Below are 230,686 nucleotides of genomic sequence, written 5' to 3' on the forward strand. Positions count from 1 at the left end.
ACTTGTTTTTTGGATTGCCCAATAGGGCTATTTTCTTTTTGGCTGCCGGCTCGCCGGTTTGCAAAGGTGCACCGGTATCGGAATCTGGTTCTTTGGCGGGTTTGGCGCTATTCAGCAATCTGGCATTCAAATGCGAAATGGCCGCATTCCGTTCCGCCACCAAGGCATCCTTTTCTGTAAGCAGCTTTTGGTTTTTCTCTGCTTCCTGTTCAAGTTTTTGCAGCAGTCCATTTGCTTTTGAAAGCTCCTGTCCGGTTTGGGACAGCTTTTTATTCAGTTCCTTCTTTTCTTCCTTCAGCTTTTCTTTTGCATCACTCACGTTTTTTTCGAGTTTTGTAATTTTTGAGGATAGCTCTGCATTTTTTTGTTCCGCCTTTTTTAATTTTTTTTCAAGGTCTATAATGATTTTTCTTAGTTCATCTTCTGTTGAGTTTTCCTGGGGAGAAGGAGTGGACTCTTCTTCTTTCGGCTGGCTCTTCCCATGTTCTGTAAGCTTTTCTTCAAGTTCTGCTGCCAGCTTATGTTTTTCTTCGTCTTTACAAGAGTAGAGTGAGACAAGAATTTCATGCGGCTTGGTCCCATTCTCAACAGCTTCAAGCAATTCATCAAGATTCATGGAACGAAACTGTTTGCCTTCGTCTTCTTTTTCTTCAGATTCTGCTTTTTTGTTAAAAATAGTAATAATAGATGAAAGTTTTTTGGGTTTAATCGCTTCATTTATAACTAGTTTTCTAGCACCTTTTATATTGCCTGCATTTATTTGCCGAAACCCCTGGACCTTTATGTTGCCTAGAACCGATAGCATAATTAAGTCCTGGTCATCGAACGATTCAAAGACTCTTTTCCACGTTTCCTTGTTCAAGATAGCGCCCCCCAATTTTATACTTGAATGGATTTACTCCGCCTCTATTTACCAGGCAGAACATCCTTCTTTTAATAATAATAGATTTTAAGTCTTTAAAATAGTTCGAAAGTCTAAAAATGTAGAAAATTGCAGAATGTCTCATCAAATCCTTTTATAAACAACAGGCTTGTTTTCCTGCGAGCGCTATACCACATCTATCAAACTTCTGTGAATGCTTACAAAATAATCTTCAATTAATTCGTGCAATTTCCCGTTTAATTGATAGTGTCGCTGGTCAGCTTTTTCAATGACCTCATAAAAATCATCTTCCGCTGTTTCTCCCTTTTCAAGAGCCCTGTATTTTTCCCACATCTTCTTTCCATATGTATCAAGGATAGCCGAGTATTCATCAGCATGGATTTTTTTCAAGACATTCGTTAAATCCTTTAGATAGGCCTCTATTCCTGCCTTTGATATATCTTCACCCATCCAGGTCAGCCATGCTTCATGGCCGCCGCTCTCAAGCTCAGAGTAATACTGGAACACTATAAATGGTTCTCGAAAAATTGGATCCTCCTCATGAAGTTCCTTACTCAAAGCCCTTATAACTGCATTCCAAATGTCGTCCCGGTTCAATAACTGGCTTTCTTTCATTTTGGGTTTCAATGTAGATGCTCCTCCCTTTTGGAAAAATTTTAGTTGCACACCAAGTATACCATCCAGAAACAGAGGAAATTAACGGAATAAATCATGTACCAATGGGGAGTCCTGACTATTCATAACCACGCCAATGGGTGTGACTTTTCACATATCGGAATAAACAAGGTTCTGCTACTTTTAAAATAGGAAAATAAAATAGTTATTCGCAGTAACAAAGTAAAGGAGAGTTGCAGCATGAGCTGTGGTTGTTCAAAACTTGAGGATGGCAAAGCAATTGTCGATCATGTGAAGAGCAAAGGAAAACATTTCAATCCGCCATTGGTTGCCCATGAAATTCATTGCGAATGCGATGAAACCTTCACGCTGGAAACCGTCATCATGAATTGCCCAAGCTGTGGAATGACATACGCAGTGACCCCGTGCAGTTCAGGAGATAGTCAAAACATTAAACCTGCCGGCATTCGGTACGCATAATTAGAAAATCAAAATGGCTCCAGGCAAAAGCTTGGAGCCACTTTTTATTCGTGGCTGCTGGCCCCTGCTATAGAAAAAGGCATGCCTGTATTGGCATGCCTTCCTCTAATTCAAACATATTAATGTGAGATAGTATACCTTCTTTTAACGAAGTATAAAATCCCGCCAGCTAAAACTAAAACGAATCCTAATAGTAAAATGTTAAAGCCATTTGCTGCTGTATTTGGAAGTTCATGTTCAGTTGGAACCATAGTAGAATTTGGTTCAGTTTCAAATACACCATACGTACTGAAGTGGTCGGTGTAAGCTGAAACTTCACCATTTTTGTATTCTCCACCAATTAGTTCCCATTTTTCTTCCTCTTCATTGAAATAATAAACTTTTACATTGTTAGGATTTTTAATTTGTTTTGGATCCACTTTGAATGTTAGCTTAACTTTTTCATTGAATTGGTGATACGGTTTCCCATCAGCTTCAATTGTAAAGTCGTAAACCCCCAGTGAACCTTTTATTTCCATCTTCTTTACTTTAATATCTAGATTTTCTGCTAATGGAAGGATTGAGGCAGGAATTTGAACATTTACGGTTCCATTGCTTACCTCAATTATCGTATTTGCATCTTTTAAAGCTTGAATGTGTTCTTTAGTAAGTGTGAATGTGGCATTTGTTTTATTATCAACCTTAACATTCACTATTGAATTTTCTTCTAGTTTATCAAGTGCATCTTCACTTAATGAATATTTGTTACCCTCTTTTACTACTGGCACGTTAATCTCTTTACTAGGGTTGTTACCCGGTTTTTCACTTGGCTTGTTGCCCGGCTTTTCACCTGGCTTGTTGCCTGGGTTTTCACCTGGTTTGTTGCCTGGGTTTTCACCTGGCTTGTTGCCTGGATTTTCACCTGGCTTGTTGCCTGGATTTTCGCCCGGTTTGTTGCCTGGGTTTTGACCCGGTTCTTCACCTGGTTCTTCGCCCGGCCCTTGGCCTGGTTCTTCACTTACATCTACAATTCGGCCTTCAACCTTAGTTGGGATTCCTTCGCTGCCAACACTAACTAGGTGGTCACGGAAGTTTTCCCAATCTGACAGTCCCAAGTCTGTTACACGACCGTCCGCATATGCTTTTGCAAATACATCATAGCCATCTCCGCCTTTAGCTGTGAAGGCGTTGGTAGTTACCGTATATGTTTCTTCGTCATTAATTTCTACATATACGCCGTTTGGATCAAGATAAGATACAGATACAACGCGCTGTCCTGCTGGCTTCGTAGAATCATATTCTACCTTGCCACCCGCTGCATGTAAGAAACCGCCATTTTCGGATGGGTATTGGCCAACCGAGATTTCAAATGCTTCTTTGAGTTCAGCACCTGTCACATCCATCGTCGCTAATGTATTCCCGAAAGGAAGCACTGAGATTACTTCACCCACCGTGATTGGGCCAGCTTCGATTGCAGCGCGGATACCCCCACCGTTTTGCAATGCCATGATGACATTTTTACCAGTGAAAGATTTTGCTTTTTCAAGCATACCGTCTGTAATCAAGTTGCCAAGAATGGTTTCATTTTTACGTACACTTGGCTTTGTATTATCACCATTTGTACGCGGGTTTTCCAGTGCAGCTTGGGTTGATACGCCAATTTCCAATTGAGCTACTTTATCAACTTGTTCTTTGAATGGTGCCAATATTTCTGCTGCTTGAGGATCAGCTGCCTGGTCTCCAATCGCGACTAAGCCGCCATCAAGGTCAATCACTACACCATTATCATCGAAAGTAACGTCCAGCACACCGAGGTTGCTGTTTGCATTACCAGTTTGAACGATTACAGTAGGGGTTGCATCTTTTGCCACAACGACCGGCTCTTTCAATGGTGTATGGCTATGTCCGCCTACGATAACGTCAATCCCTTCAACTTTTTCGGCAAGGATTTTGTCATTATCAATCGCTGCATTGTCATCGTAACCAATATGCGTTAATGCAACAATCCTGTTAACACCTTCAGCTTCAAAAGCTTGTACTGCTTTTTCTGCTTCTTCAAGATAGTTTTCAAATGCAATGGAACCCGGGCTTGAAATATCTGCTGTTTCCTCAGTAGTTAAACCAAAGATACCGACTTTCTCGCCGTTTACTTCCTTGATGATTCCATTGTAAATTTCGCCACTTTCAAAATCGGCTTCGATGGAATTATTAAAGATTCCATCAAATTTGGCGTCTTTCGAGAAGTCTACGTTTGCACTTACGAATGGGAAGTTCGCTCCCTTGATAAAGTTAACAAGTGCCTGATGGCCTTCCTGTGAAGAACCTAAATCAAATTCATGGTTTCCGAATGTCATTGCGTCAAAGCCCATCAAGTTCATCAATGCCAAGTCTGCTTTACCTTGGAATTCATTAAAATATAGCGTACCGGTAAATGCGTCACCTGCATGGAGAAGAAGTGAATTAGGTTTTACAGCTCTAACATCTTTTACCGCAGTTACTGTTTTCGGCATATTGTCCAATGCTGAGTGAACATCATTTGTATGCATGACTGTTAGGTCAAATTGTCCTGCTACATCTACAACTCTGCCTTCGACCTCAGTTGGGATTTTTCCAATTCCGGCTAAATGATCGCGGAAGTTTTCCCAATCAGAAAGGCCCAGGTCTGTTACACGGCCTTCTTCATACGCTTTTGCAAAAACATCATAACCATCTCCGCCTTTAGCTGTGAAGGCATTGGTTGCTAATGTGTATGTTTCTCCGTCTTGAATTTCTACATATTTGTCATTTTGGTCTAGATATTTTACAGATACTACACGTTCTCCTTTCGGTTTCGTAGAATCAAATTCTACTTTACCTCCCGCTACGTGTAAGAAACCGCCATTTTCTGCTGGGTATTGGCCAACTGAGATTTCAAATGCTTCTTTAAGTTCGGCACCTGTCACATCCATGGTCGCCAATGTATTCCCAAATGGAAGTACAGAGATCACTTCACCCACAGTGATTGGGCCAGCATCGATAGCAGAGCGGATACCCCCGCCATTCTGCAATGCCATGATGACATCTTTACCTGTGAATGACTTTGCTTTTTCAAGCATTCCGTCTGTAATCAGGTTGCCGAGAATGGTTTCATTTTTACGTACACTTGGCTTTGTATTATCACCGTTTGTACGCGGGTTTTCCAGTGCTGCTTCCGTCGTTACGCCAATTTCTTCCTGAGCTACTCTGTCAACTTGTTCCTGGTACGGTTTTAAAACCTCAACTGCCTGAGGATCTGCAGCTTGGCTTCCGATGGCAATTAATCGGCCATCATGCGCTTCTACCACACCATGTTCATCAAATTCAACATTTAAAACACCGAGGTTGCCGTTCGCATTTCCTGTTTGGACAATAATTGTAGGGGTTGCATCTTTTGCAACTACAAATGGTTTCTTCAATGTAGTATGGCTATGCCCGCCAACAATAATGTCAATGCCTTCAACTTTTTCAGCAAGGAGCAGGTCATTATCAATTGCTGCATTGTCGTCATAACCAATATGAGTCAATGCGACTATCCGATTTACACCTTTTTCTTCAAGAGCTTTTACAGCCTTCTCAGCTTCGGCAAGATAATTTTCAAACTCAATCGATCCTGGACTTGAAATATCTGCTGTTTCTTCAGTTGTTAAGCCGAAGATACCGACTTTCTCGCCGTTTACTTCCTTGATAATGCCATTGTAAATTTCGCCACTTTCAAAATCGGCTTCAATCGAATCATTAAAGATTCCATCAAATTTAGCATCCTTTGAGAAGTCTACGTTTGCACTTACGAATGGGAAGTTCGCTCCCTTGATAAAGTCTGCCAGTGCCTGATGTCCTTCCTGTGAAGAACCTAAATCAAATTCATGGTTTCCGAACGTCATTGCGTCAAAGCCCATCAAGTTCATCAATGCTAAATCCGCCGCGCCTTGGAATTCATTGAAATACAGAGTACCAGTAAATGCATCCCCGGCATGGAGAAGCAGTGACCCTGGGTATGTCTTTCTAACATCTTTCACAGCAGTGACAGTCTTTGGCATGTTTTCCAAAGCTGAATGCGTATCATTGGTATGCATGATCGTTAAGTCATATTTATCTTTTAAATCAATTTGAACCAATACAGGATCATGGTCAGAGGCTTGCCCCTGTGCTTCAGTGAAATTCGCATTAATATGAATCATATCTGCTTTAGTCGCATGTACTAAATTATTTGACACTAAAATATGGTCCAGTACCTGGTTGTTTCCCTGGAAGAAATAAGAGAACCGATCTTCGGCTGGAACAAGATCAACCATATTGGTTAAAACATCGCCTTTGAGGGTTTCAAGAGCTGGTGTAAATTCAAAATCATTCATGTCTCCAGCAAGAACAATATTCAAATCAGGATTTTTTGCCAATCCTTGATCAATGAAGTCATTAATTGCCTGTGCCAGTTGAAGACGTTCGGCTTCTGAGCCTAATTTAGGCGGCTGGTTGGATCCCCATAATGATTGGTCTCCGCCTTTAGAATTCAAGTGGGTACCGATGACTACGACTCTTTCACCCTGGAACTCAAATTCTGCCGCGATTGGTTTGCGTGTATCAGCAAATTTAGCAGGATCAATTACGCCCGGGTTAAGCGTCAAGTTCCCGTCTTCTGTCCAGCCGTTTGCCTGGGTGCCTGTCCCTTTTGCACCTTCAACCAAAGTAACGCGCTCAGGATTATAAAGGTATCCAACACGGATATTACCGCCTGGTGCACCTCCGTTATCATTGTTTACGGGAGCAACATCTGTCCAGGCATAGGAAGGGCCGCCTGCCGCTTTGATTGCTTCAATTAAACGTCCATAACTTTCAGATGCATCTGTATTGCCGGAATTGGTTTGGCCGTCATTATCCTGCACTTCTACAAGAGTAATAATGTCTGGTGACTTCATATTGTCTACAAATGAATCTGCAATTCTAGCAACTTTACTATCTGGAGTGTTTGATTTGTTGTTAGAGAAGTTTTCAATATTGTAAGCAGCAACAGCTAACTTATCTTCAGCCGGTTCAATATGAGTAACTTCTGGTTTTAAGTCTGCTTTAATTAATTCAGGTAGTTTCGTTTTATCGGTAACTAGTTGATAGCCCTGGCTTGCATATGTAACAACACCAATAACATCACCATCAAAACGGTCGCCGGAACGGAAATCGGAACCGACATTGTCAAGGAAGATTTTTTCCGGATTGTAATCGTCTTTTGCGATATTCAGACCGCCCAGAACATTCAATTGATTATTTGTAGTGCTTTCCACAATAATTGGAACGTCATTATTATATGGAGGTCCAACTACAAGGGCATCCGAGAATGAAACTCGCATGTATTCAACAGATTCCCAGAAGTCAATGCCATCCTCTTCTGGATCAAAGGACTGCATTTTGTCATTATCAATGACTTTGTTCGGAGGCACGATGTCTTTGCCAACAACAAGTGGCGCAGGCAATTCGGCAGTGCCTGTTTTTTCAACTGCTGTTGCAGTAATCCGGGTTGTGGAAAGATTTGCGCCGCCGCCATTTTCTTTAACAGTTCCATCAACAGAAACGGTATCGCCAACTTTTACTCCATGAGAGGATTTGGACACTTCAATCGCTTCTGATGTAGCAGGATTATCATCTGCATCTTCAACATCTTGCATGACAAAGCTGCCAGAACCGAAGACATGGGTGACAACACCCGTGACGTTTGCTACTGAAGCACCATTATATTCGGAAGCATGTCCTTTCCCTTGAATATCATGGATTTTGACGCCTTCAGTATTTAGGATTTTATACGTAAAGCTGAAAACTTCACTTACAACTTCACCATTTACAGCGACAGCTTTAATTGTCGTTTCGCCAGTTCCCAATTCAATTGGTGCAACATACTTTGTACTTGCTGCAGTTGGTGTGGAACCATCTGTTGTGTAATGGATTTCAGCATCTTCAAGGCCTGATTTCAATTCAATTTTTGTACCTGCTGGAACAACGCCTTGTGTTTGTACAGCATAAACGGCTGGCTTATTGACCAAGTCATAACTGTCGAGGCCAGTTGTTTTTAAGTGGAAACCAGTATCATCAGTGGATCCTATTCCGATTAGATGAACTTTATCGCCTTCTTTATAATGCTTGATGAGTTCATCATAATTGGAGCCTGTCCGGTTGTCGTGGATTACTCGTACTTTTTTCCCGTCTTCAAACAATGCCTGGAACGTGGCTGTTCCATAGTTATCTTTGTCCAACTCAGTGATGGTGACATTTTGCAGTTTTAGCAGTTCAGCCTGGGTCGCTTCATTTACTTCCGTTACTACCTGTGCGGCTGGAAGCGGATTGCCACCTGAGAGGATTTCAAGATTGGATGGTTGAATCTCAAGTTCGCCTTTATATGTGAGCAATTCACCAGTCAATCTTACTTTATCGCCTGGTTTAACTGATTTGGAGCTTCTAAACACAAACATCCCAGCAGTTTCATCCTGCATATAGAAGGTATCGTTCCCCCAAAGGCCTGTATGAGTGGTTGCGATTCCTTCAATTGTTACAGTGTCCCCGACAGCTGCATTACGTGCATCAGCGATGGAGATGGCTTGGACTGGTTCTGGATCAGTTGGTTCTGGTTCTGGTTCCGGGCCTGGATTGGTTGGTTCACCAGGATCGGCCGTACCCAACGAGTGTTTGCCAAGGTCTGAAAAATCGTCTTTTTCAAGAATGTTCCATTCAATATTTCTATCAAAAGCATCCGCAATAGTAGTATCACCTGTTAGAACATTGCTTTTTCTAACTAATGTGACATCTTTTCCCCATTCATCCCTTGTACCAACTTGGCCGATTGAATCAATCACCGTTTCGGCTTTTGTTAGAACAACAGGATCGTCACCATTAAAATTAATGGCACTTGAATTTTCAAGATTCCCTTTGTTCTTTATGTCTTCATTGGAATCCTTATGATATAAAACGTATGTATTCCCATTCTTTAATGTACCTGATAAATTCAGCTTTGATGAAACAGCAGTTGCCCCGTTTGAATAAAGATTAAGCGTATATTCGCTTAAGTCAACATCCCCGCCTGTTCCGTTATAAAGCTCAATAGCTTTATTAAAGCTGGATCCTTCAATATATTCAGAAATAATTAAATCTGCAGCTACAGGAGTTGCAGCATTTGCATTAACAGTTGTGATTGGTGAAACGATGCTTATAAGCAAAGCAAGCACTGTAGTAATAATAAGACTTCTCTTCTGTCTTCTTTTCATGGTTCTCCCCCTGGTAGATTGGTATTGGTACATGTACCGAAATACGTTTAAAAACCTTATTGCTATTGTTACTTGATCAAGTCAGTTCTGACTATAAGACAGTGAAACAAGCAAATTAAGCTGGAATTGAAACCTACCGCATCCCTCTTTTCCTTTATGAAAACACAATCCTTTTCATAAATTTTCATTAATACATGACTATTGCTGCTCTACAATTTTGCAAATATTATATTAGTAGAAAATACTATGACAATAGTGCTTATATTAATATATATCAAACTATCTTATTTTAATATATCAATATAGTGTAACTTTTTTGTAAACTTTCTGTCTAATAGGTTTTAACTAGGGGTCAGACCCCTGCCGTGGACATTCCCAGGAAATCGTCTCCCCCAGGAGGACACTTTTTAGAAAGAAAACCAGCACTTGTATCGGCACCTCGGGCTCATCCAGTAAAGCTTTTTAAAACTCCTTCTCACTAATGACGGTTGAAAAGCAAAAACCCGTCCGGCGATAGCAGCCAGACGGGCTTTTCTCATATTTAAGTTATTCAACTTAAATTTCCCTGGTAATAATGTTATTGATTCAAAGACACTTTATGGAAGAACGGTGTGCCGCTGAAGTTGACGAACAGGCCGTCGATTCCCTTCATACCGTGAACGAAGTCAGGGTACTGAAGGTAAACCATAGGCACTTCGTCGATCAGGGTTTGCGATACTTCTTTGTATGCAGCGTTCCTGTCATCCTGGTTAGTGGAAGTACGTCCCTTATACAGTAATTCATCTACCTTAGGGTTACTGTAGTAGGAACGGTTGCCAGGTGACCCGTGCATTGTGGAGTGGAATAGGGCATATAGGCCATAGTCCGCATCACCGGTTACTGTCGTCCAGCCAAGCACGAACATTTCATGCTCGCCAGCGCCAGTCTTTTCAAGGAATGCGCCCCACTCGACTGTTTCAATGGATACTTCAATGCCGATTTCAGCAAGTTGGGATTGGACTAGCTCACCGATATCTGCGCGCTCCTTACTTCCTTCGTTAACCCAAAGAGTAGTCTTGAATCCATCAGGAAAACCTGCTTCTGCAAGAAGCTTTTTCGCCTCTTCCACATTGTATTCAAGTGGTTTGACATCCTGGGAATTTCCGACAACAGTCGGAGCAAGCGGACCAACCGCTGCGACGCCCTGTCCATCAAGGATGCCATCAACGATGTCCTGTTTATTGATGGCCATTGCGATTGCCTGGCGCACCTTTAGATTGTCAAACGGTTTCTTCTTCATATTGAAGCCTACATAGTCCATACGTGTTCCCTTGACGCGATCCAGCTCACAAAAAGACACTTTTCGAAAACCCTCAGCATCCGTATACATATGCGCTGCTGTCAGCAATCCCGGCACCAACCTTGAAGAAAAACGCGAGCGAATTATCCTTAAAGGGGACGTTCCCTCCCCAATCGACCCGCCACAAGGCTGCCGCTTCAACACCCGCTGCCCGTTCGCATTCGACCGCTGCCGCGTCGAAGAACCTGCACTCTATGAGGTGGATGGCGAAGGCCACCGCTCGGTGTGCCATCTTGTTGAGGACGGAGAGGTTGATTTTAAAAAGTTGCCTTCAAATTATTAATTTAGTTGCCTCCGGGACATCCCGGAGTTTTTTTATTGCGAGAATTGGTTCATGGATTTCTGCGACTTTAAGAGTTTATATGTTTGGTAAGTGGATTGGGTTTAAAGGAAAGGATGAAATCAATGTAGTTGTCGTGCCTGGGGTATGGAAAATAGGAAAGGATCCTACAGGTTTTAACAAGTGAGGGATTTTGACCATGGACGTATGATTTGAAACTGCTCCAAACGTATTCCTCAAGCTTATCAGTCAAGCCTGCCCTAAGAGGATTCAAATGAATATATCGGCTAAGCTCCAGCTCATATCTCCGTGATAAGATAAGTTTTGACCTGTAGCGTCTTTCAAAGACTGAGCCGGAGTAGTGATGCTTCTTATTGAAATACATGGCATAACTGGAATTGAGAGCCTGCATAATCTTCCAGGGGGGGTAGTCAATTGTCTCAATTTGGAGATGGATATGGTTGGGCATGAGACAGAGAGAATGAAGATGAAATGGAAACCGCAGCTTGACCATTGCGAGGAACATAAGGTACATCTCTCGATCCTCATCATCATGAAACAAGGACGTTCTGCGGATTCCTCGATTCATAATATGGTACATTGCTCCTTTAAACCACGTGCGTTTGATTGAAGGCATTGTGTCACTTCCTTTTAGGGGATTTTAGATGGGTGAATATTGGAGATTGGCGAGGATTTGTAGTACTCTCTAAACAATTCGTTCTTGCCCGTAAAATTCCTGCAGATGGTTCATTAGTATTCTAGCTTTTTTTTAAAAATAAATACGGGTTAGTCATTTTTTGAAAGTGCTAGTGAAATGTTACTGCTTGTTTGGTTGTAATAGCAATAAAGTATTATCGTTAGGACTAGTAAACCTTCAAGCCCTACTATCCTTTTCCGCAATTTTCCTAGTGAGCGTCCGAGCGTGGCTAGTGAAAAATCACTATTTATAATTTTGCATTAGTAAAAAAGAGTGATTCCAAAAGAGTAGTCATTTATAGTAAACCTTCAAGCCTTACTAGGTATTTTCTATAGTTGCCCAATAAATTAGCAGTTTTTCACTAGTTATAACAAAAGGTTAAATAGTCAAACCTTATTATTATATAGTTTATTTGCTAGTAATTAATTACTAGCCCCCTTCGAAGTAGTGAACCTTCCCAATTGAGACTGAATCAACACGAAAAAACGGCCCCCTGAAAAAATCAGAGAGCCGATCTCATCAATTCCTAAAACTAACTACCTCGCTGTCTCACAATGCGGGCAAACCGTTCTTGTTGAGTCGAACTGGGAACCACAATTCCTGCAGAAGACAACACCTGCCTCAATCGTGGCGGCAGCCTCTGCTGACGAAGCGTTTTTCCGCTTTGTTGGCGCAGCCCCCGCACTCATCTTCCTCTTAATAGATATCACCACTCCGAGAGTGATGATGTTAAGTAACAAACTAACTCCGACGAGCACGACTAGCAGCAACGGATCGTTTACGTTCATCTTTTCTCCCTCCAGTCAGAAAAACTGGTCTCCACCAGTATTTTCGGAGTTTTCTTTCTGTTAGTTTCTCATTTAGCTAAAGAAAACTTCGGAGGTGAGCAACTACACCTCCGAAGCCATAAACATCTAACTTACTTTTTCATCAATTGTGCTTTCACTGACAGCTTTCTTTCTTCTAAACAGAAGCAGCGCTGTCAGGGCTACTCCGATGGCACCAATGCTGCTCAGTGAACCGAAGAAGAGCTTCTTGTCGTTGTACCAGCGGACGATTGGGTTTGTGGAGACGAGCAGGTCCTTTACTTCCTTTGTCAGCTCATTGCCGGCAGCATCGACCGCGACGATTTTAACCTTTTGCTTTTGATTCGAGCTTGGAATCTCAAAGGTATAGTTTTCGCCATTCGCTTGATGGGCCACTTCGACATCATTCAGATAAATGGTAGCATCCTGCAGGACAAGATTGTCCTTGATTGAAATGGTCACCGGCTTGGTTTCAAGCGGATACTGCTCTCCGCTCTCGATATCGATTGGCGTGATGACCGGAGCGGTTTTATCGATTCCAAACGAGATTTCGGCCTTTTTCGTTTCATCAATGTTTTCATTGATGTTGCCTGCTGCATCCTCGGAATACAGTGTAACAGTGTACTTGCCGTCCGAGGCAAACAGCGCTTTGCCAATCACATATTTGTACTGGCTCCACGTGCCTCCGCCGCCAGATTCGCTGACTGTATAATCCGTTCCTTGGACAAGGTCAACTGGTGTGCCGTTCTTTGTCATTTTCACACGGATTGTGTCCTTTTTCAGGCTGTCGACGTTTGTTTCGGTTAAAATAATATCCTGTTCGTTTTGGACATATTTGCCTTCAATTGCCTGAAGTGACTCATCGAATGCATATACCGAGCCAAACCGGTTAACCGAGAACTGGATCGTTTGTGTTGTCTGATTTCCTGCAAAATCGACCAAAGAGGCGGTCAATGTATACAGGTCATCATTTTCTTTTGTCTTTTTAAAATCGTTAAATGCAAACATTTGCCCGTTCGGGATATCCGCGTACTTGCCGTCGAGTGCAACTGCTTTACGATTTGCACCGGATAATTTGATTGAGACTGCCTTCTTGTCAAAGTTCGTATCAGAATAGCTGATGACAGGGATAACGGCTCCCTTGTTGGCTGATTTGTCTTTTACACCCGTAATTTCGAGCTTAGGTGCGGTGTTGTCAACAATGAACTCTTCGGTCCGGTAATCAGCCATCACATTGCCGGCTTTGTCAGTATAGTCAATATCAAAGCTATACTTGGCGTCCGCTGCATACGTAATCGTAGCAGTATGGACGTCCCCATTCGATCTCCAGCCGCTTATCCCCGGGAACGCTGCAGGCTTGCCATTGTCAGTTGCCGAACCGGTCACCCGGATTCTGCCTGGTTCAAAGTTATGTTCGGTGATGGAAATGGTCGCCGTCCTTGGAGCGTTGTAATAGTTACCGTTCACGCTAGCGTTATTGCTGTAGGAAACAGCAATCTTCGGCTCGGTTTTATCAATCGTGAACTTGCTTTGCATGACAGGCGGTGCTGTGTTGCCGGCGCGGTCCTTGAATTTAATATCAAACGTGTAATCACCATCTGCTGCAAACCGGACAGTGGCAGTATGAGTCGTCAAATCTGGATTACCGGAATTCGTCCGGGTTGTCCAGCCGCTCAAACTTGGAATAGCGCCATCTTTATTTGTGATCAGGTGCTCAACATCTTCCTTGTTAAAATTGCGCTCAGTAATGACAATCGTCGCAGTCCGGTCAGCTTTGTAAAAGTCCGGAAAATCCGGGTCAGGCGAGTTATTGTCGTACGTCACCTCGATTGCCGGAGCCGTCTTGTCAATGCTGAACTCAATCTCTTCCTCAGACGAGTTGCCAGCCCGGTCAGTCATTTTAACCTTGATGACGATGTTATTGCTGTTATTAGCAACCCTTAACGTCTTGGTCATTTGTGTTACAAGGTTTTTTTCGGTCCTTGTTTGCTTCCAGCCTTCTGCATTGCTGTCCTTTGCATACGTTTTATCGTTGTTGATAGAAATTTTTCCACTTTGATTGTTCTTCGTATCATGCGGTGAAACGACAGACCATTCAATTTCACTCAATCCGGAATACGTATCCGTCACTGTCAGGTTGACATCGACGTTGTTTGGATAAAGTTCAAGGTTATTTTGGTCCTTGAAACTCGCCTTTGGCTTTTCGAACTCGATATGTGTTTCCTTGGCATGCTGCTGAGGATTTTCGACAACCGTTCCATCCGGTGTTTCAAATGCACCAGTGTTGTTCACATGGTCAGTCGCCTTTGCAAAAATTTGTCCCTTGAAAGCAGCCGGTACATCGAAGGCCAACTTATCTTTAGTTGCTACAGGAGTAAGCGTATCAATGTCCGCAGCACTAATTTCTTTAAGTGATCCATTTGCCAAAACAGCATATAGTTTGCCATTGTCATGGTCCCTCAAGTACACAACCATTGATTTCACTTTACTTGTGAATTCATGGGCGACTTGCGGGTCCTCAGCTGTTACGGTGACCTTTGTCGGCATTTTAAAATAAAAGCCGTACTGAGTCAGTTCAACGCTGCTCTTTAGCTCGGCGGTCTCCCCGACTGCCTCAAATTTCCCGTTTCCAGCCTGAACAGCGAACGTATAGTCAACGATATTCGGGCTTGTTTTATCGACCAAAATCGTTGTCTCAGCCTTGTTTGTATTTCCGGCATTATCGATCACATAAACGGAAATAACATAGGACCCGTCTTCATTGATTTTTATATCCGGATCGTCAGTTGGTACTGAATACTCGATCGGGCCAGTTAATTTTTCTGATTCATCGGAGTAGTCGTGCTTGAATTCCATGCCATTCACATCGATGATGACCGTATTGACACCTGAATCGGTATCCTCTGCAGTGACTTCAAATGTGACATCTCCGTTATACTGATTGCCGCCGTTCGAAGACACGCCTTCTTTTGGCTGGACAACAATTTTTCCGGACGGTGCCTCTTTCTCAATCATCACTACACCGCTGTTATCAGCTTCGATGTTCGAATTATCTTTTGTAACCATAATTTTATTGTTATTTTTCACATTGTCCGTCACATTAACGGCAAATGTGCCTTCAAAACTAGTCTGATCAAGTGTAAACACGGCTTCAGCTGTCCGGCCATTGATTACGATGCTTTTCTGGACTGGAACAGCCTTGTCATCGTCCGTTGTCAAAATAATATCCTTAATACCGGAAGCTTCGTCCTGCACTTTTACAGTAATTTCAATTTCATTATTGAAAAACGTTCCGAACGAAAGGAAATTGAGTGTTTTTGCAATAAGACCATCATTTTTCTGGTTAAAGGTGACAGCCTCTTTGCCTTCTGAGAGCAATGGCTTGGTTTTATCAATATGGACGGTAATTTCCTCCGTTTGAGAGACATTTCCAGCCAGGTCCACCGCCCAAATTTTGTACGTTCCCTGGTAATCCTCATCGACTGTTTCAAAGGTGTACGTGTTCGTTTTTGGATCAAAAATGGCCTCTAAAGGTTCATTCCCTGAATCCGATCCTTTGCTGTAATACACCTTATCGATATCTGTTGAATATGTGACACCGTCAAACTCTTGCGTTACATTTTCCAGTTCCCCGCTAATAGTCCCTTTGCCGCTGAACCAGACTGTATCCTCTATTTTCACTTCATTCGGACCAGTCACAGCTGGTTTATCAAGGGCAGGGCTTTGGGTATCGAATACAAAAACCAGCTTGCCAGGCAGCTTGATTTCATGGCCCCATCTGCCTTTTTCTTTTACATGCAGCTCATCAATTGACCTGGATTTTTGAATAGTTAATTCCTTGATCCAATCCTTGAACCATGGAAAGGATTTACTCACAGCCAGCGTGGTGTATGGTGCTGCAGGAGTAAGCTTGACCTCTGCATCTTTAGAGAAGACCATTATCTCATTGCCACCCTGCTGATACGTTTTCAGCAGCTGGCCTTTTACAATTTCCATCGTTACATACGTCTGCCATTCTCCCGTCAGAGGAGGAACCTTTTCAAATTTAACCTTTAAATCGATGTTCCCGGATATATTTTCCTCTTTGTATGTAAAAATGCCATCGTCGTCTTCATCGGTAATCTTGTCGGGAGAAATTTCCACGCCATTTACAAAAAGCTGGGCTACAATATGGGAAGTATCCGGCTTGAAGGTGAATGTTACATTTTCGCCATGATTTACTTTCTTGCTGGCCGGCTCAACAGTGCCGGACCCTTCAACCGTTGCTGTTATATCATAGACATTGATTTCAAAAATAACTTCGACTTCGTGGTCGGTGGTCACTTCATTGAAAGTATAAGTATAAACACCGCTTTCGTCTGGATTGCCGAAGTCTTCAAATTCTCCGTCAATCCTGAGTGCTTCCAAATGATAGCCGTCCGCAGGGTCCATAGTGAAACTGTTTGCTTCACCATGATTGACAGTGACCACTCCCCCGCTAGTTGGGATTACTTGACCGTTATTATCCTTCAATTCACCATTCACATATTTTTTGAAGTTGACCTTGTACGTTTTCACAGCAAATTCAACACTGATGGTTTTGCTTTCTTTAATTTTGCCCATATCTATCGTAAATGGTTTATCAACATCTTTTACATTCTGGACTTCACCATCGATAGAAACAGATTTAATGAAAGAATTGCTTTCCGGTTCAATAACAATTTCGACTTTAGTGGGCTTCTTAAATTCAAATGGAGTATCATTATAGACTGTCCCGTTAACCGAAACCTTACCAGTGCCGGTCTGGCCTTCTGCCTGGTTGACCGTAACCGTATAGATTGGCTGAGGTTGTTCCTCTCCCGGAGGTTCTCCCCCTCCTGGTGGCTCCTCCTCTACTGGCGGCTCCTCGGTTGTAACTTCTCCTGTTGTGATATCAAAAATGAGATGCTCAATCTTTCCTTCCGTTATTGTTCTAACAAAAGATTGCTCACCAATAATAAAAGAAAAATCCTCTCCAAAAACAGTTTTAGCTAAGTCAGAAAACTCTGCTACCCCAGATTCATTGGTTGTTGCCGTGAATTTTACCTCACCATCTTTGTTCTGTACAACAACCTCCTGATTAGCAACAGCGCCATCTTGATTAACCACCGTTAAGGTGTAATTTTCCTCGGCCGCAGGTGGTTCTGTTTCAGTCTCGGCAATCGCACTGTATGGCATGTTATAGGTCACAAGCATAATCGCGAGAACTACTGCCATCGCGCGGGTGAACCTGGATTTCTTCCTGGCCCGAACGTATTTCTCTTTCCTGCTCATTCTCATTCCTTTCCCTCCTCACTCATTCTCTCGAGTACCTCTATAAAATTTCATGCGTATGGATAATGACGATATCCTTCACGATTTTAAATGGGATCGGCTCTGGCTCAACGCCGTCCTGTTCGAGTACCGTTGTGGCGCCCAGGACTGTTGTTCCTTCCTGTAATACAATCGTACCGTTGTCTGCACCGCTTCCTAAAGAGTTATATGCTGTCTCAAGTACGACAGTTTCATTTCCATGGAGACCCGCTCCCGTCACGAATGGATGCGGAATGTCGCCTGAGCCGGAGGCAACCCCTGCTGCCACTGCTTCAGGCATCAGCACCTCAGTCCCCTTTTCACCCTCAGGCTCCAGGACTTCAGTGTCAGGGGACAAAATCTCTGTCCCATCAACTTGTTGGAAAAGAACAGACGTTTCAGCTGTATTCCCCTTGGTGTTCAACTCTTCAGCAACAAATCCTTGCGCCACTGCAAGTATTGTTGTTTCTGCACCATGCGTCACTGTTTCAGGAGCAAGCACCATGGTTCCTTCGCTTCCACCTTGGCCTTCTCCAAGAACTGTCGTCTCAGCACTCCCACCACGGGCTTCTGCAAGAACTGTGGTCTCAGCACTCTCGCCTTGGCTTTCTTCCAGAACTGTAGTCTCAGCACTCCCGCCTTGGCCTTCTGCAAGAACGGTGGTTTCCGCAGCCTTTTCAGCCTCAAAATCACCTGCATGGTCAGTGCCGTCTGCTTTTGTGGTTCCCCAGTTGAAGGTGACATCCCTTTCTTTGGCAGGAGCTTCACCTTCTGAAAATAGGACAACTGTACCGTCACTGCTATAAATCGGAGCGGATGCTTGTGGCTGGATGTCTGGCACAGTCTGCTCTGTTGGCATAACGGCGACAACCGGGCGCGATACTTCTACCGTTTCTCCCTTTTTATCAAGCTTTCTAGAGCCGGTTTTTTGCGTCAGGGACTTTAGCAAACTACGGGACTTGGAATCTACTTTTTCCGTCAGCACACCTCGCTCTAAATTAAAGGCATCGGGCTGGAACATCTTTCTTCCGGACTTTGCGTTTTGCTCGCGGATTTCGCGAATTTGCTTTGCTGCGGTCCGGCCGCTTAAATCGCCGATAATTGCGGGGATATTCAGCTTAAAAAACATAAAAACGGCTGTGATAAACAGCAATCCTGCCAGGGAATACCCGGCTATGGATATGATTTTCCATATGGAAGCGTCCATCCTAATCCCCCTTTACTTCCTGTACGCATTCTCAATCGCCTGGTCGGTGATTTCGAAACGGCTTATGATGTTAGATTTAATCTCTTCTGTTTTTTCTGCGGTGACGGCTACATCGTTCGTTGAGCGCTTCACGGCATCTGCCAGGGCGCGCATGTCTTTCTCGCTGATGCCATCCAGCTTGAATTTCCGTGCATACGTTTCAATCGAATACATCGCCAGTTTATAAAGCTCGAGCTTGACGATCTCGCTTTCGTTCGGCTTTTTATCGATCAGCGCAATCAGCTTCTTGAGGTTTTCCCAGTAAGGCTTGTATTTGCCCTGGTCGGAAGCCTCTTCAATCTGAAGCAGAATGTTCTGGTTGAACTTCCCGATATCACGGTAAATTACCGCCATTTCATAATAGTCCTTTTCCTTGGAGCCATATTCGACTGCGTCCTCGAACCAGCCAATTGAACTTTTCATTCTTGTTACTTGATTATCGGTCGTTTCACTTTTTCCATAATCATAGTAATACCAATACGCCTTGCCGACTTCAAAGGCGAGATCCGCATATTCTGGATTCTCCCGGAATTTAATCAAGTTCGGATTCAGCTTCTTTTTAAAACTAGCCTCTTCTTCGACCGTGAAGCTCGCATCCGCCTTAAATGTATTGATCAGACCGATATAAGCTGTGTTCTCTGTCGGCTTTATATCAATCGCATTGTAATAGTAGCCAATTTTTGTTGAAGGTGCCGAAGCCTTCTCGGCCAATTCGATGTACCGGCTGTAATCGGCATTATCGGCTTTGACATTCATAACCTGCCCGAATATCCCAATCATCAAAAACAAAAGCGACGAACCTGCCACAGCGTAAAAATTACGCAGCTTTTTCTTCTGCTTTTCCCGGTACACATCATCGGCTTCCTCATAATGGTTGAGTGCATATAGAAGCTCGGCGCATGACTGAAAGCGGTCGTCCGGGTTTAGTTGAGTACACTTTTCAATAATCCGTTCAAGGCCGCCGGACAAGTGCGGGTTCCAGTATCGGATAGGATACAGCTCATAAGGAGGCTCGCTTGGATTATGGCCGGTCACAAGATGATAGAGTGTGACGCCAAGGCAATACACATCTGTGCGAGGGTCGGTTTGGCCCTTTCCGCCAAACTGCTCCGGTGCGGCATATCCTTTTGTCCCAAGGCTGACCGTGTCGGCAAGATTCTGCTCCTTGTACTCGCGGGCAATCCCAAAATCAATGAGCTTTAAATTGCCATCCGGTTTTAACATCACATTGCCGGGCTTCATGTCCCGGTAGATGATCGATGGATTTCTAGTATGTAAATAATCAAGGACCTCGCATAGCTGCTTGGCCCATTCAATAACCAATTCCTGTGGCTGAGCGCCATATTCATCAAGAATTTTGTCGAGTGGCTCGCCTTCAATATAGTCCATGATGACAAATATCCGGTCCCGGTCATCGATTATATCGACAATTCGCGGCAAAGCCGGATGGTCGAGGCGCTTGATCATGTTCGCTTCAGCAATCGCACTCTGGTAAATGATTTCGTAGTTCCTGTCACGTTCCCGTTTCTCGATTTCCTTTACAGCCCACTGCTTGTTGAGCCGCTTATCCATGGCAAGATACACCTTCGACATGCCGCCCTGGCCAATCAGCTTAAGTATTTCGTATTTTCCTTCTAAAACAGACCCGATTGCCGCCAATTGAAATCCCCATCCTTACTGAATTTTAACGAGCAGAACCGAGATATTATCTGTTTCCTGCCTTTGCTTATTCAACTCAACCATCCCTATTGCCCTCTGCATCAAGACCGCTTCTTCCTGAAGTTCATGAGGCACGAAGGCGCGGAAAATCTCATCTTCACTGACAGTGTGGCGAAAACCATCCGAGCATAATAAATATACCTCTCCAGGAACAGGCCGGCCGAACACAAATTGCGGTTCAACAAGCCTGGAAGCACCGATGCATTGCAATAGGACATTGCGCCTCGGGTCCTTCCTTGCCTGCTCGGGAGTCATCCTGCCGCTCCTAACCTCCCTGCCAACAACAGTTTGATCCTCGGTCAGGATGTTTAAATTTTCATGGATTCGGTACACTCTCGAATCGCCAACATGGCCAATCATCATAAACTGGCTGTCAATGAGGAGGAGTGCGGTAACTGTGGTACCAAGCTGGATTCGCTCCCGCCTTCCATATTCACCGATCCGATGGTTCTGTTCCTTGATGATCCTTTCCCAGCGGTAGCGGATATCGTCCCAGTCTCTTACAGCCAACTGGGCCGGAAGCTCCTCATCAAACCAGGCGGCAAACGCCTTGATGACACTTGCACTTGCCAGCTCCCCCTTTGAAAGGCCGCCCATCCCGTCACAAATTACTGCAAGGACAACTTTTCCGAGCGGTGTCTCAGCCACCTTTATACAAAGGCTGTCCTGATTGGTCGCTTTCTTGATTCCTACATCGGTATACGCAGCTGTTAAAACATCCATTTTGTACCCTTCCTTGCTTTGAAGGAAAAATTCCTTCTATTATATATGTCTTTTACTTGTATAGAAAAATCACGTGAGGCTAGAGATAAAAAATGAATTCCTCGTTTGCCAGGCGCAGCTTTGTGCCCGAGAAAATTTCGACCTCTTGTTTGACAGGGATTGCTCGGCCATCCACATACGTCTTATTGGTGGAGTTATGGTCGATGATGAAGTAACGGTTCTCCCTGGTAATAATGTCGGCATGGCTGCGGCTGATTGCATGATTGTCGGAAATAAAATAATCGCAGAAGCTTTTCTCTTTTCCAATCCGAAACGAAGGCTTATTGATAATAATTGTTTCTTTGTTCTTCTCCCTGATCATATAAGGGAAAATTAATTCGCTATTCAAATCCGCTCCCAGCACGGTTGTACCGCCTGCCTCGCCAGCACCGAGTATCGTCGTTTCGCTGGAAAACTGGGTGCCTTTTTTTCCAAAAGAGCCTTGAACAAAATCTGCTGCCAAAGCTATTCCACAGGCCGGGCAGTAATTGGCGGAATTGGGTGCAGTACGGCCGCAGCCCGGACAACTCTTCCCACTATTCCCAAGCGGATTATAGGCAATATTGGCGTTTGGGATTTTTACGTTGTCGGAAAAACCTCCTGTTGCTCCAGGCTGGGTGCCGCCGGTAGGGAAAAATTGTTTCGAGTCGGCTTTCTTTCCCATCATGCCGAGAATGAGTTTTTCAAAGCTGTTGATTGAAAAAGGTGGAACGGTATTAAAATAGTTCAGATACTCCTTGATGTAGGAGTGGTCTTCGTGCTTCGTAAACACGATACTGAACGGCAGTTCCTTGAAAAACGTGGCTGCGGAGGAAGGGGCATGGTTGTTCACGATCGGCAAGTAGATGCACGTCACCTTTTTCGTTCTTGGTTCGATAAAAATATGGTCCGCATTGAGCATCAGGTTAACCGGATTCATTGACCTGGCTTCGCATTCCTTGATGACCGACACGATTTGGATGACCGTATCTAGAAACATTTTCTTGCTGACGATTCTCGTAAAATACGTTTTTAAGGTGATCATGTCGGTAATCGTGCTGGTAATGGTGATGACGCCTTTTTTGCCGGTTTTCGTGGTGACCGGATTGAGTGTATCCATCAGCCCTCTGGCAATTGCCTGCAGCTCCCGCTCATTGACCGCTTCAAAAGAGGTAAGCGTTTTTTCTACTATAGATGTATTCTGGTTTTGTACAATCGATTTCTTGCCCATACATACTCTCCCTGAGTGTTACTTTTAAATCGTTTTGTTTTGGTTGTTGTGGCTGGATAGTTCGCTGTCCCATTCGGAAGTGCGCATATATCTTAAATACTGCGCATAAATCGCGGAAAGTACGCATAAATCCTGGAAACTGCGCATATCCCAGACTCGCTTTCTTAAAACCTAGTTCGCCAGTTCGCAGACATCAGAGGCTGTTTGCTTTTTGAATGGCCTTTGCCTGGGCGTCCTTATATTGACTTGCAGAATGGCGCAAAACCTTGGTATACGATTCGAGCGATTTCATAAAGGCATAAGAAGTCGAGTCGCTGTCGTCCAGCTTGTTCCACTTCAGCAAAAAGCTTTGAAAATCTTCACCCTTCCAGGCAGCGTTCATCGACTGAACTTCCTGGGAAGCGAGGGACATATTCTTTTTTTGCTTGGATATATAGGAATCAATCGCATCGGCTGCTCGTTCCAATTCGTTGTAGTTTACCTTTATATACGAACTCATCTGACAAATCGCCCCCTATTTAAATGCGTCCGCAAGTGAAACGTTCTTGCTCTCTGTTTCGGTATAACCCGCTGACACTTGGGTCAGGAGGAATTTGCTATAATCGGCCATCACTTGAAAGCGCTGGTCGTAGTATGCATTTTTAATAGAAGAAAAGTGGCGGATGACAGCATCGCCTGCCTGGCTGTTCCAACTCCCATTCAGGCTGCGAATTGCCTGTTCGACATCTTGAAAATCAGAGCGAATCGTTTTATTAATCGTTGCGATTCTTTCCGCCTTAGACTTGACCGCATTGACATCAACTTCAATTCGATTAGCCATTTTAATGTCCTCCTTTTACGATTTCGCTTTATCCTTCACATAATCCGGATGCACATTGTTTGGGTCCACGTTGTTCAGACTTTGGAGCGCCCGCTCGCATTGATCGGCGTACTGGCGCACTTTTGCAGCGGCAACCTCGCTGCCAATTCCCTCAAAATCATGTCCAAGGCCAGATGCGATATCCTCCAGTTCGCGAATGATACTTCTTAATTCACTTTTCATAGCACCCAGACTTGCCATCAGGTTTCCTCCTTGTTATGAAGTGGCTTACGTACAAGCGATTAAATTGCATTCATGATATTTCGTTCCGCGCGTTCAAATGCTTCTGCGGTCTCCTCCAAATAGTTGATGCACTGGTTCATTTTATAGCTGCCCGGAAGGCTGTTTGCCCGGAGGATAGACAAAATATCCAGCAGCCCGGCTGTCAAATAGAGAGAGTTCATAGCGCCATCGAGATCCCGGATTCGTGCCCTGACTTGATCGAGCCGTGACGCGTATTGGCGCAGTTTATACGTATTCACTTCAATATATGGCGTAGCGACAGCCCTGCCGGAGGAAAACAGGCTGCGAAGCCCATCCATCAACCCGCGGAACGCACCAGCCATTGTGGTCATAAACTCATTGATCTGCGCTCCGGCCCACTGGAAGGCTTTACCCACAGCGTCAGCAATTTGGCTGATCATCGCAGGGACGAAATCTGTTACCAAATAGTCTATAAAACCATAAACGGCTTCAACCATGTCGGAAAGATACTCAAAAACTATGACACTTGCAACAAAAGTAAGGACAGCTCCCAAAAGTTTAGCCGCAAGCACTGCAACTGCTGAAACCAGTGCAACAGGACCTATGACGATGACTGCCGTTACAAGCCCGACTACTAGTCCGGTCACTAGCAGACCCCCGGCGACAGTTAATTTTCCATTCGGGCCGATTATCGCATCTTTTATCGGTTTCACTTTTGATGTCATAGCAATCAAGCCGCTGACAAGCACTGCCCCTGCTCTTTCCCCGAGCATCCGGTCAATGCCCTGGGTAAACGGGGCGACAATGTGCGAAAGAAATGTCCGGCCATTTTCCTTTTTGACGATATTACCATCGCCGTCAAAAACAACATTTTCTGTACCATGCTGAACCGGGCCCGTTCCGCACAGTTCAGAGTAAAAGTACTCAATACCAGGGACACTCTGAAGAATTCCTCCGACAAGCGATTGCTCGACATGTTCCATTTGAACTTTCGAAGTGGCTTCCTGAATAAATTGATTGTTCCTTTCCAAATATTCATTGGCAAAACCGGGGCCATCATAGCTGATTGTCCGGTCAATTTTGTCTATTACCTCCAGCTTTGCTGCCATAAAAGTCGCATGCTCTGCCAGGTTGCCGCCCAGCGAGTGGCCGGCGAACGTGATATTGTCGTATTTATCGAAAAAGCCTTCGTTCTTCAATTCCTGCAGAAAAAGCTCAACATCTTTCTGCTGGGCTGTCAACTCGCCTGAAATAAGCGCAGCGTCGGCTCCTATCCAATCCTGTTCAACATTTTGAAACTCTGAGAACGGCTCACTTCCTCGGAACGAAACAATGATGCCCTTGGGAGTTTCAATTACAGTTGCATATAAACCTGACTCCCCTTCTCTGTTTCTGTCATGGGTCTTAATAACATTCCAATTAAGTACATCATTAGGCAGGCTGTTAATTTTTTCAGCATCCAGGCTGACAATGCTATCGTTATTTCTTATTGCCGCATCGGCCCCAATCCTGTCGAAATGCTCTTGTTTATACGGTCGATCGGGAGGAAGCTCCAAAAGGTCTCTGATTTTATTGCCAGAACTATTATCTGAAGTTTCGGGACCAGAAACTTGTTCCCACTGGTTGCTTTTAAGCATCTCTAGATCAAGATAGGCAATATCTGTTGCATACTTCAATTCGAGGTGAGAGAGTGGTTTGTCGGGAGAGGTCACATTAACTATCAAGGCTATTCACCATCCCCTACAGATGCCCTTGCACCGTCTTCCCTGTAATTAAAGCCATTTCCATCGACCGCTGCAACAATGTAACGAACAACATCATAATCCGTGAACCACGTATCTGTTACATCTGGTTCTTCTTTAAAATCCTTTAGTGCCTTTTCATATTCATCAGCGGCAATCACCCGAATCTTTATCTGGAAATTCGTCTGGTTTCCAGTTTCATAGACTGCCTTCATCGCAGTTTCAAATTGTTCAGGAGTCAGGCCTTCTTTTTCTTTTACAATCATATGGCCTGAAAAATAGGCAGGCTTATACGATTGAGTATATTCTCCGAGTGTAATATTCGGATTGGTTTCACCAGCGCTATTTGCCTTCATCGCATACGTATGAGTCGCGCTCTCAATTCCTTCTTTTTCAAGCCCGCTTTGTAACATTTCGTTGATTTCTGCACTTATCAGACGAGGGATATAGGTGTCGGAAATCAGTTCCCGGTCCTTGTTCATGACCGCTCGGAAAACAAGATCTTCCTTCCCTTTTGGATGCAGGAATGTGGTCACAGTATCATTGTTGGCTGTACCGTATCTGCCGCCAATAGCAGTCGAAACAAATTCCTGATTATACTTTTTTTCCAGCAGCTCTTCAACAACAGCTGCCTGGCTCTCATCAATCGCATTGCAGCCTATCAAACTAAAAATCGACATTAACATCATGATGGACACACTCACCCTTTTACGTAATTTTTTTAGCAATATCATCCCTGCCTTTATCAAAAAAAGATTTATTTATAGCCACCGTATAGGAATTGTTTTTAGTTAAAGTGTTGCTCTTTGCCCGGTAAAGACCATCGTTGCCGGGACTGCTTTGTATTTTGCTGGTCAGAAGGCTGTTTGTTGGCCGTTCTGGAAAGCGGCGAATCGTTTTCCCTATGTATTATTTTTGATTACCTGAGTATCGGATTTGATTTAAATCGAGCCATTTAATGGTCAAGCCGTGCTTTACTTACAAACCTGCCTTGTCAGAGGCTCTTGTATGGAACCCATTTTCGTCGTACAGGATTTCCATATCATCAACAACTTCGTAATCCTTGAACCATGTACTTGTTAATCAACAGATAAATAAAACCGGAGGATTTCAGTCTGTCTAAAAAATGTGTTTACCAGTCAGTTCGGTGCATTGGCACCGTCTAGCAGAGTTCTCTAGCCATTTATAGTCACTCATAAAGAGTTATTTTCAAAGTCAATTCGTTAGGTACCATCAGCAGGGATACAACATCCCCGCTGATGGGTTCATTTTATTTAAATGCGTCAGCCAGATTCGTGTTGGCTGTTTCGGTTTCGAAGTACCCTTGGTCAACGTTCATGCGCAAGAATTTCACATAGCTATCAAGAATGTCATAGTATTGTTGGAAAAATTTCGCTGCGAATTGATCATAGGAAGAAACAGTTGCCTGAGCGGCTTCCCCTTCCCACGTGTTAGTCAAGTTTTTGACGGTCGACTGGCTAGTCTTCAGCTCATCAGCAAGCTGCGTGTTCAATCTTTCGATAGTGTTGGCAATGTCGGCTACTTGAGCCGTATTTACTTTAATATGCCCTGCCATTTCCTTCACTCCTTTTTTAAAAATGCATACGCCCCTACCCGGGCAGTTTTGCTGCTTTACAACAACTTCCCCAAATTAATTCGATAGTTTCCTGACCCCAGCCATGTTGGCTTCCTGCCTTTGGGCGTAGTTGGCTTTCTGGTTTGCAAGAGCCTGGCTCGCTGTTTGCAGCTTGTCAGCCATGCTCTTCAAGTCGTCATTGAACCCGTTGATTTGATCGACAAATGCGAGGTTATCCTCGCCCTCCCAGGCTTCTCCCATTGTGCCGGCAACCTGCATCAGCTGGGTGTAAATGCCTGTGTACGTTTGTGAAAGCTCTGCCATCTTCTTTGAAGCTGTTTCAAGCTCCTGCGGGGTGACTCTAATCCTTTTTCCCATCCTTTTTGCTCCTTTCAAAATTAAACTTTTTCGGCTTAAACGGGCGGCAAGATTCCCTTTGGAGGGCAGCCGCCCCTAAAAGCCTGTTTTGTGAAACTGACAATCAGCCCTGGCTGATTGAAGTTTCACTTTATATCAGCATGAGTTTCGAACCGTTCTTAATGCCCAGTTCCGAAACATACATGTTAATATTGAAAATAATTCCGGATGCTGCATCACAAAGGACCGCATCTCTTGTTGCTTTAAACTTCCCGTCCGACAGCTCGCTGAGAAGCGTGGATACCATCTGAAGCACCTCGCTCATCCGGCTGTCGAGCGGAATGAACACATCATAGCTTTGATTCGCGGCAGGAAGAAACACTTCCACCAACACCTTATTCATCGCTGCCACCCTCCCCGGTTAGGAGTTTCACCTTAACACTCTTTCCTTTCTGCAACGAGAAGCCGAATTCGGCAGGAATATCCTCGCGCATTTCCGAAGTCGTCTTGGACGGCTTTAGCTGGAACTGCTCTGTAATGCCGCTGCCGACCCAAATTCCATCGCTTCCGGAAATATGGCGTTTATACCATTTATCAAATGTAATGCCGGACAAGTTCCGGGATTGTTCACCAATCATAATGGAGATATTGTATTTTGCCTCGCCCTTTTCAAGAATCAGGCCGAGCTTTTCAGCACCTTCTGCGGAAAGCAGCGATTTTAGCGCCGTAACAGAATTAATGACGATTACCTTCAGGCCGAATGGTTCGGGCTCCATTCCACTCTCCAACGCTTCTTTATACGAATTGTTTCGATACACAACGAGGTCGAATAGAGCGGATATCGCATCCTCGCAATCCCTTAAAGAATGATAATACGTTACTTCACCCTGTTCTTTATCACTATAGGCCTGCGGCGCATCGAGCACTGTAACATCAAGGCTCGCATCATCAGCCATCAGCCTTGACAACTCGTGAAGGAACGGCTGATATTCATCCCCTGCAGCAAGAACCATTGTGATATAGCTGGAGTCAAATGGATAGGCATGCACGTTCAGTGTATGCTTCTCGACACCGACCGGAATTGACAGTTGATGCCCCTCTGCTCCAATCGACTCTGCCAGGAACGGACGATCCACTTTTTCTGGGAGGATCGGGATTTTTTTTGCAAAAGGTCCTTGCCACTTGGCTTGCAGTTTCGAACATTGCTCTGCGATGAACTGGTATGGCACCGCTGCCTCCGTCACATTCGCAATTTGGAATTCGTATATCTCATCCCGCTTCACAAGCCCGCGTCCCTTGAATTTGGATGGGAACAGGCCATCTGTCTTTCCGACGACTGTTGAATAATCTGCTTCATCATTCAGCTGCAGCGTAATCAGCTGCTTGAAATTCTGAAGAAGGCGGAAACGGACAGCCCCAGTACCGAGTGCGGTCAGGACAAAATAAATTCCGTACTTCGTCCCTTCACGCGTCAAGTACGAGACAGCCTCTTCCTTCTCTTCGTATATCTCAGTAAACGCGGCGAAATTGTTGATAGCCACCACAATCGACGGAACCTTTTTACCGGTCGCCGCAACATATGAGGCATGGTCGCCGCCGTAATCAGCAAATAGCTTTTTGCGTTTATTTATTTCGGATTGAAGCATCTTGAACAAGTTGCTTACCTTTTCCGCTTCATAGGACAAAATCACATCGCCTACATGCGGCGCCTTTGCGAACGCGCGCAATGTTTCGGAAGCGAAATCGAGCAGATAAATATTGACTTCCTCCGGTGTATGTTCGTGAAGGAGCGAGTACACCATCGTATTCAGGAAGGTTGTTTTTCCACTGCCAGCAACCCCATAGACAATGACGTTGCCTTCCTCAGTAAGCGGAAGCCTTAGCAGGCATTGGCGCTGCCTTGCCGGATCGTCATATTCGCCGATGACCGGGTTCAGGACGATATTGGCTCGTGCAGCTGTTTCAGTTTGGCCACCTGTTTTGATTGGGATGGCTGATTTGATTGGAAGGGCTGTTCCGGCTGAACTGCCCGTTTCAAAAGAAGATTCGATAATGCTTGAATCTCCAATCATCGCCTGGGCCATCAATGAATCCTTGACCTTTGCAATTGCCTCTACATCAGCAACAGCTTCGGCCGCTTTGATCTCCGCTCCTCCAGCCTCGACCGCTGCAGCAATTTCCTGCTTGGCAGCCGATAGTGCACTCTTCACCCTGTTTGTACCTGCCAAACGCTTCGTCCGGACTCCGTACTTTTTCCTAATATCATCAAGCAGAATCACAGCCGGAATTGGCTCAAGCCAGAGCGGCCTTACTTTGATTTGCTCTTCCTCGGCAATCGCGCTCAAGTAGTCGGTAATGACATCCATCTGTTTCTTCGGATTGGCAATCGTGTTTTTCCTCTTATCTATTTTCGCCTGCTTAAGTGGGCGGCCGTTCCTGTCAATGACGACAACGCTATTGTCCTTTTCGGCAACAACTTTGTCAGACGGATAGTACGGGGCGCCTGCCCAGGCCGATTGGCCCATTTCGAACAGCTCATTGTAGCCAACTTGCAGGTAAAAACGGCCAGTGTCGGTAAGTTCAGCAGCATCCGGCCGCTTCAGCATATCCATACTATCAGCGCGCTCCTGTACTTTAAGGCTGACCCGGAACTTGCTGTTCGCCCAAATCTGATCGTCGACAACCCCGCTCGGCTTCTGTGTCGCGAGGATCAAGTGGACACCAAGGCTTCGGCCGATCCTTGCAGCACTGACGAGTTTTGCCATGAATTCAGGCTGCTGTGTCTTGAGCTCCGCAAACTCATCGGAAATGATGAACAAGTGCTGAAGTGGTTCAGAAACAACACCTTCGCGGTAAAGCTTCTGGTACTTGTAGATATCGATATTGCTCTCGCCGACCTTTTTGCTCGCTTCGGCAAAAACAGCCTGGCGCCGCTTCAGCTCGCTTTCAATCGATACGAGTGAACGCTTGATGGCGGCTCCGTCTAGGTTCGTAATGATTCCTGCTGTATGCGGCAATTTTTCAAACGACTTCGCCATTCCGCCGCCTTTATAGTCAATCAGGATAAAGGCAACCTCATGCGGATGATAATTCACAGCGAGCGACAATATATAGGAAATAATGAACTCACTTTTACCGGAGCCAGTCATCCCGGCGACAAGTCCATGCGGGCCATGGAACTTTTCATGAAGGTCAAGCTTGAACGTTTCACCTAACGTATCAACGCCAATTGGCGCTTCTAGCGACTTGGTCGGGTCATTGTCCTTCCAGCGTGTCAGGGCATTCAAATGCTCGACCTTGCCAACACCGAACATCTCAAGAAATGTCACCATCTTAGGCAGATTGAACGAGCCGGCAAGTGTATCCAGCTGGACATTGGCAAGCTTTACGCTTAAATCTACAGGGCTGGCATTCAAGTAAATATCCGGATTGAACATCACCGTCTGCCCGGTAATGTCATTTTTATCGAAAAGCTTGCCGCTCTTCTCTTCAATTTCAACAACGGTCGTACACTCTTTAGGCAGATTTTTCAGCTCGTCGTAGAAGGTCACGACACTGATATGAAGATTCTCTTTCTTTGAAAAAACTTGCTTAAGCATCTCTGCTCGAATTGCAAGCTGCCTGCTTAACGCAAAAATAATATAATATGGCTTCACGTCTTCCATCTCTGTGTCGCTGGCCGCATCGCGCAATTCGATTTCTTTTTCTATGTATGCGGACACTTCCTTGACTTCCGTATTGGTAGTCGCAATGAAACGGAACGTGTTGTCATTGTTCCAGACATGCGGCAGCCATTTTGTAAACCCGAAATCGGACTCCTCTGCCTCATCGTAAATAAACACCAATTTTACTTCGTCATAGCTGTAAAGGGCGGCTAGCTGAAAAATGAGTCCTTTTGCAAACTCGACTGTCTGTTTCCGGTTTCCGATAACGCCGGATATATGATTTTCATAGAGAGATAGTGTTATAGGTATGTTTTTTAAAACTTTTGGCGCTTCGAGAAGGGTGTAGAGCTCTTCCTGCAGATTGTCGTCATCTATGGCGAATTTTTTCTCGGAGTATGTAATGTCTGCAGACAAAAGGCCGTTTCCTACACCTGCCCTTATTTTCAAAAAGTCATTCTGGCCTGGCCCGCGCTCCCAAAGGTTGCGGTCGACCTGTTCAATTCTTGCTACGCATTCCTCAATCGGGACGTGGTTTTCACGGAGGATTTCCTCCTGCTTCTCAGCTTCTTCACTAAACATGACGGCAACCCGGTCAAGGTAGGCTTTATATTTATTCTGACGCACCTTTTCCTTTTTGCGGCGCCGCCTTTTATCGTACTGCTTTGTAAGGATTGGCCAAAGCACAGTCCCGAGCAGCATGCTTGCTGACATGACAACCATTGGAATAGCCCTTGTTATATCGCCGGCAGCCATTGCATTATTCACTGCAAAAATCCCCATGGTCATTGATGCCATCCCCATCGTCATCGACGGGCCGATTATGAGCATGATTGGCGTTTCATCACCTATCGCATTCGGAGGCGGTGAATCGATTTTGAATCGAGGGCGCTCGACATCCCGTTTAAAACGGGGTGACCGGTAAAAATAATCCTGGGCCGGCAGCTCGAATTCTTCTTCCTCATCATATTGATCGGCAGTCTGGCCGATAAATGGCTTTAAGGCATTTTTACGGATTTGCACTGTCCCGCCAGGATTGTTAAAGGCGAGAAAATGGTTTCCTACAATAATTTTAAAACCCATGATATAGATCATATCGCCAAACTTCAGGTCGCGCTTTTTTACGCGAATGCCGTCAACGAATGTCCCATTTGTGCTGTCATCCTCAATCCGCCACTGTCCTTGCCTGAACGATAATCTGGCGTGTTGCGCGGAAACAAATTGATTTGCCAGAACAATATCGCTTTGTTCGGACCTTCCAATCGTAATTTCCATATCGCGGTCGACAAGGAACTTGGTGAACGTCTGGCGGTCTTCGGTATTCGGTTCAGTAAACACGAGGGCACTTTGGCTGTCACGGAAGGTCTCAGCTTGGTAGCTGTAGGCGGTGTTTGCGGCTCCAGATTCTTGTACAGCACTGATGTTGTGGGCTAGTTGGTTTTTACGGCTGTCTGGATGGGTACGGGTCATGCCGGGCTGGCTGCCGCCAATGGTTGGTTGAGGTCCACTGGTTTGGCCGCTTCCGCTAGTTGTTTGGGTGTTTCGAAGGTGGGCATCCAGCTGTCCGGACTGGCCCAGAGCCAAATGGTAAATGCTAAGCGGTTTTAGGACAGTGTTCCGGATTGTTTTCCCAGAATGGTCCTTCACTTTCACGTCCTTATTTGACTTTAGGACCCAATCGCCATTGATGCCTTCGATTCCAACCAACTTCCTCAAAACACTTCCGGTGGATTCATGAATCCAATATTGGCCAGTAATTTTTTCCGGGAGCGTAATCGAATGTAGGCTTTCTTTATTAATCAACGTAACTATCATATTAAAACTCCCCTTATTACACCGAGCTGCAATTTTTATGAAAGAATGTGAAAGATATATGTAGTTTATCCTATGTATATAGTGTTTAGTGTTTTATATAAGAAACATTCTACCATTTTCCATTTAAATTTCACTTCTGAACCCTAGAAATTTACAGTAATTTTACCAATGTAACAAAAAATGAATCGAAGGTCCTGTGTAGAATTTTGTCGAATTTTCAAGAAGTAGGTCTAAAGTATTAGAAGTTTTTTTAGAATAGGAAAATGAGGATGTGTGTTTGGCCTGGGAGGGAGGTTCGATAATTTTGAATGAGTTTCTTTTTCAAACAGATGAAATTCCGATTGGGTTTAAAACAAATAAAAATGATCCGAACCTGGGATCAGTCAGGTTCGGACCAAAGGGATTAGTTGGTTTTCTCTTCATATGCATGAATTTTTAACTCTGTAGTGCTTCCTTCCACCAACTCGGCATAGCCTTCTTTGATTAAAATGGATGGGATATAATGTTTGAGAATTCTAGGATGGTTGTTTACTAATAGCCAATTTCTTAGGTAGCAAGGGCTATCATCAGCCATTGGAGGATTTTTAAGTAAAATCGTCTGTCCCGAAAACGTTGTTAGCAATTGTTGATACAATTCCTGCGAAGCGCTAACTATCGAGCAGCCTCCATACGTTATCGTAGTTCCCTTCTTTACGTCACCTTCATATTTAAAATTACTGCCGCCTAACGTTTTAAGGATAGTCCCGGTCGGCTTCGGCTTGTCCCATAAACCGGTGTTATTTTGCTGAAATTCTAACCTATCAAAATAACCGTTATCGTAATCATCATCATATGGGTCAATTTCATTATGGAAAGAGTGTTCGAGTGGTTTCACGGAGTGATTCATGTGGGGATCGTTTGGGATATCGAGCTTAGTAAATACGTCCATAATCAAATCAGGGCTTCTGCCGCTCCTTTCAAAATAATCGATTACCCCCCGCCATCTCCAAAACAAACGGACATCCTCTCCGGCCAAATGTACTGTAGTACGTTTCTCAAATACATCATTCATGACAGTCTCCTCCTATTATATATTCGAACAGCACTACCTCTTATAATTTTGACTATCTCCTCCTTTCAGGAAGTACGGCTCTGGAACCCACCGAGAGTAAGGGGTTCAAATTCAAATAATAATGGGAACTTTATTCAATTTCTTTTAATAAAAAGGGATAAGGGAAGTACTTGAATAACTGTGGAGTGGAAAACGGATTTGAAATAGGAGATGGATCTTATCTCTATTTTAAAACAACAACTCTAAAATAAATATTGAAATAGGAAGTAAAAGAGCAGCCAGAAAGTCCATTGCCTTAAAAAAGTCATATTTTTTCACTTACATTGAGGGGCGGGGTATATGTTAAGATAGTACTATAACAATAATGTATACGTTTACATTTGAGAAAGAGGAACGAGAAATGCTAGTTAGAGACTTCATGATTACACAAGTTTATACAATTCGTCCTTTCAATACAGTAAAAGAGTTAGTCACACTTTTAAAAACGAATCGGATTGGCGGTGTGCCAGTCGTTGATGAAAAGGGCAATTTGCTAGGGATGGTATCTGATGGAGATGTGCTACGCTATCTTGCTCCAAAACGGCTTGGTATTGCTGGGCTTGTTTTTGTTGGGGAAGATGGGGAACTTGACGATGTTATGAAGGAAAAGCTTGATACACCTGTTAAGGAAATTATGACGAAACGCAATCTCCTTACCGTATCGCCTGATGATGATTTTGAGACGACCATCCATTTCCTGTCCAAACACCAATACAAAAAACTTCCTGTCGTCAATGGAGCTGGCCGTGTGGTTGGGGTCCTAAGCCGGGGTGACATCATTGAGAATATATCGAAACGAGTCACATCTGGGTGATGCTGTTTCCCTATAAACATAAAGAAAAACCATTCGGAATTTGCATTCACGAATGGCTTTTTCATATTACCTGCGGATAGGCTCTGTTGCTTTTAACATAGATGGGGATTTTGCTGTCAGCTCGCTTGGTTTTCTTGTAAAGAAAGAGCAAATTAATGCAAAAGCTGAAATTCCAGTTATAAAGTAGAAAGCATACTTAACGCCAGCTGCCAATACTTCACCCTCGGAAGCGGATGGTGCATCGAGTACGAAGTTGGTTTGGCCTGCCGTAAATAGTGTAATTGCGATGGCTGTCCCGGCTGCACCTGCAACCTGGTTCAATGTATTCATCGCAGCAGATCCATCTGCATAAAACTGGCGCGGCAATGTGTTAAGCGCATTTGTCTGGGAGGGCATCGTTACCATCGTAAGGCCTGCAAATAAAACCATGAAGGCTACAACAATTTGCCAAACAGGTGTTGTTGCTGATATTGACAGCATAAAGATTATATTTCCAATCAATACAATAATTGAACCAGTGATAACAAATGCACGCGGTCCAAATTTATCAAATAGCGTCCCAACGACCGGAGACAAAATGACATTTACAGCATTACCTGGCAATAGCAACAGCCCAGCGGCCGCCGCGCTGACGAGTAAAGCTCCTTTTAAATAAAGAGGCAAAAGAATCGCCGTTGATAAAATAACCAGAATGCTCAGGAACATCATCAGCGTTCCCAATGTAAACATCGGATATTTGAACACACGCAAATTGATCATTGGCTGTGCCATGTTCATTTGGCGAATTCCAAATAGAACAAGGGCGAGAATTCCTGCGAGCAGCGGTGCCCATACCTTTGGTGATGAAATCGGTTCTTCAGCCATTGTGCTCAGGGCGAAAATCAATCCGCCAAACCCGATAGTTGAAAAGAGAATCGAAAAGATGTCGATTTTAGGCTTGGTGATTTCGGAAACATTTACAATTTGTGCTGCTGCGAATAGTGTTAACGCTACATAAAGAATGGCGCTAATCCAGAAAATATACTCCCAGCCGAGCGTACTAATGATGACTCCGGAAAAGGTCGGCCCCAGAGCGGGTCCCAATGTAATGACAAGGCCCATGATCCCCATTACAACCCCACGTTTATGAATCGGGAAAATAAGCAGAAGGACATTCGTCATAACTGGTATTAAGATACCTGTACCGATCGCCTGGACAAGACGGCCAGCCAATAATACTTCAAAGCTTGGAGACAGTGCTGCTAAGATGGCCCCGGCCAGCGAGATTACAAGTCCGCCGACAACCAGTTGCCTTGTTGAAAACCATTTAATTAACAGTGCGGAAATCGGAACCAAAATCGCCAATACCAATAAATAACCTGTCGTCAGCCACTGCGCAATTGCCGGCTTGACTGAAAATTGCTCCATAATATTTGTTAAGGCCATATTTAAAGCTGTTTCAGCAAATAAGCCTAAGAACGCACCGAACATTAAGATAAATGCCATTGTTCTTGGATTTCTAACTTTCATTTGTGTACTCATGTAAATCTCCTTTTATTTAAAATCATTGCAAACTTTTAAAGCAGTTAAACCAACTAACCTTACCTATTTACTTGTATTTAAATCAGCAAACGAGCCCTCCCTCTAACTCGGCCACAAGTTTTATCAACAATGTCCCCTCGCGAAACCTCCTGTAAACTCTCCTCACACACACCCGTGCGCTCAGCACCCTATGCCCCAACCAAGCATTTAGTAACTATATCAATACAAAATCAAAAAAAACAAGAACTTTTTTTAAATAAATTTTGGGGTCATCTTTAGGGGTCAGACCCCTGCCGTGGACATTCTCCTCCTCAAACCCGCATTCTTATGCTGGGTGTCTTTCCCAGGTGGACAACTGATAGATATGATTAAAGGATTGACCGAGGTAGCAGCTGTTAGGTATATCTATGGCGGGGTTGCCAGTGAAAAAGTAAAATAGGCAAAAAAAGAAGCCCGGAGCTGGCACTCGCTAGGGGTGCTGTTCCGGGCTAGGTTGATAGGTAATTAAGTTAATTTGCTTTAGAGAGTAGTCTAGGTTGCGGAGTATCCCTCACCCGAGCTGGTTTAGGTGGGCATCCTAATATGAACAGGAGTCCTTCCTAGTTTCAGGGGCCTGATGCTATTCTTCCCGGACGGGCTCACTGACTATTACGTCCTGGACTGCGGTTTTTCCGGAGCCATCGTCAATGAAAAGCGGTGAGTTTTCATAATTGATTTGAACAAACTGGAAAGTCCCTTGGTCATCCGCACCATTGGAGATGATGGATTTTGCTATGATTGAGCCTGAAAAAGAAGCATTGATTGTAACACTTGCCTCAGGGGCATAGATCATTCTTGGAAATACCATGGCGCTCCCCTTTAAGGTGAGTGTTTTGCAATCGGTAATAAAGTGCCCCTGCACTCCTTTTGCAGCATTTAATTCTAATGTTAAAGGTGCTTTATAATAATACATTGAACCATAGATGAGCCCCTCCAATGTATTAATCCTCCCTCCTTCAAGGAAGATATACAGCTTTTCCATTTCCCTATCAACATTGATGATGCTGCCAGTATTTACAATCACTTGCTTGGCAAAAATGGACAGTTTTCCTTTGCCCACAATTTTTATTTTTCCATAAGCCTCTAGAGTAAGTTTATCGACCACCAGATTTCGGTTATAGTCACCAACATTTATAGTTAGAGTTGCACTGCTGCCTACAGTTAAATTTGTAATTGCCATGTCCCGGTTCATTGACAATGAGGTTCCAGTGAAATTCCCGGCACTTGCAGGGATGCTGAATTTAGGGAAATCGGGCAACCTTATGTCAAGGTCAACATTCCTTCTAATTGGAGGTGGAACAGCACTCCCGTTGAAGGTGACAGTTCCAAAGGACGCAATGGTTCCAGTGATTGGGACGTTTTTTATTTCAACTTTTTCCTTGCCGTAAAGAACTGTATTTGCCGGAATGTTTACGAAGCTTTTTCTCGGTTTCCATGTAACATGAATGACTTTGGAAACCTTTCTTGAGCGATTGCCGATGGTCCCGACTGAGGTGATTCGATACTCGTTGGAATAGGAGATAATTGTGTCAGGCTTCAATTTTTCAATCGTCACTCTTGCTTCAGGTTGGGAGCCGAAAGATAGTTCAAAGTCTTTATAAATGGACTCCGTTGAGATAAAAGGTGCCTGATTCGTATTCAGCGCCGTATCGATTTCTGTAAAAAAGCTCTCCAGTGTAGTAGTCCTTCCATATACCCTTTTTATAACCGAATCGATTTCAGCCATTTTCGCTGTGATACCTGCCTCGGCTATGTAATAGGCGGATTGCTTGTCCCTCTCCCCAGTTCCCATTTTCATATTATTAGCTGCCATACCAAGCATGCTTAGACCCAGGATCGATACCACTACAAAGATCATTAATACAATTCCAAGTGCCATGCCGTTTTCATTTTTTAAAAGTCGGGTTAGCTGTTTCATTGGGATCCTCTCCTAATATAAACAATCGTTGATAGGGTCGACCCGCTGTTCTCGGCATTCTTGCCGGCTGTTATGGTAAGGGAAATTTTATTATCAGCTATCAAAAAATAGTTAGTTTTATTTAGAGTCGTATCCTTATTTGCGTTCTCGGCATTGACTGTGAAACTTTTAATATTGGAGATAATCACGGTGTCATTCTTTCTTATGCTTTGCTGATCAAGCCTATATATATCTGTTTCGTTCAATGTCAAAATAAAGTTGTTTTTTTCCTTAACCTCAACTTTGACAGTGGATGCCTTTCTAATTTCCTTCGTAATGATATTCATTGCCAGGCGTACATCCGATTCATTTTTAATTTTAGTGGATTGGTTGTGTGCCTGCTTTTGGCTGAAAAGATGGATAGAGCTTCCCAACAGAGTAACCAATGACAAAAGTGACACGACTGCCAGTATTTCCACTAACGTTAACCCCTTTTGATTCCGCAGCATCTTGTTCCCCCTATTTTTCCCACGCCAATACAGTCTCCATTTTTGACTGCTGGATGGCCTTTGACTCGTTATAGACTTCTACCTTTACCTTTACCAGATTTGTTCCGGAATTGGATAATTGAATGTTGACGTAGTGGCCGTTGTCGTTTTTTTCAAAGCATTTACCAGTTACACCGGAAGGACAAGGCTTTAGAGTATAATTGAAGGAATTTCGATCGGTTAATGAGGTTTGTACTTCATTCAGGTACGTATCAGCATTTTCCCGAGGCGGTACATTAACAATAAGATTATAAACTGTCTCCATATGGGCTTCAGCAACATACGTACCGTTCATCATTTGCCGTGAATGGCTAGTTGACCGGGCAGATTGGGTAAACATGGGCACGAGGAAAACAATAATGAGGAAAAGAATCGCTATGGAAGCCACAATTTCAATCAGCGTGACACCCCTCTGCGATGTAACAAAAACAGGTAGTTTCATAGGCAGCACATCCTTGCTTTACGAGAGTAATAATAACGGTTTCATCCGTAAAATTAGTTTAGCACGGGGTTTTCACTATGCAACGCTTACTTTCGACAATTTTATGTCGAAGTGGAGAATTTCCACGGCAGGGGTCAGACCCCTGCCGTGGACAATTCCGCCCATTTGTCTTTTCCAGGCGGACATTTGTGGAAGGGGAATAGGAAAACCGCCAGATTATCACTCTCTGGCGGTTGTATGTGTTAGGCTATTAAATTTTTTTCGAATGAACCTGCTACTGTTAATCTATCAGTTTGCTTATTCCTCTAAAGATTCTGCCAATGACCCAAAGCAAGCCTTCACCCAATACGATGAGGATATCCATAAGAGTGTCAATGAAAATAAACCGCCTATTATCCTTTTGTTCTCTCTTTCTATGCCGCTGCTCCCGTTCTTCTCTGCGCTTTGCCAAACTCTTCACCTTAACCACCCTCCTAAGTTATTTCCATACCTTTCCTACGGTTAAAATCCAGCTTGGTTTCAAGTGAGTTGGGCTTTATCCGCCACTGCTTTGCTCGTCTTGAAATGTTCCTATTGGGGAGAGCTGCTTAAAATGCTATATCAAGCCATTTCCTTCCATGTTAAAATCAAATTATCCAGAAAAATCTAAATGGGGGTGGATGGTATGGTGAAGAAGGTTGTAGGGCTCTTAATAATTGGGATTGTGCTGGGGATCGGAATCAGCTACCTGTTGCTGCGCTTTGGCGGTGTATACAGCCAATCGGAGCCCAGCAGCTCCTTGGAGGACGAGTCTACCTTACATAAGGAACCTGTCGAAACGAGTTACTCGTTCGAAACACACGGAATTGCCATTACTCTTCTTAACAGCGGGAAACTGAATAAGGGTGAATTTCAGGCGTTTAAAGAAGAATTTGACTACCAGGTTGATGAAGTCCTTCACTTGACCGAAGACACTCTTCCACTCCGTAAGGAACTAAAATTTGATATTACCAAGGACCCTGCAATGTCCAACAATCGGGTCTTTTACTTTGATGACGAGCTAATGGCTGACGAGCAATTTTATTATTTTCAAATTGTCTCGAATCTCTTTGAGCAGGATGGCAATACCCGCGGCCGCCTAACCTCTGCAGGGTTGACGGGATATCTGGCCAAGAGCCTGTGGGGCAGGCCGGTTCATGAGGAATATTCAGCATATATTGGATTTGAACAGGCACCTGGCATGGTTGAGCTGCTTGACCCGTATGAGTTCAGCGCCAATTACTTTGTAACGTTCGAGGGGGATGAACTTGATAACACACTTTCGAAAGAAACCGAAGCGAAAACATTCAGCTTCATTTCCTACCTAATCGATACATATGGAATCAAGAAATTTATGGAGATTTACGGAAACACCAATCTGACAACCGCGATTGAAAAAATTTATCAAAAAACGCCGGAAGCACTTGAAAAAGAATGGCTTGACTTTCTTGGGGATAAGCAGAGTTTGGGTGTTTAGGGGGAGAAAAATTTCAGCACAAAAGTCACTTAGGAAAGTTTAAGAGATTTTGAGGGACATCCAATTTGCATTAGGCATACCCATGCAAATTGGAATTATCCCTCTTGGCCAAAAGTCCACCTGGTGTGGACAAAATTGTTAGTTTGTCCACGGCAGGGGTCTGACCCCTGCCTCTTTGAGCCCTGCCTCTTCTATTCATACTCCGACGGATCAACGAAGAAGGTGTAGGCGAGGTAGATTATGAGGCAGATTGCGGTGGTGATGTAGCCCCAGCCCAGGATGACCTGGTCGATAATGAGGTAGCTGTTGCACAGGTTGTCAGGTGCCATGACGTATATCCAGCCCATCAGGATGAATGCTGCCGTGAAAAAGGCGATGACGATATTCCGCGCGTTCCGGGTCAATTTCATCCAGCTGTCGCGCAGCGGTACGCCTGCCAGCAGCGGCAGGCTGACAAACTTCCATAACTCAACCAGCGGTTCGGACAGCGCTTCATCCATAGCCCGCGGCAGCATCCAGTACATCATGATGATTGCAAACAGCATGATTCCCGGCACGCCGTTTCCGTTCCATTTTGCAAAAAACTGCGGGAATTTCAGTTGAAAAAACCTCCCAATAAAGAACCCCGAGATCACCAGCAATGGCATCTGCATATGCATATGGATAATCATGATTGATTCAAGGAAATTTGCCACCGGAGGCAAAGCCAGAATGACTAGCAGCATCAAACCGTACAATGCTTGTTTCATGGTTGCTTCCCCTCCTTCAGCAACCGGCTAACCTTGTCGGCAGCCTCATCAATTTTTGTATAATCCATCACATCTTCCAGGTGACCATCCTTGCCGACAAGGTAAAACGCCGAATTGTGGGCAAAGTTGCCATCATCATCCGGAATGACAATCACCCCAAACTCGTCTAGCAAGGAATCAAGCTCCTGTTCATCGCTAATTCTCGCCATCCGCCACGTTTCCCCGTCACTGCCAAACATATCTTTATAAACATCCAATCTCTTCGGGTCATCCCGCTCCGGATCGAAGCTGATGCTCAGGAATACGATATCCTCGCCGATATACTTCTTCGGCAGCTTTTCATACACCTTCGCCATATTCATTTCGAGCTCGGGGCAGACGGTACCGCAGCTAGTATAGAGGAAGGTAATGAACACGTATTTCCCCTCAAACTCGGAAATCCCATACTGCCGGCCTTTGCTATCCTCGAGTGTGACGTCAGGGAACTTCGGCTGCTCTTCCTTCAGCCGCTCCAACCTCGCTGCTTCAGCCGTAAACGCACTAAATCCATCTGTTCCTGCATAAAACAGCCCAAGGCCAAACAGCAATACAACTATACTTGCCCATAGATTGGGCCCCAGCTTTTTCATTGCAATCACTTCCCAGATGTATTTCCAAGCGACTTTTAGGGCGCCAGGCCCTGGAAATGAATCCGTGCCTGCTCTCTCAGAAAGGTTTCCCAACCAGGTTCAGCAGCTCGATGCGCCATCTCTGTTCATAGGGGCCATTGGGATTGCTGAACCAGAATGTTTATCTTTTTTTTAAAAAAGCAAAGGTCTTTTACCAGGTCCTGTACGGAGGCGACCCTGGAGGTGCGTCAACAATAAATTCAGTGATTGGAATGACATAGGCCATTGCGACGAGGACAAGCATGACGATAATCCATACGCCCCAGCGCTCGGTCCAGTAAGGAGTTTTCGATCCATCTTCTTCTACGTCTGCGACCGGGAACTCTGTAACGCCTTTAGGAGCGAAGAACATCATATTGACAACTGCGTAAACTTGTAAAATAACACCTACGATCAAGAGCGTTCCGCCGATTGCGAGCAGTGCAAGGTAAGGATCCCAGCCAAGCGCGGTCGCATGGTCGCCGTAGGTGGAGTAGGATGTCCGGCGAGGTGAGCCCAACAGCCCGACTGCATGCATCGCAAACGCCATCGTTGTCATGCCGATTGTCCATACCCAAGTCTGGACTAGGCCGATTTTATTCATAGTCGGAGTCAGAACGCGGCCAGAAATATACGGGATAAGCCAGTAGCTGATGCCAAAGAATGTCATAATGACCGTCATGCCAAGTGTCAGGTGGAAATGGCCGGCTACCCACATTGTGTTATGGACAACCTGGTTTAGTTGGTTTGTGCTTTGGACGATCCCGCCGGCACCGGCTGGAATGAATGCAACCATTGCAATGAACGGAGCAAGGAAGCGGACATCTTTCCAAGGCATTTTTTTATACCAGCCAAGCAGGCCTTTCCCGCCCTTCCGCCTTGCTGTTTTTTCAAAGGTAGCGAATAGTGCGTAAGCAGTCATCAAGGACGGGAATCCGATGGCAAGGCTCATGAATACGTGCATGAACTTGACTGATTCGGAAATGCCTGGGTCAACGATCTGATGATGGAAACCGCCAGTGATATTCATAACGACGAGGGAAATGATGACAACACGTGTCAGCGTATCGCTCCAGCGCTTGCCTCCCATTACTTTCGGAATGACCACATACCAGGCAGAAGTCGCTGTCAAATACCAGATGTTTACAAGTGTGTGGCCGAATGCCCAGAACAATGTACGAGCAAGCATGACGTTAATGGTTTCAACCCAGCCAAATGCCCATGGGATTATCATGAATACTTCAATTGCCACAGGGATGGAGCTGAAGAACAAGAGCACAAAGACGCCGGTTGCAAAGTACGACATGATTGGTACGTGCTGGCCTTTATTTTGCTTCCTCCACGTCGCAACCTGGATGAAGGAACCGAACGCTGCCACCCAGACGCCGACTACGATGAAAACGAGCCCGATGTAGAACCACGGTGATGCCGCCATCGGAGGATAGAATGTGAACAAAACAGATGCTTTGTTGAGCAGGATTGGAATCACTGCCATTACAAAACCGAAAATTTTCAATCCGTACGCGACCCAGCCCATGATTCGGACTTTCGGAAGCAGTCCGCCAAAGTCATTGGACATTGCCGAGTAGAAATAGCCGATTGTGAAAAATGCTGTCATGACAAGGATCAATAGTAGTCCGTGTGCGGTAAGTACCTGATAATAGTTGAACCAGGTTGGCAGTTCAAGAACCCCCGCCCGGTTAAGTCCTTGCAGCAATCCGAGGAATCCGCCAATCAATATTGATGCAAACGACACTACCATATATGATTTCGCGAGGACGGCATCTTTCGGGTTCATTCCGAATACTTTTGATGCCTTTTCCTTAAACGTTTCTTTTAATATTGCATTCATGGTTTGCTTCCCTCCTTTACTTCACCGTAATCGTTGTGCTCATGACTTGATGGCCGATACCGCAATATTCATTACAAAGGACCAAGTAGCTTCCAGGTTCGTCAAAAACCTGCGTGATCCGTTGGATATGGCCCGGGACAACCATTGTATTAAGATTCGTGCCCGCCACTTCAAAGCCGTGGACAACATCTTTTGAAGTCATGATGAACGTTACCTTTGCGCCTGCCGGAATTTCGATGTTTGCGGGTGTGAAGCTGAATGCCTGAAGTGTCATGACAACTTCGTATTCATTGTCGCCGACCTTCTTTACTCCAGGTTCTTTGAACAGTGGATGTTGGTCGACCTTTTGCGGGTCAATCGTTTCTTTTGCACTTGGAGGCCCCAGTTCCAATGCGAACGTCTGATATCCAGTGATTAACATAAAAATCATAATGATTCCGAAACTTAACGACAGCCAGACTTTTTCTGAACGATGCATGTGAGATCCCTCCTACAACCTGGCCATAAACAGGCCGAATAGTACAAAATACGTTATGACAATGACAGCTAGTAATCCGCCCAATGAAATGAACGTCCCCATCATGGATGTTTCTTTTTCCTTGCTTGCTTTTTTGATGCTGTTTACCTTTGGCACTCAAATCAGCCCCTTTTGTTTTCTTACCTTCATGATAAGTGGGAATGATTATCAATAGTGTGAGGAATCGCACACTATTGAAAAAAGATAAAACTTTCTTTTCGGCAAAATTCCACAGGTGGAAATTAGGGGTATAACCCCTGTTGTTACTGGGGATCTTGGTTTCCAATTTGCAAATAGTAATAATAGGAATGGTTTCTTTCGAAATAAATCGTTACAAAATGGTGACGATTTACAAATATGGGGTGTGGGTGGGAGGAGTTTAAAAGTGTTTTTTAATGTTGTGGAGTCCCTTTTGATCATTAAAAAACTCCCTGCTGGGAATACCAGCAGAGAGCTTCGTTTTGGGAACTGAAAAGGATTTTGATGGGTTTGAGGAGGTGGACCCTCTTGTGCAAATACGGGTAAATGATGTTCAAGTTGATTAGAAAATCGGCAGTGTCACGATAATCATCATTAGAAAGATAATCATGATGTAATTGACTGAATAAAGGAACAGTACTCTTGCCCATTTCAGGTTGTTTTTTGCAAAAAAACCCTGGACTGCGATAGCGAGAAATCCAATGTTCAAGAGAGTCGCCAGCCCAATGAAAACCGAGCCAAGCTGTATAAGGTAAAACGGCAAAGGCAGCAAGCACAAGCTGTAAATGAAGATTTGGCGCTTCGTGATGGCGACCCCGTGAACAACAGGCAGCATCGCGACCCCGGCAGCCTTGTATTCATCATGTTTCCGGATGGCAATCGCGAACGTATGCGGCATTTGCCATAGGAACAGAATTAGGAACAGGATGATCGGGACAAGCTGGAAACCCGGTTCAATCGCAGTCCAGCCAATCATTGGGGGGACCGCGCCGGAAATGCTGCCAATAACAGTGTTCAGTGTATAGCGCCGCTTTGACCACATTGTATATAAAAGCACATATGTGACCCAGCCTAGTAAAGCGTAGAGTGTGGCTTCAAGGGATACAAACAGGAGCAGGATATGGCCAATGACAGATAAAGCCAGCCCGGTAACAAGGACTGTTTTCAGCGAAAAGTGCCCCGTCACTGTCGGGCGCTTCTTTGTCCGTTCCATAATCCTGTCGATATCCACGTCATACCAGTTATTCAACGCGAGCGCCCCCGCCATTACGAGAGTACTCCCTGCTATCGTCAGCAAAAACTCAGCCCACAGCCCTGCGAACGAGTGCCCGTTCAACACAACAGCCAGCCAAAACCCCGAAAAAACAGGCAGCACATTCGCCACCAACACCGGCCCCTTAATTAAAAGCTTAATATCGTTAAACATGGGGGTCAGACCCCTTTCGTGGACATTTTGCCTCTCAAACCCGCATTCCCAGGGCAGGTATCCACAGGAGACGGACTTAGAGAGAGGCGCACCAATCAATAGTTATTTAGCTCTATTAACTAACATCTTCTTCCGGTTTGCAAGCAAGAAGCCCGCCGGTTAGTTTATCCTTCTAACTGGCGGGCTATCACATTATAGTATTTTACCTTTGGTTCCTTCAGTTAGCATAATTGCTAAAAATGACTCTTTGGGCTATCAAACATTTTTTATTACGGTAGAGCTATTGTTTATCTCAGCGCTTCACCTATTAGAAAAGGCTATAAAAGTAAGAGGGTAGAATTCAAGGGATTTTCAGGCAGGTCAATAATAGAAGAGTGAACATAGTCGAGGTAATTTGCGGATCGAGGTTCGGGGAAATAACCTAATATCCGTTCAGTCTGCACGTGCAGATAAGGGGAAGCCTGGAGCCCACCATACGTGTGATAACTGCTCCACGGATATTCTTCAAGACTGTTAACCATTCCCGCCTTTAGAGGATTTCGGTGAATATACTTGCTCAATTCGACTTCATAATCAACCGAATCTACAAGTTCGGAGCCATACCGCTTATCAAATACATGCCCGTCAAACTCATATTTTTTGTTAAAATACGCCGCATACATAGAGTTAACATACTGCATGATTCTCCATGGCGGGTCGTTAATGGTCTCCAGCTGCAAGTGGACATGATTTGTCATTATGCAATAAGCATGGAGTACGTACGGGTACTTTTCCCTCGCTTTCTCCATGAGCCATAAATACTTCAAGTAATCTTCCTCGTCGAAAAACAGCAACCACTTCCGAATTCCCCTGCACGTTAAATGGTAAATAGCTCCCGGGTACCAACTACGCCTCTTTCGTGGCAAAAAGCATCACTCCAATTAAAATAAAGTAAATTCAACGGAATCGATTAATGTGAAAACAATTTGTGTTCAATTAAAGAACAATAAAAACGAATGAACGATAATAGATTGGAAACAAGAGGAAGAGAAGAATAGAAGTAAAACTGTTGATTGTGTAATAAAAAGACAGAGGAAAAATAGGAGATGTTACCTGAAACTTGCATCTATGAAATTATTCTCCAAACAACGACAAACTCCTGCCGTCCTAACAAAAAATCCTCCTTTTTAGGTCAATCTTCCCCTTCTCCTTTCTATTTGTCCATCACACGCGGACGAAATTGAGAAAAAGTCCACGGCAGGGGTCTGACCCCCAAAGTTTACGCCCATTGACCAAAGGGAAATAAGTTGGTATGGGGCATGTCGGGGAGCGGCTTGTCTTGGAGTTTATAGGAGAAGGAGAGGATTTTTGATGGAGAAGCAGATTATTGGCGGGGTGTTTGATAGCCAGGAGGAAGCGGTTCTTGCGATTGAGACGCTTAAGGCGAAGGGCTTTGAGCCGAACAACTTGTCTGTTTTTGCAAAGAATGATGATATTGTCGATGAAATTGAGTTGCGCACTGACGTTGAGCCAGTTGACGGGGACAAAAATCCTACCAAGAAAATCGGCAAAGGCTTTGGAATCGGCGCTGGAACAGGCGGCGTCATTGGCGGAATCACTGGACTCATTGCAGAAATCGGTTTGCTTGCCATTCCGGGGATTGGCCCTCTAGCCGCAGCGGGTCCGCTTGCTGCAACGTTGACTGGAGCGGCTGTCGGCGCAACAGGTGGAGGAATTGTTGGCGCATTGACTGGGGCGGGCATCCCTGAAAACGATGCAGAAGAATATGAAAAATTCGTCAAAGAAGGCAACATCCTAATCTTTGCCGAAGTCGAAGAGCACCAGCGTCAAGATATCCAAAACGTCTTTCTCGAGTCTAAGACATTAAACAGGCATATGTATTTGTAGCAAATTAGGCCAGGCTCTTTGCCTGGCCTTTGTTTTTTGAAAAATGGGTCTACGCCCTCTTGCCAGCATCCACCCTAAACTGCACGCGGCTATTGTTGGAGGAGGACACCGTTTACAAATAATTCGCTAGTTCTTGAGACAAGTTCCACTTTTGCTACAGTATGACCTGACTTCCCCGGAAACTCATCCCCAACTTCTGGAAGTTTAGCCTCTTCTACTACTAGATTTTCAAAACCTTTTAAATTAAAGCCGTTAACCTGATTTGCTTTTCTGCTTTCATAAGTAACATCACCATTAACAGAAGCGGTTCTTTTATGTTCTACTGTATGTGTTTTCTCACCTTTCGTCCCTTCTCCGGTAGTCCACTCTACTGTCACTTCATACAACTCTTCAGAAACGTAGGTAAAATTAAGGTTTTTAGCATTCTTTTGCAGCTCACTATTATTCCACCCCAATGCCGTTTGCACATCCCCCTTGCCAACGAACCCTATACCTGTAGAAGCATCAAACGTAACTGACGCAAAGACCGATCCTGCCAAAATCCCCATTGCCAGTGTTCCGGCTGCCAATCCTGATAAAAGCTTTTTCATCGCTAATTTCCCCCTGGTAAACTTAATTAGCCTTCTTTACTAGTAACACATATTCTCAATAAAGAACAACCACCCTTATTATAATTTAAACAAGAGTTAAATCATATCCATTTCGTTCGACAGCTACCTATCTGCAAAACGACAAAAAAAAGAATAAAAAAGGCACTGGCCTCAGCCAATGCACGAAAAGTGAGGAAGTGGAAACGAACTGCTCGGAACTCTATTAGTTCCTCCCCTAAAGTATAAATTAAACAATAGTTGAATCCTAGAAATTTAAATAGACAAAAAACGCAGAATATCTCACTTTTTGTAGAAGAAAAGTTATTAAAATCACCGGCTATCTTCTATAAGATTAAAGCAAGAAAGATACATTACTCAAGCAGGAGAAACCCCCATGACTACTCGTTTACGAAACTATATCTTTCTCATATTTCTTCTTCCCGCCGCCTGGGGAACCATTCATTACATTGACTTCCCGACGGAATTAGAATGGGATATTGTACTATTCCTATTTATCATGGTGATTTTCGACCAGGTTAACCTTAAGGTATTTTCTGGCTTTGGTTATTCTTTTTTTAACGTAATCCTTTCATTAATCATTTTTGACCGGTTTTCGATTGTCTACGGGCTGCTTTATTTGTTGGCTGATGCACTAGTATCGATCGTTATCCAAAAACGCGGCCGTCTGCAGAAGATTGTTTCGCTGACATCGATTTACTTGCTGATTATCATTTTTTGCAATGAACTCTATAACGAACATTCCGACAAAGATTATTTGGCTCGTTACTTAACGGCTCTCTTCATGCTGTTTCTTAGTATCCTGCTAAAATATCTTTACGTTTTTCTGGAAACAGGGGTGGTTACAAGCAAGCTTTTCCTGGAAAGATTCGGGCCAATGGTGTTCGAGATTGTATTAATATTTCCAATCCTCGCCTACTTCGACCACTTAATAATGAATGTAGTCCTTATACTCTTTTTATCCTATTACACCTTTATTGGTTATTTTCATAAAAAACTACTATCGGTCAACCAGGAACATATTGATGCACTATCTGAAAAAATTACGTCTACACACAATTTAACGATCATATTCTTGGATTTAAAGGAGATAAAGGGTGTTTTTTCTCCAAGAGAACGGCTTGTTGTCATTAATAAAAATCTGGACTATCCCGAGCAAATGCAAACACTCATCCACGAGTTGCTTCATTTTTATATGAACAGCTACAAGATCCCGAAAAAAATTGAGGAGATCATTGTCACCTTTGGCGAGGCAATCATCAGCTGGTATTACATAATAACTCTTAAAAATAATTACTACGAATCTATTTAGGAAAGTGGGAATATGAAATGTCAACGCCATTAGGTCAGGAATTGAGAAGACTTAGGCAGGAAAAACGGTTAAGGCTTGAGGATGTGGCAAATGGTACAGGCGTTACACTCCAATATTTAAGCATGCTTGAAAAAGGGACGCGTAAATCTGTTTCATTTGAAATTATGGCAGATATTTCAAGATTCTATGGTGTGCCGCTTGAATATTTTGCCTCGCTCATCAAGGAGGAAGATACAGAACCATTAACCGATGTAGAAATTATGCTCTGGCAGACAATTAATGAAAAGGTTCGCGATGATCTTTATTTTAAAAAGGGAAAATCCCTGAAGCGAATTCTTGAAAAGCTTTTTAAATAAAAGAAACAATTGACCCTTGACAGACAAGCCAGACTCCGTTCATAATGACAATTATAGTCTGAAAATTCCAAATGGTGAGTCCCATACTGTAAAGCTATGACTAGGACCAGTAAATGAACTATGGCAAAAGAGAGTGAAGCCCACCGGCTGAAAGGCTTCACAGTCCTCTGGAACATTGAACCTACCCTATGAGCTGCCAGGAAAACCTGGCCGCACTCCTGCGATAAAGGATTAAAGTAGCCTTAAGCCCGGATTTGGTTCGTTACAACCAACACCCGGCAAGAGGCTAATAAAGGTGGTACCACGGAAGAATGGCCTTTCGTCCTTTGCGGATGAAAGGCCTTTTTGTATTTATTTCTTTTAAAAGGAGGAGTTCCCGTGAGAAAGTTAGTGTTTGTCGGAGCTGGATCAATGGCAGAAGCGTTGATTTCAGGAATTATTGCCAATGGTGTTCTCGAATCCCCCAACATCTGGGTAACAAACAAAAGCGACGAGGAACGCCTCACCGATTTAAGCAAGCGCTATGGAGTTACGACTTCCTATGATAAGGACGCGTTGTTCGAGGGTGCCGATGCTGTCATCCTGGCCATGAAGCCAAAGGACGCAAAGGCTGGCCTCCCGCTTGTCCTGCCTTACTTATCAGAACAGACACTTGTCATTTCCGTTCTTGCCGGGCTCTCGACTGGAACAATTGAATCGATGTCAGACAAGAAGCTCGCCATTGTCCGGGCTATGCCAAATACATCAGCCGCAATCGGAAAATCAGCCACTGGCCTTGCCCTGAACCAAAATGTCACATCCAAGCAAGCCGAGCTGGCCAAAATGCTGTTTGAAACCGTTGGGCTTGCTGCCTTTGTTGACGAAAACCAGCTCGATGCGGTCACGGGACTGTCGGGAAGCGGCCCAGCCTACATTTATTATCTCGTCGAAGCGATGGAAAACTCAGCAGCTGAAATCGGCCTTGACCGCGAGCTGGCAAAGGAACTTATCGTTCAAACATTAATTGGAGCAGCCGAAATGCTCACCAAATCCGACAAGCCGCCGCGCCAGCTCCGCCATGAAGTCACTAGCCCTGGCGGCACAACCGAGGCTGGCATCCGCGTCCTTGAAAACCACAAAGTCCAGCAAAGCCTGATCCATTGCATTAAAGAAGCCACGGCTCAATCCCGAAAACTCGGCCGGATGATTAGCAGCGACATTCACCTGAAGGCACATACTTCTTGAGCCTGTGAACTTGATTCAATTTGGGCTGGAAGGGTAAAGTTTCTAGTGAGGTGAGATAAATGAACGTGACAATAACAAAAGATGCACACCAGCACCTAATCAAGGTACTTGGGCCCGAGCCAACCGTTAAAATCCATGAAGCTCGGACGACCGGCTGAGGAGCCACAAATGTGTACGAACTTGCTCAGGCTGAGCAGTCATCAACTGAAGAAGTATTTAAAAGCGGCGAAATTACAGTCTTGCTAGACCCATCGGTAATAAACAATCTGGATAGTGATGTCGTGATTGATTATAAAAACAATTACGGTTTCATCCTTAAAAATGATTTTGAAGTCTTAACCTTCGGGATGAAATTCACCACCTAAAAAACAGACACCCTCACCAGGCAATCAGCCTGATGAGGGTATTTTTTGTGTTGTTATATTACTCGGCCAGCCTCTTTAATCCTTTAGCCTCGTCATGATAAAAGAGTTGTCGCCGTAGGTGCTGTATTTGTTGGCCCGCTTTGCTTTTTCTTCTGGAATATTGTAGGCACGGGCTGCGATGATCCAGTCGGTTTTGTCATCAGCCGCGATGCTTATCTTCATGTTCAGTTTCCCTTTCTGTCCGACCACGTATGTGATAAGGAACGGTTTTTCCTTGGTAAATTTCTTAATCGGCAGTTCGACTTTCTTCCCGTTCACTTCAAGCTCAGAAACATTCAGGTCGGTCATGGATTTAATCATTATTTCCTCAGCCGCACTGACGGACTGAATTTCATACTCAAGCTCACGAACCCCTTCACGAACCTCGTCTGAAACCACCTTTACTTCCGGTCCTTTTATATCATGTATCTTGGCAGCAGCATAGGAACTATTCGGCCAGTTCAGGATTGGAAAAATGTCACTGACATTTCCTTTCTCAACATTCCCCTCTACATAGCTCAAAGAATATTCATCCAATGCGTGCCGGGCAACCCAATACGCTTCCCCTTTATCCGCATCCAGCAAATACGTGATATCGCTAGCCTTAGGATGCTCGGCAGATGGCTGGGATAAAACGTTTACTGAATTAATAACCACAATCGCCAAGCCAACCACCATAAGTAAAGCCGGTACCCTCCATTCCACCTTGCCTGTACCTGAAGCCCCGCCAAACGAGCCGAACAGGGGCACGAGCAATGCACCTAGCAACGAAACCAGCACCATCAGCACACTAACCAAATTAATCGATACGAGCATATGAACCAAGTAAATGACCGGAACAACAATCAGAAAGGCCGGAACCGCAGAAACAGCCACAACCATCAAGCTCTTCCCTGCCATCTCCTTAAACCAGAACACACCATTCATCCCCACCAAGGCGAATAGCAGCGGCCAAACAAACACATAACTTCCTGCTTCTAAAAACAAACTGGTCACAACCGCGAACAATAGCCACACAAGAAGCGAACCCATCGCAAGGCTGCCCAGCTTCATCCTGCGGCTAACCCTCGCATACACATAACCCAGGAACGCAAACACAATGAACGAAAACCCAAGTAAATATATTTTTCCAAACGAAACATCTGTCCCCATCAGCCATGCCATATCCGAAAACAAAGCAGTCAGCAGCTTCCAGCCCGCCAGTCCTATCAGAAATGCACCGGCCATTACACCAATCTGGACCCCGAAACCGCCGATAACACCCTTAATCGAAAGCAATTTCCGTTTGTGTCCATGGACAATCGTCAAGACATAAAGCACAATTGCAACGAGCATAAGTTGAAAAACCAACACCTCAGGATACGTTACCATCAAACCGCCAACCAGGTTGAAAAACAACCGATTGCCTTCCCGATCCGCGTCTAGATCCAAACCGCCAAAATGCTTCACAAGGCTCAACATATACTCGCCGTGATGCTGGAGGCTCTCCTTATCAAGCTCGGCAAGGCTGTCGCTCGTTGTATGGTAATGGCCAACGCCTTCCCCGAATGCAAAATTCATTCCGTTAAGCCCGGCATTTTTAAAAATTGACAGGTCGGTATCATTCGGCATCAATTTATATAAACTGTAGATGAACGAATGCGCAACCGGTGACGGCGCAGCCTCAACAAATTCCTTCACCAGCCATCCGTTGTTGTCGCTCGTTTCAAACATGAAGGAAGGCCCTTCATTTCCGCGCGCCTCAAAATTCAAAACCAGTCCGACTTCGTCTGCCCATTGATGTTCATCGACAAACGCCTTCGCGCCGAGCATTCCGTTTTCCTCACCATCTGTTAAAAGAAGAATCACATCGTTTTCAAGCTGCTTCCCTTCAGTCAAAATTCTGGCCGTTTCAAGGATGGCCGCAACCCCAGCCCCGTCATCGGAGACGCCCGGGCTTCCGGGCACCGAATCGTAATGGGCTGCAAGCATAATCGCTTTTGAAGGGTTTTTCCCTTCTATCCGTACAACAACGTTTTCAATTATTCCCCCGGTAATATAGCCCTTTGGCATATGAACACTCTCGGCCTTTTGTACCTCGGGCTTCAAACCGAAGCCTTCAAGCGTTTCAACTAAGTAATCCCGGACGCGGTCATGCTCCTCTGAACCAAGCGGATGCGGCTTTACCGCGAATTCCTCCAGATACGAAAATGCCCGTTCTGCTGAGAACCCGTCTGCCGAAGTCGTCGATATTACTTCCGGTGTCCTTAACTGCAGCAAGCTCACGACAACCGTACTAACTAAAATCACCACAACCATCAAAAATGTTAAAACTGGCCGGCCACTCTCGCCAATTCTTATTTCCATCCCAACTCCACCGTTCATCGCCAATCCCCCTTGGAAACTTTGTAGCTTCATTATCAGGCACCGCCGGTCATACCTCATAGTGAACTTGGTCATAACGGCGGTCATATGACTTTTTATGACTCTTAGAGGAGATGTTGTTTTCACGCCGAATTAGTAAGAAGGTCCTATTTTTTAAAAAGAAGGAAATGGTTATGGATAAAATGACTGAAACCCATTGGGTCTATAAAACCGCCCTGTTAATCCGGATTGTCTGGTTCCTGCTTCATCTTGTGCTGTTGCCTGTATTCATGGCTTCGTCACCATCATTGTGGCTGGTGCTGCCCTTGTTCTTTGCCGCTTTCCTTATTCCGCAATGGCCCGGAAAAAGAAAGGCGAATTTCGGTTCTGCCTATTATCCATCACTCGAGCTGGTGTTCAGCGGCTTGTTCCTGGTCGTTGGCTGCTACCTTCTTGGCGAAGTTTCTTCCTTTCTCGCCTATCCAGCACTTTGTGCCGGGATTTACAGCACTCCTGGTAAAAAAAGAGCTTTGCATTGGGCTGCCTTTTCAATTTTGCCACTTTTAGCCGTAATTGCGGTCGGACTGGACCACTTCGGCATGGGCGTCATTGAAGGGATATTTTTTTACGGAATCGGAATTGCGATTGCAAAGGTTCTTGAAACCGAGCGGAAGGCAAACATCCTGCTCGTGGAAAACCGCAAGCAGAATCAGCTTTTGGAGGAATACGCGAGGCAGGTTGAAAAAATCACCCTGCTCGAGGAGCGAAACCGGCTTGCCCGGGACCTGCATGACACGATTGGCCATACATATACTTCTGTAATCATGGGCCTTGATGCGGCATCCTACCTGATTGAAACATCACCTCATAAAGCCAGGGAGCAGGTCGACCGCCTAGCGGACGTTATGCGCCAATCGCTTGGGGAAATTAGGGCCCATATCCACCAGATTGCCCCGGCTGGTGAAGCGGAGGAGCTGGCGATACAGCTTAGGAGGGTGGCTGCGCAGTTTGCAGAGCATACAAAAATCAATATTGAATTCACACATGTTTCGGACAGCCAAGCAGCTCTTTCCTCTCAAGGTGTCCTGACTTTGATCCGCTGCCTGCAAGAGTCGCTGACAAATGCCGTCCGCCACGGCCGTTCCACCAAGATAGCTGTTATTTTTAAAGAAGAACCGTCACTGGCCGCACTGATTATCAATGACAATGGCTGCGGTATGGAGGTTGGAAGTTTTGGATTTGGGCTCACCGGGATGAAGGAACGGATTGAAGCGCTAAATGGGGAATTGAAAATAGAATCGCAGGCGGGTGCAGGGACAACTGTCACGTGTCTTTTGCCAGCCGGAAGGAATTATGTAAAGGAGGTGGCGGGAAATTGATTAAAGTGCTGATTGTAGACGATCAGGAGCTGATTCGGGAAAGCCTGTCAATCGTCCTCGGCGGTGAAGAGGATATTGATATTGTCGGTACTTGCGGAAACGGCAGGGCTGCAGTTGACCGGGTGGGATATTTAGCCCCCCATATTGTCTTGATGGACATCAATATGCCGGAGCTGGACGGTGTTGAAGCGACGCGGCTTATCAAGGGGGAGTTTCCTGAAGTAAAAGTGATTATGCTGACAACGTTCCAGGAGCTCGGCACAGTCCGGGATGCACTTGCCGCAGGAGCGGAGGGCTACCTGCTGAAAGCTGTTCACCCAAAGGACCTCGCTGGCGGCATCCGGCTCGTCCACCACGGCGGCACATTAATCAGCCAGGAAGTCGCAAAACAGCTAATCTCTGAATGGGTCAATCAGGCAGTACCGCCAAATGGCTCTGAAATGGGATTGTTGCAGGGGTCAAACTCCTTAAACGTTCCGGGAGTAGGAAATGGGTCACGAAAACCAGCTGCATACGCCCTCACTGAACGCGAAACCCAAATCCTACACCTGCTCGCAAACGGAGCCACCAACAAAGAAATCGCCCGAAAACTCTACCTAACAGAAGGCACCGTCAAAAACTACATCTCCAGCATCTACTCAAAACTCAACGTCCACAGCAGACACAAAGCCATCCACAAAGCAAAAAACGAAGGGCTTATTTAAGGGGGTCATGGCAAGTGCCCACGGCAGGGGTCAGACCCCTGCCGTGGACTTCCCTCCATTTTTGTCCACCCGGTGCGGACACCCCCTGAAGAGGATAATGATGTGTTACGGAAAAACATTTTCGATCTATTGGCTGGCTTTCTTATGGTTGGTTTTCATTTTTCTTTCCAAACAAGTCTTTTACAAATGAAAATTCCTCTGTCCCGAAACTTTTTTAGCACAAAATCCGTCTAATCTTGTAAATAATGTGCCAGAGGCGGATGACATGAAAAAGTACAAATCAACAAAATCCGATTGGGCGGTGAGGTGTTTATACTTGCTGAACTTGGTTATCCTGCTCATCCTTGGTACAGCAATCTGGCTTTTCTACTATCAGCCCGAGTATATTGAAACAATCAAGCAATGGTTCTAACCCAATTATTCAGCCCATATTCTGAAAATGGAGATCAAATTTCTAAACCTGAGACAAACGATTGTTATTATTTTGTTGAAATTCAACTATATTGTTCTATCAATTTAGTAGTATTCTAGTAGAAGCGCTGAGCATATCGGAGGAGACAAAATGAGATCGGTAAGAAAAAAGAAAAGCCATTGGGTTCGCATATTGTTCATATCTTTGTTTATTTTGCTGCTAGCTGTCGGCACGTATGCCTTTACTGTATATAGATCCTTAACAGCTGCTGTGGATACAATGCAGCAGCCCATCGACCGCGATAAATCCCCCAAACGGGAAGAACAAGTAACGTTCGAAAAACAAGAGCCCTTCTCTGTGCTCCTGCTTGGAGTCGATGAAAGAAAAGGAGACAGAGGCCGATCGGATACAATGATTGTGCTCACTGTAAATCCAAACCAGAAGTCCGTTAAAATGCTCAGCATACCAAGGGATACCAGGACTGATATTGTTGGCCATGGCACAGTCGATAAAATCAACCATGCTTATGCGTTTGGCGGGGTTGAAATGTCAATGAATACGGTCGAAAACTTCCTTGATATTCCTATCGATTACTATGCCCAAATTAATATGGAAGGGTTCAAGGATATTGTGGACGCTGTAGGAGGAATCAAGGTCAACAATACATTGGATTTCACCTATGATGGCAAGCATTTTCCCAAAGGAGAAATTAAACTGACAGGTGCTGAGGCGCTAAAGTATTCCAGAATGAGATACGAGGACCCAAGGGGCGATTTTGGCCGCCAAAATCGGCAGCGTGACATTATTCAGGCTGTTTTAAAAGAAGGGGCTTCTTTCTCTTCCTTAACAAACTTTGGAGACATCTTCAAAGCACTGGGCAAAAATGTCCGGACTAACTTAAGCTTTGACCAAATGATGGATATCCAAAAAAATTATAAACCTGCCGTCGGCAACGTTCAGCAAGTAGAAATAAAAGGCGACGGGACCATAATAAATAAAATTTGGTATTATATTGTTCCAGATGATGAGAAACAAAAAATCCAGGCTGAATTAAAAACTCACCTTGAACTCTCATAATCCCCAAAGCATAAAGCGGCCATAAAGTTGGCCGCTTTTACTATTTTCCATGAATCCACCAATAACCAATTGGGCAGTTTAACTGTAGTAAATGCAAGGTATAGTTCAATAAGGGGTGATAACATGCAAGAAATTCAATCACTAACTGACTTTGTCTCAAAAGCAGATGGGGCGCGGCAAGCAACGTTATATATTAACGAACGAGAACTCCCAAAGGAAGGTTCCCCACTCGGTGATGAGGACAGCACGGCCGGTGATGGCGTGAAGGTGAAAATGGAGCTGACACTTGACACAGGTTCCGAAAAGCACACTTTTGAGAAGGAGTACAGAGACGACCTGTTATACCAGGAGGACATGAAACTCATCAATGAACTTAGGGAAAAGGTTCCGGTTGTTAACGGGAAGCCTAGCTAAGCGATTAAAAAAACCACCCTTAGGCTACAGTAAGGGTGGTTTCTTAGGGTCCCGGTCTAATATCGAAATACTCGTCTTTTCTCGCAACATCCCGCTTATTTGTACTTTTTAAATATTAAAAACGAAGGGAATTTAGGGGCAAACCAGGTTGATTTTGGTGGCATGATTGAGTTTTTATCTGCACACTCAATAAATTCTTTTTTTTCAATTGGGTATGTTTCGATAAGAACGTCTTTTTTTCTAGGTGTTACCTTATAGTTTTTTAGTTCGGTATTAGAAAGATATTCTAAGTTTCCGGTATCAAAAATCCTGAATGCTTGAGAAATAATTTGCGTATTCAACCTGTAAATATCATTATTCCAAAAAGCATCTGAATTTAGGTCTATTAGATTTACGACAAATTTATCCTTTTCATATTCGATTTGTACTTTTCCTTTAGAAAGGAGTGTCCCCTCTGGCATAATCTCAAATCTGCTATACAGAAATTCTTTGGCTTTTTCAAAAAGCTGTGCATCTACCTTTGGGATAATCCGATGAATTGGCAAAATATCCAAATAATCAAAGCATATTAGACAGGACAAAACTGAGTTTTTAAAATTTGATAATGAGGTTGTATATAATCGATGATGTCCATCGGCAACATATAAGTTTTTCTCATCCAAAAATTCTGAAGTTATTTTCTTAGCTTCTGTACCGCAAAACACATAGATCTCTAGATTTTTATTTAAGCTAAAGTTTTCTTCATATTTCATACTATCTATAAAGGCTTTATAATTAATCTTTTTTTGATGAGCGATTAAGATGGGAGCAGCTTCGCTATTATATCCATGTAGATTGCTTAACATTCCCTGAATAGTGTCTGGAATAACTAACTCATGACATTTTATATTACCAGTATTGTACTCAGTAATTGGAACATCGCTAATTAGGCCATATACGTTTTCATATTTAAAAACATATACAACATCATTAAATTTCCTAATTGGCTGTGCATTCAATAGTTCCTTATCCTTTTTAGTAAGGAAGAGTGTTCTTTCATCCAAGGCAACTTTATTATCTTTTATATTTACTAAATTAATAAATTCAGAGTCATATATTTTGCCACTAATATTCAGGTAAGAATCTTCAATTAGATCTATTTGCATTTCCCTCTCCAACTTAAGATTTATTTTTTTGTCCATAGAAGGCAACAATATCCTTAACCGTCCTCAGCCCAAAGTTTTTCGGAATTAGCAGCCCTTCATTTTAACACCGTCTTTAATGCCTGAACTAGCTTTTCGTTTTCATCGGGGCGTTTTACAGCTATTCTAATATATTCTCCTTCAAATCCATTTTTTGAAGATAAGTCCTTAATCAACAAGTTATATTTATCTAATAATTCTTCTGTTACCTTTTTAGCTGTTTTTGGTCCAAGTATTTCACACATAATATAATTTGCTTGTGATGGTACTACGCGGATATTCTCCAATGTTGAGAGATGTTCAATATATTCCCTTCTCACCTCTTTAAACCTTCTCATCGCTTCTTCATAATCACCTTTATACTTTTCAAATATTTGCATATAGAATTCCCCGAAGGAATTGATATTCCAAATCGCAACATCCTTCTTAATATAGTCAATAAGATCCGAATTTATGGAAGCTAGTATACCTAGACGAAGCCCTGGCACTCCAAAGGATTTTGAAATACTTTTTATCACAAGTAAGCTAGGATAATTATTTAGTATTTCTTCGGTTAGAAGGGTGGCATCATCCTCTTCTGCAAAATCTACAAAAGATTCATCTACAATAAATGTAATGCCCCTATTTTCTGCCCATTGAGCAACTGTTAAAATATCTACCTTCTTAATGTAATTTCCAGAAGGGTTATCTGGATTAATTAATAAGAGAACAGAAATATCTTTATCTATATAGAAGTCCATTAAATCTTTAGCCGTATATGAATAATTTCTGTTGGTAGGGAAAAATGGAACAATGTCATCTGGACGTTTACGATTTGGATATTCCTCAAATGTTGGAACCGCCATACCAATTCTTCCAGGAAGTGTTTCCATGACTGATTTAATTAACTCTGCTGCCCCATTTCCTACAACTACATGTTCTTTTTTCAAACCAAAATATTTTGCTGCCAACAGACTATTAACACCCATACCTGAAGGATAATCGCAAATTAAACGTTCGAAATTTGCTTTTATTTCATCCAATAGTTTGGACGAAGGGTAAAATGGATTTACTAGATAACAAAAATCAATTAAACTTGGATACCTCCAATAACCACCATATCTGTTCTGAATTCTTTTTAATTTATCTTCAGTTGAAGTTGTAAAAATAGATTCTGCAATATCAAGATCTTGTAAATCATCAATCTCGTACCATGCCTCATCACCTAGGATAGTTGCTTTAATTTCTGGCTTATCCAATAAAGTAACTACTTTAAGCACTTGCTCATAATATTCGTTATTTCCAAGCGCTTTACTATAGGCTTCTAAGAATGGGACGTAATGTGTTGTAGAAAACTCTTTACTAAATTTATATATATTCACTGTTTTATAATATTTTTGAATATCTTCATATCTAAAATCTTTTTTACCCAAAAAACTTTTTATATTGTTTTCCTCGTCCAGGGTAACAACTGTACCATCCATCCAGCTTTCGTATTTTGCAACTAGCGCAAGGCTTGGGTATGGATCCTTAACAATCTTATTTAATACTTCATCTTCAAAAATAAGGTCAGATTCCAATAATATAGTGTCATCCTTTAAAAGATAGTCTTTTGCAAGATAAAGTGAATAAATATTATTTGTTTTATTAAAAATCTCATTTGTTACATATTCGATTGGTGTTTTAATCCTTAAAGTGGAAATGTAGTCTATAAGCACTTGACCTTTAAAGCCCGCCACCACGATTATCCTTTCTAAGTTTAATTTATCGAGTTGGCGGAGCATCCTTTCAATCATTGTAATTCCATTAACCTTAACCATAGATTTTGTATTATTATTCGTTAGCTCTTTAAGACGCTTTCCCATTCCTGCAGCTAATATGATGGATTGCATGTGTTTTTCACCTTCCTGAATAAGTTCTAAGCTTGGTTTATCTTCTCCCAATAAACTATAGCCTTCACCAATTTTTCCAAGTGCTGAATGTGTATATGCCAGAGATAGACTTGAGAGTAAAAAGCAAATTACTATGACAAAAATAAATGCAAAAACAGCTCCTAATGCCAAAAAGGCCCTGTTTAGTTTTACCTATATATATATAAAATGTGAAAAATAGATAATGTATACCAAAAATCCCATAAATTCCTCATTCTCTTTTAAAGTGCCAACAGAGTCCTCAATTCTCCTAAAAAAGTTTTCCCATCTTAAGTGGCGGCAATTATTTATGATCGTTTGCCGTCTAAGACCATTGACAAAAAATAGGGACGATTCTCATCTGCCGCAATTATGCTTTGGCAAACCAGAACCGTCCCTATTAGAACATGGACAGGCTATATTTTTCCGATAGCAGTTCGAGGAGTTTGATTCCGCCGATGCTATTCCCTTTTTCGTCGAGTGCCGGTCCAAAGATGCCTATTCCGACCTTTCCCGGAACCGCACCCATAATTCCGCCCGAAACGCCGCTCTTGGCAGGAATACCGATTTTAATCGCAAACTCGCCCGAAGCATTGTACATGCCACACGTGACCATAAAAGTTTTGCAAATCCTCGCTACATCCGCTGGCATAATCCGCTTCCCTGTCGCCGGGTTCACGCCATCCATTGCAAACACAAGCCCGATATCCGCCAAATCCCTGCAGTCCATTTCTATCGCACACTGCTTCGTATACAAATCCATCAACGGTTCAACATCCTCGGTAACTACCCCATGCTGTTTTAAAAAATAGCACAAAGCCCTGTTCAGGTGCGCGGTTTCGAACTCGGAACGCGCAACTTTCTCATTAACACTGACTTCCCGATTTTCAGCCATTTCCTTCACAAATTCCAAAAGCCGCTGCAACCGCTCATCAACCGAGCTGCCTTTAATCATATGGGTTACAGCCAGGGCGCCGGCATTGATCATCGGATTCAGCGGCCTGGCGATTCCCATTGTTTCCAGTTTGGCAATCGAGTTAAATGGATCACCAGTTGGCTCCATCCCCACCCGTTCAAACACATAGTCCTGCCCCCGATCCATCAGCACCAAGGCGAGACTGAGCACCTTTGAAATACTTTGGAGTGTAATTTTCCGTCTTACCTCTCCTGCCGCAACGCAATTTCCATCTGGATAATGGATCGCAATCGACAAATCGTCCGGGTTCGCCTTTCCCAGCTCAGGTATGTAATCGGCCACCTTCCCATTTTTCGTAAACGGCCGAGCCTCCTCTACCAGCACATCCAACTCTTCATTTGATTCACAGAGCATAATCATCACCGAAATTAGTATGCACCAAATCTTTACTTAATAAAAAGACATTGGCAATCTTTTTCCTTCATGGTGTAAAGCCGGGCCTGGCATACTAGGCCAGGGAAAAATTGCGTTATTCTGTAACGGGTCCTCCATTTTACTCTATCCTCAATGCGGCTACAGCCCCTTTTCTCTGGCTAGGATCAACCTTCCTCTTAAATAAACGCCTTTAAACATTTTTGGATGTACAATGAAATTCCCGAGAACGATAATGCCTATGTTCCATAAAGAGATGATAAACGCATAGCCGAACCATTCGTATAGATTTTTCGGATCAATAGTGAATATCCATTGGATTGAAATAAACGCAATTATGGCCAGGCCTGAGTTAGTAAGTAACTTATATAAAGTAGGCTTAATAGAAGCATCCAATATTTTTCTTGAGCCATAGATTATAAGATCAATAGTCCGATAAGTATAAGCACAAATTGAGCCTATTACCACACCCTCAACACCCCATATATGCACGAAAGTTAGCGAAGCAGCAACATTTATGATCGCCTCTGCAATCGCTCGGTTCCTTGTTTCTTTGTAGTGTCCTGCAGAATTCACCAAAGTTGAGGATGGCATTCTGCAATTCGTTACGACCCCGGAAATTACTAACAAAATCGCTAAGCTTGGACGAATATACTCAGCATCTGAAACGCCAGCCGTGTAAATTGAAATAAATGGCACGATTAATACGAGTGCGGTCGTATAGGCCCATGAAATGATGGCATAATAAACAAACTCAAACGTATTGAAAACATCGATTACCCTCTGTTTTTCACCTCTTACTAATAAATCACCGATACCTGCGAATAACGCGTCTGAAAAAGATACGACTAGCATTGTAACTGCAGAAAAAACCATATTGTAAGTCGTGAATACACTAACTTCCTTCAGCCCTAAAAATGCTGTAATGATTATCACTGGCGCATTGTATCCAACAAGTGTGGCCAGTTGGTGAAATAAGACATCCCGGCGCTGGGCAATACCATTTGTATTGGGTGTCACATTATAACTAACATGTGAATAGTTCTTTTTGGCATAAAGAATCATCAATAAAGCTCTGGATGCGGCTAAAAAAGTTGCAATGCCATTGACAAGAAGGATAGGCCAACCCAACTTAATTAGAATCACGCTAGAAATTGCATGTATTAATAAACTTATTATTAAGATCGTGTTATATACATATCCTCTTTGGTCAGCAATAAGCAGCACTTTATATTTTCCGATAATGAAAAAATCTACAAAACCACTTAATCCCAAAAGGAGAGTCAAGAAAAAGGAAGTATGATAGCTAACCTGGCCATGTATCAAGAAGGGGTAAATGATAGCGAGGATGACAACAAGACTGGCGAAAATATAGCCAGTCCGTATATAGAGTAATCTTACTGCGGAAAGTATCCCATTCGTTGCGTTCTTATCATTGGCTGCTATCGGTTTTAATAACGAAGTGATTGCCGCTCGCCCGATTCCAGCTTCGACAATATTTAAAAAGATTAAAAATTGCCTGATGGATAACATCAGGCCGTTTATTGCCGATCCATAAACAGTGATAAACAACCTGGGCAGGATCAACCCGATTAAGGCATAAACAAGTTGATGGGCAAGATTAGTAATCAGAGTATAAAATGCCATTTTCGTTCGCATAAAAAGGTTATGCCACCTTTATAAAATCATTTTGTATTGAGTACAAATACCTTTGCATAATCTTCCTCTTCTACGAAACGGATAATCCGTCTTTAGTCGTCCCATCGAATCTACTTCTGCCCAGAAATGATCGCTGATTTCTTTTACATAGACGTCTCGCGGGGCAGTTTCTTCTTTCAAATTGGCCTCACTCCCGCTTTCGCCTTTTAAGATATTCTACTAATCTACAAATACTCAACTACGGCAAATTGACTTGTTTCCTTCCTTGCAGGGCTTGAGTCTTCAGTCCAATTCTTATTGACGATCATATAATCACTTCCATACAGCTCTTGTAAGTGAACATGATAATTGTTAGGAATCCAAGTCTCTAAACCCAGGAAATTATATTGTATTCGATCAGAATCTGGAACAATGTTTTCATACACCCTTAACCCCCCATATTTTTTTATGCATTCATTGGGAGGGAGATTATCAATCGTTTGATAATCAAATAGTTTGATTTGCCCATCTTTCCTGTAAGCATAAAAGAAATCTACCTGGGAAGTTTTATAATGATAGGATTCTTCTATAAGATCTCCGGATAACAATTTGGCTCTTTTTTTTAATTTAAATCCATTTGAACGTAAAATGCTGTCCAGGTCCGGATTACGATCTTCAATATACATGGCAATATCAATATCAGCAGCATGAGAAATAAATCCCTTTTCTCTCACTGCACCAAGAAGCGTACCGAATTCCAACCAGTATCGAGGGTTATGTTTATCCATCGTTTTTACTAGTTTCTTTATGGCTTTTTTGGAACTGAACTTAAACATAACGGTCATTAGCATGATATACGGTTTTAACAAATATTTTTTGGCATATTTGTATATGCGAAGTTTGTAAAATAAAACTTTTAATAGATTTTCCATTATATTGTGTGCCTCTCTTTGTGTAGTAGGAGTTCAGCTATAACAAAACAACAAAACCATTAGGTTCAGAGCAATGCTGAAGCCCCGTTTAAACGCCAACCGATCTATTCCTGGCATAAATAACCAACTGTCCGAGAACCGTCTTGGGAAGATAACCTGAATACTCGGTTACGATATTCCCGCCAAATTGGAGCTTGTAATTTCTAATTTTCTCATCATTGGTCAGTCCACCCGAGTCAACAATTAGAAAGCCCTTTTCCTTAAATTTTAGGATATCCATCCATTTTTGAAGATGATGTCCATTACTTAACATCTTCTTTCTATCGGTATCGACTTCCATCCGGTAGTGCGAAGCATTATACAAAGCCATTGCTCTTTTTCCATCCACTGCATAAACCCGGTAACAGATTGGTTTGTTGTCCTCAGTTTCCATGAAACTCATAAACAGAGATTTTTGATTTCGTAACAGCTTCATAGTGTTTACGTTAAAGGACGTACATATACGTGTTTTTTTTGCCCGTGCAAACTCATTGTAATAGTCCCGGAATTGGTGAATCTGCTCATCTGTCGGTTCGTCAGTGGCAAAATAGCTTAACCGGTAGTTCTTCTGGGCCTGGCGAATGTGCTGTCTTGTCGATTTCTTTATCTCCGCCCACAAATCATCCTCACTTTTAGTCAAATCTGTTTGCAGCGTTTCTATGGGACGCAATCCCTTTATTGGGATTACTGATTGTGTGATGCCAACCAAATCGGAAGATGAACTATATAGGAAACTTTCATCCTCTGGAAAATAGATTTGCTCCATCTTAACAACCACTGACAATTTTCTCCAAATACTAATCATGTTATCACTCTTTCTCAAGAAGCATGTCTGACCAAGCTTTTAAAGGATAAAAAGGAACTCAGAACTCAGCTCTCCTTTAATTTGAAAAATCGGCAATTGCGCGCCGGTCTGACATTAAAGGCATGGTCCCTTTGCTTCAGGGAGAAGCGGATATCCCTTAGGTAGGTTGGGGCGCCGCCTGGTTCATCCATCCTGGTAATACTTGTACATTTTCGTTTCGCCCCCTCTTTTTATGGCTGTCACCTTAAATGGTTGTTTGATTACGTCTTTACCCACGAAGCTCTAAAGTTTTTATCCCTTCGCAAATTGGATTGATATCCCGGTCCATAGAGTCCTATCCAGAGACAATTTTTCGAACATTACCTCATTCGTTTAAACCGAAAAACGGTTCCAGCTGCTTTTATTTTCCCAATATTTTAGTGAGTCATGGGAATAGTGTATTAGGATTTTGGCTAATTATTCCTTTCCGTCACTAACAGTTTTTGCTGTTTTTTCCGAGAGGTTTGCACTCCCCCTTTTTTGGATGAAGGTCACATTGTTTTTCATTTTTTTATTAAAAATAAACAGTATGCACGCTGGCAACTTGTCCTCTTTTAAAAATTTTATTTCCTTATAGTCCGGTTTATTCCGTTTACTATATTGAACGAATTTGGCCGTGACATTCTCTAATGGACGTTTTGCTGTAAATTTGTCGTATTTCCTTCCTGCTTTGAATACAGATATAAGGTATCTGTAAATAAAACTTATGGAAGGAGAACTATATTTGAATGCTGGTGGTTACTTATAAACGCAAATTTCTTTTATTTACTGAAACCTATGGTATGAAATTGGACAATTCCCCAAAAACAGACGTTCAGATTGAGTCCTGGCTAAATACCGGTTTGTCGCCAGGCACTTTGCCTCCCGACCCATCGACGATTTTTTGTTTAAAGAAAAAGGTTAAAACCCATGTAATTGACCTGGGGAAATCCGAGAATGAGATTTTCGGAGCTTTTCAGAAATCGGTCAAGTATAAAATTAACAGAGCCATTAGGGAAGGCATCACCTTCACTGTACTGGATGAGCCTACTGATCAAGACATAGAAGAGTTTGCTGTGTTCTTTAATGCATTTGCAAAAACGAAGAAAATTATGCTATGCCTTCCGGACAAAATGAAAGCGTTACGGGATAAGAAAGCCTTTGTCATCACAATGGCGAAGAATGAAGGAAAAACACTTTGCTGCCACGGCTACATAGTCGATGGGAATCGGGCAATCATGCTTTATTCCGCTTCGAGCCGGGCAGGCAAGGATTCTACAGAAAAGAATTGTATTGGACGGGCCAACCGCCTCCTGCACTGGGAATCCATTGTTTTTTTCAAAGAGAAAGGCTGCCAGTGGTACGACTTTTGCGGTATGTCACAAGATCCAAATGATAAGGAAAGACAGGGCATTAATGAGTTCAAAAAAGGATTCGGCGGGTTTGCGGCTGATGAGATAAAAGTTTATAAGGGTTTCAGCCTGCTTGGCAAATTGGTCATTCTCATTTCCCATTTAAAATGGAGAAAAACCCCGGAATACCTGAATGCAAGAACCTCTCTAATGTCTGACCCATAAGACGGGGAAGCAAATTTTTAGACTGATCGAGACTTTTTTCCGCCTATAAAATGAAAAAGCAGCATGGACATAAAGTCCTGCTGCTTGTCTTATGGAGCAAATCTGAGTCGGTCTCCTCTAACTTCAACTTTTTATCAAAACTTCCACATAGAAAAAGAAGCAGGAAACCGCTCCCTGCTTCAAACACCTCTTACAACCTACGAAGAAGTTTCAGCCAATAATTTTATTTTCCGTTTCGGGCTTCCTCGTCAATCCGAAGAAGGAGATGTTTCCTATTAATGTAGTCGTAAAAAGAATCACTCCAAGCGGCACTGCCGTTGTTTCATCAAGCCCAACCAGCGGTGAAACGGCAGAGCCAATCAGCAACGGAAGCATTCCCAAAAACGCACTCGCACTTCCGGCCCGGCGGCCCTGTTTTTCCATCGCCAGTGAAAAAGAGCTCGTCAGGATCATGCCCATCGCGGTCATGTAAATATAAATCGAGATAACCAGCGTCGCAAGCGGACCTTTTATCATAGTCATGATTAGAAGGAATGCCGTTGCGGTGAGCGCAGTAAGCACCGCCGTGCGCAGGAGTCCCCGTTCCCGCCCGCTAAAGCGCCCTGCGATATAGCTTCCGGAAATAAGGGCAATACCATTTATGCCAAAAAGAATACTGAACGTTTGCGGTGAAACGCCATAAATCCCCTGGTACACAAACGGCGTCCCCGATACATACGCAAAACTCCCGCCGTGGACAAAGCCTACAATTAGCGCATAGCCAATGAAAGAACGGTCCTTTACCAACCCGCCCATTGCCCTCAAAGTTCCGCCAATGGAACTGGCCGTCCGCTCCTCCACAGGCAGTGTCTCCTTTAGTTTAATTCCAACAACAGCCAAAATAACGAAGCCGATTAAACTTAAGAACACAAAAATCATCGACCAATTGCCGAATGGCAAAAGCAGAATCAGTCCTCCGGCAATCGGCGCGACCAACGGAGCGACAGTTGTGATTACCATCAATAACGAGTAAAACTTCGTCAGGGCCTCTCCATCAAAAATGTCCCGGACAATCGCGCGAGAAAGGACAATCCCTCCCGATGCAGTCAAGCCCTGCAAGAAACGGCCAACAATCAACATCTCAATAGTGGGCGCGAACGCGCAAAACAGCGAGGAAAGCCCAAAAAGAAAAACGGAAATCAAAAGCGGCTTCCGTCTCCCCTTCGAATCACTAATCGGCCCCACAATCAGCTGCCCAATTGCAATTCCCAACAAACAAGCTGTCAGGCTTAGTTGAACAAGCGAAGCCTCCGCACCAAAAACTTCCGCGATTTCCGGAAAACTCGGCAAATACATATCAATATTTAACGGACCCAATATGGAAAGCATACTAAGAAGAAATGCCAAACCAATCCGCTGTCTTCCCGTCGGGTTCTTAACCATACACCAAAACACCTTTCCAACACAAAATATTGTTTTAGTGTACCCAGAATAAAAGCACGTGTCCACTGGGAAGTTTCTACTTTTTTAATTATGGCTGTACTGCTATACTCAAAATACAATTCTTGGTTTTAAGGTGGAGGAAGATGAAACGATACGCCAATTTAAATAATGTTTTAAACAATAAATCGTTCCGGGATATGAGGCGCTGGCAAAAGGAACGGCGCAGCAAAGTAAAGGATTTATCAGTGAATATAGAGCATAGTCCTGTTAAAATGGTAAAGGAACTGGTTGGTAATCGCGGTCGGACGTCCTACACATGGATTGGCCACTCCACGTTTCTGATTCAGATGAATGGCTTGAATATCCTGACCGACCCGGTCTGGGCGAAGCGAATGGGCTTTCAGAAACGATTGACTGAGCCCGGGTTGACGCTGGACGAGCTGCCGGATATCGATATCGTTGTCATCTCTCACGCTCATTACGATCATCTCGACTTCCCGACTCTCGGAAAACTGAAGGGGAACCCGCAATACTTTGTTCCAGTCGGGCTCAAGGCTCTTTTTTTAAAAAAAGGCTTTCAAAAGGTTGTCGAAATGAATTGGTGGGATATTGAGGAGATTGGCGGAGTGCGGATCCACTTCGTTCCGGCCCAGCACTGGACAAGGCGGTCGCTGAATGACATGAACACCTCTCATTGGGGAGGCTGGATTTTTGAGACGGGGCAGGAAACATTCTACTTTGTTGGCGATACAGGGTATTTCCGCGGCTTCAAGATGATCGCAGAGCGGTTTGAGATTGACACGGTGTTCATGCCTATCGGCGCCTACGAGCCTGAGTGGTTCATGGCCGCTTCCCACATCTCACCCGAGGACAGTGTACGGGCGTTCATTGAATTGCGAGCCCGTACCTTTGTGCCGATGCATTACGGCGCTTATCGATTGGCCGACGACACCGGGCCCGAAGCGCTCGAGCGGCTGCTGCGGGCATGGGGTGAACAAGGGTTGCCGGAGGAAAAGTTGAAGGTGCTGCTGATTGGGGAGACTGTTTTTTAGGCAGATCTTATTTTAGGTTTAGTGGATTAATCTCATGTTGAACAAAACCGATTAATCCACTAAATTGTGTTTCCCAGATTAATCTCTTGTTCACCAACCACGATTAATCCACTAAATGGTGTTTCGTAGATTAATCTCTTGTTCACCAACCACCATTAATCCACTAAATTGCGTTTAGTAGATTAATCTCCTGTTCACCAACCACGATTAATCCACTAAATTGTGTTTCGCAGATTAATCACTTGCCTAAAACCTACGATTAATCCACTAAATTGTGTTTCGCAGATTAATTTTTTGCCGCAACGCAAGATTAATCTAAAAATGTGTTTCGCCGATTAATCACTTATTCACCAACTAACCCAATTTATTATTTCCGCGGTATTTCTCCTCTCTAACCAATATCCTTCATTCATAATAAGCTAACTTATCAATTCCAACTCTTTTAAAATTTCGCTGCAGGGTATTACATATCCTCTTTTTGGAAAATACCTCCCCACACCACGCGTGAATAATTTTTGTTGTAATTTTTTCATTTGGGAACAACAACTGAAATTCCTGTACCTGTCTGATGATTGCATCCGTTACTTTCTCGCTTTCCCCACACTGGCAGATACCTTTTTTGCCTACCACCGTCACGGAAAGGGCTCCGCACTTCCGGCATCTCATGCCAGGTTGCAAATCCTCAAAAGTATATGTTGGCAATTGATCATAGCGTGTTTCAGTTTGATGAAGCGCACAAAGCTTATCCGCCATCTGCCAATGCGCATCGGTTAATCCACTAGGTATATTATTAAATTTTCGCAAAAAAGAATTAAGCTGAGTCGGGAGAATAAGAGGTTTATCAAGTGGGGCTTGTAATAAAGTGAACTCGGAGTTAATGAAAACTACTGAAGCATGAATGGAAATCGAAGTGTAGCCTAATTGGCGGAGCAGTTGAAGGAGTGTGGTTTCACTTCTTTTTAGCTGAACTAAAGGATTATCAACCACCAACTTGGGGAGTTTAATGAATTGATCCTCTTTGGAATCATAATAATACTCTTCTTCAAAATTTTTAACTTCAAATAAATATATCGGCTTCGCAGTAATAATTAAGGTATCTATCTGGAATGTCTTGCCGCCAATTTCCAGGACCAAATCATTTAAAATGATGCACTCGCACTGCAGCTTTCTGGTCATTTCATCAAAGGCCAGTTCCCCCTCATAGCCTTTCAACAGCCTTTTATAAACTGCCCTGTCTTCATCAGACAATACCATTCTCACAGCAAGAGATTCGTAAATCAGCAGCTTTTTTGATTTACTTCGAACTTTGTATTCCATACTCCACTTCCTTTCTTTATATAATTTTATTTTAGAAAAATAACCCCTCACTTGCAAAAATTAACCAAATAAAATTATAGATTTGACACCCACTGTTCGTACTAAACCAGCATCGCCAAAACTGAGAAGGTGACGGAGCTGATTCCAACTAGTGAACACAGGCCAACTATTTTTACATAGAGGGAGTTTTTGAATTCTGCTAGATCTTCGTTGTTGCGGGCGCGTTCGTCTTCGCGCTGCATGGCGTTGGATTTGGGTGTGATGAAGGAACCCAAAATTTTAAAGCCGCCGAAGAACATGGATAAGAAGCCGGTTCGCAGAATGAGGAAGCTGGCGGCTGCCAAAAGGCTTACCAGGCCGACCAAAAATGACTGGTTCACAAGTTCGAGCGGGGTTAACCCAAAAACCTTGCCTGCTGCAGGCCAAAATGCGATTAACACCACAAACAAAATGATTTTTTTAAACATTGCCTAAAACTCCTCCTTCAAACCGAAAAAATAAATATGGGCAGGAAAGAGGTATAGGAACCCCTCCCCTGCCATATATCAATACTTATTCAGATACTTTCTTCGCCCACTTCAGGTTTGGATAGCGGTTGTTTGGATAAACAAGGCCTTCAAATTTAGGTGAAGTCAAGTATGTGGTTGTGTAATGGTAAACTGGAACGAATGGCAGTGCCTCCATGAGCACTTTTTCAGCTTCATGCAAGAGTTCGAAGTGCTTGTCCGGATCTTGTTCGGCTTTCGCCTGATCCAAGAGGTTGTCATATTCTTCATTTACCCAATTGGTGCGGTTGTTCGGGCTGTCACCAAGGAAATAGTCGAGTAGGACGGTAGGGTCATTCAATACGCCAATCCAGCCCATACGAGACATTTGGAAGTTGCCCTGGTCGGTTGTATCCAGGTATGTTTTCCACTCCTGGTTAGTAAGCTTAATGTCTACCCCAAGGTTTTTCTTGTACATTTCCTGTACGGCTTCAGCAATTTTCTTATGGTTTTCAGCTGTGTTGTAAAGCAGTTCTACTTCAGGAAGGGTTGTCCAGCCCTCTTCAGCCATACCCTCTTCAAGCAATTTTTTCGCTTCTGCAAAATCTTCCTCGAAGTACTCGCCGCCAACTTCGCGGAAGTCGCCTTTGGACGTTTCAACGCCTGGCGGAACGAATGCATAGGCAGGAATTTCACCGGCTTTGGTGATATTTTTCGTCAAGCTTTCACGGTCAAGCGCCATTGCAAAGGCACGGCGAATTTTCTCATTGTTAAATGGCTCTTTTTCAACGTTAAACATGTAGAAGTACGTTCCGAAATAAGGAACATTCAGGAATTCTTCGCTATTCTTTTCTTGTTCGACGACATCGGATGGCAAGGTTTGAATCAAGTCAAGCTCGCCAGTTTTATACATTTGGTAATAGGTAGTAGCGTCATTGACCATTTTCCAGGTAACCTTCTCCAGGTTGACGTCTTTGTTACCCCAGTAATGTTCGTTCTTTTCTGCAACAACCTGGCTGTCGTGCTTCCATTCAACAAGTTTGAAAGGACCGTTCCCAACGAGCGTTTCGGCTCCGGCTGCCCAGTCTTTATTGGACTCGACCAAATCCTTTTTAACCGGATAGAATGTCCACATTGTCAAAAGCTCTTCAAAGTAGCCAAGCGGGCTGTTAAGCTCAACGACTAGCGTTTTATCGTCGGTTGCTTTTACGCCGACTTCATCAGCCGAACCTTTACCTTGGTTAAATTCCTCGCCGCCCTTTAAATAATAAAGGTAGAAAGCAAACTGGCTTCCGGTTGCAGGATCAAGCGTCCGCTTCCAGCTGTACTCAAAATCATGGGCAGTTACAGGAGTTCCGTCGGACCACTTTGCATCGTCACGAATTGTAAATGTGTAAGTCTTGCCGTCCTCTGATTTCTGGACATCACTGGCCACACCAGGAACAGGCTTACCTTCTTTATCTTTTGTGTATAAGCCTTCAAATGTGTGGTCGATAATCCAGCCTGACGGTACATCGGTCGCCATTGCAGGATCCAATGCAGGCGGTTCGGTCATCAAATTTAAGACAATTTCCTGTTTCACGTCTTTGGCGTTGGCACTTGAATCTCCGCCGGAAGACTGATTTTCCCCGCCATAACAGCCAGCCAATGCTGTTGTGACAACTAGTGCGGAGGCTATCGTTTTAAGCCATTTCTTCATTCCAGTTTCCTCCTTGATGTAAAAAAACTACTTATATAGATGGCATGCAGTCCAATGGTCTTTCTTAACTTCCCGGAACTCGGGAACAAGTTCGGCGCAAATGGACATGGCATGCGGACATCTTGTACGGAACCGGCAGCCGCTTGGCGGATTGACCGGACTTGGCGGATCGCCCTGGAGCACAATTCGCTCCCTTTTTGCAGCACCCGGCTTTGCTATCGGTATTGCGGACATAAGCGCCTGGGTATATGGATGCAGCGGTTCGGCAAACAAATCGTCACTGCTGGCAAGTTCCATCATTTTCCCTAAATACATGACTCCGATTCGGTCACTGATGTGCTTGACCATCCCAAGGTCATGGGCGATGAACAGATACGTCAGGCCTTCCTGCTCCTTCAGGTCCTCCAAAAGGTTGATTACCTGAGCCTGTATCGAAACATCGAGCGCGGAAATCGGTTCATCGGCTACGATGAATTTTGGGTTGACAGCAAGTGCGCGGGCAATCCCGATCCGCTGGCGCTGGCCGCCGCTGAATTCATGCGGATAGCGCTTGGCATGTTCAGGGCGCAGGCCGACTCGTTCGAGCAAATCGTATACGCGCTCCTGCCGTTCCTTGCCCTTTGCCAACTTATGGGCATCAATGCCTTCAGCGATAATATCGCCGACACGCATCCTTGGATTCAGCGATGCGTGCGGGTCCTGAAAAATAATCTGCATTTCCCGGTTGGCCACTGCCTTTGCCTTTCGGTCGAGGTCGGCAACGTTTACCCCGTTGTAAAGGATGTTTCCTTCCGTCGGGGACTCCAGACCAACGACCGTTTTTCCAAGAGTCGATTTGCCGCTCCCAGACTCACCGACAAGGCCGAACGTTTCGCCGCGCTTGATCTCAATCGTAATATCATCTACCGATTTAACTGTCTGGTCCTTCTTAATCGTGAAGTACTTTTTCAAGTTCTCAACTTTAAGAATCGTGTCTGTCTTTGTTTCCGGTACGAGTAAGGTCATACTGTTTCCCTCCCTGCTGCGACAAAGTCTTCGGCCTTGGGAGCCCTTGGATCGTTCAGCCAGCATTTTGCATAATGGCCTTTTTCCGCTTCAAAAGCAGGCGGCATCTCCTGCAGGCAAATCTCCATCGCAAACTTGCATCTTGGAGCAAACGGACAGCCTTTTGGCGGCGAAAAAAGATCCGGAGGGGTACCCTCGATTGGAACCAGCCTTTCCTTTGTTGTGCTTGTATGATCCGGCATCGACTCCATCAAGCCCCATGTATATGGATGCCTAGGATTTTCAAACAGCTCACGGACCGTACCGCTTTCGATCATCATTCCTGCATACATGACGATGACGCGCTCAGCTGTTTCGGCGACAACCCCAAGGTCATGGGTAATCAAGATAATCGAAGTGTTCGTCTTCTCCTTCAAATCCTTCATCAAATCAAGAACCTGCGCCTGAATTGTGACATCGAGTGCAGTTGTCGGCTCATCGGCAATCAGCAGTTCCGGGTTGCAGGCAAGCGCAATCGCAATCATCGCCCGCTGCCTCATCCCGCCGCTGAACTCGTGCGGATATTGATTATAGCGCTCTTCAGGATTCGGAATCCCGACGAGGCGGATCATTTCAATAGCTCTTTTTTTCGCCTCTGATTTTGAAAGCTTCTGATGGACAATCAGCCCTTCTTCAATCTGCTTGCCGATTTTCATCGTTGGATTGAGTGACGTCATCGGGTCCTGAAAAATCATGCTAATCTTCGAACCTTTTACTTTTTGCATCTCCCGCCTTGGCAGTTTCAAAAGGTCCTTGCCGTCAAACAGGACTTGTCCATTTTTTATAATCCCGGGCGGTGTAGGGATAAGGCCCATGATCGTTTGCACAGTCACACTCTTTCCGCTTCCGCTCTCTCCCACAATCGCGACGATTTCACCTTTGTCGACATGGAAGGAAACATCGCGGACAGCCTTGACCTCACCGCCGTATGTTTTAAAATTCACTTCGAGGTTCTTTACTTCTAGCAAGTGGTTCATCGTTGTTCCCTCCTATTTGCGATTCCGCGGATCCAGCGCATCCTGCAAGCCGTCTCCAAACGCATTAAATGCGAACATCGTCAGCGAGATAAAGAACGCCGGGAAGAACAGCCTCCACCATTGCCCGCTCAGAATGACACCCATTGCATCATTCGCCATCGTACCCCAGCTGGCAAACGGCGCCTGGACCCCAAGCCCGAGGAAGCTCAGGAACGATTCGGCAAAAATCGCCGCCGGAATTGTAAATGTCAAATTGACGATAATGATACCGAGTGCATTCGGCAGCAGGTGCCGGAGAATAATTTTGGCATGAGATGTACCCAATTTTTCAGCTGCCATCACATATTCCTGAGATTTCAGCTGAAGAATTTGGCCCCTCGTTATCCTGGCCATGCTTACCCATCCTGTCACGGACAAGGCAATGATGATCGAGGTGACACCGGGTTCCATGATCACCATCAGCAAAATTACAACCAGAAGGTACGGAATGCCGTAAAGGATTTCGATAACCCTCATAATCGCGTTATCGACACGGTCGCCTTTTTTGTTGCGGCCTGCCATATAACCGGCAATTCCGCCAATCGTGACCCCAAGGATCAAGTCAATCAAAGCTGCCACAAATCCAATCGTGAGGGAAACCCTTGCTCCGTACCAAGTCCGGCTCCACATGTCGCGGCCAAGGTCGTCTGTGCCAAACCAGTGCTCACTGTTAGGCGCCATATTTCCTTTCATCAAGTCCTGGTCTGATGCGCTAAAAGGCACCATCTTCGGTCCAAAAATCGCAAAGAAAATGATGACAAGCAGCAGCCCTAATCCAAGAACGGCCAGCTTATTTTTAAAAATATTGAGAAGCGTTTCTTTCCATACACTTAAGGATGGGCGCTGAATCGGGTCTTGCGCTTTTTGGTCGGGAGACACAGGCCTGAAAAGATTGCTTTCCTGTAGGTTCGGCTGCATGTTAATTCCCCCCGCTCGTTAATTTGATTCTCGGGTCAATCAACCGGTAAGAAATATCGATCAGGAATAGAATGACAACAAGAATCGTACTGAAGAAAATGGTTGTCCCCATAATGACTGGGTAATCCCGGTTAAAAATGCCGTCTACGAAATACTTGCCGAGACCCGGGATGGCGAAGATTTTTTCGATAACAAACGTACCTGTAATCAAAGAAACTGCAAGCGGCCCGATAAATGTGATGACCGGCAGGATCGCGTTCCTGATTCCGTGCTTGACGACAAGCTGGAATGTAGAAAGCCCTTTGGCATTCGCCGTTTTTATGTAGTTCTGATTCATGACATCAATCATGCTGGACCTCATAAACCGGGCAATGACCGCAAGCGGCGAGGCTGCAAGTGCCAAGGACGGCAGGATACTGTGCTGGAACGACCCCCAGGACGCAACCGGCAGCATCCCCCATTCGACTGCAAAATACTTGATCAGCAGCGGTGCGAGAATGAAGCTCGGTATCGAAATGCCGAGAATCGCAATCGTCATCGCTACGAAATCAATCGGCTTATTATGGTTAAGCGCCGCGACAATTCCAAGCAGCAGCCCGAAAAATAAAGCGATGATTAAGGCTTGAATACCTAAAGTCGCCGATGCCGGCAAGCCGTCTGCAATGATGCTGTTGACAGTACGAGTCTCTGAGTTAATTGAAGGCCCAAGGTCGAACACCAGAAGGTCCTTCATATAGAGGACGTACTGGACCGGCAGCGGCTCATCAAGATTGTACTTTGCCCTCATATTCTGCAGAACTTCTTCCGGGAGGACATTGGCATCCGATGCGAATGGATCGCCGGGAATAAATTTCATGATGACAAAGGTAAGTGTCGCGATCACCCAGATTGTCAAAAGCATCGTGGCAAGCCTTTTGAGAATGTACATATCCATTCACCCCTATCAGTTTAGTAAGATTTAACTATTGAGTTTTTCTAGTAAGTTGTCACGGGTAAGTAGTTTATCAGCTGGCACTGAGGCAAGTATGTTTGGGTAGCACGAGACTTGCGCCGGGACACGTTCGTTTGTATAGCATGGAACCCGAATATGGGCAAGTTCGTTTATCGGCTGTGACAATTTTTACCTAGACATAAAGTTGGTACTTTATGGATACTCATATTTGTAAACCCGTTTTTGTATTCGATTGTAACCGGGGCTCTTCGTTGCGGAAGCAGCAGCCCCGGTTTCTTTTTAAAAATTACGCATTAACTGATCCAAGAACTCCGTTTGTCGCGGTCATCGCGATAATCACGCAGCCCCACATATGCTTGTATGCAGTTACCATGTCTTCGTAGGTGAATCGGATGCTCTTTGGTCCCGTCAGTTCGACGGTTGGAAGGGTCGTTGTCATTTTTGCCTGCTGCGGGCCTTTGAATATCAGGTCGAATGTAACCGGACCCTCCCCGATTACAAGCGGCTTGGCTGTTTTTGCTTTATTAACAGCAGCTTCGGCTTTAGTCCGGATTTCAGCTCGGGCCACTTCCGGATGCAGCAATTCTGCGGCAAAGCGGTCGACTGCCCGCTTCGTAACAGCTCCCTCAACTTCAGGCAAGGTTTCCTGCACTTCTTTTACATAGGCATCGTCACCGCTTATGAACAATGGCGGAACTCCAAGGGAACCTGCAACATATGAATTCATCTCGGTTTCCCCGACGACCCTGCCATTGATTTTCATTTCCTCTACGCAAATGCCAGCGAGTGTGTGGGAGATGACCGTTACATCCGAACCGCCTTCGCGGCCGTGATGGCCAACGAACATGATTCCGTCGAAGCTAGTGTCCAGCCCTTCAAGCTGGCACATGACGCGGTTGCTGCCTGAAACAAGGCGAGCCCGCGGATCAAGTTCCTCTATAATAATATTGGACATATTGCCATGCCCGTCCGCTACAACAATTTCAGTAGCACCGCCGTTGAATGCCCCTTCAATCGCTGCATTCACATCCGCGGTCATTAGCTTCCGGAACCGCTGATATTCAGAAGGAGTTTTCAACTGCTGATTTGTCGCAACTCCAGAAATGCCTTCCATGTCTGCTGAGATAAAAATTTTCATCGTATCGTGTCTCGCTTTCTATTAAAATTCAAAACTAGTGGTTTTTTCTAATGATAGAACAAATTCTTTAACGAGATCCTTGGTGGCTTCCAGGTCGCCCAGGTCCACAACTTCCACCGGGGAATGGGCATAGCGGGAAGGGATCGAAAGTACACCGGTCGGAATCCCTTTGTTCGCGTAGTTTACCGCGCCGCCATCTGTGCCAATTCCAGGGAATACTTCAAGCTGGTATGGGATGTTGTTTTCTTTTGCCAGATGTATGAGTTTGTCTTTCATCGTTTTATGGACGATTAAGCTGAAATCCATCACCTTGATTCCAGTCCCCCGGCCGAGGCGGAGGCTTTGGTCCATCATTTCCTCCGGGGTATCACTGACAGCCGTCGTATCCACTGCAATTGCTGCATCTGCCTGCAAATGCTCGGAAGCTGTTTTTGCCCCGCGCAAGCCGACTTCCTCCTGGACAGCAAATAGGAAAATCAATTCTCCCGCGAAATCCTGGTCCTGGATTTCATCGAGCACCTGGAGGAGAACAGCGCAGCCTGCCCGGTCATCAAGCGATTTCGCCCTGACCCTTGGCTTGGATTTTGGTCCAAAAACGGTAAATTCGCTTCCCCACGTGATTGGAGTTCCGATTTCGACTCCCATATCGAGCGCTTCCTGTTTTGATGCTGCGCCAATGTCTATGTATAATTGCTGGTGCTTCCTGACTTTGGATGGGTCATCGAACTTTGCGTAATGTGCGGAAATGGTGCCGATGAGTCCTGGGAGCAGTCCCTGTGAACCCATTACGGTCACCGGCTGGGCCAGGAGGATCCGATCGTCGTTGCCGCCAAGCTTCTCGAATCTTAGCAGCCCATTTTCCTCAATCTTCTTGACCATAAAGCCGATTTCATCCATATGCGCGGTGAGCAGCACGGCCGGACCGGATTTAGAGCCCTTTTTGCGGGCGATGACATTCCCAATTGGATCAATCCGTACCTCATCCGTTTTTTCCCTTACATAATCTCTTATAAAATAAGAAACCGAGTGTTCATATCCGCATGGACCCGAAAGCCCGGTTAATGTTTTTAAAAGCTCAAGCATATTTTTACACCACCTATAAATACTCAAATGTATTTTTGTAGACTTCAAGCTGAATGATGCTGTTCACCTCAGTGATGCTTGGGAGCTCGTTTAGCTTCAGCAGCGTTTGGGTAATATGCTCCTGAGTGGCAACCGCGATTTGCACCAGCAGCGAATACGGGCCCGAAGTCAGCGTAATATAGCGGATTTCCTTGAATTTCGACAGTTCCTCAATCGCCTCAGTCACACGTTGAGGCTGAACCTTCAACTGGATGATGGCCCCAGCCTTCACGCCCATCGCCACCGGATTCACTACCCCGACCACTTCCATGATGCCTGTATCAATCAAATTCTTATACCGCAGCCTGACTGTTTTTTCGCTAACCTTCAGATTTGCCGCAATTTCCGAAAATGACATCCGGCCATCATGCGATAGAAACTTGATAATCCCCTTGTCCAATTCATCTATTTCGTATTCCAAACAACTTCCTCCTTCCCGCTTTTCTACTTCCTTTTTTGGTATTAAATTGTTTTTATCAGGTTCATTTTCGGTAATTTTCTTTATTTTTAGTATCTTTATTAGGATTAAACGTATTATAGGGTAGGAATATTTAAAATGCAATAATAATTCTAAAATTTAAAAACATCCGTTTTTCGGTAAGCGCTTTAAAGTCTATAGCCGCTAGGGTTCCATCATATGAAAAATTTGTCGAATCCGCTTTGGCAGTGTAAGCCATTTATAGTCAGGGCTTCTTATTAGTTGAAAAAATTCAATTTACTGGATAATATTTTTGGAAATATTAAAAGCCCGCTGTTTAGGCGGGCGAGGTTTTATAAACTTTTCTGGTGGTCCCGTATTTCATAATCTAATAAATAGAGTTAGTGTACTTTTTGCAACTTGCCAACAGCCAATTAATCTACGAATTGAGTGTTGGTGGATTTTTTGACACCCGCAAACCGTCAATTAATCCACGAACTAAGCGTTGCTGGGCTTTTTACCACCTGCAAACCGTCAATTAATCCACGAACTAAGTGTTGCTGGGCTTTTTACCACCTAACAACAGCCAATTAATCCACGAACTAAGCGTTGCTGGGCTTTTTACCACCTGACAATCGTCAATTAATCTACAAACTAAGTTCGTGGACTTTTTACCGCCTGCCAACCGTCAATTAATCTACAAACTAAGTTCGTGGACTTTTTACCGCCTGCCAACTGTCAATTAAACTACGAATTAAGCGTTACTGGACTTTTGACACCATCCAACCGTCAAGTTTTTGTACATTAAATATCTCTTCTCTCATAATATGCTTTTCTATCGGCACCTCTTCTATTAAAGGACTTCCTCAAAACATTATTAATTCTCCTTTTTGAACATGCCTCTCCACAAAATTCATAAATATTCTTCGTTGTAATTCTCTCATTGGGAAACAGCAGCTGAAATTCATGAACATGACGGATGATTGCATCGGTTACCTTCTCGATTTCTCCGCACTTGCAAATACCTTTTTTCCCAACAATTGAAATCGAAAGTGATCCGCATTTTCCGCACCTAAGCTTTTTCTCCAGCCCCTCAAACGTATACGCTGGAAACTTGTCATACCGCGACTCCGGCTGATGGAGTGCAACGAGCTTCTCGGCCAGGCGCCGGTGCTTATCCGTCAATCCAGGTGGGGCATTATTTAATGTTCGCAAAAAGGGATAAATCTGATTTGGGAGAATGAAAGGTTTATCAAGAGGAGCTTGATACAGGGTAAATTCGGAATGAACGAAAGCGATTGAAGCGTTAATGGGGAATGAAGAATAGCTTAACTCGCGGAGCAACTGACGAAGCAAGGTTTCACATCTTTTTAACTGGGTTAGAGGGTTATCAATCTCATAGTTGGGCCTTTTGAACAACCGATCCTCTTCCGAATCGTAAACATAGTCGCCATCAAAGGTTTTCACATCAAACAAATAAATTGGATTTGCTGTAATAATCAGCGTATCAATCTGGAACGTCTTTCCGCCAACCTCCAGCAGCAAATCATTCAGGATAATGCACTCGCACTGCAGCTGTTCGGTCAGTGCATCAAACTTCAACTCCCCTTCATATCCCTTAAGCAAATTACAATAGTGCGACCAATCATCGTCAGGCAGCTGCATTCTTGCAGCCAACGATTCGTAGATAACAAGCTTCTTAGGCTTACACCGATCTTTGTACGCCATACTCCACATCCTTTCTTTTTATAAAGCTGATTCTCACGCTAATACCCACCTGTGAAGACAGTGGCAGCGGAATGAAAACTTCCTTACACCGGCTTATTTTCAACATCATTTAAATTATCCCTTCATAAATTTGAATATATTTTGAACTTTCTGTGACTTTTTTGTGTATTTTTTCTGAACTTTATAATAAAATGAAATAAGAAAAATTATTATACTACTATAGTTTCCAACATCAATATAGTGAAAACCAATCAAATCAATTAGAAGGGATGATGGGGATGGAAGCGAATGTATGCCAACCACTGCGGGCAGGCTGCAATCGGGATTGTAAAGGAGAAAACAGGGGAGAAAAAAGGGGTCATGTATGTGCTGCTCGGCTGGCTGTTCGTCGCATTGTCAGTGATGTTCTTGCCGCTCGTATTTGGGGCAGCTGCATTATATATGGGAGCGATGATATTTTTTGACCGGAGCCGTACCCATGGAGCAATACTGATGGCATCTGCCCTGGCCGCCACTATGATCGGACTGATGCATAGCATTTTCGTCGCCGGCACTGTTTTAATTTAAGCGCAATCGCGTTTGCCGGCGCAACTCTAGATTTTAGTCTTGAGCACGGGAACGGTTCATGGTTTCATTAGTGACCCGTTCCCGCCTTTTCCTATTTCACCGCCTTTAATCGCTTCATTGCCGAATGCACCGTGAGCCGGTGATACGCAATTAACCTCTTCTTGTAAACGACTCCATAGATACCATATGGAGTTGGTGATAAAGCCAGCAATTCGTCTCTTGTTTTAATATTAATAATGGCATCATTTATGCCCAGTCTGTCTGCCCCCGCTACCATATTTTCGGTGGCTACATCGATAAACGGACATTGCTGTGTCCGGATGATTGTCAAATCGTCAAATCGATTAAGCCGCTCCTCCCAATCATTTGGAAAAAAAGGATTAGGTGCAGGCTGTAATTTATAGACAAGCAGTTCAAAGCCGTAAGGCGTACGGTCCACCTCTTCAAAACTATTTTTTTAAAATACATCTTTACTCGGTGTCCACGAAGTTTCAGGGTTTGTAATAACGATTACCCCGGCTTTATTTTGTTCCTTTGCATCCTGAATACATGTTTGGATCAATTTCGTGGCATACCCTTTTCCCGTCACGCTAACCCACAGGCAATGGATAACCAAATAATTTTCACCAAATACGACTCGTGACGAATTTCAATCGGTGTATATTCAATAAACCCCGCCGGCTTGCCATTCTCGATTAGTTTTATGTACTTTAACCCTTCGCCCACTCGGTCCAAAAGCCAACTTTTTTTATTTTTATAACCTATTGAATTTGGTTTACTGCGCAGGCAAAAACAGCCTTGAGTATCTACATTATCTTCGGTTATGCCTATCATTTCAATCGCTTCCAACTGCATCTCCCCTTGTTTCCCGATATCCTACCCTTAGAATACCATAAATTACTAAAAAAGACGGTCCATGCTTCCATGGAAGCAGGGAACCGTCGTTTACATTATTTATTCAGTGCCGGTACATCTTTTCTGACGACATCAAACAAGCCAGAGCCGATGACGTCAAGAGCGGATTGCATCCGTTCAACCGAGATGTTGTCTTCAATCGTGTCCTGGGGAGTGTGGTAAACCTTTTCGATGTGGTAAACGAGCGGGCTCCAGCTGTCGATTCCCATCCAGATGAACAGCGCTGCCGGAATGCCAGCCTGGTGGAATGGAACATGATCACTGGATCCGAACGTTCCTGGTAAAATATCGGAATTACCAAGACGTGCGCCTGCAGCAGTCGTAGAGTCTGTCACGACATTCCTGCTGCCGTCAGGTGTCATCGCATATAGGTTCTTCGCAGGCCCGTAGCTGGTTGCAACCATATCCGGAACAAAGACCGCTTCAATATTGTCCCTTTCCGCCTGGGACAGCTGGTTCACATAATGCCTTGCACCCAGCAGGCCGCGCTCCTCGGAGCCGAACGCGATAAACTTCATTTCCTTGTCTGTATTGTAGCCCTTATACACACGCGCAAGCTCAAGCATCAAGCCAACACCGGATGCATTGTCGTTGCCGCCTGGAGCACCAACCACACTGTCATGGTGCGCCCCGAGGATAACCTGCTTCCCATCTCCCTGGGATTTGGCTGGTTTCGTGGCGATGACGTTTACGGACTGAAGATTGCTAAATTGCTCTGCTGTCAATGTGATGTTCACAGGGCCTTCCGCAAGCTTTTCCTTGATCCATTCCCCCTGGATAAAAGCTGCCCCAAAGACTGGAACATCTACCTTTCCAGTTAGGCTGGGATTGAAAGTTTGTCCGTAGTTGCCGCGGCTGCCGACTAGGCTTTGCAGGATGACACCCGCCGCGCCTTTTTCAACCGCATTGTTTACCTGCGCACGGTAATCTGCTGTCGAGGCCCCCCTTGCCATGACAACAATTTTCCCAGCCGTATTAGCCGGGAAATCGCCCAGGTTCGTTCCGCCTTCCACAAAAATAACCTCTGCTGTCACTGCCTCCTTATTAATCTTCCCATTCGGGGCGGCGCCCATCTGCCAAGAGGTTCCGTCCGCAAAACTAGCAGCACCTATGTACTGGTCAGCAACCGGGAAGTATTGATATTCCACCTTGTAGCCATATCCCTTCAGTACATCGGCAATGTAGTCGGCTGACTGATGCTCTGCTTCAAGCCCGCCGGGACGCGGCCCGATTTCCTCGGATAAATAGCGGACATGCTCAATCGCCCGCTCCGCATCGACGCGCGCAACAATCTTCTGGTCCTGAGAGTAGGCCGATTTCCCCGCCGTGTCATTCGCTGCATACCCGACCGAACCAAATGCCATCGACACCGCCAATAATGAAGCCGCTACCTTTAATCCCTTCTTGCGAAAAACCATGCAATCCCCCCTAAAATAATAGACTACTAATCTATAAACTGAATTAGTATCAGTTATCATTAGTAGCCCTAAGAAGTAACACCTATATCCTAGCTCACCTTTCCACTTAAAAACAACCAACCATTTTACTAATATTCAGAATATTCTTGTGGTTCTTTTTTCCCGCAATAGCAAAGGGGGACGCTGAAAAATGCGAACAGTGCCAGGCACTCCCCGAATTTTCTTGTTTCACACGCATGTGTTCCACAGCCGAGGACATCCAAGTAACGTGTACCTCACCCATTCCCCCCTATCCTCTACTTCTATTAAAAATCTTACTTATTGAATCAGAGCCGCCTCCTCTGACACACACAGCTTCCTATATTTAGTACGTTTGAATGTTCCTCTGAGCGGTTATTTCAGTAACAAGCATCATAGACCACAAAGAGGTGATAAACGATGAACGTAAATCCGAATGTAACGTTAGCTGATATATATGGGCCAGAATTCATCCTCAATCCGCGGACCTCGTACTCGGGCTTTGGCTGGGTTCCGACTGACAACCATGACTTTGATGATTTCCGGACAGGTGCACCGCTGTCGATTGTAGGTGAGATGCCGATGGTTGCGAACGAACGTGTTGTTACGGAGGAGTCGCTTAAGCTCATGCGGCTTGCCGGAATCACTGAGCCTTCCAACCTGTATGTTTACAATGATGAGAATTCAATTAAAAGCTTAATCAACAATTGTGTTGAAGAGGGGAAAAAGCAAGTAATCAATCAAATTTACCCTCCGGAAGAAATTCCGGAAAAAGGCTATTGGATCAAGCCAGATCTGCTATCATACTTGAACAACAAGGCAAGCCTGTCCGAACTTGTACCGGAAGGCCATTATCCGCGCAGGATCGCAGTCAAACCAACCGAGCGGGAACGGGTAAAAATGGAATGGAAACTGCCGTTTGTTTTAAAAACAGCAACCGACCTCCCGAACGGGGGCGGTATCGATGTAGCGCTCTGCCAAACGGAAGAAGATGTCAACCAGGCTTGGGAAGCATTCAAGGAAAGCGAGCAAATCGTAGTCGAGGAACTTGTTAATATCGAAAAGAATTACTGCGTTCAATTTGCGAGGACACACGAAGGTGAAATCATCTGTCTCGGGGCGGCCGAGCAAATCACGACAGATGATGGAAATCACAGCGGGAATTGGCTGAGCGACTGTGAGGCAGCACCTGATGACGTCATGGCCGTTGGGGAAAAAATCATGGAAAACGCCGCTAAGCTTGACTATGTCGGTGTAGGCGGTTTTGACATCCTGACTACTACAGATGGAAGGATTGTCTGCATTGATCTCAACTTTAGGCTGAATGCCTCAACTCCGGCTCTGCTGCTGAAGGACAGCATCCTCAGTTCCACCAAAAAGGAATACCTATTGTATAGGACGTGGCAAATCGAAACAGATTGGGAGGATTTCTATGGAACCTGCCAGTCCATGATTGAAAACAGGGAACTGTTCCCGCTATCCATCTACAAACCTGAGGACAACCAAAACGCTAGACCAAGAATCAGCGCCATCCTCGCTGGCGACACCAAGGAAGAAATTATTGCCATCGAAGAGTACCTTGACCGCCATGGCTGGAAATAGCCAATTAGGACGGTTCAGCAAGGAGGCAGGGAATAGTTCCCTGCTTCTATCTTTTTCATTCTGTTTCCCTCCCAATTTAAAAAGGAAACAAACGATTGTCTGCTCCCCCTAGTTCTAGCTATTTTGATTACTCAAATCTTATCCAATTCCCTACCCCTTCGGCATCTGAATACGGAAGGTGGTGCCTTTGTCTAGTTCGCTTGTGGCTTTGATGGTGCCTTTGTGGTTGTGGATGATGGTGAAACTGACCATGAGCCCGAGCCCGGTTCCCTGTTCTTTTGTCGAATAAAACGGCTCGCCTAGTCGGTTGAGCATTTGTTCGGACATGCCGAGCCCGTTGTCTTTAATGTCGATGTAGACATTCTCCTTATCGGTGGAAAGCAACACAACAATATTGCCGCCTTTAGGCATAGCTTCCATGCCGTTTTTTATCAGATTTAAAAACACCTGTTTCAGCTGGTGTTCATCACAAAAGACGGTGACGCCACTCATGTCCCCATTCGTAACAAGCTGAATTTGGATATTATTCAAGTGGCATTCTGATTCAAGCAGCGAAACGACATGCTTGATGATAGGGAGCAGTTCCTTTTTCTTGAACTCAACAACATACGGTTTGGCCAAAACCATAAAATCATTGACGATATGGTTTATCCGTTCGATTTCATCCATGATAATATCCAAATACATATCACGGTTAGTCGTGTGGTTTTCTTTCAGCAGCCTGGCAAAACCGCGCAGGGAAGTGAGCGGATTGCGAATTTCATGGGCCACACCTGCAGCCAACTCACCAATGACCGATAATTTTTCAGTCCTCATCAGCATTTCCTCTGTTTTTTTCCGAGAGGTAATATCATGGCTGATTTCTACAAAGTTTAGAACTTCACCATCAGGCCCCAAGACAGGAACGATAGTGGAATAGAGCCAATAGTAGGTGCCATCTTTTGCTTTTTTAAAAATTTCCCCCTTCCACACCTTTCCCTGATTGATCGTATTCCAAATGTTCCTGAAAAAAGATTCCGGGTGAAGGCCTGAATTCAGGAGACTTTGCTCCTCGCCCAATAGCTCTTCCATCGTATATTTTGAGAGTCCACAATAATTTTCATTTGCATAGGTTATTTTACCCTCGGGATCCAATATGACTATAATAGATGACTCGTTAAGCGCTTTCGCAACTGAGCATAATGAGTTAATGCTAATTTTCATGTTTTCTTCTTTGAGTTTATACTCAGTTATATCCCGGCTAATGCATATGTACGTTTCCGGTAAACCGTCATTTCCCAACTGAGGCACAATTTCATTTTCAACCCAATAAAGGCTGCCATCTTTCGCTTTATTTCGGATTGCGCCTTTCCAGGTTTCCCCTGAACGGATGGTGGCCCACAGTGTTTTAAAAAAGCTTTCAGAATGATGCCCCGAATTCAACAGGGTATGGTTTTTTCCAAGCAGTTCTTCCCTTTGATATTTCGTCTCATTGCAAAAAACCTCATTGACATAAACAATCATCCCGGTCGAATCTGTAACGGACAAACTAATTGTCCGTTCAAGAGCAACCATTATATCATTTGGCATACTCTGAAAATCAGGTTGCACAGCCATAATCTTCCCCCTGTAAAATTGGTACTACCCCTTGCAAATTATTATAATATACTTCTCCTATAAATTTTGTGAATATTTTAAAAAATGTCTAAAGAGGACGGTTTTTGTTTTCTAAAAACCAATAGGGACGCCTCCCGCCTGCCTATGGCAGAGGAAAAACGTCCCTCCTTTGTTTATTCGATTTCCCGCTCCCAGAAACGGTGTTCGGCAATGGCTTGCACAAATTGAGCCGCAAATTCTGCTGGGCCAGCTCCTGCTGTAATAACACCCGGCTGTCCAACGATGCCGGCTTGCGAAACCACTTCCGCACCTGCATGCGTGGCACCGATTGGCTTGTAGTGTTCGAACGCTTCCTGCACGAATTCCAAAGCTTTCTTTTTTAACTTCGGGCTGTTTTCCGCGCCGCCGCCCACAATATAGATTGCGTCAAATATCACGGAATCAGCCGTTAGGTAGGAGAATTCAACTGGAAGCTCGAAATCATCGGTTCCGCGGATTGTACCGAGATTTTCGCTAATAATCTTAGGGAGAACTCCCTCCGCCTTCAAGGCATCAAGAATTTCCTTAACCTCTCTCCCATTAAATCCTTCCTCAATCAGAATACCAACCATCCGAGTTTTCGCGGTTTTTACCGTATTAGCCATGCTTAACGCGGGGGACGATTTTAACGAAGCCGGTTCCCTCGGCTCAGGTACCCTGGCTCCAATACCCTTGGCAACCGGGGTTACCAGTTCCATGCTGACATTGGCGAACATATCGACAACCTGCTGGCGGACATCCGGTGATTTCACCTTGCCCAGTTCAAACGTAAACGCATCAATAATGTGCTGCTTTTCAGGCGGACTCATACTGTTCCAGAACATCGACCCCTGGGAAAAATGATCCTTAAAGCTGTCACTGCGAGCCCGGATTTTTTGGCCTTCGACTTTTTCCTGATAATGGACATAGCCGCCTTCTTCTGGAGCAGCGGGACGGGGTGTATTTTGCGCAAGTGAGTTCCTATGGTAGCTCACCTGGCCACGGTTGATAGTCTGGCGCCCAAAGCCATCACGCTGGTTATTGTGGAACGGGCAGACAGAGCGGTTGATTGGCAGTTCGTGAAAGTTCGGCCCGCCAAGGCGCAAGAGCTGCGTATCCGTATAGGAAAACAACCTCCCCTGCAGGAGCGGGTCATTGGAAAAATCAATTCCAGGCACAACATGGCCAGGATGGAACGCAACCTGTTCAGTCTCGGCAAACACATTGTCCACATTACGGTTCAGCGTCATTTTTCCAATAAGCCTGACTGGAACCTCTTCCTCAGGCCATAATTTCGTTGGATCGAGAATATCAAAGCCAAACCGGAATTCTTCTTCCTCTGGTATTATTTGAACGCCAAGCTCATACTCTGGATAATCTCCTCTTTCAATCGCTTCGTACAAATCGCGGCGATGGAAATCAGGGTCTTTACCGGCAACCTTCTGGGCCTCATCCCACACCTGTGAATGCACACCAAGCACCGGTTTCCAATGGAGTTTGACGAAATGTGCCTTGCCCTGCTCATTCACAAATCTGAATGTATGTACCCCGAACCCCTCCATCATCCGGTAGCTGCGCGGAATCGCGCGGTCCGACATTGCCCACATCACCATATGTGCCGATTCCTGATTATTGGCGATATAGTCCCAGAACGTATCGTGCGCTGTAGCGGCCTGTGGCATTTCATTATGCGGCTCCGGCTTTACTGCGTGCACAAAGTCAGGAAACTTAATGGCATCCTGCATGAAGAAAACCGGCATATTATTGCCAACCAGGTCATAGTTCCCTTCCTCTGTGTAAAACTTCGTCGCAAATCCACGTACATCACGTACTGTCTCCGGCGAACCCTTCGAACCCTGAACCGTTGAGAACCGGACAAAGACTGGCGTTTTCTTTGAAGGATCATGCAGGAACTTTGCCATCGTATACTCCCTCATTGACTCGTACACCTGGAATTCACCATGGGCGGCAAACCCCCGGGCATGTACAACCCTTTCCGGAATCCGCTCATGATCAAAGTGGGTCATTTTTTCGCGGAAATGAAAGTCTTCCATCAACGTCGGCCCGCGAACGCCGGCCTTCAGGGAAAACTCATCCTCCGAAACCTTCAGACCTTGATTCGTCGTCAGCTTCTCACCGCTGTCATCCACCTTAAACTGCTCAAGCTGCTCCTGCTTCTTGTTCAACTTGGAATTTCTGTTGTCTCTCATCATCATCCTCCTAGTCGTAAGTAGATCCCTTCTTGGAAAAAGGCCTCCCAGTCCCCTCTACCCCACTCAAACGGACAAAAAACGACAAAATGACAAAAAGGTAACAAAAACGTAACAGGAATAATTCTGGTTTGCCGTGGTTAACTTCAGGCAAATCAATCTTATTCCTATGGAAATAGTTGAAATATTGTATTCTCCTCAAATTAATTCAGCGGTTTTTTCAGTAATTCGAACAGTTTTGCAACTAATTCAGCGGTTTTTAAATTAATTCTCTAAGTGCAGAATATTCGAAAAAGCATAAGTCATACAGACCCTGCAGAAGCTCTCCCCCTCACCAAATTGGTCTTGCCAAGGAACCCGTTGGCATTTACTGTTAATGGTGATAACTTGTTTAAAAAGGAGACTACATAGATGAGTATTCTCGAGCTATCATCGCAGAATCCTGATTTTTCCTATATCATTTCCAAAAATCCGGCGAGCGGGATGCTGGTAAAGGGAATTCGCAAGGGGCGGGCGTTTGGCTGGTATCCGAACGCAACGACGTACAGCGTTTATTTCAAGGATGCGGATAATGAAATTTCATTCCCAAAAAACAAGGATGAGAAGTTTGAGTATCTGAACGTGTCGCGCTATAATTCGCCGCGCATTCCGCTAACGCTAATTGCCGATTTCTACTCAACCGCTTCGAAAAAGCTCCATGAAAAGGATACGGATGGGTTCAAAACGACTCTCTCTGTCAACATGACCCACATAGAAAACGAACATTACCTCACGTTCTTCAAAACTCATTTTAAAGAGTATGAGATTGAGTGGGAGTGGCTGGCTCATAAGAATGCGAGGATTAAACTCTCGACAGACAAATCGGTTCACGAGCTCCTGAATTATGCGAATGTGCTGTTCCTGTTCCTGACGATTATGGGCAAGGAATACATTGACCTCAACAATGAAATCGTTGAAAAATACTTGCGAAGCATCAACACGATTGACGCTCCGTATTTCATTCGCTATTTGTTCGCGCGGAATGCGTTCGTGTCGAAAGAGAAGTTTTACAAATATAAAGAGGATCTTCAGCAAACAAAGCGCTACCAGCTTGACCTGTACTACGGCAGTACGGCTCAGCAGCGGCAGGCGTGGATTACGAAGAACCTCACGTTTGAGCGTCCGATCCTTGATGTCGGCTGCGGCGAGGGGGCTTACAGCCTTCCGTATGCGAAAAAAATCGCTCCACAATTCGTCCATGCGATTGATATCGACGACGCAGCACGCGAAAAAGTCGCGAACAAAATGCGGGTAAAGGAAATTGATAACATCGTCCTGTATAACTCGTTTGAAGCGTTCATGGATACATATGATGGCGAGGACATCGATGTCATCCTGACCGAAGTAATCGAGCACATGAGCTTGAATGAAGCGGAAGCGCTGGTCAAGCAAATTCTCGAAACCGTTACCTGGAACACGTTCATCGTCACAACGCCCAACCATGATTTCAACTCCTACTATTCTATTGATTCAAGGCATGACGACCATCACTGGGAACTTGGGAGCATTGCTTTTGAAAAATGGATTACCAGCCTCCTTCCTGCCGGGATTGAAGCCGAATGTTTTGGGATTGGCGACTCGGTTGATGGCATCCATACGACCCAGGCTGTTCTTTTTAAAAGAAAAGCAAAGACCGCACAGGCTCTCTTAACAGGAAAAATCTCTCTTTCAGCAGAGCCGGCACTTATTACCGGAAAGGACGAGGCCCAATGAAGATCCACGCGCATACTCACACGATTTTTTTAACAGTCGGGCCTTCCGAAGCTGGCAAGACGACGTTCGTCACCGAGACCTTGATTCCGGCACTGCAATTCGCTGACGAAGCAACGGGCTACAGGACGAACATCCAGTACCTGTCCTCCGATAGCCTGCGCCAGGATATTCTCGGATACCCGTATGACAAATACAATGAAAACATGATGGAGGCAAGCGCACAGGCGTTTAATCTTCTCTATACAAAGCTTGACCTTGTCACCCAGTTCCCGATTAACTGCGATTATGCCATTGTCGATACAACTGGGTTGTCGGAAGGATTTCGTGACGCAATCCTTGAGATTGGCCGCAAAAACCATTACCGGGTCGAAATCCTGCTGTTTGACTATAAAAACATCCGCGACCATTATGCATCCGAGCGGAGCAAGCGGATTATCGCCCAGCAGCTGACCCGGATGAGGCAGGAAGTTCTTCCGAATTTGAAAAGGAAATGGTTTGATGCAGTCCACCGCATCCGCGAGAAAAATTTTACCGGCATTGAAATCGTTGCTGCTGATCGCGACGATTACCTGTCCCACCTGCTTCCACACGGCTCGCGCTATGTGATTGTTGGTGATGTTCATGAACAGGTTGACGCCCTGAAGGCGCTTGTCACCGAGCACGGTTTCCAGATAACCGATGGGCGGATGGCAGCGGATGAGAAAAACAAAGATAAGAAGTTCGTCCTTGTCGGCGACTATATCGATAGATGCGGAAAACACAAAGGCGACGATTGACTTCCTTTATGAAAATAAACACCATTTCCTATTTGTAAAAGGAAATCACGAGAACTTTGTGTACAATTTTTTGAATGGAAACATCAAGGAAAACAACAGCCTGTACTTTGACTCGATCCCGCATTTCGAGAATGACACGGAGTCGCGCCGAAAGTTCGAGGAGCTGTTCAGCCTTGCCAAGGATTTCTACCGGTTTATCGGACTGACGCAGCCGGGCTATTTTATTACCCATGCCCCGTGCGAAACGAAATACATCGGCAAGCTTGACAAGGAGTCGCGCAAAGCCCAACGCAGGTTCGCGACGAATTTTGGAAACATCGAGGACGGGCTCCACTTTTTAAAAGAGGAAGCAGTTCATAACCACCCGTTTCATGTTTGGGGACATATTGCTACCAAGAACGTAGTTATGTTGAAAAACAAGCTTGGCATTGATACCGGCGCTGTCCATGGAAACGAGCTGACAAGTGTGACCCTGAACGGATTCAAGCCGTTTTTCAGAAGCGTGAAGGTTGGTACTCAAGCCGAACTGCCAGTTCTTTTTCCGCAAAAAACAAAGTCGGTTGACCTATCCAACCTCGATGATGCCTCGAAAAAAAGAATGCATTATGTTTTGGAGAATAAAATCAATTACATTTCTGGGACGATGAGCCCGGCCAACAAGGATTTGGCTGCCGGGGTATTGGAATCGCTGGAGGAAGGGCTCAACTACTTTAAGAATAAGGGGGTGGCCGAGGTTGTCCTGCAGCCGAAGTATATGGGCTCGCGCTGCACGATTTACCTTTCAAAGGAAGGCAGCTACGCAACAAGCCGGAATGGGTATAAAATCCACCATATTGAGCTCGAATCGGTGTACTCGGCACTGCTTCAAAAATTTGCTTTTTATATAGAAGAAAACCGGATCAAGACGCTTGTCCTTGACGGCGAGCTTCTGCCGTGGAGCGCCTTGGGGAAGGGCTTGATTGACAAACAGTTCAAGGTTGTCGAAAAAGCACTCGACACAGAGCTGGCTTACCTGAAGGAAAACGGCTTCGATGAGCATTTCGGTAAGCTGGTCGAGCAATACGAGGCTAGTAGCTTTAAGACGGCCAAAGTGAAGAACTCGAAAAAGGATTTGGTGCGCAATTTTGGCACAACCGCCTATGGTAACTTCAAGGAAATGGACGATATTCTTGAAACATACCACGGGGTCGATGAGCATATCAAAGCGAGCGAGGTTTTCAAACGCCAACTGGAGTTGTACAGAAAGGAAACCGAGGTCCACTATAAACCATTCAATATCCTGAAAGTGGTCTATGAGGATGGAAGCGAGGAAATCCCGGCGCTGAGAACGTCGGAGATTTATGCGCTTGTCAATGGAGACAGACAGCTTGTCCTCGATTTGCGCCAGGAGGAATCGTTCGCTCAGGCTGAAGAGTTTTTCCAGACATTGACGATGGCCGAGGGTATGGAAGGCGTCGTCATTAAGCCTGAACACGTTGCGCCAGGCGTCGTTCCGTTTATGAAAGTCCGCAATCCGGATTATCTCACGATTGTGTACGGGTACGACTACACATTCCCGCACAAATACAAAAAACTTTTGAAGGAAAAATCAATCGCGAAAAAACTGCAAACATCTCTCAACGAACACAGACTTGGGCGGGAAATGCTCGCCCACCCGGCCAGCACCATCAATAAGGCCAACCAGCCATTCCAGCAAGCCGTCGCCAACCTCCTCTTTGAAGAACAAAGAGAAAAGGAGCTCGACCCACGGCTATAGGGGACGGCTCTAGTGCCGCACGGCAAATAGTACCAACGAGGGAAGGCTTTCGTCTGCTGCCGGCAGAGGAGAACCTTCCCTATTTGCAATTCCTGACAATGATGAACCACTCCTATTATGGTATTATGGTTTAGTTAGTTAAGGAGTTGATTGTATGATAGGAAGAAATGATGCTTGCCCGTGCGGCAGCGGGAAGAAATTCAAGAAGTGCTGTGGGAAAAACTCGGTGATCCAGCTGGATCATTTAATAGACGCGGATCTAGTACGAATCCAAGGAGATATCCTAAGGCATACACTAGTACGCTACGAAAATGAATTTATAGCTAATTTCGAGGAACACTTTAACACTCTCACAGTACCAGACGAGGCACTCGAGATTTTGGAGTTTTACTCACTCACCTGGTTTGCCACGACTTTTAATAAAAACGGAAAAACCCCAATGGAGGAATACCTCAATACGAAATTGAACACGATTTCCAGGCCTCGTACAAAAGAAATCGTCCAGTCATGGCGGAATAGTTACTCTTCGGTTTTCCGGACCATCCAGGTCGACAACGGCAACCTGCTAAAAGTGGAGGACATTTTTACAAATGAAACCTCCGAGCTGAAAATGCTGGATACTGAAGACCTGCCCCAACCAGGAGATTTACTCATCGCAACGGTTCTTCAATCACAACCTGCTGTTATTCTCGGAACGTTCTTCACTATCCCTGCCTCAAAAGCAAAAGCGGAGAATATTGAAAACAGTGTACTCGAGATGTTCAGCGCCAGCGGACATGGCGATTCAAAGGCGTTTATGAAGGAAGCTTTTCTCGAAGTGTTCGATTCTATTATGTTTCCAGACGTCATCGACCCAATTCAAGAGTTGGAATGGACTTACCAAAATCATCGGGACGTCGCGGAAGGCTTCCAGAATTTCATGGAGGACTGCAAAATACCAAAAACATTCATTAATCTCGGTATTACTTTGTGGCATACATACTGCACGACCGCAAACCTGAAAATAAACAAACCCGCGATTTACGAGGCTGCACTCCTCTATTTGGTAACAACCGTTATTCCGGCCCCAATGCCATTTTCCCAAAAGGAACTTGCTGAGGTCTACGGCGTATCAGCAGGCAGCATCTCAAGCAAATACAATGAAATGAAAAAAGTACTGAATCAAGATATCGAAGAACTGCAGGAAATAGTCAGCTAAAGGGGTTCTCCGGAGCCAGCCTGGACGAATAGGGACGGTCTCATCTGCCTGAGAGCAGAGGAGAACCGTCCCTATTTTTTTGCTCTTAACCTCTTAAATCAAGCTCACTGAGATGCGAAGGGGGATGCCTCGGATCCGTCTGACGTCCGCCTGACTTTTCAGTCCGCCCCGCTCGTTTATGAATCCCGCCTATCCTCCTCATCACGAAAAATATCCTGTTTGTTCGCACCACGAAGCTTAACATGATAACTCTGGTGCTGCTAAGCTCTTCTGGGCAAACGACACCTCCAACTAAATGTAAAGTCCGCGTAATTGAAAAAGAAAAACGTACAAGAAGGAAAAAAGGAGATGAAAAAAGAAGTTAGAGAGGAACAAAAAAAGCGGTATACCATCATCATAACCACGCTAAAAAAACTGAAAAATAGCAACGGTTCTCCCTGCCAAAACTGATAACGGGAGATTCGGGATGTTTCACCTTGAAAGACATAGGAACTAATGTTCACCCCGGAACTAAGGGGCCTGTTCCTCCTGTAAAATCCCCGATGAATCATCCCAAAATTACACCGGATGCAAACACTTATCCCCAAATTTCCGTTTAGGAATTGCAAATTTAGGTTAGTGAAGAACAAGGACATTTCATGTTGCGAATTAATCTAAGTTACAGCAAAAAAAATCGAAGCCGGTTTGATTTTGCAAACGAGAATCGTCCCTAGTATGGTAAAATGAAGATACTTCAAATAGAGGGTGACAAGATGTCAAAAAAACGATACATTCCCAATGCATTTACATTCGGAAACCTGTTCTGCGGGTTCCTGTCGATTGGGTATATCATGAATGGGGATATCCGGAATGCGACTATCCTGATTTTCATCGCGATGATGCTCGATGCGTTGGATGGAAGGGTAGCAAGGATTCTTGGTGTTTCCAATGAATTCGGGAAGGAATTGGATTCATTGGCGGACGTCGTGTCCTTTGGTGTCGTACCGGCGTATTTGGCAGTACATACGTACTTTGCGGACTTCGGAATGACAGGCATGGTACTCGCAGGTATTTTCCCGTTATTCGGCGCTTACCGGCTCGCACGGTTTAACCTGACTCAGTCGGATGCGTCACTGAACCACTTCCAGGGTGTTCCGATTACATTTGCAGGCGGATTGGTCACGTTTTTAATTTTGTTCCACAACAGTATACCTGTGGTTCTGTTCGCTGCCATTTATCTGCTCCTGTGCTATCTGATGGCCAGCACACTGAAAATCCCAAGCTTCAAAAGCATCCCGCTCCCACGGTACGGAGTCATTATTACGGCATTTATCTTCTATATGACGTACCGGGTAGTAAAAGCAAATATGGAAAGCGTGCCGATCTTCTTCTGGGTCGCTCTCGGCATGTACATCGTCTTCATGGTGTTCCGCTTCATTAAGGAAAAAGAAATCAAACTGCTCCCCATCCGGGGCATCCGCATCAAAAAATTCAACATCCGCAGACGTAAAAAGAAGCAGCGCTAACGTGGCAAAGGGGGACGGTTCAAACCGTCCCCCTTTGTTGCCCTTGGTCTACACGCCAGCCCTTTTCAGCTTTCGATTAACTTCGTCAAGGTCAAATTCTCTATACTTCTGCATTCTTCCCCACTCGGCCATATGCTCGTGCTCAGGGTCCGATGGGTCAGCAAGAATCCGGAGAAACTCGGCATAGCCGCCTTCTCCGCCAACATCTTCCGGTTGCGTATTCCCATCGCCTTCAAGGCAAATCGGATACGGCTTATCATACTCCTCAATAACCTTTTCCACCTCAATCACATGCTGCCAATCATCACCCAAGTCATACACATAGGTGAAAACCTTGCACTCTGGCAGGTAGTTAGTCAACCCAACACCTTCCTCATGCTTCAGCTCAATCCCGGCAACCGCATACGAGAAAGCTTCTTCCGTGCAGACAAGCTTCAGAAACGGATGAACATTGAATGCCTTCCCCGACAAAACGTTTTTGGCTGCCGCCTGATCATATAAATTAAACTCATGAAGATGAGAGTCCTGCCACCCAAAGGCAGCTTGAATAATCTCATGCAATCCCTCAAACGTCCGGTTCAGCGGCACAACCACCCTCCTCCAGACCCGATGCTCCTCAAGAGCGAGTACAATCTTCAACTGAGCAGCATCCATCCCGAATACAGGCTCACCGGCAAACTCCTCCAAATCTTTATACATCGCTTCATTTGGATAAATATAACTCTTTTTACCGTCCCCGGCCAATAGCCGGTTTACCCTGGCTGCCAATTCTGTATGAAATAGTGCATCTGTAGGAAAATCATGAATAAAGTAGCTAACTTCCTCAACAGTCCTATTCATCCTTGCAACCGAAGTCCGGTCTTTTGTTTTTGAAAAAACAGACTCCCCGGCTGCACCGAAATAAGCATCAATGACGTCGTCCTTTATCCCCTCAACCCGGAACGCCTCCCGAATCCCCTGAGCCGCAAGCTCGTCGTCGCCTTCAGTCCATGCAAAATAACCGAGAAACGGTTTTTGTCATTCACGAGAATAACCACATTCTTTCGGTTAAACGTAATTAAATTCGCATGCCAGGAAAACAGGGGATCCTCCTCCTGCCCTGCCACAACCTCAACATCAAGCTTATCCAACAACTTCTTCGTACACTGTATCTTCATCTTCACACTCCTAGCGCAGAGGGGTACGGTTCTGCTGCGTTTCTTGTTATTATCATAACAGATATTAAATCTACTTTTTAAAATGCCCTGTTATTATTCATTGCTGATTTTCGTGGAGCTCCAAGAATTGATAGGCGTGAATTTATAGACGGAGAATTTCCGGCTAATGTATTTAAGGGAGACTTAAAAAGTAAATATAAGCGGACATATTCCGTTTATCATCATTTTATTTTAAAAAAATCAATAATTTGGGTCATATAAGCGGAGAAACTCCCTTTATTTTAAGGGAAATATCATTATTTCCCGATTTAAGCGGAAATTATCCGTTTATTTACAAACAATAGAAAATCAACATTTAGCTTTTAAAATAAAAGGGGGTCACCAAAGCCGCCCAATATGCCTGTACCGATTCTTATACAAACTGGCAAACTAGAACCCTCCCTACATTGTCTCAGTACTATTGAAAATTTCCTCAAGGATGTAATCGAAGGTATCCTTTGGAACGTGCTCACCTTCTATCATCATCGAGTGAATTTCAAGGATGGGATGATCATCTAGTACATTTCGGTCAATCATAAACTCGATCATAACTTCCCCCATCGGGTCTGCCTCTGCCGCTACCCCCGTAAAACGGACGAGCTCATTTCGCCCTTCACCGGGAAACTCCTCCCAGTTCGTAACAGTGAAATACGCTTCAAACCCTTCGCCGATACTCTGTGTAGGGTATTCATAAAAATATCCTTCTTTAACAAGACGGATTGCCTCATCATGAACGGGAATGAATAAAGCGGACATGACACCGTACACAAAAGTTAATGCAAAAGCATATACCACTCCCAGCCAGCTTGTGCCTCCGTTTTGCTCCAGCCAAATTTTCTGTTGCACACCAGGATAGGGGGAGAGGCTTACTTTTTGAATGGTTCTCTTCGTATGTTTAAGGTAGGCGGCATTGCCAACCAGGGACAAAAGTATGGAAAAAGGGATAAAAAACAGTGTATGACCCTGTGGGTTCCTAAGTAAACCACCCTCCGAACCAAGGAAACCCAGCGCATATAATGCAAGATCGAATAGAAAGTAGAAGATCACAATAATAAGAACCTCAACATACATTTTCCGGTACCCATACCAAAGCGGCCCTACAAGAAGTGCCGGAAAGCTAACGGTAAACACTGTATTCTTTTTCTCTATCGTTCTCCACTTCTTATGAAAATAGTGATATCGATCCACAACAAATGCAGCTTCCAACTCTTCAGGCTTGACACTTTCCAACTCCCTATTCTCTGCGTCAAGTACAATAGCCTTCCCACAACTCGAACAAAACCTGTCATGATCGCTTAAAAATTTCCCACAGTTGCTGCAGTACACCGCAACTCCCCCTTAAAACCCTCTTTTTTCCATACTAGCACAAATAAAGGGGGACGGTTCTGGTTTTTCACAGCATCCGTCCCCCTCTGCTTATTTGAGCAATTCTACTATCTCCTTGGCCCGTTCCAGTGACCGTTCGAAGTCGAGCCAATCCAAACTTTCGCGCAAGCCTTCTATCTTTTCTTCATCCTGCAAGTACACATATAAAGGCAGCTTCAGACAATGATAGACTTGTAGTTCATCCATTTTGTCTTCGACTAGCTTAACCGTACGCTCAACACTGACTGGGTCCTTCCCAGCAATTGCGATGATGGCCTTTGCGATATAGGAAAAGAGTACTCCCGATTGAAAGCCTGTTTCTTCCTGGGTTTGCGTTGCGAGCTCTGCGTACTCCTCCGCCAGAACGACATTTTTATCATGCAAAACATGCGCGATTGCCAATGCTGCATAGATTCTCCCAAGTTCAATTTTCGAATCCTGCTGTTCGTTGATTTCGATTGCTTTAGGCGCGAGCTTGATCGCTTCTTCCGGCTTTGACCAGCACAGGGTTTCCATCAGGCTTGTATGGGATTTTCCGATATAGCCATCGGTATTTTCACCCTGGAACATCGCCAGCGCACTCGAATAAATTTCTTCCGCTTCATCTGATAAAAAGTTCAGCCTGTAGACATGGCCCTTCGTCCGGATTGTCGCCGCTTTTTCAAAAATATTCGAGATTGTCGCGGTCGTCTCATCGAGTACCTGCACAGATCTCTTGTACTTGCCTCTCAAATAAAGCTGGTCGCCCCATTGGCGGAAAATCTTGCTGTACAACTTTTCCGTTTCCTTCGTATAGGCAATCCGTTTTGTCAAATTTTCATATAGCACTTCCGCTTCATCATACCTTCCTGACAACGCGGTAATATGCGTTTTCACATACTCAGCCATCGTGTCGAAGCGGCCGAGCCTGCTTGCCGAAATATCCGCTTTGCCAATCACGTCCAGTCCTTCAATCAGCTTGCCCTTCCACAACAGGCAATTGGCCCTAAGGAAATAAAGAACATCCTTCAAGTTTTCCTGCTGCCCGGCCCGAATCGAGATTTCTTCAACATCGTTCCAATAGCCATTGTCAATCAAATACAAGCCGGTCTCAATCAGCGCCTCCACTTCCGCTTTATTCACTTGCGGCAAAAAGGAACTTAACGACACAAGCTGGCTAAAGAATCGCTCCAGCAGCCGGTAATCATATTTTTCCTTCTGCTCATCTATAAAGTCGAACAAGCTGCGAATCACACTGATGCTCAGCTGGCTAGGCGTCCCTGATGCATTTGCGACTCCATCAAAAATATACTCGCGGATGCTGTCATGGATTTTGTTCATTCCGTACTCCGAATCAATATTGAGCACGAACGATTTTTCAAGAAACTGCTCATATTTCGTCAGAGGATAGCCAATATGGAATTTACCAAGCAAATACGCAAAAAGCTGATAATCGAAAAAGTGGATCGCCGACAGCGTTTTGACGAGTTCGGCTTCCTCATCAGAAAGATGTCTGAGGAATCGATCAATCACCTCATATTCAGCCATTTTAAAATCTTCGCTCTGCGGCTTCTGGCCGGCGGAAACCTTCTGCTCATAAATATTGACACAAAGATTCAAGTACAGCGGAATGCCTTTCGCCGACATAACGATTTCCTTCCGGATGCTCTCGTCCTCGATTGGCACCATCCGGAGAAACAAGTCGGCATCATCTTCCGGCAAGATGTCCAGGTCGACATTGTTAATATACTGTTTCCATTCAGGATTGTAGCTCTCCCAATTGATTGCATCCCGGCTCCCCATTATAAACAGGCCGACCTCGCTCGCCGCTACAAATTCGCGGATCCATTCATCGGCAGATTCGGTTACAGACTTCGTTTTCAGTTTTTTCAGCATCGTCTCATAGGCATCGAAGTAAATGATATGCTTGACCCCATCACGCTCATAGGCATTATACAAGGAAAGCCCCAAGTAGTACGGCAGCTTTCGAAAAATATCAATCGGCTGGCTATGATCGATTTCGTGGATCTCTTCTTTAAACTGGCTATAGGATTTCGTGTATTTATCCAACACCTTTGCGGAAACCGAGCGGATAAGCTTGAGCGGTATTTTCAAGCCGCTCACTCCGCCAACTTCCTCAAGGATATCCCAAATGATGCTATCCTCGGAATTGAAGCGTTTCTTGATTTCAATCGGAGTATAGCCGACCGAAGACCAATAGTTGACGAGCGCATAATCAAACAGCAGCGCTGGAACGGCAAGCTGCTTCCGGATTGCGATCATAATATCAGTCGGCGAATCAAACTCGAATGCATCCAAGCTGATGAAGATTTGGCGGATTTTTTTATTTTTTTCAACAGAAAGCTTCTTTTCTACTTCCTCATACAAGTGAGTCTGCAGCTTTGTTTTTCCAATCCCGCCCATTCCGTAAAATGCCAGCACTTTAAAAATTTCTTCGTCATTTTTTAGTTTCTCGTATGTATTCCAATATAGTTTGCGTGGCTCATTTCGGTCCGTGAACACACGGTTTGCCTTAAAGCCCCTTGGTTTTTTATATTTACTTAAATTCATAGTCTCCCCCTGCTAATCCAATAGTCCTAAAACCATTTTACACTGTAATTATAGTTAAAAGAAGATTAGAACAATAGAAAAGCAGCTTTTATTGGTGTACACTTTATAAGAAAAGTCTATATATAAGGGGATTTTTATGAGTACATATGGAATTCTGCAACGCTTTCGCGAATACTTGCCTGTATCCGACCAAACACCTATGCTGAGCTTAAACGAGGGCAACACACCTCTAGTACATTTGGGGCATTTATCCGAAAAGCTCAACATCAATCTTTTTGGAAAAATAGAAGGCGCCAACCCGACCGGATCGTTCAAAGACCGCGGCATGGTCCTCGCGGTTGCCAAGGCCAAAGAGGAAGGCTCACGCGTGATTATTTGCGCATCAACCGGGAATACCTCCGCCTCAGCAGCTGCATACGCGGCCAGAGCCGGCCTTGAGTGCATCGTCGTCATCCCGGATGGAAAAGTCGCGGCAGGCAAAGTTGCCCAGGCGGCTATCCATGGCGCCAAAATTGTCGCAATCAAAGGCAACTTCGACCAGGCCCAGGAGATTGTGACCAATCTGAAAAACTACTTGCCTATCACACCTGTCAACTCGACCAATCCGTACCGAATTGAGGGACAAAAAACCGCTGCCTTTGAAATTTGCGAGCAACTCGGAAAAGCGCCTGACATTCTTGCGATTCCGGTCGGCAACGCTGGGAACATCACTTCATATTGGAAAGGTTTCAAGGAGTACAATGAGAGGAATGAAACTGGCTTGCCGGAGATGCGCGGCTTCCAGGCAGAGGGCTGTGCAGCCATCGTTCGGAACGAAGTCATTGAAAATCCGGAAACCATCGCGACAGCCATCCGAATCGGCAACCCAGCCAGCTGGTCAAAAGCAGTCGCAGCAGCCGAAGAATCACACGGGAAAATTGACTCAGTAACCGATGAGGAGATACTCGAGGCATACAAGCTGCTGGCCCGTACCGAGGGAATCTTCGCCGAACCAGGATCAGCTGCTTCACTCGCTGGCGTCATCAAACAAGTGAAGAGTGGCGAAATCAAACCGGGAAGCACCATCGTCGCCGTCCTGACAGGCAACGGCCTAAAAGACCCAGACATCGCCCTCACAGCCGCAGAACTGACTCCAACCGTATTGCCGAGCGATGAAAAAGAAGTCGCCGCATTTATAAAGAGCTTCAGTTAGGAGGAAGGGCTGCAATTCAATAAAAAACAAAATAATTAGAAGCCCAATTGTTCTATCGGCAATTGGGCTTTACGTTTTATCTATTGTTTAGGCCTTAAATCGGAACCCTTTTTCCTTAGTCCACCCAACGTTATGACAAAAAAGAACCATCCCCCTATTGCAAACTAGAACCGACCCCTATCCTGCAACCTCCTATGAATAAAAATACAATTAAATTATAATTATATTTAAATAATTTGTTGCATATCACGTTGTCATTCACTATAATCAAATCTATTATAAAATAATTTTCATATTTATACATCGCAGAAAAAGGGGAGAATGTTTATGGAACACCTGGGCTGGATATCTTTGATCCCACCTATCATTGCAGTTGTGCTTGCAATTATTACGAAGAATGTAGTTGTGTCTTTATTCTCAGGAGCTTTTATGGGAGTATTGATTCTGATGGGCGGAAACCCTATTAAGGCAACAACCGAGACAATAGGAAACTACTTTTTCCCGCTAGCGGCGGATAGCTACAATGCAGCAATCATCGTCTTGTTATTCTTTATCGGCGGTTTTGTCGCGCTAATGGAGAAATCCGGCGGGGGAGCCGCTCTTGCAACCAATACTATTAAATTTATTAATACGAAGGCCAAAGCACAAATTTCGGCCTGGATTGGTGGAATTATTATCTTCTTCTCCGACTTGGGCACGCCGCTTATTGTCGGTCCGGTTTTTGAAAAAATCTTCGATAAGGCAAAGATTTCAAGAGAAAAACTTGCCTGGATTATTGATTCAACCTCTTCACCGGTCGCAGTTTTAGTTCCGTTTATTGGCTGGGGCGTTTACATTATGGGACTCATTCAAAAGGAATACGAAGCGCTGAATATTACAACATCTGAATTCACTACACTCGTCAAGGTCATACCTTTTCAGTTTTATGCCATCCTGGCTGTTGTGATGGTTCCGTTAATTGCTTTTTCCAAGCTGGACTTTGGGCCAATGGCAAAAGCGGAGCACAGGGTCCAAACGACTGGGGAACTGTATTGGCCTGAATCCAAGCCATTAAGGAGAGCGGAGAATAGTGAAGCAGGAATCAAGCACCAGCACGCTATCCTAATTTGGCTGCCATTGTTAGTGTTATTAATTACCCTGTTCAGTTTATTGATTTCGTATGGCTTCCCATTGGAGCCAGTGCCGGGAAATGATTTCAGGGTTGCCTTAAGTACAGCTTATCTATTTGCCGCCATTTCAATTATGATCTTAATGTTTGTTTATAAAGTGAAAAAATTGAGTGATATTTTTTCTATTTACACAACCGGGATGCAAAAAATGGTTTATGTTGCGGCTACACTGATCCTCGCCTGGTCACTAGGTAAGGTTATGAAAGAAATGGGCACTGCTGAATTTATCGTTGAGGCAATGGACGGCAATGTGCCGGCATTCATTATTCCAGCGGTTTTATTCCTGGTCGGTGTTTTAATGTCACTTGCATCCGGAACATCGTGGGGAACATTTGCGATTATGCTGCCGATTGCCATTCCTATGGCTGTTGCTCTTGATGCACATTTACTCGTTTGCATCGGTGCTGTTCTGTCAGGCGGAATCTTCGGCGACCACTGTTCACCTATTTCCGATACAACGATTTTATCTTCAACAGGCGCAGGGTCAGACCATATTGACCACGTGAAAACACAATTTCCGTATGCGGTTCTAAATGCATCGATTGCCTTAATTGGATATATTGTCGCGGGAATAACAGGCAGTGCATTCACGTTAATCTTAAACTTTACCTTGCTCATATTGGCTATTTTTATCTTATCCAAGATTCATAGAAAAAAGCATGCAGTAAGTGAAGGAGTTGGACTGTAGTGAAATTATGGGGCGGACGCTTTTCAAAGCAAGCAGATCAAATTATGGAAGAATTCAATACGTCTCTTCCTGTCGATCACAGACTTTATCATCAGGATATAACAGGAAGCATTGCTCATGTAAAAATGCTTGTAAAATGTGAATTGCTATCAGAGTCGGAAGGCGATCTGCTTATAGACGGACTTGAATCAATTTTAAAAGATATAGAGTCGGGAGTTCTAAAAGTAGAAGGAAATTATGAAGACATTCATTCTTTTGTAGAGATGAACCTGACCGAAAGAATCGGCGAAACAGGTAAAAAGCTGCATACAGCAAGAAGCAGAAATGACCAGGTAGCGGTCGACATGAGGCTATATGCTAAACAAAAGGGCCAGGAAGTGATGGCTGCCCTACAGCAACTAATCGATTCTTTAAAAAACAAAGCCGCTGAAAATAATGTGATCATGCCCGGTTATACTCATTTGCAGCGTGCGCAGGTTGTCACATTCAGCCATCACCTTGGCGCTTATGTTCAAATGTTTACCCGTGATAAAAAAAGAGTCGCCAACGCGATTGAGATTTTGGATGAAAACCCATTGGGATGCGGTGCGTTGGCGGGAACTACCCATAATATCGACCGGCAAATCACGACTGAACTTTTAGGTTTTTCCAAGCCTGTTGACAATTTTCTGGATGGAGTCAGCGACCGCGATTATTTGCTGGAACTGATGTCCGGCTTCTCCATCACAATGATGCATTTAAGCAGATTAAGCGAAGAGCTGATTCTCTGGAGCAGCCAGGAATTCCGGTTCATTGAAATAGATGATGCCTATTCAACAGGCAGCAGCATTATGCCGCAAAAGAAAAACCCTGACGCGGCAGAACTGATTCGAGGAAAAACAGGCCGGGTGTACGGCTCGCTTTTCTCGTTATTGACAACACTAAAAGGCTTGCCGCTCACTTATAACAAAGATATGCAGGAAGATAAAGAACAATTTTTTGATGCCCTGGATACCGTGATGGATTGCCTTGAGATCATGTCAAAAATGATCGATACCCTCCATGTCAAGGAAGAGAATATGAAAGCAGCAATCAAAGCAGGCTTCCTGAATGCCACCGAGGTCGCAGACTATTTGGTGGGGAAGGGAACCCCCTTCAGGGATGCCCACGAAATCGTCGGAAAAATCATCATCCATTGCGAGCAGCACAAGAAAAGCATCGAAGATTTAAGCCTGGATGAATTAGCAACATTCAGCAGCAGCATCTCGGACGATATTTACGAATATATCGATTATGAGAATATATTAAACAAAGGAAATAAAAAACTTCTAAAAGAATAATCACAAAAGGGGACGGTTCTACTCTGCCAAGCAAAGTAGAACCGTCCCCCTTTTTGGAAATCTTAGATAACTCCCTGGAATCGCAAAATGATTTCTGCAATCAGTGCGGAGCCAAGGTATGTTCCGAGAAGTACGCACATTCCGATGACGATGGTTTTCCAGCCAAGCTTGGCGAAGTCTGTCCAAGAGCGGCCAATCGATATGCCTGCGTAGGCCAAAATAGGTGTGGCGATTGCTAACAGATTGACTTGTCCTGTCCATTCGACAAACTTTTCCTGGAACGGCATGCCTGGAATCGTAATTATGAACCCGAGAATCCCGATGTAGGCAACACTCGGTATCTTTTTAAATGGAAGAGCCTTATGAATAATCAGCCCGATCAAACTAATCACTACTAAAACGAGAAGCCCTGGAAGCGCGGCAAGCGGCATTACCTCATAACCAATCCAGTTCCCTACAAGAATTAAAAGTGAAATAATGATAAATAATAAGACCCACTCCTGAATACTCTTCAACATGGTTATTACGCCTCCTTTGTATTAGCCGGAATTTCTTTTTTACTTCTCGCTCTAGAAAGAATTTGATAGAGTTTTTCGGTTAACGGCAAACCTACCAAAATGCTCGCGTATAACCCAGTAACAGATGTTAATAGGTTGCTAGCTCCAGAGAAGGCAGTAATTTCATCGGCCATGTCCGGATAGGCGGCTACAAGCGGACCAAGCGAAGCTGCTGCCATGCTGCCGCTCCCTACTCCAGTTGCCATCGCAAATGAGTAAGGATGAAGAGGTGTAGCTGTTGCTAAGAATCCTGAGATGAGGCCAAGGAAGATCGATCCAAAAACTGTACCGAAGATATACATCGCCATTACTCCGCGTCCCTCCGGAGAAGAAAGGCCATATTTATCCGTGATAAGGGCCAGGTTTGGCTCACGGCCAATTGAGTGTGTCATCCCGATGGCTTCTCTCTTCAAGCCTAGTAAAACAGCTATAGGCAATGCGAATAAAATGGTACCCAGATTCCCAATCTCCTGAAGAATCAGTGCCGGGCCTGCTTCAATTAGCAGCGGCAAAGCAGGGCCTGCCTGGACGCCGAATTTTGCGATCAATAGAGTCAGTGTTATAAACACGAGAGTCTCAGCATTTTCGGACTGCTTTTTTGTAACGGCTGGAGTAAAATAGACGGCAATGCCAATAATTACGGCATACAACATCGGCAATAATAAAATAACCCCTACACCAACAGCAATTCGGTGTGTACCAATCAGTTCAGTCACAATAACAATGGCAAGTACAATAAGATGCAAGCGCCAATCCTTCCATAATTTCACGGCATTTTCGCTCAACTTCAATTCCCCCTTTTTTAATTCAACCTTTGTAAAAAATTTCAATCAGTAGGGGAATTAACCACTACCTCCATGATTAAAAACTGATTCTAGACTGTCCCTACTTGACGGCTAAGGTGCCACCTATCCTAACAACCTTCTACTCTGCTTGGCTAACGAGAACCGTCCCTATTTGCCCATCCTTTTTCCCATTTGTTTTCATGTATTCCAATGTTGCCTTCCCTAACACCTTTGCTGCAATTAGCAGTGCTCGTTCATCGATATCGAATTTAGGATGATGATGCGGGTAGGATTCCTTCCATTCAGGATTCTTTGCACCGGTAAAGAAGAACGTGCCTTTCACATGCTGCAGGTAGTAGGCGTAATCCTCGCCACCCATGACTGGTTCAGTTTCGGCAACCTTCTCAACGCCAGGAACATCCTCTGCCAGCCTGGCGACAAATTCTGTCTCTTCTTTATGATTAACGAGGGTTGGATAGCCGCGCGAATACGTAAGCTCATATTCTGCACCATTGACATCACAAGTCCCACGAACAACTCTTTCCATTTCTTTTTCTATGAACGTACGAGTTTCTTCTTTAAAAGTACGGACAGTCCCGATCATTTCGGCAACATCAGCAATGACATTGTACGGATTTTTGGCAACGAATGACGTTACCGATACGACTGCGGAATCCAAAGGATCCACTTTCCGGCTTACAATTTGCTGAAGATTGTTGATGAGCTGGCCGCCGACTACGATGCTATCAACGGTTTGGTGCGGATAGGCACCGTGTCCTCCCCGCCCCTGAATTTTAATATCAAAACGGTCGGGAGCCGCCTGAATCGCACCGACTCGATACCCGATTTCACCAAGAGGCATCTGAGCCTGTAAATGTGTACCGAAAATGACATCGACACCGTCAAGGCAGCCATCTTCAATCATGGAAATCGCGCCGCCTGGAGGAAGTTCCTCCGCATGCTGATGAATAAAAACAACCATGCCATCCAACTCAGACTTAAACCCATTCAACACTTTAGCAAGTCCCAGCAGTGTAGCAGTATGGCCATCATGGCCGCATGCATGCATAACTCCAACATTTTTGGACTGGAAGGGCAAATCGGTTTGTTCAACAATCGGCAGCGCATCAAAGTCCGCCCGCAAGGCAACAGTTGGCCCTGGACGGTCTCCTTTTAAATAAGCAACAACTCCATTGCCGCCAACGCCAGTCCGTACGACGTGCCCCAGACTGCGATGATAATTCGCAATGTATTCCGCTGTTTTCACTTCCTCAAACGACAATTCCGGATATTCATGCAAATATCTGCGAATTGAAACAATTTCATCATAAACCTCATCAAGCTTTTCAAATAAGCTTTTCAAGCAAATCCCTCCTGTTATTCATTCAGTTCTTTCAAAATCGTGTAAACTGCTGACGAGTCTTGCAGGCCTATTCCTTTGTTCTTAGCCAAATGGAAAAGCTGATGTATAGTATCACTTACAAAGGTGGTTATATCGGAATCCTCAGCCAATTTTCGATACAAGTTGATATCCTTCGCCATATTTGCAAGCGAGAATTTTACATTATCGAAGGATTCATCTAAAATATTGATGCCAAATACATCCATCGCCCTCGTTTGTCCCGATCCTTTTTGAAGGATCCCGGCAAGCTTTTCCTTTGAAACGCCTGAACTTTCTCCCGTCAGGAACGCTTCACTTAATAAAGTAATCACACCCGCTACGACCATATTGTGGCAAAGCTTAACGGTTTGTCCGGCCCCGCTTTTTCCAACATATTCGATATGTTTACCTACCGACTGCAAAACCGGAACAATGCTCGGATAATCCTCTTCGTTTCCCCCAACCATGATCGTCAGCTTCCCATTCGCCGCTCCATCCGGGCCACCGCTTAGCGGACAGTCGAAAAACGAAACACCCCTCGTTTCGGCAATCTCATGGATTTCCCTCGTCAGAGCCACATCATTCGTACTCATATCCAGGATGAAAGATCCTTTTTTCATGTTAAAAAGAACTCCTTTTTTGCTATCCAAAAGAGTCTCCCTGATGATATCTGGTGAGGAAAGAGAAAGAATCAAATAATCGAGTTCGCCTGCCATTTCGTCAGGGCTCCGACTAGGAATCGCTCCTAGACTGGCTAATCTCATTACCGCATCCGAATCGATATCATATACATGCACCTGGTAGTTATGCTTAAGTAAGTTTTTCGCGATGCCGCTTCCCATTAGCCCGCATCCAATCACACCAACCCTGGTCATTCTCTCACCGCCCCTTTAGGCCTTTATATAAACAGTCTTATATTCTGTCCAAAAGTCGAGAGCGGTTGAGCCTTGCTCTCTTGGGCCTAGACTGGATGCTTTTTTGCCGCCAAACGGGTATTGGTTTTCAAAATAATTTGAAGGTATATTCACATGTGTGACGCCTGTTTGAATGTGCTTCACAAAATGCATCGCCTTCTCAAGATCTTTTGTGTAAATGGTTGAGGACAAGCCGAACTCGCTATCATTCGCTACTTCCAACGCTTCCTCATACGAATCGACCTCAATGACCGCAATAACAGGAGCAAAGATTTCCTCTTTGAAAATGGTCATCTCGGGTGTGACGCCGCTAAAGACAGTCGGAGCGACAAAATAGCCTTTGCCCCTGCCCTGGTCTGTCAGTCTCTTGCCGCCGCATTCAAGGGTAGCGCCCTCTTTAACAGCCAAGTCAATATGTTTCAAATAAAGGTTCATTTGGCTTTCATCAATAACAGGGCCATTGTCCACCTTTTCATCAAATCCATCAGCAATATGTAATGCATTTGCCGCTTCTGTCAATCTCGTGATAACCTCTCTCGAAATGCTTCTCGGGACAATAAGCCTGCTTGTCCCAGTGCACCGCTGGCCATTATCAAAAAATCCGCTAATGACAACATTTTCAATCGTTTCATCCAGGTTCGCATCCTCAAGGATAATTGACGCGTTCTTGCCGCCCATCTCAGCCTGCATTTTCCCCCCGCGGGCCGTGACTGCCCTTCCCAATGCCAGGCCAACATCGGTTGAACCGGTAAACGAAACGGCTTTAATCTTCGGATGTTCGCCAATTGCACCACCAATCACGCCACCGGGGCCTGTCACCATATTTACAACCCCTTTTGGTACTCCAGCTTTTTCAAAAAGCTCAATAATTTTCACACTGATAAGGGATGTATTGCTTGCCGGTTTAAAAATCACCGTGTTGCCAGCAACGATTGCAGGCGCAATCTTCCATATTCCAATTCCAAGAGGAAAATTGTAAGGAGCAATGACGCCGACGACTCCAAGCGGCTCCCTCACGGTATATGCAAAAATATCGGCATTTTTAGATGGAACCGTTTCTCCTTTTAGCCGTGTTGCCTCACCACTGAACTGCTTCATAGCATCAATCGTGATGTTCACTTCAGCCAAAGAGTTTTTATAGGTTTTACCAACCTCTTTTGTAATGATCGTGGCCAGTTCTTCTTTTTGCTCTTCCAGTAAGTAGATTAACTTGAACAAAACATCGCCCCGCTCAGGAACAGCAACCTGTGACCACGTCTTAAACGCCCTTTCCGCAACCAAAATCGCCGCCTCGACATCCCGCTGATCGGATTTCTGGAAATAACCCAGCACTTCCTCCGTGTTTGCCGGATTGATACTCTCATACACCTCTCCAGATAAAGCTGGAACCCACTCGCCATTAATATAGTTAAAGTACGTTTGAACCATTTTTCCTCCCCCCTCCTCTTTTGCTAATATTTCCGGCAAATCAAAATCGTTCCTAACAAAAGTAATGGTTCTTTGCCGGTCCCTAGCTATTAAAATTTATTATAATATTCTAAATTGTATATAAAAATATGGCAAGCCACAAAATTTTACATTAGATTTTGTGGCTTGCCACATATAACTGGGTTGCAATCATACTATCAACCCATTCTTTTTCATTATTTAGACTTTATACATCACCTGGACTTCCCCAGCTACAAATCAACCTTTCCTATAACGGAATTTCCCGTGACCGGATTTCCACCTCGACTTCTTCGTCACAGTATCGGATAAATTCAACCAGGTTTTTTAAAAGTTCATGATGGTAGATTTCACCGTTTTCCTTTGTGGATACAGTGGGGTCCCCAACTACGCCAACGTTCACGGCTCCTTCCCGATATCCCGCGACATCACTCGGCACGAACATCCTATCTGCTTCAACGAAAGGATCGTGCTGGAGAAACTCATGCTTGAGTTGAATATTTTTAATGGCCTTGTCCATCTCACATAGTTCAGGCAGGATGTACAGCATGTGGGATGTTTCCATCTCAGCCGCATGCCCGACTCCTCCTGGCTCGGATTTCTTGATTTTCTTGCCGATTTGCTCGGCGATATAAAACGGGTCGGCGATGGCAAGGAAAGCGCCAGTTTCATTCCTAAGCTTCGTTATCGCAATTTTTAACGGGGGCAGGTTCGCCTCGCGGTGTCCATTTATGATGATGATCTTTTTGAACCCATGGTAAACAAGGCTCTTGCATATATCATAGATAAGATTAGTCAACGTTTCCGGCCTTAATGTAATCGTGCCGGGAAACGCCATATGGTGCGGAGCCCACCCAACCCAGTTTGGCGGAGCGACAAGGGTATTCGTCTGACGGCCAAGGTCTTCCGCAACCTTATTGGCCACAAAGGAATCGGTCCCAAGCGGCAGGTGTTTACCATGCTGTTCCACACTACCAACCGGAACGATGATTGTTTTTTTCGTCTCCAAATACTTCTCTACATCTTCCCATTTATTTTCCTGAAGCCATATACTTTTCAAAAAAATCTTCCTTTCTGTTTCTTTTTAAGTATTTCCGTCAAAAGGTCCTCCCGCTTGGCATGTTCCGCAATCTAGAACCTTCCCCGGTTGGCAGAATATTATTGATTCAACTTCTCCATATCATTTTCATCAAGGTACTCCCAACGGTCTCTGGAATACAGGAAATAGAATGCGGTAATCAAAATGATCCAGGATAATCCGATGAGCAAAGGGATTGTTTCGATATAGGTCAAAATCCAAAAAGAAGCTATAGCTGCAAAAATGGCCAATACCGGAATATTCTTTATGTTGCCCGGATACCGGAACGGCGCTTTTAGGTGCGGCTGTTTAATTCTGACGACTATAACAGCAATATTCATCAGCCCCATCATCAGCCAGTTGGAGAAAACTGCTGCCCCAACGGCAATCGAAATCGCCTTGCCATATCCCATCGTACTCATCATCGTTGTTCCAAGCGCAATAACACCAGTAAAGATAGTCGCATAAACCGGAACCTGAGTTTTTGGGCTGACCTTGCCGAGGATACCCGGAACTGCTTTTTCCCTTGCGGCAGCAAAAAGCATTCTTGAAGAGCCCAATAAGCATCCCACTGTTGAAGTGCCGGTCGCAGTTAAAGCTGCAATCGCAATCAGCACTGCGCCGATCCCAGGCAATACAGTCTCAACCGCCAGCGATAAAGGAGCTGTTGACGCTGCCAGCAAAGCTGGATCCGCTGCTGATACCACGCCAAAACCTGTCAAACAATAGAGGATAACGACTGTCACCAAGGCGGAAATTTGCGCAAGAGGCAAATTCCTGCGCGGATTCTTCGCTTCTTCCCCTAGTGTCAACACTGCCTCAACCTGCATTTGCCCGAATGCAATAAGTGCTGTGGCAGCAAAAACGCCAGTCCATCCATTCGGCAAAAACTCTGCAAATTGAAATGGCCCGGATGGATTATGGGATATTGTAATCACAGCAATCGCAAATAACGCCACAACCTGGATAATTGAAAAAAAGGTATTTATTTTCCCCGTTGCTGAAATTCCCATTAGCAATAATCCTGTAATCAAAATTGAGATAGCAGGAGCAACAACTGTAGTTGGTAGGGATGGAAATAAGTAATTAAAATAGCCGGCAAAACCTAAATTTACAGCCCCAGCCGCAAACGCAAAGGAAAGAAAATACAGGCCCGAACACCATAATGCCATCAACTTGCCAAGGTCTTTATGAATCGGAGTGAACGCAAACTTCGAATAAGCATAGGAAGCCCCTTCGTATGGCCAAAGCGAAGCAAGCTCCGCATAACTCATACACGATAAAATCGCAATAATTCCTGCAATAAGGAACGCAACGAATAAGGCTGGCCCTGCCTGGGCAACAGCCGGTGCAATAACGGTGAAAATTCCACCGCCTATCAATGCCCCGACACCAACACTCCATAAATCAACAAATCCTAAGCCTCGGTTTAACTTCCCATCTTCAGAGATGGCTGCCTGATTAGCAGTTTGAGTTTTCATCATTATCCCCCATTTCATTATATGAAATCATAATTTCATTTTATAAAGATTACTTAATTCGACTCTTTCTTTAAAATCTCCTTCTTTTATTATCAAAAAATTTAAAATCCTTTAGCGAAATAAAAAAACACCTCTAATCGAGATGTTTCAACTAAGTTCCTGTTCAATTTTCCGAACTGTTTCCTTTAACGTTCTTATATAAAAATCCATTCTTCCGTCAGTAAAATCCTGTTCAACCCCAATTACACTTAAAGCGGCTAAAACATTCCCGTTTATGTTCCGGATAGGGACCGCAATCGCGACCGTTCCTTTATAAAGCTCGCCTCTGCTAATCGCGTAACCTTGTTTTGCAATTTTACTCAGTTCCTTAAGAAGCTGATTACGGTCTAGTTTTAAAGTTGCAGCAAATGGTTCTACTTCATTTTTCTCAACAATCCACTTTTGTTCTTCTTCCGTTAAGGCAGCCAGCAACACTCGCGGGCAGGCCGCCACATACAATGGAACCCTTCGTCCTACCTGCGGAAACACTCGGATGTGCTTTAATGATTCAAACTGCTCAACATATACTGCATCCTGGCCGTCCTTTACCGCCAATTGTACAGACAGCCCCGTATCATTTCTAAGCTGAAGCATCTGCTTCCTGGCCATGTCCCTGATATCGATTTGGCGGTTAACCATCTCGCCTTTTTCCAAAAAAGCCATGCCGAGCTGAAACCCCATTTGGCCCTTTTTATCCGCCCTTCTTAGATAACCGAACTTTTCCAGCGAACAAGCCATCCGGAACGCAGTCGGCTTTGAAAAACCAGTTCGTTCAGACAGCTCGTCCAGGGTAAGGGTGGGTTCCTCGATAGTGAAACACTCGATGAGTTGCAAGGCTTTTTCAACACTTCCAGTCTTACTAGAAAGTTCCTTCATGGTTTCTCCTCTTATTAAAAATTCAATGCAGATCACTACCATTATACTAAATTTCCCAGTACAATCTATTAAAAGCTTAAAAGCACCTTTCACATGACATTTGCTAGACTGCGAAAATAAAACCCGCTTTGAACAAACTAAGCGGGTTTCCCTCATTTATAAATGGATTTACATAATCATAAACTGTACTCCAGCAGCTCTTTCCGTTTGTCCCGTAACGTTTGGACAACTTGTTCATAGTCGCTGATTTTAGCCTGGAGACTGGCTTTTCGGTTGTTGATCATACGGGTGACCTCTTTTGGGCTTGGGCCGCCCTGGATGTCGCGGATTTCAACGAAGTATTCTGGCGAGATGATTTTTTGCCATTCTTGGCTTGTCAGTTTGACATCCACGAATTTGCCGATTGCCTCGTTAATCAGGTCAATATCCCACTCATACAGCTCTTTTCCCTGCTTGATGGTTTCCTTTGAAATATAGCTTGCGATGGAGTGGGCTTTCCTGAAGGAGATACCGTATTCCCTCGCCAGCGTATCGGCAAGCTCAGTAATCGTAATGCTCGATTTCCGGGCCATTTCCCTGGCGTGATCCTTATTCACCTTCAGTGTTGCAATGACGGCGTACATAAGTGCCATGACACGGTTCGCATTATCGAAGGCGCGGTATAGATGAGGCTGCAGGTCATCCTCGGTATCAACAATATCGCCAAACGGCGTATTGTGAATCATGCTGACCGCAGCGAACGCTTCTCCGTAAGCACTGCTCGCAATTGAACGTGAATGCTCGATTGACACCGGATTCCGCTTTTGTGGCATAATGCTAGAGCATTGCACATACGGATCGGCAACATAGAACGTCCCGAACTCCCTTGTGACGTGCTGAAGGAAATCCTGAATCCAGCGGCCTGTATTGACCATACACGTCATCAGCGCGGTTGCTGTCTCCAGCAAGTAATCTGCTCCGCCGATACAGTCATAGGAATTTTCAATCAACCTGTCAAAACCAAGCAGGTCGCGCGTACGGTCCCTATTAATCCGGAAACCGGTCGTTGTCAGCGCAGCAGCGCCCAAAGCCGATTGGTTGACCGTCTCGTAGGCGTTCCATAACCGTTTGATATCCCGTTGCAAAACATCATAAATGGCTAGAAAATAATGGCCAAGAGTCGTCGGCTGCGCAGGCTGGGTATGGGTATAGCCAGTCATATAGGTTTCCTTATTCCGCTCGGCCTGCTCAAGCAATGCCTCGCTAAGCCGATGAGCACTCCCAAGCAGCTTAAGCAAATGCTCCCTGAGCACAAGGCGGTACATCGCAATTCCCATATCATTGCGGCTGCGGCCGATGTGGATTTTCCCGGCCAACTCGTCACCGATTTCTTCGCCTATTTTCGCCTCCATCATGAAAAATAAATCTTCAAACTCGGGCTGATAGGAAAGGAGAGTCCGATCCGATTCCCCGACCTTGTTAATACCCTCAAGCATCCGCTTCGCTTCCGATTTCGAAATAATATTCTGCTCTGAAAGCATAATGACGTGAGCCCGATGAATATCAAACATGACGTCGAACAGATAATCCCTCTGGTCATTAAAAACCGGCTTCAACAGCTTTTCAACATAGGTTTTCCCCGGGAAGGCAACCCCTTCATCCGTGATAAAATCCTCTAGTTTACTCACATCTTCATCTCCATTTATGACAATCATTTTCAGTCTTCAAACTCCAAAAACTGTGTTCCGTCTAGTAAATAGTTTTTGTGGACAAAACTCAGCTCACCCAAGCTCTGTTCCGTCTAGTAAACACACTTTAGTGGACAAAACTCAGCTCACCAAACCCTGTTCTGTCTAGTAAACACACTTTAGTGGTCAAAACTCAGCTCACCAAACCCTGTTCTAACTAGTAAACACACTTTAGTGGACAAAACTCAGCTCACCGAACCCTGTTCCGGCTAGTAAACACACTTTAGTGGACAAAACTCAGCTCACCAAACCCTGTTCCGGCTAGTAAACACACTTTAGTGGACAAAACTCAGCTCACCAAACCCTGTTCCGGCTAGTAAACACACTTTAGTGGACAAAACTCAGCTCACCAAACCCTGTTCCGGCTAGTAAACACACTTTAGTGGACAAAACTCAGCTCACCAAACCCTGTTCCGGCTAGTAAACACACTTTAGTGGACAAAACTCAGCTCACCAAACCCTGTTCCGGCTAGTAAACACACTTTAGTGGACAAAACTCAGCTCACCAAACCCTGTTCCGGCTAGTAAACACACTTTAGTGGACAAAACTCAGCTCACCAAACCCTGTTCCGGCTAGTAAACACACTTTAGTGGACAAAACTCAGCTCACCAAACCCTGTTCCGGCTAGTAAACACACTTTAGTGGACAAAACTCAGCTCACCAAACCCTGTTCCGGCTAGTAAACACACTTTAGTGGACAAAACTCAGCTCACCAAACCCTGTTCCGGCTAGTAAACACACTTTAGTGGACAAAACTCAGCTCACCAAACCCTGTTCTGTCTAGTAAACACTTTTCAGTAGATTCGTACTAGGAATTTGTGTTTAGTGATTACTAATCTTAGCTTCATTGGCACCGTTTTGGAGTCTGCGAACGGTCAAAATGTGCCCAATAGGCTTCATTGGCACCATTTCGGACTCCGGGAACCATCAAAATGTGCCCAATAGGCTTCATTAGCTTCGTTTCGGGTTCCGGGAACGGTCAAAACGTGTCCAATACGAAATTACCTCACTATTTTACGACAGCGAGTTCTCCGCCTTAACGCCAAAGAACTTATTCGAAATGAACAGCACCACAGCAATCAGTGCAATCTGAATCATCCCGTATGCAGCAGCCTGCCCCATGTTGAACATGCGCAGCTGGTTCATGATTTCAATGGAAATCGGCCTGTTTGAAATGGTGTAAAGCAGTACGGAGGTCGGGAATTCGCCGACCGACTCGACAAATGCGAGCAACGTACCTGCTAATACACCTGGCATGATAATTGGCAGGATGACCTTCCTGAACGTATAAAACCATTTCGCGCCTAGGTTTCTTGAAGCTTCTTCGATCGAGTCATCCATCTGCTCGAGCACAGCATTTGTCGACCGCACGACCAATGGAATATGGCGGACAAAATAGGCCAAAGGCAGAATCCAGAACGTGCCGACTAGGATTTGTCCGAACGAGAATACCGATGGTTCGTTGAATGCGAAAATTAGGTTCATCCCGATAACAGTCGCCGGCAAGGCCCACGGAATCATAACCAGGATGTCGACGAAGTTTTTTCCGACGAACTTCCGTTTAACAAGCAGATAGGATGTCAGCACCCCAAAGACCAGGTTCCCGGCAGTTGCAATGAACGACAGCAGCAAGCTGTTTTTCAAAGGCTTGAAAATGTTCGGATCCTGGAACAGCAGCCGGTAATTTTCAAAATTGAACACGCTTGGATACGTCTGCCATGTCCATGTACCGTCCGGAACCAACGACAACAACAGAATGGTGAAGTGCGGAAGCAGCAGGATGATGACACCAATCACGCCGACGACGACCAAAATCCACTTCAGCACAGGATTCTTGACTTCGCTTCGATGGGCACCGATCCCTTTTGAGGCCATGCGATAATCCTTGCGGTTTTGATACCAGCGCATGAACAGCAGGAATGCAATCGACACGACGGATAGGATTACCGACTGTGTAGCTGCTACTTCCATGTCTCCGTTCAGTTTTGAAAAATAAATCTGCAAACTTAAGACTCGATACCCGCCCGCGAGCAAGAAAGGTGCACTGAACGATGCCATTGAAATCATAAACACCAACAGAGAGGCAGCGACAATCGCCGGTGTCAACAGCGGGAACGTCACGGTCCAAAACACCTTGAAGCGCGATGCACCGAGGTTATAAGCCGACTCTTCCAGCGACGGGTCAATTTTATGAATCGCTGAAGAAACGGTCATGTAAAAATACACATACATCGTATAGGCGTGGACAATCAGAATCCCGGAAACACCGCCAATTTTGAACGGCACCTCGTCAAGCCGGAATAAGTCCTTAATCAAATTCGGAATCAGGCCTGTTTCGCCGTATAGAAACATGAACGCCATAACGCCGACGAGCGACGGAAGGACGATTGGCATGATTGCCGCCGAGGCAAATAAGCTGCGCCCCGGAAAATCGTATTTGTTAAAAATAAACGCAAGCGGAATTCCAATTAGCGCGCTCATCAGGACACTCAGAACTGAAATATATATCGAGTTCCAAAGCGCCTGCAGGTTCGTCCGTGATTCCTGAACGAAGAAATCCTGATAGTTTGCGAGAGTGAAACTGCCGCCCCTGTTCAAGCTTTCCATCAGAGTCCGCACCGACGGGTAAAGCACATATGCAACCAGGACCAATAGGACCGGGATTAAAAGCCATAGTGTCAGCCTTGTATCGCGGTTTTTAATCATGAAGGCTCACCACTTACGGCTGGAATGATCCGAATCTGGTCCTCAGGAAGCGTCACCCACACCTCGGTGCCAACCTTCAGATTGGTTTTTACATTGTTCAACATATTTGCCTCGAGGGCAACACCGTCAATATTGACCTTCACATTAACAAGAGAGCCGAAGAACGCAACCTCTTCCACCTTGCCCTTGAACACATTCGGTCCCTCAGCGATTCCATCCGAAATCCTGATTGATTCCGGCCGGACCGACAAGACAAGCTGCCCCTTATTCTCCGGGTTAAAATTATACAGATCATTATGTACGGCGATTGTCTTCGACGCCCCGTCAGTCTGAAGGCTCACGGTCACGTAATCAGTCTCAACCTTCTCGACCTTTACCGGCAGAAGATTAATTTCCCCAATGAATCCGGCGACGAAATCATTAGCCGGCTCATTGTAAATTTCCGATGGTGTGCCGACCTGATGGCAGACTCCGAAGTTGAAAACGGCGATCCGGTCGCTCATGGATAAGGCTTCCGCCTGATCATGGGTGACATAGATCGTTGTAATCTTGTATTCTTTTTGCAGCCGTAAAATCTCACTGCGCATTTCGTCGCGCAGCTTAGCGTCCAAGTTGCTCAGCGGCTCATCAAGGAGCAGGATTTCCGGCTCAATAACCAATGCCCTCGCCAGGGCGACGCGCTGCTGCTGCCCTCCACTCAGCTGGCTGACTTGACGGTCTGAATAATTCTCAAGCCTGACTTTTTTCAGGACGTCCTGGACACGCGATTTCAGTTCCGCGGACCCGACCTTCCTGACCCTGAGGCCATAGGCGACATTTTCAAAAACCGTCATGTGAGGAAAAAGGGCATAGTTTTGGAAAACCATGCCCGTATTTCTTTTTTCAGGAGGTACACGCGTCATATCTTTTTCACCGAACCGCACGACGCCTTTTGTCGGGTAATAGAACCCGGCAATCATCCGGAGGGTAGTTGTTTTGCCGCATCCGCTCGGGCCAAGGAAGGTAAAGAACTCACCGTCTTTGATTTCAAGGTTCAAATGATCGACTGCGATCACCTTCCCGAAAGCTTTTTGGACATTCTCTATTTTTATAGACGCCATACCGAGTACACTTCCTATTCTTTGATTTCTTTCTCTCCACTCTTGATGTTTTCATCCCAATACTTCATCCATGTATCGCTGTTTTCCTGGAACACTTTCCAGTCGATATCCATTGGCTTAATTTCAGTTTCAGTAATCCACGCAGGCAATCCTTCAACATCTTCTCTTGTTGGAATCCGGTAGAACTCCTCAGCCAAAATCTTCGCAGCTTCAGGTGTATTCACGAACTCATAGAATGCTTCGGCAGCCTTTGGATGCTTGGCTCCCTTCACTTTCGCAATCCCTTCAGTCAAAACCGGTGTACCGCTTTCAGGAATGATGAAATCGAATGGATAGTTCTTGTTTTCCTTCAGCATAACAACGTCCGGCATTGCCCAAACAGACAGTGAGCCTTCGCCTTTGGCAACTTTGTTGTACATCATTTCAGGGTTTGCGGCATATTCCTTCGTATTGGCATCAAGCTTTTTCAGCCACTCATAGCCTTTTGCCGGGTCACCGGAATCCTTGAAATCGCGGTAAATCATCGACGAGAAAATCGTCCTCATTGTACCGGATGCAAGCGGGTAACGGATGATGATTTCATCCTTCCATTTTGGGTCAAGCAATTCATCCCAGTCCTTCGGGGCATCTTCTTTTTTCAGCTCTTTCGTGTTAAACATGATAACTTCAGGTGTCTGGCTTGTGCCGGTCCAGTTCCATTCCGGATCATAGAAGCCCTCAGCAAGGCTCTTTGCATACGATGGCTCATACGGTTCTAGCAGGCCTTCGTCTTTTGCCTGGTCAAAGTTCACGGATGGTGCTCCCCACCAGATGTCTGCCTGAGGGTTGTTTTTTTCGGAACGGATCCGGTCGAGGATTTCCTGGGAACCCATATCAAGCCATTCGACATCGACATTGTATTCTGCTTCAAATTGCTGCTCGAATTTTGAAAGGATGTCCTTGCCGTGTGGTGAATAAACAACGACTTTATCCTCGAGCTTTTCCTTGCTCTCACCCGATCCACCGGTTTTTGTTGAGCCGCCCGAACCTTCATCCGAGCCGCTGCATGCTGCCAATAGAAGCGCGGTCGACATAGTCAGTGCAGTTAGTACGGAAACCTTTTTCTTTTTCATAAAAATTCTTCCCCCTAATGATTAAAATTTGATCATGCTTTCGTATTCCCGCATAAACAGTGAGACAGCACCTAATGCCCCTGCGTTGTCACCAAGCTTTGATAGCTTCAATTCTACTGGGCTAGGTAAATAGTGATTTACGATTCTACGTAAATCGGGTAACAGCATTTCAGCAGATTCGAAGACACCACCTCCCAAAATAATCACTTCCGGATTTAATAGACTTGCCGCGTTTATAATCCCATATGCCAAGTGCTCAACCATATCGTCCAGAACAGCGCGCGCCGTCCGGTCGCCGGTTTTTGCAAGCTCAAACACAAGTTCGCCGGGCAGTTCCCCCGCCTTTGCTTCCTCATGCAGAGGATGGCCGGGCTGTTTGAGAATTTCGTTTGTCAGCTTTGTGCCGATTGCTTTCCCGCCAGCGACGCTTTCGAGATAGCCATATCGGTGAAATACAGGCTTAAAGTCGCCCTTCATTTCATTTTTATCGGTGACCATATAGCCAATTTCTCCGGCAGCCGAGGATGCGCCGCGATACAGCTTGTTGTGGATGATAATCCCGCTGCCGATTCCTGTCCCAACCGCGATGAACAGCACGTTCTCCTTATTCTTCGCGTTGCCGAGCCATTGTTCCCCAAGAGCTGTGACATTCACATCATTATCGACATAGACCGGAAACGGAAAGATTTCCTTCGCTTCATTAATAAACGGATAGCGCACCCAGTTGAGGCTCGGTGCCTCGACAACGACTCCGCGCTCGGTTTCGGTAATGCCTGGAACACCGGCACCCATGCCGAGAACTTTTGCGGAATCAATTCCGCTTCTTTGAATCAGCATTTCAACCTCTTTGCCAATTTGCTTCAAGAGCCCTTTTTTTAAAAAAGACTGCGTCTTGAAGTTGCTTGATGCAAGAATGTTGCCGCCCAAGTCACATAGAACAGTATTCACTTTTGTACCGCCAATATCGGTTCCGAGAATATAATGAGCCTTTTCGTTAAAATAAAGCTGGATTGGCCTTCTGCCTCCTTGTGTGGAAGCCTCGCCTATTCCTTTTTCAATCACCCATTTTTCCTTAATGAGTTCATCCACCAGAAGGGATACTGTCGGTTTGCTGACAGAGATCCTGCTTGCGATTTCCGCCCGTGAAATCGGGAAATTCTCCTGGATGCAAGAAAGGACCAGTTTCTTGTTTTTCAGCTTGGTCGTCATTCCATTTGTGTTCATTCAATCACGGCCTTGTTAAATTGGTTAGTAAACTTCACTAATTAACCCCAATATAACCAATAATGTAACCGCAGACAAGTTTTAATATTCTAAATTTATTTTAAAAACGAGATTAGGGCTTTATGACTATTTTGAATTTTCCCAATATTGGATTGTTTACTTCTTCCTCTTACCTATGCTATTTCTTATGTGAGGGGAATATAGACAGTTGGTTAACCTCATTAACTAACTATCTATAAAATTCGTAAGAAAGGAGAGCAGTGTGAGGGTAAGGTAAACCAAAAATGAAAGGGGTTACAAAAATGAAAAAGTTTTTAAGTGTCCTGCTTTCACTTCTCTTAATCATTACATTAGCACCTTTTTCAAGCAGCTCTGCCAATACAAACAAGCCGGATGTTGATCTCTGGAATGTCGTGAAACCGCTTGGGACAACCGTTACATTTGTCAATACCGGAGCACATCCCGATGACGAACGAAGCGATTTCCTTGCCTATCTGTCCAGGGGGCTTGGCGTCAAAACAGCGAGCCTGATTGCAAATCGCGGCGAAGGCGGACAGAATGAAATCGGTCCCGAACTGGACAATGGCCTCGGAATCATCCGTTCTCGTGAAATGATCGAAGCTGCCAAAATCAACGGCGTTAAAGCCTACCATCTCAGCGAGACGACCTCTGACGAAATTTATGATTTCGGTTTTTCAAAAAGCCCGGACGAAACATTGGAAAAATGGGGTGAGGAAGTTACATATGAAAGACTCATCCGCTTTATTAGGACGTATCAGCCAGATATCGTCATGCCATCTTTCCTGAACGTCGACACCCAGCACGGACACCACCGCTTAATTAACATTCTCAGTGAAAAAGCATTCAAGGATGCTGCTGACCCAAATATATTTCCCAACCAGCTAGAAGAAGGATTAAATGTATGGCAGGTGAAAAAGTATTACTTGCCAGTTTCAAAGGACGAAGCAACAACATCAATTGAAATCGGGATGTATGACCCAATTTACCAAATGTCCTACCCGCAAATTGGCGAAGCATCCCGCTATATGCACAAGAGCCAGGGAATGGGCAATGATATCCCGGTTGCCCCAAGGCAAACGCACCTGAAACTGGTTCACACCGCTGTTGATACAAACGGCAGCAACGACCTGTTTGCAGGAATCCCATATGATTTTAACGAGTGGGCTGACGTACTTCCTAAGAACGCCAATGATTTGAAGGTTCAGTTCACTAAGCTTCAGGCTGACCTTGATTCAATTATCGATGCGTATCCTAGCAGGGAAGCTGTTTTTACAAAAACACAAAAGGCACTAAAGGATGTTAAAAGGCTTCTTGCCAAAACTGAAGAGAAAAACATTAATGATGCTCTGAAAAATGACCTGCTCCATAAGCTTTCATTGAAGTCAGAACAGCTTCAGGAAGCAAGCTTTGTTGCATCAGGCCTTGACGTTGAAGCAGTGGCAGAAGAAAACATCCTGACAAAAGGGCAAACCACAACTGTTACTGTGACACTAACCAACAACGGCAGCCAAGCGCTGAAAAATGCAGCCGCCGAGCTGATCGTTCCAGAAGGCTGGACAGTATCCGGTGGGTCTTCCGAACTTAAGCTAAGCCCTGGTGAAACAGAAGTTGTTTCCTTTGAGGTAACCGTTCTGGAAAACGCTGAATTTTACCATGCATATGTGGACCCTGCCATCCAGGCAAAGGTCAGCTTTGAAGAAAAAGGCGCCACGACAACTCAGTTGAAGCAGCTCGAGGGCACAGTCGCTGTCCTTCCAGATGTCGGTCTGACGTTGTCGCCAGAAGATATTGTTGTGAATACAGCCAATGTTCAAGAAGAAATTCCTGTTACCGTGAAGGCCAAGAACTTCCGAAGCGGGGCAGCTTCTGCGATCGTTTCCCTGAATGTGCCTGAAGGCTGGGGCGTCTCGCCTTCTAGCGTCCAGGTTGATTTTTCAAAAAAGCTTGAGCAAAAGGAAGTAAACTTTACACTCGTACCGCCTGCAGATATCGAGGATGGCAAGTTCGAGATTGATGCTGCTGTGGAAGTAAACGGCAAAACATTCGACGCAACCGTCCAGGAAATCAGCTACGACCATATTGGTACGTTCTATTATCTCTATCCGGCCAAGGTGAACGGTGTCGCATTTGAATTGCTGACTGACCCGAATCTGAAAATCGGCTATATCGAAAGCGGATTTGACATGGTTGCCGACTATCTTGCCAACACAGGCTTGAACATTACAAAACTGACTGAAGCAGACCTTGCTTCCGGCGACCTGAGCCAATACGATACAATCGTAACCGGCATCCGTGCCTATCTGTCACGACCTGATCTGCAGGCCAACAACGAACGACTGAAAGAGTACGTCGCAAACGGCGGGCACCTCGTTGTCCAATACCACAAGCCTGGAGACGGCTGGAACAAGGATACGACGGCACCGTATCCATTAACCATCGGAAACCCGTCCATCAAATGGAGGGTCACCGATGAAAACGCAGCCGTCAACGTCCTGAAGCCGGAATCCCCGCTGTTCAACTATCCGAACAAAATCGGCGACAGCGACTGGGCCGGCTGGGTACAAGAACGCGGACTGTACTACCCAATGGCATGGGCGCCTGAATATGAAACCTTCGTCAGCATGGCAGACCCAGGCGAAGCACCATTCGACGGCGGTATCCTGATGGCAAATTACGGTGAAGGTACGTACCTATACACCAACCTCGTCTTCTATCGCCAGATCCAGGGGCAAGTGCCGGGCGGATATAGAATCTTCACCAACTTGATCAGCTACCAAGGGGCTAATTAGGGACGGTTCTACTATGCCATTTTCAGCGGCAAACTGAAGACTTCGATGTTTTCAGAATTATGGATTTAACTACAACACCTAAAAAAGCAACAAACGCCACTCCAATTTGGAATGGCGTTTGTTTTTTAATCTGCATTTCTTCTATATATATAAGGCAAAACAAGAAAATGGACCACCCTTACTCCGTGTAAATTAATTCAGCGGTTTTGACGAGTAATTTAGCGATTTTAAGATTAATTCAGCGTTAAGGAATCAGTTCAGCAATTTTCATTTATACCCAAGTTCCATTTGTCCCTGTCATATAGCCCGAAACATCCCCACTATCTCCATGCCCTCTCGTATCAACGGCCAGAACCGCGTACCCCTGAATAACCCATTTCATATAATTCGAAATCGATCCTTTATCACTTCCATAACCGTGATAACAAATGATACAAGGCACAGAGCTGCTTGTTTCCTTTGGCAGAATATAATATCCGTTTATCGGATTTCCGCCAAACCCTTGGTAGGAAACATCATAAGCCCTTATCTGCTTAATTGGATAGTCTACTTCCTTCAGAACACTATTTAACGGAATTTCAGCAGCTTCTTTAAGACTTTTCTTCCAAAAACAATCAAAAGCTTCCTTTTTGTTAAAGGAGGCAAATAGTTTTGAAATTCTTTCAATTGGTTTTCAAATACCATCAAACGAATCCCTCCCAATGGATAAGAACGGACCCCGCCGTCCCCCCTTTACCCTATTTGCCGAAAATCTGCTCGTAGATGAAGGCAACTTTCTTTTCTTCATGGAATGGGTTGTGTTCATGGACATATTGTGGATATGCAACAATGGTTTTGTTTTGGCTAGCTATATGGTTAAACGCTGCATAAGCAGATGAAGGCGGAGTAGTTGAATCTTCCAGGCCGATTCCAATTAATACCGGCACAAAAATGTCCGGGCAAAAATGCAAGGCATCGACATAAGCAAGCGTGTCCAGAATAGATGACTTCAGGCTGTTCTCCGGATTATGGAATTTTAAAAAATTGATTATTTCCATATATGGGCCAGTCAACGCGACCTCAAGAGCTCGTTCAAAATGGGTCAAAAACGGCCAATCAGAGGCGACAAACTGAACTCTCTCTTCCAAGCCGGCTGCAACTAGGGCGAGTCCCCCTCCCTGGGAAGCGCCATTGATTCCGAAGATTGTAGGCTTTACAGGCGAGCCAGCCTTAATCCATTCCATTTGGGCAATGATGTCACGGTAAACATTTGTATAATAGTAGTTTTCTTTTTCAAAAATCCCAAGAGTCATCCATCCAGTGACTCTGCTGCCATTTGGATAGTGTGCGTAATCCGGTGAATCACCTTGTCCCCTTACATCAAATGCAATTACCGTTATCCCTTGAAGGACCCATTTTAAGTATTCCGATGGCAAACCCTTGCTCCCAGTATAACCATGAAAACATAACAAGACCGGACCTTCCCCCAGACCCTTAGGCCGAATGAGATGCCCCTTAATTGGAGTTCCATCCCAGCTTTGAAGCGCTAAGTCAGCAACTTCGACCGAAGGCAGCGAATAATCAGCCCACTGAAGGTCAACGCGAAAGCCGGATCTTTTAACCTGCTCTTTCTTGCCTTCCCAAAATTGATTAAAATCAGCCGGTTTATTCACCAATTCAGGTTTATAAGAATGCAGCTGTTCTAAAGAAAAATCTCCTACATTTCTCCCCATTCAAAAAGCACCATCCTTAATACATCTTATCTGTTACAGCCTTTGCAGTAACTTTACGAACGGTTTGAGCCATGTCTTCTTTTTTGTTCATAATTGCTGAATACAGGATGTCAATTATAGACAATTGAGCAATTTGGGAGACGATTGAGCTCCCCTCAAACGGGCCTTCCTTTGATGACGTTAACAGGACAATATCCGCTAATTTTGTAATCGGTGATTTTCGATTGCTCGTGATAGAAATTATTATGGCTCCGGCCTTTTTGGCAATTTCCAGGTTGCGAATCGTATCTTTTGTGCTTCCCGAAACAGAAATCCCAATTGCACAGTCGTCTTCTTCTAACAATGACGCGCTCATTGCTTGAAAATGGCTATCCTGCTTGGCGTCACATTTAATTCCGATTCGTGTAAAAATATTCACTGCTTGCTGAGCGGTTAATCCGGAAGATCCGACTCCAAAAAAGAAGTTATTTTTCGAGGAAAGAATGGTTTGGACGGCTTTTTCGACCTGCTCTTCTTCCAGCAGCTTCCTGCTTTCCTCAAGAATTTTCAAATGCCTGGCTGTTGTCTTGCTTATAATCGACTGCTCGGTTTCTTCTTCTGCCGCCATCATGACAGATTCCTGTGCGAGCGCCAGTTTAAAGTCCTGAAAACCAGTAAAGCCAATTTTTCTGCACAACCGCAAAACCGTCGTTTCGCCAACTTCGGCTTTTTCAGCCAATTCGGTTACCGAACAATAGATAATCGCAGTAAGATTTGCCACTATATAATCGGCTGCTTTTTTTTCCGTTTTCGTTAAGCTATTATAATAGCTTTTGATTTTTAAAGTGGTAGACATCATTGTCCATCCTTCATTCCTTTATTCTTTGACTGCCCCTGCTGTCGATCCTTCGATCAGCCGCCTTTGGAAAAGCAAATAGAACAGCGTTACCGGAATGAATGATAATACCAGCCCGGCATACAATGCACCCCAGTCGGTATGGTATTGCTGAACCATCATGATGTTGGCAAGCTTTACCGGCAATGTCTTCAATTCATCGTCGGTAATTAAAATGAGTGCCAAAATGTATTCATTCCAGATTCCGACAAAATTAAAAATCGCCGCTGAAATCAGCCCTGGTTTTGCCAACGGAAACATCACCATCCAAAACACCTTGAAAGGCCCGCAGCCGTCAATGATTGCGGCTTCTTCCAAAGAATCCGGAATTTGATTAAAAAAAGCGATCAACATAAAGATTGTAAACGATAATGAATAGGCAATATACACCAAAATCAAGCCAGGGAGGCTATTAACAAGCCCGAGGTCATTCATTAATAAAAACAGTGGTGCCATCGCCAAAAACGTTGGCAGCATCAATCCCATTAAAAATGTATTCTGAACCGCGATCCGGAAACGGAATTTTTTCCTGCTTAATACATAGGCAGCCATCGCGGAAATGATCACAATCAGGGTTACTGTAATAAGTGTAACGATAACGCTATTAATAAATCCTATCCCCAACCCAGCTTCATTCCATGCGTTCACGTAATTATCAAACGTAATTTTTTCCGGAAAAGATAATGGTTTTAATAAAATATCCGCAGATGATTTAACTGAGTTTACAAAAACCCAAATTACCGGGATGATAATTAACAAGGATAAAAGAATCAGGAACACATGGCTGCCAATATTCCGAAAAAGTTTACTCATCTAGCCTTCCCTCCTGGTAACCTTCAACGTCAACAGCGAAGCAATCAACGTAAGGATTAAAAAGATAACCCCCAGCGCGGAAGCATAGCCAAAATTGAAATTTGAAAACGCCTGCTCATAAATATAAAGCGAGATTGGCTGGGTCGATCGGTTCGGCCCTCCGCCCGTCAACAATTGAGGCATTTCAAATATTTTGATTGTATTAATCAATACAAAAATAGTGACGACCTGCAGAATATCTTTCAGCATCGGAATTGTAATATAGATGCTCTTTTTAAATTTGGTCGCACCATCAATCTCAGCCGCTTCCAGAATATCCTGCGGAATATTCAGGATAGCCGCGAGAATGAGAATGCTGTAAAACCCGACCATTCCCCACACATTAACAAACACGACACTTTCGAAAGCCGTCTCCGTCCTTCCAAGCCATTCCGTCATAAGAAAGTCCAAACCTATCGCATCCAACAATCCGTTGAACATTCCATTGACCGGATTTAAAATTGTTGACCAGAGCATCGCAATCGCGACTCCTGGAAGAATATAAGGAAAGAACGTGATTGATCGATAGAGATTTAACCATCTTGTTTTTAAAAAAGAAGCAATCGACAGCGCTATAACCACAGATAGCACTAATACGACCGGGACTTGTACCAATATGTATTTTCCTGTTACCTTCAATGTGTTGATAAAAATGTCATCCTCGAGCATTCGCCGATAATTATCCATGCCAATAAACGTTTTCGTACCAAGCCCGCGCCAGTTGTATAAACTCATCAGCAAGGCATTGAAGGAGGGATAGAGGACAAATAAGAGATAAAGGGCGGAGGCTGGCAGTAAAAACACGACAATCGACCATCTTTCACTTCTGTTTCTCAAAAACTCACAACCTTTCAAAACAGAGAGGCCCAAGAACCCTCAGACCTCTCCGCAAAAATATGAAATTACCAGGAGTATGTTGTTTTTTCTATATTGTCATCTTTTCTGATTTGTTCCGCGAATTTCTCTGCCTGCTCCGTAAACTTTTCTGGAGTCAGTTCGCCAAGCATAAGGCTTTGATATATATTGTTCATATTTCCGACCAATTCAGGATAAGAATCGTTTATGGCTGTTGGAGCGTACGAGCCGCCCGCATCCTGAAGAACTTTCAGCGCGCTCTTTAAAGGCTCTGACTGAATCGCATCTTCCGTATTTTTCACAACACTGGCAAGCCCTTTGGAAGCAACCATTTTCTCTACTTCTTTTTCGCTCGAAAGGAACTTCAGGAACTTAATCGTTTCGTCTTTGTTTTTCGAGCCGCTCGGAATATACCAGGCACCGCCCCAACCAGTCGATACCGGAGCAAGCTGCTCGCCCTTGCCGCCAGGGAATGCAGGCTGATTGAATGCGCGAAGTTTGAAGTCAGTCGGAATAACATCCTTCATCTCGCCTTCAAGCCACGAGCCAGCCATAACAAACAGAGACTTGCGCTGGAAGAACAAGGTCTGCGCTTCTGTGTGGGACAACCCAAATGTTCCTTTTAAAAATAACCCTTCATCCACCATCCGCTGTGATTCTTTTGCAGCCTCAACAAACGCAGGCGATTTCCAGGCGCCTTCCTTCAGGTTAAATGCGTCCAAAAGTGCCTCCTTACCGCCAATCCGTTCAACAAACGGCAGGTAAATACCAAAGAAATAATAACCCGGGGCTTTTCCAGGCACTGAAAAAACAGCAATTCCCTTTTTATCAGCCTCGGCTTTTAATTTATAAAGATCCTCCTGTGTTTGCGGAAGCTCCCATCCATTATCCTCGAACAGCTTCTCGTCATACCACCAAATATAGCCCGGTGAAAAAATCGTTGGAATTCCGTATGTTTTGCCATCCTTCTTTTGGTTGAATTGGCCTTGCTCAAACGTATCAACCCATTTTTCTTCGCTATCATACGCCTTTTCCTGGAGCGCATCATCAATCGGCTCAATCATTCCGTCGCGAATGACACCCTGAATATCAAAGCTTGGCCCCGGAACCATCAAATCAGGAACATCTTTTGATAAAAATCTCGTTTGCAGTTGAGTGTGGATGTCCGGGCTTGCGGTAATCTTAATGTTTACATTCTTGTTTTTCTCCATATACGCTTTGGCCGATTCCTTTACCCATTCAGAGCCAAATCCGCCTTCAAACATCATAACCTCGATTTCTACCTTTTTATCTCCGCCTTTACCCGTGCTTTCCTTTGAGCTACAGCCGGCAGCAATGACCATCAAGGCAACTAACAGCAACAAAAACTTTTTCATATACATCCCCTTTTTCGTTTGGATTTTATGTGTTACACATCCACTAACCTCATGCCTATGTAAATTTACCTACATGCGTCCACCTCCTTAAATCCGGCAACGAGCGCTATATTTTTGTAAACCCTTTCATTTTTCGGCTGAAATTTCTTTTGTAAACTGTTTAGTAATCTCCTGCGGCCGGGTAATCGCCGAGCCGACAACCACTGCAAAAGCTCCTGCACGGATGCATTCTGCTGCGAGTCCAGGCGTATTGACTCTCCCCTCCGCAACGACAGGGCACCCTGATTTTTCCACTAAAATTGAAAGTAGTTTTTTATCAAATGCCGTAACATGCTCAGTGTACGGAGTATATCCAGCCAGAGTGGTAGAAACCAAATCACAGCCTAAACTCACTGCATGCAAACCTTCTTCAACAGTGGCTACGTCAGCCATTAATAGTGTTGATGGAAATATGGACTGAATCTCTTTCACAAATTCGTCGAGCTGCTGTCCACCTGGGCGAACCCTGAAGGTTGCATCGAAAGCGATAATATCAGCACCAGCCTCCACTACCTCTCCAATTTCCTTCATCGTTGGCGTGATGTAAATGTCACTATCTTGATAGATTTTTTTATATAAACCGATAACTGGCAAATCAACTGCTTGTTTAATAGCTTTAATATCTGCTGGACTGTTTGCCCTTATCCCGGCAGCCGCGCCTTCCTGGGCAGCAATCGCCATTTTACTCATAATCGTTGATCCATGCAAAGGTTCATTTTCCAAGGCCTGACAAGAAACAATCAGACCTCCCTCTAGTTTCTTTAGTAAAGAATTCATGCTGACACCTCTTATACTTTTATTTTCTTAATTTTCATTCCATTTTGAAAAAGGTGAATCTCTCCACCTATTCTATAGAAGACGGATAATATTTTCATTGTCTTTTTGTGTCTTAAATGTGTCGAAATATTCAAACAACGTTGACGCTTACACAGCTCCCTCTCTAATATGTAGTGTGAAACAGAAATAACTAGTAAGGAGGATAAAGTTACATGTAAGAAAATAGGGAACAAGAATCATCTCAAAGATAGCTATGTGACTATGCGAGAGTGGAATGTTCCTAGTCGGGTATATGGCAATGGCTATGTAGCACAATCATTTACTACTTCTTATTTAGGAGGGAACCAATTGAAATCAAAGCTTAGTATAATTGCCGCTTTATTCGTTCTTCTTATTTCAACCGCCCTGCCCCAGCCAACTGCATCCGCAAATGAAAGCGCATTCACCGTTAAACACCAGTTTGAGGAAACAGTGAACTTAGGAGAAGCAGTGAAAAGCCCGCTGTCCCAGATTGCTGCGTATGGCCAAAACAGCAAAGGCGAGAATCTCCAGTACATAGCAATCACCGGTACACCGGCAGTTTTTTATGTTGTTAACGCTGAAACAGGCGAGCGCTTATTCTCACAGCCCATTCCTAATTCAGATGTAATCTGGGCTATGACGATCGGCAACGACAACAATGTTTATTTTGCGAGTACCCAAAACGGTGTCTTATATCGATATCTCCCGGAAGAAAACCGGATGGAAACGATCGGGAAAAACCCTTCTGACAACTTTGTCTGGGATATTAAAAGCAGCCCGGATGGAAAAATCTATGGAGCCACCTATGATGAATCGAAAGTGTTCGAGTATGATATTGCCAGCAACACATTCAGAGATTTGGGGCCGATGAAGGAAGGCGAGAAATATGCCCGCGGCCTTGGCGTAACCGACGAATATCTGTATGTGGGGATTGGTACGACTGCAGGTGTAGTCCGCTATGACAGAGAAACTGGTGAAAAGAAGGAAATACCGACTCCTGTATCCGGACAAACTTTAACCATTTCCGAAGTGGCGATCTATAACGGTAAGCTTTTTGTCTATGCAGGGGCGGATTTGATTGTCATTGACGAGGCAACCGAGCAACATATTCGCACGATGAAATTTCAAAGCAAAATCTCACCACCATCCCCTTACAACCCAGATTTAATTTACTACAAGCTTCAGGGTGACTTGTTCTCCTACAACACGGCAACCGATACTGTCTCAAAAGTAGAAAACATCCCGTCCCTGCCTAGTTCGACAGCGGTCAAGGCACACAGCTGGATGACATTGAGTACAGGCGAAACCGTTTTGACAGGCATGACTGCATTCACCGATTCATTTTTCTACAATCCTGAAAACAATTCGTATTCTGTTCATTTCCCGGATGTGGATGCCCAGGGAGCAGCCCTCCAGTCTATCGCTGTGATTGATGGAAATGTCTATTCTGCCGCCTACCAGCGCGGAATGAGCATTTACAACGAAAAACTTCAAGACTATACCTATACAAACTACTCCTTCCACCAGGCGGAAGGCATTCGTGAGTACAATGGCAAGGTGTATTTTGGAACGTATACCGGAGCGAAAATGTACCGTTACGATCCGCTGCTGCCGATTGAGTACAATGAAACCGGCAAAGCGAACCCGGGATTATACCTGGATATCGAGGATGAGCAGGACCGCCCGTTCACAATGACTACCGGGGATAACAAGCTCTTCATTGGAACTATTCCAACTTATGGAGTGAATGGCGGGGCATTGACGATTTTGGAAGAAAAAGAGGCTGAAGACGGCTCTGTTGATATAGAGTCAAAAACGTACCGGAATATCGTTGAAAATCAAAGCGTTTTCGGTCTGGCCTATAAGGATGGCAAAGTGTATGGCGGCACATCCATTTATGGCGGCCTTGGCATTGACCCTGTAGCCGAGGAAGCAAAAATGTTTGTTTTCGATGTGGAAAAAGGTGAAAAAATAGCCGAATTCACTCCGGAAATTCCAGGTTTGGAGGACACGCCGTTCCAGAATATCGGAGAATTGTCGTTTGGACCTGACGGCCTGCTTTGGGGCATCATTGATGGAACGATTTTTGCAATGGATCCTGAAACGTACGAAGTTGTGAAAAGCAAAGAAATCTATGAAACTACTTTCCTCTCTTCCAAGTGGAGACCATTTTATCTCGTATGGGGACCGGACGGAAATCTCTATACAACGCTAAACCGAAAGCTGACTGTCGTGAATCCGGAAACACTTCAGTCCGAGCAGCTCGTCGAAGGTACAGTTGACTTAATGGATCTAAGTGAAGACGGCAGCATTTATTATGGGAAAGGTGCCAACTTGTATAAAATCCCGGCAAAAGTCGATTATATTGAGCTCGATGTTGAGCAAAAACTCATAACCGGGAAAGCTGTCCAGCCAACCGTAACTGCCCACATGGTAAACGGCGCGAAAGTTAAAGTACCAAACAATGAGTATTCTCTGGCTGTTAGCAATAAAGATGTTGTGAAAGTGGATGACAACGGCAAGATAATTGGATTGAGACCTGGAACATCACTTGTTACACTTAGCGCTGAACTGAATGGTAACACCTATACTTCCAATGAAGTACGGGTTACAATAGCAAATGGTGTCCGGGGAAACCCATAAAGGACCATGAAGGAAGCAGGGAATGATTCCCTTGCTTCCTTTTCTAACCATTAAAAAGTGCACGCGTTTTCCTGCGCGTGCACATAATTTTAGACATATAGACTGATTCCAATGACTCCTGCAACCACAACAAGAAGGCTTGGAAAACTATTTTTACTGTTTATCAAGTTCGGTTTGAATTGCTTTCGCTGCTGCATCAGCTGCTTCCTTAGGAGTTACGTCCCCTGCCATCATTGCTTGAACTTGAGCTTGGATATGAGGCATAATAGTACGTCCAAGCGGATGAATAACACCAGATAATACATATTCGGTGTAAGAAGCCAATTGAGCCATGTGCGGATTATCAGCAAAGATATCTTTCGCTTCTTCCCTAGTTGGAATATATTGTGTCACTTCACCAAAGATCCTTTGGTTGTCAGTACTTGTTATTGATTTTAGAAACTCAGCAGCTGCATCTGGATTATCACTGTTAGCAGGAACAACAAACATTCCTGTTGTACCATACGTTAGTTGCTCTTTATTTTGTAAAGGCGGTCCAATGACAAAATCAAATTCATCTTCCTTTATAAGACTCGTTACATCGATACCTGAACCTAGAACAGCTAACATTTTTCCACCGTACCACTCCGTAGTATGGGCGTTTGCAGTAATTGAATCTTTAGGGATGTATTCGTTTTTATACATATTATTAATGAATTCTAACGCCTCAACGCTTTCAGCGCTATTGATTTTAATTTCGCCGTTCCGAGTCAGTACATCTCCGCCGGCTTGCCAAATCCATGGGTAGATTGTTAAGTTCAAGGAACCGCCGCCCGGATAGTTCATAGCATAGTATCCAGCATCTTTCGCTTTTTTGGCCCAAGCTTCAAATTCGTCCCATGTTTTAGGAAGATTGTCAGGATCCTCTCCAATTGCCTTAATGATGTCTTGATTGTAGATAAATGTAACGGATGACTGTAAAATTGGAAGGCCATATAATTTATCTTTCCAAGTTGTTGAAAGCAATGCTGAATCTACAAATCCTTCTAAATCAGAATCTTTTAAGTAAGGATTTAACTCTAAAAGCATTCCTGCTTCTGCATATTGTGGCATTTGGTCAGGAATTGCATAGAATACATCCGGTCCATTGTTTGCAGCCAAAGCGGTCAATATTTTTTGGTCCCGGTTAGTCCAGGGAAGTGTTTCAATTTTAACGTCGACATCAGGGAATTCCTTGTTGAAGTTCGCGACCATTTTCCCCCACATTTCTTCTTCAACCTTTGCATTCTCTGTATAAGGATGCACCCAAACTGTAATGTCACCTTTAACTTTCCCATCATCAGCTGGTGCTGAGCCTTCTTCATTAGAGCAAGAAGCAAGAATCGTACCCATTGCTATAAGAGATGTTAAAAACAATTTTAATTTCTTTTTCATAAAAAATTTTACCCCTCTTCTTTTTTTGATTTAGGCTGAGTTAAATTCGTCTGCGAATTCGGCTCCAATCAGCTAAATAATGAACAATCTGCTTCATTCTATAATTATGTAGATTAAATAAATGGGCCCACCTCCTTAAATCCCCTCCGGCGGTACGATACATTCGGTCTAACCACGTAAACCCTTTCATTTCAACTTGGAAATTTCTTGGGATGGAGTTATGTAAATTTCGCTATCCTGGTAGTTATTTTTATAAAGACCGATAACCGGCAAATCTATCACCTGTTTTAACGCTTTAATACCCGACGGCCTATTTGCTCTTATCCCAACTGCTCCGCCTCACGGATAGCAATCACCATCTTACTCATAATGGTAGATCCGTGCTATGGCTCATTTTCTACAGCCTCACAAGAAACAACCAGGCCTCCTTCGAGTTTCTTAAGTAAAGGTTGCACGCACCTCTCAAAGTGCTTTTTTCTCAATTTTCATTGTATTGCTAAAAAAGGGAATGTTGCCATTAGTTTATTTAAAATCGGATATTCTTTCCACCTTTTTTTGAGTCTTATTTGTGTCGAAATAGTAAATAACGTTTACGCTTATATACCTTATTGAACCGGACCCTATTTATCGAAAAAACACTGCCTCACGAAAACCGCAGAACACAGCTTCACCAACTGGCTGTTCCCGTCTTCATACCCAATGAAGAAGGGGAATACCGCTTTTTTCTGGCTGTTCCCGTCTTCATACCCAATGAAGAAGGGGAATACCGCTTTTTTCTGGCTGTTCCCGTCTTCATTGACCCGATGAAGGAAGGGAAGACTAAGGTGGCAAATTGGGAACGGTTCTTTCCAATCGAACGCCCTTCTATCCCCTTGTAGTGCTATCAAAAAGCTGTTTCAGAACAGTAAAAACCCGCTTAGTATCCACTAAGCGGGTTTCTCCTCTTTATATATACTTTTCTGTCGGGCTATTTCAAGTCTTCAATGGAATCAATGTCGACGTACTCAGGTACGACTAATCCGTTTTGGGTTCCTTTAAGGTTTAGTCCCAGGTCAACGAAATCGTCCTTGTAGGTGTTATAGTATTCGACATGGGTGCTTGGCAGCCATGCTGCAACCATTGCATCAGAACTGCCGTTGGCAACCCCGGCAAACATTGGTCCAACTTCAACCTGGCTAAGGGAGACATTGTAGCCATTTTGTTCAAGGACCTTGCCGATGACATTTGTACTGGCGATTTCTGTATCCCAGGCCACGTAGACCAGGTTGATTTCTTCGCCATTACCTGTCTGAGCACCGTCTGTCCACTTGGCTACTAGTTCCGGATTTTCAGCTATCCATTTTTCAGCAGCTTCAGCTGGAGTCATCCCCTCTTGGATATAAACCATTACGGCTTCCATATCCCCCGTCTCCCAGGAAAATTGATCAAGGATATTATAGGCTCCCGGAGCATCCTGCTCAAGTCCTTTTCGAACGATTGTATGAATTCCTTCTACCCCTCCGAATATACCGTTCGGGTCTTCAAGAAATTTTAAATCGTATTTGGAAAACTTCCAGTGTGGTGCCCAGCCAGTGACAATGATTGGTTTCTTATTTTTGTAAGCTTTGTCTAATTCTGCATACATGGCTGCTGAAGAACCTTCAACAAGCTTCCAATTTTCAAGGCCATATTCAGATATCGCAGTGCTGGTCTGAGACATGATTCCAGCCCCAGGTTCAATCCCGATAATTTCATAATTGGTTTGGCCGCCAATCGAAGCGGGATCCACCTGAACTGCATTTTTGTTGGCAAATGCTTGAACTAGGAGAGTCCCTGCAACAAGCACCGCCAACGCAGCAAAGACATACCTAGCTTTCACAACATGTCGGTATGCCGGCTTGCGCAAGTTTTGCGTTAACCGGTCGAGAATAATTGCGATAAAGACAATCGATAATCCAGCCTCGAATCCCTGGCCGACATTAATTTGGCTGACAGCCCGGTAAACATCTGCCCCAAGGCCAGGCGCCCCAACTAACGAAGCTGTTACAACCATGGATAGAGCAAGCATGATGCTTTGGTTAATCCCGGCTAAAATGGTTGGCATCGCTAGCGGAAGCTGGACTTTCAGCAATTTCTGGCTGCTCGTCGAGCCAAAAGCATCCGTTGCCTCAATCAAATCTTTAGGCACTTCTCGAATTCCAAGGTTTGTCATACGGATGGTTGGAGCAATTGCGAAAATAAATGAAGCAATAATGCCCGGAACGGTTCCGATTCCGAAAAATAAAATCGAAGGAATCAAATAAACAAATGCAGGCATTGTTTGCATAAAGTCTAAAACTGGTGTGACAATCCTTTGCACTGTTTTACTTTGAGCACACCAAATTCCAATTGGAATACCGATTAGAATTGTCAAAAATCCTGACACTAGTACAATCGCCAATGTTTGAATGGCTGAGTCCCAATACCCTAAATTGTCAATCAACAGTAAGCTAAGCAATGAAAAAATTCCTAATGGCCACCTGCTAGTATAGGCAACTAAAAGGGCAATGACCGTAATTACCACTATCGGCGGGCCTGCACTTAATACATCAACGATAAGCTCCAATAACCCATCAATCGTTGTTGTAATAAATGAAAACAAGCCTGCGAACGCCACGGTAATCCAATCGACTAATGAATCAATCCAACTTCCAAGAGGGATTTTAGGCAAATTCATGTTAGTTTTCCCCCTTCATTTCGTTCAAAGAATCTTTATTTCCTGCTAGAGCGCCAATAACCGCTCCGCGGATAATAATCCCTTTCAATCTTTTCTCTTCATCTATAACAGATATTGGCAGGCTTGACGTTGCCATCGTATCCATAAGATCCGCCAATATTGTATCCTCAGTAACCGTCGGGATGTCGGTTGTCATGGCGTCGGGAATCGACTGGTTTTGGTCAATTGCCTGGCGGGCTTGTTCAGCGGTCAGTGCTCCAAGCAGCTTCTGCCGGCGATCGACGACAAAAATGCTCGAATAGCCTTGCTTCCGCATGATTTCAAGAGCAACCCTCGGGCCTCTGTCTGCATTAATTCGTTCTGCTCGTTTCATGACATGAGAAGCTGTTAACACTTTAGAAATGTCGACATCTTCAACGAATTTTTCCACAAATGCATTGGCAGGCTCCATCATGATTTGTTCCGGTGTGCCCAGCTGAATGACGCTGCCGTCCTTCATCAACGCAATCCTGTCACCAATCCGTAATGCCTCATCCAGGTCATGGGTAATAAAAATAATTGTTTTCTGGTATTGTTCTTGAATTTCAATTAATTCATCCTGCATGTCTTTACGGATTAACGGGTCAAGCGCACTGAAGGCTTCATCCATTAAAATAATATCAGTATCACTCGCGAGCGCCCGTGCAAGACCGACCCTCTGCTGCATCCCACCGCTCAACTGTGATGGCAGCTGGTTCTCATAGCCTTTCAACCCAACACTGGCTAACGCCTGCATTGCTTTTTCACGCCGTTCGTTTACAGGTACATTCTTGATTTCCAGTCCGTATTCGGCATTCTCCAGAATCGTTTTATGCGGGAAGAGGGCGAAATTTTGAAAAACCATACTGATTTTTTTTTGCCTCACTTCCCTCAACCGGGCACTGTTCATCTTGACGATGTCCTCATTGTCAATCAATATTTCACCGAGTGTCGGATCAATTAACCTGTTGAACATCCGGATGAGCGTGGACTTTCCGCTGCCGGACAAACCCATGATGACAAAAATTTCACCCGGGTATATTTCAAAACTGACATTATTGACGCCGACCGTCTGCCCTGTCTGTTTCAAAATTTCATTCTTCGATTTACCCTGCTTCAATAAATCAATTGCAGCTTTAGGAGACTTTCCAAAAATCTTGGAAACATTCCTGACTTCTACTTTGGGATTCATCAAATCACCTCATTCTTTAAATTGCCCATATCTATCAGTTTTTCCATTTTTAATAAAATTTGCCCGGAAAGTTTAGAAAAACGCCAAAAAGGGGAGAAACTAGTCGGTGACAACTTATATAATCCTAATAAGTTGGTACTCTGAAAAACACCTTTCCTACTATACACGAGATGAATCCTCATTTCAAGGATAAGGGGACGGTTCTCGTTTGCAGAGTGGACTATTATGCAGGGTACTTTTGGGACTTACTGCCTATTTATACGGAATAAAAAAAGTCGATTTCTCTTTAAAAGGAATCGACTTTTTAAGGCTGAGGCTATTCGTGGCAGGACTCTTTTATAAAAGGCTTTGTTATTATTGATTAGCATGTAACTTAAAAAATTAATAAGCGGAGAATTTCCGTTTAATGTATTGGAGCATGCCTAAAAAGTAAATATAAGCGTAAATATTCCGTCTATCATCTCTTATTTTAAAAAAATACAATAGTTTGGATGGTATAAGCGGAAAAAAACTCCCTTTATTTTATAGGAAATAACATCATTTCCCGCTTTAAGCGGAATTTATCCGCTTATTTTCAAACATAGTGAATTCAACATTCAGTAATAACAGGAGCTTTATAAAAAAGCCTTTATGATATACGTTCACTCAACTTGTTCGAACTTGCTGAATTGATTCTAACAAAAATATTATTTGATAAAAGTGAAACGATGATTAGAACAGTGCCGAGTATATCGAATGTTGTAACATCGTTCCCTTGGAAAATCGAAATGGACAGGGTTGTAACGGGAACAAAGTTAATGAACAACAGTGCGTTCAATGGTGATAAGAAACTCACACCGATATTCCAGCCAAGCAGCGCAATGAGACCCGGGAATATAATCATAAACACTAAATGTGGACCTACTGCTGTGATGCTATCTGCTGTTGGAACCGAGACATAACCAACCAGCGTTGCGACGAGTGTAAAACCTACGGCTGTGATTGTTCCAAGTAAACAGGTTAATGTTGAATACCGCAATGCTGACCAGCCACCGAACTCCTTGCCGCCCATCGTATAAATGACCCATCCAACAACTGCAATCAAGATGAGCATTGACGGGATAAATTGATCTGTTCCACCTAGAAATGATTTAATATCCCCTTTTGTGATTACCAACATGGCACCAATAAATGAGACGATTACACATAGTAATGTAAATAGTTGAGGTCGGTCTTTAAAAATCATCCAAACAATCACGATGGAAATCATCGGCATGAGCGACTCCATAATCGATGCCACCATCACTCCTGATTGACCCAATAAATCTTCTCCCCAGAAGATGAAAAGATTATAGACGGTAAACGCCATTGTTCCGAAAAACCATAAGTAAAGGCCTTTTCCCTCAAATCGAAAAGCTTGCCTTCCTTCTTTCCATAATAGGAGCGCTACTAAAATAATCGAGACAGATCCATAACGAATGATTGTAAAATAGAATGGATCAATATGTTTGAAAGCCGCATGGGCTACAGGAAACATTGCCCCCCATGAAACTGCCGCAATAAAACATAAAATAGCCCCTAAAAACACCGAATTTCTCAATTTCTCTTCCCTCTTTCATAAAACAATCGTAATCATCATTGTATATGGATTTGAATATCTCGTAAAATGAATAATAGCAATGATTATTATCACTTTTTTTGATACCATAAGAGGAGAATTAGAAAAGAGTAAGGGATGGAGAGAAGTGGAGTTAAAGGACTTGGAAATCTTTAATATGGTGGCCGAAAAAGGAACCATTACAGAAGTGGCAAAAGAGTTGAAATACGTTCAATCCAACATTACATCAAGAATTCAAAAGCTCGAAACTGAACTCAATACTCAATTGTTTAACCGGCATCGCCGAGGCATGAGTTTGACCCCTGAAGGAAAAAAACTATTAACGTATAGCAAAGAAATATTATTGTTAACAGATGAAATGAAAAAAGCGGTGCAAAGTAAAAAAGAACCGTCTGGAAAATTAGAAATTGGAACAGTTGAAACGGTCATTCAGTTACCAACTATATTAACTAACTATATTAAAAAATATAAAAATGTCGATTTGTCGTTAGTTACAGGTGTTACAGAAGCATTAGAAGAAAACGTGTTGAATCATAAGCTGGACGGAGCGTTCGTTACAGAATCAGCCTTTCATCCCGATCTCGTATCTTATGAAGTGTTTCAAGAAGAGCTCGTTTTAATTTCAGATATGAGCAAATTCACCCTGGAGGAGTTGAAAGAGGAACCGTTCTTATGCTTTAGCGAAGGCTGTGGCTACCGGGCAAGGCTTGAGGCTTGGTATAAAGACCAAAACACCACACCGCAAAAAGTGATGGAATTCGGTACTTTAGAAACTATTTTGCGTAGTGTTGCCATGGGACTTGGCATTTCATTCCTTCCAAAGTCAGCAGTCGCCCATATGGAACAAAGCGGACATATACAGTGTCATACACTTCCGGATCAGTACAGTAAGATTAAAACCGTTTTTATTAGAAGAGCAGATACATTCTTAACTTCGACAATTGAAAAATTTATCGAAACAATCGAAATGGATAAAAACAGAACGTTTTAATTAGAGTCTATTGCTTAAGGACATTTTCACATTTCGGTCACGGTGTTTTGTCCTTAAACCCCTTGAAAAAAGTCCCTAAAGCCGGACAGGTGGTGAAAACCAATCGTTTTTCTGCACCTGTATTTCTTTGCCAGCCTCAGTAAAATGTTCGGGAGAGGTTTCCCTTGTCGCGTAAGACATAATCCCAATACAGCAGTATTATATCCGAATGCCCCATTCCATCTCGGCAAATCAGATTTGTTCCCCTCGCATACACCTTTCCGATCGCGAGCAGAACCCTATTAAACTCTAACAAACGATTGAATGATGGCAGGCATTCTTATATAATCCATACAAAAGGGTTAATTTTTCCATAATATAATATTTATGGAAAGTATTCTTCCGTTATAAGGGGTGTGGTGAGTTGAAGTTATTGGCGGCGAAACCGGATTTTGTTATAGGAGAGAAGGGAATTGATTCAGTCGAGGAAGTTATGCTTGGCGGCGTGACGCAATCAATCCTGATTCAGGCTGAGAACCCTGATAATCCTGTTCTATTGTTCCTTCATGGAGGGCCTTCCACGCCGATTCCGGGGATTGCCTGCAGAGGCAAGGATTATACGATTGCAACGAATACAAAGGAATTGGTGAAGCATTTTGTTTTAGTTTTCTGGGATCAAAGGGGCACTGGGAAATCGTACAATCCAAAATTGTCCGAGGACTCCTTTACCATCCGGCAATTCGTTTCTGATGCAAATGAACTGACCGATTTGCTGAGGAACCGTTTCAACAAAGAGAAAATCTTTCTCGCAGGCCATTCCTGGGGCAGTGTAATCGGGCTGCACCTGGCGAGTGAACAGCCTGAAAAATTCCACTCCTATGTTGGGGTATCCCAAATCATCAGTTGGACAGAAACCGACCGATTTGCCTTGCAGTGGGCAAAAGAGCAGGCCCGAAAAAGAGGAAACAAAAAAGCACTGAAGGAATTGGAGTCTGTCGGAGAGCCGCCATTTTTAGACAGCTATGAGCAGTGGGGCGTTTTACGGAAATGGCTCGTCCGATTCAACAGTATGATTTACTCCGATGACCAAATCAAACACCCTGGAATGCTGAAATCAACAAAGGAATTATTCCAATCGAAGGATTATACACTAAAAGATGTTTATAACACATTTGTAAAAGGCTTTCAGCTTGTGTACAACAAGAAGATGGTTTTGGTTCGCGACCTATCCACTTTTAATTTTAAAGAATCCATAAAAAAACTAAACCTGCCTGTCACGTTTTTGCATGGAGACAAGGATGTTCATGTCAGCAAACTGATTGTCCTCGACTTTTATGAGAAAGTAGACTCTGCATATCCGAAAAATCTATACTTACTTCCAAAAAGCTCACATTTTTTCCACCCGGATGACTCCAAACTCATTGAAGGCTATCTAATTGATCAGTTAAAATATCAAGCTGTATTTTCTTAAATGGTTTGCTGAAGCAAAAATTGATAGGTTTTACTAAATCTATTCATTTAGCCTAGTTGTCCGTTGGCAATTGGGCTTTATAATTGTTTAAATTCTTATCAGCCATCAGATTTAATTTGTGGCATGTTAATCCTAGCAACACATAGCAACTATATCACTCCACTTTGTTGATTAAGGCCTAAGCCAAAAAACCATTACTAAATTGACACCCCTCGCCTATCCTAACCTGGAAAATCCGACCCTACCTTTTCCTATAACAGTATAATGATGACTTCACCCCGGGCAAAGTCACCATTATACTCTTTTACAGTTAGTGGAAGATAAAAAACCCCAAAAATGAAAGCGCTTAAATTTTCTGAATAAATAAAAAAGTGTTGACACCTCTAAAAAATAATTATACTATAATAACAATTATCTAAAAATTTATTACTAGATATAAATATCTAGTTCTAAAGACGTAGGTTTTGTAAAAAGTTTTTAGAAAATTTAGATTACATAGCTTTAGGAGGAAGTTCAACTTATGAAACCACAGACAAAGGAATACCTGATTGACCGAATGTATAAAGCTTCACAAGGTCTGGCCAATGCGGTCCTAGTTACACTCGGTATCGGCCTGCTTATAGAATCTTTAGGGACTTTTACTGGCTGGGAAGGCTTTAATCAAATTGGAAAAGCAACACAGCTAATGCTTGCTCCGGCACTTGGCGCGGGAATCGCCTACCAGCTCGGCGGCAATACATTGGTGATTTTCAGTGCGATGGCTTCAAGTACGATAGGTGCCCAAGCCGTCCAACTGACTGAAGGCGGTGCGGTAACCCTTGTAACCGGGCAGCCGCTCAGTGCTGTATTGGCCGCGATCATCGCTACTTGGGTAGGAAAAAGAGTGATGGGAAAAACAAAGCTCGACATGATGGCGATCCCATTTTCGGCTGTTTTTGTTGGCGGGGTCTCCGGGGTATTCCTGGCAATGATTACGACTCCTTTCATTAACTGGCTAAGTGCACAGATCGCAGCATCAGTGGAAGGTTCACCTATTATTGGACCTATGGTAATATCACTTGTATGGAGCATTTTCCTTATGTCACCAGCATCCTCGGCGGCAATCGCGGTCGCGCTGCAGCTTGATCCAGTTTCAAGTGCTGCAGCATTGATTGGATGTACCGTACAGTTTGCTGCATTTACAGCTATGTCGTATAAACAAAACGATGTTGGCGCCAATATTGCACAATCATTGATTACACCAAAGGTTCAATTCCCTAACCTGGTGAAAAATCCTCGATTGGCAATTCCGCCGTTTATCGCGGCTGTCATTTGTGCCCCGATTGCAACTGTGATTTTTGATTTTAAAGTGCCTTATCAACTTGCTGGTCTCGGGTTGAACTCCTTGATTGCGCCGATTAACATCTTGGCCGAACAAGGCCCAATTGTCCTTGCAATTTATATTGCGGTTGGAATCATCCTGCCAATCATTATTTCACTGTCCATCTATAAACTTCTCAGCCTAAAAGGTTGGACAAAAGCTGCCGATTTGAAAATGGAACTTCAATAAAAATTAGCGGGGCAGCCATTGTCTTTCAGAGGACAGAATAAACTTGTGCCTACTGCATCAAAAAGACTAAACCAACTCTCTGGTTTAGTCTTTTTTCTATCTACCAAACGAATAAAATCCACACAGGAATCTCCTTCAAAAATTTCAAATTAAATACTTCATCATTTTATTCCGTAAATAGAAGTAGTAGATAATTTGGATGGCTAGATAAATGAATGAAATCAAAAAGAAATGATACAGCATATCCAGGTTATTCATGATTCCGCCAACATCTTCAGACAAGATAATCACGTACAGAGCCGCCAATACAGTTCCAATCAGAGATGGAACAAAGAAGATTGTGATGAGTTCCCTTGAGATATTCCTCCTGACTTCCTTTAATGCCATTCCTATTTTATATAGCTTTCTGTATTTAGCTTTTTCCTCCTCAATCTCCGAGAAAAGATTGAGATACAGAAGGATGAATGTACCAAAGAAGAACATGATGCTTAAAAAGGTAGTCACGAAAAATATCATGCCGTTGGAGTTCCTCTTCTTGTTATAATCCCCTGCCTTGGAGGCAACCTGGAACAGTTGCTCTTCAGTTATAAACTCTGTGCGCAGATCCTCAATTGGGGCTGTGCGCAGGTTGTAGTCAGCAAACTTGTTTTCGAGCTTTTCTATTGCAGCAGCTGTTGCCTTCCAGTCAGCCATATTGATTAGGTTGAGATTATATTTAAATGCATTCAACGAATCAGCCAGGAAGTCAAATTCATTTTGGCTTACAACGATAAATTCATACGCAATTGGCAATGTGTTAATCGTTTTTTGAACAACTTTCCCTTTATAGTCATACTCTGCCTCTTTGTTATCAATGGTCAGCTGAAGTGATTGATTAACATCGACGTCCCCGTATTGGGGTTCCATATTTAAATAGACGAGATATTCCTTATCCTTCAGTGTTGCAGAACGAGAGGTTAACGTGTTGAAGTCATCAAGTCCCATGAAAAGAAATGGTTCAAATCCCTCGGCATATGGATGTTTCTGAAAGTGCGAAAGAATTGGAATGGCGATATGTACTTTAATGGGATGCTCCGGCTGGTTAAGCACTGCATCCAGCTCTTCTTCAGGCAAGTTATTTTTCGTTTCCGTCTGATAAAAAGCGACATCATAAGGATTGTTGCTAACCGCATCCTTTTCGGAGGAATTATAGAACGTAAGAAGTAAAGTGCTGTAAAAAATCGTTATCATTGTCATGATGGAAACGAGCGTAATAATCGAAGTAAGCTGTTTAAACTTGTAATCAAGGCTTGTAAAAAACAGCATTCTGGGAAAATAAAAGCCCGGGATTTTTTTAGCAGCTGCAATAATGAAACTAGTAAACTGGTTAAGCGTAATATACAGACCCCCAAAAACACCGATTGTCCATAACGGCAAAAACCCGTCTAACGAATTTTGATATTTAACATACATGGTTAGCAAGGAGCCGACCATCGTCACAAACCCAAATAGGCCGATGATGGGGCTTCTCAGTTTTATCGATTCAGAAACCCTGTTGCTCTTCATGCTTAGCAGCAAACTTCTTTTTAGCGTGAGAAAAAGCGAATTTCCTACCGCGAGCAGAAAAACTGCCAAAAATACGCCAAGCGTGTACAGGAACATTCTTCCGCTTAGATGGAACGAAACATCCTGAAGCCCGACACGGTTCATTAATATCATAAAAAACAGTCTCGAGAATACAGTCCCGGCCAGCATACCGGTTGCGATGGAAGAAGTTGCAATAACCCCATTCTCCAAAACGAGCAATCTCATAATATCGCGTTTGGCCATGCCCAGAGTCATGAAAAGCCCAAATTCACTTCTTCTTCTTTTCATAAATATAGTGTGTGCCATTGCAATGAAAAAGATCGTAAAAACGATCAGGGCAACCCCCGGAATTGACAGGGCATCCTGGATTCCGTCGAGCTTTCTTGCCTTCTCAACCTGGTCGTTGAAATAAACGGTTGAGTACATAAAGAAAAACATAACGGCAAAGCTGTTACACAAATAATAGAAAATGTACTTTTTATAATTGGCCTTGGCCATCTTCAAAATGACTTGGTTAAATGTCATGGGTTTTGCCCCCCAGGACAGCCAGGTTATCCATGATTTGGTTCAGGAACTCCTTCCTGCTCCCTTTTTTTGCAATCGTCGAGTAAATGAGTCCGTCCTTGATAAAAACAACCTTCTGGCAGTAGCTGGCGGCAAACACATCATGGGTCACGAGCAGTACCGTGGTGGAAAGTTCGGTTACAATTTTTTCAAAACACTCCATGATGACTGCGGATGATTTGGAATCCAAATTCCCGGTCGGCTCGTCGGCAAAGAGAATCGCCGGTTCATTCACAAGCGCCCGGCTTACCGCGGTTCTTTGCTGCTGGCCGCCAGAAATGGTATAAGGATACTTTGACAGAATCGATTCGATTTCAAAAAGCTTCGCCAGTTCGCCGAGCTTCTCTTCCATTTCGGATGCTGTCTTTTTCTCCAGCACCATCGGGAGAAGGATATTTTCCTTAACTGTTAAGCTATCCAACAGATTGAAGTCCTGAAACACATACCCGAGCTTTCTCCTGCGAAATAGAGCAAGATCGTCTCCTTTCATCTCGCTTATTTCCTGGCCCGAGATGGAGACCTCCCCAGAAGTTGACTGGTCGATTCCGCTCAGCACGTTCAGCAGAGTGGTTTTTCCGCTTCCTGATGGACCCATAACAGCGATGAACTCTCCTTCTTTAACAGACAAACTCACCCCGCCCAATGCAGTAGTCGCGCCATCCCCACTTGATCCGCCATATATTTTCACAATATCTTTCACATCTAAAATAACCATACATTCTCCCCCTGTCGTTCGGCTACCATCAGTTTAAGGCAACCGTAAAAACGCAACCATCGGAAACACTAAGAGATACCTTACATTTTTGTAAGGTATCCAGTGAAACTAGGAAAACCGCTAATTGAAAGTACTGATTTCTGCAGATGACAGATTAACAGCGGGTTCAATCGGGGCCTGCCAGTTTTACGATTTGGAAGCCGTTCTATCAGTTCCGGCCAAATACCGGATTGTGACCGCGGTCCCTTTAGATGGTTCAGACTCAATGGTGATGGCGGCCCCAAGTTTTTCGGCAATTTTCTTGCTTAGGTACAAACCGATTCCAGTGGAGTTCGAGATGGTCCTTCCGTTATCTCCTGTAAAAAAAGGCTGGAAAACACGCTCAAGGTCATAAGCTGGAATACCAATCCCTTCATCCTTTACGGTTAAGCTGACATGCTTATTGTTTTTTTCAATTTGCAGTATGAGCTTTTTGCTCCCGGGTTTTGGGGCCGAATACTTGATTGCGTTTGAAAGGAGCTGTTCGAGTAAAATCTCGTTCCACTTTATGTCCGCTGCAATGATCGCGCTCTCGCCATCGAATTCGATGGATGGGAAAATAGATTGATAGATGCATACTTTTTTTCTATCGTTTATCAATTTTCTCAAGGAAGGCAGCAAATCGACCGACCTCACTTCAAGATCGTTTTCAAAGCTCTCCATCCTGATCATGGTAAGACCTTGCTGGATGGATGTGTGAAGCCGATTATTCTCCTGCCTGATTTTACTTAAAATTTCTGGGTCGTCCTCAGCTTGATTTTCTTTGTTCATGAGAAGCGCAATTACGGAAACAGGCGTTTTCAAATGGTGCAGCCAGTGGGACAGAAAAAAGAGCCGCTCTTTATTTTGTTCCTTCAATTCATTGTTTTCCCGGGTGTATTGCCCCGTCATTTTATGTACTAATTTTAGAAAGGCCTTCTGTTCTTCCGTATGAGGCTGCAGCTCCGTATCCTGATTCATCAGCATAAGAGCGATGGCCCGGTTGGTGGGGTAGTAGCGCATCCAGTCGATGGCGAGGCATACGGCCAATAAAAAAACGGCAATCGTAATCGGATAAAAAATCTCGGTGTTGGAGGGTTCAATGAGATGGAAAAAAATAATGATGGCGGCGGTGCCAGCCAGATAAAGTGTGATGGTTGGGAGTTTATCTTTTAGGAAATGTATAAAGATTGCTTTTTGCATCATTAATCCCTCATGGAAACAGAATCGGAAAGTTTGTACCCGACTCCTCTTTTACTTTTTACCACGTGACTGGCCCCCAGATCTGACAGCAAATGCCTGATTCTTGTCATATTTACAGTGAGTGTGTTGTCATCCACAAAGGTGACTGAATCCCACACTTCTTCAATCAGCTCTTCTCTGGACACGAACTCATCGTAATGCTCCATCAATTTTTTCAGTAATTTGTATTCATTTTTTGAAAGCTCGACCTGATTACCGCCATACGTTAAGGTAAGTGCCTTGTCATCAATACAAAGCGACCCGACACCTAAGGTAGTCGTGTCCTTTGCTGCGTATTCTCCGTATACCCTTCGGATCGAGGCCTTTACTTTGGATTGCAGAATTTCAAACGTAAAAGGCTTCGTAATATAATCGTCTGCCCCGAGCTCGATGGCCATAACCTGGTCCATCTCGTGGCTCCTCGCCGAAACCACCAGAATCGGGACATTGGACTTCTTGCGAAAGCTCCTGCATAAATAATACCCATCGTAGTAAGGGAGGTTAATATCAAGCAGGACCAGGTCGGGATTCACCTCGGCAAACGTTTCCTCTATTTTTGAAAAGTGTTCCGGAAGATGCACTTCATAGCCATACCGTTCCAGATTTTCCTTCATCAATTCGCACAGCTGAGGGTCATCCTCAATAAGCAAGATTTTGTACACGACTGTTCTCCCTTTTACATTGAAATCCGCTAGCTAAATTACAGGTTCATAAAATACCGAGATATTCGGTTTCTAGTTCAACTTCTTTGATTTTGTTTTTGTCCATATAAACTTTATATGCCTTAGCGTTAGGCCTTGAGCTCACAATTTTATGGATTTCCTGGCCAATGTAATGAATGGCCACTCCATCATCCGCCGCAATACCGGGCTTTAATAGATGTCCTGATATAAACGACTGATAAGCTGGCCTTCTTTTTGATTCCCCATCATAATGCGGACAATTGCTTCCCGGTAAAAATCCTAAAGCAGTTAACGGTCCAAGTCCGTCTCCGTAAGAATCCGTGACACCTTCCTCAAACCAGCAAATAGACCCTGCACTGACTCCGGATAGGATGATCCCTTGTTCCCAGGCCTTCCTCAAAATATGATCGAGACCCCATTCTTTCCATAAAACCAGTAAGTTCTTCGTATTTCCGCCACCTACAAAAATAATGTCTTTTTCCAATACGAATCCCTCTAAATCTCTTGTCGGTGGTTCGAATAACGATAAATGAGACGTTTCACATTCGAGATTTCCAAAATAACGATAAAACCTTGAAATATAACCATCTGCATCACCGCTGGCTGTAGGCACAAAACAAATTTTCGGCTTATTTTTATCCGATTGCTTTAAAATATATTGGTCTAGTAATGGATTCTCTGGCTCCATAGAAAAGCCACCACCGCCAAGAGCGATAATTTGCTTCATATTCTCATCCCTATCATGAATTTTAATTACACTGCATTCCATCATTGCAAAAAGTAATTTACAAACAATAAAACCGATACACATAAATCTGTAACTATCTTCTTCCTCTGATCCTTCATTAAATAGCCTTCTATTCCATTGACTAAGAACATAATACCACCAAGTAAAAGAGCTGATTTTATAAAAAAGCCAAATCCAACTATAAAGGCTAGAAGTGCTGTGATTAGTAAAGAAACAGTAATCAATGTATGGATAATCTTAAAAGGTTTGCTGCTTTCTCTTTTTTGATCCTCAAAGAAAAATCGTATTATCTTCATTTGAAACCCACCTGACAGTTTTTGCTTAACCTCAACGCCCGATAAATACCAATAGCGTTTCCTTCCTTATATATGAATTTCAACAAAAACTCTGGTAATCCTTCCTGGATTAATCATAAATGCATCACCCCCCTCTTCATCCAACGAATACTCTCCCTCAAGTAGGGTAAATCTTAAACGTAAGCAGCTATGATTGAAAGGAGCGTGCAATAAAGAACATGACCTCAATGAATAACAACAGCAAGCAAACTCCAATAGAGCAAAAATCGGTTGGCGAGTATTTGTTTGATTGCCTAAAACAGGAGGGCATTACTGAAATTTTCGGGGTGCCGGGAGACTATAATTTCACATTGCTTGATACACTTCAGCAATATGACGGCATTCAATTTTATAATGGACGGAACGAATTAAACGCGGGGTATGCAGCGGATGGGTATGCCAGGATCAATGGCATGTCCGCTCTGATTACGACATTTGGGGTCGGCGAGCTGAGCGCCTGTAATGCAATAGCCGGTGCCAATAGCGAACATGTCCCAATCATTCATATTGTCGGTGCACCACCCGAGAAGTCTCAAAAAGACCAGAAACTTATGCACCACACTCTGATGGACGGAAATTTCGACGTGTTCCGAAAAGTCTATGAGCCGATTACCGCGTATACTGCAGTTGTGACGCCGAATAACGCCAGAATGGAAATTACGGCTGCGATCCGGGTTGCAAAGGAAAAGAAAAAGCCTGTGTATCTGGTTATAGCCGACGATGTAGTGGCTAAGCCGGTATCCGTCCTTGATGAGCTGGAATCGCCTCTCACAACCTCGAACCAGGATAAACTGCAGGAAGCTGCGGATCATGTCCGCCGTCTTCTGGAGCCTGCCGGGCGGCCGGTAATCCTCGTCGATGTTAAGACAGTGCGATTTGGCCTTGAAACGGCCGTCCGGGAGCTGGCCAATGCGATGAATGTGCCTGTCGCGACGATGATGTACGGGAAGGGTGCATTTGACGAATCCAACCCGAATTATATCGGAATGTACGCCGGTACGTTCGGCAGTTCCGAAGTCCAAAGCATTGTGGAAAGCTCGGATTGCGTCATTGCGATTGGGCCGGTGTGGGCGGATACGAACACTGCGTCGTTCACCGCAAAACTGAATCCGCATAACACAATTGAAATCCAGCCAGACATGGTCAAAATCGGTGTATCTGAATATCCGGATGTACAGGCTGCCGACATGCTGCAGGAGGTACAACAAATTGGATACAGGAGCAAGGCGAAGCCGGAAAAAGTGAGCTTTCCGTACGAAGAAATCACTGGCAGTACGGATGATCCGCTTAAGGCTGCCAGCTATTTTCCGCGTTTTCAGCAAATGTTGAAAGAAGACGATATTGTCATCGCCGAAACAGGAATTTTCTATTACGGGATGTCCCAGGTAAGACTGCCCCGCAACACAACCTATATTTCACAGGGAGGGTGGCAGTCGATTGGGTATGCCACCCCAGCGGCCTACGGTGCGAGTATCGCCGCGCCGGAACGACGGGTTCTGCTGTTTACCGGAGACGGCTCCCTGCAGTTGACGGCCCAGGAAATCAGCTCGATGCTTTATTATGGCTGCAAACCGATGATATTCGTCCTGAACAACGATGGCTATACCATCGAGAAATACTTGAATGTCAAAACCGAACCGGACGAGCAGCAGTACAACAACATCCCGGCCTGGTCGTACACAAAGCTCGCCGAAGCCTTTGGTGGCAATTTGTTCACAAAAACAGTCCGGACCAATGGGGAGCTTGAACAGGCGATAACCGAGGCGGAGCAGGAATGTGACGAAAAACTCTGTTTGATCGAAATGATCGCCGCCGACCCGATGGATGCACCGGAATACATGCACCAAATGAGGAAATTCAAACAGCAGCAAATGTAGATTAGCAGGGACGGTTCTAGTTTGCCAACCGGCAAACCGGAACCGTCCCCTTTTCTTTGCTCGTGTCAATCCACCATCCATGGTGATTAAATAAGCAAAAAGAAAAGTACCCCAGGCAGCACGGATAAAACGGCTGAAGGGGGTACTTCTTTCAGATTATTGGTTAATATAGAAGATTCTTGTTTCCTTTTCAACTTTTCCAGCTGTATTGGCCGCTTCAAATGTTACAACATGGAATTTTTCTCTCAATGGTTCTTTTAGCTGGAGGGAGATGGTCGATGTTTCCTTATTATATTCTGGACTGTAAGGAATTCCGTCCACTATCACCCTAAGGCTGCTTTCATCAATCGGTGCGCCATTTATTCTTTTCAGGTTGGCTGTCAAAAGCGGTGAATTGCTTGGAACAGTTTCACCCATTTTTAATGCTGGTGTAATGGTCAGTCCCTGGCCAGCTTCTATAGGATTATGCTCTGCTGCCTTCTCCACTTCTTTTAGGAGCCGCAGTGTGTTTTTTCCAAGTAATTTTTCAATGTCCTGCTGAGAAAAGCCGCGGCTGAATAATTCTTCTGTTACTTTGTAAAGCTCGGATGCATCTTTTATGTCAGAAGGAAGCGGTCCTCCGTCAAAATCGGATCCGAGGGCCACATGGTCAATTCCGGCTACTTTTACTGCGTGCTCGATATGGTCGACATAATCCTTAATATATACTTTTTCATTCGGATAGCCGTATTTCAGGAAATCAGGATAGAAAACAACTCCCACGACACCACCGTTTTCAGCGAGAGCCTTCAGTTGTTCATCTGTCAGGTTGCGTGCGTGTTCCCTTAATGAGGATGCACCCGAATGGGTGGCCATAATCGGCGCTTTTGAAACCTCAATCACATCCCAGAATGACTGTTCTGATAGATGGGATACATCGATAATCATCCCCAGTTTGTTCATTTCCTGCGCTACTTCTTTTCCTAGCTCTGTTAATCCCGTCGGGGACGGTGTCCTGGCTGGATCTCCATACACCCTGTTGGCACCTTCCCCTAGCGCATTGGAATAATTCCATGTAAAGCCAAGGGCTCTTATTCCAAGGTCATAATATTGGTGAAGCAATTCAATGGCATTGTGCTGTTCAAGGGAATAGGCGCCTTCTCTCCTCGCCTTTTCAATTTCCTTTAGAGATGTGGTGATTTCCATAACATCTGAATTTCGCTCTTCCGTCCAATAAAGAGCATTGATCAGAGCCAAAGTCCTGCTGATGCTGCGAGGATTATTTCCATAATATCCGGATGTATAAGCCGCGAAAAAAGGAACGTTCAGTCCTCCCGCTTGCAGCTTTGGAATATCAATGTGGAAGTCGGTATTGCCTCTGATGTCGGTTTCAGGAAGCCATGTGGTCGGATTGACGGCTTTCATCATCGTATCGTTATGGCCATCTACCACTGTTGCATTAAAATGGATGTCCCGTGCAGAAAGCTGTTTTGCGTTTGAAGAATAGCCCGCCGTAAGAAAGACAGACAAAGCCAATAGCGTCACCAAACCCAGATAAAATAGCTTTTTCATATTGAACCTCCTATTTTCACCGCTCTTATGCATTCTTTTTCCTTAAAAAAGGCAGCTCCTGCAGCCTCCTTATATGTGAGAGATTAAGTATGAAAGTAAAGATCTTTACTAGTCCCCATTCTATATTCAGAATATTTTGATGTCAATAAATATGGTAAATACAGGAAGTTAGTCCCTGTTTGAGAGCTGTTTGAGCATAATGGTTCCAGAGCAACGGTCATTATTCCCTATAAAGATAACAGTACCTAAATAATATTTCCCAAATGAAATTAACAAAGGCTGCCGACAAAAAGATAAACCAGCCACTTCATCTTCTCCCTTACATAAGCGGGATGTGATATTCTCAAAAAAAATCTCTCCAGCATAAGACTGGAGAGATTTCCTGATACCTGTATCTATCTTTACTAAGCTTTTTCCAGAAAACTAGAACTGTTCGCCTTAACCGATATTGACACCAGCGCGTTCGAATGCTGCTGCCTCGAGGATGGACATGCCTTGTGCTTCAGCAGCCTTTGCTGTTTTTTCCGATACTTGTGGAGCAAGTTTCGCTGGAGCAGCATAAGACATTTCCCTTGCGCGTGCTGAGTTCCTGCGCTGGAAAGGTCCCCAGATCGCAAAGGTTTTACCTGGATCTTGAATATTTAGAAACATAGTGTTTCCATCTGGTGAGAAAGTTGGGCCTGCCAATTCAGAATCACTCAGGCGGTTGGCGGCAAAAACATAGACGTTTCCTTCTGGTGTAATTCCAAGCAGACGGTCCTGGCCGGAGCCGTCTTCCGCAATCCACAGATCGCCCCATGGAGTCATGCAGATATTATCTGGATATTCCATATCCTTGGCGTCATTTCCCTCATAGAATAGCTCTAATGTATTGGTGTGAGGAATATAACGGTACACGCGTCCAAGCTTTTTCTCGCCTGCTGATGTGTCATCGAACCAGAAGACTCCGCTTTGGAAGAACGCCCCCTCTAGTCTAGAGAATTCGATACAGTTTTGAGCCTTAGCTTCCTCGCGGCATAAGTGAGGATCAACTTCTTTCCAAACGATTTGGAATGTTTGGCCTGTTTTAAACGTGCTTGCTTTTGGATCTGTTACTGCTTCAATCGCTGCCGCATAAAGCTTACCGCCTTTATGTAAAGAGCCTACTGTTTGGCTGGTGTCATTCGGAATGAAACGGTAGAAATAACTTGGGCTGGCATCTTCAGTTAAATATACATAACCTGTTGATGGGTCGATTGCACATGCTTCGTGTGAGAAACGCCCCATTTCCTTGATAGGAGTTCTGGACAATTCGTTCTCCGGTTGTGTTGGATCGACCTCGAATACATAACCGTGTGTTGCGGAACGTGTTTCTTCACAAGTCAGCCACGTTCCCCATGGAGTTGCACCGCCAGCACAATTTCGGATTGTTCCGGAAGAAGTTACATATTCTTTGATAACCTCACGATTTGCACCTACAACTAGCGCCGTTGTTCCACCTGCAGCCGCTGGGTCATAAGGGTTTTTTCCAACGACAGGATGTTTTGCGCTATTACTTAATTCATGGTTACGAACTAGAATCGTTGTATTATTTGGTCCTTCAAAAGCCGCCATCCCATCAAACATTCCAGGAATTTTGCTTCCGTCTGTCATCGCTTCGCCCTCTACTGAAATAATTTTGTAGTGGAAGCCTTGTGGAAGATCTAGAATTCCATTCGGGTCTGGGACAAGAGGGCCATATCCGGCAAAGCCGCTTGCAGGATTATCATTTTTATCAGCTAAAACCTTTGATCCAAGTGTTAGAACACCAGTTGATCCGAGAGTAAGAGCAAGTGTACCCATTCCTCCAGCTTTCAGGAAATCGCGTCTGTTCAAGCCATTTTTCGAAGTTTGTTTAGTATCCATATGGTATGTATCTCCTTCGCAGGTAAATTTTGAAGCACACGTTTAGAATAGTCTGCGAATTTTAATAATTGATGGATTCCATGTAAGTGTTAAATTAAAAATTATTAAGTAATGTTAAGGAGGGTTGTAAGGGCTGCCAAGACTGATACGGCTTATACTTCCTGCGTTGGTTATTATTGGAATATCCACTTTATCGGGCGAAAATCACAGAAAAACCAAGGTTTAAACTATACTGCCTTAACAATTTTAATACTATTTTTACTATTCTTTACACTCGTTTTATAAACATTTACTTGTTATTTCACTATAATCAAGGTGTTTACATAACCAACTTCAAAGGAGGCATACAACAGTAAACCATTCTTTTTTTGAAAAAAGACTGTGTTAGTTAAATTGAATGTTGATTTCCACTCCACAAAGGAAAGCTTCTAAGATTAATCATCGCAGAGACAGGCGGTTTTTGCCTGTCACGAGGCACTTCGCTTTCCGCGGGCGGCCTGGGAGCCTCCTCGGCGTAACCGCCTGCGGGGTCTCCCACTGACCTTTTCTCCCGCTGGAGTCTACGTGCCTTCCGCTTCAATCAACGCTTTTAAAATATCAACACCATCCATTAACACAGCCTGAAAAAAGAAACGGTTTTAGATTCATTTCCACCCATAATAATCTCACTGGAGGTGTAGTTCTTGCTACAAAACATCGGAATTCCGGGATTAATTCTCGTCCTTGTGATTGCGTTAATTATTTTCGGACCATCTAAATTGCCTGAATTGGGACGAGCGGTCGGATCGACATTAAAGGAATTTAAAAAATCCACCCGTGAGCTGGTAGCCGACGAAGATCAAACAAAAGAACAGAAAGTGCTTGCTGAAGAAAAAAAGGCTTAGCCAAAGATAAGAAGATGTAAGCGACACGTTGTGCTTACATCTTCTTTTAGATTTTCCTGCACATATAAAAGAGGAGGCAATGCAAATGCAAGACAGAGATATACATCTCATTGGACATTTAGAGGAACTCCGCCGTCGTATCATCATAACTATGTGCGGCTTTATCTTTTTTTTAATTGTAAGTATGGTGTTTGTATCTGATTTGTATCGCTGGCTAATCAGGGATTTTGACGGAAAGCTGGCTGTGCTTGGCCCAAGTGATATTTTATGGGTATATATGACGTTAGCATGTGTGTTTGCAATTGCAGGCACCATTCCCCTGGCTGCCTATCAACTATGGAAGTTTGTTGCGCCTGCATTGAAAGATGAAGAGAAACAAGTAACGCTTAAGTTTATTCCGGGTTTATTTTTGTTGTTTATTTTGGGAATTTGTTTTGGTTATTTCGTACTCTTCCCAATCGTGTTGGGCTTTCTTACAAGCCTCTCAGCGGGGGAATTTGAAACAATGTTTACGGCGGAAAAATATTTCGGGTTTATGATCAACCTTACTCTGCCGTTTGGGTTTATTTTTGAAATGCCACTCGTCGTCATGTTTTTAACCCGACTGGGAATCTTGAATCCGGCTAGACTCAAGAAGGCACGAAAAGTCTCCTACTTTGCGTTGGTCGTTGTATCGATTCTAATCACGCCGCCCGATTTAGTATCGGACATCCTGGTCATCGTTCCGTTGCTGACGCTATACGAAATTAGCGTATCCCTCTCCAGCTTCATTTACAAAAAAAGAATTAATGTAGAAACTGCTGTGCAGGTTTAAGCAAATAGGGGGACGGTTCTGGTTAGCCATAGACAAACCAGAACCGTCCCCATTTACAATTAGTCATTATAATAAATACGAGCAATATCTTCTGGAGACTTCACTGAGGAAGTATCACCCTCCTTAACTAAAATGCTAAATGAAATAATCTTATCCTGCTCATAACGAACTCTATCGGTGAATCCTAATTCAAGAAATTTTTTCGGGTTTCTCGCAATCTTATTTTTATAATGATTGGAATAGATTTCCAGATGAATCCGTGTATTTTGGAGATTGTGCTCTTTTAAAAAAGATATGAAATCATATAGTTCTAAAAATTGTATATCGTGATTCACCTTTTTCTTTACATCAATAATATGTACAAAAGGATCAAGTTGATCGTTGAACTGGGACAAGGCATAGGATAACGACTGCTCTTTTTTGCTTATTATTTCCTGCTTCATTATGTTTTCCTTTACAAAAAAGCTAAACTGATATTCCACATCTTTACCATAAACCTCTTCGATTGCTTGTTTTGTAAGTTCTTCTGCTTCCCTGCTCCATTTAGTTGCCAAGTAGTCTTCAGTAAACTTTCCTTCTTCTTCATAGGCACTCATCCTAAAAACAAGCTTTTCCTGGCCGGCGGGGAAAACTTTCGCTCTAATAATAATCGGGCCGCCGAAATATTTTCTTACCTTTGATATTTCCTTGATTTCGAAGGGTTCCCCGTATTTTTCCTGCAAGTAACTTTTAAACTCATGTTCATGTTGTTTGAGCTCTTCTTTTTCCTCTTGGTCCCCTGCACATCCACTTAAGAAAAATAGGCCAAAAAGTAATATAAGTAATCTTAATTTGAAAATGGGACTTACCCCCTTTCCGTTTCCAACTGACATTTACGTTTCTATCCTTATAATTCAACAAAAACCGGAAGTTCCCTTCTCAACGGATAAAAGGCCGGTTCCCATTCGCCTCATGGCAAACCAGAACCGTCCCTCCCTGCCAACACTATTGGTTATAGTCCCAAATAATTTCATAATCCCCTCTTTTATTTTTCACCACATAAACATATTGCAAGAATGCAAAGTTCCCATATTTCCCCCTGTACTCTTGAATCACCTCAAACTTATAAGCCTTTTTAAAAACGGGTGTATCCTTGGACATCCTCCAGCCACTAACTTTTTCTGCATCCCCAATCGAATATTCAAATGTGTCCGCTCCAAAGTGCCCTATAAATACATGTGATCGATCGGTTATGTACGTAGTTTTTAGCCACTTTTTCTTCATAACTGAATGCAATAGGTTCCACGAATCGCCGAAATTCCCTTCCTGTTCAAATGAATAAAATTCATCCACAACTCGTTTCGCCTTCTGGCTCGGAGATACTGCCAGGACAATAAAATAACCAACAATCGCCACTAAAATCAGGCCAACCACCAACAATGCTGGACGTTTGCGTTTATACATAAGCACTCCTTTGAAATTGGCTATATCAAAGGATATGTATTTATTAAAGAAATAGTATGCAAATGGGGAGGTTCTAGTTTCCGGAACATCCCCTGTTTACCAAAAGCATCCTGGCATTTTCACTTTTTACAATTTTATAACTATATAATTACTCCTCCTTCACACTCAATTCATTTACGTTTAGTAGTCTTTAAGTGACTAAATGAATGGAGGGATTTTAAATGAAGATGAAAAGTATTTTCCGAAATGTCATGATGTCTGCAGCAATTATCGGTATTGGGACTGGAGCAGTGAGCCAGGTACAGGCGGCGGAACTGATTAAGCCATCTCTTAATCCCAACAAAATCCTGAATGTTGCGCATCGCGGTGCATCGGGCCATGCTCCTGAGCATACGATTCCTGCTTACAAGCTCGGCCAGCAAATGAAAGGTGACTACATAGAAATTGACCTTCAAATGACAAAAGATGGCGAACTGATTGCCATGCATGATGAAACGTTGGACCGTACCACGAACGGGACCGGCCTTGTAAAGGACTTTACACTCGCTGAAATCAAACAGCTTGATGCTGGCTCTTGGTTCAATGAGAAATATCCACAGTATGCAAAGCCAGAGTATGTCGGCCTTAAAGTTCCGACATTGCAGGAAGTTATTGAAACATTCGGTACCGGCGCCCGCTATTACATTGAAACAAAATCTCCTGAAGTTTACCCTGGCATGGAAGAAAAACTAGTGGAAATCCTAAACGAGTATAAATTGACAGGGAAAAATGTGCCTTCCAGTAAAGTCATTGTTCAATCCTTCAGCGCAGACAGCCTTAAAATTACGCACGAAATGGATCCGACCATTCCATTGGTGCAATTGCTTTGGTACGATCAGCCAGCAACTTTGACAGATGAAGAGCTGGAAGAGTACAAATCTTATAGCATTGGACTTGGCATGAACCATGACACAATCGATGAAGCCTATGTACAAAAGGTCCGTGAGAGCGGCCTTCTGATCCATCCATATACAGTAAACGAAACAGCCGATATGGAAAAACTGCTGGATTGGGGCGTAACAGGCATGTTCACCAACTTCCCGGACCGTCTTCAAGAAGTTATGAAAAAACGCAATTAATAAAAATACGTTTTTGGGTGCTTTCTAATAAATGACATAAGGAAAAGACGTGTGTATCGGCCACACGTCTTTTCCTTATTTTTTTAGCGATTGGAATTAACAGTACATTTAATGCCACTTCTTAGCGAGTCTTCTATAATATTCTTCTCTGAATGCCCTTCTATCCAGTAATAGCTGGATTCTTTCTTCGCTGGATTCTTTCAATAAACTTTCATGATTGCTTCCCAGATCCTTCAAAAGATAGTTGTGCCGACCTGAAAGGTTTCCTTTTAGTTTTTCATTGACCCTATCAGAATCGTAGGCACAAACGGAGAGAAGTCTTTTTTCACTAACAATTACATCAGCTTCTTTTTCAGAGATGGATAATTTTTTATGTACTTCACGTTCATCTCCCCATTCTACGTGAGCCCAGCTTCGGACAGCAACTCCCTCTTCTGTATAGCCTTCAATTAAGTTAGGCAGGCATTCGAAGATTGAATTACATTGAAAATCTCCCTTAGCATAATAAAAATCAAAATTATTGATGATGATTACTTTCTTTAATTGGCTATGGCTCAAAATCGTTGCAAGCCTTTTTTTCAACATGAGATTAATTCGGTCATTTTCTATTATGATTGAATATTGATTCTGTTCCAAACCGCTAATAACAAAGTCCTCTATATGATTTATATACTCTTCTAGGTTCTCGAAAATATATAATATATGTCCCTCAGTATGGTTTTTAAGGTGATTGATACTTTTAAAATTCGTTTTTTCCAATACGGCACCCCATTCTCATCATAAGCTAGTAAAAAACTCCCTTAGTTCCTTTGTGAAGAAGTATGGTAACAGGGGCATTCATCATCACCTTTTCAGCTACCTACATTTCCAAGCATAACATTGGTTTGTAACAATGACATGAAAATTTTGTCATAAATAGCCATCGTATTAAAAAAATTTCATCAAAGTTTTTTCTGGTTCAGATAGTGAATAATTGTACTTAATCAAACGCGTGGCTTCAATTGGCTTTTAGAAAGCCCTCCAACCGAAACCTTACTCGAGCAGATTTTTGTTGAATCCAAAAAAGAGCAAAGGCCAACCGATTTCCTTTCCCCTGTATTTTAAACATGAGGCACATACACTGGCCCCCTCCCTTATTGATTGGATGGTTATCCGAGGGTTTACGTCATATATCCGAGATTTTCAAAACTTCGATACTATCTCCCTGCCTCGGAAAACATCAAAGTGAAAGAAAAGCCAGTCAATATTCTAAAAGGCTCCACCAACCCAACAAGCCGCTAATTTATATTGCACACAACTTATCCGTCCGAGATTTCTTACCGCTTATCCGAGAAAATTTAAATTATTTCTAAGCGTAAACCAGGCAACCCCAGCATTTTTTTCCCAAGTTAACACTAAGGCTTTATCCCCAAAAAGGTTTGTAAATTCTTAACATTCGCTTAATAATAAAAATGTACCTGTCCGTTACACTAGTATTGTTGTGTTTTGCCTTTCTATCATTCTTATTAAATTGGGAGGAACCTCATGCGTCCAAATTGGAAAAAACGAATACTGCCCGTTACTCTCTCTTTTGCCCTCGCAGGAAGTATTATTTCGCCAAGCTTGACATCCGCCCTTGGCCCATTTGATTTACAGTCTTCTATCGCACCTGTCCCGATCAATCAGTACCAGGCAGATTTGGCACCAGGTGTAAAAGAGAAGCATTATAGCTTTGAAGGAAAAGACGGTAAGAAGATTGAGAGTTTTGTAGTCGATGTTGATATCCAAAATCCAACTGTCTCAATCGAAGCAGGTACACCGAACGACGGCACTGCATTTGGGCTGCAGCCGGTGAGGCAGCAGGCAAAAGCTGCGGATAGCGAAAACCATAAAGTTGTTGCTGCCGTGAATGCTGATTTTTACAATATGGCTACCGGTGAGCCGCTTGGCATTGTTTACAAAGATGGACAGGCAATAAAGGGAAATGGCGGATCGCACAAGTTCTTCGGAATCACCAAATCCGGGGAAGCCGTGATCGGCGATGCAACTGCACATGCCGCAATAAAGGATCAGCTCAAGGAAGCCCTTGGCGGCAATGCCATCCTTGTAAAGGACAGTAAAATCTTTCAGACCCCACAAACGGGGGCAGATAAGGAACCACGGACCGCAGTCGGAATCAAACAGGATGGCGATGTATTTTTCGTAGTCATTGATGGACGGCAAGAACCGTATTCTGCCGGTATTTCCATGCCTGATTTGGCACAATTGATGATTGATCTTGGGGCGGTGAGTGCCCTGAATCTAGATGGAGGCGGTTCAGCAACGTTCACAACCCGCACGCTAGGCGGAGATACACTTGAACTCGACAATAAACCGTCCGACCGCAATGAACGAAGTGTGGCCAACACCTGGCTCGTGGTTACAAAAGAACCGTCCGATCAAATTTTCGCGTCGGCACATATCGAGCCTTATGACAAGTCCTTTACACCAGGGTCAACCATCCAGTTTTCGGCAAAGGGAAGAGACAAATCGATGGCGTCTGCTCCTCTTCCGCAATCCGGATTAAGTTGGTCATTATCCGATTCGTCCTTTGGTACAATCGATGAAACTGGAACGTTCGTCTCAAACGGAAAAGCTGGCCAATTCGAGATTCTTTTAAATCACCAAGGGCAGCAGGTCGGCAGGAGTATCATCGAAATCGCCCAGCCGGATGAACTTGCATTCGCTTCACCTGAACTCACAGTCGCTAGAAACAATGAAGCCGAGCTCAATTTGATTGCCAAGTTCCAAAAAAGGGTGGTCAATTGGAATCTTCAGGACATAGAATTCTCACTCCCTGAAGGAATGGGGACAATTGATGAAGCAGGAGTCCTACATACAGGTGATAAAAATGTATCGGGTATGATTACCGCGACTCTAAAGGGAACCAGCCTTTCCGCGCAAATGAAGGTATCGGTCGGAAAAATGCCAGAGGTTATTTTTGACTATGAAAAAGGCATGACTGGCTGGAGAACGTCCACTGCCGGCCGCGGTGAAAAAGGAATTCTTAGCGTTTCCACCTACCCGGATCAAGTGAGATTCGGCAATCAGTCCTTAAAATTGGATTTTGATTTTACGAATGCACAGACCGGAACAACTCTTGGCGTGTATGCAGGGCCTGGCGCCAATACGCCAATCAGCGACAGCCCGACCGGCATCGGTATGTGGGTGTATGCAACTCCTGAAGCGCAGGGCTACTGGTTGAGGATGATGATTGTCGATGGAAACGGCAAGAACCAATCGATTGATTTGACAAAAGAAAAACCGGGCGTCGACTGGACAGGCTGGAAGTACATTGAAGCACCAATTCCAGAATCTTCCACAGGCCCATTCAAATTGCATTCTACGCAAACATTCCGGATGATGTCGACAAAGTCAGGCATTACAGGCCCGATGTCAAAAGGAACAGTCTACATTGACAACATCCGTGCCGTATACGGTGAAAAGATGGATGATTTGAATCCTCCAGTCATTGAGTCCATCAATGTTGATGGGAAAAATTTTGACACAAATGCAGTAGGTATAAAGGCAAATGTCAGTGAATATGAAGACGACCCATTCAAAACCGGCATCGACTGGGAAAAAATCAGAATCTATGTTGATGGGGTAAATTACACGAACAAGGAAGGCCATTACTCGTATGATATGGACGGATCCGTGTCTCTCAGCGGGCTGACATGGGCGGACGGAACCCATAAACTCACCTTGATGGTACCGGACAAATTCGGCAACCAAGCCATTAAGACAGTCTATTTTACCGTGAACACCGGGGCAGCAAAAATCGAAGTTTCCAGTCAGCAGGACCACCCGCTTCTCGGTGACCTGTTCAACCTGGCTGTAAAGGCAACAAATCCAGCGGGACTGACAGGTTCAACCATTAAGCTGAATATTGATAAAAACTTCCCTGTTGAGGGAGTCCAGTTCGGAAACGGGTTCAACGAAAGTACGTATGTCTATGAAAAAGAAACCGGAACGCTTACCTTAAATCTCACGAATACCGGGGCAACAGCTACCGGCGATGCAGCAACCATTCAAGTCCGTATACCTGCTGCTACAAAAGAAGGCAGCAAGCTGACCTATGAGATAGCGCAGGCAATGCTGAAATTCAGGAATGATGCCGGCAGCAATTTTGTTCCGACTTTTTCAATGGTTCCGGCAAGCAAGGAAGTAAAAGGTGCGTTTACGATTACAGCCGACCCGATTTTAATCGGCAAACCAACTCCCATGACAGTTAAGGATAGCAATAACCAGCCAGCAAGCGGCGCAGAAGTCTTTGCAGCCATTGAAGGCGGCAGTGAGCCGCTATCACTTGGCACAACTGATGAAAATGGCCAGCTAATCTCTGGCCCAATCACAGATGAAGTCAAAAAAGTTTCCCTATATGCGGTAAAGGACGGCAAGTACTCGTTCAAGGTGAACACGCAGACATACCCTGCCCTAGCTGCGGAAGATGAAATCAAAAATATCCTTTCCAATCCCGCAGGAGACCCTTATAAAATGAAGTCGTTCACCTGGATGTCCAGCCCTCTGACTGACGGCAAGGCGATGGTCAAGTTTGCCCGCAAGCAGGATTACGAGCGCAAAGGCGAAAATGCACTTACGACCGCCACTGGTACATCAAGTAACCAGGTTTTCTCGGGCGAGCTTGATATTGCAAAAAACGGGATTGTCAGAGTCAATGAGGTAACTTTAAGCAAACTGCAGCAGGGAACAACGTATGTTTACCAGGTTGGCGACGGACAGAACTGGTCAGCAATCGAGGAATTCACGACTGAGAAGCGGAAACAGCATTTCGAGTTTGCCGTTTTCGGCGACACTCAATCTCCTTCCGATTTAAGTGATTTTGGCAAAATTCTTCAGAACCAAAGCAAAAACGATTTATCATTCATGATCCATGTCGGTGACCTGATCGATGAATCGGCCAAGTTCAAACAATGGGATGACGCACTAAGCCTGATGAGCAGTATCAGCTCCATCCGCTCAACCGACCTAGTAGCTGCGCTCGGCAACCATGAATACATGGGCGACCCAGATGGCAGCCTGGCAAAAGCCATTTTCAACAACCCGGAAAACGGGCCAGACGTTGACAAGGGCGGCACGTATTCTATTGAGTACCAAAACATGCACATTAGTGTTCTCGGTTATACAGACAGCGCCGAAGTACTCGACAAACAGCTCGAGTGGCTTAAGCAGGATGTAAAGAATAGCGATAAACCATGGAAAATCCTTGTTACCCACAAACCGCCATATTTCACGAACCCATTCGGAGGCAATGCCATCATGAATCAGAAGCTTCCGCCGGTTGTCGATGAACTTGGCATCGATATCGTCTTCTCCGGCCACGACCATTCCTATGGCAGGACGAAGAAAATCAAGGGCGGCCAGGAAGACACAAACGGCACTGTCTACATCGTCGCTGGCACTACTGGTAAAAAACACTACGACGCAGTCGCCGATGAAAAATTCGACTACGTCAACATGGACCCAATCGCAGTCTCCATGCATGCAAAAGTCGAAAAGGACACAATCACTTTTACAACCATCACATCAGATGGTGAAACAATCGATCAATTCACAGTAAAGAATGAAGAGTATTTCGATAAGGACGAAGAATAAAATTTCACAGGAGAAGGCGACTGAGGGGAAATCTCAGTCGCCTTTTTCATGCCATGGAAAAGCTGAATTAACCAATAAAGCATCGGTGTCCCGGAGGTAATTTAGCTAATAAAAAACAATTCATTTTTGAACTTGTGGCTCCGCAAAAGGATGAAGCCCCTCCACCCAATTTTCAATTTATTAAAACTTATTTACAAGATACTTCACACTCTATTAAAACTCCCTTAATATTTAAGCCCTATACTAATAAATGCAGACAGCGTTGTTCGAGCAATACACTCTCTGGTTTCAGCATTACATGAAGATAATGTTGGGGCTACGAAAATTGTTCGAACAATCAATTCTTTTCTTCAACGGTATTTTGCCGAAAAAACGGCGGCCACCCCAGCCGCCACCCCCATTTTAATTAACAAATTAAGAGGCTGTCCCAAACCTTCTGGGACAGCCTCTTTTCAATAACCTCTTTTATTGCACGGGTTGGAATAGCTCCAATGATTCTCCATCAGGCCCGTTAAAGAAAATATATTTAGAGCCATTCCCAAGTGAATTCACCGTTCCATCCCCGAAAGAAACGCCCAAAGAAGAAAGACGTTCAATCTCCTCTTCCAGGTTGTCCACGGTGAAAGCCAAATGGTGAACCCTGCCCTCATTTGGAAAATCAGTCGGATTTCCGGCAATCAATTCAACATATACTTGCCCGCTTTCTCTATCTCCTAAAAAAGCCAGTTTTACGTCACCGGCAGTCCCCGTCTCCAATACATCGAAACCAAGAACGTCTTCATAAAAATGTATGGAACTTTCCATGTCACGAACCATAATTCCAACGTGCTCTATTTTTCTAATCGCCATGTTTTTCTCTCCTTGTTTACCTGTTTTTAAATTGGTATGCCCCACTTTTTCACAGTGGAGATTTTAGACAAGAATATCATTTATGTAAAAATAAATACAATTGGAGCCGCAGCCGAGGAACCTTACAGGACAGTTTTTCAATACCTCTGCTCACACTCCCTAGTCTCGCAGTACTATAAGCAAAACAGAATGGTTCCTCTTTGAAGCGAATTTTTTATAAATTCAAAACTTTTGTTATATAATGATAGTAGACTGGTAAAAGTAGGGGTGATAAAAATATGTCGAATATAGCTAAAGAACAAACGATTTTCAATCACAAAGAAAACAAGATCAATACGGAAGACAGGGTCGTAAAGGTTGTCGCGAAAATAGATGAACCATTGGTCGCAGTACTGGATAATGTATTGGATAGTGAAGAATGTGATGAGTTGATTCGATTGGCCAAGGATCGAATGAAGCGTTCCAAGGTTAGTGAGAATCATCTGGAAAATGAGATTCGGACAAGCAGTGGCATGTTTTTTGATAAGGCAGAAAACCAACTAGTCTCAAAGATTGAAAAAAGAGTTTCAGAGATTATGTGTATTCCGATCGAACATGGAGAGGAAATCCAAGTCCTTCATTATCTCCCTGGGCAAGAGTACAAAGCCCATTTTGATTATTTTTCATCCAAAAGCAGAGCAGCGGAAAACAACCGCATTAGCACACTTGTCATGTATTTGAACGATGTTGAGGAAGGCGGCGAAACCGTGTTTCCGAAGTTGAACTTTTCCGTTACACCGAAAAAAGGAATGGCTGTTTACTTTGAATATTTCTATGAAGACCAGGCGTTGAACGAGCTGACACTTCATAGCGGAATGCCTGTCATCACCGGAGAAAAATGGGTCGCCACACAGTGGGTGAGGAGAAAAAAGTTAGATTTTTAATTAAGTAAAGAAATGGACTTGCCATAGAAAGAAAAATATAGAAGGGCCGACTGCTGACATATGCTCCACCCAAGCAGCAGGCCTTTCTAATTGTTTGTGTGATTAATTTCGAAACCTTAATAGTTTTCCAGACAATGCTTTATTACCATTCTGAGAAGAGCTATAACTACTTTTCACTAGCCATGCCTCGAGATATTACTAGTTATACTGCGAATTTAAGTAGTAGGGCTTGAAGGTGTACTAGTCCCCTCTCCTGCACTTTATTACCATTCTTTAAAACATACTCCAACTCTTCCCTCTTTCGGTCGATGCTTTCGGTACTGCCACTAACAAGAAGCATGTCACCGATTTTCAACAATTGTCCGGGCCAAACGGATCCCCAAAAACACTTGCTCCCATTATAAAGCAGGAAAGCTGAAAAGGTTTTCACTTATGTTACAATGCAAATAAGGACTAATGGAAACGGAGGGGTATAAAGGGTGACAATGCTAACCTATTTTATCACTGCCATATTCTGTGGGGTTTCGGTAGTTGTTACTCTCTTTTTCAAAAATGAATTGGAGCGGATGTTAACTGAAGGAAAACCGGAATTCATCTTCCATATCTGCAATATCATAATCATCATGATGGTCGCGTTCACATCGCAAGCGATGATCACCATTTATATCCTTGGCGAAGACTACCATTATATACAGCAAACGATCATCCTATTTTTCATCGTCCTTGCCCTCTACATCCCAGGGCATTTCGCCTTTGAAAAATACAAATTTATCTATAGAAAATATGAATCAGCAGACGACGGCAAAGTCCTTATCCTCAACGAAAAATACCTGAAAAAGAAAAAAAGATTCCAGAAGCTCAAACATTATAATGCCTGGGCTGAAGAAGAAAACAAATAGGGACGGTTCTCGTTTGCCGGATATGGCAACCGAGACCGTCCCTTTCTGTAGAGATTTAACTATTTTATGCACCATTCCATGACCCTTTATGCTTTGTACCAATCTCTTTTAGAATATGCACTGGGCCGATAATATCTTTTCCTTATAAGCAAAAGAATGTCCCATTTCCAATGGATGAAAACACAAATAGGTATTAGAGAGAAACATAAACCTTGATAAATGCGGTGACCAAAAGATTCTCGTATAGTATCTCCAAAATAAACATCAAGAGGAAGAACCATTAGAAAAAATAGGACCATCATGTGCAATCCAGAAACAAAATATACCCCAAACCACGTAATCTCATATTTAGCAATCCATTTCATTAAAAAGAAATAAGAAAACGCAAAAATAACTACCCCAACTAAAACAACAATGTGTCCTGCCAAGGTTTCACCCTCTTTAAGTCCTTCAAAAAAAGTGCCATATGAACCAGTCAATCCAATAGAGATGATTGGTAATAAACAATACTGAATTAATTTCACAATATGTACGACCATCTTCGTCCCCCTTTTGTTACATAATCGTTTTAACATAGTTTCCAACAACTGTCAAAATATTCAAAATGCCGGAGAGGGACGTAAAGAAGCTATTCACATGATCTTCGAAAAAACTTGGAGACCAATTTTGGCTCCAAGCTCCTGTTATTGAAGATGTTCACAAACATAACCTCAGCATAATACATGTTAAGATTCAACCATACAAATCATCAGCAAATTGCCATCAGGATCCCTGATTACAAAATAAAAATCATCCTGAATCTCAGTAACCAGTTCCACGTTATTATCCTTCATAAACGTATAAGAAGCTTGGATATCATCTGTTAAAAACTGAATGGCTGGAACCTGGTAAGTTGAAATATCGCCACTTTTATTTCTCCACCTTGGCATTGTATCTAAAATCAATCCGGCTGTTCCTTCCATGGGTGCCACAAAAATATGGCCGAAATATTCTTGTCCTCCTTCCAGCCCAAATATTCTAGTGTACCATTCTTTTGCCTTTCAAGGTCACGAACCGGAATAAACACACTGCCGATTCGATTTTTGACAGGTGTTTTTTGGACAGACTTAGACATGAAAATTCCCCCTTATAAATACCAAATCGGTTGGTTGCCAACCAACATAAGAATGGTACCTGTTAACAGATTAAACTTTATTAGAAAAGCTTGAAAACCGGTATGCCTCCAAGTTCTCTACTTTATCGAAGAAGCATCTTACCCTAATTTACTGGTTCTTCTATTTCTCTTATAATCATCCATTTCCCATTCATCAATCGCCAATTTTCAATGGTAAATAAACGTGCTACTACTTTCTCATCTTTTACGATTAGTTGTTCATAGAACACTGCAGCATTATCATTACTCCTCAATCGAATGACTCGGTTTTCAAACTTCTTAGTTGCGCCTAAGAAATGCCTCACCGATTGTTCCATGCCATTTATAGCTTCTTGTTTGGTGAAAAAAATCGGTTTTTCATTTCCATGATTGAAAAAGGCTACATAATAATCCTCTGTCATTCTTTCTACAGAGGATGTGTCCCCTGACTCATTGCAAAGTTCCAATCACGAATAAAATCATCATGCATTTTGGTGAATTCTGTTAAGCAATTTTGTAGTTCAAGCATATGGTACCTCCCTTTATAAGTTTGCTCGTTTCCAACTGTGCTGTCTGTTTAATAAGAAATTCACCAAAAAAGCAGTAAATCCTTTATATCTTAAGTTTTTTCAAAGAATACGAGTTAAAGAGAACACCATCATTACTTTCAAAAGTAATAAAAATTAATTTCAACGTAATTATTGTTGCGTTTCAACGCAATCTAATTTACTATATAAAGTAAAGGAGGGTAGTTTATGGAAAAGTTGGATGACTTAAGATTGAATGTCAGTTTATTGCGCAGGAAGGTACCGAATCTAACAAGTGCCGCCCGGCAAGTCGGCTTACGGCCGGCTACCGTTTCTAACCTGTGCACAGGAAAAATACCGGTTGGAAGAGCTGAGGTTCGAACGTTGGTTGCACTCGCATCATTGGCAGACTGCAGTTTGGATGATCTGATTATCAGAGGGGAGAAAATTGATATGATCGAAACCAAAATTAAAACGTTGGATTTATTTGCTCCTTTAGCAAAAGGAGGCACTGTAGGTTTGGTTGCACGACCTGGTATGGGGCAGCTCGTGGTATTAGCGGAATTACTTTACCGTTTGAAAAATGAAGGATTTAAAACAATCCTGTTAATGCCTGAAGGTGAACACCAGGGAGTAGATGAACTCACTGACAATGTAGAAATCATCACGAACACAATCGAAGACACGTATGAGACCATTGCAAATATCGGTACGGACAAAGAGATTATGTTCGTGGCGGACAGAACCCATGTGATAACAGGTGGCATCCAACAACTTCAGGAGAAGCTGCAAGGGATTGGAATCCATTTTGTTACAACTTTCCTGCTTGATTTGTCAGGCGAGGTTGTTGATGAAGATTTGCCTTATGGACCACTTGAAACGTTATGGCAATTCGATGCAGATCTTGCTGCACGGCACCGCTTTCCAGCCGTTAATCCTCTAAGTTCAACATCCTCTGTACTCGAAGGAGCACATCTCGATCAGGAACACTTCACCATTCAACAAAAAGCATTAAAACTTCTGCGCCGCTACCGGGAACTCCGCTCATTAGTGAATGTTAGCGGAATTGGGCGGATTCCGGCATCCGAATTACAAACCTATCAAAGAGGCGAACGGCTTGAAGCCTATTTAACCCAGCCGTTTTATGTTGCCGAACCCTTCACCAAAAAACCGGGCCTATCTGTAAGCCTTCAAGAAACCTTGAATGATGTAAAAGAAATTATGAACGGAGCAGCAGATTCCAAAGATGTAGGCGAGCTGGAGTTTATTGGGGCGTTACAACCCTAGTATTCAGAAAGAGGGTTCTCTTTTGTTTAAGAATAAATCGACTCCGAGTTGAAAGTACTCCCGAATTGGTACGGTTCTGAAAGGGAACCACAGCAAGCATTTTTATATTTGGCATTTCGATCAGGTATTGGGAAAATTTCTTATACAACTTTGACACAAAATAAGCTGGGAACCAATATAAATCTCCTCCCCTTTAGGTATCTGATTACTTGAAGGGGAGTATTCTCAAATATCCTTCTCTTGCGCTCTAAAGACTTCAGGTTTGAATTGAACCCCCTCAAGCCTCGTCAAGACAATCCCATTGCTATCTTTCTCCAATCCAAAAACTCCTTTTATATCGTTTCTTCTATTAACACCTGTTGCCTTCAGGTAATAAATCCTCATATTAACTTAAAGGAATATTCCACCCTCATATCCTACATTTCCATATTTATAAAAATATTCATTTTGCAAATAATTTCCTCATTAAAAGTGTTAACCACAGTTCACGAGAAAAAATCATTTGGAAAGTAATTACTTTCCATATAAGGAATATATTTAAAATAAACTACATAGGGGGTGCGTTTAATAATGAATTGTTATAATCATCAGGATATTCCCGGTTCGGCCGCATGTAATGATTGTGGAAGAGTTCTATGCGGTCCCTGTTCCGACCGATTTTCGCCGATATTGTGTGAGGGATGTTTTACAGAAAACTTACGTAATGAACGTAAAGGATTAATAAAAAGTTTAATAGGATCCGGCATTATGTTAATCATTGGATTATTTATAAGTATTATGGATTCTGCTCCGGGTGTGAACATTTTGCTTGTTTATTGGTTTGCAGCTATTCCTTTTGGTTGGCAATTAATAAATAAGATATTATCAGGATGGGTCTTGTTCATGGGTATTAGAGGCTGGTTAATATATCCTTTTATTAAGTTTCTTATCTCCTGGTTTATTGGTGGATTTGTGGCTCCTTTCTATTTATTTGTAATGTTAAAACGCCTAATTCAAATCAATAAGGATACGTTACTTGTAAAAGAACAATCAAGTGCCATGGAGGCTTAACAATAGGAACCAAAAGCCATCAATTAACTGTCTCTTGTTTTATAAGAATAAGGGAATATTTTTAGATTCACTTATGGTTAATTCCACATCACTTATGTCCGTTAGATTTAACAAGCAATACTTTTCTTCTTTTTTATTTTTTCTTTTTAAAATGGGATGGATGGAATATAGGGTCGCAAATAGAGACGGTTCTCCTCTCCGATTGGGCTAATGAGAACCGTCCCCCTTTGTCTATTTATCCTGAAGTATTTTTCCTTTTTCAAGTATTGGGTGTCCGTTCGAGTAAGTATCCATTCTTCCATAAATTCACCGTAAACCTGGCTTCACCAGGTCTATTTGTGTTTCATTAGAGGTCCCGTTTCTTCTTTTCCATCCGAAAATAACCCCCTAACTCATTATTCTTTTAAAAATCCCAAAATAATTACCTCCTTTATAGTGTACCTACAAGTATCCACAGACCAATTGTACCTTTTGTATCCCCTTTTTTACCGTTATCTATTTCCACTCATCTTACATTCCGGTGTGGTGTACTTTTTTGCATTCTGCAATTAACTAGTATTTGGTGGATGGATTATTTCGAGGTCCGATAGACGATAAACTTCCAAGAAACTGCATTTGGTGGATTAATTAGGGTTCAGGGATACGAGAAATTTCCACCAAACGGCAATATCTATATTGACCCCCTATATCATTAAGTGATATATTTCATTTAACGATATATCATTTAATGATATAAAGAGGTGATGATATGGCTCGGAATGATACCCTGGAAACTGGTGAACTAACAGATACTTCTTTTTATATCCTGCTCTCACTGGTGGAAGCCAGGCATGGATATTTAATTATGAAAAACATCGAAGAACTGACAAACAATGAATTTACGATTGGTCCAGCCTCCATGTACACAACCATAAAAAAGCTGCTGTCAGCAGGTATGATTGAGCAACTGGGGGAGGAAGTTGACAAACGCAAGACCTACATCGCAACCGAAAAGGGTTTGGAATTACTGAATAAAAATATTACCCGCCGTGAAATGATGATTGAGCACGCCAAAAAGATTCTTTTAAAGAAGGAGGCTTCAACATAATGGCTAAGACGAAGTATGTCGCGAGTGGTGGCTTGGCTTTTGAGGAAGAGAAGGATATGGAAAAACTCGAGAACCTGGCACGAAAAGGATGGACTTTTGATAAGTTCTATTTTTTAGGATATAAGTTGAAAAAGTCGTCTCCCCAAGATCTTCAATATGCAATTGACTATCGGAAAGAAGCTGACCAGGATTACTTCGCTTATTTTGCGGAAGCGGGCTGGAGGCATGAAGGGAGCTCAGGTGACTATATTCATTTGTTCAGCGCACCGAAAGGGACAGCTCCCATTTATACAGATAAACCTTCAATCCTTGAAAAGTATGAAAATGAAAAAAGTTCAATGGGTAAAGCTGCATTGATCACTCTCCTCATCAATATCTGCATTGCGGCTGTCTATTCTTTTGTCATAACCCTAGACTTTTTCCATACCTATGAATCTACGATAAAAATAGTATTTGCGATTGTGCAACTACTTGCAGTGATCTGCTTAGTATTTACCGGACTCCCTTATCTTGGGTATGTGTACAGAGTCAAGAAATGGAGAAATTCGGGGTTATAGGGGAATCGCCAATGAGCGAGATGGACGAATAGTGATGTGCTCATAAAAATGAGGAATGTACTCATACAATTCAAAAACGTGCTCATAAATTTGAAAAACGTGCTCATAAATACACGAAATGTACTCCTGAAAATGGAAAATGTGCTCATAGGCAAGAACTTTTATACCGGAGTTCGTTTCAACTCTCCCATATTTCAAAGAAAATTACTTAACGGAACACCCCACTACTATTCCTACAATTCGGAGGGGAAAATGGTTATGAAAATACAGTCTATACCAAAAAAAGAGATAGAGCTCGCACTGTCGGAATCAACAAGGCAATACCTTGTTGGCCAGTTAGCAAAGCCACAAACTGTTATACATATAGAAGATAACAAATTGGAAATAGGGATTACTTCGTATGGGGACTTTACAACAGAATCACCCCATGTTCACACTCAAGCATTTGAATACCACTATATGATTAGCGGCATGACGGAATACATGGATTTAGAGACAGGGACTGTATATCCATTTAAAAAAGGGGACTTTTATTTAATCCCCCCAGGCGTAAAATATGCTCAAAAGTCGAAGCCAGGAACGACACTTATATTTATTAAAACACCACCGGGAAATGATAAGAAAGCAGTTGAGTTAACACCTGCGGTTACTGAGTGGCTCGATAATAAAATACAAACCTTGCGCCTTGACTATACGGATGACCAGGAGGCACCTATTCCAAACTCGATAAAACCTGCTGCATCAGTTGCTATCGTTAATGAACAAAACGAGATATTACTGGTAAGAAGGCGTGACAGCGGAAAATGGGCAATGCCAGGAGGGACTCAGGATTTCGGTGAAGATTTAAAAGGCTGCGCTATAAGAGAAGTCCGGGAAGAACTTGGATACGATGTAGAAATTACCGATATAGTCGGAACCTATACGAATCCCAAAAACATCATTGCGTACTCAGATGGCGAGGTCCGTCAAGAATTTGCAATTGTCTACAGCGGAAAAATAAAAGGCGGAGAATTACAATTAGACAATGAATCAACAGCATACCAATGGGCTAATCTTGAACAAGCAACAACGTTACCGATGGCTGAATCTCAAAAACAAAGAATTATAGATTTAATTAAGTATCTTAACGAAGGTGTACGAGCTTTTAAGTAAATAGTGCGAAGCCCATCCCGTATCAACGACCGAACGAGGCATCCGTACGGAAAAAGGACGTTGATAACCCAGTATCAATGCCCGAACGAGGCGTCTTTACGAAAAAAGGGCGTTGATAACACAGTATCAACGACCGAACGAGGCGTCTGTACGAGAAAAGGGCGTTGATAACCCTGTATCAACGACCAAAAGAGACTTCTATACGAAAAAAGGGCGTTGATAACTCAGTATCAACGACCGAACGACACATCTATACGAAAAAAGGGCGTTGATTACCCAGTATCAACGACCGAACGAGGCGTCCGTACGGAAAAAGGGCGTTGATAACACAGTATCAACGACCGAACGACACATCTATACGAAAAAAGGGCGTTGATAGCACAGTATCAACGACCGAACAAGGCGTCCTTACGGAAAAAGGGCGTTGATAACACAGTATCAATGCCCGAACGAGGCGTCCTTACGGGAAAAGGGCGTTGATAACACAGTATCAACGACCGAACGACACATCTATACGAAAAAAGGGCGTTGATAACACAGTTATCAAAACCCGAACTTTTTGTATAAAAAAACCTCAGTTCAGCCTGAGGTTTTGATCGAAAACTTTTCATAGTAGTGCCTGCCACCACGTCACTGCTCTATTCGCCTTTGATTTTTTTTAAGGCTTCCGTTGTATCTGCCACGTATTTTTTAAGCCGGTAGGGTTTGCTTAGTACCCGTTTTGGCAGCTCCGTGATGAATTTGTCATGGCTTTTTTCGTATTCACTTATCAGCCTTGTTGGTTTTGATGTTACTCTCTTATAAACTTCTTTATATATTTCCCTTATGGGGTCAACTTGCAAATTAATTTTACTATGGCATACTGTGCATTCGACGCTATAAATTTTATTGTTTAAATATTTTACATTATGCAGAGATTCATCATTACACCGGGAACAAAATAAGCTGGAATCCATCTCTGAATATTTCATTGGCCTTCCCCTTTACACAGAATCGATTATTGGAAAGAACATGCGCTACGCAATTATTTTTATACAACAATGAAATGCAGGTGTGGGATAAACCCTTCACCCACTTAAAGCTTATTATTATTTTACTCCAATTACGGAAGTTAGTTACATTTATTTTTAAAAAATTTAAATAAAAACGTATTCTACTCAACTATATCCATAAATCCTAACAAATAAAACAATTCCCCTTACTCTATATAACCTTTAACTATAGAAGCTGCGGTTTGTTCATCAATGATGAGAACGTTGATGATTCCCCCGCGAAGGGCTCCTACTATGCTTTCAACCTTATTCTCTCCTTCGACAACGGCAACCACCTTAGGAATATCTTTCAGTTCTTCTAAACTGATTCCGATGGCCTTGCGGTCCAAGGAATGATTCAGAGAGGAGCCGTTTCTGTCAAAAAAGCGGAAGCCAATGTCTCCGACAGCTCCAATTTCCTGAAGATAGCTTAAGTCATCCTCCTGAAGATAACCAATTTTCACTAGTGTTGAATCCTTAAAAGGATTGCCCACACTAATAAGGGCCATATCTACATTCCTGCCGCTTTCCAACACCGTTTGAATATCCTGCATAGCCATTAAACGGTCCTTCAATTCTTCAGATTCCACCACGGCCGGAGCATATAAATAGGTACAGGTGCCATTTATTTTTTTAGCTAATTCATTGGCCAACTGATTGGCATGAATCTCAACCGCTTTTGCCCCCATACCACCTTCTAATGGTACAACAGTGATATCGTCCCTTCGTTCAAATGGATATTCCTGGACAAGGCCGGCAAGTGTCATGCCCCAGGATATCCCTATACTCTTCACTCCCCTCATATTTCGATTAACGTAATTAGCACCGGCGAGCCCTACAGACCGCATGACCATTTCCTTCGTTAAGCCATTATTCGGTACGACAATCGCCGTTTCCAATCCAAAATATTTTTCAAGCTGTTGCTCCAATTCAACTGTATGCACACTTTCATCTTTTATATAAATATTAACAATCCCTTCATCCTTTGCTTTCTGAAGCAATTTGGAAATTACGGGCCTGGAGACTCCAATTTTATTGGCAATTTCCGCTTGGGTACATCCATCGTTATAATACAGGCTGGATACCTTCACCAATTGCCGTTTCTCATACCAATCCATATTTACCTTCTCCTCTAAACCATTACAAATGTCATCTATAAGAACATTTTACATGATTTTCTTTTCAAAATCACTTTTCTATAGCGAAATGCCGAGTATCTTCATACCCGGCATTTGGAAAATCTATTCTATTATAAAATCAGATTGCAGATGCTACTTTGTGTTTTGATTTTTTCAATTTATGAACGGCATTAACCGCCGCTTCAAAAAATGTTTCAGAAATTGTTGGATGCGGGTGGACCATTTTAGCTGCTTCTTCAACGGTTCCTTCCAGGTACATAAAGGCAGAAGCCTCGGAAATCATTTCAGTCACGTGAGATCCGACCATCACAACCCCAATAATTTCTCCATACTTTTCCTCATATATAACCTTTGTAAATCCTTGAGGTTCACCGGCACTTAGTGCTTTACCACTCCCGGCAAAGTCGAATTTTTCTACGCGAACTTCCATTCCCTGTTTCTTGGCCTCTTCCTCAGACAAACCAACAGAGGCAATTTCAGGCAGGGTGTAGATACAGCGCGGCATGACCTTATAGTCCATATGGTCTTCGATTCCAGCAGCATTGTTGACAGCAACCACACCCTCTGCACTAGCTGCGTGAGCAAGCTGCCAGCCCCCGATCACATCGCCGACTGCATATACATTCTCCATACTGGTTTCCATTTTCTCATTCACCTGGATGAATGGGCCATTTTGGGCAAGGTTCAAATCCTTCGTCGCTGATAAATTCGGCCTGCGTCCGGTGCTGACCAAAAGGATATCTGCCTCAAGCACTAGCTCGTTACCCTTAGCATCTGAACAGATGACTTTTTTGGCACCATTGGCTTCCTGCACCTTCTGGACAGTAGAGCTTGTATGAAGCTTAACACCCTTTTTCTTTAATACTCCGGCTAAAAACTTGGATGCCTCCGCGTCCTCTGTCGGAATAATTCGATCAGCTGCTTCCACAACGGTTACTTCAGCTTTTAATGAGGCAAAAATAGTGGCAAATTCAACACCGATTACCCCGCCGCCAATTATAATAACCTTTTTTGGAATATCAGCAAGATCAAAAATTGTATCACTTGTATCGTACTGAACGGATTCAAGCCCAGGAATTGGCGGGACAGCAGGTGTCGAGCCAGTCGCTACAATAACCTTACCGGCTTGAAGTGTCTCTTCCCCTGTTTCTGTCTTTACCCTGACTGTGCCATCCTTCGCCAGTGTCCCATAGCCGTTATAAACGTCTATTTTCCCCTTCTTCATCAAAAACGCGATTCCGCTGCGAAGCCGTTGAATGACGTCATCCTTCCGATTCCTCATTTTTTCAAAAGAAAGAGTTAAAGGACCTGTCTCAATTCCCCACTCACGGGCCTTTTCAATCTGGTCAATCACTTCTGAATGCTTTAAATACGTTTTGGAGGGGATACAACCGCGATTTAAACATGTACCGCCAAGATGATCGGCCTCAATCAAAGCAGTCTTTTTGCCAAGTTCGGCAGCGTGAAGAGCTGCAACATAGCCTCCAGGACCGCCGCCAATTACAACGATTTCATAAGATGCTGTCAATTCATCGCCTCCATTACACAAGTAATTCAAAAGGATTTTCCAGGATTTGTTTCAGTTCAGTCAGGAAGGCAGCAGCAGGCGCACCGTCCATTGCACGGTGGTCAAACGACAAGCTTAGAGCCATCATCGGCCTGATTTCCAGTGCTCCATTCACAGCTACCGGCTTATCATGGATACGTCCAACCCCAAGTATCGCGCTTTCCGGCTGGTTAATGATCGGGGTAAATGCATCAATTGCATACATGCCAAGGTTGCTGATCGTAAAAGTAGAACCCTTTAACTGATCAGGGCGTAATTGATTATTACGTGCAAGCTGGCCGATCTCTTTTGCATCCGCCGTTATCTCGGCCAGGCCTTTGCCAGGGACATCCTTAATAACTGGGACCATCAAGCCATCTTGTACAGCTACAGCCAGACCGATATGAACATGGCTATGCTGGACAATTTCATCGTCTTCAATGGAGACATTCACTTGCGGATGGCGGGATAATGCTGATGCCACCGCCTTAATCAAAATATCTGTATAGGATAGACGGAATCCCGTCTTTTTCTCGATAACCGGAAGAAGTGAGGCACGAAGCTCTTTTACCTTGGACATGTCTACTTCTGATGTCAATGTCACATGTGGCGCTGTATACGCACTCTGCGACATCCGCTCTCCAATGACTTTTCTCATACCGGACATTTTCTTCCGCTTTGAGGCAGCTGGTGCAGAGGTTTCTGTCTTCGGTACAGCCGAGAAGACATCGTCCTTGACTATCTTTCCATTGACCCCGCTGCCCTTTACAGAACCGAGATCCACCTGCTCTGCCAAAGCCACTTTACGGGCAAGCGGCGTTACTTTTGGTTCTGCTTCGGCATTTTCCAAAAATGCGGTAACATCTTTTTTGTGAATACGGCCATTTGGACCGCTTCCGGGAATGGCTCCCAACACAAGATTATTTACCCGTGCAATCCTGCGGGCTGCCGGGGTTGCGCGAGGTTTCTCCTCTGCTGCTTGTACACTGCTTGTCTCGACAGGGGCAGCTTGTTCCTGGGTTTCCGACTCGGCCGCATTATCTTCAGGCTCCTCTTCAGCAGCACCAGATAGGCCGGGTGAAGAAGCCGGAATGTTTTCGCCCGCCTCTCCGATATACCCAACAATCTGGTTAACCGGTACCTCTTCATCCGCGTCGAAATACTTCTTCAGTAAAACCCCTTGATCGTAGGATTCTACTTCAATGTTAATTTTGTCAGTCATGATTTCAAAAAGCGGCTCGCCAATTTCGACACTGTCCCCTTCTTCTTTGAACCACTGAAGGAGGGTACCAGTAGCCATCGTACTGCTCAGCTTGGGCATGAAAATTTCCTTTGCCATGATTTGCCCCTCCTTCTTATTTGTATTTAACCGTTTCTTTAACAGCTTGAATGATATCAAGCACTTGCGGAATTGCGGCTTTTTCAAGCTTAGGGTTATAAGGAATCGGAACCTCTTTACCGCCTAGACGCTTAATTGGGGCATCCAAGTAGTCGAACGCTTCACTTTCAGCGACAACACTGACAATTTCCCCGCCAATTCCGCCGCGCTGCACGGCTTCATGGACAACGATTAAACGGCCGGTTTTCTTTACGGAGTTGATGATCGTTTCCTTATCTAGAGGGACGATTGTCCGGGGATCGACGATTTCTACACTGATGCCTTCTTTTTCAAGCTCTGCGGCTGCCTCCAGTGCTTTATGCACCATTATTGCTGTTGCAACTATGGTAACGTCCGTTCCTTCTCGTTTAATATCCGCTTTGCCGAGTTCAATTTTATAAGACTCTTCAGGTACATGGCCGGAAGTTTTGTAAAGTAATTTATGCTCATAAAAAATAACAGGGTTGTTGTCATCTATCGCCGCCTTCAAGAGGCCTTTTACGTCATAGGCGGTGGAAGGCTGGACTACTTTTAATCCAGGAATATGTGCCATCCATGCCTCAAGGCTTTGGGAATGCTGGGCTGCCGCACCTGTACCAGAACCTGACGGAGTTCTTAATACCATCGGCACACTTCCCTTACCGCCAAACATGTACCTTGTCTTTGCGGCCTGGTTGACCATTTGGTCCATTGCTATAGTGATAAAGTCAGAGAATTGAAGTTCCAAAATCGGGCGCATGCCTGTCAGAGCGGAGCCAACCGCTGCTCCAGCAATGGCCGCTTCTGAAATCGGTGTATTCCTCACACGCTCAGGACCAAACTCTTCAATCATGCCGCGCGTCACGCCAAACGCACCACCATATACACCAATATCCTCACCAAGGATAAACACGTCCTCGTTTTGACGCATTTCCTGGCTCATTGCTTCCCGGACTGCTTCTAAATACGTAATGATTCTATCTGCCATAATAGTCGTCCCGGCCGTATAAACGGTATGAAATCCGTCCAATCCCATTTATACCGCCAGGATTCGCCTCCCTTCATCTCGGTATCCATTTTCAAATAGCCTTACTGGTATACACTTCCGGATCATCCATCGTTACTTGTGGATGTCTCTATTAATCGGCATAAACGTCTTCCAGCAGAGTATCAAGTGACGGTTCAGGACTGCTTTCCGCAAACTTCACCGCATCATCAATTTGCTTGTAGGCCTCATCCTGGAGTTGCTTTGCTGTTTCTTCTGTCAATACGCCTGCTTCAATCAGGACAGTTTTAAATCGCTTGATGCCGTCCTTCGCTCTCCACTCATTCTCCTCATCACGTGTGCGATATTTCTTGGCATCGCTCTTTGAATGCCCCTTCCAGCGGTACGTCTTCATTTCAATCAAACTTGGCCCCTGGCCACTTCTCGCCCGTTCAACAGCACCGTGAACCGTTTTCATAATTTCAACCATATCAAGGCCGTCCACTACTTCACCAGGAATCCCATAGGCTGCAGCCCGGTCCGCAATATGTTCCACTCGCGTCATTTCCTTCACCGATCCTGACATGCCATACTGGTTGTTCTCGCAAATAAAGACAACCGGCAAATCCCAAATCGATGCAAGGTTAACGGATTCATGGAAACTTCCCTCATTGGAAGCACCATCACCGAAGAAGCAGAGCACTACATATCCTTGATCTTTCATTTTTGAAGTAAGTGCCGCTCCGACAGCAATTGGAATACCGCCACCAACAATCCCATTCGCGCCAAGGTTCCCTTTTTCAACGTCAGCGATATGCATGGAACCGCCTTTTCCTTTACAGTATCCAGTCGTCCGGCCGAACAGTTCAGCCATCATCTTGTTCACATCGCCCTCTTTAGCAATGCAATGGCCGTGACCGCGGTGTGTACTGACGATTTTATCTCTTGCTTCAAGCACGGCAATCGATCCTGATGCAGAAGCTTCCTGCCCGACGGCAAGGTGTGTCGTTCCATGAATCAAGCCTTTTGCAAAAAATTGATCGACCTTCTCATCAAAATAACGAATCAGCCACATCTCTTTATATAAATCTTTCAATTTTTCTTCCGTAATCATTTCGGGAAGGTTTAAAGTTTTCACTGTCATTCCAGCTCCTCCTTTTACATTTGTTCCATACAGTTACATTTGTAAAAATCATAACGTTATTTTAATTTTCCGTCAAGCGTAAACACACTATTCTTATAAATGAAAATATTTTAGAGGAACTAATAAGTTTAACCCTTGAATTTCGCTACAGGCGCTTCGCTTTCCGAGGGCATGCGGTGAGCCTCCTCGGCGCAAGCACCTGTGGAGTCTCACCTGTCCCGCTGCTCCCACAGGACGTTGATAATCTCCTCTGAAAAAGCACCGCAGGAGAAAATGCGTTTTTTGCATTTTCGAACGAGCTTCGCGCCTTTCGCTTCAATTAAATTTAGATTCTTTAGTTCCTCTAATATAGTAAAAAATAGGCATCCAAACTATGATAACGGTTACAAAAATGCCGTGAATGAAGATAAAAAATAAGGAAAAAGGGGCAGGGTGGTTTCACCTCTTCCTCTTTTTCCCTATTCCCTGTCATTCCAAAGGAAGTTGACGGTATCCTATCGATTATTTAAACGTAATGACTGTTCCCTCTTTAAGCGTCGGGAAGTGGTTTGGCGCTGCAAAAACTGCTCCTGGCAATACATCTTCCAACGGCTCCTGGAAGTAAATCGAGACATGGCCTAATTCTTTCAAGTTTTTATTCGCATGACTTCCCACGGCAGTAATCGTGAACGATTCGTCATCAAACTGGATCGTTCCGCCAACCTTAAGCGGCTCTTCTGACAAAATTTCAAACTCATGAATAACGGCCATTTCGCGAAGTTCCTTAGGTGCTTGCGGTCCAAAAAGAATCACAATTTTATCTTCCTTAAAAGTCGGCACTAATACACCGATTTCCTTTACAACTGAAATAGTCACTTTATTGCCTCCCTTTCCATACATTCGTTTCTTATAATGTTACAAGTGCCGGGTTTTCTGTGTTTACCGGAAATAATTGGTCCTGAAGGGCCCTTAACTTCCAAACCGTTGTAGTTGTGTCTAATTCCACATCTTCCAATGTCAGGAATTGGCCAAACTTAATATCGCGCTTGGCTACTACCGTGCCACTAATCAAGCCAATTGGAATGTGGCCATTTTTCTTCATATCAACATGAGTTTCCAGTACACCTCGGACACTGTATCCACCGATTCCATCCACTTTTTCGCCCGCTTTTATATCCCGTTTCGCCACTGCAACCGTTTCGGAAATTGGTGCACCCAACGGATGAATGGAAGATTCATGCTGCAGGACAGCTTTTGCAATGGTAATTGGTGTTTCCAGGCTTGCAAGGTGGTATGGACGGTAGAAAGTATAATGAGGTCCTTTACCAACTTTCAAGTAACGAAGCTCTTCATCCACTGGAGCAAGATCACTCTTTACGATTACAAATACACCTGGTGCTAATCCGTTTACATATTCAACGACACCGAAGTTATTCAGTACTCCTCCGTTTTCTTTCGTAGTCAGCTTGTCAGCCACATCTTCAACCGTTGCTGATACACCATGCATTCCTACTTTGTCCGGAAGCAGACCGATTGCATTACTTAGCAGGTTCATTTCCGCCATCGTTTTCGTCCCATCCTGGAATGCTGCCAGCATATGGGCACTCATATTCTTCGCTTTCGCTTCTGCCGCGACAACATCTGGATTTGAGGTCGGGATGAACGGGTTGTTCTTTCCTTTTCCTGCAACTAATACTACCAATCCCATCGTCTTAGCAAATTCATATAATTCAAGTGTTGCAGCCGGCTCATCACCTGCTGAACCCGTATAGATTAGTCCAGCGTTGGTAAACATTTGATACATCAAAGAACCGATCGTAATGTCTACTTCAACGTTTAAAAGAACAATGTGCTTTTTTGAGCGGAGTGCTTCGAGTGAGATATTTGCTCCCACTTCAGGAACACCAGTCGCGTCAACGACAACCTCAACATTTTGTGATTGGATGACTTCGCGGTAATCCGAGGAGATGACCATCGCTTCTTTTCTGCTCACCTTTGAATTGTAAAAATCTCCTGCTCGCTGCGCTGCTTCCAGATTCACATCACAAATTCCTGTGACAGACATTCCTGGTATATTCGAAATTTGGGCAATCATTCCGAATCCCATTTGCCCTGCGCCAATGACACCTACTTTAATCGGGTTATTGTCGCGTTCACGTTTCAAAAGCTGTGTGTAGACTGACATGAAATTTCCTCCTCAAACATGTTAGATTAAAGCGTTTACATTCTATTAAACAAAAAAACTATTGTTAAGCTTTAAACAAATGTTATATACTGTGACAATTTCAGCGATTATATAACATTTGTTAATTACTGTGTCATATGTTACAAACTTAGTGTAATCCTTCATGTAAGCCCTGTCAAGAAAGAACTTTCAGAAAAATAGAATATTCACCAAAAACAAAAAGTATCGGACTGCAAAAGAAAAACTGCACTTTCAGCTGAGTGCAGCTTTTCAATTACGATTCAACTAATGCCTTTGCTGTCACTTCATCTGTAATTAGAACATGAATCAAGTTGCCCTCAAGGGCCGCTTTAATGGCATTTACCTTTTCTAAGCCAGAAGCCACTCCAATCACAAGAGGAATCTTCTTCAACTTTTCCAGTCCTAACGAAATAACCCGCTCATTCCACTCATTATCAACAGATTTTCCGAATTTATTAATGAAGTTATAACAGATATCTCCGACAATTTCCGAATCAGAAGTCAGCTTTTGATGAACGCAGCCCATATAGGATTGCACCATAGTTGAATGTTCTGGATTTCCGCCGATCCCTACAACAGCGATATTCGATTTCTCTGCCAAATCAAAGATATTTTTAATGGAAGGCTGCCTCATAAGCACTTCCTTGGCTTCCTTCGTATCGACGATCACAGGTAAATGAAGCAGTTCGAAATTTGCCTGCAGTGCTTCCCCAATCTTGGCAACAATATAATTGGAGTGAATATCGACCCGTTCATTTCCGACTCCGCCTACTAAAGGAACGATAGTGGCTGATGGGAACATCTGGCGTGATTGCAGGGCCTTGGCTACTTCATATAATGTCGTCCCCGATGAAAAGCCGATTATTTGATCATCCTTAATGACTCTTAACAGAAATTCACTTGTCGCCTCACCCAGATGTTTTTTGGAAGACTCCCCTACACTTTCAATACAGATAACTTCACGCAAGTTATAGAGGCGCTCTACCTTCCGCTCCAGCTGGCTGAACTGATGGACGCCGTCATCATGAATCGTGATTTCCACGATTCCCAATTCCTTTGCCTTGGTCAGGTATTTGGAGACAAGTGAACGGCTGACACCAATTTTTTCGGCAATCTCCGATTGGGTGGCACCTTCCTCGTAATACATTTGAGCTACTTTGACCAACACGCGTCTATTATCCAAAATAATCATCAATTTTCCTCTTTCATACAAATCTAGGACAATCCAATTACAATTCTCCCTAATGGATGTGTTTCTGCATAATCAAGGCAAAGAGTACTATAAAATCGGGAAACTATGCATAAAAGCCAGGTCTTGGCTTTCATGCATAGTTTAAACGTCCTTAATACATGCCGAAGCTGGCAACATAAGCAATGACAACCGATAAAACACCAGTGATTAAGCGGCTGTATAATACCGCAGGCACACCGTATCGTACCGTTTCAGGCTTCGCTTCTCCTAAAGATAAACCTACCGGAATAAAGTCACAGCCCACTTGGCCGTTGATTGCAAACAACGCCGGCAGCGCGAACTGCGGTGGAATATTCCCCAGCCCAATCTGAGTCCCGATCAGTACGCCAATAACCTGCGCAATAACAGCACCCGGCCCTAATACAGGGGAAAGGAATGGAATCGTACAGATAAGAACAATGATCAAAAGTCCCCAAAGCGATCCAGCAAGCGGTGATAGAGAGTTGGCGATAACATCCCCAATGCCTGTATAGTTAATTATACCAATTAACATACTTACGAACGCCATAAATGGAATGATATTCTTAATCAGGATATCGACAGTATCACGGCCGGCTTGATAGAACGTACCGGTAACATTTCCGATTCCCTTTGAAAACCTTAATAAGAAATTCCCGTCTTGCTGGCTTGCATGCTCTTGCTTTAACTGATTATAGTTTTCTTTAAACTTCTCTTTATCTTTTGTATCGAATTTTCGTTCATCTGTCACTTCCTGGGCACCCGCTGCCTCGGAGTACCCCTCTGCCAATGCAACTTCTTTTTCAGTGACACCGGAAACAAAGATATCTTCAGTAATATACTTAGCAAGCGGGCCAGAAGGAGAGGACGGTAGAACATCAACTGTCAGGATCCGCTTCATTGGATAGACTCCAATACGGGCAGTCCCGCCGCAGTCGATAACCACGCACATCATTTCTTCTTCAGGTACAGAGTTTTTAAACCCATCAACTGCTTCTGTACCCGTCAACTCTGCAATTTTTCTCGCTACCGGATGGATTCCTCCTCCAGTAATCGAAACAACCTTGGTTTTTTGACCTTTTGGTTCAATATATAGACCGGTACCCCAACCGCCGGAACCTTTTGATACAAAAACTCCCTGATGACTCATCTGCAGTCTCTCCCTTCCTAGAGCAAGCTTGCTCCTTCTTTTTTAGCTAAATACTTCGTAATCATTTCTGTAACAATACCTCGGATAAGAATAACCACAACTCCGACGATAAAGTAACGTACAGCAAGGTCGGCTACCGGAAGACCCAGTTCCTGGATTCCATTGGCGATACCCAAATATACAAACAACTCGCCTGCGTTGGCATATGGGAATAGCCCCGTAACCGGGTGGACAAAGGATACGGCGGAATCATAAAATGCCGGCTTCTGTCTCTCTGGCAAAAAGCGGCCAAATGTATAGGCCATCGGGTTTGTTAACATCAGCACGGATAGAACTGGCATTAACGTGTAACGCAGCAGTGTATATTTTGCGGCGAACTGAATAACTCTTGTTACTCTTTCCTCGCCGACAAACTTGATCATGGCATAAGTAAATGTTAAAAGGACAATCAGGGTAGGAACAATACCTGTAAACAACCCCATAAATGTTTCTCCACCCGCATTAAACATGCCGATGAAATGTTCACCAAACCATTTAATCCAATCCATTTTGGTTTCCTCCTCTAGACTCCCATGGAGACCTTATTTTTTGATATCGCTAATAACGCATTTTCTCCTGCTTTTAGAAGTGCCTTTTGGAACGCGGGAACTTTGTTTCTGCCTTTGGCTGCATGGTCTTCGTTGATATCACTTAAAATTTCCCCGACATGCTGGCCTTTGTATTTTTCAATCGCCTTGAATTTTGTTAAAACCGACATCCCATTTAACAGATGGCATTCATGAACAATATACTCCTTGTCGACAACCAAAACCGCGATAGCACCTGGCCGAAATTTCCCCCTTTCCATTCCGGAAAACATGAAAAAACCATCTTCTCCCCTGTAATCGCTTACAATTTTATTGATATTCTTTTTGTAATGCTGAATTTGAATGAATGAAAGCAAATATTGGACAACGAGAACAGCACATAAAATAATTGCCAGCTTCATTACATCACCCCTTTTCTCATCTTTTCGCTTAAACGGCTCCCTCCCTGGTTTCCCCGAATTGATTAAACCGCTTTCATTTCTAAAAAAATCAAACGCAAGAGAGTGTCAAATGTCACGCTTTTTACCACGGAACGCATTTGGTAACATTTGTTACGTATGTTTGCATTTGTTATAAATTTAGAATAATAAAAAAAATAAACAATGTCAACAACCATACAAAATATTTATTGTGCATATTTTTACTATCCATTGCATACAAACAAAAAAGTTTGCAGACTGGTATAGGCTGCAAACTTTTTCGGCGATTAAGATAGAATTTGAGTTTTAACTTTTTTAAACATAGCGTCCTTACCAATCCCGGTCAGCAAAGGAACTCCATCAATGACTCTGGCCTTTAAGTTATCTGGAACCAGAGTAGTAGAAACAATGATATCGTACTCATCAATACGGCCAAGCTCATCCGCAATTTTAGATTGGTACAATTTCACCTTATTGTCTAAACCATTTTCCTCTAGCCACGATTTTACTTTTCCCATAACAACGGTAGAAGTAGCAATGCCCGTTCCACACATGATCAGTAATTTTTTCATTGTCCTTATTCCCAACTTTCTTTGTAGTTTCGTCCGTAGATTAATAGGCAATATCTACAGATTAACTGTTTTTGTTTCTTCAACAGCTGCAGCTCGCTTTGGCTTAATTTTGTTCAAGTAGAAGAGCCCTGCCAAGGCGACCACACCAATAATTGTGATTCCACCCCAGCTTAATATTTTCGCCAACCCAACAAAAACCAAGGTCGTCCATACGGCTCCATCTACTAGTGAAGAAATACTGGTATTTCCTGCCATATCAAAGTTGGCGGCAAGTGCCGAACTTGTGATTAACGGAGCCGCCCACGTAGCAATTAACAGCCCCCCCGCCATATAAATCGTTCCTGCAACCACTGTCCGGATAATATTGCCTCTAAATACAGGGGTCATTAAGCAAACGAGGAATGGAATCGTCGCTAAGTCACCGAATGGCAAAACTCTATTTCCAGGTAAAATGACTGCTAAAAACAATGTAATCGGAACAATAATCAGCGAGGCTGACAAAACAGCAGGATGGCCAACCGACAGGGCACTGTCCATACCAATATATAAATCACGGCCAGGCAATTTTTTTCTGACAAATTCACTGGCAGCTTCTGATATCGGAGCAAGCCCTTCCATCAACAAAGCCACCATGCGAGGCATTAACAACATAACTGCCCCTGTTTGAACGGCTAGATTTAATATTCCTTTTACGTCATAACCTGCTAAAATACCAATCACAAGCCCGATTAAGACACCCATTACAGTGGAGTCTCCAAAAATCCCAAGCCGTTTTTGAATCGTTTCAGGATTTGCTTCCAGCTTGTTAAATCCAGGAATCCTATCAAAAACCCAGTTTAATGGCTTCGCAATGATATAGGACGGAGCGGATGTTCCATGTGGGAATGTAATGTTAGAAAAGCCGTAGAACTTCTCAACATCCTTGGCAATCAGATCGGCCAGGAACAGAATAACAGCTAAATGAATCGCAATCGTATACAATCCAAGAGCAAAGTTTCCTGTCAGTGCATAAACAAGGGAACCTGTGAACGCAACATGCCAATAATTCCAAATGTCAATATCCAGTGTCCTGGTAAGTCCGGTTATTAGTAAAAGTAAATTCACCCCTATACCGATGGGAATCGCTAAACTTCCCAACGCTGTACCGAATGAGATAGCAGCGGCTGCCGGCCAGCCAACATCAATGGTCGCCAATTGAAACCCAAAATTATCTACCATTGCTTTTGCTGCAGGCCCCAAACTCTCGGAGAGTAATCCAATAACAAGATTTAAACCGATAAATCCGATTCCTACGGTTAAACCAGCTTTAAAGGCTTTACCGGGCTTCGTCCCTAAAATAATTCCAAAAATAAATAATAAGATCGGCAGCATGACACTCGGACCTAGGTCAACAAACCATTGTAAAACTGACATAAAAAATCCCCCTTCTATTCAATTTATAAAATCAAAATCACTTAAACTCGATTTACCACCCCCTTCTTTACAGTGACTAACAAGATAGCAGAAAGAGAGGAACAATCCCGAATTGATTTATTTTCACTTGCCGTTCTATTCCAGCCCGATTCGTTCCAGAAGCTTTTCAAATTCATCCTGATTTTTACATCTTGCGAATTCAGTTAATAAGGCTTGATTTTCAATGACCTCCATTAATTTTTGGAGCATCGCTAACTGATCCTCTGCTTTGTTTAAAGCCAGCATAAAGATTACACTAACATCCACCTCCTCATCCTGGCTTCCCATCATCCGGAATTTGACCGGACTTTTCAGTGAGGCAAAAGCAATTTGAGGGATGATGACTTTGTCTGCATTGGTATGGGGGATTGCTACTCCGTATGGTACGGTTCCCAGCCCAGTAGGATAGTCCTTTTCTCTTTCTAAAATACCAGCATGGAAAGAAGAGGTTACCAGGTTAGCTGTATATAGGTTGTCGGCCAGTTTCTTCAATGCGTCTTCCTGGTTGTCTACTTCTAATTCAAAAAAGGTTATTTTCCTATCAAAAAACATGTTGTTTCCTCCTACGAAATTAACTTCCGTTTATAATAAACCATGCGTCTGACACATCTTCTGCATTGATTAATTTTTCAATTTTATCCTTGGACTCCGCAATATCCGCCAATTCCGCAAGCGCCTTTAAGTGGCGTTTTTGATTAAAAATGGCCAGTGGTGTAATAATGGAAACCTTATGTCCATTTTTAAATGCAACGGGCTTTTTTAATATCAGCATTGCGAAGGCATCGGCCAACACGCCAGCCTCCGGAGCCGCATGGGGAATCGCCATACTTTTTCCCAGGAAGCTGTAAAGCTGCTTATGGTTATTGGCTTCAATTAATGTCGTAACGTAGGATGGCTTGATGATATTCCTTTCCAAAAGCGGTGCACAAGCCAGTGTAATTGCTTCTTGCCACGTTTTCACTTCGTCCACTATTTGTATAAAATTATTAGGTAAAAATTGTTTTAGACCATAATGGACTTGTTTTTCTTCCTTTATCTCTCTCTTCTGACCTTCTTGAAAAAGTTTAGACAGCGATGTTAACAGCGCCATTTCATCTGTTACAATTGCATTGTCTTTAATCGTTTCTATTAATCTGTTAATGTTAATCGTTGCGTAGCTTTCGCGGTCTACTTTATTTAATACCTGCCTTCTTAAGGCCTTTTTCTCACCTAAGTTCATTAACGGATTGATCAAGTACATGGGCTTGTTGGATTGAACCGGAATTGTGCTGAAAACGATGTCGTAATCAAGCTGATAATCCAGGAACTGCCTTAATGAGAGACTTTCAGCAAAGTAAAACTCAGGGAAGATTTCCTGCAGGCTCTGCTGCATGATTTTTGAAATGGTTAAACCATTCGTACATACAACTAGTGCCCGTTTTCTTTTCATTAAACCTTGGCCTTGTTTCATTAGCTGGCCAGCGATAAACATTGTAATAAAAACTACTTCACCTGGCGGGAACTTTTCTCCGATTAAATCTTCGAGTGGCTTAATGGAAGCCGCAACGATTCCATTCAAATCGCTATATTCTTCAATTATTTGATTGGAGAGTTGGTTTTTTAGTGTTAAATGATATTTGATGCGATAATATGCAGGACGCATATGCAGGAGCAGTTTTTCCACGATTTCTTCTTTCCCTGCCATAAAGGTACAGGATCGTCTTTCAAAATCATCAATCATCTTTTCGATTGCTGTCCTTAAATCCTTTATCCGCCGATCCGTCAAGAGATCTGCAGAACGGACATGAGAGGCAAGGAGCTGCAGGGTAAGCCAGATTCGCTCTGCTTTCGGAAGCTCAACGTTTTCTTTAATTAGCATTTGGGAGGCACTGTATTCCTCCGTATCCGCCAATTCGTTTACATTTATATTAAAGTCTGAATCGAGCAGCTTTCCTTGCCCTATCCTGGTAAAAATGATTTCAATGATATAAGGCAAAGTCTCATAGCTTTCATCAGTTAAGTGAATATTCAGGGTATTTTCGATAGAAGATATCCTTTTCTGCATATCTGAAATATCAAGCTTCAAAATCTTTTCGAAATACGTATGTCCGTTATAAAAATCCAACACTGATTTCACTACCTCAATCAGAAGCCTCCGAGCCTGAAGCTCTTCGCCCTCGATATCGTATCCATCTGTCCTTGAATAGACGATTGATAAGTTATATGATTTAATAAAATCAGCCGCTTCCTTTAAATCACTTATCCCCGTATTTCTGCTAATTTCCAATAAATCCGTAATATGAAAAAGCGATATTTCTTCCTTCTTTCCAAGAATATATAACAGAATCAAAAGGATTCTTTCTTTTTCTGTTGGAATATAGTGGTTTGTGGAGTCCACATTGGAGCCACCCTCAGAAAGAAGAGTGAGTATTTTTTTGTCTATAATAAAATTTCCGTTTCTACTTTTGGTTATCACCGGGAGATTTTCCGATTGTAACCACTGATTAATCTTTTCAAACGAATAACTGATTTGCCTTCTGCTTAATTGGAATTTCCCCTCCAATTCCTTACTTTTTACTTGAGGAGTTCTTACCAATTCATTTAGTAATTGAACGCTTCGCTCATCAAGGTACATGATAAAACCTCCCTGATTTGATTATATCCAGAGTTTTCGCAATTCTGTAACCGTTTTCAAACCAATTTGTTTACACACATCCGTCCAATTTATGTTTAAGATTGTACTTTACATTTGTTTACCTGCCTTACACTTGTTTTATTACTCACTACCTTACCATGATTATTGCGTAAAAAAATAAAAAAAACGTTCAATTCTTTATCCGAATTGAACGCTTCCTTTTTTATTATAGGCTCTGTTAAACAAGGATGTTGATTTTCGCTCCACAAAGGAAAGCCTCTGTGAATAATCATCGCAGGGACAGGCGAACTTTGCCTGTCACGAAGCGCTTCGCTTTTCCGCGGGCGGTCTGGGAGCCTCCTCGGCGCGAGCGCCTGTGGGGTCTCCCACTGACCTTTTCTCCCGCAGGACGTTGAATAAGCTTCCAAGAAAAAGCATCGCAGGAGAAAATGCGCTCTTTGCATTTTCGAACGAGTCTTCGCGCCTTACGCTGCAATCAACAGCTTTAAAAAATCAACAATATCCTTTAACACAGCCTTATTATAAAAGGCCAACCAATTGCAAGCCTTTTAGGATCCCATCTTCATCTACGGGATGGGTAACATATTTAGCTAAACCTTTGACTATCGGTTCTGAATTCCCCATCGCCACGCTATTTTCAACATATGTAAGCATTTCAATATCATTCAGTCCGTCGCCAAAAGCATATACATTTTTCTTCGGAATATTTAAATGCTGGATGAACGCTTCTACACCTTTTGCTTTGGATCCGCCTGCAGGCAATACATCGACAGAATATTGGTGCCATCGGACGAATTCAAATTTCTTAAATTGCGCAGCATAGGCGTCCTGCATATCCTCAAGACAAAACAATAACAATTGGTATACGTCATTTTTTTCATAAAAAGCAGGATCATAGATGGGCGCCTGGTTAATTTTTAATGAATCAATCCCAGCAGTCATATGTGGATGGGATTCAATGTTAGCAAACATCTTCTCGTGGTTCTCATAGATAATGGGATTGGCATTTTCCTCGGCAAATAGAGTTAAACGAATAAGCTCCTCTTTATCTAGGACCCGGGAGTATACCGGTTTCCCCTTATGAACAACATAGGACCCATTAAAACTTATATAAGAATCAATCCCAAGTTCCTCCAGAAGATCCTTAAACATAAACGGTGCCCGGCCAGTCGCAAGCGCAACCTCGTGTCCCAGCTCTTTCAATCTAGTAACCGCAGCCTTTGTAGAAGCCGGAAGTTTTTTATCGTGGTCAAGGAGTGTCCCATCAATATCAAAAAAGACACTTGTTTTTCCATAAAAATGAACTTCGATCCTTTCCATGTTACCTATCATCTAACCTTTACGAAAAAACGAGCTATATGTGGCGAATTATTCAGCCAGCCCCTGGGTCTTCAATACTTCACCAAGCTTCTCGACGCATGCATCTGCATCTGTACCTTCTGCAATGACCCTGATTTGCGCCCCACCCGGGATCCCCAGTGACATGACACCCATAATCGATTTCAGGTTCACTTGCTTCTCCTTGTATTCTAGCTTCACATCGCAATTAAACGCGGAAGCGGTACTTACTAATACTGTTGCTGGGCGTGCATGGATTCCTGACTCGTCAATGACTGTAAAATTTTTTTCTGCCATTTCTTTATTTCCTCCTAAAAAACTTTTATTGTAACAGCTTACATCTAATTAATCATATCACTAATTATAAATTTCACCCATCAATTATTCTTGAAAAACCTCATTTTTAAGATAATGCAATGAGTATCGCAATGGGCCAACTGTTCTTTATGTATAATAATTCGACAAAAACCGAATGTTTAAACAGGAACAGTTCTCCAGCGAATAGCTTTTTATGTTATTTATGGTAATAATGTTGGGAAAATTGTAAAATGGTAGTGCTTGGAAATTTTAAAACTATTAAAATGGTAAGGTGATGTTATGTTTTGTACGAATTGTGGTGCGAAGATTGGGGAAGGCGGCAGATTTTGTCCTTCATGCGGAAAAGCGGTAGATTCTCCAGCTACCGAAATTTCTCCCTCTACTTCCGGACCGGTATCGGAAACAGAGGAACTGGAGACATTTGTGGGAAAAAAGTCCGATTATTATTTACGAAAATGGAGCAAGCCTAAGGGTAAGTCAGGTTTAATGGGTTGGAACTGGGCCGCTTTTTTTGCCGGTATGTTCTGGCTCGGCTATCGAAAAATGTACAAGATTGTATTGATCATTTTAGGTGCTTTCCTGGCTTTTGATATTATTTCGCTTATCATTGACAATCCCATCTTGGACCAAATGAACTACTCGATAGGCATGGTAACTGCTGCTTTGTTAGGAATGCAAGGAAACTATTATTACCATAAAACTGCCCAGGACAAGATAAAGGATGTTAAAAAACAGTTCCCCGATAATTCGGCAGGCCAGTTGGATGCACTGCGTAAACAAGGTGGTGCCAGCTGGGGAGGCGTATTTATCGTTCTTGGCTTATTTGTAGGGTACCTGGTAATAAATGTAGCGATGGCCTATGTTTTCGACAGTACTGCCCAAGACTCTATAAGCAAGGACAAACCCGAGGCAGTCGTTGCCAGCAACAACACTGACACAACTGATAAGGACAATTCAGCAGACACACCTGAGGAAACCGACAACTCAGGCTCATCCGAGGGTACAAATACAGGAACGGCCAATCAGACAGAAGAAGACACAAGTTCGAATTCGCAAGATACATATTCAGATGCCTCATCATTGGCGGAAGTACAAGAGCTTCTCAATTCTTATATGGACGAAACCGGCCTGGCCATGAAAGCTATAGATGTGCAATACGATATGGCAAATCAACTAGATAGAGAGTTTGCAATTATAGGAACTGCTTCCCTATCAGATTATTATAATTATGGATTCAGCGAGCTGGAAAAGGAATTTTTTGCAGTAAAGATCTACCCTTTAGAAGATTCCAGCAGCATTAAGGATGTCTGGACTCTCTATTTTAATAGAACGGATTTTGCCGAGTTATTTAATACGTTGAAAGTAAATGGCGAAACGATCCTCGTGGGTACAGGAGTCATTCCAAGCCAGCTGTACGAAGATTCACAAGGGAACCTTGCCATTGCAAGCCAAGCCTCCTGGGCAGAATAAACGGAAACAGGGACGGTTCTACTTTGCCAAAACGGCTAAGTACAACCGTCCTCCTCTGTCTATGATATAATGAAACTGTTTCATAAATTTGGAAAAAGGGGAGAGCAAGATGTTAAAGAAGTTTGCTTCCGATGCGCTTGGCTTGTCGGATATCGGAAAAATTATTGAGCCTCATGATTATGACAAGACAGGTGCAGATGATTATGTCCGTCATGAGGATAATGAGAAAATTTACTTCCTAATCAAGACGAAAGCAGACGAATATTGCTTCACAAATTTGGCCTTCATTCATGTTGACGGGGCGAATGCGGTTTCTTCCAAGCGTGTATTAAAACGCTATCCATACTCCCAGCACAAAATCACCGATGTACTGCTTGAAACAGCGGGAAAGATTGACCTCGATATCGAAATCAAGTTTACGCTCGGGAACCAGCATTACAGCATCGATGTCGACAAAAAGCAAATCAATAAGCTGAATGACCTCTACAAAGCCCTGCTCTACATATCCGAAGTCACAATCGAAAACAACATTATGCTTCAGATGGCCAGCGCAAGCCTTGATAAAGCCACAAACATCCTGCAAAACACACGGCCAGCTGACATAGCACTCGCCGACCAGTACAAGCAGCTGACCGAGTTTAGCTTCGACTGGCTGAAGTCGACCCGCGAACAATACCACCAAAAAGATTTCGGAGCTGTTTTCGAGAAGTACATTAACAACTAATCCACTTTCCAGTCACACTTTTTGCACTGCTGAATAAAATAATAAACCTAGGAAAAGGCATTGTGAATCCTTGTCAACAGTGCCTTTTCTTATTCCGGTTAAAATCGGCATGCTGAACTTTGTCATAAAAAGGTTTAAACACTAATAAAATAGGGTAAAGAAAACACCCTAAGGGACAATCCGTTGTTTAGGTGAAGTTCAGGCGTTTTCCACTTCTCTTATGGCTAAAAAAATGCAAGGAGGAAAAGTGATGAGACACTCCGATCCAAACGAATGCATTTATTGTGGTGACCAGCTGACGAAATGGGAAAACACTAGAAGCTATTGTTGGAAATGCAGTGAAACAACTTCCCCTGAAGCTTTTCACGAAGAGGATGATTACTAAGAGGGACGGTTCTCGTTTGCCGGCTTTAGCCAATCAAATGTAGCGTTCAAAGTCTTTTGCTAAAAAGGCACACTGGAGTTTTTCTTCAGGGGTGCTTTTTATTTTTTTGCTAAAAGGGACGGTTCTCGTTTGCTGGCTTGATCATTCATTCATTTTTCAATGGGCTAAACTGTTTTCAAAAATAAATTATTGGTATTAAAGGAATAATAATTTAATGTAGTCTTTAAAAACTCACCTATTGACCAGCTGAAGGTAATTAAAAGATAATCTAACTACTTTTTTAAAAGCCCACTCTTAAATACATATGAACAACGTCAACCGAAAACCTGACTGGATTGCTTAATTTACTTTTTTGCCGTCTGCTGACCTTATAGTTTGGCAGGCAAGAACCGTTCCCCTTTACCATATGGAAATGAATTTTTGGAATTGTTCGTTGATTCATTCTCATAACTTTGTTAAAATGAATTATATTTTTTTGAAATAATGTTTTTAATACTAATCGATTCATAATTATTCAGAAACTCTAAATAATATACAATGGGAGGCACAACATATGACCAAGTACACAGATTTAAATGTCCCACTTAGAACAATTATGACACCTGGGCCAGTAGAAGTTGATCCTCGAGTACTAAGGGCGATGTCAACTCCGATTTTAGGGCAATTCGATCCCGCTTTTACAAATATCATGAATGAAACAATGGAAATGCTCCGGGCCGTGTTTCAAACAGAAAATCAATGGGCATTCCCGGTCGATGGAACGTCACGGGCAGGTATCGAAGCTGTCCTCGTCAGTATTATTGAACCTGGCGACAAGGTATTGATTCCAATATACGGCCGATTTGGCTACCTTCTAACCGAAATCTGCCAGCGTTATGGAGCAGACGTTACGACAATGGAGGTTCCGTGGGGAGAGGTATTTGACCCGGAAGACGTCATAAATAAGATTCATGAGGTTTCACCGAAAATTGTTGCCATCGTCCATGCCGAAACTTCAACTAGCTGCATGCAGCCGTTAAAGGAAATTGGAGAAGCATGCAGAAATGCAGATGTTCTGTTGGTTGTCGATGCTGTAGCGTCAATAGGCGGAGTCGACCTCAAGGTGGATGAACTCAAGCTTGATGCAGTTATCGGCGGCACGCAGAAATGTTTATCTGTTCCGTCCGGTTTAGCACCGATCACCTTTAACAGCCGAATTGAGGAAGTTATAAATAGGAGAAAAAGTATTGAATTGGGCTTAAGAGCATTTAACAGCGAGCCTTCCAACAATCGAATTGTAAGTAATTATTTTGATTTAGCCCAGCTTCAGGATTATTGGAGCCCTGTTCGCCTTAATCATCATACCGAAGCGACAAGTATGCAATATGCCCTAAGAGAAGGCCTCCGTATTATCCTTGAAGAAGGACTGGAAAACCGATTTGCCCGGCATAAGTTAAATGAAGAAGCTCTAGTTGCAGGAGTAAAAGCAATGGGACTTAAGATATTTGGTGATGAAAAGAACAAGATTCCAGTTGTAACAGCAATTGAGATCCCTGAAGGAATTAACGGTGAAGAAGTACGCTCCATGATGCTGGAAGACTTTGAAGTTGAAATTGCCAGTTCTTTCGGACCGCTCCACGGCAAGATTTGGAGAATCGGAGCAATGGGCTACAGTTCCCGCAAGAAAAACATTCTTCATGTTCTTTCAGCCCTAGAAGCAACACTGATTCGGAAAGGCTTTAATGTGAACAAAGGCGAAAGCTTGCAGGCCGCACTAAACGTATATGATGCACACAAAAAGCAGACTACTTAGCAAACAGGGACGGTTCTTAACCGTCCTTCCTCTATTATCGAGTCACACATTTTAGACCGTTTGAATAAGATGATAAACCAGGAAAGGCCTTGTTAACCTGTAAATCAAAACAATGCCTTTCTTTGCTGTAGTAGTAATTTCGTAGATTAATTGACAGTCCGATGGGGTTGGAAAATCAAAGAAACACCTTTTCGTGGATTAATCGGCTATCCGATGAGCCTGAAAAGTCAACGAAACACTATTTCGTGGATTAATCGGCTATCCGATGAGCCTGAAAGGTCAACGAAACACCATTTCGTGGATTAATCGGCTGTCCACGGAGCCTGAAAGGTCAACGAAACTTTTTTTAAAAGTTTAACAGGGTAATGCAAATGCTCTAAACTTTGATTCCCTGGTTTTGTTCAGACGTTTTATGGTTTAAAAAATACAAAGGAGGAACAGTTGATGACAAACTATGGCCCAAATGAATGCGTATATTGCGGGGACCAGCTGACGAAGTGGGAAAGCATTAGATGTTATTGCTGGAATTGCAGCGACTCCACCTCTCCTGAAGCTTTTCACGAAGAGGAGGAAATATAAAATGGTAAACTGCCGCACTCATGTGCGGTTTTTAGTCGTCATGTTCGAGTATTTTTAAAATTTGTCCGCTGTTGTGTTTCTTTTTTTGAAAAAACAGCCTATGCCATCAAATATCCCATCCCCAGGTCAGTCCCCTTACACGAAACGTCCACTACCCGCCACATCATTTACTAAATAGACGAAAAATCGACACGATTCAGACATCATCCCGTAACATTTTAGCATCCATTACAATAAAAACAATGTGATAATAGTGTTAACAAAGAATGAAAGGACGGCTTAGCATGATAACCACATTACAAGAAATGCTAAACAAACGCCCTGGGATGAGCATGCTTCAGCTAAAAAAGGCTCTGCTTGCCCAACAAAAAAATGGCTATATCTATCTCGATGAAGACATTGCTGCCCTCGAACTTACACACCCCTTTACATACGAATATACCCGCCTAAGCTCATCCTACTAATAGGACTGTTCTTGTTTGCCATCGTAAACGGGGACGGTCCTTATTAGCCAAAATAGTAGGTAAGAATTAACAAGGTCTAAAACATAATGGACTAATCTTAAAGGGGCGTGTTTTCCCTTGGCCATCCAGATAGGCCAAATCAGGACTGCATCACCAATAAGGAATTCAACAGAAAAGTGCTTTAATCCTTCTTAGATCAAAGCACCATATTCTTAGGTAAATTTTTAAATAGCTATATACATAAAAAAATCCCCTCCAATCGAAAATTGAAGGAGAAGGCTTTTAATGCAATTGAATTTCAGTGAAATCATATTGGGGTAATATGTTATTTAAAGCGTCCGCAGTTCTTTCATTATAATCGAGAATTGTTAGACCAGCTATTGTTTCCTCATCCCTTATAGACTTACGGATTAAAACGCCAGGAAATTCTTCCTCGTCGACAGTAAGAAAGTCAAGAAAGAAAAAAACATGGAGAACATCATGACTTTTATCATATTTTGCTTGATATGGTTTAATTTTAACGCGAGTCATATAAAAAACCTCCTGTTTCTTGTTATGTAATGCTTCTTACCGACCAAGCAACCTTGATCTGCGTCTACAACTACACCCAAACTTTGAGTTCCCAGAGGATTCTTAGCAATCCAGATGGCAGGACGTTGTGAACCATTTGTTCATTCTATAAGCAGAAGGTTTTCCTTCTTTAATAACTGTATAAACTAAAGTCCCTTTGGCTAAACCTTATTTTTGTTGGTAAACCTCATTCAGCAAATTTGTGCCAAACATTCTCCATAGTTTTCTTCTATAGAATCAATTAGCACCAACTACCCTCTAAAACAAGTAAGAATCAATCTTATAAATCCAAAAATCGGTTGGCAAGGACATTAAATCTGGCTCTTGTGCCGGTTAAGTTCCGCATTTTTCCAAAAACAGGTACAATGGGATTGGGAGAAAGTGTTGGTTTTTGACAGACGGGGGGATTTTATGAAGAAAGTTGTGTTGGCTGGCGGAACAGGGTTTATAGGAGAGTATCTAAAAAACAATTTCACTAAATTAGGGTATAAGGTAATTATTATTTCAAGGCAGAACCACGCTGTTTCATGGGAAGATAGGCAGGCCATTGTTGCTGCTTTGGAAGGTGCTGAGCTGCTTATCAACCTGGCTGGAAAATCTGTCAATTGCCGATATAATGAAAAGAATAAAAATGAAATAATGAAATCAAGGATCCAGACGACCACAATCCTTGGAGAATGTGTCCAATCATGTAAAAACCCGCCAAGGCTATGGATGAATTCGAGTACCGCAACCATTTATCGCCACGCCGAAGACCGTCCGATGACAGAAGAGAATGGCGAAATTGGCACCGGTTTTTCTGTTGATGTCGCTACAAACTGGGAAAATACCTTTTTCTCATTCAACTTACCCCATACCAGGCAGATTGCACTTCGCATTGCAATCGTTCTTGGTAAAGATGGCGGCGTGATGGTGCCTTATCGAAATTTAGTGAGGTTCGGTCTCGGGGGTATTCAAGGGAATGGAAATCAAATATTCAGTTGGATTCATATTGAAGATTTGTACCAAATTATCCTTTTCTTAATGGAAAGGGAAGATTTAGATGGTGTATTTAATTGTTCTTCTCCAAAGCCTGTTTCGAATCGTGATTTCATGAAAAAGATGAGGAATGCCATGAATGTCCCGTTTGGCCTTCCTTCGCCCAAATGGCTGCTGGAAATGGGATCATTGCTTATAAACACGGAAACGGAATTGGTTTTAAAGAGCCGCTGGGTTATTCCGGAACGCTTGCAAAAGGAAGGGCACATTTTCTCTTTTGAAAGTCTTGATAGCGCCTTGAATGATATTCTTAAATAAACTTGAACTTAATTGATACAAATTTGGTACAAGAAAGCTACAATCGACCAAAAAAGGCATTATTCCTAGATGAATAACGCCTTTTTCTTCTTTTAGGCACGAGTAGCAATTCTCAATATAATGTAGAAGAAGCTCACGACATATATTTCGCAACCAACGCATAGCATCGTTCCCTGGTGAGACTTGCCTGCGTAGCTACATATTCCAGTGCTTCATACGTACCGCCTTTATACTTGAGCGATGACTCCTTGGCAGTTTCATCTCTCTCCTTTACCCAGTTCCGTTGCTCTTCCCTCACTTTGTCCATCTGCTCCGGACTAAGCTGTTCCTTCAATACGGCATAAATTTCGTTCAATTCCTTATCCCACTTTTTATATCTCTCCGCTTCTTGCTTCTCCAACTCTACTGTTGTTTCTCCAACCTCCGAATGTCGATCCTCTTCTTCCATTTCATTCAGCTTTTTGAGATATTCGTCCTTTGTAAGTTGAGGCTTTTTACTAACAGGTACATCGGACTTCGACGAATTCTCTTCTTTTGAACCTTTAGACGCGCTATCAGCCTGCTTATGTATTTTTGTGTTTCCATCCTTTGCGGAAGATGATTCTGTACTAGCTTCATCTATAGAATCCATATTTGTCGAGTCACTACTGGCATCTTGGCTTGAACTGGTAGTTTCTGATGGTTTGTCAGACTGGGCTTTTGACTCCTCAGTTGAGTTCGAACAAGCCGCCAAGATCCCTAATGCCAGAGTGGCTAACCCTATCAAAAACAGACGTTTCATCTAAATACCCCCTTATATAACTAGTAGTCTACCATATAATTACCACCATTTTCCTACAAAAGAGTTCTGCCAAACGAATGGGGGACGGTTCATGTCTGCCACCGGCAAACTAGAACCGTCCCCCTATGCCACTTACCAGATTAATATCTCGTCATCAATGCGCAGCATGGCGGCTTCAACTCCAAGCTCATCAGCTGCTTGCAACGGGATTTCAAGCATGTCGTCATTATCGAAAACGAGCTTAATCTTCCACTCCTCCATTTCGGACCTTCTCACTCGATGATTAATGAAAGAACACAACGAATCTCTATAGCCCGGAGTGTTGGAATCAAACTCCTGCCCACTGACCACCGAAAGCGGCATCGTATAGGCAGTAAGCATTCCGTTGGCCCGCTCCCCCTCAAAATGTAGCTGTATATAATCACGTATGAAAATGACAGAACTAACCTCTGCTTTCTCCAAATCGCGTATCATAGCTGTTTCCCCCCACTAGGAATTTTTTTCTATTCATCTATACTTTTCCCACCCTTTACCTTGATACTCTCTATAAAATTGAACACTTTGCGACAATGGAAATAGGGACGGCTTTACCCTGCCGTCCCCGTGGTTTGGACTAATATGGTTAATTCTATTTTCGAGTTAGGAGAATTTCCGTTTCAATGTATTCCAAACACCTGATCCTAGCATCCCATCAGCAATTTCTAAAATTCTTTGAATAACATTAAGTACATCTTCGTCCCCTGCCCAATGACTTTTTACAAGGTCCGGATTTGTATCATTTATAATATTATTTAAAACATATGCGGCAATTGCAATATCATCAACATATCCAACAGGACCAGTAATCGCTTCAGGTATTACATCGATAGGAGAAACAAAATATGCTATGGCACCCGCAAGTTTTGCTTTATGCATAACCGAAACATTTTCATCAAGGGAGAGCTTGCATAATAGATGAAACAAGTCAGGAGCAAACAATACATATTCAGCAAACTTTTTAGTCTTACCGTTCTCGGAGCCAATCCAATCCCTTATTTTCATCCGTAAATCTTGGTAAAAATCCTCTTTTATCATTATTTATACACCCCTTAAATTTACATTTAATCATCTTTCTCTTCGGATATTAATTCTGATTAACAATCATAATAGAAAGCGAATAATTAAGAATAATACTAGGCATTTTACTTTTTCTTTAGAGTTTGTTCCAGGGTTAATATTTCTTGCTTGTAAGCCGTATACCACGGAATACCGCAATTATCGTCTTTACCACATTGAACAAACTTTGTATAGCCAGGATAGTTTTCATCAAAGTAGTCTGGATCCACTTGATCTTTTTCAGGCGGTCCAACTATTTGCCCATTAATAATATTTAAAGGAAACACCCAACACGCCTTAGGTTTATATTTCCAAGGGTGTAAATCGTTCTCAACTGCAGCTATTTGCAATGAACATAAACCATTATCGTAAGCAAAGACACATCTAGTATTTTCAAAATGCTTTGGATATCCAGGGACGGTGTAGTGATGAGGACGAGTATTTGTTTTTCTTCCGGAAACTAAATTATTCCAATTCCCGTCTATAATATATTCCTTTGGTAAATGATTAAAATAGGTTGGGAATTCTAAAATGAATTTTTTAATGTTTTCTTCTTCACCTTTATTAAGATAAACTCCATCATAACAGCAGGTAGCTCCACAATTCCCACTACATTTTTTAATTTTTGTGTTTATAGAGCTATAACGACTTTCTATGTTACTATTTACTTCTTTTATATAATCAACAATTGAATTAGCATATTTTGTTTTCCAATTACTATATTTTATTTTTGTGTTTTCATCTTTTACCAGTTTTAAATGCTTATCAATTGCTGTTATTAATAATAAAATATCTCCTTTTACCCCTTGGCAATCTAAAGTAATATTTAACAGTTCCTCAATCTTTTCAGTCAAAATTGCTTTATCATTATTTAATAATATTTCTATTGCAATAATCTGGGCATATAAACCAGGCGTAAGTTGTGGATTAACATATTTTTTATAATCATCCAGATTGAACTTTCTATTAATCTTAAAGTTTATAATTACCGCAAAACATCTTGCCAATGATGATAAATATTCATATCCACTTTGCTCACATTCAGCTATTAACTTGTTAAGTTTTTCAATATCACTTGAGTTTCCAAATTCTGATAAACACAATTCTCTCCAAATCCTACCATACAAAATATCCCAATTATGATTGATTTCTTTTGATAATAATATCCCTTCTTCATAAAAATTAAGAGCTTCTGAAATTCTTCCTTGGCAATAAAGAATATTTGCATAACAAATCGCTGCAATATTATGAGCATGTTTCCAATTGGTTTCCTTTGCTGAATTGTAAACATTTTGTATTTCTTCTTCAGCTTCTTTTAATTTTCCTATTGCCATTAAAGCATCTGCTAAATTAACACTTGATAACATACTGTTATATTTATCATTTAATAATCCATAACTTTCTTTTGCATTTCTACTACTGTGTACAACCCTTTCATTTAGATCAATGTTATGACATAGCAAAGAAATATTATGCTCAAAAGAAGATTTAATTTTTTCATTCCTCCTTAGAAAACTCTCAAACTTTCTTTCCATTTGATTTAAAAGATTTATTCCGATCAAATTTTCACCAGCATAAAAGTATGCTTTAACTAGTTGCTCGTAACATTGATAAGAAAAATAATCTGCAGGCCGATTTTTAGTTAGATTAACAGCTTCTATTGCAAGTTGGATAGCTTGCTTTGTATGTGAGCATCTTAATTTAAAACGAGATTGATAGAGGAGTTTCTCAGGCTTTTTACTAATGGCCAAATCCTTTTCTTCGGAATACAGTCCAATATAATATTCTTCTTTCTTTATATTCCCCGAACCAAAGGAGGCTTCAATTAGTATTGAAATAATATACTCCTTTTCTCTTGGACTTATTGAATTATAATAGTTAATTATTAATTCCTCGCCTATATCAAAACATTTAGTAAATAATCCTTCTGTTAAATATATTTGCAGCAGCTCCATTCCTGCTTGGACATAATGGAGCAATGATTCTGTGTCATTGTTGGGATTTTGTTTTAATAAATGTCTAAGTTCTTCTAGAATTGATATTTGTTCATATGGCTCAAGAGTATGAATCTGTTCTGACTCAGATAATTCAATATAATAATCCAGGAGGATACTTTTTACAGTATCTGAATGAGGCATATCATCTAATAATTCTCTTGCAACCTCATAATATATTCTTCTTCTAAATTCTGCGACTTCTACAAAGTTAGGATGCTTCTCATTTTTAGTAATGTTTAGAGGGTTATCAATTCTTACAAATTGCTCCAAATCTACCATAAAGTCATCTTGAAATGTATGAATACATTTATTAAGGAATGTTTTTGAAAATCGGATTCCTTGGGCACTTCCCCATGCTATTAAACAAGCTATTTCCTGTCCTATTTCTAATATTCTTTCTCTAACTAATTCTTTTTTCTTAAACGATTTGAACTTTAAACGCTCAATTGGTACATTTAGTTCACCATTCTTAGTCAAATACCCGGGAGTACTTTTTATCCTTCTAATAAAATCCCATAATATTTCCAAATCACCGCTGCAATTTTTTGATAATATTTCTTTTGCAGGAAGGCTTATATTGGGAAGTTCTAAATTAATCACTTCAACCATTTGTTTTGTGATTAATTTTTTTAGGGGTAGTATCTGAACAGAATCTGGATATTCAATAGAACTTTTAGTTAAAAAAGCCCCGAAAGAATGGGACGTACTATTGACTTCATAAATAATCTTTTGCTCTTTAAGACTAGACTCCCAGCATGTTGCAATAATCAATAAAGGCCACTTTTCTTTTGTCCCTCTTTCAATTAGATTCATTAAAAAGTCTAATGTTAAAGAATCTGCCCATTGGGCATCATCAATTACAAGTATTATTGGAAATCTTTTATTAGCAGCTTTTTGGTTAAAAATTGCACTAAAAGTTTCAAAGGTCTGATCAACTAATGTATTATATTCTTGATTTATAATTAATTGTTGTCGGTCCACTTGTTTGCTTCCCTTATCTTGCCAAAACATAAATAAATTTTTAATAGAGTCATATGTACCAATACCTTTATCAATGGTTCCAACTATATCGCCTACTACTTGGGCAATAGAACCTAGCCCGGGAAAAGCGTAGTTTGCCACTAAAGTTAAACTACTTTTTAATGCTTGAACATTTTGTGCATTACGCTTTTTGTTCTCGAAAATGGCACCTAAATGAAGTCTTATTTGTTTCCTAATTTGGCTTAAAGCCGTATTTTCAAAATTGCTATTTCTTTCATCTTTGTTATGGCACCTAATAGCGAGCCATAACCAAGGAAGCTCAGAAATTCTACCATCCACTAAAGTTTGAAACTCAGGTACTATTGACATCGTATGTTTTGTATCCTCAAGATTGTCTGGCCAATATTGAGATGCATCTTCTTTTATTGATAAAATGTGATAAAACTCCTGAATTAATCTGGTTTTACCTACACCAGTATCTGCCTCAATCAAGAGCATTTTGGTATTCCCTTTTTTAATAGATTCAAAAGCATCACTTAAATCATTTAACTCTTTGTCTCTTCCTATAAAATCATTCATATTAGACTGAAATTTTATATTCATTTTTCCTCCTGAAATTAACAGAATATACCAATATTATAGTGCAAAAGAAGGGTTTGAACAATAAATGATTGATATTAAATATAGAATTATTAATGAAAATGATGTCTCTCAAATTGCTACTTTATTGAACAATTACTTATCATTTGGGAATGCAAATGAAAGAAATTTAATTAAATTATGTAATTCGAGATATACACTTTGTGCAGAGATAAACCAAAAAGTTATTGGATACATATCTTCAAAAGAGGTAATTAATATAGAGGAGGATTTAAATTATAACCGTAAATTCATTGATGCTTTTAATATGGCTAGAATGAACTCAAAAAAAGAAGCAATTTATATTACACATATGGTGGTTGATCCAATCTTTAGAAAAAAAGGGATTGGAAATAAATTATTGAAGTTTATTTTGAGAGAGGGACATGATAAACAATTTGTAGCAGTTGGATGGGTTACTCCAAATGGTTGGAATGCCAAAACAATTTTCCTGGATAATGGATTTGAAATAATATCCAAAGAGGAAAGATTTTGGTATTCTACGGAAAATGTTATTACAGCATATTGTCCTTATTGTGGAGAAGTTTGTACCTGCTCAGCAGTTTTAAGTTTTAAAGGATAGCTTCAGGTATGGCCACGCTTATTGACCTACTGTTTTTATCGTTAATCCATTAGGCTTGCCTCAGGGTATAAATGCTGTCAATAGACTAAATAAAATTAATGTTCACCTCTCTTTGAAGATGTAAATACTGTTATTAGGAAACGGCATAAAATACAAAAAATTTTATCGCGAATTAAAGATGAATATTTCAAAAAAGCAAAAAACACTAAACCACGGAAGGTTCTAGTTTATTAAGAAGCACAAACCAGAACCCTCCCCCTATTGATGCCCGGCTCTTCTTATCTTTAATTCCCCAATTCCATCTCAATGACATGATCCTTGACCTCTGCCGGAATGGAGAAATCTTTGACGCCGTTAATATTTTTGTAGTCTGCGTCTGCTTTTATGCTGATTAGTGTTGTCTCGCCGTTAACGTTGACTTCCAGGTCGGCCTCGGTCAGTACGTTTTTCAAGTTATAGTCTTTATCGATTTTGTAGGAATAATTGAAACTGTTGATCTTTAACAGCTCGATGGATTGATTTTTCATTTCCTCCGTCAGCACGCTCGTGACAAGTTCCTTTTCTTGGTCTGAGGAGTTTTCGTCTAGCTTGACATCCAGGACATAGCCGTCGTCTATTTGTTTAAATGAAAACAGCTCACTGAACTCTTTTATTTTGTCCAGGTCTTTCTGGATTGAATCTCCATTGGCCATTTCCTCAAACTCCGGGATGCTGCCGGTCGGGGCTTTGATCCAGCCTTCTTCCGCAGGCATCATCATATAGGTTGATTCCCTATCTATATATAATTCGATTTCCCCTTCGATCGTACTCATTTTCATATGCGTTAAAAAAGGTTCTTTCTTGTAAACCAATGCAATATCCATCGTTGAACTGATGTCCTGTCCATTGGAGCTGATCTTTAATTCCGTCTTCATATCCGTTTCAAAACTGTCCATTGATTTGTTGAGTGCCCCCGAAATGACATCCTCCTTGGTCACCTTTGTACTCGTACCACATCCGCTAATGATAAGCATAAGAATCAAACTTGCTATCACAACCGTAATCTTTTTCATTTTCTCCTCCTTGACTATGCCTTGGCTTCATCTTACCAGTTAATGGATATAGTGAATGTCGAACCTTGTCACATTTATTTAAAAAGAAGAGATAAATAACTTCATACTTCTCTTTTGGCCAATGTAGACTAGAACCGCCACTATTTACAATCTAACGAACAAAAATTCTTTATAACATACGAAAAACTGAGGAAAAAGGAGGAAAAACGATATTTAGAGCAAAAATCGTTCTTTATTGCGGAAATTTGATTGTTTTAGGAATTTTTCAATAGAGATATTTAGTACTATACTTAAAACGTAGTGTTCACTATAAAGAACAATACATTTACATCTATCTACTCGCATGAATATCGCCCCTGCTTTTATATGTAAACACTGATATAGGAAGGGAGAACGAATTAAATTGAATAGATTAAGACAATTTAAAAAGGAACACAAAAACCTTCTTCTTATCTGGAGTTTTACTCTTGCATGGTTATTCCTAATGTTTACAGCTTCTAACTTAACTTCAACAACAACTGCACTTTTTACTAGCCAGGCAAAGTTTGAAACTAGCATTATAGTAGATCCCTCGTTTGATCAAAGTACATTATCATTTATAGACGCTGGTTATGATAAAAAGGAAATTTTTGCGTATCTCCAAAATACCGGTCCGGGAGATATGGCCACAAACTCAACATATTACGTTTATTATAGTTCAACTGGAAATCCCGTTGATCCTCATGGAAAAATTGGTGAACTCGTTTTTTCTGAAGGAATAATCCCAAAAATGGCAGCAAACGGGGAAGCGATAAAGCTTACTTATTCGCCAAGAAAAAAAGGATTCTATATGTTCGTTGCTTTTCAAAATCATGAACTGCCTAACGAAAAAGAAGTAATGATAAACGGAATACCAGCAGCTATTAGCAAGAAAATTAATGTTAATCAATAAAGTGAATGTCAAAACAGGGTGGGGATAAAATGAAGGCTTTTAAAAAATGGACAGGCAGAATTACATCAATCATTATTTATGGTTTGTTAATTTTCATGGTAATGACAGTGATATCAACAAAAATAAGTAGTGGCACCCCTAAAATCTTCGGCTATGAAATTATGACTGTCTTATCGGGGTCAATGGAACCTGGCATTAAAACGGGGGCAATTATTGCAGTAAAGCCGGATTTCGATCGTTCAACGCTCAAAAAAGGACAAATAATCACCTTCAAAGCAGCAGATAATCCTAACACATTGATTACTCATAGAATTATTGAAGTAAAAAAAGAAAATCAATCTATCCAGTATATTACAAAAGGCGACAACAACGACACAAAAGACCGCTCCCCTGTATCGGCAAAAAATGTTGTTGGGGTATATAGCGGCTTCACCCTTCCTTTTGTCGGAAAGTTGCTCGCTTTTATTCAATCAGACAATGGGGCAATTTTTCTCATGATTATTCCAGGAGTACTAATGATTCTATGGTCTGTCATTAGCTTATGGAAGGCGATTTCAAAAGTAGATTCAAAAGAGGCAAAACCAGCTGGCTGAATCTCCTAAAACGGAGTTCACATACTAGGTTAGAAAAGGGAGGCAAGGGAAATGAGTTTAAAAAGGAAAGTAGGAGCGGCTTTACTAACAACAGCGATGGGGGCAGCTTTAATAAGTGCAGGAACCTTTGCATTGTGGACTGGCGAAGCGCCTTACGAAGGAAGTAATTTCAAACCAGGTAAATTAGAAATTAATCCTGCAGACGGAGGAGGAGCAGCTTTTAAACAAGCTATCCACATGGAAAATTTAGCACCAGGAGATTCTGAAACTGTTCAACTTGAGGTCAAAAATGATGGAAACCTGAATGCCTGGGTTACATTTGATCAGGAACAATCCAATGCAAGTATCCAAGGTGATTTATTTACGGCTTTCGAAGGCAATAACACACCTTTAAAAATCACCTATGATTCTGCAGTAAAACTAATAAAGCCCGGTGAGACTGCAACATTAAATGTAACCTATACCTTCCCTAGAAATGCACCCAACCATTATCAACGAGCAGAGTATGGCTACATCGATATATTTGTCAAAGCGGTACAATCACGGAATAATGGCGACGCAAATGATAATGGTATAATTGATCCTGGAGATGCAGTTCAACATTGGAACGACTAGATAAAGAAACAAACGCCTGTGCGTCCGCCTAAAAGCAGACGCACAGGCACTTTTTTACCGATAACACACATTGCAACACATCTCGAAATTTTCCAGGAAACCCATTGATACAAACTAACGACCCGAGCTTCTCTGTGTTATTTCGTATAAATGACAGCTTCCATTGAAGGAATTGTAATTTGATAGCCCGCCACAGATTCATATGTTTTAGAACCGGTCAATTCACCATAAACTGTTATCGTATCATCACTAACGATTCCTTCCATTCCATTCGAATCTTGTACAGTTACGTATACCACTCGGTTTGAATCTCCATCAAGCGCCAACCGAATAACTGAATAGTTATCCAGGAAAATGTTGTCGGGATTGTCTTCTTCCTCAGTCTGGATCTGGAGAATCCTGCCGGTGAATGAAATAGGTGTTCCTTCATATTTGGAAGGGTTTTTTTCTAACTCCTTATAGGAAATAGTTCCTTTTTTATAAAATGCAAGAATATCACCAACTGGGTAGGCATTTTTCACTTCATAGTCATCATAAAACATAACGTCAAAACCATTGTCGTTATCCAATGCATACAAGTCATGCCCTCTTTCTTGTATTGACTTAATAAGTTCAGAATACTTCTGATTAAATTCGTCTCCTGATGCCATCTCTTCTTGAATAAATGGGTTTACCTCATCTGTTGAAGGAATCTTTATGGTTGTATACAAAATTGAATTAGGAAAAAGCTGTCCATTTAAATCGTCATTATCGAATGTAAAACTGATCAATCCATCTTTTACTGTTGTTTCGATTGCATCTGGAATTAATTTTTGGGTGTATGCAAAAAACGGCTTATATTTTTCTCCCCAACTATCAGGAAAAGAGGGTGAGAAACGTGCTATCTCTACGACTGTTCCATCAGGTAATCCTGTTTCATATTCAATATGTATTGAGTTTTCCTCACTATTATAATCCGATGTTTTAAGTGAGATATTAAAACTATTTTTATCAAGTTTTATAGGATCTTCCTCTATACTATCAGTCTGTTTCAACTCCGCTGCACCGACGTCTTCATATAAGTACTCTTCGGGGTAAGCGAATTGAAAAAGCAGGATAAATAATAGTATAGACCCTGCCATACCGCCAAACCACTGAAAAGCCCGCTTGCGCTTTTTCTTGGCAATTAATACAAAACCACCAATTAGAAATACAAAAAAACCAATGATACTAGCCCAGGCAAAAAGGCTAAAAACTCCATAACTCATTTTGATCCTCCTACTTTGAATTTACGCTGTTGACTTTGTCAGAGATTCAAACAGACAAAAGACCTAATTATGTTTTATACATACAGGACTATTATACTAGTATTTAACGTTTTGTGAATAAAATCACACTAGGAATCTTTTAAATATAAATACAATTCCATACAATAATTTGGGTAGTCGCTGGCACAAAAATAGAAGCACGGGACACTTCCGGCTTCCTAATTTTAACTTAATTCAATTTATTCTCACGATTATCCTCAATAACATGAAGCCCAGCAAGAATTGAAGAGTTGGTAATTGGACTTGCCAGAATGCTTTTCATGACCCGAAGGCAGCCTTTTCAAGTGGGACACATACTCCAAATTCATAATGTATCTAAATCTTAATAAGACCAATGACGATCGAAAGATGTCATAACAGTGAGGGGGAATAAAGGCAAGAGGACGGTCCTGGTTTGCTTTTTGGCAAACAAGAACCGTCCCTTTGCGTCTGTCAACTAGTAATATGCGATTCTGATGAAATTACGGAAACTGTCTCCTGGTATATTCTCTCTTCGGGTCCTTTAAGAAATGCATGCTAATTAAATCAATCAGATAAAGCGCACTTAAATCTAAACCTGTTGATAAATAGGCATTGCGAAGGGGATGAATGGTCCATAACACTTCATCAGAAAGCTTTGTCAGATAGGTATTACCGTATGCAGTCAGAGAAACGAGCTTGGCCCCATTGCCTTTAGCTTTCTTTACAGAAGTGATTAAATCCCTTGTTTGCCCCGAACGGGAAAAGGCTACCAGCAAATCGCCTTTCACTAATAAAGTACTTCTGATAATCATTAAGTGTGGATCAGTCACTGCTTCACAAACAAATCCCATTCTGCTCAATCGATAGTTTAATTCCTGCGCAGCGAGGCCCGAACTTCCTAAACCAAAGATGTAAATCCGCCTTGCATCTGTCAACAATTTAAGTGCTTTTACAATCGACCCAAAACTGTTGAGGCCTTGCATATGGCGGAGCACATCTGCATACTGGCTTGTTATTTCTGAATCAAGATTATCATTTTCTTCGTGATGCGTTCTCTTGCCAGCTTTACTTTTAATTCTACAAAGTTCGTACAGGCCACTTTTCTGCAAAAACGGGTAACCGTTGCAACGGATACACCTGTCTTGTCTGCTATATCTTTGATAGTGCTCTGGGAAGCCTCGGTGGGAGAAGAAAGTAAATAATCTGCTATGCCTTTTTCTTTATCGGATAAGGAAGAATACCTCGATTGAATTTCCTTCAAAAGCGTAACCTTAGATTCCCCCTTTCTTCTCATTAGTTATCCACTCATAACGGGCAACCCACCAATAGAGAAAATCACTCTCTGATGGAAGAATCAGTCCCTCGTTATTTCTTCCACAAAGCGGTTGGTAATTTGCTGAGGCCGCGTGATGGCCCCGCCCACGACAACTGAATGAGCACCAAGGCTAAGAACTTTTCTTGCCATTTCAGGCGTCATAATATTTCCTTCAGCAACAACAGGGATTGAGACGTGACCAAGGATTTTTTTTACAAACTCAAAATCATTCTCGTATAGTTTAGATCCTTTTGTCTCTTTTGTATAACCATGCAGGGTGGTCGAGACACAATCAAACCCCAACCCTTCTGCTTTTAATGCTTCTTCCAATGTAGAAATGTCTGCCATAAGCTGGACCTGTGGATGATTGTCTCTTACATATGAAACGAGATCTCCTACTGTTTCGCCATTTGGACGCTTCCTGAGTGTTGCGTCCATCGCAATCATTTCACACCCTGATTCAATTAATTCAGCCACTTCTCTTTTTGTCGCTGTGATAAAGACTTCACTGTCTGGATAGTCTCTCTTTACAATTCCGACAACAGGAAGATCTATCTCTTTTTTGATGGCGAAAATATCCTGTTTGGAATTCGCACGTATCCCGACTGCTCCACCTTGTTTTGCGGCAAGGGCCATTTTTGACATGATGTATGAGCTATGAAGCGGCTCATTTTCTAACGCTTGGCACGAAACAACAAGGCCTTTTTTGATTTGTTCTAGCATTTTGTCACCTGCTATATCTGGATATTGATGTTGAATTCTTTTAACGTGTAAACAACACTATTTGACCTTATTTATCTCATTCTTTAAGATCTCAGCAAGTGCTCCATATACGACCTGCACACCTGAACCACTTTTGAAAACACCTTTTGCCTTTAGATTTCCTCTCCAAACCGAATCTTCGGCTACTTTGCTTGTATCTTTTACTGTTACCCTTAACCGGGTGATACATGCATCCACGTCAACCAGGTTATCTCTTCCACCAAGCGCAGCAATGACTTCTTCAACATCAACGTCTTTCAAAAGAGCATCTTTCTTTGTATATAATTTATTCTCAGTATCTTCGCCACGTCCTGGAGTTTTAAGATTGAATTTCAAAATAAGTGTCTTAAATACATAGTAATAAATAATCGCTGTTGGAATTCCGAGGATCAGGATCCAAATATAATTCGTTTTTTCATTACCTTGCAATAAACCGAATAAAGTAAAATCGATAATCCCCCTTGAAAAAGTAACGCCCACTGCTACATCAAGAGCATAGAGGATTGCATACGATAATCCCTCTAATACCGCATGAATTCCGTAAAGGAGCGGTGCTACAAAAAGGAATGTAAATTCGATTGGTTCGGTAATTCCTGTTAAGAACGATGTCAGGGCAGCAGAAAACAGGATACCGCCAACAATTTTTTTATTTTTATCTTCTGCAGTCCGATACATGGCAAGTGCGGCAGCCGGGAGGCCGAACATCATCGGTAAGTAACCGCCTGTAAAATACTTAGTAGCCTCGGCAGAAAATTGTGTCGTTGCTGGGTCAGCCAGCTGGGCAAAGAAAATACTTTGTCCACCTTGCACCAATTTTCCGGCTACCTCCATCTCCCCACCAAGGGATGTGTACCAGAATAACGGATAAATCGCATGATGAAGGCCAAAGATATTGAGAAGCCGCATCAGGGATCCATAGAAGAACATCCCAATCGGGCCAGTTCTCCCAAAGAATTCCGAAAACGTTGAAATGCCAAGGTGAACATATGGCCAAATAAATGGAATGATAGCACCTACTACACTTATGGATAAAACTGAAATAATCGGAATGAATCTTACTCCCGAGAAAAAAGATAGCGCATCCGGCAGCTTCTTGTCATAATATTTGTTTGCTAAAAAGGCGACAAGCAACCCAACGATAATTCCTCCAAGCACACCAATTCTAACGGTAAAAATGCCAAGTTCATACCCATAAACGTTTGCTTGTTTTGCAGCCTCTACCGGATCTAACCCCTGTTTTAAGAAATAGTCGACCGAAGTCGTATCCGGAGTATGACCCAAAAATCCTAAAATGGTACTAATAATAACATGCATGACAAGAAAAGCAATTGATGCCGATAACCCGGCCGCTCCTTTTTCCTGTAATGCCAGCCCGGAGGCAATACCAACCGCAAAGATTAATGGCAAGTTGCTGAACACGATACTTCCTATCGCTGACATCGTACTTAAAATATAGTATAAAATCGTACCTTCACCCAGGATACCAGTCAATCCATAGGTTTCAACCATAAGTGGGTTGGTAAATGCAGCACCGATTCCAAGCATCAAACCCGCAATTGGCAATACAGCAATAGGAATCATAAAGGCCTTTCCTAAGCGCTGAAGCTTTTCAAACATTCCTATCCCTCCCTTTTGTTAACCTCATTTGGAATTCAATGGAGACACGAACTTTTTTGTATCTTTTCAATGTAATTAAATATCATCACTCCTTTATTTTGTAATTTATTTTCAAATTAATTATATTTGATTAAAAGATTTATATACAGGGTAAACGCTTTCATTTGTGAATTAAAACTTACTTTTTAGTTATAATCCTTTACGTAATATTCTGTTCAGGCAGTCTTGGTACTGCCAAAATACGAATAAAACCCATACCGTTTTTCTGATAGGACAAATAAGCAAATATTTTAGTTAACTTAATTTTCTCTTTAGGATGAAGGATTTCTTGAAGCTGTTAATTCACTCTCTGTAATTAGGATAGATGTAATGGCCTATTAAATATGGTACCATACTATCCGGATTGGGCTGCTCCTCTAATAGATGTCTTAGCAACACTAAAGACTTAAGTGCGTAGGCAATAGAGTAACGTTTATGCCGCCCTGTATTTCTTCCAAAAAACAGGGACGGCTCCCCTTTGCCAAATGGCTGAGGAGAACCGTCCCTATTAGTATTTATTTCTTAAAAATCCCAAACGGTTTTCCGATTGGCAATACAACTCGTCCAAAGTGAGTGTTCAATACAATGGCTGCTGCGCCGTAGAAGGATAGCAGTGCAATGAGCATCTCGGAAATGGCAGCGAGCATGTGAGTCGCTTCATACATGATACCGAACGAACTTAGAGATAAACCGATAAATAGAAAGTCGATCATGACAAAAATGGAAAACAAGACTTTGTGTGTTTCCATCGCTCCGATTGTCATAAAGATACTGAAGATTAAATAGCCGATAAATGCAAAGCCAAGCTGTTTCGGATCAGCATCGGAAGCAAGCTTATCACCGAATGCTCCAAGCTGGATTAGCCATGACATGCCGACTCCGAACCAGAAAAGTCCGAAGGCGCCAAACGCTGTGGTTCCAAAAATATTATTGTGCTTTGAATCCTGTACAGCCGCGAACAGCTGTGCAATACCGCCGAGGAAGAAAGCCCAAGGCAGGATAAAGGAAAGCCCTTCAGTTAAGCCCAATTTTTGTGAAGATGCAACGAATGTTACCATTGCGAGCCCGAATAGGCCAAGTGCAGATGGATCTGCGGTTGTGATTTTTACTTGTGTCGATTTCTGAGTATCCATTTGTTCCTCCTAAAAAAGTCATACTTACCAAGGTTATAGGACTTTAGAAGGGGAGTCAATAGAATTTAGATGGCAAAACTGTGAAATAAATGTTTAAAGGGAATGTTTCTGGTATGCCAAGCGGAACCGTCCCCTTTAACTTCACCGACTCTTCGGCACTGAAATAATAATTCAGCGGTTTCTCACAATATTTCAGCGGTTTGGGCGATTAATTCAGCGATTTTAAAAATAATTCAGCGGTTTCCAAAGGATAGAAAAGCCCTACCCTAAGCCCAAGATAACCAGGTTTCACCCAACTATGTAACAGGGAATTATGGACTAAATCAAAGAACCTAATAGTGAGGTGAAACTATATGCCGGATAAGAAACCGTCGGTCCATACTGTCCCGAACAATGCTGGGGGCTGGGATAATAAACAAGATGGTAAGACAATCAGCCATCACCGAACCAAAGCAGATGCGGAAGAAAGCGGCCGACGCGCAGCAAAACAAGATAACACAGAACACCGCATTCATAATAAAGATGGAAAAATAGCAAATTCAAACAGCTATGGGAACGACCCCAATCCTCCAAAGGATAAAAATTGACATGAAGAATGGCCGGGTACCGAATACCCGGCCAATCGTAATAATTCAGTATTTCACTTTAAAATATCATGTGAAACAGATCATTCGGGGAGTCCCAGGCATCTAAACTTCCATCGCTTTTAAGGCTTTTTTTTTAAAACCGCATTGTTCCATAGCTCCGGCAAGCTCTGCTCTTAATTCAGCCAAATCGAAATGAACTATTTTTTTTCCTGCAACGACCTGCTTGCCAGCGATGAATACATCTTTTACATTTGAAGCATTAGCGGAGTACACTAAAGCAGAATACGGATCAAATATGGGGAACATATTGACTGAGTCGGTTTCTACCAAGATGAAATCGGCCTGTTTTCCTGTCTCGATTGAGCCAATTTTCTCCTCCAGGCCTAAAACTTTCGCTCCCCCCATTGTCGCTAACGTGACTATTTCTTCTGCTGGAAATGCACTGCGATCCTTTAAATAGGTTTTATGAAAATTGGCAAACAATCGCATTTGGCTGAATAAATCGAGTGTATTGCCACTGCTTGGACCATCTGTTCCCAACCCCACCGCTATACCGGCAGATAATAAATCTCGTACACGCGCTACTCCTTTGGCAGATTTCGTATTAGCACCGATACAATGAGCCACTTTCACATCATAATTCTTTAAGAGCTCAATATCATGGTCGGACAGATGAATGCAGTGTGCTGCTACGAGTCTTGGGCTCAATACGCCGATTTCCTCTAAAAATTCAATCGGAGTTTGACCGCGTTCTTCACGGTATTTGTCCATTTCAAAATCCATTTCACTCACATGCATCATCCATGGCACATTATATTTTTGAGACAAACGATCGGCTTCGAGAAGCACTTCAATGGTATTCGAGTAAGGTGCATGCGGGGCTACTGAAGCTTGGATTCTGCTATTTCCTTGCCACTTCGGAATAAACTGTTCAGCGTATTGCAATCCTCCCATTGGCTCTGTGACATCCACTGTTATCGAATCGATAACCGTTTCTGCTAAAATGGCACGGCTATGCATTTCCTCTGCTGCCTTCGCCAATTCATGCTCAAAATAATACATATCAAAGAAAGTCGTTACACCGGCAAGCTGCATTTCAGCAATCGCATATCGTCCACTCGTGTAGGCTAATTGTTCGTTCATACACTCATTTTCTAATGGAAATAAGAAACGGCGCAGCCGATCTGGAAAGTCATCACCTAAAGAACGGAAGGGAATCATGCCAATATGCGTATGCGTATTTACCATACCAGGCAGTAAAATAGCCCCCTCGGCATTCAAGCACCTGTCATATGCGGTATTGTTCGGCAATGAATCCATGGCACCAACATCCGCAATTTCCCCCCCGTCTATTAGTAAATAGCCATTTTGAAATTGCTCCATTTGTTCATTCATCGTTAAAATCCAGGCATTTTTGATGAGTGTCCTCACATTTGTTCACCTTCTACTAATGGGATTATCTGTTGGGAACGTACATTCATCATTCCTTTGTCTGTAATCTTTATAGCTGGTGAGACTGGCAATGACAAAGTCGAGAAAGACATAATTTCATTGCTGTTGCGATACCCTAACCTAATCATCGCTTGGCGAACTGCCTTCAATTGTGCACCCAATTCTTGTATCGGTGCATCGCTCATAATGCCTCCCACTTGTAATGGGCAAATCGCTTGTACCTTTCCGTCCTGTACAACGGTATACCCACCCTGCATGTCCAATAATTGGTTTTGTGCGATTACTATATCTTCCACACTCGTTCCCATCACCATTAAATTATGATGGTCATGAGCCCAGGTAGTGGCAACGGCTCCTTTTTCAGTTAAAGCATTTTCGACAAAACCGTAGGCGATGTCTCCAGTCTTTCCATATCGCTCCATCACAACAATCAGGGCCAATCCACTATTCTCCCAATCCAGGTATCCATCTACAACTCTGACTTCCCGCTGTACATGTTCGGTAAATGTACCCACTACAGAAATTTGGATCACGTTGACTATCGCCTTTTCAGAAGCCTTTACCTTAATACGCAAATCCTCTGATGTTAAGGGCCGGCATTGAAGAGATTGGTAAAAATGCTCAGGGAAATTTGGTTTCTTGGCTGGGTACCTGAAATCATTTCCTTTTTCATGCACCAATTTGCCATCCTTATAAACTGCAGCAATATCCAGGTTTTCAACATCCCCCAACAATAGGAAATCTGCTTTAAAGCCAGGGACTATCGCCCCCCGGTCCTGAAATCCCATCCGTCTGGCAGGCGTATAAGTCGCACAGTATAGTGCCTGCTCCACTGGCATTCCGCATGCAATCGCCAAACGCACATTTGCATTCAAGTGTCCTTCGAGTAAATCGTCCGCCATTATATCGTCCGTAATGATGGCTACATATTCATAAAATTGATTTTCAACAATCACCCGTATATTTTCCGGTGTAATTGATTTCTTCTGCAACTCCAAAAACATCCCGCTCGTGACCTTCTCATAAACCGATTCGGGCGACTGGTGAGTATGGTCAGCCGTTAGGCCTGCGTATAAAAATTTTGCCAAATCCATTTCAGAAACACGAGGAATATGGCCTTCCAAAGGCATAAAAGGTCTCTCCGTTTGAACTGCATGTATAATTTGCCGAATCAAAGAATCGGGTTCATTCACAATTCCATTGAAGTTCATCGCTTCACCCAGCGCAATGACTTTAGGATGCTGCAAAAGCCTTTTCACTTCTTCAACCCCAATAATGCCGCCAGTTGTTTCTAATTCGGGCGTAGTTGAAGGGACAGAGGAAGGAATTGCAAAGAAAATATCCATCGTACTAGGCTGTGAGAAGAACGCCTCCAAACCTTCCATCCCAAACACATTCGCAATCTCATGAGCATCAGCAACAACAGTTGTCACTCCGTGTGGTAAGACCGCCTCCGAAAAAATAGAAGGTGAAGTCATGGAGCTTTCAATATGCATATGGATATCCATTAAACCTGGAACCATATACTGATTTTTAGCATCCACCACTTTAACAGCCTCTATATCCTCAAATTCGCCAGCCTTCAAGTAGAAAAACTTATCGCCAACAATAGAAACATTTTTCGTTTCAAACTTTTTTGTAAACGTGTTAAAAACCCGTGCATTTTTAATCACTAAATCGACTTGCATTTACCTGTCCCTCCATCCTACTCATCATAAAAGAGAAAAAGGCCAAGAATCATTCTTAGCCTTTCTCCTCCTTCGTGATATTATTATTTATTCAGAATTCTATTCCACTGATCAATCCATGATTTAAGGTTTTCATTTACGAATAGTGGATCAATCTTTTTAGTGCGTTCTGCCACTTCACCATATGTTTTGTTCTTTGCCGTTTCTCCGTCTAGAACAACTTCTTTATTTGATGGTGCTTCATTAATAGACACAGCCGTTTTTTCCTGTACTTCCTGGCTTAATCTCCAGTCAATATATTTATAAGCCAAGTCTTTGTTTTTAGAGTTTTTGTTGACGTTGATTGTGTTAAAGTTTGCGTATGTTCCGGATTGTGGGACGATATATTCAACATTTGGATTTGATTCAGAAATAATCGGAACTGCAAAGTCACCTACAACAGCTGCGACAATTTCACCTGATTGGAACATGTTTGCTAGATCAGAAGATTTGCTATACGTTTTTACAACATTTGGCGCTAACTTTGTAATCCCTTTAAAGGCCGCTTCTCCATTATCAGTTGTAATGTCGACATTCTCGTAATCACTTGCTAAATGAAGCATCGCTGGGCCGAATGTTGAAGCAATGTCAGGAATCGAAATTTTTCCTTTCAAGGACGGATCCCAAAGGTCTTCCCATTCATCAATTTCCATGCCTGCTGCCTCTTTATTATAAATAATCCCAATACTGTTCAACGTGTATGCAGGGCCAGAACCATCTGCAGATAATTCTTTTGCGCTATCGATCAAGTTATCCATATTCGGTACTTTGGTGCTATCAATTTTTTCAAATAAGTCTGCCGCCGCTCCATCAGCTGCATTGGATTGGGATAGTTCAATGACATCAACCGTTGAGTTTGGGTTGCTTTTCAGTTTTGTAACACGTTCCGAGCTTGTACCCAATTCTAATACAATGTCTACATTGTATTTTTCTTCAAACGGCTTGAAGACATCTTCCTGCATTTTATCTTCTTCCAGACCAAACGTAGAAACAATCAAGGTTTGTTGATCTTTTTTTGCAGCAGATTCACCGCCGCCACAAGCAGCCAATATACTAGCCGTTACTAACGTTAAACTTGCCAAGCCTAATTTTTTCTTCATTTTTTTCTCTCCTTTTGATTGATCCTGTTGTATTTTTTATTTTTCAGCAATTCTCATGATGAATCAAACAACGATAAGTTTATGTGCTGGAATTGATAGGGTAATAGAATCTCCGACTTGATAAATGACATCATCCGCTTCATTGACAAGCAATGTACCGATAGAGGTATCAACCTCGTATTGATATGCCTTCCCTAAGAATGTACGGACTTTAATCGTCCCGGACACGATGTTATTAGTATTTGATTCAGTGCTTGCTACAATATCGATGTCATCTGGACGAATGGTTCCGGTACGTTTTCCAGTTTCCCATTGGCGGGTACTTAAGAAAACCGTTCCATCAGCCGCTTTATACTTGCCATCTTGCACTTGAGTTAAATCAAAGAAGTTTTCAAAGCCTATAAAGCGAGCGACGAACTCCGTTTTTGGGTTTTTATAAATTTCCTCAGGGGTATCGAACTGTTCGATAATCCCTTTATTCATGACAGCGACCTTGTCAGAAATAGAGAAACACTCTTCTTGGTCATGTGTGACAAATACAGATGTAATCCCTAATTGACTTTGGATACGTTTAATTTCAATCCGCATTGCCACACGCAATTTAGCATCCAGATTACTCAATGGTTCATCCAATAATAATAATTTAGGTTCAATTACGAGAGCCCGCGCTAAAGCCACACGCTGTCTTTGGCCGCCCGAGAGTTGTTTTGGATAGCGGTCACCCAGTTCTTCCAAGCCTGTAATCGCTAAAATATCTTTGACCTTTTTTTCAATCGTGCTCTTTTTTTCTTTGCGTAATTTTAATCCGAACGCGACGTTTTCCTTAATGGTGAGATGGGGAAACAAAGCATAGCTTTGGAATACCATACCAAATTCACGCTTATGCACCGGCACCTTTGTCAAGTTTTGATTATCAACAAGGAATTCACCCTCATTTGGTTGGATCAACCCTGCAATCACACGTAAAGTGGTTGTTTTCCCGCAGCCAGATGGACCTAATAAGGAAACCAATTCGCCTTTTTCAATTGATAAATTTAAATCCTTTAATATGTTGGTTTGGTTATCATAACTTACACGAATATCTTTTAATTCAACATAGGACATGATGGTTGTCCCCCCTTTGCTGTTCTATCTTGGCTGTTCCTATGAAATACTTGCCAGTCCTAATGTTTTTTCAATAATGTACATGAGGACGATTGTGCCTAGCATTAAAATAACCGATAACGCTGATACAGATGGGTCATAATTGTATTCGATATAATTCATTAAGCTCGTTGGCAGCATTGTCACACCGGGGCCTGATAAAAACTGTGATACCGGAATATTGTTAAAAGAATTAATGAATGCCAGCATAAACGAAGCAAAAATACCTGAAGAAATATTCGGTAGTACCACTTTGCTAAATGTTTGTAATTTCGTGCAGCCTAATGTCCATGATACTTCCTCAATTGAAGTATCTAACTGTTCGATGGCTGAACCTACTACCCGGATGACATAAGGCAAACAAATCAAGAAATGACCCAGCAGCAAGCCTTGAATGACCGGAAATTGGAATTGTATAACAATAAATTGATACAAGGAATAGCCAACGACCAAACCCGGTACAATCGTCGGTGAAAGAAAGAAGCTTTTAATCCAATCACGCCCAAATACGTTGTGGCGCGCCAGTGAATAGGCTGCCGGAATCCCGACTAACAGCGCCAAAACTGTCCCGAAAAAAGCGATTTGCAAACTAAGAAGGAAGCTGTCCACAAACGACTCGGTGCTAAATACCTTGCTGTACCAGTCAAGAGTAAAACCTTCAATTGGGAATTGAATCGTTGAATTTGTTCCAAAAGAGGTTATGACAATAATAAGTAATGGAATAAATAGAAACGCAAATACCAAACCCGCAAAGATTTTTAAGCCAATTTGTTTACGCACTTACCTCACCTCTCTTATCCATGCGCCTGGCAACCATGTTAAACAACTTCATAACGATTAGAGTTGCTACAATCATAATCAATGCAATGACACTTGCACCTTGCCAGTTGCCTAATGCAGTTGCATTCTGATACAGGAATGTAGAAAGCATGATATTTCGGTTTCCACCTAATAGTTGTGGAGTCGTATAGGCTGTCATTGTTCCTGTGAAAACCAATATACTGCCAACAATGATCCCTGGCACACTTAACGGCAATATGACCTTGATAAAAGCAATAAAGCGATTGGCACCTAAGGTTTCTGCCGCTTCCATAATTTCGGTTTCAATATTTTCTAAAATCCCAACTAAGGTTATGATCATTAAGGGCAAGAATAGATATACTGATCCAACCACAATCGCGAATTCTGTATAAAGCAAGGTAAGCGGTTTGGTAATCAAGCCTGCGCTCATTAAGAGATTATTTGCAACACCGTCTTGTCCTAGAATGGTAATCCATGCGAAACTTCGTACAACCGAATTGGTTAGTAACGGAAACAATGTTAAAGACATCAACAGGCCGCGCCACTTCTTCGGACTCTGGGAAATATAGTAAGCAGTTGGAACTCCTAAGGCTACGCATATCAACGTCACAACCAGTGAAATTTTTATCGTCCGCCAAAAAATGCCCATATTATAATCATCCATGAAGAATGCAGTATAATTGGCGAGGGTAAATCCTCCATCAAAGAAGGTGGGAAAAATAATTGATATCAAAGGCAATACCAAGAATAAAATCAACAGAATTATACCTGGAGCCAAGATGATATAAGGGAATCTTCTTTGTTTCATGTCTGGCCTCACTTTCCATTTTTTAAAACGGTATTATTAAATGATGATGAACAACGCGTAGCAATAACCCTTAGCTAATACAAAAAGGTCCAGGAAGCATAAATGTGAATATTTTCATTTAACTAATAATCAATGTTCGTATTTTTACGAAAAAACGAGTAAAAAAATTATGTGTAAGTAAAAATGTCCAAGAAATATACCATTTGACATCTTCCTACTTGCACAACTATTCCCACAGAAAACTGTTAAATTGAGAATTACCTAACCTTATGTTTGTATAAATTCACTAAAAAAGCCCAAGATATATTGTACGCTCTGATGAGTGAACAATATATCTTGGGCTCCCAATTCAAATTGGTCTCTTCTCTATAAAAGAATTAAACACAAGTATATCGACACTCATAGTCGAAACCTTTACGGGGTTCGGTAGAAACTTGCAGGCCATATCCCTGCGATTATATGAGTGAAACTATTTATTTGATTGCTAGTCGATTATATCAGGAAATTCACCATAAAAAAAGGTATTTTAATATAATTAATTAATCATAATATTTTAAATATAAAAGAAATAAATCGAAAATAATGGTTCCCATAAAACTAGGCAAAAATGAGGTGATGTTGATGGAGGTTAAATACACACTAGAATTTAAAACTCAAACGAGCCAGATGACCTGAGTGAAAAAAAGACCACAAGGGAGATTGCCTCCTCTAATGGAATCGATATCAACTGGAGCTGCCAATGGAGGAACACTTTTCTAGACAATAGAGGATGTCAACCATCCACGAGGAATCATCGATACCACATAAAAAGCCTACTCGTAACAACGTCCAAATAACAATTACTTGAAACTAGAAAAATGTAGTAGAGGTAGCCAACTCAGAATGAAAAAAAATAGTAATTTAAATTCTTAAGTTACCCTCTGGATAAAGGCAGGCAATATAGTCCTAAATTTTATCAGCCTTCAACTCCTTTGTTGCTTCCACAAAGTGAAACTGACAAATTCATTTTTCAAAACCTCCAAGGCTTTTACGTATCATACTTGTTCCTAAAACTGTCGCTGGAAAGAGTATCAGTACAGCCGCTGTAAAAAACTCAAAAGCGAAAGAAACCACTCCGAATTGATAAATACAGTCCTTTCCACTCTATTCAAAATAGCCAATGAAGTAGCAAAAATCACTACGGCGGTAACAGATCCTATTATGTATGCCTTTAGGCTATTTACTTTTCTTAGCTTAGGTGAAGATAGCAAAAGAGACAAGATAAAGAATGTGCCCGCAGCAGCGAAATACATGAGAATGGTAAACTGCAAAAAGTTTACCTGCTCCTTGATTTCACCCTCATGGACTCCAACAATATACATTGCATTCGACGTTAGCAGCAGATGAACACTGATGATAAGAAGGAACAGAAAAATATATCTTCCATATTTGATCCAGTTTTCAAATTTTAATTGTTTCACCAATAAAGACCAAAAACAAAAAGAGCAGCAGAACTGATAACAATTAAAACAATACTAATTTTCAACCACAATGGCAGGATCGAGAATGACTGTAAACTTAATAGTGATATAAATAGACTGAAAATAGAAAAGGTTACTGTTATAAGGCGCAAATTCTTTTTCATAACTCCCGGCTTTCGAACAGCGGTCGTGTTTTACTGGTTTTTATCCTAGTTCCCCCCTTCCCTTCTCCTCACCCTATCACTACTAGATGAGGCAACCTTTTTACTGTTACTGTTTAAACCTTTTCCAGTTTACTATAAGTTAAAGGTCTTCAAACATATTATAGAAATAACATAAGCTGCAAGGCTGGGAACAATGAGAGAGGAAACCGGAAAATGTATCATTACAGCTATTGTACCAATGAATAGGAGAATGCATAAAATGGTGAACGGAAGAAATCTCACCGAAAAGTACAATGACTTTTGCATCAATTCAATAAATCTTGTCTGGTAATGGACCATAACCGGAAAAATATAAACCGTCATAAAAGTTAGAATAATTCCCAAGGCTATTAAAAGAAGAGTTAATGTAACCTTCCAATAACCAACGGCAATTACTAGATTGATATATGCGCTAGCCGCGTAAATGGCCCAGATAATACCGAAAAGGAGACTATGTTTAAAATTTTCTTTGAATAGTTCAAAGAAAACACGAATTACGCTTGTTTCCTTATTTTTTATCCAACTTCTTATTACCCCGAACATTGCTGCCGTTGCCGGTAAGAGAATAATCACAGGCATACTCAGTAACAACCACAATAAATTTAAGAGAAGGAAATTCGAGATTTTTTCAAAAATATAATAGTATTTACTATGCAAGAAGTTCATGAGCGTCACCCTAGTGTTTTTGCCACAGAATCTTTTTTTTTACAAAAAAGTGGCCTCCTTAATAAGGATACCACTTCTTACTTCTTGATGGACCTAGTTATTAAAGTTCCGCATCTTATACGGGGATATAGCACGAAAGGCTAAAATATCTTCCTCCAGTTTCTGCCTTGCCACATTGAATTGCCTTTTCTCCAAGTTGGCAACAAACTCATGATGCAAAACAATATCTAAATCAAAAGGCTGATTTCCCTGCTGATTCCAATAACATTGCGCATAGGCACGCCCTAAAATTTTCAATGTTTTTTCTAGGAGTTCCTTTACCCAAGCATTGCCTGAAAAGCTATTTAACAATAAATGAAACTGCAGGTTATTGTTCCAATGTGTCCAAATATCTCCACGAATCCGGGTTTTGTCACTCTGACCCGAAAAATCTTTTAATTTTTGTATCCAATCATCGTTAAAACGGGGGACAATCCTGTCAAAGCTGGAAAGCTCCAGTATCAATCTCGCCTCGATGGCCTCTTCAATATCGTTTTGGTCCAGCTGCACAATCCGATAGCCATACCTTGGCATACTTTCCAAAACCTTTTCATTCCCGAGCTCCACAAGTGCTTCACGAATCGTCGTTTTACTTACTTGAAACATTTCAATAAGCTGTTTTTCAGTAATAATACTATTAACTGGAAAGTTGCCAGTTAAGATTTCTGTGTAAATTTTATTATGGATTTCTGTCTTTAAAGAATTATTTTTTTTCATTTAATTGTATACTCCTTTGAGTTTTACCCCTTTACTGCACCTGCGGTAATTTCCTCCTTTTGAAAACGTTGAAAAATAAAATACAAAATGATAATAGGTACAACAGCCAGTGTTGTCCCAGCCATAATAACAGGCCATGGTGTTGATAGGCCTTCACTTACAGGTAATAAAGAGATTGAGACCATTAAAGTGAATTTCTCTTGGGAACGCAGGAAAATTAACGGCCAGAAGAAATCATTCCACCGCGTGATCAATGTAAGTGTTGCCCATGCTGCTAATCCCGGCTGAATAATCGGCAAAATGATCCGCCAAAATATTTTAAAATCAGAACAGCCATCTATCCGCGCTGCTTCGAGAATTTCGTCCGGAACCCCTTCAATATATTGTCTCATATAAAAAATGCCTATCGCCGTAGCTGCTTTTGGAATAATGAGCGCCCAAAGGCTATTCACTAAATCTAAATTCCGCATGACGACAAATAGGGGAATCACTCCCACTTCAAGGGGAACTAACATCGTCGCAATTACAAGATAGAATAAGACATTGCGCCCCGGGAATCGAAACTTGGCGAATCCATAGCCGGCAAGCGCACAGAAAAACAATGTTGATGCTGTACCAACCAAAGTCGTAAACAAGCTATTAAACATGTGCTTAAAGATTGGAATAAGTTCCGCTACTGCAGCAAAATTATCGAAAGTTGCATTTTTGAGATTAATGGCTTTAAATCCGGCGACGCTTTCTGAAACCGGATTAAGCGCTATCGCAATCATCCAAATGACTGGAAAAATACATATTATGGTAACAGCGGTCAATAGAGAATATACCACAAAGTTGGTTATTCTTCTATCCCAAGTTGTGTTCCTTCTTTTGCTGGTCATATACATACCAGAAGCTAACCTCCCTTATAATCCGCCCCTTTTTCTCATTAACACCAGCTGAATCACCGAAAGTACAATCAAAATGATTGTCAGGATATAGCCGATGGCGGCCGCATATCCAAATTTGAAGAGCTTAAAGCTGCTTTCATACATATACTGAAATAAGGAAATATTTGATGTACCTGGCCCCTTCAATATATACGGCTCCGTAAAAATATTCCACGAATCAACGGTAATGGTAATGAAACAGAATAATAGAATGCCACCTAAAGAAGGCAGAGTAATTTTGAAAAATTGTTGAAACACGTTGGCTCCATCTATTCTAGCTGCTTCATAGTATTCAGTTGGAATCGTCATTAAACCGGATAAAATTATCAAAGTAAACCAAGGGGTATGACGCCAAACATTTAAGACAATAACTGGAATTTTGGATAACGATAAACTGGTCAGCCACTGGACGGAATTGAATCCAAATAAACCTGCTATTTCATTAATAATTCCTGAATTTTCATCGAACATAATATTAAAAATCAGGCCCATTGCCACGGTTGCACACACATAAGGGAAAAAAGTCATACTTTGAAAAAACCGCCTGGCCCTTAGGTTTTTATAATTCAGCAGGACTGAAATGAGTAAGGCCAGTGGAATAATGGATAATAGGGCAGTAATCCAATAAATAAAGGTGTTTTTTACTGCATCCCAAAACATATAATCTTTCATTAATAGTTTATAGTTAGCGAAACCGATATCTTTCGGTTCGCCTATGCCGTTCCATTCAGTAAAACTAATCCGAAACGTCTCAACCATTGGGTATAGTTGAAATACGAAAAACAGGATAAAAAATGGAGAGATAAATAAATAAGGATTACGATGTTTACTAATCTTTTTAATCGAGTTTACTATCACTCTAATCCCGCCCCCCTTTCTTAAGGTTATAAAGGGAAAGAGCTATCTATAGGCAACTATATCTAGCTCTTATTAAAATTTTATTCTATTTATTTTTCTGGTACTGTTTTTCCAATCTTAGCTCTTAAGTTCTTAC

At 43.0% G+C, this 230,686-nt stretch carries 196 protein-coding genes, 2 pseudogenes and 1 riboswitch (2 of these 199 only partly in view); of the genes and pseudogenes, 54 read left to right on the forward strand and 144 right to left on the reverse strand.

Annotation, left to right across the window (positions count from 1 at the left end):
- Together A8F94_RS08495 and A8F94_RS08500 are read right to left on the reverse strand one after the other, a co-directional pair.
- On the reverse strand, window positions 1-862 hold the 5' portion of the coding sequence (locus tag A8F94_RS08495; RefSeq protein WP_066198375.1) for a hypothetical protein. It extends 230 nt beyond the left edge of the window; only the first 862 of its 1,092 coding nucleotides appear in the window; the start codon lies at window positions 860-862; its stop codon lies beyond the left edge, outside the window.
- A 186-nt stretch (window positions 863-1,048) separates the two neighbouring features.
- The gene (locus A8F94_RS08500) at window positions 1,049-1,510 is read right to left on the reverse strand and encodes a DMP19 family protein (RefSeq protein WP_254660818.1); all 462 of its coding nucleotides are present in this window, start codon (window positions 1,508-1,510) and stop codon (window positions 1,049-1,051) included.
- A 228-nt stretch (window positions 1,511-1,738) separates the two neighbouring features.
- On the opposite strand from A8F94_RS08500, the gene A8F94_RS08505 reads away from it, so the two are divergent.
- Complete coding sequence (locus tag A8F94_RS08505) at window positions 1,739-1,978, forward strand: hypothetical protein (protein WP_066198378.1); 240 nt, start codon at window positions 1,739-1,741, stop codon at window positions 1,976-1,978.
- A 119-nt stretch (window positions 1,979-2,097) separates the two neighbouring features.
- Here A8F94_RS08505 and A8F94_RS26140 read toward each other — a convergent pair whose 3' ends face one another.
- A complete protein-coding gene (locus tag A8F94_RS26140) occupies window positions 2,098-9,216 on the reverse strand; it encodes a 5'-nucleotidase C-terminal domain-containing protein (protein ID WP_066198381.1) in 7,119 nt (2,372 codons plus the stop codon).
- A 577-nt stretch (window positions 9,217-9,793) separates the two neighbouring features.
- Window positions 9,794-10,516 (reverse strand): ABC transporter substrate-binding protein, encoded by a 723-nt coding sequence (locus tag A8F94_RS08515; RefSeq protein WP_254660838.1) that lies wholly within the window; start codon window positions 10,514-10,516, stop codon window positions 9,794-9,796.
- Window positions 10,517-10,539: 23 nt separating this feature from the next.
- Between A8F94_RS08515 and A8F94_RS24925 the strand changes: the two are divergent.
- Window positions 10,540-10,838, forward strand: a pseudogene (locus A8F94_RS24925) (oligopeptide/dipeptide ABC transporter ATP-binding protein); the annotation flags it as partial.
- 67 nt (window positions 10,839-10,905) lie between these two features.
- Here the strand turns inward: A8F94_RS24925 and A8F94_RS26500 are convergent.
- The 17 genes from A8F94_RS26500 to A8F94_RS08605 form a co-directional block, all read right to left on the reverse strand.
- The gene (locus A8F94_RS26500) at window positions 10,906-11,472 is read right to left on the reverse strand and encodes a transposase (protein ID WP_077247618.1); all 567 of its coding nucleotides are present in this window, start codon (window positions 11,470-11,472) and stop codon (window positions 10,906-10,908) included.
- Window positions 11,473-12,068: 596 nt separating this feature from the next.
- Entirely contained in the window at window positions 12,069-12,320 is a 252-nt protein-coding gene (locus A8F94_RS08530) for a hypothetical protein (RefSeq protein ID WP_066198392.1), read from the reverse strand.
- 126 nt (window positions 12,321-12,446) lie between these two features.
- Window positions 12,447-17,636: a hypothetical protein gene (locus A8F94_RS08535; RefSeq protein WP_066198394.1), complete on the reverse strand. Its 5,190-nt coding sequence runs from the start codon at window positions 17,634-17,636 to the stop codon at window positions 12,447-12,449.
- Between the two features lie 34 nt (window positions 17,637-17,670).
- Window positions 17,671-18,855, reverse strand: coding sequence for a hypothetical protein (locus A8F94_RS08540; protein ID WP_066198401.1), 1,185 nt, complete (start codon window positions 18,853-18,855; stop codon window positions 17,671-17,673).
- 12 nt (window positions 18,856-18,867) lie between these two features.
- A complete protein-coding gene (locus A8F94_RS08545; RefSeq protein ID WP_066198403.1) occupies window positions 18,868-20,553 on the reverse strand; it encodes a serine/threonine protein kinase in 1,686 nt (561 codons plus the stop codon).
- 15 nt (window positions 20,554-20,568) lie between these two features.
- A complete protein-coding gene (locus A8F94_RS08550) occupies window positions 20,569-21,336 on the reverse strand; it encodes a PP2C family protein-serine/threonine phosphatase (protein ID WP_066198408.1) in 768 nt (255 codons plus the stop codon).
- Between the two features lie 79 nt (window positions 21,337-21,415).
- Window positions 21,416-22,585, reverse strand: coding sequence for an FHA domain-containing protein (locus A8F94_RS08555; protein WP_066198409.1), 1,170 nt, complete (start codon window positions 22,583-22,585; stop codon window positions 21,416-21,418).
- A gap of 193 nt (window positions 22,586-22,778) precedes the next feature.
- Window positions 22,779-23,084 (reverse strand): WXG100 family type VII secretion target, encoded by a 306-nt coding sequence (locus tag A8F94_RS08560; RefSeq protein WP_066198411.1) that lies wholly within the window; start codon window positions 23,082-23,084, stop codon window positions 22,779-22,781.
- A gap of 15 nt (window positions 23,085-23,099) precedes the next feature.
- The gene (locus A8F94_RS08565; protein WP_066198413.1) at window positions 23,100-23,405 is read right to left on the reverse strand and encodes a WXG100 family type VII secretion target; all 306 of its coding nucleotides are present in this window, start codon (window positions 23,403-23,405) and stop codon (window positions 23,100-23,102) included.
- A gap of 15 nt (window positions 23,406-23,420) precedes the next feature.
- Window positions 23,421-23,645, reverse strand: a complete 225-nt coding sequence (locus tag A8F94_RS08570; protein ID WP_066198416.1) for a hypothetical protein — start codon at window positions 23,643-23,645, stop codon at window positions 23,421-23,423.
- Window positions 23,646-23,686: 41 nt separating this feature from the next.
- Window positions 23,687-25,372, reverse strand: coding sequence for an Mbeg1-like protein (locus A8F94_RS08575; RefSeq protein WP_066198418.1), 1,686 nt, complete (start codon window positions 25,370-25,372; stop codon window positions 23,687-23,689).
- Window positions 25,373-25,374: 2 nt separating this feature from the next.
- Window positions 25,375-26,118, reverse strand: coding sequence for a hypothetical protein (locus tag A8F94_RS08580; protein ID WP_139070052.1), 744 nt, complete (start codon window positions 26,116-26,118; stop codon window positions 25,375-25,377).
- Between the two features lie 542 nt (window positions 26,119-26,660).
- A complete protein-coding gene (locus A8F94_RS08585; RefSeq protein WP_066198423.1) occupies window positions 26,661-26,966 on the reverse strand; it encodes a WXG100 family type VII secretion target in 306 nt (101 codons plus the stop codon).
- 75 nt (window positions 26,967-27,041) lie between these two features.
- Window positions 27,042-27,344 carry a WXG100 family type VII secretion target gene (locus tag A8F94_RS08590; protein ID WP_066198426.1) on the reverse strand — a complete coding sequence of 101 codons (303 nt, stop codon included), beginning with the start codon at window positions 27,342-27,344 and terminating at the stop codon, window positions 27,042-27,044.
- Window positions 27,345-27,474: 130 nt separating this feature from the next.
- On the reverse strand, window positions 27,475-27,726 hold the full coding sequence (locus A8F94_RS08595) for an EsaB/YukD family protein (protein ID WP_066198431.1): 252 nt from the start codon (window positions 27,724-27,726) through the stop codon (window positions 27,475-27,477).
- Entirely contained in the window at window positions 27,719-32,800 is a 5,082-nt protein-coding gene (gene essC / locus A8F94_RS08600) for a type VII secretion protein EssC (protein WP_066198434.1), read from the reverse strand. Before essC ends, A8F94_RS08595 begins: the two co-directional genes overlap by 8 nt.
- A gap of 403 nt (window positions 32,801-33,203) precedes the next feature.
- A complete protein-coding gene (locus A8F94_RS08605; protein WP_066198437.1) occupies window positions 33,204-33,851 on the reverse strand; it encodes a hypothetical protein in 648 nt (215 codons plus the stop codon).
- 400 nt (window positions 33,852-34,251) lie between these two features.
- Between A8F94_RS08605 and A8F94_RS08610 the strand changes: the two genes are divergently transcribed.
- Window positions 34,252-34,704 carry a CBS domain-containing protein gene (locus A8F94_RS08610; protein WP_066200350.1) on the forward strand — a complete coding sequence of 151 codons (453 nt, stop codon included), beginning with the start codon at window positions 34,252-34,254 and terminating at the stop codon, window positions 34,702-34,704.
- Between the two features lie 66 nt (window positions 34,705-34,770).
- Here the strand turns inward: A8F94_RS08610 and A8F94_RS08615 are convergent, their stop codons facing one another.
- The 5 genes from A8F94_RS08615 to A8F94_RS08635 form a co-directional block, all read right to left on the reverse strand.
- Window positions 34,771-36,225: a DHA2 family efflux MFS transporter permease subunit gene (locus A8F94_RS08615; RefSeq protein ID WP_066198440.1), complete on the reverse strand. Its 1,455-nt coding sequence runs from the start codon at window positions 36,223-36,225 to the stop codon at window positions 34,771-34,773.
- Between the two features lie 619 nt (window positions 36,226-36,844).
- Window positions 36,845-38,182, reverse strand: coding sequence for a pilus assembly PilX N-terminal domain-containing protein (locus A8F94_RS08620; protein WP_066198442.1), 1,338 nt, complete (start codon window positions 38,180-38,182; stop codon window positions 36,845-36,847).
- A complete protein-coding gene (locus A8F94_RS08625; protein ID WP_066198445.1) occupies window positions 38,179-38,670 on the reverse strand; it encodes a prepilin-type N-terminal cleavage/methylation domain-containing protein in 492 nt (163 codons plus the stop codon). The genes A8F94_RS08620 and A8F94_RS08625 overlap by 4 nt, the downstream gene beginning before the upstream one ends.
- 10 nt (window positions 38,671-38,680) lie before the next feature.
- Entirely contained in the window at window positions 38,681-39,151 is a 471-nt protein-coding gene (locus A8F94_RS08630) for a type IV pilus modification PilV family protein (RefSeq protein ID WP_066198448.1), read from the reverse strand.
- 280 nt (window positions 39,152-39,431) lie between these two features.
- Window positions 39,432-39,611 (reverse strand): hypothetical protein, encoded by a 180-nt coding sequence (locus A8F94_RS08635; protein ID WP_066198451.1) that lies wholly within the window; start codon window positions 39,609-39,611, stop codon window positions 39,432-39,434.
- 204 nt (window positions 39,612-39,815) lie between these two features.
- On the opposite strand from A8F94_RS08635, the gene A8F94_RS08640 reads away from it, so the two are divergent.
- The gene (locus tag A8F94_RS08640; protein ID WP_066198454.1) at window positions 39,816-40,646 is read left to right on the forward strand and encodes a hypothetical protein; all 831 of its coding nucleotides are present in this window, start codon (window positions 39,816-39,818) and stop codon (window positions 40,644-40,646) included.
- A 191-nt stretch (window positions 40,647-40,837) separates the two neighbouring features.
- Here A8F94_RS08640 and A8F94_RS08645 read toward each other — a convergent pair whose 3' ends face one another.
- The 7 genes from A8F94_RS08645 to A8F94_RS08670 all read right to left on the reverse strand — a co-directional run bounded on the left by A8F94_RS08645 (window position 40,838) and on the right by A8F94_RS08670 (window position 46,721).
- A complete protein-coding gene (locus A8F94_RS08645) occupies window positions 40,838-41,395 on the reverse strand; it encodes a hypothetical protein (protein ID WP_066198457.1) in 558 nt (185 codons plus the stop codon).
- Complete coding sequence (locus tag A8F94_RS08650) at window positions 41,392-42,024, reverse strand: SCO family protein (RefSeq protein WP_066200353.1); 633 nt, start codon at window positions 42,022-42,024, stop codon at window positions 41,392-41,394. The genes A8F94_RS08645 and A8F94_RS08650 overlap by 4 nt, the downstream gene beginning before the upstream one ends.
- A 190-nt stretch (window positions 42,025-42,214) precedes the next feature.
- Window positions 42,215-43,894, reverse strand: coding sequence for a cbb3-type cytochrome c oxidase subunit I (locus A8F94_RS08655; protein ID WP_066198460.1), 1,680 nt, complete (start codon window positions 43,892-43,894; stop codon window positions 42,215-42,217).
- A gap of 16 nt (window positions 43,895-43,910) precedes the next feature.
- Entirely contained in the window at window positions 43,911-44,372 is a 462-nt protein-coding gene (locus tag A8F94_RS08660; protein ID WP_066198466.1) for a cytochrome c oxidase subunit II, read from the reverse strand.
- 12 nt (window positions 44,373-44,384) lie between these two features.
- On the reverse strand, window positions 44,385-44,528 hold the full coding sequence (locus A8F94_RS25375; RefSeq protein WP_139070053.1) for a cytochrome c oxidase subunit 2A: 144 nt from the start codon (window positions 44,526-44,528) through the stop codon (window positions 44,385-44,387).
- Between the two features lie 424 nt (window positions 44,529-44,952).
- A complete protein-coding gene (gene cyoE, locus A8F94_RS08665; RefSeq protein WP_066198468.1) occupies window positions 44,953-45,816 on the reverse strand; it encodes a heme o synthase in 864 nt (287 codons plus the stop codon).
- Between the two features lie 317 nt (window positions 45,817-46,133).
- The gene (locus A8F94_RS08670; protein WP_066198471.1) at window positions 46,134-46,721 is read right to left on the reverse strand and encodes a transposase; all 588 of its coding nucleotides are present in this window, start codon (window positions 46,719-46,721) and stop codon (window positions 46,134-46,136) included.
- A 445-nt stretch (window positions 46,722-47,166) separates the two neighbouring features.
- On the opposite strand from A8F94_RS08670, the gene A8F94_RS08675 reads away from it, so the two are divergent.
- Window positions 47,167-47,703, forward strand: coding sequence for a general stress protein (locus A8F94_RS08675; RefSeq protein ID WP_066198474.1), 537 nt, complete (start codon window positions 47,167-47,169; stop codon window positions 47,701-47,703).
- An 89-nt stretch (window positions 47,704-47,792) separates the two neighbouring features.
- Here A8F94_RS08675 and A8F94_RS08680 read toward each other — a convergent pair whose 3' ends face one another.
- Window positions 47,793-48,293 carry a hypothetical protein gene (locus A8F94_RS08680; protein ID WP_066198476.1) on the reverse strand — a complete coding sequence of 167 codons (501 nt, stop codon included), beginning with the start codon at window positions 48,291-48,293 and terminating at the stop codon, window positions 47,793-47,795.
- Window positions 48,294-48,687: 394 nt separating this feature from the next.
- Here A8F94_RS08680 and A8F94_RS08685 point away from each other — a divergent pair, with 394 nt between their 5' ends.
- From A8F94_RS08685 to A8F94_RS08700, 4 genes are all read left to right on the forward strand, one after another.
- Window positions 48,688-49,623 carry an ImmA/IrrE family metallo-endopeptidase gene (locus tag A8F94_RS08685; RefSeq protein ID WP_066198479.1) on the forward strand — a complete coding sequence of 312 codons (936 nt, stop codon included), beginning with the start codon at window positions 48,688-48,690 and terminating at the stop codon, window positions 49,621-49,623.
- Between the two features lie 17 nt (window positions 49,624-49,640).
- On the forward strand, window positions 49,641-49,979 hold the full coding sequence (locus tag A8F94_RS08690) for a helix-turn-helix domain-containing protein (protein ID WP_066198482.1): 339 nt from the start codon (window positions 49,641-49,643) through the stop codon (window positions 49,977-49,979).
- 378 nt (window positions 49,980-50,357) lie between these two features.
- Window positions 50,358-51,203 carry a pyrroline-5-carboxylate reductase gene (gene proC / locus A8F94_RS08695; protein ID WP_066198485.1) on the forward strand — a complete coding sequence of 282 codons (846 nt, stop codon included), beginning with the start codon at window positions 50,358-50,360 and terminating at the stop codon, window positions 51,201-51,203.
- A gap of 170 nt (window positions 51,204-51,373) precedes the next feature.
- Window positions 51,374-51,568, forward strand: a complete 195-nt coding sequence (locus tag A8F94_RS08700) for a hypothetical protein (protein WP_066198488.1) — start codon at window positions 51,374-51,376, stop codon at window positions 51,566-51,568.
- A gap of 75 nt (window positions 51,569-51,643) precedes the next feature.
- Here the strand turns inward: A8F94_RS08700 and A8F94_RS08705 are convergent, their stop codons facing one another.
- The gene (locus A8F94_RS08705) at window positions 51,644-53,971 is read right to left on the reverse strand and encodes a M20/M25/M40 family metallo-hydrolase (protein ID WP_066198491.1); all 2,328 of its coding nucleotides are present in this window, start codon (window positions 53,969-53,971) and stop codon (window positions 51,644-51,646) included.
- 173 nt (window positions 53,972-54,144) lie between these two features.
- Between A8F94_RS08705 and A8F94_RS08710 the strand changes: the two genes are divergently transcribed.
- From A8F94_RS08710 to A8F94_RS08725, 5 genes are all read left to right on the forward strand, one after another.
- Complete coding sequence (locus tag A8F94_RS08710; protein WP_175384380.1) at window positions 54,145-55,329, forward strand: sensor histidine kinase; 1,185 nt, start codon at window positions 54,145-54,147, stop codon at window positions 55,327-55,329.
- Window positions 55,330-55,334: 5 nt separating this feature from the next.
- Window positions 55,335-56,033 carry a response regulator transcription factor gene (locus tag A8F94_RS08715; protein WP_254660839.1) on the forward strand — a complete coding sequence of 233 codons (699 nt, stop codon included), beginning with the start codon at window positions 55,335-55,337 and terminating at the stop codon, window positions 56,031-56,033.
- A 265-nt stretch (window positions 56,034-56,298) separates the two neighbouring features.
- Complete coding sequence (locus A8F94_RS25700) at window positions 56,299-56,445, forward strand: hypothetical protein (RefSeq protein ID WP_175384381.1); 147 nt, start codon at window positions 56,299-56,301, stop codon at window positions 56,443-56,445.
- Window positions 56,446-56,595: 150 nt separating this feature from the next.
- Window positions 56,596-57,522, forward strand: coding sequence for a polyisoprenyl-teichoic acid--peptidoglycan teichoic acid transferase TagU (tagU, locus tag A8F94_RS08720; protein ID WP_066198504.1), 927 nt, complete (start codon window positions 56,596-56,598; stop codon window positions 57,520-57,522).
- A gap of 123 nt (window positions 57,523-57,645) precedes the next feature.
- Complete coding sequence (locus tag A8F94_RS08725; protein ID WP_066198506.1) at window positions 57,646-57,936, forward strand: hypothetical protein; 291 nt, start codon at window positions 57,646-57,648, stop codon at window positions 57,934-57,936.
- Between the two features lie 95 nt (window positions 57,937-58,031).
- Here A8F94_RS08725 and A8F94_RS08730 read toward each other — a convergent pair whose 3' ends face one another.
- The 6 genes from A8F94_RS08730 to A8F94_RS08755 all read right to left on the reverse strand — a co-directional run bounded on the left by A8F94_RS08730 (window position 58,032) and on the right by A8F94_RS08755 (window position 65,741).
- Complete coding sequence (locus A8F94_RS08730) at window positions 58,032-59,081, reverse strand: DUF1015 family protein (protein WP_066200355.1); 1,050 nt, start codon at window positions 59,079-59,081, stop codon at window positions 58,032-58,034.
- Between the two features lie 95 nt (window positions 59,082-59,176).
- Window positions 59,177-61,159, reverse strand: coding sequence for an aminotransferase class I/II-fold pyridoxal phosphate-dependent enzyme (locus A8F94_RS08735; protein WP_217490911.1), 1,983 nt, complete (start codon window positions 61,157-61,159; stop codon window positions 59,177-59,179).
- A gap of 247 nt (window positions 61,160-61,406) precedes the next feature.
- Window positions 61,407-62,336 carry a glutaminase A gene (gene glsA / locus A8F94_RS08740; RefSeq protein WP_066198509.1) on the reverse strand — a complete coding sequence of 310 codons (930 nt, stop codon included), beginning with the start codon at window positions 62,334-62,336 and terminating at the stop codon, window positions 61,407-61,409.
- Window positions 62,337-62,495: 159 nt separating this feature from the next.
- Window positions 62,496-64,013 carry a lipopolysaccharide biosynthesis protein gene (locus tag A8F94_RS08745; RefSeq protein ID WP_066198511.1) on the reverse strand — a complete coding sequence of 506 codons (1,518 nt, stop codon included), beginning with the start codon at window positions 64,011-64,013 and terminating at the stop codon, window positions 62,496-62,498.
- Window positions 64,014-64,237: 224 nt separating this feature from the next.
- Entirely contained in the window at window positions 64,238-64,924 is a 687-nt protein-coding gene (locus A8F94_RS08750) for a LicD family protein (RefSeq protein WP_066198514.1), read from the reverse strand.
- Window positions 64,925-65,012: 88 nt separating this feature from the next.
- Entirely contained in the window at window positions 65,013-65,741 is a 729-nt protein-coding gene (locus A8F94_RS08755) for a hypothetical protein (protein WP_139070054.1), read from the reverse strand.
- Window positions 65,742-66,535: 794 nt separating this feature from the next.
- Between A8F94_RS08755 and A8F94_RS08760 the strand changes: the two genes are divergently transcribed.
- The gene (locus tag A8F94_RS08760; RefSeq protein ID WP_066198519.1) at window positions 66,536-67,363 is read left to right on the forward strand and encodes a peptidoglycan bridge formation glycyltransferase FemA/FemB family protein; all 828 of its coding nucleotides are present in this window, start codon (window positions 66,536-66,538) and stop codon (window positions 67,361-67,363) included.
- A 210-nt stretch (window positions 67,364-67,573) separates the two neighbouring features.
- On the opposite strand, the gene A8F94_RS08765 is transcribed toward A8F94_RS08760, so the two are convergent.
- On the reverse strand, window positions 67,574-68,785 hold the full coding sequence (locus A8F94_RS08765; protein WP_066198522.1) for a Bcr/CflA family efflux MFS transporter: 1,212 nt from the start codon (window positions 68,783-68,785) through the stop codon (window positions 67,574-67,576).
- 143 nt (window positions 68,786-68,928) lie between these two features.
- Here A8F94_RS08765 and A8F94_RS08770 point away from each other — a divergent pair, with 143 nt between their 5' ends.
- Entirely contained in the window at window positions 68,929-69,837 is a 909-nt protein-coding gene (locus tag A8F94_RS08770) for an MBL fold metallo-hydrolase (protein ID WP_066198526.1), read from the forward strand.
- A 405-nt stretch (window positions 69,838-70,242) separates the two neighbouring features.
- On the opposite strand, the gene A8F94_RS08775 is transcribed toward A8F94_RS08770, so the two are convergent.
- The 11 genes from A8F94_RS08775 to A8F94_RS08825 form a co-directional block, all read right to left on the reverse strand.
- Entirely contained in the window at window positions 70,243-71,091 is an 849-nt protein-coding gene (locus A8F94_RS08775; RefSeq protein ID WP_254660840.1) for a nuclease-related domain-containing protein, read from the reverse strand.
- Window positions 71,092-71,255: 164 nt separating this feature from the next.
- Entirely contained in the window at window positions 71,256-71,621 is a 366-nt protein-coding gene (locus A8F94_RS08780) for a DUF3899 domain-containing protein (RefSeq protein WP_066198535.1), read from the reverse strand.
- Between the two features lie 85 nt (window positions 71,622-71,706).
- Window positions 71,707-73,338 carry a peptide ABC transporter substrate-binding protein gene (locus A8F94_RS08785; RefSeq protein WP_066198538.1) on the reverse strand — a complete coding sequence of 544 codons (1,632 nt, stop codon included), beginning with the start codon at window positions 73,336-73,338 and terminating at the stop codon, window positions 71,707-71,709.
- Window positions 73,339-73,365: 27 nt separating this feature from the next.
- Window positions 73,366-74,343 carry an ABC transporter ATP-binding protein gene (locus A8F94_RS08790; protein WP_066198540.1) on the reverse strand — a complete coding sequence of 326 codons (978 nt, stop codon included), beginning with the start codon at window positions 74,341-74,343 and terminating at the stop codon, window positions 73,366-73,368.
- The gene (locus A8F94_RS08795; RefSeq protein ID WP_066198542.1) at window positions 74,340-75,359 is read right to left on the reverse strand and encodes an ABC transporter ATP-binding protein; all 1,020 of its coding nucleotides are present in this window, start codon (window positions 75,357-75,359) and stop codon (window positions 74,340-74,342) included. Before A8F94_RS08795 ends, A8F94_RS08790 begins: the two co-directional genes overlap by 4 nt.
- A 12-nt stretch (window positions 75,360-75,371) precedes the next feature.
- Window positions 75,372-76,316 carry an ABC transporter permease gene (locus A8F94_RS08800; protein ID WP_066198544.1) on the reverse strand — a complete coding sequence of 315 codons (945 nt, stop codon included), beginning with the start codon at window positions 76,314-76,316 and terminating at the stop codon, window positions 75,372-75,374.
- A gap of 1 nt (window position 76,317) precedes the next feature.
- Entirely contained in the window at window positions 76,318-77,244 is a 927-nt protein-coding gene (locus A8F94_RS08805; RefSeq protein ID WP_066198547.1) for an ABC transporter permease, read from the reverse strand.
- A 310-nt stretch (window positions 77,245-77,554) separates the two neighbouring features.
- Window positions 77,555-78,406 carry a M55 family metallopeptidase gene (locus tag A8F94_RS08810; protein WP_066198550.1) on the reverse strand — a complete coding sequence of 284 codons (852 nt, stop codon included), beginning with the start codon at window positions 78,404-78,406 and terminating at the stop codon, window positions 77,555-77,557.
- Between the two features lie 21 nt (window positions 78,407-78,427).
- On the reverse strand, window positions 78,428-79,489 hold the full coding sequence (locus A8F94_RS08815) for a M42 family metallopeptidase (RefSeq protein WP_066198552.1): 1,062 nt from the start codon (window positions 79,487-79,489) through the stop codon (window positions 78,428-78,430).
- Window positions 79,490-79,502: 13 nt separating this feature from the next.
- Window positions 79,503-79,949 carry an Lrp/AsnC family transcriptional regulator gene (locus A8F94_RS08820; RefSeq protein ID WP_066198555.1) on the reverse strand — a complete coding sequence of 149 codons (447 nt, stop codon included), beginning with the start codon at window positions 79,947-79,949 and terminating at the stop codon, window positions 79,503-79,505.
- An 801-nt stretch (window positions 79,950-80,750) separates the two neighbouring features.
- Entirely contained in the window at window positions 80,751-81,674 is a 924-nt protein-coding gene (locus A8F94_RS08825; protein WP_066198558.1) for a nuclease-related domain-containing protein, read from the reverse strand.
- 288 nt (window positions 81,675-81,962) lie between these two features.
- On the opposite strand from A8F94_RS08825, the gene A8F94_RS08830 reads away from it, so the two are divergent.
- Window positions 81,963-82,241, forward strand: coding sequence for a hypothetical protein (locus tag A8F94_RS08830; RefSeq protein ID WP_066198562.1), 279 nt, complete (start codon window positions 81,963-81,965; stop codon window positions 82,239-82,241).
- A 91-nt stretch (window positions 82,242-82,332) separates the two neighbouring features.
- Here A8F94_RS08830 and A8F94_RS26505 read toward each other — a convergent pair whose 3' ends face one another.
- The 3 genes from A8F94_RS26505 to A8F94_RS08840 all read right to left on the reverse strand — a co-directional run bounded on the left by A8F94_RS26505 (window position 82,333) and on the right by A8F94_RS08840 (window position 84,574).
- Window positions 82,333-82,680, reverse strand: coding sequence for a hypothetical protein (locus tag A8F94_RS26505; RefSeq protein ID WP_368072776.1), 348 nt, complete (start codon window positions 82,678-82,680; stop codon window positions 82,333-82,335).
- 146 nt (window positions 82,681-82,826) lie between these two features.
- Window positions 82,827-83,090, reverse strand: a complete 264-nt coding sequence (locus A8F94_RS26510; RefSeq protein WP_368072777.1) for a hypothetical protein — start codon at window positions 83,088-83,090, stop codon at window positions 82,827-82,829.
- 101 nt (window positions 83,091-83,191) lie between these two features.
- A complete protein-coding gene (locus A8F94_RS08840) occupies window positions 83,192-84,574 on the reverse strand; it encodes a M28 family peptidase (RefSeq protein WP_066198565.1) in 1,383 nt (460 codons plus the stop codon).
- Between the two features lie 438 nt (window positions 84,575-85,012).
- On the opposite strand from A8F94_RS08840, the gene A8F94_RS08845 reads away from it, so the two are divergent.
- On the forward strand, window positions 85,013-86,194 hold the full coding sequence (locus A8F94_RS08845) for an ATP-grasp domain-containing protein (RefSeq protein ID WP_066198567.1): 1,182 nt from the start codon (window positions 85,013-85,015) through the stop codon (window positions 86,192-86,194).
- Window positions 86,195-86,344: 150 nt separating this feature from the next.
- On the opposite strand, the gene A8F94_RS08850 is transcribed toward A8F94_RS08845, so the two are convergent.
- Window positions 86,345-87,790 (reverse strand): PAS domain S-box protein, encoded by a 1,446-nt coding sequence (locus A8F94_RS08850; RefSeq protein WP_066198573.1) that lies wholly within the window; start codon window positions 87,788-87,790, stop codon window positions 86,345-86,347.
- 173 nt (window positions 87,791-87,963) lie between these two features.
- Window positions 87,964-90,018 (reverse strand): catalase, encoded by a 2,055-nt coding sequence (locus A8F94_RS08855; protein ID WP_139070055.1) that lies wholly within the window; start codon window positions 90,016-90,018, stop codon window positions 87,964-87,966.
- A 411-nt stretch (window positions 90,019-90,429) separates the two neighbouring features.
- Between A8F94_RS08855 and A8F94_RS08860 the strand changes: the two genes are divergently transcribed.
- The 5 genes from A8F94_RS08860 (at window position 90,430) to pssA (ending at window position 97,005) form a co-directional block, all read left to right on the forward strand.
- Window positions 90,430-91,770, forward strand: a complete 1,341-nt coding sequence (locus A8F94_RS08860; protein ID WP_066198578.1) for a methyltransferase domain-containing protein — start codon at window positions 90,430-90,432, stop codon at window positions 91,768-91,770.
- Window positions 91,767-92,546, forward strand: a complete 780-nt coding sequence (locus A8F94_RS26515; RefSeq protein WP_368072778.1) for an AAA family ATPase — start codon at window positions 91,767-91,769, stop codon at window positions 92,544-92,546. Before A8F94_RS08860 ends, A8F94_RS26515 begins: the two co-directional genes overlap by 4 nt.
- On the forward strand, window positions 92,467-94,302 hold the full coding sequence (locus A8F94_RS08865; protein WP_368072779.1) for a hypothetical protein: 1,836 nt from the start codon (window positions 92,467-92,469) through the stop codon (window positions 94,300-94,302). Before A8F94_RS26515 ends, A8F94_RS08865 begins: the two co-directional genes overlap by 80 nt.
- 154 nt (window positions 94,303-94,456) lie before the next feature.
- Window positions 94,457-95,500, forward strand: coding sequence for an SEC-C metal-binding domain-containing protein (locus A8F94_RS08870; RefSeq protein ID WP_066198581.1), 1,044 nt, complete (start codon window positions 94,457-94,459; stop codon window positions 95,498-95,500).
- A gap of 752 nt (window positions 95,501-96,252) precedes the next feature.
- Window positions 96,253-97,005 carry a CDP-diacylglycerol--serine O-phosphatidyltransferase gene (pssA, locus tag A8F94_RS08875; protein ID WP_066198584.1) on the forward strand — a complete coding sequence of 251 codons (753 nt, stop codon included), beginning with the start codon at window positions 96,253-96,255 and terminating at the stop codon, window positions 97,003-97,005.
- Between the two features lie 48 nt (window positions 97,006-97,053).
- Here the strand turns inward: pssA and A8F94_RS08880 are convergent, their stop codons facing one another.
- From A8F94_RS08880 to A8F94_RS08890, 4 genes and pseudogenes are all read right to left on the reverse strand, one after another.
- Complete coding sequence (locus tag A8F94_RS08880) at window positions 97,054-97,704, reverse strand: plasmid pRiA4b ORF-3 family protein (protein ID WP_441294190.1); 651 nt, start codon at window positions 97,702-97,704, stop codon at window positions 97,054-97,056.
- Window positions 97,705-97,764: 60 nt separating this feature from the next.
- Window positions 97,765-98,162, reverse strand: a pseudogene (locus A8F94_RS26645) (DUF6933 domain-containing protein); the annotation flags it as partial.
- Between the two features lie 441 nt (window positions 98,163-98,603).
- A complete protein-coding gene (locus A8F94_RS08885) occupies window positions 98,604-99,527 on the reverse strand; it encodes a zinc ribbon domain-containing protein (RefSeq protein WP_066198589.1) in 924 nt (307 codons plus the stop codon).
- 90 nt (window positions 99,528-99,617) lie between these two features.
- Window positions 99,618-102,116: a hypothetical protein gene (locus A8F94_RS08890; protein WP_066198595.1), complete on the reverse strand. Its 2,499-nt coding sequence runs from the start codon at window positions 102,114-102,116 to the stop codon at window positions 99,618-99,620.
- Between the two features lie 136 nt (window positions 102,117-102,252).
- Here A8F94_RS08890 and thrC point away from each other — a divergent pair, with 136 nt between their 5' ends.
- The 3 genes from thrC (at window position 102,253) to argH (A8F94_RS08905) (ending at window position 106,484) form a co-directional block, all read left to right on the forward strand.
- Complete coding sequence (thrC, locus tag A8F94_RS08895) at window positions 102,253-103,308, forward strand: threonine synthase (RefSeq protein WP_066198597.1); 1,056 nt, start codon at window positions 102,253-102,255, stop codon at window positions 103,306-103,308.
- Between the two features lie 327 nt (window positions 103,309-103,635).
- A complete protein-coding gene (locus A8F94_RS08900; protein ID WP_066198600.1) occupies window positions 103,636-105,165 on the forward strand; it encodes a Na+/H+ antiporter NhaC family protein in 1,530 nt (509 codons plus the stop codon).
- The gene (argH, locus tag A8F94_RS08905) at window positions 105,165-106,484 is read left to right on the forward strand and encodes an argininosuccinate lyase (protein WP_066198602.1); all 1,320 of its coding nucleotides are present in this window, start codon (window positions 105,165-105,167) and stop codon (window positions 106,482-106,484) included. Before A8F94_RS08900 ends, argH (A8F94_RS08905) begins: the two co-directional genes overlap by 1 nt.
- Window positions 106,485-106,546: 62 nt before the next feature.
- On the opposite strand, the gene A8F94_RS08910 is transcribed toward argH (A8F94_RS08905), so the two are convergent.
- The 13 genes from A8F94_RS08910 to A8F94_RS08970 all read right to left on the reverse strand — a co-directional run bounded on the left by A8F94_RS08910 (window position 106,547) and on the right by A8F94_RS08970 (window position 122,911).
- Window positions 106,547-107,002, reverse strand: a complete 456-nt coding sequence (locus A8F94_RS08910; RefSeq protein ID WP_066198605.1) for a hypothetical protein — start codon at window positions 107,000-107,002, stop codon at window positions 106,547-106,549.
- A 5-nt stretch (window positions 107,003-107,007) separates the two neighbouring features.
- Window positions 107,008-107,826: a DUF3100 domain-containing protein gene (locus A8F94_RS08915; RefSeq protein WP_066200360.1), complete on the reverse strand. Its 819-nt coding sequence runs from the start codon at window positions 107,824-107,826 to the stop codon at window positions 107,008-107,010.
- A 139-nt stretch (window positions 107,827-107,965) separates the two neighbouring features.
- Window positions 107,966-109,189 carry a M20 family metallopeptidase gene (locus A8F94_RS08920; protein ID WP_066198608.1) on the reverse strand — a complete coding sequence of 408 codons (1,224 nt, stop codon included), beginning with the start codon at window positions 109,187-109,189 and terminating at the stop codon, window positions 107,966-107,968.
- A 14-nt stretch (window positions 109,190-109,203) separates the two neighbouring features.
- Entirely contained in the window at window positions 109,204-110,082 is an 879-nt protein-coding gene (locus A8F94_RS08925) for an NAD(P)-dependent oxidoreductase (protein WP_066198610.1), read from the reverse strand.
- Window positions 110,083-110,097: 15 nt separating this feature from the next.
- Window positions 110,098-111,549: an aldehyde dehydrogenase family protein gene (locus tag A8F94_RS08930; protein WP_066198613.1), complete on the reverse strand. Its 1,452-nt coding sequence runs from the start codon at window positions 111,547-111,549 to the stop codon at window positions 110,098-110,100.
- A gap of 268 nt (window positions 111,550-111,817) precedes the next feature.
- Window positions 111,818-112,627 carry a creatininase family protein gene (locus A8F94_RS08935; protein WP_175384383.1) on the reverse strand — a complete coding sequence of 270 codons (810 nt, stop codon included), beginning with the start codon at window positions 112,625-112,627 and terminating at the stop codon, window positions 111,818-111,820.
- Between the two features lie 98 nt (window positions 112,628-112,725).
- A complete protein-coding gene (locus A8F94_RS08940; RefSeq protein WP_066198616.1) occupies window positions 112,726-114,126 on the reverse strand; it encodes an APC family permease in 1,401 nt (466 codons plus the stop codon).
- A gap of 147 nt (window positions 114,127-114,273) precedes the next feature.
- Window positions 114,274-115,041: an IclR family transcriptional regulator gene (locus tag A8F94_RS08945; RefSeq protein WP_066198621.1), complete on the reverse strand. Its 768-nt coding sequence runs from the start codon at window positions 115,039-115,041 to the stop codon at window positions 114,274-114,276.
- A gap of 176 nt (window positions 115,042-115,217) precedes the next feature.
- Entirely contained in the window at window positions 115,218-116,708 is a 1,491-nt protein-coding gene (gene argH / locus A8F94_RS08950; RefSeq protein ID WP_077247684.1) for an argininosuccinate lyase, read from the reverse strand.
- A gap of 1,075 nt (window positions 116,709-117,783) precedes the next feature.
- The gene (locus A8F94_RS08955; RefSeq protein WP_066198628.1) at window positions 117,784-119,475 is read right to left on the reverse strand and encodes an ABC transporter permease; all 1,692 of its coding nucleotides are present in this window, start codon (window positions 119,473-119,475) and stop codon (window positions 117,784-117,786) included.
- Window positions 119,472-120,575: an ABC transporter ATP-binding protein gene (locus A8F94_RS08960; protein WP_066198630.1), complete on the reverse strand. Its 1,104-nt coding sequence runs from the start codon at window positions 120,573-120,575 to the stop codon at window positions 119,472-119,474. Before A8F94_RS08960 ends, A8F94_RS08955 begins: the two co-directional genes overlap by 4 nt.
- 14 nt (window positions 120,576-120,589) lie before the next feature.
- The gene (locus A8F94_RS08965) at window positions 120,590-121,687 is read right to left on the reverse strand and encodes an extracellular solute-binding protein (RefSeq protein WP_066198634.1); all 1,098 of its coding nucleotides are present in this window, start codon (window positions 121,685-121,687) and stop codon (window positions 120,590-120,592) included.
- A 21-nt stretch (window positions 121,688-121,708) separates the two neighbouring features.
- Window positions 121,709-122,911, reverse strand: a complete 1,203-nt coding sequence (locus tag A8F94_RS08970) for an ROK family transcriptional regulator (RefSeq protein ID WP_254660819.1) — start codon at window positions 122,909-122,911, stop codon at window positions 121,709-121,711.
- A 302-nt stretch (window positions 122,912-123,213) separates the two neighbouring features.
- Here A8F94_RS08970 and A8F94_RS08975 point away from each other — a divergent pair, with 302 nt between their 5' ends.
- On the forward strand, window positions 123,214-125,721 hold the full coding sequence (locus tag A8F94_RS08975) for an NEW3 domain-containing protein (RefSeq protein WP_077247625.1): 2,508 nt from the start codon (window positions 123,214-123,216) through the stop codon (window positions 125,719-125,721).
- A gap of 271 nt (window positions 125,722-125,992) precedes the next feature.
- Here A8F94_RS08975 and A8F94_RS26520 read toward each other — a convergent pair whose 3' ends face one another.
- The 7 genes from A8F94_RS26520 to A8F94_RS09005 all read right to left on the reverse strand — a co-directional run bounded on the left by A8F94_RS26520 (window position 125,993) and on the right by A8F94_RS09005 (window position 132,206).
- The gene (locus A8F94_RS26520) at window positions 125,993-126,388 is read right to left on the reverse strand and encodes an acetylxylan esterase (RefSeq protein ID WP_077247626.1); all 396 of its coding nucleotides are present in this window, start codon (window positions 126,386-126,388) and stop codon (window positions 125,993-125,995) included.
- Between the two features lie 70 nt (window positions 126,389-126,458).
- Window positions 126,459-127,433: an acetylxylan esterase gene (locus A8F94_RS08980; RefSeq protein ID WP_066198639.1), complete on the reverse strand. Its 975-nt coding sequence runs from the start codon at window positions 127,431-127,433 to the stop codon at window positions 126,459-126,461.
- A 16-nt stretch (window positions 127,434-127,449) separates the two neighbouring features.
- Window positions 127,450-128,268, reverse strand: coding sequence for a MurR/RpiR family transcriptional regulator (locus A8F94_RS08985; protein WP_254660820.1), 819 nt, complete (start codon window positions 128,266-128,268; stop codon window positions 127,450-127,452).
- Window positions 128,269-128,289: 21 nt separating this feature from the next.
- Window positions 128,290-129,120, reverse strand: coding sequence for a carbohydrate ABC transporter permease (locus tag A8F94_RS08990; RefSeq protein ID WP_066198645.1), 831 nt, complete (start codon window positions 129,118-129,120; stop codon window positions 128,290-128,292).
- Window positions 129,121-129,996, reverse strand: coding sequence for a carbohydrate ABC transporter permease (locus A8F94_RS08995; RefSeq protein WP_066198648.1), 876 nt, complete (start codon window positions 129,994-129,996; stop codon window positions 129,121-129,123).
- A 65-nt stretch (window positions 129,997-130,061) separates the two neighbouring features.
- The gene (locus A8F94_RS09000) at window positions 130,062-131,390 is read right to left on the reverse strand and encodes an extracellular solute-binding protein (protein WP_066198651.1); all 1,329 of its coding nucleotides are present in this window, start codon (window positions 131,388-131,390) and stop codon (window positions 130,062-130,064) included.
- A 126-nt stretch (window positions 131,391-131,516) separates the two neighbouring features.
- Window positions 131,517-132,206, reverse strand: coding sequence for an N-acetylmannosamine-6-phosphate 2-epimerase (locus tag A8F94_RS09005; RefSeq protein WP_066198654.1), 690 nt, complete (start codon window positions 132,204-132,206; stop codon window positions 131,517-131,519).
- A gap of 348 nt (window positions 132,207-132,554) precedes the next feature.
- Here A8F94_RS09005 and A8F94_RS09010 point away from each other — a divergent pair, with 348 nt between their 5' ends.
- A complete protein-coding gene (locus tag A8F94_RS09010) occupies window positions 132,555-134,870 on the forward strand; it encodes a hypothetical protein (protein ID WP_066198657.1) in 2,316 nt (771 codons plus the stop codon).
- A 153-nt stretch (window positions 134,871-135,023) separates the two neighbouring features.
- Here A8F94_RS09010 and A8F94_RS09015 read toward each other — a convergent pair whose 3' ends face one another.
- The 5 genes from A8F94_RS09015 to A8F94_RS09035 form a co-directional block, all read right to left on the reverse strand.
- On the reverse strand, window positions 135,024-136,283 hold the full coding sequence (locus tag A8F94_RS09015) for a sugar ABC transporter substrate-binding protein (RefSeq protein WP_066198661.1): 1,260 nt from the start codon (window positions 136,281-136,283) through the stop codon (window positions 135,024-135,026).
- A gap of 186 nt (window positions 136,284-136,469) precedes the next feature.
- Window positions 136,470-136,565, reverse strand: a complete 96-nt coding sequence (locus tag A8F94_RS26525) for a hypothetical protein (RefSeq protein WP_441294182.1) — start codon at window positions 136,563-136,565, stop codon at window positions 136,470-136,472.
- Between the two features lie 685 nt (window positions 136,566-137,250).
- Window positions 137,251-138,978, reverse strand: a complete 1,728-nt coding sequence (locus tag A8F94_RS09025; RefSeq protein ID WP_066198667.1) for a glycine betaine ABC transporter substrate-binding protein — start codon at window positions 138,976-138,978, stop codon at window positions 137,251-137,253.
- 1 nt (window position 138,979) lies between these two features.
- A complete protein-coding gene (locus A8F94_RS09030) occupies window positions 138,980-140,188 on the reverse strand; it encodes a quaternary amine ABC transporter ATP-binding protein (protein WP_066198670.1) in 1,209 nt (402 codons plus the stop codon).
- Window positions 140,189-140,816: 628 nt separating this feature from the next.
- Window positions 140,817-141,767: a DMT family transporter gene (locus A8F94_RS09035; RefSeq protein ID WP_066198673.1), complete on the reverse strand. Its 951-nt coding sequence runs from the start codon at window positions 141,765-141,767 to the stop codon at window positions 140,817-140,819.
- 145 nt (window positions 141,768-141,912) lie between these two features.
- Between A8F94_RS09035 and A8F94_RS09040 the strand changes: the two genes are divergently transcribed.
- The 3 genes from A8F94_RS09040 to A8F94_RS09050 all read left to right on the forward strand — a co-directional run bounded on the left by A8F94_RS09040 (window position 141,913) and on the right by A8F94_RS09050 (window position 145,775).
- A complete protein-coding gene (locus A8F94_RS09040; protein WP_066198675.1) occupies window positions 141,913-142,776 on the forward strand; it encodes a LysR family transcriptional regulator in 864 nt (287 codons plus the stop codon).
- Between the two features lie 403 nt (window positions 142,777-143,179).
- Complete coding sequence (locus A8F94_RS09045; protein WP_254660821.1) at window positions 143,180-144,226, forward strand: alpha/beta hydrolase; 1,047 nt, start codon at window positions 143,180-143,182, stop codon at window positions 144,224-144,226.
- A gap of 520 nt (window positions 144,227-144,746) precedes the next feature.
- Window positions 144,747-145,775: a PTS transporter subunit IIC gene (locus tag A8F94_RS09050; RefSeq protein WP_066198678.1), complete on the forward strand. Its 1,029-nt coding sequence runs from the start codon at window positions 144,747-144,749 to the stop codon at window positions 145,773-145,775.
- A gap of 144 nt (window positions 145,776-145,919) precedes the next feature.
- Here the strand turns inward: A8F94_RS09050 and A8F94_RS09055 are convergent, their stop codons facing one another.
- From A8F94_RS09055 to A8F94_RS09080, 6 genes are all read right to left on the reverse strand, one after another.
- Window positions 145,920-147,866 (reverse strand): FtsX-like permease family protein, encoded by a 1,947-nt coding sequence (locus tag A8F94_RS09055; protein ID WP_066198680.1) that lies wholly within the window; start codon window positions 147,864-147,866, stop codon window positions 145,920-145,922.
- The gene (locus A8F94_RS09060; RefSeq protein WP_066198683.1) at window positions 147,856-148,620 is read right to left on the reverse strand and encodes an ABC transporter ATP-binding protein; all 765 of its coding nucleotides are present in this window, start codon (window positions 148,618-148,620) and stop codon (window positions 147,856-147,858) included. Before A8F94_RS09060 ends, A8F94_RS09055 begins: the two co-directional genes overlap by 11 nt.
- A gap of 186 nt (window positions 148,621-148,806) precedes the next feature.
- On the reverse strand, window positions 148,807-149,841 hold the full coding sequence (locus tag A8F94_RS09065; RefSeq protein ID WP_254660822.1) for a sensor histidine kinase: 1,035 nt from the start codon (window positions 149,839-149,841) through the stop codon (window positions 148,807-148,809).
- A gap of 2 nt (window positions 149,842-149,843) precedes the next feature.
- Window positions 149,844-150,542 (reverse strand): response regulator transcription factor, encoded by a 699-nt coding sequence (locus tag A8F94_RS09070; RefSeq protein WP_066198689.1) that lies wholly within the window; start codon window positions 150,540-150,542, stop codon window positions 149,844-149,846.
- A gap of 46 nt (window positions 150,543-150,588) precedes the next feature.
- Window positions 150,589-151,290: a peptidase E gene (locus tag A8F94_RS09075; protein WP_066198692.1), complete on the reverse strand. Its 702-nt coding sequence runs from the start codon at window positions 151,288-151,290 to the stop codon at window positions 150,589-150,591.
- A gap of 41 nt (window positions 151,291-151,331) precedes the next feature.
- Window positions 151,332-151,607: a hypothetical protein gene (locus A8F94_RS09080; RefSeq protein WP_066198694.1), complete on the reverse strand. Its 276-nt coding sequence runs from the start codon at window positions 151,605-151,607 to the stop codon at window positions 151,332-151,334.
- Between the two features lie 218 nt (window positions 151,608-151,825).
- On the opposite strand from A8F94_RS09080, the gene A8F94_RS09085 reads away from it, so the two are divergent.
- The gene (locus A8F94_RS09085; protein ID WP_066198697.1) at window positions 151,826-153,523 is read left to right on the forward strand and encodes an alpha-keto acid decarboxylase family protein; all 1,698 of its coding nucleotides are present in this window, start codon (window positions 151,826-151,828) and stop codon (window positions 153,521-153,523) included.
- Between the two features lie 156 nt (window positions 153,524-153,679).
- On the opposite strand, the gene A8F94_RS09090 is transcribed toward A8F94_RS09085, so the two are convergent.
- On the reverse strand, window positions 153,680-155,074 hold the full coding sequence (locus A8F94_RS09090) for a dipeptidase (RefSeq protein ID WP_066198700.1): 1,395 nt from the start codon (window positions 155,072-155,074) through the stop codon (window positions 153,680-153,682).
- Between the two features lie 438 nt (window positions 155,075-155,512).
- Complete coding sequence (locus A8F94_RS09095) at window positions 155,513-156,958, reverse strand: alkaline phosphatase PhoX (protein WP_066198703.1); 1,446 nt, start codon at window positions 156,956-156,958, stop codon at window positions 155,513-155,515.
- Between the two features lie 683 nt (window positions 156,959-157,641).
- Here A8F94_RS09095 and A8F94_RS09100 point away from each other — a divergent pair.
- Window positions 157,642-157,842: a twin-arginine translocase TatA/TatE family subunit gene (locus A8F94_RS09100; protein WP_066198705.1), complete on the forward strand. Its 201-nt coding sequence runs from the start codon at window positions 157,642-157,644 to the stop codon at window positions 157,840-157,842.
- Between the two features lie 85 nt (window positions 157,843-157,927).
- Complete coding sequence (gene tatC, locus A8F94_RS09105) at window positions 157,928-158,656, forward strand: twin-arginine translocase subunit TatC (protein WP_066198708.1); 729 nt, start codon at window positions 157,928-157,930, stop codon at window positions 158,654-158,656.
- A 59-nt stretch (window positions 158,657-158,715) separates the two neighbouring features.
- On the opposite strand, the gene A8F94_RS09110 is transcribed toward tatC, so the two are convergent.
- On the reverse strand, window positions 158,716-159,528 hold the full coding sequence (locus A8F94_RS09110) for a hypothetical protein (protein ID WP_066198711.1): 813 nt from the start codon (window positions 159,526-159,528) through the stop codon (window positions 158,716-158,718).
- 112 nt (window positions 159,529-159,640) lie between these two features.
- The gene (locus A8F94_RS09115; protein ID WP_066198713.1) at window positions 159,641-160,099 is read right to left on the reverse strand and encodes a hypothetical protein; all 459 of its coding nucleotides are present in this window, start codon (window positions 160,097-160,099) and stop codon (window positions 159,641-159,643) included.
- Window positions 160,100-160,326: 227 nt separating this feature from the next.
- Here A8F94_RS09115 and A8F94_RS09120 point away from each other — a divergent pair, with 227 nt between their 5' ends.
- The gene (locus A8F94_RS09120) at window positions 160,327-161,217 is read left to right on the forward strand and encodes a glycerophosphodiester phosphodiesterase (RefSeq protein WP_066200374.1); all 891 of its coding nucleotides are present in this window, start codon (window positions 160,327-160,329) and stop codon (window positions 161,215-161,217) included.
- 108 nt (window positions 161,218-161,325) lie between these two features.
- Here A8F94_RS09120 and A8F94_RS09125 read toward each other — a convergent pair whose 3' ends face one another.
- Window positions 161,326-161,976, reverse strand: a complete 651-nt coding sequence (locus A8F94_RS09125; protein WP_066198716.1) for an MEDS domain-containing protein — start codon at window positions 161,974-161,976, stop codon at window positions 161,326-161,328.
- 765 nt (window positions 161,977-162,741) lie between these two features.
- Here A8F94_RS09125 and A8F94_RS09130 point away from each other — a divergent pair.
- Window positions 162,742-166,851 carry a phosphodiester glycosidase family protein gene (locus A8F94_RS09130; protein ID WP_066198719.1) on the forward strand — a complete coding sequence of 1,370 codons (4,110 nt, stop codon included), beginning with the start codon at window positions 162,742-162,744 and terminating at the stop codon, window positions 166,849-166,851.
- Window positions 166,852-167,316: 465 nt separating this feature from the next.
- On the opposite strand, the gene A8F94_RS09135 is transcribed toward A8F94_RS09130, so the two are convergent.
- The gene (locus A8F94_RS09135) at window positions 167,317-167,700 is read right to left on the reverse strand and encodes a VOC family protein (RefSeq protein ID WP_066198722.1); all 384 of its coding nucleotides are present in this window, start codon (window positions 167,698-167,700) and stop codon (window positions 167,317-167,319) included.
- Window positions 167,701-167,978: 278 nt separating this feature from the next.
- On the opposite strand from A8F94_RS09135, the gene A8F94_RS09140 reads away from it, so the two are divergent.
- A complete protein-coding gene (locus A8F94_RS09140) occupies window positions 167,979-168,623 on the forward strand; it encodes a 2OG-Fe(II) oxygenase (protein WP_066198725.1) in 645 nt (214 codons plus the stop codon).
- Between the two features lie 485 nt (window positions 168,624-169,108).
- Entirely contained in the window at window positions 169,109-169,522 is a 414-nt protein-coding gene (locus tag A8F94_RS09145) for a hypothetical protein (protein WP_066200377.1), read from the forward strand.
- Window positions 169,523-169,608: 86 nt separating this feature from the next.
- Here A8F94_RS09145 and A8F94_RS09150 read toward each other — a convergent pair whose 3' ends face one another.
- The 4 genes from A8F94_RS09150 to A8F94_RS09160 form a co-directional block, all read right to left on the reverse strand.
- Entirely contained in the window at window positions 169,609-170,061 is a 453-nt protein-coding gene (locus tag A8F94_RS09150) for a hypothetical protein (protein WP_066198727.1), read from the reverse strand.
- 186 nt (window positions 170,062-170,247) lie between these two features.
- Window positions 170,248-170,538 carry a VOC family protein gene (locus A8F94_RS26150; protein ID WP_368072784.1) on the reverse strand — a complete coding sequence of 97 codons (291 nt, stop codon included), beginning with the start codon at window positions 170,536-170,538 and terminating at the stop codon, window positions 170,248-170,250.
- On the reverse strand, window positions 170,463-170,636 hold the full coding sequence (locus A8F94_RS26155; protein ID WP_254660823.1) for a hypothetical protein: 174 nt from the start codon (window positions 170,634-170,636) through the stop codon (window positions 170,463-170,465). Before A8F94_RS26155 ends, A8F94_RS26150 begins: the two co-directional genes overlap by 76 nt.
- Before the next feature lie 143 nt (window positions 170,637-170,779).
- Entirely contained in the window at window positions 170,780-171,076 is a 297-nt protein-coding gene (locus A8F94_RS09160; protein WP_254660824.1) for a hypothetical protein, read from the reverse strand.
- Between the two features lie 342 nt (window positions 171,077-171,418).
- On the opposite strand from A8F94_RS09160, the gene A8F94_RS09165 reads away from it, so the two are divergent.
- From A8F94_RS09165 to A8F94_RS24950, 5 genes are all read left to right on the forward strand, one after another.
- Window positions 171,419-172,468, forward strand: a complete 1,050-nt coding sequence (locus A8F94_RS09165) for a helix-turn-helix domain-containing protein (RefSeq protein ID WP_066200380.1) — start codon at window positions 171,419-171,421, stop codon at window positions 172,466-172,468.
- Between the two features lie 570 nt (window positions 172,469-173,038).
- Window positions 173,039-173,518, forward strand: coding sequence for a hypothetical protein (locus A8F94_RS09170; RefSeq protein ID WP_066198730.1), 480 nt, complete (start codon window positions 173,039-173,041; stop codon window positions 173,516-173,518).
- A 748-nt stretch (window positions 173,519-174,266) separates the two neighbouring features.
- The gene (locus A8F94_RS09175; protein WP_066198732.1) at window positions 174,267-174,605 is read left to right on the forward strand and encodes a PadR family transcriptional regulator; all 339 of its coding nucleotides are present in this window, start codon (window positions 174,267-174,269) and stop codon (window positions 174,603-174,605) included.
- A complete protein-coding gene (locus A8F94_RS09180) occupies window positions 174,605-175,162 on the forward strand; it encodes a DUF2812 domain-containing protein (protein WP_066198737.1) in 558 nt (185 codons plus the stop codon). Before A8F94_RS09175 ends, A8F94_RS09180 begins: the two co-directional genes overlap by 1 nt.
- 48 nt (window positions 175,163-175,210) lie before the next feature.
- A complete protein-coding gene (locus tag A8F94_RS24950) occupies window positions 175,211-176,314 on the forward strand; it encodes an NUDIX domain-containing protein (RefSeq protein WP_217490912.1) in 1,104 nt (367 codons plus the stop codon).
- 638 nt (window positions 176,315-176,952) lie between these two features.
- Here A8F94_RS24950 and A8F94_RS09190 read toward each other — a convergent pair.
- The 18 genes from A8F94_RS09190 to A8F94_RS09275 all read right to left on the reverse strand — a co-directional run bounded on the left by A8F94_RS09190 (window position 176,953) and on the right by A8F94_RS09275 (window position 195,361).
- Window positions 176,953-177,285, reverse strand: a complete 333-nt coding sequence (locus A8F94_RS09190) for a bh protein (protein WP_066198740.1) — start codon at window positions 177,283-177,285, stop codon at window positions 176,953-176,955.
- Window positions 177,286-177,512: 227 nt separating this feature from the next.
- Window positions 177,513-178,463 carry a sugar-binding transcriptional regulator gene (locus A8F94_RS09195; protein WP_066198743.1) on the reverse strand — a complete coding sequence of 317 codons (951 nt, stop codon included), beginning with the start codon at window positions 178,461-178,463 and terminating at the stop codon, window positions 177,513-177,515.
- Window positions 178,464-178,602: 139 nt separating this feature from the next.
- Window positions 178,603-180,012, reverse strand: a complete 1,410-nt coding sequence (lpdA, locus tag A8F94_RS09200; RefSeq protein ID WP_066198745.1) for a dihydrolipoyl dehydrogenase — start codon at window positions 180,010-180,012, stop codon at window positions 178,603-178,605.
- A gap of 13 nt (window positions 180,013-180,025) precedes the next feature.
- Window positions 180,026-181,369 carry a dihydrolipoamide acetyltransferase family protein gene (locus tag A8F94_RS09205; protein WP_066198748.1) on the reverse strand — a complete coding sequence of 448 codons (1,344 nt, stop codon included), beginning with the start codon at window positions 181,367-181,369 and terminating at the stop codon, window positions 180,026-180,028.
- Window positions 181,370-181,385: 16 nt separating this feature from the next.
- Entirely contained in the window at window positions 181,386-182,423 is a 1,038-nt protein-coding gene (locus A8F94_RS09210; RefSeq protein ID WP_441294183.1) for an alpha-ketoacid dehydrogenase subunit beta, read from the reverse strand.
- Between the two features lie 103 nt (window positions 182,424-182,526).
- Window positions 182,527-183,516 carry a thiamine pyrophosphate-dependent dehydrogenase E1 component subunit alpha gene (locus A8F94_RS09215; protein ID WP_066198751.1) on the reverse strand — a complete coding sequence of 330 codons (990 nt, stop codon included), beginning with the start codon at window positions 183,514-183,516 and terminating at the stop codon, window positions 182,527-182,529.
- 501 nt (window positions 183,517-184,017) lie between these two features.
- A complete protein-coding gene (locus A8F94_RS09220) occupies window positions 184,018-184,371 on the reverse strand; it encodes a PTS glucitol/sorbitol transporter subunit IIA (RefSeq protein WP_175384384.1) in 354 nt (117 codons plus the stop codon).
- Window positions 184,372-184,402: 31 nt separating this feature from the next.
- Window positions 184,403-185,680: an NAD(P)H-dependent oxidoreductase gene (locus A8F94_RS09225; protein ID WP_066198762.1), complete on the reverse strand. Its 1,278-nt coding sequence runs from the start codon at window positions 185,678-185,680 to the stop codon at window positions 184,403-184,405.
- 274 nt (window positions 185,681-185,954) lie between these two features.
- The gene (locus A8F94_RS09230) at window positions 185,955-186,893 is read right to left on the reverse strand and encodes a sugar-binding transcriptional regulator (RefSeq protein WP_066198765.1); all 939 of its coding nucleotides are present in this window, start codon (window positions 186,891-186,893) and stop codon (window positions 185,955-185,957) included.
- A gap of 151 nt (window positions 186,894-187,044) precedes the next feature.
- Window positions 187,045-188,061, reverse strand: coding sequence for a PTS glucitol/sorbitol transporter subunit IIB (gene srlE, locus A8F94_RS09235; RefSeq protein ID WP_066198768.1), 1,017 nt, complete (start codon window positions 188,059-188,061; stop codon window positions 187,045-187,047).
- A gap of 17 nt (window positions 188,062-188,078) precedes the next feature.
- Window positions 188,079-188,609 (reverse strand): PTS glucitol/sorbitol transporter subunit IIC, encoded by a 531-nt coding sequence (srlA, locus tag A8F94_RS09240; protein ID WP_066198770.1) that lies wholly within the window; start codon window positions 188,607-188,609, stop codon window positions 188,079-188,081.
- A gap of 14 nt (window positions 188,610-188,623) precedes the next feature.
- Window positions 188,624-189,049 carry a transcriptional regulator GutM gene (locus A8F94_RS09245; protein ID WP_066198773.1) on the reverse strand — a complete coding sequence of 142 codons (426 nt, stop codon included), beginning with the start codon at window positions 189,047-189,049 and terminating at the stop codon, window positions 188,624-188,626.
- A gap of 305 nt (window positions 189,050-189,354) precedes the next feature.
- Entirely contained in the window at window positions 189,355-189,639 is a 285-nt protein-coding gene (locus A8F94_RS09250; protein ID WP_066198776.1) for a PTS sugar transporter subunit IIB, read from the reverse strand.
- A gap of 54 nt (window positions 189,640-189,693) precedes the next feature.
- Window positions 189,694-191,052: a PTS galactitol transporter subunit IIC gene (locus A8F94_RS09255; protein ID WP_066198779.1), complete on the reverse strand. Its 1,359-nt coding sequence runs from the start codon at window positions 191,050-191,052 to the stop codon at window positions 189,694-189,696.
- Between the two features lie 135 nt (window positions 191,053-191,187).
- A complete protein-coding gene (locus A8F94_RS09260) occupies window positions 191,188-191,643 on the reverse strand; it encodes a PTS sugar transporter subunit IIA (protein ID WP_066198781.1) in 456 nt (151 codons plus the stop codon).
- 19 nt (window positions 191,644-191,662) lie between these two features.
- Window positions 191,663-193,705 carry a BglG family transcription antiterminator gene (locus A8F94_RS09265; RefSeq protein ID WP_066198783.1) on the reverse strand — a complete coding sequence of 681 codons (2,043 nt, stop codon included), beginning with the start codon at window positions 193,703-193,705 and terminating at the stop codon, window positions 191,663-191,665.
- Window positions 193,706-194,245: 540 nt separating this feature from the next.
- A complete protein-coding gene (locus A8F94_RS09270) occupies window positions 194,246-195,046 on the reverse strand; it encodes a Cof-type HAD-IIB family hydrolase (RefSeq protein WP_066198786.1) in 801 nt (266 codons plus the stop codon).
- Between the two features lie 48 nt (window positions 195,047-195,094).
- On the reverse strand, window positions 195,095-195,361 hold the full coding sequence (locus A8F94_RS09275; protein ID WP_066198788.1) for a phosphocarrier protein HPr: 267 nt from the start codon (window positions 195,359-195,361) through the stop codon (window positions 195,095-195,097).
- Window positions 195,362-195,661: 300 nt separating this feature from the next.
- On the opposite strand from A8F94_RS09275, the gene A8F94_RS09280 reads away from it, so the two are divergent.
- The 5 genes from A8F94_RS09280 (at window position 195,662) to A8F94_RS09295 (ending at window position 200,796) form a co-directional block, all read left to right on the forward strand.
- Window positions 195,662-196,852: a DUF2628 domain-containing protein gene (locus A8F94_RS09280; RefSeq protein ID WP_066198793.1), complete on the forward strand. Its 1,191-nt coding sequence runs from the start codon at window positions 195,662-195,664 to the stop codon at window positions 196,850-196,852.
- Between the two features lie 109 nt (window positions 196,853-196,961).
- Window positions 196,962-197,576: a PH domain-containing protein gene (locus A8F94_RS09285; RefSeq protein WP_066198796.1), complete on the forward strand. Its 615-nt coding sequence runs from the start codon at window positions 196,962-196,964 to the stop codon at window positions 197,574-197,576.
- A gap of 250 nt (window positions 197,577-197,826) precedes the next feature.
- Window positions 197,827-197,961, forward strand: coding sequence for a hypothetical protein (locus tag A8F94_RS26355; RefSeq protein ID WP_302621304.1), 135 nt, complete (start codon window positions 197,827-197,829; stop codon window positions 197,959-197,961).
- Window positions 197,962-198,514: 553 nt separating this feature from the next.
- Window positions 198,515-199,753, forward strand: a complete 1,239-nt coding sequence (locus A8F94_RS09290; RefSeq protein ID WP_066198798.1) for a pyridoxal-phosphate-dependent aminotransferase family protein — start codon at window positions 198,515-198,517, stop codon at window positions 199,751-199,753.
- A gap of 863 nt (window positions 199,754-200,616) precedes the next feature.
- Entirely contained in the window at window positions 200,617-200,796 is a 180-nt protein-coding gene (locus A8F94_RS09295) for a hypothetical protein (RefSeq protein WP_066198801.1), read from the forward strand.
- Between the two features lie 282 nt (window positions 200,797-201,078).
- Here A8F94_RS09295 and A8F94_RS09300 read toward each other — a convergent pair whose 3' ends face one another.
- The gene (locus A8F94_RS09300; RefSeq protein WP_066198805.1) at window positions 201,079-201,327 is read right to left on the reverse strand and encodes a hypothetical protein; all 249 of its coding nucleotides are present in this window, start codon (window positions 201,325-201,327) and stop codon (window positions 201,079-201,081) included.
- A gap of 450 nt (window positions 201,328-201,777) precedes the next feature.
- Between A8F94_RS09300 and A8F94_RS09305 the strand changes: the two genes are divergently transcribed.
- The gene (locus A8F94_RS09305) at window positions 201,778-202,662 is read left to right on the forward strand and encodes a TIGR01777 family oxidoreductase (protein ID WP_066198807.1); all 885 of its coding nucleotides are present in this window, start codon (window positions 201,778-201,780) and stop codon (window positions 202,660-202,662) included.
- A gap of 133 nt (window positions 202,663-202,795) precedes the next feature.
- Here the strand turns inward: A8F94_RS09305 and A8F94_RS09310 are convergent, their stop codons facing one another.
- The 4 genes from A8F94_RS09310 to A8F94_RS09325 form a co-directional block, all read right to left on the reverse strand.
- On the reverse strand, window positions 202,796-203,443 hold the full coding sequence (locus tag A8F94_RS09310; protein WP_066198809.1) for a lysozyme inhibitor LprI family protein: 648 nt from the start codon (window positions 203,441-203,443) through the stop codon (window positions 202,796-202,798).
- A gap of 132 nt (window positions 203,444-203,575) precedes the next feature.
- Window positions 203,576-203,917 carry a hypothetical protein gene (locus tag A8F94_RS09315; protein ID WP_066198811.1) on the reverse strand — a complete coding sequence of 114 codons (342 nt, stop codon included), beginning with the start codon at window positions 203,915-203,917 and terminating at the stop codon, window positions 203,576-203,578.
- Window positions 203,918-204,082: 165 nt separating this feature from the next.
- Window positions 204,083-204,517, reverse strand: a complete 435-nt coding sequence (locus tag A8F94_RS09320; protein WP_066198814.1) for a YkvA family protein — start codon at window positions 204,515-204,517, stop codon at window positions 204,083-204,085.
- Window positions 204,518-204,624: 107 nt separating this feature from the next.
- Window positions 204,625-208,119 (reverse strand): tetratricopeptide repeat protein, encoded by a 3,495-nt coding sequence (locus A8F94_RS09325; protein ID WP_066198817.1) that lies wholly within the window; start codon window positions 208,117-208,119, stop codon window positions 204,625-204,627.
- Window positions 208,120-208,183: 64 nt separating this feature from the next.
- On the opposite strand from A8F94_RS09325, the gene A8F94_RS09330 reads away from it, so the two are divergent.
- Window positions 208,184-208,738: a GNAT family N-acetyltransferase gene (locus tag A8F94_RS09330; protein ID WP_066198821.1), complete on the forward strand. Its 555-nt coding sequence runs from the start codon at window positions 208,184-208,186 to the stop codon at window positions 208,736-208,738.
- Between the two features lie 284 nt (window positions 208,739-209,022).
- Here A8F94_RS09330 and A8F94_RS09335 read toward each other — a convergent pair whose 3' ends face one another.
- Window positions 209,023-209,790 carry a DUF6612 family protein gene (locus A8F94_RS09335; RefSeq protein ID WP_066198824.1) on the reverse strand — a complete coding sequence of 256 codons (768 nt, stop codon included), beginning with the start codon at window positions 209,788-209,790 and terminating at the stop codon, window positions 209,023-209,025.
- A gap of 403 nt (window positions 209,791-210,193) precedes the next feature.
- Between A8F94_RS09335 and A8F94_RS09340 the strand changes: the two genes are divergently transcribed.
- The 3 genes from A8F94_RS09340 to A8F94_RS09350 are packed head-to-tail and all read left to right on the forward strand — an operon-like array spanning window position 210,194 to window position 211,929.
- Window positions 210,194-210,721, forward strand: coding sequence for a hypothetical protein (locus tag A8F94_RS09340; protein WP_066198828.1), 528 nt, complete (start codon window positions 210,194-210,196; stop codon window positions 210,719-210,721).
- 29 nt (window positions 210,722-210,750) lie between these two features.
- Complete coding sequence (gene sipW / locus A8F94_RS09345; protein ID WP_066198831.1) at window positions 210,751-211,314, forward strand: signal peptidase I SipW; 564 nt, start codon at window positions 210,751-210,753, stop codon at window positions 211,312-211,314.
- 51 nt (window positions 211,315-211,365) lie between these two features.
- Window positions 211,366-211,929, forward strand: coding sequence for a TasA family protein (locus A8F94_RS09350; protein WP_066198834.1), 564 nt, complete (start codon window positions 211,366-211,368; stop codon window positions 211,927-211,929).
- Window positions 211,930-212,066: 137 nt separating this feature from the next.
- Here the strand turns inward: A8F94_RS09350 and A8F94_RS09355 are convergent, their stop codons facing one another.
- The 6 genes from A8F94_RS09355 to A8F94_RS09375 form a co-directional block, all read right to left on the reverse strand.
- Entirely contained in the window at window positions 212,067-213,176 is a 1,110-nt protein-coding gene (locus A8F94_RS09355; RefSeq protein ID WP_066198836.1) for a YrzE family protein, read from the reverse strand.
- A 521-nt stretch (window positions 213,177-213,697) separates the two neighbouring features.
- Window positions 213,698-214,180: an SIS domain-containing protein gene (locus A8F94_RS26160; protein WP_254660825.1), complete on the reverse strand. Its 483-nt coding sequence runs from the start codon at window positions 214,178-214,180 to the stop codon at window positions 213,698-213,700.
- A 29-nt stretch (window positions 214,181-214,209) separates the two neighbouring features.
- Window positions 214,210-214,491: a MurR/RpiR family transcriptional regulator gene (locus A8F94_RS26165; RefSeq protein WP_254660826.1), complete on the reverse strand. Its 282-nt coding sequence runs from the start codon at window positions 214,489-214,491 to the stop codon at window positions 214,210-214,212.
- A 60-nt stretch (window positions 214,492-214,551) separates the two neighbouring features.
- Window positions 214,552-215,235, reverse strand: a complete 684-nt coding sequence (locus A8F94_RS09365) for an N-acetylmannosamine-6-phosphate 2-epimerase (protein WP_066198842.1) — start codon at window positions 215,233-215,235, stop codon at window positions 214,552-214,554.
- A gap of 57 nt (window positions 215,236-215,292) precedes the next feature.
- Window positions 215,293-216,891 carry a PTS transporter subunit EIIC gene (locus A8F94_RS09370; RefSeq protein ID WP_066198845.1) on the reverse strand — a complete coding sequence of 533 codons (1,599 nt, stop codon included), beginning with the start codon at window positions 216,889-216,891 and terminating at the stop codon, window positions 215,293-215,295.
- A 554-nt stretch (window positions 216,892-217,445) separates the two neighbouring features.
- Window positions 217,446-218,063: an acetate uptake transporter gene (locus A8F94_RS09375; protein ID WP_066198848.1), complete on the reverse strand. Its 618-nt coding sequence runs from the start codon at window positions 218,061-218,063 to the stop codon at window positions 217,446-217,448.
- Between the two features lie 353 nt (window positions 218,064-218,416).
- Here A8F94_RS09375 and A8F94_RS09380 point away from each other — a divergent pair, with 353 nt between their 5' ends.
- Window positions 218,417-218,650, forward strand: coding sequence for a DUF2188 domain-containing protein (locus tag A8F94_RS09380; RefSeq protein ID WP_066198850.1), 234 nt, complete (start codon window positions 218,417-218,419; stop codon window positions 218,648-218,650).
- A 102-nt stretch (window positions 218,651-218,752) separates the two neighbouring features.
- On the opposite strand, the gene A8F94_RS09385 is transcribed toward A8F94_RS09380, so the two are convergent.
- From A8F94_RS09385 to A8F94_RS09440, 11 genes are all read right to left on the reverse strand, one after another.
- Entirely contained in the window at window positions 218,753-220,045 is a 1,293-nt protein-coding gene (locus tag A8F94_RS09385) for an amidohydrolase (RefSeq protein WP_217490913.1), read from the reverse strand.
- Window positions 220,046-220,077: 32 nt separating this feature from the next.
- Window positions 220,078-221,790, reverse strand: a complete 1,713-nt coding sequence (locus A8F94_RS09390; RefSeq protein WP_066198856.1) for an adenine deaminase — start codon at window positions 221,788-221,790, stop codon at window positions 220,078-220,080.
- An 83-nt stretch (window positions 221,791-221,873) separates the two neighbouring features.
- Window positions 221,874-222,929, reverse strand: coding sequence for an ABC transporter substrate-binding protein (locus tag A8F94_RS09395; RefSeq protein ID WP_066198858.1), 1,056 nt, complete (start codon window positions 222,927-222,929; stop codon window positions 221,874-221,876).
- A 63-nt stretch (window positions 222,930-222,992) separates the two neighbouring features.
- Window positions 222,993-224,033 (reverse strand): ABC transporter ATP-binding protein, encoded by a 1,041-nt coding sequence (locus A8F94_RS09400; protein ID WP_066198860.1) that lies wholly within the window; start codon window positions 224,031-224,033, stop codon window positions 222,993-222,995.
- A gap of 39 nt (window positions 224,034-224,072) precedes the next feature.
- Window positions 224,073-224,852: an ABC transporter permease gene (locus tag A8F94_RS09405; RefSeq protein ID WP_066198863.1), complete on the reverse strand. Its 780-nt coding sequence runs from the start codon at window positions 224,850-224,852 to the stop codon at window positions 224,073-224,075.
- Entirely contained in the window at window positions 224,845-225,681 is an 837-nt protein-coding gene (locus A8F94_RS09410) for an ABC transporter permease (protein WP_066198866.1), read from the reverse strand. Before A8F94_RS09410 ends, A8F94_RS09405 begins: the two co-directional genes overlap by 8 nt.
- Before the next feature lie 382 nt (window positions 225,682-226,063).
- Window positions 226,064-226,164: riboswitch (purine riboswitch) on the reverse strand.
- Window positions 226,165-227,437: 1,273 nt separating this feature from the next.
- Window positions 227,438-228,010 carry a DUF624 domain-containing protein gene (locus A8F94_RS26530; RefSeq protein ID WP_066198871.1) on the reverse strand — a complete coding sequence of 191 codons (573 nt, stop codon included), beginning with the start codon at window positions 228,008-228,010 and terminating at the stop codon, window positions 227,438-227,440.
- Window positions 228,011-228,103: 93 nt separating this feature from the next.
- Window positions 228,104-228,766, reverse strand: a complete 663-nt coding sequence (locus A8F94_RS09425) for a GntR family transcriptional regulator (RefSeq protein ID WP_066198875.1) — start codon at window positions 228,764-228,766, stop codon at window positions 228,104-228,106.
- Between the two features lie 23 nt (window positions 228,767-228,789).
- Window positions 228,790-229,650: a carbohydrate ABC transporter permease gene (locus A8F94_RS09430; RefSeq protein WP_217490914.1), complete on the reverse strand. Its 861-nt coding sequence runs from the start codon at window positions 229,648-229,650 to the stop codon at window positions 228,790-228,792.
- 18 nt (window positions 229,651-229,668) lie between these two features.
- A complete protein-coding gene (locus tag A8F94_RS09435; RefSeq protein WP_217490915.1) occupies window positions 229,669-230,550 on the reverse strand; it encodes a carbohydrate ABC transporter permease in 882 nt (293 codons plus the stop codon).
- A gap of 89 nt (window positions 230,551-230,639) precedes the next feature.
- Window positions 230,640-230,686, reverse strand: partial view of an ABC transporter substrate-binding protein gene (locus tag A8F94_RS09440; protein WP_066198880.1) — the 3' portion only. It continues 1,333 nt past the right edge of the window; only the last 47 of its 1,380 coding nucleotides appear in the window; the start codon falls outside the window, past its right edge; it ends in the stop codon at window positions 230,640-230,642.

This window comes from Bacillus sp. FJAT-27225, assembly GCF_001685025.1.
Taxonomy (GTDB): Bacteria; Bacillota; Bacilli; order Bacillales; family Cytobacillaceae; genus Bacillus_D.

Coding starts and splice junctions, on each gene's coding strand:
- A8F94_RS08930 (WP_066198613.1), bottom strand. CDS start 111,549: ATGGTTCAAACGTACTTTAACTATATTAATGGCGAGTGGGTTCCAGCT.
- A8F94_RS08870 (WP_066198581.1), top strand. CDS start 94,457: ATGATAGGAAGAAATGATGCTTGCCCGTGCGGCAGCGGGAAGAAATTC.
- A8F94_RS09395 (WP_066198858.1), bottom strand. CDS start 222,929: ATGAAGAAAAAATTAGGCTTGGCAAGTTTAACGTTAGTAACGGCTAGT.
- A8F94_RS08925 (WP_066198610.1), bottom strand. CDS start 110,082: ATGACCAGGGTTGGTGTGATTGGATGCGGGCTAATGGGAAGCGGCATC.
- A8F94_RS08535 (WP_066198394.1), bottom strand. CDS start 17,636: ATGAGAATGAGCAGGAAAGAGAAATACGTTCGGGCCAGGAAGAAATCC.
- A8F94_RS08795 (WP_066198542.1), bottom strand. CDS start 75,359: ATGAACCACTTGCTAGAAGTAAAGAACCTCGAAGTGAATTTTAAAACA.
- A8F94_RS08830 (WP_066198562.1), top strand. CDS start 81,963: ATGTATGCCAACCACTGCGGGCAGGCTGCAATCGGGATTGTAAAGGAG.
- A8F94_RS26530 (WP_066198871.1), bottom strand. CDS start 228,010: ATGAACTTCTTGCATAGTAAATACTATTATATTTTTGAAAAAATCTCG.
- A8F94_RS08975 (WP_077247625.1), top strand. CDS start 123,214: ATGAAAAAGTTTTTAAGTGTCCTGCTTTCACTTCTCTTAATCATTACA.
- A8F94_RS08910 (WP_066198605.1), bottom strand. CDS start 107,002: ATGTTGAAGAGTATTCAGGAGTGGGTCTTATTATTTATCATTATTTCA.
- A8F94_RS08620 (WP_066198442.1), bottom strand. CDS start 38,182: ATGAAACAGCTAACCCGACTTTTAAAAAATGAAAACGGCATGGCACTT.
- A8F94_RS09260 (WP_066198781.1), bottom strand. CDS start 191,643: ATGTTTTTTGATAGGAAAATAACCTTTTTTGAATTAGAAGTAGACAAC.
- A8F94_RS08805 (WP_066198547.1), bottom strand. CDS start 77,244: ATGTACATTCTCAAAAGGCTTGCCACGATGCTTTTGACAATCTGGGTG.
- A8F94_RS09390 (WP_066198856.1), bottom strand. CDS start 221,790: ATGCAAGTCGATTTAGTGATTAAAAATGCACGGGTTTTTAACACGTTT.
- A8F94_RS08760 (WP_066198519.1), top strand. CDS start 66,536: ATGCTGGTGGTTACTTATAAACGCAAATTTCTTTTATTTACTGAAACC.
- A8F94_RS09320 (WP_066198814.1), bottom strand. CDS start 204,517: ATGATAAAAGAGGATTTTTACCAAGATTTACGGATGAAAATAAGGGAT.
- A8F94_RS09245 (WP_066198773.1), bottom strand. CDS start 189,049: ATGAAGCTGGCAATTATTTTATGTGCTGTTCTCGTTGTCCAATATTTG.
- tagU (WP_066198504.1), top strand. CDS start 56,596: ATGAGATCGGTAAGAAAAAAGAAAAGCCATTGGGTTCGCATATTGTTC.
- A8F94_RS08595 (WP_066198431.1), bottom strand. CDS start 27,726: ATGAATAAGGTGTTGGTGGAAGTGTTTCTTCCTGCCGCGAATCAAAGC.
- A8F94_RS08680 (WP_066198476.1), bottom strand. CDS start 48,293: ATGAAAAAGCTTTTATCAGGATTGGCAGCCGGAACACTGGCAATGGGG.
- A8F94_RS08540 (WP_066198401.1), bottom strand. CDS start 18,855: ATGGACGCTTCCATATGGAAAATCATATCCATAGCCGGGTATTCCCTG.
- A8F94_RS24950 (WP_217490912.1), top strand. CDS start 175,211: ATGAGGAATGTACTCATACAATTCAAAAACGTGCTCATAAATTTGAAA.
- A8F94_RS08940 (WP_066198616.1), bottom strand. CDS start 114,126: ATGAAAACTCAAACTGCTAATCAGGCAGCCATCTCTGAAGATGGGAAG.
- A8F94_RS09285 (WP_066198796.1), top strand. CDS start 196,962: ATGTTAAAGAAGTTTGCTTCCGATGCGCTTGGCTTGTCGGATATCGGA.
- A8F94_RS08730 (WP_066200355.1), bottom strand. CDS start 59,081: ATGCAAATAGATCTAATTGAAGATTCTTACCTGAATATTAGTGGCAAA.
- A8F94_RS08605 (WP_066198437.1), bottom strand. CDS start 33,851: ATGAATGATGTATTTGAGAAACGTACTACAGTACATTTGGCCGGAGAG.
- A8F94_RS09030 (WP_066198670.1), bottom strand. CDS start 140,188: ATGAATCCCAAAGTAGAAGTCAGGAATGTTTCCAAGATTTTTGGAAAG.
- A8F94_RS09335 (WP_066198824.1), bottom strand. CDS start 209,790: ATGAAAAAGATTACGGTTGTGATAGCAAGTTTGATTCTTATGCTTATC.
- srlE (WP_066198768.1), bottom strand. CDS start 188,061: ATGAGTCATCAGGGAGTTTTTGTATCAAAAGGTTCCGGCGGTTGGGGT.
- A8F94_RS09300 (WP_066198805.1), bottom strand. CDS start 201,327: ATGACTCGCGTTAAAATTAAACCATATCAAGCAAAATATGATAAAAGT.
- A8F94_RS09145 (WP_066200377.1), top strand. CDS start 169,109: ATGCTAACCTATTTTATCACTGCCATATTCTGTGGGGTTTCGGTAGTT.
- A8F94_RS09050 (WP_066198678.1), top strand. CDS start 144,747: ATGAAACCACAGACAAAGGAATACCTGATTGACCGAATGTATAAAGCT.
- A8F94_RS09140 (WP_066198725.1), top strand. CDS start 167,979: ATGTCGAATATAGCTAAAGAACAAACGATTTTCAATCACAAAGAAAAC.
- A8F94_RS09380 (WP_066198850.1), top strand. CDS start 218,417: ATGCCGGATAAGAAACCGTCGGTCCATACTGTCCCGAACAATGCTGGG.
- cyoE (WP_066198468.1), bottom strand. CDS start 45,816: ATGTTTAACGATATTAAGCTTTTAATTAAGGGGCCGGTGTTGGTGGCG.
- A8F94_RS09195 (WP_066198743.1), bottom strand. CDS start 178,463: ATGGATTGGTATGAGAAACGGCAATTGGTGAAGGTATCCAGCCTGTAT.
- srlA (WP_066198770.1), bottom strand. CDS start 188,609: ATGGATTGGATTAAATGGTTTGGTGAACATTTCATCGGCATGTTTAAT.
- A8F94_RS08655 (WP_066198460.1), bottom strand. CDS start 43,894: ATGAATGCAATATTAAAAGAAACGTTTAAGGAAAAGGCATCAAAAGTA.
- A8F94_RS08705 (WP_066198491.1), bottom strand. CDS start 53,971: ATGAACGGTGGAGTTGGGATGGAAATAAGAATTGGCGAGAGTGGCCGG.
- A8F94_RS08745 (WP_066198511.1), bottom strand. CDS start 64,013: ATGCGAACGAAAATGGCATTTTATACTCTGATTACTAATCTTGCCCAT.
- A8F94_RS09370 (WP_066198845.1), bottom strand. CDS start 216,891: ATGTTTGAAAAGCTTCAGCGCTTAGGAAAGGCCTTTATGATTCCTATT.
- A8F94_RS08780 (WP_066198535.1), bottom strand. CDS start 71,621: ATGTTTAAAAAAATCATTTTGTTTGTGGTGTTAATCGCATTTTGGCCT.
- A8F94_RS09215 (WP_066198751.1), bottom strand. CDS start 183,516: ATGACAGTGAAAACTTTAAACCTTCCCGAAATGATTACGGAAGAAAAA.
- A8F94_RS08515 (WP_254660838.1), bottom strand. CDS start 10,516: ATGGACTATGTAGGCTTCAATATGAAGAAGAAACCGTTTGACAATCTA.
- A8F94_RS09205 (WP_066198748.1), bottom strand. CDS start 181,369: ATGGCAAAGGAAATTTTCATGCCCAAGCTGAGCAGTACGATGGCTACT.
- A8F94_RS08560 (WP_066198411.1), bottom strand. CDS start 23,084: ATGAGTTCGTATATAAAGGTAAACTACAACGAATTGGAACGAGCAGCC.
- A8F94_RS08610 (WP_066200350.1), top strand. CDS start 34,252: ATGCTAGTTAGAGACTTCATGATTACACAAGTTTATACAATTCGTCCT.
- A8F94_RS08530 (WP_066198392.1), bottom strand. CDS start 12,320: ATGAACGTAAACGATCCGTTGCTGCTAGTCGTGCTCGTCGGAGTTAGT.
- A8F94_RS26355 (WP_302621304.1), top strand. CDS start 197,827: ATGAGACACTCCGATCCAAACGAATGCATTTATTGTGGTGACCAGCTG.
- A8F94_RS09225 (WP_066198762.1), bottom strand. CDS start 185,680: ATGTCAGTCTACACACAGCTTTTGAAACGTGAACGCGACAATAACCCG.
- A8F94_RS26165 (WP_254660826.1), bottom strand. CDS start 214,491: ATGAGAAGAAAGGGGGAATCTAAGGTTACGCTTTTGAAGGAAATTCAA.
- A8F94_RS09060 (WP_066198683.1), bottom strand. CDS start 148,620: ATGGTTATTTTAGATGTGAAAGATATTGTGAAAATATATGGCGGATCA.
- A8F94_RS08845 (WP_066198567.1), top strand. CDS start 85,013: ATGAACGTAAATCCGAATGTAACGTTAGCTGATATATATGGGCCAGAA.
- A8F94_RS09275 (WP_066198788.1), bottom strand. CDS start 195,361: ATGGCAGAAAAAAATTTTACAGTCATTGACGAGTCAGGAATCCATGCA.
- A8F94_RS09400 (WP_066198860.1), bottom strand. CDS start 224,033: ATGTCCTATGTTGAATTAAAAGATATTCGTGTAAGTTATGATAACCAA.
- A8F94_RS09430 (WP_217490914.1), bottom strand. CDS start 229,650: ATGTATATGACCAGCAAAAGAAGGAACACAACTTGGGATAGAAGAATA.
- A8F94_RS08960 (WP_066198630.1), bottom strand. CDS start 120,575: ATGGCGTCTATAAAAATAGAGAATGTCCAAAAAGCTTTCGGGAAGGTG.
- A8F94_RS09170 (WP_066198730.1), top strand. CDS start 173,039: ATGAATTGTTATAATCATCAGGATATTCCCGGTTCGGCCGCATGTAAT.
- A8F94_RS09115 (WP_066198713.1), bottom strand. CDS start 160,099: ATGTATAAACGCAAACGTCCAGCATTGTTGGTGGTTGGCCTGATTTTA.
- glsA (WP_066198509.1), bottom strand. CDS start 62,336: ATGCTCTGTGAATCAAATGAAGAGTTGGATGTGCTGGTAGAGGAGGCT.
- A8F94_RS08750 (WP_066198514.1), bottom strand. CDS start 64,924: ATGGAAAATCTATTAAAAGTTTTATTTTACAAACTTCGCATATACAAA.
- A8F94_RS09255 (WP_066198779.1), bottom strand. CDS start 191,052: ATGTCAGTTTTACAATGGTTTGTTGACCTAGGTCCGAGTGTCATGCTG.
- A8F94_RS09085 (WP_066198697.1), top strand. CDS start 151,826: ATGACCTCAATGAATAACAACAGCAAGCAAACTCCAATAGAGCAAAAA.
- A8F94_RS26500 (WP_077247618.1), bottom strand. CDS start 11,472: ATGCCTTCAATCAAACGCACGTGGTTTAAAGGAGCAATGTACCATATT.
- A8F94_RS09385 (WP_217490913.1), bottom strand. CDS start 220,045: ATGAATGAACAAATGGAGCAATTTCAAAATGGCTATTTACTAATAGAC.
- A8F94_RS09325 (WP_066198817.1), bottom strand. CDS start 208,119: ATGAATATAAAATTTCAGTCTAATATGAATGATTTTATAGGAAGAGAC.
- A8F94_RS09375 (WP_066198848.1), bottom strand. CDS start 218,063: ATGGATACTCAGAAATCGACACAAGTAAAAATCACAACCGCAGATCCA.
- pssA (WP_066198584.1), top strand. CDS start 96,253: ATGTCAAAAAAACGATACATTCCCAATGCATTTACATTCGGAAACCTG.
- A8F94_RS08630 (WP_066198448.1), bottom strand. CDS start 39,151: ATGAAACTACCTGTTTTTGTTACATCGCAGAGGGGTGTCACGCTGATT.
- A8F94_RS08800 (WP_066198544.1), bottom strand. CDS start 76,316: ATGCAGCCGAACCTACAGGAAAGCAATCTTTTCAGGCCTGTGTCTCCC.
- A8F94_RS08880 (WP_441294190.1), bottom strand. CDS start 97,704: ATGTATAAAGATTTGGAGGAGTTTGCCGGTGAGCCTGTATTCGGGATG.
- A8F94_RS09350 (WP_066198834.1), top strand. CDS start 211,366: ATGAGTTTAAAAAGGAAAGTAGGAGCGGCTTTACTAACAACAGCGATG.
- A8F94_RS09295 (WP_066198801.1), top strand. CDS start 200,617: ATGATAACCACATTACAAGAAATGCTAAACAAACGCCCTGGGATGAGC.
- A8F94_RS09290 (WP_066198798.1), top strand. CDS start 198,515: ATGACCAAGTACACAGATTTAAATGTCCCACTTAGAACAATTATGACA.
- A8F94_RS08685 (WP_066198479.1), top strand. CDS start 48,688: ATGACTACTCGTTTACGAAACTATATCTTTCTCATATTTCTTCTTCCC.
- A8F94_RS26155 (WP_254660823.1), bottom strand. CDS start 170,636: ATGTCTAAGTCTGTCCAAAAAACACCTGTCAAAAATCGAATCGGCAGT.
- A8F94_RS09280 (WP_066198793.1), top strand. CDS start 195,662: ATGTTTTGTACGAATTGTGGTGCGAAGATTGGGGAAGGCGGCAGATTT.
- A8F94_RS08955 (WP_066198628.1), bottom strand. CDS start 119,475: ATGATTAAAAACCGCGATACAAGGCTGACACTATGGCTTTTAATCCCG.
- A8F94_RS09305 (WP_066198807.1), top strand. CDS start 201,778: ATGAAGAAAGTTGTGTTGGCTGGCGGAACAGGGTTTATAGGAGAGTAT.
- A8F94_RS08650 (WP_066200353.1), bottom strand. CDS start 42,024: ATGAAAAAGCTGGGGCCCAATCTATGGGCAAGTATAGTTGTATTGCTG.
- A8F94_RS09210 (WP_441294183.1), bottom strand. CDS start 182,423: ATGGGATTGGACGGATTTCATACCGTTTATACGGCCGGGACGACTATT.
- A8F94_RS08945 (WP_066198621.1), bottom strand. CDS start 115,041: ATGAAGGAACTTTCTAGTAAGACTGGAAGTGTTGAAAAAGCCTTGCAA.
- A8F94_RS08785 (WP_066198538.1), bottom strand. CDS start 73,338: ATGAAGAAATGGCTTAAAACGATAGCCTCCGCACTAGTTGTCACAACA.
- A8F94_RS09120 (WP_066200374.1), top strand. CDS start 160,327: ATGAAAAGTATTTTCCGAAATGTCATGATGTCTGCAGCAATTATCGGT.
- A8F94_RS09365 (WP_066198842.1), bottom strand. CDS start 215,235: ATGCTAGAACAAATCAAAAAAGGCCTTGTTGTTTCGTGCCAAGCGTTA.
- A8F94_RS08985 (WP_254660820.1), bottom strand. CDS start 128,268: ATGTCTACCACTTTAAAAATCAAAAGCTATTATAATAGCTTAACGAAA.
- A8F94_RS08640 (WP_066198454.1), top strand. CDS start 39,816: ATGGTGAAGAAGGTTGTAGGGCTCTTAATAATTGGGATTGTGCTGGGG.
- A8F94_RS08850 (WP_066198573.1), bottom strand. CDS start 87,790: ATGGCTGTGCAACCTGATTTTCAGAGTATGCCAAATGATATAATGGTT.
- A8F94_RS09180 (WP_066198737.1), top strand. CDS start 174,605: ATGGCTAAGACGAAGTATGTCGCGAGTGGTGGCTTGGCTTTTGAGGAA.
- A8F94_RS08810 (WP_066198550.1), bottom strand. CDS start 78,406: ATGAAAATTTTTATCTCAGCAGACATGGAAGGCATTTCTGGAGTTGCG.
- A8F94_RS08790 (WP_066198540.1), bottom strand. CDS start 74,343: ATGACCTTACTCGTACCGGAAACAAAGACAGACACGATTCTTAAAGTT.
- A8F94_RS08970 (WP_254660819.1), bottom strand. CDS start 122,911: ATGAACACAAATGGAATGACGACCAAGCTGAAAAACAAGAAACTGGTC.
- A8F94_RS08865 (WP_368072779.1), top strand. CDS start 92,467: ATGAGAAAAACAAAGATAAGAAGTTCGTCCTTGTCGGCGACTATATCG.
- A8F94_RS25700 (WP_175384381.1), top strand. CDS start 56,299: ATGAAAAAGTACAAATCAACAAAATCCGATTGGGCGGTGAGGTGTTTA.
- A8F94_RS08770 (WP_066198526.1), top strand. CDS start 68,929: ATGAAACGATACGCCAATTTAAATAATGTTTTAAACAATAAATCGTTC.
- A8F94_RS09190 (WP_066198740.1), bottom strand. CDS start 177,285: ATGAAATATTCAGAGATGGATTCCAGCTTATTTTGTTCCCGGTGTAAT.
- A8F94_RS09095 (WP_066198703.1), bottom strand. CDS start 156,958: ATGGATACTAAACAAACTTCGAAAAATGGCTTGAACAGACGCGATTTC.
- A8F94_RS08860 (WP_066198578.1), top strand. CDS start 90,430: ATGAGTATTCTCGAGCTATCATCGCAGAATCCTGATTTTTCCTATATC.
- A8F94_RS08555 (WP_066198409.1), bottom strand. CDS start 22,585: ATGGGCAAGAAATCGATTGTACAAAACCAGAATACATCTATAGTAGAA.
- A8F94_RS08550 (WP_066198408.1), bottom strand. CDS start 21,336: ATGGATGTTTTAACAGCTGCGTATACCGATGTAGGAATCAAGAAAGCG.
- A8F94_RS08570 (WP_066198416.1), bottom strand. CDS start 23,645: ATGGCAAGTCTGGGTGCTATGAAAAGTGAATTAAGAAGTATCATTCGC.
- A8F94_RS09175 (WP_066198732.1), top strand. CDS start 174,267: ATGGCTCGGAATGATACCCTGGAAACTGGTGAACTAACAGATACTTCT.
- A8F94_RS26160 (WP_254660825.1), bottom strand. CDS start 214,180: ATGCAAGGCCTCAACAGTTTTGGGTCGATTGTAAAAGCACTTAAATTG.
- tatC (WP_066198708.1), top strand. CDS start 157,928: ATGCAAGACAGAGATATACATCTCATTGGACATTTAGAGGAACTCCGC.
- A8F94_RS08675 (WP_066198474.1), top strand. CDS start 47,167: ATGGAGAAGCAGATTATTGGCGGGGTGTTTGATAGCCAGGAGGAAGCG.
- A8F94_RS08505 (WP_066198378.1), top strand. CDS start 1,739: ATGAGCTGTGGTTGTTCAAAACTTGAGGATGGCAAAGCAATTGTCGAT.
- A8F94_RS08965 (WP_066198634.1), bottom strand. CDS start 121,687: ATGAAAAAGAAAAAGGTTTCCGTACTAACTGCACTGACTATGTCGACC.
- A8F94_RS26515 (WP_368072778.1), top strand. CDS start 91,767: ATGAAGATCCACGCGCATACTCACACGATTTTTTTAACAGTCGGGCCT.
- A8F94_RS09130 (WP_066198719.1), top strand. CDS start 162,742: ATGCGTCCAAATTGGAAAAAACGAATACTGCCCGTTACTCTCTCTTTT.
- thrC (WP_066198597.1), top strand. CDS start 102,253: ATGAGTACATATGGAATTCTGCAACGCTTTCGCGAATACTTGCCTGTA.
- A8F94_RS09250 (WP_066198776.1), bottom strand. CDS start 189,639: ATGAAAAAATTACTGATCATGTGTGGAACGGGCATTGCTACTTCTACC.
- A8F94_RS09135 (WP_066198722.1), bottom strand. CDS start 167,700: ATGGCGATTAGAAAAATAGAGCACGTTGGAATTATGGTTCGTGACATG.
- A8F94_RS09315 (WP_066198811.1), bottom strand. CDS start 203,917: ATGATACGCGATTTGGAGAAAGCAGAGGTTAGTTCTGTCATTTTCATA.
- A8F94_RS09160 (WP_254660824.1), bottom strand. CDS start 171,076: ATGACAGAGGATTATTATGTAGCCTTTTTCAATCATGGAAATGAAAAA.
- A8F94_RS08725 (WP_066198506.1), top strand. CDS start 57,646: ATGCAAGAAATTCAATCACTAACTGACTTTGTCTCAAAAGCAGATGGG.
- A8F94_RS09425 (WP_066198875.1), bottom strand. CDS start 228,766: ATGAAAAAAAATAATTCTTTAAAGACAGAAATCCATAATAAAATTTAC.
- A8F94_RS09025 (WP_066198667.1), bottom strand. CDS start 138,978: ATGAATTTGCCTAAAATCCCTCTTGGAAGTTGGATTGATTCATTAGTC.
- essC (WP_066198434.1), bottom strand. CDS start 32,800: ATGATAGTTACGTTGATTAATAAAGAAAGCCTACATTCGATTACGCTC.
- A8F94_RS08660 (WP_066198466.1), bottom strand. CDS start 44,372: ATGCATCGTTCAGAAAAAGTCTGGCTGTCGTTAAGTTTCGGAATCATT.
- A8F94_RS26140 (WP_066198381.1), bottom strand. CDS start 9,216: ATGAAAAGAAGACAGAAGAGAAGTCTTATTATTACTACAGTGCTTGCT.
- A8F94_RS08590 (WP_066198426.1), bottom strand. CDS start 27,344: ATGGGAAAAAGGATTAGAGTCACCCCGCAGGAGCTTGAAACAGCTTCA.
- A8F94_RS09355 (WP_066198836.1), bottom strand. CDS start 213,176: ATGAGTTATGGAGTTTTTAGCCTTTTTGCCTGGGCTAGTATCATTGGT.
- sipW (WP_066198831.1), top strand. CDS start 210,751: ATGAAGGCTTTTAAAAAATGGACAGGCAGAATTACATCAATCATTATT.
- A8F94_RS09055 (WP_066198680.1), bottom strand. CDS start 147,866: ATGACATTTAACCAAGTCATTTTGAAGATGGCCAAGGCCAATTATAAA.
- A8F94_RS09310 (WP_066198809.1), bottom strand. CDS start 203,443: ATGAAACGTCTGTTTTTGATAGGGTTAGCCACTCTGGCATTAGGGATC.
- A8F94_RS08990 (WP_066198645.1), bottom strand. CDS start 129,120: ATGAGTAAACTTTTTCGGAATATTGGCAGCCATGTGTTCCTGATTCTT.
- A8F94_RS09080 (WP_066198694.1), bottom strand. CDS start 151,607: ATGAAGATAATACGATTTTTCTTTGAGGATCAAAAAAGAGAAAGCAGC.
- A8F94_RS09015 (WP_066198661.1), bottom strand. CDS start 136,283: ATGAAAAAGAAATTAAAATTGTTTTTAACATCTCTTATAGCAATGGGT.
- A8F94_RS08615 (WP_066198440.1), bottom strand. CDS start 36,225: ATGAGTACACAAATGAAAGTTAGAAATCCAAGAACAATGGCATTTATC.
- A8F94_RS09090 (WP_066198700.1), bottom strand. CDS start 155,074: ATGAAAAAGCTATTTTATCTGGGTTTGGTGACGCTATTGGCTTTGTCT.
- A8F94_RS09065 (WP_254660822.1), bottom strand. CDS start 149,841: ATGCAAAAAGCAATCTTTATACATTTCCTAAAAGATAAACTCCCAACC.
- A8F94_RS09000 (WP_066198651.1), bottom strand. CDS start 131,390: ATGAAAAAGTTTTTGTTGCTGTTAGTTGCCTTGATGGTCATTGCTGCC.
- A8F94_RS08980 (WP_066198639.1), bottom strand. CDS start 127,433: ATGGGGAGAAATGTAGGAGATTTTTCTTTAGAACAGCTGCATTCTTAT.
- A8F94_RS08900 (WP_066198600.1), top strand. CDS start 103,636: ATGGAACACCTGGGCTGGATATCTTTGATCCCACCTATCATTGCAGTT.
- A8F94_RS08625 (WP_066198445.1), bottom strand. CDS start 38,670: ATGCTGCGGAATCAAAAGGGGTTAACGTTAGTGGAAATACTGGCAGTC.
- A8F94_RS08775 (WP_254660840.1), bottom strand. CDS start 71,091: ATGGTATTGTCTGATGAAGACAGGGCAGTTTATAAAAGGCTGTTGAAA.
- A8F94_RS09265 (WP_066198783.1), bottom strand. CDS start 193,705: ATGTACCTTGATGAGCGAAGCGTTCAATTACTAAATGAATTGGTAAGA.
- A8F94_RS09150 (WP_066198727.1), bottom strand. CDS start 170,061: ATGGTCGTACATATTGTGAAATTAATTCAGTATTGTTTATTACCAATC.
- A8F94_RS08825 (WP_066198558.1), bottom strand. CDS start 81,674: ATGGCGTACAAAGATCGGTGTAAGCCTAAGAAGCTTGTTATCTACGAA.
- A8F94_RS09410 (WP_066198866.1), bottom strand. CDS start 225,681: ATGAAACAAAGAAGATTCCCTTATATCATCTTGGCTCCAGGTATAATT.
- A8F94_RS09075 (WP_066198692.1), bottom strand. CDS start 151,290: ATGAAGCAAATTATCGCTCTTGGCGGTGGTGGCTTTTCTATGGAGCCA.
- A8F94_RS09330 (WP_066198821.1), top strand. CDS start 208,184: ATGATTGATATTAAATATAGAATTATTAATGAAAATGATGTCTCTCAA.
- A8F94_RS08645 (WP_066198457.1), bottom strand. CDS start 41,395: ATGAAACAAGCATTGTACGGTTTGATGCTGCTAGTCATTCTGGCTTTG.
- A8F94_RS09005 (WP_066198654.1), bottom strand. CDS start 132,206: ATGAATTCTTTACTAAAGAAACTAGAGGGAGGTCTGATTGTTTCTTGT.
- A8F94_RS08815 (WP_066198552.1), bottom strand. CDS start 79,489: ATGCTTGAGCTTTTAAAAACATTAACCGGGCTTTCGGGTCCATGCGGA.
- A8F94_RS09110 (WP_066198711.1), bottom strand. CDS start 159,528: ATGTCAGTTGGAAACGGAAAGGGGGTAAGTCCCATTTTCAAATTAAGA.
- A8F94_RS08690 (WP_066198482.1), top strand. CDS start 49,641: ATGTCAACGCCATTAGGTCAGGAATTGAGAAGACTTAGGCAGGAAAAA.
- A8F94_RS09230 (WP_066198765.1), bottom strand. CDS start 186,893: ATGATTATTTTGGATAATAGACGCGTGTTGGTCAAAGTAGCTCAAATG.
- A8F94_RS09270 (WP_066198786.1), bottom strand. CDS start 195,046: ATGGAAAGGATCGAAGTTCATTTTTATGGAAAAACAAGTGTCTTTTTT.
- A8F94_RS08855 (WP_139070055.1), bottom strand. CDS start 90,018: ATGAGAGACAACAGAAATTCCAAGTTGAACAAGAAGCAGGAGCAGCTT.
- A8F94_RS08565 (WP_066198413.1), bottom strand. CDS start 23,405: ATGGCTAATCGAATTGAAGTTGATGTCAATGCGGTCAAGTCTAAGGCG.
- A8F94_RS08710 (WP_175384380.1), top strand. CDS start 54,145: ATGGATAAAATGACTGAAACCCATTGGGTCTATAAAACCGCCCTGTTA.
- A8F94_RS08765 (WP_066198522.1), bottom strand. CDS start 68,785: ATGGTTAAGAACCCGACGGGAAGACAGCGGATTGGTTTGGCATTTCTT.
- A8F94_RS08890 (WP_066198595.1), bottom strand. CDS start 102,116: ATGAATTTAAGTAAATATAAAAAACCAAGGGGCTTTAAGGCAAACCGT.
- A8F94_RS08585 (WP_066198423.1), bottom strand. CDS start 26,966: ATGGCAGGGCATATTAAAGTAAATACGGCTCAAGTAGCCGACATTGCC.
- A8F94_RS08840 (WP_066198565.1), bottom strand. CDS start 84,574: ATGGTTTTTCGCAAGAAGGGATTAAAGGTAGCGGCTTCATTATTGGCG.